Source organism: Rhodopseudomonas sp., from assembly GCF_013377015.1.
Classification (GTDB): Bacteria; Pseudomonadota; Alphaproteobacteria; order Rhizobiales; family Xanthobacteraceae; genus JARJEH01.
In genome coordinates, this window is the sequence record NZ_JACABA010000001.1 from 256411 (window position 1) to 486550 (window position 230140).

Annotated in this window: 213 protein-coding genes (2 of these 213 running past the window's edge); 77 read left to right on the top strand and 136 right to left on the bottom strand. The window is 64.6% G+C overall.

Annotated elements, in window-relative coordinates; genetic code table 11:
- Positions 1-3264: the 5' portion of a tetratricopeptide repeat protein gene (locus HXX15_RS01270; RefSeq protein WP_296511817.1), read on the bottom strand. Its footprint begins 657 nt before the window's first position; 3264 of the gene's 3921 nt are visible here — the first part of the coding sequence; it begins with the start codon at positions 3262-3264; its stop codon lies beyond the left edge, outside the window.
- Between the two features lie 465 nt (positions 3265-3729).
- Between HXX15_RS01270 and HXX15_RS01275 the strand changes: the two genes are divergently transcribed.
- The gene (locus HXX15_RS01275) at positions 3730-4056 is read left to right on the top strand and encodes a GrlR family regulatory protein (protein WP_296511819.1); all 327 of its coding nucleotides are present in this window, start codon (positions 3730-3732) and stop codon (positions 4054-4056) included.
- 54 nt (positions 4057-4110) lie between these two features.
- Here HXX15_RS01275 and HXX15_RS01280 read toward each other — a convergent pair whose 3' ends face one another.
- The 4 genes from HXX15_RS01280 to fliL are packed head-to-tail and all read right to left on the bottom strand — an operon-like array spanning position 4111 to position 7026.
- The gene (locus tag HXX15_RS01280; RefSeq protein ID WP_296511822.1) at positions 4111-4881 is read right to left on the bottom strand and encodes a flagellar protein FlbB; all 771 of its coding nucleotides are present in this window, start codon (positions 4879-4881) and stop codon (positions 4111-4113) included.
- Positions 4878-5315, bottom strand: coding sequence for a DUF6468 domain-containing protein (locus HXX15_RS01285; protein ID WP_296511824.1), 438 nt, complete (start codon positions 5313-5315; stop codon positions 4878-4880). The genes HXX15_RS01280 and HXX15_RS01285 overlap by 4 nt, the downstream gene beginning before the upstream one ends.
- A complete protein-coding gene (fliM, locus tag HXX15_RS01290) occupies positions 5312-6514 on the bottom strand; it encodes a flagellar motor switch protein FliM (protein WP_296511827.1) in 1203 nt (400 codons plus the stop codon). The genes HXX15_RS01285 and fliM overlap by 4 nt, the downstream gene beginning before the upstream one ends.
- A 17-nt stretch (positions 6515-6531) precedes the next feature.
- Positions 6532-7026, bottom strand: coding sequence for a flagellar basal body-associated protein FliL (gene fliL, locus HXX15_RS01295; protein ID WP_296511828.1), 495 nt, complete (start codon positions 7024-7026; stop codon positions 6532-6534).
- Positions 7027-7388: 362 nt separating this feature from the next.
- On the opposite strand from fliL, the gene flgF reads away from it, so the two are divergent.
- From flgF to flgH, 4 genes are read left to right on the top strand one after another with little or no spacing between them, the layout of a single operon-like run.
- Positions 7389-8150, top strand: a complete 762-nt coding sequence (gene flgF / locus HXX15_RS01300; protein ID WP_296511829.1) for a flagellar basal-body rod protein FlgF — start codon at positions 7389-7391, stop codon at positions 8148-8150.
- A gap of 13 nt (positions 8151-8163) precedes the next feature.
- Entirely contained in the window at positions 8164-8952 is a 789-nt protein-coding gene (flgG, locus tag HXX15_RS01305; RefSeq protein ID WP_296511832.1) for a flagellar basal-body rod protein FlgG, read from the top strand.
- 11 nt (positions 8953-8963) lie between these two features.
- Complete coding sequence (flgA, locus tag HXX15_RS01310) at positions 8964-10022, top strand: flagellar basal body P-ring formation chaperone FlgA (RefSeq protein ID WP_296511834.1); 1059 nt, start codon at positions 8964-8966, stop codon at positions 10020-10022.
- Positions 10023-10027: 5 nt separating this feature from the next.
- The gene (gene flgH / locus HXX15_RS01315) at positions 10028-10786 is read left to right on the top strand and encodes a flagellar basal body L-ring protein FlgH (protein WP_296511836.1); all 759 of its coding nucleotides are present in this window, start codon (positions 10028-10030) and stop codon (positions 10784-10786) included.
- Positions 10787-10938: 152 nt separating this feature from the next.
- Here flgH and HXX15_RS01320 read toward each other — a convergent pair whose 3' ends face one another.
- Both HXX15_RS01320 and HXX15_RS01325 read right to left on the bottom strand, forming a co-directional pair.
- Entirely contained in the window at positions 10939-11196 is a 258-nt protein-coding gene (locus HXX15_RS01320) for a CopG family antitoxin (RefSeq protein WP_296511839.1), read from the bottom strand.
- Positions 11197-11489: 293 nt separating this feature from the next.
- Complete coding sequence (locus HXX15_RS01325; RefSeq protein ID WP_296511842.1) at positions 11490-13538, bottom strand: DEAD/DEAH box helicase; 2049 nt, start codon at positions 13536-13538, stop codon at positions 11490-11492.
- A gap of 258 nt (positions 13539-13796) precedes the next feature.
- On the opposite strand from HXX15_RS01325, the gene HXX15_RS01330 reads away from it, so the two are divergent.
- Positions 13797-14048 (top strand): DUF3551 domain-containing protein, encoded by a 252-nt coding sequence (locus tag HXX15_RS01330; protein WP_296511844.1) that lies wholly within the window; start codon positions 13797-13799, stop codon positions 14046-14048.
- Between the two features lie 96 nt (positions 14049-14144).
- Here the strand turns inward: HXX15_RS01330 and dksA are convergent, their stop codons facing one another.
- Positions 14145-14510 carry an RNA polymerase-binding protein DksA gene (dksA, locus tag HXX15_RS01335; RefSeq protein WP_296511846.1) on the bottom strand — a complete coding sequence of 122 codons (366 nt, stop codon included), beginning with the start codon at positions 14508-14510 and terminating at the stop codon, positions 14145-14147.
- 193 nt (positions 14511-14703) lie between these two features.
- Positions 14704-15114, bottom strand: a complete 411-nt coding sequence (locus tag HXX15_RS01340) for a flagellar assembly protein FliX (protein ID WP_296511848.1) — start codon at positions 15112-15114, stop codon at positions 14704-14706.
- Positions 15115-15443: 329 nt separating this feature from the next.
- Here HXX15_RS01340 and HXX15_RS01345 point away from each other — a divergent pair, with 329 nt between their 5' ends.
- The 4 genes from HXX15_RS01345 (at position 15444) to HXX15_RS01360 (ending at position 17975) form a co-directional block, all read left to right on the top strand.
- The gene (locus HXX15_RS01345) at positions 15444-16565 is read left to right on the top strand and encodes a flagellar basal body P-ring protein FlgI (RefSeq protein ID WP_296514753.1); all 1122 of its coding nucleotides are present in this window, start codon (positions 15444-15446) and stop codon (positions 16563-16565) included.
- Positions 16565-16930, top strand: a complete 366-nt coding sequence (gene flgJ / locus HXX15_RS01350; RefSeq protein WP_296511850.1) for a flagellar assembly peptidoglycan hydrolase FlgJ — start codon at positions 16565-16567, stop codon at positions 16928-16930. Before HXX15_RS01345 ends, flgJ begins: the two co-directional genes overlap by 1 nt.
- Positions 16927-17415 (top strand): hypothetical protein, encoded by a 489-nt coding sequence (locus HXX15_RS01355; RefSeq protein WP_296511852.1) that lies wholly within the window; start codon positions 16927-16929, stop codon positions 17413-17415. The genes flgJ and HXX15_RS01355 overlap by 4 nt, the downstream gene beginning before the upstream one ends.
- A gap of 185 nt (positions 17416-17600) precedes the next feature.
- Positions 17601-17975, top strand: coding sequence for a hypothetical protein (locus HXX15_RS01360; RefSeq protein WP_296511854.1), 375 nt, complete (start codon positions 17601-17603; stop codon positions 17973-17975).
- A 125-nt stretch (positions 17976-18100) separates the two neighbouring features.
- On the opposite strand, the gene flaF is transcribed toward HXX15_RS01360, so the two are convergent.
- The 10 genes from flaF to HXX15_RS01410 form a co-directional block, all read right to left on the bottom strand.
- The gene (gene flaF, locus HXX15_RS01365) at positions 18101-18472 is read right to left on the bottom strand and encodes a flagellar biosynthesis regulator FlaF (RefSeq protein ID WP_296511856.1); all 372 of its coding nucleotides are present in this window, start codon (positions 18470-18472) and stop codon (positions 18101-18103) included.
- A gap of 3 nt (positions 18473-18475) precedes the next feature.
- Complete coding sequence (gene flbT, locus HXX15_RS01370) at positions 18476-18853, bottom strand: flagellar biosynthesis repressor FlbT (RefSeq protein ID WP_296511858.1); 378 nt, start codon at positions 18851-18853, stop codon at positions 18476-18478.
- Positions 18854-19077: 224 nt separating this feature from the next.
- Positions 19078-21348, bottom strand: coding sequence for a DUF1522 domain-containing protein (locus HXX15_RS01375; RefSeq protein WP_296511860.1), 2271 nt, complete (start codon positions 21346-21348; stop codon positions 19078-19080).
- A gap of 361 nt (positions 21349-21709) precedes the next feature.
- Positions 21710-23956 (bottom strand): DUF1522 domain-containing protein, encoded by a 2247-nt coding sequence (locus HXX15_RS01380; protein ID WP_296511861.1) that lies wholly within the window; start codon positions 23954-23956, stop codon positions 21710-21712.
- Positions 23957-24279: 323 nt separating this feature from the next.
- A complete protein-coding gene (locus HXX15_RS01385; RefSeq protein WP_296511862.1) occupies positions 24280-25866 on the bottom strand; it encodes a flagellar biosynthesis protein FlgL in 1587 nt (528 codons plus the stop codon).
- Between the two features lie 8 nt (positions 25867-25874).
- A complete protein-coding gene (gene flgK / locus HXX15_RS01390) occupies positions 25875-27758 on the bottom strand; it encodes a flagellar hook-associated protein FlgK (RefSeq protein ID WP_296511863.1) in 1884 nt (627 codons plus the stop codon).
- A 46-nt stretch (positions 27759-27804) separates the two neighbouring features.
- On the bottom strand, positions 27805-29652 hold the full coding sequence (locus HXX15_RS01395) for a flagellar hook-basal body complex protein (protein WP_296511865.1): 1848 nt from the start codon (positions 29650-29652) through the stop codon (positions 27805-27807).
- Positions 29653-29874: 222 nt separating this feature from the next.
- Positions 29875-30987, bottom strand: a complete 1113-nt coding sequence (locus HXX15_RS01400; protein WP_296511867.1) for an ABC transporter permease — start codon at positions 30985-30987, stop codon at positions 29875-29877.
- A gap of 2 nt (positions 30988-30989) precedes the next feature.
- Positions 30990-33782 (bottom strand): ribosome-associated ATPase/putative transporter RbbA, encoded by a 2793-nt coding sequence (gene rbbA, locus HXX15_RS01405; RefSeq protein ID WP_296511869.1) that lies wholly within the window; start codon positions 33780-33782, stop codon positions 30990-30992.
- Positions 33779-34849, bottom strand: a complete 1071-nt coding sequence (locus HXX15_RS01410) for an HlyD family efflux transporter periplasmic adaptor subunit (RefSeq protein WP_296511871.1) — start codon at positions 34847-34849, stop codon at positions 33779-33781. The genes rbbA and HXX15_RS01410 overlap by 4 nt, the downstream gene beginning before the upstream one ends.
- 190 nt (positions 34850-35039) lie before the next feature.
- Between HXX15_RS01410 and HXX15_RS01415 the strand changes: the two genes are divergently transcribed.
- Positions 35040-35627 (top strand): TetR/AcrR family transcriptional regulator, encoded by a 588-nt coding sequence (locus HXX15_RS01415; RefSeq protein WP_296511873.1) that lies wholly within the window; start codon positions 35040-35042, stop codon positions 35625-35627.
- 229 nt (positions 35628-35856) lie between these two features.
- Here the strand turns inward: HXX15_RS01415 and msrB are convergent, their stop codons facing one another.
- Positions 35857-36351, bottom strand: coding sequence for a peptide-methionine (R)-S-oxide reductase MsrB (gene msrB, locus HXX15_RS01420; protein WP_296511875.1), 495 nt, complete (start codon positions 36349-36351; stop codon positions 35857-35859).
- Positions 36352-36463: 112 nt separating this feature from the next.
- Complete coding sequence (locus HXX15_RS01425; RefSeq protein ID WP_296511877.1) at positions 36464-37936, bottom strand: FAD-binding oxidoreductase; 1473 nt, start codon at positions 37934-37936, stop codon at positions 36464-36466.
- Between the two features lie 95 nt (positions 37937-38031).
- Between HXX15_RS01425 and HXX15_RS01430 the strand changes: the two genes are divergently transcribed.
- On the top strand, positions 38032-38565 hold the full coding sequence (locus HXX15_RS01430; protein ID WP_296511878.1) for a histidine phosphatase family protein: 534 nt from the start codon (positions 38032-38034) through the stop codon (positions 38563-38565).
- A 73-nt stretch (positions 38566-38638) separates the two neighbouring features.
- Positions 38639-39064, top strand: a complete 426-nt coding sequence (locus tag HXX15_RS01435; RefSeq protein ID WP_296511880.1) for a universal stress protein — start codon at positions 38639-38641, stop codon at positions 39062-39064.
- 196 nt (positions 39065-39260) lie between these two features.
- Here the strand turns inward: HXX15_RS01435 and HXX15_RS01440 are convergent, their stop codons facing one another.
- Positions 39261-39860, bottom strand: coding sequence for a hypothetical protein (locus HXX15_RS01440; protein ID WP_296511882.1), 600 nt, complete (start codon positions 39858-39860; stop codon positions 39261-39263).
- Between the two features lie 129 nt (positions 39861-39989).
- Between HXX15_RS01440 and HXX15_RS01445 the strand changes: the two genes are divergently transcribed.
- The 3 genes from HXX15_RS01445 (at position 39990) to HXX15_RS01455 (ending at position 41137) form a co-directional block, all read left to right on the top strand.
- Positions 39990-40178, top strand: coding sequence for a type II toxin-antitoxin system HicA family toxin (locus HXX15_RS01445; protein WP_296511884.1), 189 nt, complete (start codon positions 39990-39992; stop codon positions 40176-40178).
- Positions 40179-40183: 5 nt separating this feature from the next.
- Positions 40184-40576, top strand: a complete 393-nt coding sequence (locus tag HXX15_RS01450) for a type II toxin-antitoxin system HicB family antitoxin (protein WP_296511886.1) — start codon at positions 40184-40186, stop codon at positions 40574-40576.
- A 123-nt stretch (positions 40577-40699) separates the two neighbouring features.
- A complete protein-coding gene (locus tag HXX15_RS01455) occupies positions 40700-41137 on the top strand; it encodes a hypothetical protein (RefSeq protein WP_296511888.1) in 438 nt (145 codons plus the stop codon).
- A gap of 73 nt (positions 41138-41210) precedes the next feature.
- Here HXX15_RS01455 and HXX15_RS01460 read toward each other — a convergent pair whose 3' ends face one another.
- Complete coding sequence (locus tag HXX15_RS01460; protein ID WP_296514756.1) at positions 41211-41717, bottom strand: ferritin-like domain-containing protein; 507 nt, start codon at positions 41715-41717, stop codon at positions 41211-41213.
- A 385-nt stretch (positions 41718-42102) separates the two neighbouring features.
- Here HXX15_RS01460 and HXX15_RS01465 point away from each other — a divergent pair, with 385 nt between their 5' ends.
- Together HXX15_RS01465 and HXX15_RS01470 are read left to right on the top strand one after the other, a co-directional pair.
- Complete coding sequence (locus tag HXX15_RS01465) at positions 42103-43170, top strand: UPF0104 family protein (protein ID WP_296511890.1); 1068 nt, start codon at positions 42103-42105, stop codon at positions 43168-43170.
- A gap of 68 nt (positions 43171-43238) precedes the next feature.
- Entirely contained in the window at positions 43239-45221 is a 1983-nt protein-coding gene (locus HXX15_RS01470) for a hypothetical protein (protein WP_296511892.1), read from the top strand.
- Between the two features lie 189 nt (positions 45222-45410).
- On the opposite strand, the gene HXX15_RS01475 is transcribed toward HXX15_RS01470, so the two are convergent.
- On the bottom strand, positions 45411-46049 hold the full coding sequence (locus HXX15_RS01475; RefSeq protein ID WP_296511894.1) for a DUF2147 domain-containing protein: 639 nt from the start codon (positions 46047-46049) through the stop codon (positions 45411-45413).
- A 301-nt stretch (positions 46050-46350) separates the two neighbouring features.
- On the opposite strand from HXX15_RS01475, the gene HXX15_RS01480 reads away from it, so the two are divergent.
- Positions 46351-47898 (top strand): L,D-transpeptidase, encoded by a 1548-nt coding sequence (locus tag HXX15_RS01480; protein WP_296511896.1) that lies wholly within the window; start codon positions 46351-46353, stop codon positions 47896-47898.
- Positions 47899-48070: 172 nt separating this feature from the next.
- Here HXX15_RS01480 and HXX15_RS01485 read toward each other — a convergent pair whose 3' ends face one another.
- Positions 48071-49099, bottom strand: coding sequence for an NAD(P)/FAD-dependent oxidoreductase (locus tag HXX15_RS01485; RefSeq protein WP_296511898.1), 1029 nt, complete (start codon positions 49097-49099; stop codon positions 48071-48073).
- 180 nt (positions 49100-49279) lie between these two features.
- Between HXX15_RS01485 and HXX15_RS01490 the strand changes: the two genes are divergently transcribed.
- Positions 49280-49735 carry a thioesterase family protein gene (locus HXX15_RS01490; RefSeq protein ID WP_296511900.1) on the top strand — a complete coding sequence of 152 codons (456 nt, stop codon included), beginning with the start codon at positions 49280-49282 and terminating at the stop codon, positions 49733-49735.
- A 4-nt stretch (positions 49736-49739) separates the two neighbouring features.
- On the opposite strand, the gene HXX15_RS01495 is transcribed toward HXX15_RS01490, so the two are convergent.
- Together HXX15_RS01495 and HXX15_RS01500 are read right to left on the bottom strand one after the other, a co-directional pair.
- Entirely contained in the window at positions 49740-50060 is a 321-nt protein-coding gene (locus HXX15_RS01495) for a 2Fe-2S iron-sulfur cluster-binding protein (protein ID WP_296511903.1), read from the bottom strand.
- 111 nt (positions 50061-50171) lie between these two features.
- Complete coding sequence (locus HXX15_RS01500) at positions 50172-50549, bottom strand: Hpt domain-containing protein (RefSeq protein WP_296511905.1); 378 nt, start codon at positions 50547-50549, stop codon at positions 50172-50174.
- A gap of 388 nt (positions 50550-50937) precedes the next feature.
- On the opposite strand from HXX15_RS01500, the gene HXX15_RS01505 reads away from it, so the two are divergent.
- Both HXX15_RS01505 and HXX15_RS01510 read left to right on the top strand, forming a co-directional pair.
- The gene (locus HXX15_RS01505) at positions 50938-56853 is read left to right on the top strand and encodes a negative regulator of septation ring formation (RefSeq protein ID WP_296511906.1); all 5916 of its coding nucleotides are present in this window, start codon (positions 50938-50940) and stop codon (positions 56851-56853) included.
- Positions 56854-57225: 372 nt separating this feature from the next.
- Complete coding sequence (locus HXX15_RS01510; RefSeq protein WP_296511908.1) at positions 57226-57900, top strand: substrate-binding domain-containing protein; 675 nt, start codon at positions 57226-57228, stop codon at positions 57898-57900.
- 952 nt (positions 57901-58852) lie between these two features.
- Here the strand turns inward: HXX15_RS01510 and HXX15_RS01515 are convergent.
- The 3 genes from HXX15_RS01515 to HXX15_RS01525 are packed head-to-tail and all read right to left on the bottom strand — an operon-like array spanning position 58853 to position 61702.
- Complete coding sequence (locus HXX15_RS01515; protein ID WP_296511910.1) at positions 58853-59755, bottom strand: MlaD family protein; 903 nt, start codon at positions 59753-59755, stop codon at positions 58853-58855.
- 25 nt (positions 59756-59780) lie between these two features.
- Positions 59781-60551 carry an ABC transporter ATP-binding protein gene (locus HXX15_RS01520; RefSeq protein WP_296511912.1) on the bottom strand — a complete coding sequence of 257 codons (771 nt, stop codon included), beginning with the start codon at positions 60549-60551 and terminating at the stop codon, positions 59781-59783.
- Positions 60552-60553: 2 nt separating this feature from the next.
- A complete protein-coding gene (locus HXX15_RS01525; RefSeq protein WP_296511914.1) occupies positions 60554-61702 on the bottom strand; it encodes an ABC transporter permease in 1149 nt (382 codons plus the stop codon).
- Positions 61703-61821: 119 nt separating this feature from the next.
- Between HXX15_RS01525 and dgcA the strand changes: the two genes are divergently transcribed.
- Positions 61822-62817, top strand: a complete 996-nt coding sequence (gene dgcA / locus HXX15_RS01530; protein ID WP_296511916.1) for an N-acetyl-D-Glu racemase DgcA — start codon at positions 61822-61824, stop codon at positions 62815-62817.
- On the opposite strand, the gene HXX15_RS01535 is transcribed toward dgcA, so the two are convergent.
- Positions 62787-64004 carry an MFS transporter gene (locus tag HXX15_RS01535; protein ID WP_296511918.1) on the bottom strand — a complete coding sequence of 406 codons (1218 nt, stop codon included), beginning with the start codon at positions 64002-64004 and terminating at the stop codon, positions 62787-62789. The genes dgcA and HXX15_RS01535 overlap by 31 nt on opposite strands.
- A 75-nt stretch (positions 64005-64079) precedes the next feature.
- On the opposite strand from HXX15_RS01535, the gene HXX15_RS01540 reads away from it, so the two are divergent.
- Complete coding sequence (locus HXX15_RS01540) at positions 64080-65363, top strand: hypothetical protein (protein ID WP_296511921.1); 1284 nt, start codon at positions 64080-64082, stop codon at positions 65361-65363.
- A 7-nt stretch (positions 65364-65370) separates the two neighbouring features.
- On the opposite strand, the gene HXX15_RS01545 is transcribed toward HXX15_RS01540, so the two are convergent.
- The 5 genes from HXX15_RS01545 to thiD form a co-directional block, all read right to left on the bottom strand.
- Positions 65371-66357, bottom strand: a complete 987-nt coding sequence (locus HXX15_RS01545; RefSeq protein WP_296511923.1) for a threonine/serine dehydratase — start codon at positions 66355-66357, stop codon at positions 65371-65373.
- A 44-nt stretch (positions 66358-66401) separates the two neighbouring features.
- The gene (locus HXX15_RS01550) at positions 66402-67460 is read right to left on the bottom strand and encodes a glycosyltransferase family 1 protein (RefSeq protein WP_296511925.1); all 1059 of its coding nucleotides are present in this window, start codon (positions 67458-67460) and stop codon (positions 66402-66404) included.
- Positions 67460-68272, bottom strand: a complete 813-nt coding sequence (locus tag HXX15_RS01555; protein ID WP_296511927.1) for a UDP-2,3-diacylglucosamine diphosphatase — start codon at positions 68270-68272, stop codon at positions 67460-67462. The genes HXX15_RS01550 and HXX15_RS01555 overlap by 1 nt, the downstream gene beginning before the upstream one ends.
- Before the next feature lie 41 nt (positions 68273-68313).
- Positions 68314-68970, bottom strand: coding sequence for a class I SAM-dependent methyltransferase (locus HXX15_RS01560; RefSeq protein WP_296514758.1), 657 nt, complete (start codon positions 68968-68970; stop codon positions 68314-68316).
- Positions 68971-69070: 100 nt separating this feature from the next.
- On the bottom strand, positions 69071-69871 hold the full coding sequence (gene thiD, locus HXX15_RS01565) for a bifunctional hydroxymethylpyrimidine kinase/phosphomethylpyrimidine kinase (RefSeq protein WP_296511929.1): 801 nt from the start codon (positions 69869-69871) through the stop codon (positions 69071-69073).
- 136 nt (positions 69872-70007) lie between these two features.
- On the opposite strand from thiD, the gene HXX15_RS01570 reads away from it, so the two are divergent.
- The gene (locus HXX15_RS01570) at positions 70008-70253 is read left to right on the top strand and encodes an Lrp/AsnC ligand binding domain-containing protein (RefSeq protein WP_296511932.1); all 246 of its coding nucleotides are present in this window, start codon (positions 70008-70010) and stop codon (positions 70251-70253) included.
- A gap of 15 nt (positions 70254-70268) precedes the next feature.
- Here the strand turns inward: HXX15_RS01570 and HXX15_RS01575 are convergent, their stop codons facing one another.
- On the bottom strand, positions 70269-71201 hold the full coding sequence (locus HXX15_RS01575; protein WP_296511934.1) for a cytochrome c: 933 nt from the start codon (positions 71199-71201) through the stop codon (positions 70269-70271).
- A gap of 138 nt (positions 71202-71339) precedes the next feature.
- Between HXX15_RS01575 and HXX15_RS01580 the strand changes: the two genes are divergently transcribed.
- Entirely contained in the window at positions 71340-71771 is a 432-nt protein-coding gene (locus HXX15_RS01580) for a CHRD domain-containing protein (RefSeq protein WP_296511936.1), read from the top strand.
- A 91-nt stretch (positions 71772-71862) separates the two neighbouring features.
- Here HXX15_RS01580 and HXX15_RS01585 read toward each other — a convergent pair whose 3' ends face one another.
- The 3 genes from HXX15_RS01585 to HXX15_RS01595 all read right to left on the bottom strand — a co-directional run bounded on the left by HXX15_RS01585 (position 71863) and on the right by HXX15_RS01595 (position 75068).
- Entirely contained in the window at positions 71863-72312 is a 450-nt protein-coding gene (locus tag HXX15_RS01585; protein WP_296511938.1) for a cytochrome c, read from the bottom strand.
- Between the two features lie 114 nt (positions 72313-72426).
- Positions 72427-74733 (bottom strand): xanthine dehydrogenase family protein molybdopterin-binding subunit, encoded by a 2307-nt coding sequence (locus HXX15_RS01590; RefSeq protein WP_296511939.1) that lies wholly within the window; start codon positions 74731-74733, stop codon positions 72427-72429.
- Between the two features lie 146 nt (positions 74734-74879).
- Positions 74880-75068, bottom strand: a complete 189-nt coding sequence (locus HXX15_RS01595) for a hypothetical protein (RefSeq protein ID WP_296511941.1) — start codon at positions 75066-75068, stop codon at positions 74880-74882.
- A 575-nt stretch (positions 75069-75643) separates the two neighbouring features.
- On the opposite strand from HXX15_RS01595, the gene HXX15_RS01600 reads away from it, so the two are divergent.
- Positions 75644-77452 carry a carbamoyltransferase C-terminal domain-containing protein gene (locus tag HXX15_RS01600; RefSeq protein ID WP_296511943.1) on the top strand — a complete coding sequence of 603 codons (1809 nt, stop codon included), beginning with the start codon at positions 75644-75646 and terminating at the stop codon, positions 77450-77452.
- 10 nt (positions 77453-77462) lie between these two features.
- Here the strand turns inward: HXX15_RS01600 and murJ are convergent, their stop codons facing one another.
- From murJ to HXX15_RS01620, 4 genes are all read right to left on the bottom strand, one after another.
- Entirely contained in the window at positions 77463-78992 is a 1530-nt protein-coding gene (gene murJ / locus HXX15_RS01605; RefSeq protein ID WP_296511946.1) for a murein biosynthesis integral membrane protein MurJ, read from the bottom strand.
- A 43-nt stretch (positions 78993-79035) separates the two neighbouring features.
- Entirely contained in the window at positions 79036-80187 is a 1152-nt protein-coding gene (locus HXX15_RS01610) for a DegT/DnrJ/EryC1/StrS family aminotransferase (protein WP_296511948.1), read from the bottom strand.
- Positions 80188-80232: 45 nt separating this feature from the next.
- Complete coding sequence (locus tag HXX15_RS01615) at positions 80233-81240, bottom strand: Gfo/Idh/MocA family oxidoreductase (RefSeq protein WP_296511950.1); 1008 nt, start codon at positions 81238-81240, stop codon at positions 80233-80235.
- Positions 81241-81440: 200 nt separating this feature from the next.
- The gene (locus HXX15_RS01620; RefSeq protein ID WP_296511952.1) at positions 81441-82424 is read right to left on the bottom strand and encodes an NAD-dependent epimerase; all 984 of its coding nucleotides are present in this window, start codon (positions 82422-82424) and stop codon (positions 81441-81443) included.
- Positions 82425-82665: 241 nt separating this feature from the next.
- On the opposite strand from HXX15_RS01620, the gene HXX15_RS01625 reads away from it, so the two are divergent.
- Positions 82666-83679 carry a glycosyltransferase family 4 protein gene (locus HXX15_RS01625; RefSeq protein WP_296511955.1) on the top strand — a complete coding sequence of 338 codons (1014 nt, stop codon included), beginning with the start codon at positions 82666-82668 and terminating at the stop codon, positions 83677-83679.
- Here HXX15_RS01625 and HXX15_RS01630 read toward each other — a convergent pair.
- Genes HXX15_RS01630 through rfaD form a run of 3 tightly spaced genes read right to left on the bottom strand, consistent with a single transcriptional unit; the run spans position 83676 to position 88120 of the window.
- Positions 83676-85610: a nucleoside-diphosphate sugar epimerase/dehydratase gene (locus HXX15_RS01630; protein ID WP_296511957.1), complete on the bottom strand. Its 1935-nt coding sequence runs from the start codon at positions 85608-85610 to the stop codon at positions 83676-83678. The genes HXX15_RS01625 and HXX15_RS01630 overlap by 4 nt on opposite strands.
- 31 nt (positions 85611-85641) lie before the next feature.
- Positions 85642-87114 carry a D-glycero-beta-D-manno-heptose-7-phosphate kinase gene (gene rfaE1, locus HXX15_RS01635; protein WP_296511959.1) on the bottom strand — a complete coding sequence of 491 codons (1473 nt, stop codon included), beginning with the start codon at positions 87112-87114 and terminating at the stop codon, positions 85642-85644.
- Between the two features lie 25 nt (positions 87115-87139).
- The gene (gene rfaD / locus HXX15_RS01640; RefSeq protein WP_296511961.1) at positions 87140-88120 is read right to left on the bottom strand and encodes an ADP-glyceromanno-heptose 6-epimerase; all 981 of its coding nucleotides are present in this window, start codon (positions 88118-88120) and stop codon (positions 87140-87142) included.
- Positions 88121-88313: 193 nt separating this feature from the next.
- On the opposite strand from rfaD, the gene waaF reads away from it, so the two are divergent.
- The 3 genes from waaF (at position 88314) to HXX15_RS01655 (ending at position 90584) form a co-directional block, all read left to right on the top strand.
- Positions 88314-89390, top strand: coding sequence for a lipopolysaccharide heptosyltransferase II (gene waaF / locus HXX15_RS01645; protein WP_296511963.1), 1077 nt, complete (start codon positions 88314-88316; stop codon positions 89388-89390).
- Positions 89391-89457: 67 nt separating this feature from the next.
- Positions 89458-90051: a D-sedoheptulose 7-phosphate isomerase gene (locus tag HXX15_RS01650; RefSeq protein ID WP_296511966.1), complete on the top strand. Its 594-nt coding sequence runs from the start codon at positions 89458-89460 to the stop codon at positions 90049-90051.
- Positions 90048-90584 carry an HAD family hydrolase gene (locus HXX15_RS01655; RefSeq protein WP_296511968.1) on the top strand — a complete coding sequence of 179 codons (537 nt, stop codon included), beginning with the start codon at positions 90048-90050 and terminating at the stop codon, positions 90582-90584. Before HXX15_RS01650 ends, HXX15_RS01655 begins: the two co-directional genes overlap by 4 nt.
- Here HXX15_RS01655 and waaC read toward each other — a convergent pair.
- On the bottom strand, positions 90581-91525 hold the full coding sequence (gene waaC / locus HXX15_RS01660) for a lipopolysaccharide heptosyltransferase I (protein ID WP_296511970.1): 945 nt from the start codon (positions 91523-91525) through the stop codon (positions 90581-90583). The two genes, HXX15_RS01655 and waaC, sit on opposite strands and share 4 nt — an antisense overlap.
- 198 nt (positions 91526-91723) lie before the next feature.
- Here waaC and galE point away from each other — a divergent pair, with 198 nt between their 5' ends.
- The 4 genes from galE (at position 91724) to HXX15_RS01680 (ending at position 95837) form a co-directional block, all read left to right on the top strand.
- Positions 91724-92737, top strand: a complete 1014-nt coding sequence (galE, locus tag HXX15_RS01665; RefSeq protein ID WP_296511973.1) for a UDP-glucose 4-epimerase GalE — start codon at positions 91724-91726, stop codon at positions 92735-92737.
- A 117-nt stretch (positions 92738-92854) separates the two neighbouring features.
- Entirely contained in the window at positions 92855-94657 is a 1803-nt protein-coding gene (locus HXX15_RS01670; protein ID WP_296511975.1) for an ABC transporter ATP-binding protein, read from the top strand.
- A gap of 67 nt (positions 94658-94724) precedes the next feature.
- On the top strand, positions 94725-95423 hold the full coding sequence (locus tag HXX15_RS01675) for a fumarylacetoacetate hydrolase family protein (RefSeq protein WP_296511977.1): 699 nt from the start codon (positions 94725-94727) through the stop codon (positions 95421-95423).
- A 195-nt stretch (positions 95424-95618) separates the two neighbouring features.
- Positions 95619-95837, top strand: a complete 219-nt coding sequence (locus HXX15_RS01680; RefSeq protein WP_296511978.1) for a hypothetical protein — start codon at positions 95619-95621, stop codon at positions 95835-95837.
- 67 nt (positions 95838-95904) lie between these two features.
- On the opposite strand, the gene HXX15_RS01685 is transcribed toward HXX15_RS01680, so the two are convergent.
- Positions 95905-96711 carry an SDR family oxidoreductase gene (locus tag HXX15_RS01685; protein ID WP_296511979.1) on the bottom strand — a complete coding sequence of 269 codons (807 nt, stop codon included), beginning with the start codon at positions 96709-96711 and terminating at the stop codon, positions 95905-95907.
- Positions 96712-96755: 44 nt separating this feature from the next.
- Positions 96756-97451, bottom strand: coding sequence for a hemolysin III family protein (locus HXX15_RS01690; protein WP_296511981.1), 696 nt, complete (start codon positions 97449-97451; stop codon positions 96756-96758).
- Positions 97452-97649: 198 nt separating this feature from the next.
- Here HXX15_RS01690 and HXX15_RS01695 point away from each other — a divergent pair, with 198 nt between their 5' ends.
- The 4 genes from HXX15_RS01695 to HXX15_RS01710 all read left to right on the top strand — a co-directional run bounded on the left by HXX15_RS01695 (position 97650) and on the right by HXX15_RS01710 (position 101212).
- Entirely contained in the window at positions 97650-99119 is a 1470-nt protein-coding gene (locus HXX15_RS01695; protein WP_296511984.1) for a YcjX family protein, read from the top strand.
- Positions 99116-100195: a YcjF family protein gene (locus HXX15_RS01700; RefSeq protein ID WP_296511985.1), complete on the top strand. Its 1080-nt coding sequence runs from the start codon at positions 99116-99118 to the stop codon at positions 100193-100195. The genes HXX15_RS01695 and HXX15_RS01700 overlap by 4 nt, the downstream gene beginning before the upstream one ends.
- A 214-nt stretch (positions 100196-100409) precedes the next feature.
- On the top strand, positions 100410-100661 hold the full coding sequence (locus HXX15_RS01705) for a hypothetical protein (RefSeq protein WP_296511988.1): 252 nt from the start codon (positions 100410-100412) through the stop codon (positions 100659-100661).
- A 350-nt stretch (positions 100662-101011) separates the two neighbouring features.
- On the top strand, positions 101012-101212 hold the full coding sequence (locus HXX15_RS01710; protein WP_029584170.1) for a cold-shock protein: 201 nt from the start codon (positions 101012-101014) through the stop codon (positions 101210-101212).
- A 124-nt stretch (positions 101213-101336) separates the two neighbouring features.
- Here HXX15_RS01710 and HXX15_RS01715 read toward each other — a convergent pair whose 3' ends face one another.
- Complete coding sequence (locus tag HXX15_RS01715) at positions 101337-101918, bottom strand: hypothetical protein (RefSeq protein WP_296514760.1); 582 nt, start codon at positions 101916-101918, stop codon at positions 101337-101339.
- A 228-nt stretch (positions 101919-102146) separates the two neighbouring features.
- Between HXX15_RS01715 and putA the strand changes: the two genes are divergently transcribed.
- Together putA and HXX15_RS01725 are read left to right on the top strand one after the other, a co-directional pair.
- A complete protein-coding gene (gene putA / locus HXX15_RS01720; protein ID WP_296511994.1) occupies positions 102147-105158 on the top strand; it encodes a bifunctional proline dehydrogenase/L-glutamate gamma-semialdehyde dehydrogenase PutA in 3012 nt (1003 codons plus the stop codon).
- A 118-nt stretch (positions 105159-105276) separates the two neighbouring features.
- A complete protein-coding gene (locus HXX15_RS01725; RefSeq protein WP_296511996.1) occupies positions 105277-106482 on the top strand; it encodes a CoA transferase in 1206 nt (401 codons plus the stop codon).
- Between the two features lie 9 nt (positions 106483-106491).
- Here HXX15_RS01725 and HXX15_RS01730 read toward each other — a convergent pair whose 3' ends face one another.
- From HXX15_RS01730 to HXX15_RS01740, 3 genes are all read right to left on the bottom strand, one after another.
- On the bottom strand, positions 106492-106653 hold the full coding sequence (locus HXX15_RS01730; protein ID WP_296511999.1) for a hypothetical protein: 162 nt from the start codon (positions 106651-106653) through the stop codon (positions 106492-106494).
- Between the two features lie 38 nt (positions 106654-106691).
- Complete coding sequence (locus tag HXX15_RS01735; RefSeq protein ID WP_296512001.1) at positions 106692-108248, bottom strand: hypothetical protein; 1557 nt, start codon at positions 108246-108248, stop codon at positions 106692-106694.
- 123 nt (positions 108249-108371) lie between these two features.
- Positions 108372-109355 carry a hypothetical protein gene (locus tag HXX15_RS01740; protein WP_296512003.1) on the bottom strand — a complete coding sequence of 328 codons (984 nt, stop codon included), beginning with the start codon at positions 109353-109355 and terminating at the stop codon, positions 108372-108374.
- Between the two features lie 383 nt (positions 109356-109738).
- Here HXX15_RS01740 and HXX15_RS01745 point away from each other — a divergent pair, with 383 nt between their 5' ends.
- On the top strand, positions 109739-110350 hold the full coding sequence (locus HXX15_RS01745) for a glutathione S-transferase family protein (RefSeq protein ID WP_296512005.1): 612 nt from the start codon (positions 109739-109741) through the stop codon (positions 110348-110350).
- A 116-nt stretch (positions 110351-110466) separates the two neighbouring features.
- Here HXX15_RS01745 and HXX15_RS01750 read toward each other — a convergent pair whose 3' ends face one another.
- The 5 genes from HXX15_RS01750 to HXX15_RS01770 all read right to left on the bottom strand — a co-directional run bounded on the left by HXX15_RS01750 (position 110467) and on the right by HXX15_RS01770 (position 115853).
- Positions 110467-110964: a TPM domain-containing protein gene (locus HXX15_RS01750; RefSeq protein ID WP_296512007.1), complete on the bottom strand. Its 498-nt coding sequence runs from the start codon at positions 110962-110964 to the stop codon at positions 110467-110469.
- Positions 110965-110966: 2 nt separating this feature from the next.
- On the bottom strand, positions 110967-111869 hold the full coding sequence (locus HXX15_RS01755) for a YgcG family protein (RefSeq protein ID WP_296512009.1): 903 nt from the start codon (positions 111867-111869) through the stop codon (positions 110967-110969).
- A gap of 21 nt (positions 111870-111890) precedes the next feature.
- The gene (locus tag HXX15_RS01760) at positions 111891-112499 is read right to left on the bottom strand and encodes a LemA family protein (RefSeq protein ID WP_296512011.1); all 609 of its coding nucleotides are present in this window, start codon (positions 112497-112499) and stop codon (positions 111891-111893) included.
- 57 nt (positions 112500-112556) lie between these two features.
- The gene (locus HXX15_RS01765) at positions 112557-114881 is read right to left on the bottom strand and encodes a xanthine dehydrogenase family protein molybdopterin-binding subunit (protein ID WP_296512013.1); all 2325 of its coding nucleotides are present in this window, start codon (positions 114879-114881) and stop codon (positions 112557-112559) included.
- Positions 114882-114977: 96 nt separating this feature from the next.
- Positions 114978-115853 carry a dihydrodipicolinate synthase family protein gene (locus HXX15_RS01770; RefSeq protein WP_296512014.1) on the bottom strand — a complete coding sequence of 292 codons (876 nt, stop codon included), beginning with the start codon at positions 115851-115853 and terminating at the stop codon, positions 114978-114980.
- A gap of 116 nt (positions 115854-115969) precedes the next feature.
- On the opposite strand from HXX15_RS01770, the gene HXX15_RS01775 reads away from it, so the two are divergent.
- From HXX15_RS01775 to HXX15_RS01785, 3 genes are read left to right on the top strand one after another with little or no spacing between them, the layout of a single operon-like run.
- Positions 115970-118096 (top strand): S9 family peptidase, encoded by a 2127-nt coding sequence (locus HXX15_RS01775; protein ID WP_296512017.1) that lies wholly within the window; start codon positions 115970-115972, stop codon positions 118094-118096.
- A gap of 40 nt (positions 118097-118136) precedes the next feature.
- The gene (locus HXX15_RS01780; RefSeq protein WP_296512019.1) at positions 118137-119432 is read left to right on the top strand and encodes an O-acetylhomoserine aminocarboxypropyltransferase; all 1296 of its coding nucleotides are present in this window, start codon (positions 118137-118139) and stop codon (positions 119430-119432) included.
- A gap of 3 nt (positions 119433-119435) precedes the next feature.
- Complete coding sequence (locus HXX15_RS01785) at positions 119436-120218, top strand: alpha/beta hydrolase (RefSeq protein WP_296512020.1); 783 nt, start codon at positions 119436-119438, stop codon at positions 120216-120218.
- A 65-nt stretch (positions 120219-120283) separates the two neighbouring features.
- Here HXX15_RS01785 and cbbX read toward each other — a convergent pair whose 3' ends face one another.
- The 3 genes from cbbX to HXX15_RS01800 all read right to left on the bottom strand — a co-directional run bounded on the left by cbbX (position 120284) and on the right by HXX15_RS01800 (position 123264).
- Positions 120284-121153 carry a CbbX protein gene (cbbX, locus tag HXX15_RS01790; protein ID WP_296514762.1) on the bottom strand — a complete coding sequence of 290 codons (870 nt, stop codon included), beginning with the start codon at positions 121151-121153 and terminating at the stop codon, positions 120284-120286.
- 59 nt (positions 121154-121212) lie between these two features.
- Entirely contained in the window at positions 121213-121638 is a 426-nt protein-coding gene (locus tag HXX15_RS01795; RefSeq protein WP_296512022.1) for a ribulose bisphosphate carboxylase small subunit, read from the bottom strand.
- A 168-nt stretch (positions 121639-121806) separates the two neighbouring features.
- Positions 121807-123264: a form I ribulose bisphosphate carboxylase large subunit gene (locus HXX15_RS01800; RefSeq protein WP_296514764.1), complete on the bottom strand. Its 1458-nt coding sequence runs from the start codon at positions 123262-123264 to the stop codon at positions 121807-121809.
- 341 nt (positions 123265-123605) lie between these two features.
- On the opposite strand from HXX15_RS01800, the gene HXX15_RS01805 reads away from it, so the two are divergent.
- Positions 123606-124574: a LysR family transcriptional regulator gene (locus tag HXX15_RS01805; protein WP_296512023.1), complete on the top strand. Its 969-nt coding sequence runs from the start codon at positions 123606-123608 to the stop codon at positions 124572-124574.
- 53 nt (positions 124575-124627) lie between these two features.
- Here HXX15_RS01805 and hemA read toward each other — a convergent pair whose 3' ends face one another.
- Genes hemA through bchF form a run of 14 tightly spaced genes read right to left on the bottom strand, consistent with a single transcriptional unit; the run spans position 124628 to position 140513 of the window.
- Complete coding sequence (hemA, locus tag HXX15_RS01810) at positions 124628-125839, bottom strand: 5-aminolevulinate synthase (RefSeq protein WP_296512025.1); 1212 nt, start codon at positions 125837-125839, stop codon at positions 124628-124630.
- A complete protein-coding gene (gene puhE / locus HXX15_RS01815) occupies positions 125836-126909 on the bottom strand; it encodes a putative photosynthetic complex assembly protein PuhE (protein WP_296512027.1) in 1074 nt (357 codons plus the stop codon). Before puhE ends, hemA begins: the two co-directional genes overlap by 4 nt.
- A 13-nt stretch (positions 126910-126922) precedes the next feature.
- Positions 126923-128023, bottom strand: a complete 1101-nt coding sequence (acsF, locus tag HXX15_RS01820; protein ID WP_296512029.1) for a magnesium-protoporphyrin IX monomethyl ester (oxidative) cyclase — start codon at positions 128021-128023, stop codon at positions 126923-126925.
- A complete protein-coding gene (locus HXX15_RS01825; RefSeq protein ID WP_296514767.1) occupies positions 128020-128319 on the bottom strand; it encodes a hypothetical protein in 300 nt (99 codons plus the stop codon). Before HXX15_RS01825 ends, acsF begins: the two co-directional genes overlap by 4 nt.
- Positions 128320-128321: 2 nt before the next feature.
- Complete coding sequence (puhC, locus tag HXX15_RS01830) at positions 128322-128780, bottom strand: photosynthetic complex assembly protein PuhC (RefSeq protein WP_296512030.1); 459 nt, start codon at positions 128778-128780, stop codon at positions 128322-128324.
- Positions 128781-128794: 14 nt separating this feature from the next.
- Positions 128795-129454, bottom strand: coding sequence for a photosynthetic complex putative assembly protein PuhB (puhB, locus tag HXX15_RS01835; protein ID WP_296512033.1), 660 nt, complete (start codon positions 129452-129454; stop codon positions 128795-128797).
- Positions 129451-130215: a photosynthetic reaction center subunit H gene (puhA, locus tag HXX15_RS01840; protein WP_296512035.1), complete on the bottom strand. Its 765-nt coding sequence runs from the start codon at positions 130213-130215 to the stop codon at positions 129451-129453. Before puhA ends, puhB begins: the two co-directional genes overlap by 4 nt.
- A 22-nt stretch (positions 130216-130237) precedes the next feature.
- The gene (locus HXX15_RS01845; protein ID WP_296512038.1) at positions 130238-131671 is read right to left on the bottom strand and encodes a BCD family MFS transporter; all 1434 of its coding nucleotides are present in this window, start codon (positions 131669-131671) and stop codon (positions 130238-130240) included.
- Positions 131668-132369, bottom strand: coding sequence for a magnesium protoporphyrin IX methyltransferase (gene bchM / locus HXX15_RS01850; protein ID WP_296512040.1), 702 nt, complete (start codon positions 132367-132369; stop codon positions 131668-131670). Before bchM ends, HXX15_RS01845 begins: the two co-directional genes overlap by 4 nt.
- Positions 132369-133307: a ferredoxin:protochlorophyllide reductase (ATP-dependent) iron-sulfur ATP-binding protein gene (bchL, locus tag HXX15_RS01855; protein ID WP_296512042.1), complete on the bottom strand. Its 939-nt coding sequence runs from the start codon at positions 133305-133307 to the stop codon at positions 132369-132371. The genes bchM and bchL overlap by 1 nt, the downstream gene beginning before the upstream one ends.
- On the bottom strand, positions 133304-137053 hold the full coding sequence (locus HXX15_RS01860) for a magnesium chelatase subunit H (protein ID WP_296512043.1): 3750 nt from the start codon (positions 137051-137053) through the stop codon (positions 133304-133306). Before HXX15_RS01860 ends, bchL begins: the two co-directional genes overlap by 4 nt.
- Positions 137028-138629, bottom strand: a complete 1602-nt coding sequence (gene bchB / locus HXX15_RS01865; RefSeq protein ID WP_296512045.1) for a ferredoxin:protochlorophyllide reductase (ATP-dependent) subunit B — start codon at positions 138627-138629, stop codon at positions 137028-137030. The genes HXX15_RS01860 and bchB overlap by 26 nt, the downstream gene beginning before the upstream one ends.
- 1 nt (position 138630) lies before the next feature.
- Positions 138631-139917 (bottom strand): ferredoxin:protochlorophyllide reductase (ATP-dependent) subunit N, encoded by a 1287-nt coding sequence (locus tag HXX15_RS01870; protein ID WP_296512048.1) that lies wholly within the window; start codon positions 139915-139917, stop codon positions 138631-138633.
- Entirely contained in the window at positions 139914-140513 is a 600-nt protein-coding gene (gene bchF, locus HXX15_RS01875; protein WP_296514769.1) for a 2-vinyl bacteriochlorophyllide hydratase, read from the bottom strand. Before bchF ends, HXX15_RS01870 begins: the two co-directional genes overlap by 4 nt.
- Before the next feature lie 234 nt (positions 140514-140747).
- Here bchF and HXX15_RS01880 point away from each other — a divergent pair, with 234 nt between their 5' ends.
- Both HXX15_RS01880 and HXX15_RS01885 read left to right on the top strand, forming a co-directional pair.
- Entirely contained in the window at positions 140748-141644 is an 897-nt protein-coding gene (locus HXX15_RS01880) for a cobalamin B12-binding domain-containing protein (RefSeq protein ID WP_296512050.1), read from the top strand.
- Positions 141645-141717: 73 nt separating this feature from the next.
- Positions 141718-142407: a heme oxygenase (biliverdin-producing) gene (locus HXX15_RS01885; protein ID WP_296512051.1), complete on the top strand. Its 690-nt coding sequence runs from the start codon at positions 141718-141720 to the stop codon at positions 142405-142407.
- A gap of 14 nt (positions 142408-142421) precedes the next feature.
- On the opposite strand, the gene HXX15_RS01890 is transcribed toward HXX15_RS01885, so the two are convergent.
- Together HXX15_RS01890 and ppsR (HXX15_RS01895) are read right to left on the bottom strand one after the other, a co-directional pair.
- Positions 142422-144602, bottom strand: coding sequence for a GAF domain-containing protein (locus HXX15_RS01890; RefSeq protein WP_296512054.1), 2181 nt, complete (start codon positions 144600-144602; stop codon positions 142422-142424).
- A 1-nt stretch (position 144603) separates the two neighbouring features.
- Positions 144604-145977, bottom strand: coding sequence for a transcriptional regulator PpsR (gene ppsR, locus HXX15_RS01895; RefSeq protein ID WP_296512056.1), 1374 nt, complete (start codon positions 145975-145977; stop codon positions 144604-144606).
- Positions 145978-146276: 299 nt separating this feature from the next.
- On the opposite strand from ppsR (HXX15_RS01895), the gene HXX15_RS01900 reads away from it, so the two are divergent.
- Positions 146277-146708: a c-type cytochrome gene (locus HXX15_RS01900; RefSeq protein WP_296514771.1), complete on the top strand. Its 432-nt coding sequence runs from the start codon at positions 146277-146279 to the stop codon at positions 146706-146708.
- Positions 146709-146742: 34 nt separating this feature from the next.
- Here HXX15_RS01900 and HXX15_RS01905 read toward each other — a convergent pair whose 3' ends face one another.
- The 17 genes from HXX15_RS01905 to HXX15_RS01985 all read right to left on the bottom strand — a co-directional run bounded on the left by HXX15_RS01905 (position 146743) and on the right by HXX15_RS01985 (position 162594).
- Positions 146743-147027: a hypothetical protein gene (locus HXX15_RS01905; protein ID WP_296512058.1), complete on the bottom strand. Its 285-nt coding sequence runs from the start codon at positions 147025-147027 to the stop codon at positions 146743-146745.
- A gap of 22 nt (positions 147028-147049) precedes the next feature.
- Positions 147050-147538: a TspO/MBR family protein gene (locus HXX15_RS01910; RefSeq protein ID WP_296512061.1), complete on the bottom strand. Its 489-nt coding sequence runs from the start codon at positions 147536-147538 to the stop codon at positions 147050-147052.
- Entirely contained in the window at positions 147538-148743 is a 1206-nt protein-coding gene (locus HXX15_RS01915; protein WP_296512063.1) for a geranylgeranyl diphosphate reductase, read from the bottom strand. Before HXX15_RS01915 ends, HXX15_RS01910 begins: the two co-directional genes overlap by 1 nt.
- Before the next feature lies 1 nt (position 148744).
- Complete coding sequence (locus tag HXX15_RS01920) at positions 148745-150118, bottom strand: BCD family MFS transporter (RefSeq protein WP_296512065.1); 1374 nt, start codon at positions 150116-150118, stop codon at positions 148745-148747.
- Positions 150115-151011, bottom strand: a complete 897-nt coding sequence (gene chlG / locus HXX15_RS01925) for a chlorophyll synthase ChlG (protein WP_296512067.1) — start codon at positions 151009-151011, stop codon at positions 150115-150117. Before chlG ends, HXX15_RS01920 begins: the two co-directional genes overlap by 4 nt.
- On the bottom strand, positions 151004-152437 hold the full coding sequence (gene ppsR, locus HXX15_RS01930; protein ID WP_296512069.1) for a transcriptional regulator PpsR: 1434 nt from the start codon (positions 152435-152437) through the stop codon (positions 151004-151006). Before ppsR (HXX15_RS01930) ends, chlG begins: the two co-directional genes overlap by 8 nt.
- A 260-nt stretch (positions 152438-152697) precedes the next feature.
- Positions 152698-153621 carry a photosynthetic reaction center subunit M gene (pufM, locus tag HXX15_RS01935; RefSeq protein ID WP_296512071.1) on the bottom strand — a complete coding sequence of 308 codons (924 nt, stop codon included), beginning with the start codon at positions 153619-153621 and terminating at the stop codon, positions 152698-152700.
- A 30-nt stretch (positions 153622-153651) separates the two neighbouring features.
- On the bottom strand, positions 153652-154485 hold the full coding sequence (gene pufL / locus HXX15_RS01940) for a photosynthetic reaction center subunit L (protein ID WP_296512073.1): 834 nt from the start codon (positions 154483-154485) through the stop codon (positions 153652-153654).
- A gap of 131 nt (positions 154486-154616) precedes the next feature.
- A complete protein-coding gene (gene pufA / locus HXX15_RS01945; RefSeq protein WP_296512075.1) occupies positions 154617-154787 on the bottom strand; it encodes a light-harvesting antenna LH1, alpha subunit in 171 nt (56 codons plus the stop codon).
- Between the two features lie 11 nt (positions 154788-154798).
- Positions 154799-154993: a light-harvesting antenna LH1, beta subunit gene (pufB, locus tag HXX15_RS01950; RefSeq protein ID WP_296512077.1), complete on the bottom strand. Its 195-nt coding sequence runs from the start codon at positions 154991-154993 to the stop codon at positions 154799-154801.
- Positions 154994-155144: 151 nt separating this feature from the next.
- Positions 155145-155369 (bottom strand): hypothetical protein, encoded by a 225-nt coding sequence (locus HXX15_RS01955; protein WP_296512080.1) that lies wholly within the window; start codon positions 155367-155369, stop codon positions 155145-155147.
- 77 nt (positions 155370-155446) lie between these two features.
- Positions 155447-156898, bottom strand: a complete 1452-nt coding sequence (gene bchZ, locus HXX15_RS01960; protein ID WP_296512082.1) for a chlorophyllide a reductase subunit Z — start codon at positions 156896-156898, stop codon at positions 155447-155449.
- Positions 156898-158499: a chlorophyllide a reductase subunit Y gene (bchY, locus tag HXX15_RS01965; protein WP_296512084.1), complete on the bottom strand. Its 1602-nt coding sequence runs from the start codon at positions 158497-158499 to the stop codon at positions 156898-156900. Before bchY ends, bchZ begins: the two co-directional genes overlap by 1 nt.
- A gap of 25 nt (positions 158500-158524) precedes the next feature.
- Positions 158525-159520 carry a chlorophyllide a reductase iron protein subunit X gene (locus tag HXX15_RS01970; RefSeq protein WP_296512086.1) on the bottom strand — a complete coding sequence of 332 codons (996 nt, stop codon included), beginning with the start codon at positions 159518-159520 and terminating at the stop codon, positions 158525-158527.
- Positions 159520-160461 carry a chlorophyll synthesis pathway protein BchC gene (bchC, locus tag HXX15_RS01975; protein ID WP_296512087.1) on the bottom strand — a complete coding sequence of 314 codons (942 nt, stop codon included), beginning with the start codon at positions 160459-160461 and terminating at the stop codon, positions 159520-159522. Before bchC ends, HXX15_RS01970 begins: the two co-directional genes overlap by 1 nt.
- Positions 160462-160552: 91 nt before the next feature.
- On the bottom strand, positions 160553-161677 hold the full coding sequence (locus HXX15_RS01980; RefSeq protein ID WP_296514773.1) for a methyltransferase: 1125 nt from the start codon (positions 161675-161677) through the stop codon (positions 160553-160555).
- 50 nt (positions 161678-161727) lie between these two features.
- Positions 161728-162594, bottom strand: a complete 867-nt coding sequence (locus tag HXX15_RS01985; RefSeq protein ID WP_296512089.1) for a polyprenyl synthetase family protein — start codon at positions 162592-162594, stop codon at positions 161728-161730.
- A 129-nt stretch (positions 162595-162723) separates the two neighbouring features.
- Here HXX15_RS01985 and crtD point away from each other — a divergent pair, with 129 nt between their 5' ends.
- On the top strand, positions 162724-164271 hold the full coding sequence (gene crtD, locus HXX15_RS01990) for a 1-hydroxycarotenoid 3,4-desaturase CrtD (protein ID WP_296512092.1): 1548 nt from the start codon (positions 162724-162726) through the stop codon (positions 164269-164271).
- Positions 164272-164287: 16 nt separating this feature from the next.
- A complete protein-coding gene (locus tag HXX15_RS01995; protein WP_296512094.1) occupies positions 164288-165241 on the top strand; it encodes a carotenoid 1,2-hydratase in 954 nt (317 codons plus the stop codon).
- A gap of 188 nt (positions 165242-165429) precedes the next feature.
- On the opposite strand, the gene HXX15_RS02000 is transcribed toward HXX15_RS01995, so the two are convergent.
- The 8 genes from HXX15_RS02000 to HXX15_RS02035 form a co-directional block, all read right to left on the bottom strand.
- Positions 165430-165762 carry a GIY-YIG nuclease family protein gene (locus HXX15_RS02000; RefSeq protein WP_296512096.1) on the bottom strand — a complete coding sequence of 111 codons (333 nt, stop codon included), beginning with the start codon at positions 165760-165762 and terminating at the stop codon, positions 165430-165432.
- A 76-nt stretch (positions 165763-165838) separates the two neighbouring features.
- Complete coding sequence (locus HXX15_RS02005; RefSeq protein ID WP_296512098.1) at positions 165839-165991, bottom strand: hypothetical protein; 153 nt, start codon at positions 165989-165991, stop codon at positions 165839-165841.
- Between the two features lie 39 nt (positions 165992-166030).
- Positions 166031-166168, bottom strand: coding sequence for a hypothetical protein (locus HXX15_RS02010; RefSeq protein ID WP_296512100.1), 138 nt, complete (start codon positions 166166-166168; stop codon positions 166031-166033).
- Between the two features lie 26 nt (positions 166169-166194).
- The gene (gene hemF / locus HXX15_RS02015; protein WP_296512102.1) at positions 166195-167097 is read right to left on the bottom strand and encodes an oxygen-dependent coproporphyrinogen oxidase; all 903 of its coding nucleotides are present in this window, start codon (positions 167095-167097) and stop codon (positions 166195-166197) included.
- Positions 167098-167339: 242 nt separating this feature from the next.
- Positions 167340-168392, bottom strand: a complete 1053-nt coding sequence (locus HXX15_RS02020) for a phytoene/squalene synthase family protein (RefSeq protein WP_296512104.1) — start codon at positions 168390-168392, stop codon at positions 167340-167342.
- A complete protein-coding gene (locus HXX15_RS02025; RefSeq protein ID WP_296512105.1) occupies positions 168389-169924 on the bottom strand; it encodes a phytoene desaturase in 1536 nt (511 codons plus the stop codon). Before HXX15_RS02025 ends, HXX15_RS02020 begins: the two co-directional genes overlap by 4 nt.
- A 56-nt stretch (positions 169925-169980) precedes the next feature.
- Positions 169981-170886 carry an alpha/beta fold hydrolase BchO gene (bchO, locus tag HXX15_RS02030; protein ID WP_296512106.1) on the bottom strand — a complete coding sequence of 302 codons (906 nt, stop codon included), beginning with the start codon at positions 170884-170886 and terminating at the stop codon, positions 169981-169983.
- Between the two features lie 165 nt (positions 170887-171051).
- Positions 171052-172005, bottom strand: coding sequence for an alpha/beta hydrolase (locus HXX15_RS02035; RefSeq protein ID WP_296512108.1), 954 nt, complete (start codon positions 172003-172005; stop codon positions 171052-171054).
- Between the two features lie 112 nt (positions 172006-172117).
- On the opposite strand from HXX15_RS02035, the gene hemE reads away from it, so the two are divergent.
- From hemE to HXX15_RS02050, 3 genes are all read left to right on the top strand, one after another.
- Complete coding sequence (gene hemE / locus HXX15_RS02040) at positions 172118-173164, top strand: uroporphyrinogen decarboxylase (protein ID WP_296512111.1); 1047 nt, start codon at positions 172118-172120, stop codon at positions 173162-173164.
- A 159-nt stretch (positions 173165-173323) separates the two neighbouring features.
- Positions 173324-173620 carry a type II toxin-antitoxin system RelE/ParE family toxin gene (locus tag HXX15_RS02045; protein WP_296512113.1) on the top strand — a complete coding sequence of 99 codons (297 nt, stop codon included), beginning with the start codon at positions 173324-173326 and terminating at the stop codon, positions 173618-173620.
- A gap of 8 nt (positions 173621-173628) precedes the next feature.
- Positions 173629-173940: a HigA family addiction module antitoxin gene (locus HXX15_RS02050; protein ID WP_296512114.1), complete on the top strand. Its 312-nt coding sequence runs from the start codon at positions 173629-173631 to the stop codon at positions 173938-173940.
- Positions 173941-174067: 127 nt separating this feature from the next.
- Here HXX15_RS02050 and HXX15_RS02055 read toward each other — a convergent pair whose 3' ends face one another.
- Both HXX15_RS02055 and HXX15_RS02060 read right to left on the bottom strand, forming a co-directional pair.
- Entirely contained in the window at positions 174068-174553 is a 486-nt protein-coding gene (locus HXX15_RS02055; protein WP_296512116.1) for a hypothetical protein, read from the bottom strand.
- Positions 174553-176259 (bottom strand): methyl-accepting chemotaxis protein, encoded by a 1707-nt coding sequence (locus HXX15_RS02060; protein ID WP_296512118.1) that lies wholly within the window; start codon positions 176257-176259, stop codon positions 174553-174555. Before HXX15_RS02060 ends, HXX15_RS02055 begins: the two co-directional genes overlap by 1 nt.
- 326 nt (positions 176260-176585) lie before the next feature.
- On the opposite strand from HXX15_RS02060, the gene HXX15_RS02065 reads away from it, so the two are divergent.
- Positions 176586-177728, top strand: a complete 1143-nt coding sequence (locus tag HXX15_RS02065) for a PAS domain-containing protein (protein WP_296512120.1) — start codon at positions 176586-176588, stop codon at positions 177726-177728.
- A gap of 38 nt (positions 177729-177766) precedes the next feature.
- On the opposite strand, the gene HXX15_RS02070 is transcribed toward HXX15_RS02065, so the two are convergent.
- The 3 genes from HXX15_RS02070 to hemC are packed head-to-tail and all read right to left on the bottom strand — an operon-like array spanning position 177767 to position 181541.
- Positions 177767-179533, bottom strand: coding sequence for a magnesium chelatase subunit D (locus HXX15_RS02070; RefSeq protein WP_296512122.1), 1767 nt, complete (start codon positions 179531-179533; stop codon positions 177767-177769).
- Positions 179530-180552 carry a magnesium chelatase ATPase subunit I gene (gene bchI / locus HXX15_RS02075; protein ID WP_296512124.1) on the bottom strand — a complete coding sequence of 341 codons (1023 nt, stop codon included), beginning with the start codon at positions 180550-180552 and terminating at the stop codon, positions 179530-179532. Before bchI ends, HXX15_RS02070 begins: the two co-directional genes overlap by 4 nt.
- Before the next feature lie 8 nt (positions 180553-180560).
- The gene (gene hemC / locus HXX15_RS02080) at positions 180561-181541 is read right to left on the bottom strand and encodes a hydroxymethylbilane synthase (RefSeq protein ID WP_296512127.1); all 981 of its coding nucleotides are present in this window, start codon (positions 181539-181541) and stop codon (positions 180561-180563) included.
- Between the two features lie 262 nt (positions 181542-181803).
- On the opposite strand from hemC, the gene HXX15_RS02085 reads away from it, so the two are divergent.
- The 6 genes from HXX15_RS02085 to HXX15_RS02110 all read left to right on the top strand — a co-directional run bounded on the left by HXX15_RS02085 (position 181804) and on the right by HXX15_RS02110 (position 187579).
- Complete coding sequence (locus HXX15_RS02085; protein ID WP_296512129.1) at positions 181804-183117, top strand: DUF3422 family protein; 1314 nt, start codon at positions 181804-181806, stop codon at positions 183115-183117.
- Positions 183114-184709 carry an alpha/beta fold hydrolase gene (locus tag HXX15_RS02090; RefSeq protein ID WP_296512132.1) on the top strand — a complete coding sequence of 532 codons (1596 nt, stop codon included), beginning with the start codon at positions 183114-183116 and terminating at the stop codon, positions 184707-184709. Before HXX15_RS02085 ends, HXX15_RS02090 begins: the two co-directional genes overlap by 4 nt.
- Positions 184709-185212: a CIA30 family protein gene (locus HXX15_RS02095; protein WP_296512134.1), complete on the top strand. Its 504-nt coding sequence runs from the start codon at positions 184709-184711 to the stop codon at positions 185210-185212. The genes HXX15_RS02090 and HXX15_RS02095 overlap by 1 nt, the downstream gene beginning before the upstream one ends.
- A gap of 48 nt (positions 185213-185260) precedes the next feature.
- A complete protein-coding gene (locus tag HXX15_RS02100; protein ID WP_296512136.1) occupies positions 185261-185758 on the top strand; it encodes a DUF427 domain-containing protein in 498 nt (165 codons plus the stop codon).
- On the top strand, positions 185752-186981 hold the full coding sequence (locus HXX15_RS02105) for a Coenzyme F420 hydrogenase/dehydrogenase, beta subunit C-terminal domain (RefSeq protein WP_296512137.1): 1230 nt from the start codon (positions 185752-185754) through the stop codon (positions 186979-186981). Before HXX15_RS02100 ends, HXX15_RS02105 begins: the two co-directional genes overlap by 7 nt.
- A 145-nt stretch (positions 186982-187126) precedes the next feature.
- Positions 187127-187579, top strand: coding sequence for a PA2169 family four-helix-bundle protein (locus tag HXX15_RS02110; RefSeq protein WP_296512139.1), 453 nt, complete (start codon positions 187127-187129; stop codon positions 187577-187579).
- Between the two features lie 82 nt (positions 187580-187661).
- Here the strand turns inward: HXX15_RS02110 and HXX15_RS02115 are convergent, their stop codons facing one another.
- From HXX15_RS02115 to HXX15_RS02165, 11 genes are all read right to left on the bottom strand, one after another.
- Positions 187662-188093 carry a hypothetical protein gene (locus HXX15_RS02115; RefSeq protein WP_296512141.1) on the bottom strand — a complete coding sequence of 144 codons (432 nt, stop codon included), beginning with the start codon at positions 188091-188093 and terminating at the stop codon, positions 187662-187664.
- A gap of 310 nt (positions 188094-188403) precedes the next feature.
- Positions 188404-189939 carry an NAD(P)/FAD-dependent oxidoreductase gene (locus tag HXX15_RS02120; protein ID WP_296512143.1) on the bottom strand — a complete coding sequence of 512 codons (1536 nt, stop codon included), beginning with the start codon at positions 189937-189939 and terminating at the stop codon, positions 188404-188406.
- Between the two features lie 134 nt (positions 189940-190073).
- On the bottom strand, positions 190074-190361 hold the full coding sequence (locus tag HXX15_RS02125; RefSeq protein ID WP_296512146.1) for a hypothetical protein: 288 nt from the start codon (positions 190359-190361) through the stop codon (positions 190074-190076).
- An 11-nt stretch (positions 190362-190372) separates the two neighbouring features.
- The gene (locus HXX15_RS02130; protein ID WP_296512148.1) at positions 190373-191035 is read right to left on the bottom strand and encodes a hypothetical protein; all 663 of its coding nucleotides are present in this window, start codon (positions 191033-191035) and stop codon (positions 190373-190375) included.
- Positions 191036-191053: 18 nt separating this feature from the next.
- Positions 191054-192478 carry a PucC family protein gene (locus HXX15_RS02135; protein ID WP_296512150.1) on the bottom strand — a complete coding sequence of 475 codons (1425 nt, stop codon included), beginning with the start codon at positions 192476-192478 and terminating at the stop codon, positions 191054-191056.
- A gap of 192 nt (positions 192479-192670) precedes the next feature.
- On the bottom strand, positions 192671-192859 hold the full coding sequence (locus HXX15_RS02140; protein WP_296512152.1) for a light-harvesting protein: 189 nt from the start codon (positions 192857-192859) through the stop codon (positions 192671-192673).
- 12 nt (positions 192860-192871) lie between these two features.
- A complete protein-coding gene (gene pufB, locus HXX15_RS02145; protein WP_296512154.1) occupies positions 192872-193027 on the bottom strand; it encodes a light-harvesting antenna LH1, beta subunit in 156 nt (51 codons plus the stop codon).
- A gap of 726 nt (positions 193028-193753) precedes the next feature.
- Positions 193754-194191 carry a hypothetical protein gene (locus HXX15_RS02150; protein WP_296512155.1) on the bottom strand — a complete coding sequence of 146 codons (438 nt, stop codon included), beginning with the start codon at positions 194189-194191 and terminating at the stop codon, positions 193754-193756.
- Positions 194192-194204: 13 nt separating this feature from the next.
- The gene (locus tag HXX15_RS02155; protein ID WP_296512158.1) at positions 194205-194498 is read right to left on the bottom strand and encodes a hypothetical protein; all 294 of its coding nucleotides are present in this window, start codon (positions 194496-194498) and stop codon (positions 194205-194207) included.
- 13 nt (positions 194499-194511) lie between these two features.
- A complete protein-coding gene (locus HXX15_RS02160; protein WP_296512160.1) occupies positions 194512-195180 on the bottom strand; it encodes a hypothetical protein in 669 nt (222 codons plus the stop codon).
- Between the two features lie 19 nt (positions 195181-195199).
- A complete protein-coding gene (locus tag HXX15_RS02165; protein WP_296512162.1) occupies positions 195200-196642 on the bottom strand; it encodes a PucC family protein in 1443 nt (480 codons plus the stop codon).
- Between HXX15_RS02165 and HXX15_RS02170 the strand changes: the two genes are divergently transcribed.
- The gene (locus tag HXX15_RS02170) at positions 196641-196838 is read left to right on the top strand and encodes a hypothetical protein (protein ID WP_296512164.1); all 198 of its coding nucleotides are present in this window, start codon (positions 196641-196643) and stop codon (positions 196836-196838) included. The two genes, HXX15_RS02165 and HXX15_RS02170, sit on opposite strands and share 2 nt — an antisense overlap.
- Here HXX15_RS02170 and HXX15_RS02175 read toward each other — a convergent pair.
- Both HXX15_RS02175 and pufB (HXX15_RS02180) read right to left on the bottom strand, forming a co-directional pair.
- The gene (locus tag HXX15_RS02175; RefSeq protein ID WP_296512166.1) at positions 196835-197020 is read right to left on the bottom strand and encodes a light-harvesting protein; all 186 of its coding nucleotides are present in this window, start codon (positions 197018-197020) and stop codon (positions 196835-196837) included. The genes HXX15_RS02170 and HXX15_RS02175 overlap by 4 nt on opposite strands.
- 12 nt (positions 197021-197032) lie before the next feature.
- On the bottom strand, positions 197033-197188 hold the full coding sequence (gene pufB, locus HXX15_RS02180; protein WP_296512154.1) for a light-harvesting antenna LH1, beta subunit: 156 nt from the start codon (positions 197186-197188) through the stop codon (positions 197033-197035).
- A gap of 393 nt (positions 197189-197581) precedes the next feature.
- Between pufB (HXX15_RS02180) and HXX15_RS02185 the strand changes: the two genes are divergently transcribed.
- The 3 genes from HXX15_RS02185 to HXX15_RS02195 all read left to right on the top strand — a co-directional run bounded on the left by HXX15_RS02185 (position 197582) and on the right by HXX15_RS02195 (position 200891).
- On the top strand, positions 197582-198817 hold the full coding sequence (locus tag HXX15_RS02185; protein WP_296512169.1) for an ATP-binding protein: 1236 nt from the start codon (positions 197582-197584) through the stop codon (positions 198815-198817).
- Complete coding sequence (locus HXX15_RS02190; RefSeq protein ID WP_296512170.1) at positions 198814-199533, top strand: response regulator transcription factor; 720 nt, start codon at positions 198814-198816, stop codon at positions 199531-199533. Before HXX15_RS02185 ends, HXX15_RS02190 begins: the two co-directional genes overlap by 4 nt.
- A 143-nt stretch (positions 199534-199676) precedes the next feature.
- The gene (locus tag HXX15_RS02195; protein WP_296512171.1) at positions 199677-200891 is read left to right on the top strand and encodes a CoA transferase; all 1215 of its coding nucleotides are present in this window, start codon (positions 199677-199679) and stop codon (positions 200889-200891) included.
- A 160-nt stretch (positions 200892-201051) separates the two neighbouring features.
- Here HXX15_RS02195 and HXX15_RS02200 read toward each other — a convergent pair whose 3' ends face one another.
- The 6 genes from HXX15_RS02200 to HXX15_RS02225 all read right to left on the bottom strand — a co-directional run bounded on the left by HXX15_RS02200 (position 201052) and on the right by HXX15_RS02225 (position 206445).
- Positions 201052-201576 (bottom strand): MaoC family dehydratase, encoded by a 525-nt coding sequence (locus tag HXX15_RS02200; protein WP_296512173.1) that lies wholly within the window; start codon positions 201574-201576, stop codon positions 201052-201054.
- 84 nt (positions 201577-201660) lie between these two features.
- Positions 201661-201912, bottom strand: a complete 252-nt coding sequence (locus HXX15_RS02205; protein WP_296512175.1) for a DUF2249 domain-containing protein — start codon at positions 201910-201912, stop codon at positions 201661-201663.
- A gap of 21 nt (positions 201913-201933) precedes the next feature.
- Positions 201934-203190, bottom strand: a complete 1257-nt coding sequence (locus tag HXX15_RS02210; RefSeq protein ID WP_296512176.1) for an NnrS family protein — start codon at positions 203188-203190, stop codon at positions 201934-201936.
- Between the two features lie 107 nt (positions 203191-203297).
- Entirely contained in the window at positions 203298-203990 is a 693-nt protein-coding gene (locus HXX15_RS02215; protein ID WP_296512178.1) for an NnrU family protein, read from the bottom strand.
- A 22-nt stretch (positions 203991-204012) separates the two neighbouring features.
- Positions 204013-205668, bottom strand: a complete 1656-nt coding sequence (gene pgm / locus HXX15_RS02220; RefSeq protein WP_296512181.1) for a phosphoglucomutase (alpha-D-glucose-1,6-bisphosphate-dependent) — start codon at positions 205666-205668, stop codon at positions 204013-204015.
- A gap of 156 nt (positions 205669-205824) precedes the next feature.
- Positions 205825-206445 carry a Crp/Fnr family transcriptional regulator gene (locus tag HXX15_RS02225; RefSeq protein WP_296512183.1) on the bottom strand — a complete coding sequence of 207 codons (621 nt, stop codon included), beginning with the start codon at positions 206443-206445 and terminating at the stop codon, positions 205825-205827.
- 623 nt (positions 206446-207068) lie between these two features.
- Here HXX15_RS02225 and HXX15_RS02230 point away from each other — a divergent pair.
- Positions 207069-208343, top strand: coding sequence for an FAD-binding oxidoreductase (locus HXX15_RS02230; protein WP_296512185.1), 1275 nt, complete (start codon positions 207069-207071; stop codon positions 208341-208343).
- 7 nt (positions 208344-208350) lie between these two features.
- On the opposite strand, the gene HXX15_RS02235 is transcribed toward HXX15_RS02230, so the two are convergent.
- The 7 genes from HXX15_RS02235 to HXX15_RS02265 form a co-directional block, all read right to left on the bottom strand.
- Positions 208351-209187, bottom strand: coding sequence for an alpha/beta fold hydrolase (locus HXX15_RS02235; protein WP_296512187.1), 837 nt, complete (start codon positions 209185-209187; stop codon positions 208351-208353).
- 174 nt (positions 209188-209361) lie between these two features.
- On the bottom strand, positions 209362-209736 hold the full coding sequence (locus HXX15_RS02240; RefSeq protein ID WP_296512190.1) for a response regulator: 375 nt from the start codon (positions 209734-209736) through the stop codon (positions 209362-209364).
- Between the two features lie 111 nt (positions 209737-209847).
- Positions 209848-210681, bottom strand: coding sequence for a phosphodiesterase (locus tag HXX15_RS02245; protein ID WP_296512192.1), 834 nt, complete (start codon positions 210679-210681; stop codon positions 209848-209850).
- Between the two features lie 19 nt (positions 210682-210700).
- A complete protein-coding gene (locus tag HXX15_RS02250) occupies positions 210701-211762 on the bottom strand; it encodes an ABC transporter ATP-binding protein (protein WP_296512193.1) in 1062 nt (353 codons plus the stop codon).
- Positions 211759-212544, bottom strand: coding sequence for an ABC transporter permease subunit (locus HXX15_RS02255; protein ID WP_296512195.1), 786 nt, complete (start codon positions 212542-212544; stop codon positions 211759-211761). Before HXX15_RS02255 ends, HXX15_RS02250 begins: the two co-directional genes overlap by 4 nt.
- A gap of 3 nt (positions 212545-212547) precedes the next feature.
- Complete coding sequence (locus HXX15_RS02260) at positions 212548-213363, bottom strand: ABC transporter permease (protein ID WP_296512197.1); 816 nt, start codon at positions 213361-213363, stop codon at positions 212548-212550.
- Positions 213364-213409: 46 nt separating this feature from the next.
- On the bottom strand, positions 213410-214417 hold the full coding sequence (locus HXX15_RS02265; RefSeq protein WP_296512200.1) for an ABC transporter substrate-binding protein: 1008 nt from the start codon (positions 214415-214417) through the stop codon (positions 213410-213412).
- Positions 214418-214800: 383 nt separating this feature from the next.
- Here HXX15_RS02265 and HXX15_RS02270 point away from each other — a divergent pair, with 383 nt between their 5' ends.
- The 10 genes from HXX15_RS02270 (at position 214801) to HXX15_RS02315 (ending at position 224774) form a co-directional block, all read left to right on the top strand.
- Positions 214801-215070, top strand: coding sequence for a hypothetical protein (locus HXX15_RS02270; RefSeq protein WP_296512202.1), 270 nt, complete (start codon positions 214801-214803; stop codon positions 215068-215070).
- A 187-nt stretch (positions 215071-215257) separates the two neighbouring features.
- On the top strand, positions 215258-215728 hold the full coding sequence (locus HXX15_RS02275) for a hypothetical protein (RefSeq protein ID WP_296512204.1): 471 nt from the start codon (positions 215258-215260) through the stop codon (positions 215726-215728).
- Positions 215729-216218: 490 nt separating this feature from the next.
- Positions 216219-217838: an ABC transporter substrate-binding protein gene (locus HXX15_RS02280; protein ID WP_296512206.1), complete on the top strand. Its 1620-nt coding sequence runs from the start codon at positions 216219-216221 to the stop codon at positions 217836-217838.
- Between the two features lie 256 nt (positions 217839-218094).
- Positions 218095-219108: an ABC transporter permease gene (locus tag HXX15_RS02285; protein WP_296512208.1), complete on the top strand. Its 1014-nt coding sequence runs from the start codon at positions 218095-218097 to the stop codon at positions 219106-219108.
- Positions 219109-219118: 10 nt separating this feature from the next.
- A complete protein-coding gene (locus tag HXX15_RS02290; protein ID WP_296512211.1) occupies positions 219119-220021 on the top strand; it encodes an ABC transporter permease in 903 nt (300 codons plus the stop codon).
- A 136-nt stretch (positions 220022-220157) separates the two neighbouring features.
- Positions 220158-222041, top strand: coding sequence for an ABC transporter ATP-binding protein (locus HXX15_RS02295; protein WP_296512212.1), 1884 nt, complete (start codon positions 220158-220160; stop codon positions 222039-222041).
- 23 nt (positions 222042-222064) lie between these two features.
- Complete coding sequence (locus tag HXX15_RS02300; protein ID WP_296512215.1) at positions 222065-222244, top strand: DUF4089 domain-containing protein; 180 nt, start codon at positions 222065-222067, stop codon at positions 222242-222244.
- The gene (locus HXX15_RS02305; RefSeq protein ID WP_296512217.1) at positions 222228-223643 is read left to right on the top strand and encodes an AtzE family amidohydrolase; all 1416 of its coding nucleotides are present in this window, start codon (positions 222228-222230) and stop codon (positions 223641-223643) included. The genes HXX15_RS02300 and HXX15_RS02305 overlap by 17 nt, the downstream gene beginning before the upstream one ends.
- Before the next feature lies 1 nt (position 223644).
- Positions 223645-224040, top strand: a complete 396-nt coding sequence (gene hpxZ, locus HXX15_RS02310) for an oxalurate catabolism protein HpxZ (RefSeq protein WP_296512219.1) — start codon at positions 223645-223647, stop codon at positions 224038-224040.
- Entirely contained in the window at positions 224037-224774 is a 738-nt protein-coding gene (locus HXX15_RS02315; protein ID WP_296512220.1) for a GntR family transcriptional regulator, read from the top strand. Before hpxZ ends, HXX15_RS02315 begins: the two co-directional genes overlap by 4 nt.
- A 12-nt stretch (positions 224775-224786) precedes the next feature.
- Here HXX15_RS02315 and atzF read toward each other — a convergent pair whose 3' ends face one another.
- A complete protein-coding gene (atzF, locus tag HXX15_RS02320; RefSeq protein WP_366558551.1) occupies positions 224787-226589 on the bottom strand; it encodes an allophanate hydrolase in 1803 nt (600 codons plus the stop codon).
- Between the two features lie 346 nt (positions 226590-226935).
- Between atzF and HXX15_RS02325 the strand changes: the two genes are divergently transcribed.
- Positions 226936-227709, top strand: coding sequence for a gamma-glutamyl-gamma-aminobutyrate hydrolase family protein (locus tag HXX15_RS02325; protein ID WP_296514775.1), 774 nt, complete (start codon positions 226936-226938; stop codon positions 227707-227709).
- Between the two features lie 50 nt (positions 227710-227759).
- Here HXX15_RS02325 and HXX15_RS02330 read toward each other — a convergent pair whose 3' ends face one another.
- Positions 227760-230140 carry the 3' portion of an ATP-binding protein gene (locus HXX15_RS02330; protein WP_296512224.1) on the bottom strand. 709 nt of this gene lie beyond the right edge of the window, so 2381 of the gene's 3090 nt are visible here — the last part of the coding sequence; the start codon falls outside the window, past its right edge — the gene reads right to left on this strand; it ends in the stop codon at positions 227760-227762.

Sequence of the window (230140 nt, forward strand, 5' to 3'; positions counted from 1 at the left end):
GGCACGCGCCGCGCCCTCGAGCCGCTTGTCGACCTGGTATTGCAACAATTCGCTGGCCTGATCGAGCAGGTCGACCGCCACCAGCCGGTCCGCCAGCCTGCGGATCATCTCGTCGCCGCGGCGCCCGACCGGCGTCAGCTCGCGGAATTCGTAGAACGTCGCCAGCGCCTCGATCGGCGGCAGGTCGTCGCCCTTGGTGCCGAGGAACAGTTTGGCGAACAGCGCGCGGGAGTCGTCCTGGGCGTCGCGCGCGGCATCCGAATTCGGCAGCAGCTCGGTCGCGGTCCGCGCCGCGGCCAGCGATTCGCGGTAGCGGCCGAGATCGGCATAGAACCGCGACAGCATTTGCTGGACTTTGACTTCCTGCTCGTCGCCGCGCCAGGTCACCGCCAACCGCTCCAGTTCCGGCAGCAAATCGGTGGCGCTGATCTCGTCGCGCTTCTGCTTCAGGATCAGTTCGCGCAGCGTGGCTTCGCTGGCCGCCTGACGGTCGGGCGATACGATCGCGTTGTGGTATTTGATCAACGCTTCCTGATCTCGTCCCAGCGCTTCATCCAGCCTGCCGCGCATCAGCGTCATCATCGGCGTCATCGCCGGCGGCACCCCGACAAGGTCGAGATCCCTGCTCCTGGCCGCAGCGCCGGAATAGTCCTTGACCTCCAGCGAGGCGCGCATCGCGGTGGCGATCAGCACGCGCTGCATGTCCAGCGGCAGCGCCGTGATGGCGAACTCAACGCTCTTGAATTTCTCCCGCGCCTCGGCCCATTTGCCCTGCTGCGCGATCGCGAACGCCTTCCACAGCTGCGCGTCGTAGCCCGATGCAATCGCCGGATTGGTGATGTCCTTCAGCGTCTGCGCCGGGCGCCCCATCAGCGCGCTGGCCGCGGCATGTCCGATCATCGCCGCCGGATCTTCCTGACCGACCTTGGTGTCGGACAGTGCCAGATCGAGCACGCCCTTGGCTTCCTGGTACATCCCCCGCGCCATGTAGAAGCGCGCCAGATCGAGCCGCGCCGGCAACCGCTCGCCGCCGCCGGCCTGCGACGCGGCGTCGACCAGCGCGCGGAGCCGATCGATGAACGAGCCTTCCTGATCCTTGCTCCACTGATTGACGTCGAAGAACGGCCGCGTCAGCCCCGCGCCGCGTTGCGCGCCGGCATCGCCCGATGACAGCGTCAGACCGCCGGGCCGACTCAGCATCACCACGTCGGCGCCGGCCTCGATCTTGACGTCGTCGGCATTGCGCTGGACCACCAGCCCATGGATCGATTCCAGCAGCGCGAATTCGACAAAATCCTGGCGCTTGATGAAGCCGCGTGGCGGCGGCAGCGCGGTGATCACCTGCAGCGCGTCGCCGGCTTCCGGATCGACCAGCGCATGAACCTTGCCGGCCCCGGCCAGCGCCACCGAGACGCTGGCACGCGCCGGGTCGGAAATGTTGCGGACCGCCGTCAATGGCGCCGACGGCGCCTGACCGGAATCCGCCAGGATCACCGACCAGCTGCGGCCGGAGCCGGAATCGTCATCGCGTAGTGCCGCCAGTTGGGGGCGATTGAGCCGGATCCGGATCGCCTGTCCGGTCGGCAGCGCGACCTTGCTGACATCGCCGATCGCAGTGCCGCCTTCGCGCCGGATCGCCTCCAGATCGAACGGCGCGTTGCTGTCCAGCACCAGCCAGATGTTCTCGGCGCGGCGAAACAGCGCCGCGGGAGTCGGGGCTGCGAAGCCAAAGGTCAGGCGCAAGCCGTCGGCGCTGCGCCGCGCCTCCACCGGCGTGGCCGGACCGCTGGGTTCGGGCGCCGCGACCGGCTTCGTCGGCGCGGCGGTGGTTTCGGGTTGCTTCACGGCGGCGATCGGCGCCATCGGCATCGCCTGTTCCGAAGGCCCGGCGCTGGCAGCCTCCGCGGATTTGTCGGCATTGGGGCCGGCCGGCGCCGGCGCCATCGGCTTCGGAGCGGGCGCCGCGGCAGGCATCGCGTCGGCTCCGGCGGTCGCGAGTTTGCTCGCACTCGGGCCGGCAGGCGCCGGCAGCACCGCCTTGGGACCGGCCATCGCCGGCTTCATCGGCGCAGGACCGACCGCCGCGGAGGTGATCGCCGAGGGCCCGGCCGGCGCCGGCTTCACCTCCGGCTTGACGTCGGGCGCGGCGCTCATCTTCGCTTCAGCCTTGGCGTCGCGGACGGCCTCGCCGTGTGCGGCCTTCGCCTGCGTCGGCTTGGCCGGCTGAGCCTTCCGTGCAACCGACTCCGGGGTCGGAGGCCGGATCGGATCGGCGCCATGTGCGGCGGCCGCGGTGGCCGGCTTATCGTGGCCGGCTGCGTCATGGCCCGCTGCGGGCTTGTCGTGCTCGGCGGCGGGTTTGTCGTGACCCGCGGCGGGTGGAAGCACCAGACCAGCCGGACCGATCTTCGCCAGCGACGACCCTTCCGGCTGCGGAAAACCGATATCGACGACGAAGTTCTTGTCCTCGCGAAACGAGTGAACGTCGACACTGCCGATCAGCGCCACCTCCACGGTCGAAGTGGGACCTTCGACTTTCTGGCTGATCGAGCCGATATTCGGCGGCATCGCCAGCTTGGCGTCGGCCAGGTCGAAGTTCAGCGCGGCGTTGAACAGGATCGCCAGTTTCTGTTCGCCCAACGTCGAGGACACCGCGACGTCGTCGGGCGTCTCGAACACGTAGCGCACGAAAGTCGGCTGCACCGAGGTTCGGACCCGGATCGGCGGCCGCTTCTTGAGATCAGCGCTCGCCCGCTGCAGGCGCAGCGCACGTTCCGCGACGCGCGCGCGCTCGGACAATTCGCGGACCACGTCCTGCGGCAGCCCGGGCGGCGCCCCGGTCCAGCTCTCGGGCAACAGATCGACGAACAGTCGTTCGCCGGCCGCCATCGCGTTAACGGTGACCTTGCGCGCCAGCGCCAACCGGATCGCCGAACCGTCGGGATCGCGCCGCGCCGAGCCGATGTAGTCGGGCGCGGAATCCGCAAGCTTCTCGACCGCGATATCGACCGGCCGCTTGAACCGGATCACCACGATCATGCCGGCGGTGGTCACGTCGGACTCGACATCTTCAGCAAGCCTGAGGGTCAGCCGGCCGTAGCCGCCGGAGGTCGCGAAACTGGCGTCACCCTTGACCGGTTGGGCGCGGCAGGACTCCGAAACCAGCACGACCGCGAGCAGGACGGCGAACGCCAGGCAGTATTGGGCGACGCGCGCGCAGGCGCGCGCTTGCGACCAAACTCCAGCGGCAGCCATCCGCGCCATCCGTCGTGTCTTTCGGTCAACGACCCTGCTGGTGACGATCCCGATCGGGCCACATGCCCCATCTGCTTCAAGTCTAGAATTCCGCCATTGAACGAGCTGTTAAATCGAATGCTCCGATGCGATCCGTTCAGCGTCACCCAAGCCCCGCGCGAGCGGCTGGGCGGCTCGATCACAGGGCGGCTCCAATAGGGCACAAAAGCCGTTAACGATCGTTTAACCATCAATCGAGAACCGGCGGCCGCGGTGCGCGCGATTGCCGGATGCCGTATCTGAAAACAGACGATCGGCGATAGCGCAGCAGGCATTATCGCTAAATTTGCAATCGCGGATCTAATAGAAAGCTGCGCCCCTGCGAATATAGCGCCGGTGTGACGTGTGACGTTGGCAGCCATTCAACCAAAGTCGAATGTCCCGACTGCAACAGTTGAGCAAAATTGCCACTTTCAATGCAGGATTGCGAAGCACATGCTTAAGGGATTGTACAAGGTCGAATTTGAGACGCCGCGGCGCAAGGCCGTCGGTGTGATCTTCGCCGATCACGGCCGCCTGCACGGCGGCAGTTCGGCGTTCGCCTATGTCGGCTCTTATCAGGTGCAGGGTGAAACCATCACCGGCGCAGTCACCAGCAAACGCCACACCAGCGATCCCAACCTGCCCTCGGTGTTCGGGTTCGATGAGGTTCGGGTCGAATTCCGGGGCTCGTCGATCGGCGATTTCGCTCAGTTCGAGGGCACCGCCGCGGAGATGCCGTCGCTGGGCTTCAAGGCGGTGCTGACGCGGATTTCGGGCTGACGCCAAGGCTCCAGGCCAAGGCTTGAGGGCAAAGGCGCAGCACCGAATCCGGCGCTAGCGATTGGGCTGCGCGGTCTTGCCTTCGATCTTCGGAAGGATTGCCGCGGCAACCGATTTGTCGCCACTGGCGCGGCGCGCCAATTCGACGGTCAGCCGTTCGGCGGCCTCCGGCGACATCAGCCCGAGAATGTCGGACATCTTGCGCGGCGCGATCTGCGAAGCGATCTCGAACAGCACCGGCATCTCCAGCCGGTCGAAGATCTTGGCCGCGTCTTTCGGCTTCATGCCCTCATACATGGTGATGATGCCCTTGAAGCGGGCGGCGTCGGCCTCGGACTTCTTTTCGGTCGCGGTGCCAATCCGGCCTTCGACCGCCTTGACCTCGTCGGCTTTCGATTCGATCCGCTTCTCCGCGGCCTTCAACAGGCTTTCCCGGATTTCGACCTCGCGCGCGCGCGCATCGAGTTCCTGTCGCCGCTCCTGCAGCCGCTCGAGGATGGCACGCTCGGACGCCGAGATCGGCGGCGGCGGCTCGGGCACGGGTTCGGCGGGCGGTGTCGCAGCCGGCGCGGCGACCGCGGGCTTTGGCTCCTCTTTCTTCGGCTCGCCATGCACCGATCCGGTAATGTCCGGATCCTGGTCCGGCTGCTTGCGTCCCGATGGAAAGTTGAAATTCTCGCCCGCCCACGACCGCTTGGTCGAGTTCGGCTGATAGTCGAACACGTAGCCGCCATCGATCACCAGGCCGGCGATCTTCAGCACCGCGAGGCCGGCGACCGCCACCACCACCACCGGGATCAGGCGGATATCGCGGAGCGCCTTCATGCCGCGATGCCGTTCTGTCGCCTGCGCTCGGCGAACGCCTGGGCGGCGGCGGCATTGGCCCTGGCGGCCGATACCGTCGGCTCGGCCGAAGGCTGTTCGGCGCTCGGCCGCGCCGCGACCGCGATCTTCGACAGCCGCCGCAGCACGTTGTCGCTTTCGGCGAGCTGCCGCTTCAGCTGGTCCGACAGCGCGGTGGCGGCGGCGATATCCTTGCCGAGGTTCTCGTTGACGTCGCGCACCGTGTGCTTCAGCCCGCCGATCGCGCGTTCGGCGATTTCGGTCACCGTGATCAGTTCGCCGATCGTCGCCTTCAGCGATTGCTCGTCGGCCTTCAGCCGCATCAGCCGCTTGTTGAGCAGCATGCAATAGCCGATCGTGAGCAGCAGCAGCACCGCGACCAGGCTCTCGATCACAATTCCAAAGGTGTGACTCATTGTGCCTCCATCAGCTTCGTTTGCTCGTCCGCCCGCTCGAACATCGCGAAGGTCGTCACCGGTTTGCGCAACGGTTTGGTGATCCGGATCGCGACCCGGTCGCCGACCCGGCCCATCCGGCCTTCGGTCAAGGTGACGTTGCCGCAGCGCACCGAGACCAGCGCGTCGGCGCGCATTTCCAGCGGCAAGGTATCGCCGACCTTGAGGCTCATCAGCTGCTTCAGCGGGATCTCGGCTTCGTACAGCACCGCATCGACCGACATCTGCGCCTGCCCGATCTCGGTGGCGAGATGGCCTTCCCAAACCGGGTCGCGGCCGAACTTCTCACCCATGAACATCTGCATCAGAACCGCGCGGATCGGTTCGATGGTGGCGTAGGGCAGCAGCAATTCGATATTGCCGCCGCGGTCTTCCATGTCGATGTGCAGCCGCACCAGGATCGCGGCGTTGGCCGGGCGGCTGATCGCGGCGAAGCGCGGATTGGTTTCCAGCCGGTCGATCGAGAACGCCACCGGCGACAGCGGCCGGAACGCTTGCTCGGCGTCAGCCAGCACCACCTGCAGCAGCCGCTTCACCAGATTGGTTTCGATCGTGGTGTAGGGACGACCCTCGATCCGCAGCGAGGCCTGGCCGCGGCGGCCGCCGAGCAGCACGTCGATCATCGAATAGATCAGCGCCGAATCCACCGTGGCGAGACCGAAATTCTGCCATTCCTCGGCCTTGAACACACACAGCACGGCCGGCAGCGGAATCGAATTCATGTAGTCGCCGAACCGCACCGAAGTGATGCGGTCGAGCGACACTTCGACGTTGTCCGAGGTGAAATTGCGCAGGCTCGTCGTCATCAACCGCACCAGGCGGTCGAACACGATTTCGAGCATCGGCAGACGCTCGTAGGACACCATCGCCGAGTCGATGATGGCGCGGATGCCGGAATTCTCGTCGAGATGGATTTCGCCGACGCTGAAACCGAGGAGGTTATCGATCTCCTCCTGCGACAGCACCCGCTCGCCGCCGTTCTTGCCACCGCCGGCATCGCGGCCGCCGTCCTCCACCATCGCGGCCCATTGCTCGGCCATCGTTCCGGTGAGTTCGTTTTCGGCAGCCGCCTTCGCGGCCTCCTCGGGGTCCTCCGACGCCATCGACGCTTCCCATTGGGCAGCGATGGCGTCCTGATCGAGTTGTTCCTGGCTGGCCATGGGCTAGATGCGTCCCGTCACTGAACCAGAACTTCCTTGAACAGCACCGCGGAGACCTGGTTCGGCGCGACCGCCAGATTGACCCGCTTGGTCAATTCCTCGCGCAGCCGGAACATCCCGACCGAGCCGTTGAGGTCGCCGGCGCGCAGTTCGCGCATATAAGTCTGGAACAGATCGGTGACGCGCGGCATCGACGGCTTGATCAGCTCGACCTGCTTCTCCTCCTTGACCTCGAGCACGATCTTGGCCTTGAGGTATTGCACCCGCTCGCCCGGCGTGCCGGCGAGGTTGACCATGATTTCCGGCACGTCGATGAAGTTCGGCGGCTTCACCGCTTCCTTGGCGGCCTCGGCGTGTTTGTCCTCGCCGTGCGAGCCCATCAGGAAGAACCAGCCGCCGCCGACCGCGAGCAGCAGCACCGCGCCACCGATGATCATAATGAGCTTCTTCTTGCTCTTCGGCGCTTCGGCGCCGTCGGCCGCGCCCTCTTCCTTCTTGTCGTCGTCCGCCATCGACCGCCCGCCCGGTTATTTTGGGAAGATCTCGATGCCGCAGGCAGGCCGTGACGCAATACAAAATGCCGCCAGCGCCCAAGGCCCTGATGTGCCGACGCTAGGTTGCAATGGTTAATGGAACCTTTCTTTCCGCCGCCAACTAGGAAAATTCTGCCGGTCGGTATGGTCAACAAGACCTTATTGCCGCCTGCCCGACCTCTCTCAAAACACCTAACCCATTGCTAAAACTGCGCATTTCATGTTGGCACGGGGTTCGCTTAGTTGAATGCGAGCCGCAGCTTGGGAGAGCGTCGCGGCTCACCACGATCCGCGGTCGGCCTGGGAGGGCCAAGCGCGGTTCATTAAGGGGAGAACCACCGATGGAGAATATGCTTCTCGTCGGATTGTCACGGCAGATGGTGCTCGAACGACAGATGGATGTCGTCGCGAACAACGTCGCCAACGTCAACACCAACGGCTACAAGGCCGACAAGTCGCTGTTCCAGGAATTCCTCACCAGCGGCGCCCATGAGGACAATTTCGCGCCCCTCGATCGCCGCGTCAGTTTCGTCCAGGACCGCGCTACCTATCACGATTTCTCCTCCGGCCCGACCGAGCAGACCAAGAACCCGCTCGATGTCGCGATCGACGGCTCCGCCTTCCTGGTGGTGCAGACCGCCGCAGGCGAGCGCTACACCCGCGACGGCGCACTTTCGATCAACGCCCAGGGCCAGTTGGTCAACGCCAGCGGCAACCCGGTGCTCGGCACCGGCGGGCCGATCGTGTTCCAGCCCGGCGACAAGAGCATCAACATCGCCGCCGACGGCGGCGTCAGCGTGTTGGAAGGCGCCAACAAGGTCGACTCGTTGCGCGGCAAACTGCGGCTGGTCTCCTTCGCCAATCCGCAGAGCCTGAAGAAGGAAGGCAACAATTTGTATTCCGCCGGCGCCGGCGCCGGGCAGCCCGATGCCACCGCGCGGGTGCATCAGGGCTTCATCGAAAAATCCAACGTCAATTCGGTGGCCGAGATGAGCCGGATGATCGAGGTCACCCGCACCTACACCCAGATCTCCGCGATGTTGCAGAACCAGAGCGATCTGCGGAAATCCGCGCTCGAAAAACTCGCCGACGTTCCGGCTTAAGGGAAACTAGTCCATGCGCGCTCTTTACACCGCGGCGACCGGGATGGCGGCCCAGGAACTCAACGTCCAGGTGATCTCCAACAACATCGCCAACATGCGCACCACCGGCTACAAGAAGCAGCGGGCGGCGTTCCAGGATCTGATCTACGATCATGTCCGCAGGGTCGGCGCGCAGGCCTCGGACCAGGGCACCATCGTGCCGGTCGGCGTCGATATCGGCGGCGGCGTCAAGACCGTCGGCACGCCGCGGCTGATGACCCAGGGCACGCTGTCGAACACCGGCAACGACCTCGACATCGCGATCCGCGGCGAGGGCTTCTTCAAGATCCAGATGCCGGACGGCACCTTCACCTATACCCGCGACGGTTCGTTCACCACCGACGCCACCGGGCGCATCGTCACCTCGGCCGGCAACCCGGTCCAGCCGACCATCACCATTCCGCAGGCGGCGTCCGGTCTCACCATCAACGCGCAGGGCCAGGTCACGGTGACGGTGCCGGGATCGACCACGCCGACGCTGCTCGGCCAGATCGGCCTGACCCGCTTCATCAACAAGACCGGGCTGCAGCCGATCGGCGACAACCTGTTCACCGAGACCCCGGCCTCCGGCGCGCCGCAGGACGGCGTCGCCAATGCCGACGGCTTCGGCGACATGCAGCAGCAGAATCTCGAACAGGCCAACGTCGAGGTGGTCTCCGAAATCTCCGACCTGATCGCGGCGCAGCGCGCCTACGAGATGAACGCCAAGGTGGTCAGCGCCGCCGACCAGATGCTGCAATCCACCTCCAACATGTTCCGCTGAGGGAGCTGATCATGGTTCGCTCGCTGCTGATCGCCACCGCCCTGCTCGCCGGCCTCTCCGCCGCCGCCGCGCAGACCGACCAACCCGACGCCGTGCTGATGGGACCGGTGCTGCGCGCCAATGTGACGGTCTCCGACGACCTGGTGCGGATCGGCGACGTGATCGACAATGCCGGGGCAGCGGCGCAGATCGCGATCTACCGGGCGCCCGATCTCGGCACCACCGGCTCGCTGCCGACCGCCAGCGTGCTGTCGGCATTGCGCGCCCACAAGGTGATCGGGGTCGATACCCGCGAGCTGCGCGAAATTTCGGTGACCCGGCTGGCGCGGACGCTGCCAAGCAAGGAGATCGAGCAACAGGTCGCGAACGCGCTGGCGCACCAGAACGGTCTGGGCGACGCCGAAAATCTGCTGCTGACCTTCGACCGCGACGTCCAGACCCTGCAACTCGATTCCGCCAACACCGGCGCGATGCAGCCGGCCGCGGTCAAGTTCCAGCTACGCAGCGGCCGGTTCGACGTGACCTTCGAGATCGCCGGCGAACCCGGCACGGTGCCTGCTCGGCTGCGCTACACCGGCACAGCGGTGGAAACCGTCGAAGCCGCGGTGCTGGCGCGCGGCGTCGAGCGCAATGAAGTCATCAAGGCCTCCGACGTGGTGGTCGAGCGGCGGCCGAAGGCCGAGGTCGGCAACGATGCCGCCAGCCGCGACAGCGCGGTCGGCATGCAGGCGCGGCGGCAGCTGCGCGCCGGCGCCGCGGTGCGGGTCGCCGATCTCGCCAAGCCCGATCTGGTGTCGCGCGACCAGAGCGTGACGCTGACCTATCAGGCGGTCGGGCTGTATCTCACCGTCCGCGGCAAGGCACTGGAAGCCGGCACCGAGGGCGATGTCGTCAACGTGCTCAACCTGCAATCCAAGCGCACCGTCAGCGGCATCGTGGTCGGCCGCGGCCAGGTCGCCGTCGCCGTCGCGGCGCCGCAGCTGGTCGCCGGCGTCGCCCCGCCCGCCGCCGTTCCCACCGCCCCCGCCGAGCCCGACACCACCGCGTCCGTGTCTCCGAAAGCCGAGTAATGTTCATGTCGAAGTCAGTTCAGATCAATCGCCTCGTCCTGCTCGCCGCGTTGCTGGCGACGGCGGGCCTCGCCGGCGGCTGCTCGTCGATCGACCGATTGTCGGCGATCGGCGAAAAGCCGGCGCTGGCGGCGATCGAGAACCCGACCACGCAGCCCGGCTACAAGCCGGTGCAGATGCCGATGCCGAAGCCGGAGACCGCATCCTACAACGCCAACTCGCTGTGGCGGAACGGCTCGCGGGCGTTCTTCAAGGATCAGCGCGCCGCGCGGGTCGGCGACATTCTCACCGTGACCGTCAACATCACCGACAAGGCCAACATCGCCAACGAGACCCAGCGCAGCCGCACCAACAAGGAAGATTCCGGCATCACCGATTTCGCCGGCTCCAAGCTGATGGGCACCCAGGCCGCCAAGGTGCTGCCGGGGCGGCTGCTGACTGCGGATTCAAGCTCGAGCAGCGACGGCAAGGGCTCGGTGCAGCGCCAGGAAGCGTTGCAGACCAACGTCGCCGCGGTGGTGACGCAGTTGCTGCCGAACGGCAATCTGGTGGTCGAGGGCAAGCAGGAGATCAGGGTCAATTTCGAAATCCGCGAACTGATCGTCGCCGGCATTGTCCGGCCGGAGGACATCCAGAGCGACAACACCATCGATAGCAGCAAGATCGCCCAGGCCCGCATCGCCTATGGCGGCCGCGGCCAGATCACCGACATCCAGCAGCCGCGCTACGGCCAGCAGGTGATGGACGTGCTGCTGCCGTTCTGATCCGACATTCCCTTCGCCGCGGCTCCCGACGCGGCGAAGACGAGCTCCCACATCGAACCGCGAACCTAGGCGCGGCAAGATGTTCCGACGCGGCCTCCGTCAGCTCCCCTGACGGAGGCCGTGGTCGTGTTTGGGGGCGCGGAACGACGCGCCTATCGGGGTTCCCGTTGCAGCGCGCGTTCCAGCGCCATGAGGATGAAGCGCTGATAGGGCACACCGAGCCGCTTAGCCTTCTGCTGCACCGCTTTCAGGAGTTGCTCAGGCAAACGCAGATTGACCGATTTGTCCTTCGGCTTCATCTCGATCCGCATCGGCAGCAGACCGGAGAGATCGTAGTCGGCGAGATCGGCAGCGGCGACGAACGCTTTCGCTTCGGCGTCACTCTTCAGTTTTGGCAATTTCTTTTTCATCGTGAGCAACCTCTGCGGTCGGCCAATCGATGCGCTGCGCGTACAACTTGCTGGTCATTCCGGGGCTCGAGCGCATTTGCGCGAGCGAACCCGGAATCTTGCGCCAGGTGATGTCGCCAGTCGTGTGGAGCGAGATTCCGGGCTCGCGCGCAGCTTCGCTGCTCGCGCCCCGGAATGACGGATTCAACCTAACGCGTCGACTGAGACGCAGGAGTAAGCGTCAGGGTCGCGCACATTCGCTTCGCTGCCTATGCATTCTATCGGCGTTGGCCGGCGCGTTCAATCGCCGCCGCTCAGCCGCGGTTCTTCTTCTTGGCCTTGTTCTTCTTCGAGGCGTTGGCGTAGTCGCGCGGCTTCTCGTCACGCGGCGGCTTGACGAAGTCGGGCCGGGTCTGGAACGGCTTGTCGTAATGCGGCTTGGCCTTGCGCGCCGCGTCGCCATCGGCGCGCGGCTTGAAGCCCGCCGGCTTGTCGCCGCCCTTGAAGTCGAACGGCTTGGGGCGCGGGCGCTCGGCGCGCGGCTCATAGCCCTCCGGCTTGCGATGCAATTTCGCCGCTTCCGGCGGTGCGTCGTCGAAACCGGCGCCGCTGGCGGAGACGGTGAGCGCGTCGCGGCGCGGCGCAGGCTTCTCGAACCGCGGCTCGGCCGCCGACGGCTCGCCCATCGGCTCGATCCGGATGTTGTCTTCCTTGTCGGGGCGGCGCACCAGCGCGGCGAAACTGTCGGCGGCACTGGCTGCGATCTCGAATTCGGTAGTGGTGTCGAGAATCCGGATTGAGCCGATCTCGTGCTTGTCGATACCACCGCGGCGACAGATCATCGGCAACAGCCAGCGCGCTTCGGCGTTCTTCTTGCGGCCGATCGCGGCGCGGAACCAGACGCTGCCGCCCTCCATGCCGTGCTTGCCCGGCTTGGCCTTGTGCGAACGCGGCGGCTCGTCGCGCGAGCGCGGCTCGTGCGCCCTCCCCTCGCCGCGCGGTGCGCGCGCGCCCTTGGCCGGGGCGCGGTCGTCGCGCGAGCGGCCGCGGTCGGCGGCGTCGAGAATGTCTTCCGGCGACGGCAGCCTGGCGCGATACAGCCGCGCCAGCGCCACCGCGATGTCTTCGGCCGAGCGTTCCGCGAGAAGCGTCCGCGCCAGCACCAGATCGTCCTCGGTCGCAGCTTCCGCGAACAGCGCGTCGCCGAGCATGCGCTGCTGATCGAGCGCCTTGATCTCGTCGGCGCCGGGCGCCACGCCCCAGACCGCCTCGATCCCGGCCAGTTGCAGCAGCAATTCGGCGCGGCGCTTGCGCGCCGGCGGCACCAGCAACACGCTGACGCCCTTGCGCCCGGCGCGGCCGGTGCGGCCGGAGCGATGCTGCATCACCTCGGCGTCGTTCGGCAGGTCGGCGTGGATGACGAGATCGAGATTCGGCAGGTCGATGCCGCGCGCCGCAACGTCGGTGGCGACGCAGACCCGGGCGCGACCGTCGCGCAGCGATTGCAGCGCCATGGTGCGCTCGTTCTGGGTCAGTTCGCCGGACAGCGCCACCACCGAGAAGCCGCGCTCCAGCAGCGAGGTCTGCAGATGCTTCACCGCATTGCGGGTGTTGCAGAACACAATAGTGCTGGGGGATTCGAAGAACCGCAGCACGTTGACCACGGCGTGTTCGCCGTCGCTCGGCGCGATCCTTATCGCGCGATATTCGATATCGGCGTGGCCGCCCTCGGTGCCGGCGACTTCGACGCGAAACGCCTGGCTCTGATACTGCTTGGCCAGCGCCACGATGCCGCGCGGCAGCGTCGCCGAGAACAACAGCGTTCGGCGGGTCGCCGGCGTGGTCTTGAGGATGAACTCCATGTCCTCGCGAAAGCCGAGATCGAGCATCTCGTCGGCTTCATCGAGCACGACCGCTTTCAACTCGGAGACATCGAGCCGGCCGCGACGGAGATGGTCACACAGCCGCCCCGGCGTGCCGACCACGATATGAGCGCCGGCCTGCAGCTCGCGCATTTCGGCGCGCGGATCCATGCCGCCGACGCAGGAGACCACGCGGGCACCCGCGTACTGATACAGCCACGCCAGCTCGCGGTGCACCTGCAGCGCCAGTTCGCGGGTCGGCGCCACGACCAGCGCCAGCGGCGCGGCGGCGCGCTCGAAGCGCTCGGCGCCGTCGAGCAGATTGTCGGCAATGGCGAGCCCATAGGCGACGGTCTTGCCGGAGCCGGTCTGCGCCGACACCAGCAGATCGCGGCCAGCGGCGGCTGGTGCCAGCACCGCTGTCTGCACCGGGGTCGGGTCATTGTAGTTGCGCTCCGCCAGGGCTCGGGCGAGCGGCGGGCTGGTGGTGAGGAATGTCACGAGTTTGGCCTTGGCTGGCGCGTTGCGCCTGAACGGGAAAGGGCCTCGGCCGATCGGCCGAAGTCGCGCGTCGGAACGGCGCGCAGCCGCCTGAAGCGGCGGAATGATGAGATTGTGCCTGCTTTAGGCCAGAACCGCGCCAAACGCCATCATTGATCGCGCCGGCCACGCCTGTGCACGCCGCGGCCCGCCACGCCGCCGCCGCAAATTGGAACAAAAGCTGTTCCTTGGGGTTTTTTGCTCCAAAGGAGAGCTGATATGATCAAGGCAAGCGCCGCATGGCTTGCGTTAGGGGCGATCTTCGCTGTCGCCGGCCCGGGTCCGGCTTCCGCGCGCGACTACCCCTATTGCCTGCAGGGCCATGAATGGGGGTATCCGGGAAACTGCCAGTTCACCAGCTATGAGCAGTGCATGGCCACAGCCTCGGGCACGCTCGCCGGATGCGGCATCAATCCCCGTATGGCCTACGACACGCCGCCGGAGCCGCGGCGGCGTCACCGTCGGCATTGATCGAGGACACGCGACCGGGCGGCGCCTCGACCGGGGTTCGACGTCTCGCGCAGCGATCCGCCGATTGCAGGGCGACATCCCGCCGCCCTGTATTTACTACTCGTCGCGATAGACCTTCTCGCGCTTCTCGTGGCGCTCCTGCGCCTCGACCGAGAGCGTCGCGATCGGACGCGCCTCGAGCCGCTTCAGCGCGATCGGTTCGCCGGTCTCTTCGCAATAGCCATAGGTGTTGTCGTCGATGCGTTGCAGCGCGGCGTCGATCTTGGAGATCAGCTTGCGCTGGCGGTCGCGGGCGCGCAGTTCGATGGCGCGGTCGGTTTCCGATGAGGCGCGGTCCGCCAGGTCGGGATGGTTGACGTTTTCTTCCTGGAGCGTCTGCAGCGTAACCCGAGACTCCCGCAGGATCTCGTCCTTCCAGGCCAGCAGCTTGGCACGAAAATAGTCGCGCTGCCGGTCGTTCATGAAAGGCTCTTTTTCCGAGGGGCGATAGCTTTTCAACTTTTCCAAGGGCAATCCATTTGTCATGCAAGGGCAGGAAAATATCCGCCTGCGCCGCAGCTTATATAGCGCGGGGTTGTGACAGACAATATCGTCCGCAACCGCGAAAACCGGCCGTACAGGGTTTCGGCAGGGAACTTCCCACAGCGATCCGCGATCAGAACTGGCCCGCTTTGGCCAGCTCGACCTCGACCCGCAATTCGATCTCCGACAGCACCGCGTCGAGACCGGGATCGCCCGAGGACGATTTCAGCTCGGCAGCGGCCGCGCGCAGCCGCGCCACGGTCGAGGCGTTGAACGAGCCCGACAGCAGCCCGATCTTGAGGTCATCGAGTACGTCGAGCGCGCCCTTGCCCCGCGCCACCGAACGCTTGCGGCGCTCGACCGGATCCTCGATTCCCTGCATCGCCAGCAGCGCGTCGATATTGGCCGGCGCGCGCGGCGCGCTGACGGCCCGTTGTTCCGGGGCGGCCGGCGTTTCCGGCAGCGAAAAGCCGGTTGAACTGCTGCGCCGGACGTTCGACGCCGGGGCGTTCAGAGATGTACCGTTCGGGCCGTAGATCTTCATCGTGCTGTCTCGCCGGGCCGTCGTGAAAACAAGCCGCCTGTGGATCGCTCCTGTGCATTGATCGCGCGCCGCGGCACCGATGGAGGAGACCCTTCATGCAACGTCGTGGTTTATGGTTAACGGCGGGTAAACAGCCCGGCAAAATCTGCCGGTGACGGCAGTTTCGCCGCCGCGCCGCAGCCCGCGAGCGCCCGGAACATCAAATTTTCATTATTAATTTCAATATCTTAAGCCGCAAGACGGGATGGCATGGCGCTGGCATAAGGAAGCCTGGGCCAGCTGTATGGGAGTGCGGCGTGGCCCGGAACGACCTCAGCGGGGAGCAGAGGATGCCGAGCGTGACGACGAGAATCCTGCAGCTGGCCTGCGCCGCGCTGTTTGCGCTGGCGCTGACCGGCCTGCCCGCGAGCGCGACCTCGCGGATCAAGGACCTCGCCAATATCGAAGGCGTGCGGCAGAACCAGCTGATCGGCTACGGCCTCGTGGTCGGCCTCAACGGCACCGGCGACACTCTCAACAACATCCCCTTCACCAAGCAGTCGCTGCAGGCGATGCTCGAACGCATGGGCGTCAACATCCGCGGCGCCACCATCCGCACCGGCAACGTCGCCGCCGTAATGGTCACCGGCAATCTGCCGCCGTTCGGCACCCAGGGCACGCGGATGGACGTCACCGTCTCCGCGCTCGGCGATTCCAAAAATTTGCAGGGCGGCACCCTGCTGGTCACGCCGCTGCTCGGCGCCGACGGCAATGTCTATGCGGTGGCGCAGGGCTCGGTGGCGATCGGCGGCTTCCAGGCCGAAGGCGCGGCGGCCAGCATCACCAAGGGCGTTCCAACGGTAGGGCGGATCGCCAACGGGGCGATCATCGAGCGCGAGATCGAATTCGCGCTGAACCGGCTGCCCAATGTGCGGCTCGCGCTGCGCAACGCCGATTTCACCACCGCCAAGCGGATCGCCGCGGCGGTCAACGATTTCCTCGGCGCCAAGGCCGCGGAGCCGATCGACCCCTCGACCGTGCAGCTCAGCATTCCGCCGGAATTCAAAGGCAATGTCGTCGCCTTCCTGACCGAGATCGAGCAGCTCCAGGTCGAGCCCGATCTTGCCGCCAAGATCGTGATCGACGAACGCAGCGGCATCATCGTGATGGGCCGCGACGTCCGCGTCGCCACCGTCGCGGTGTCGCAGGGCAATCTCACCGTGACGATTTCCGAAAGCCCGCAGGTCAGCCAGCCCAATCCGCTGTCGCGCGGACGCACCGTGACCACACCGAACACCAAGATCGGCGTCACCGAGGACGGCAAGAAATTCGCCGTGGTCAAGGACGGCATTTCGCTGCAGCAGCTGGTGGACGGGCTGAACGGGCTCGGCATCGGACCGCGCGACCTGATCGGAATCCTGCAGGCGATCAAGGCCGCCGGCGCGATCCAGGCCGACATCGAGGTGATGTGATGATCGCCACCAGCAACTACACCAGCTCCGGGACGATACCGACCCTCAACGGCCGGCCGGACACCGTACTCGCCGATGCGCTGAGCAAGGTGTCGCCGCAGGCGCAGAAGAAGACCCGTGAGAAGGCTCAGGATTTCGAGGCGGTGTTCCTGAACTCGATGTTTTCGCAGATGACCAGCAGCATCAAGGGCGAAGGCCCGTTCGGCGACACCGTCGGCACCGGCGCGTGGCGCTCGATGCTGACAGATCAATATTCCAAGTCGTTCGCCAAGGCCGGCGGCATCGGCATCTCCAACGACGTCTTCCGCACGCTGATCCTTCAGCAGGCCAACCGCGCCGCCTCATCGCAAGGAACCACGCCATGAATCAACCGCAACGCCAACAGGCCCCGGCTCCGATCGCTGCGGTCGCCACCATTGCCGACGCCCGCAAGCTTGCCGACGCCCTGATGGAGATCATGAACGCCCTGCTCGCGGTGATCGAGCGCGAGACCGAACTGGTTCGCGACGGCAAGATCGGCGAAGCGATCCGGCTGGAGACCAAGAAGACCGATCTGTCGCGGCGCTACATCGGCGCGATTTCGCTGGTCAAAGCCAGCCAGACTTATTTCGCCAGGACCACGCCGGATCTGCTGGCCGCGCTGCATCGGCATCACGAGGTGTTCCGCGCCATGCTGCAGGTCAATCTGACCGTGCTGGCGACCGCGCATGCGGTCTCCGAAGGCATCGTGCGCGGCGTCAACGCCGAGATCCAGCGCAAGAACATTCCGCAGACCTATACCGCCTACGGCAAACGCGCGGCGCCCGGACCGCGCAACATGACGCCGATCGCGGTCAGCCGCTCGCTCTGATCGGCCCCGGCCGACCGGCCGATTGATCGCAACCGCCGCGATGCCGCGGCGGCTTTGGCGCGCGCGACTGCCGCGGATTTTTGAATCAAATAATCGGAATTTGCGAAGCTGAGAATTCAGACATTTTCGCCAGTATGATTCTTGGACAGGGTTGGGATTGACTTGATGGAAGCCAGGAGGCTGACATGAGTAGTGATTTCAACATTAAACCGGCGGGGGCGCCGGTCGCGACACCGTTCATCAAACCCGCTCCAGAAGCGGTGCGAACGGCTGTGCCGACGGAACTGCCGGCGCCAAAAAGCGTCGCAGCTTCGGACGCGTCGAACCACCCCACGCCGGCCACGCTGCAAAGCCAGCAGCCTGCGGGCGACGAGGTTTCGCATCAGATCGTGATCGATCGTGCTGCGGCCGAAATCGTCTATCGGCTGGTGGACACCAAGACCAGCCAGGTCGTCAACCAGTACCCGGATGCGTCCCGGCTGCGGGCCAGGGCCTATCTGCGGGCGCAGGACAACGCCAAGCAGGACTACCAGCGGATCGCCACGGATCGCCAGATCTGAGCGACGACGGCTGGGAGAGAGTTAGCGACGCGTGAAGCCGGCCATCGGCTTGCGCGCGGTTTTTGTCGTGCCCGATCGCCGCAACCGCGACGATCCGAGCCGGCGCGACTGAATTGAAATTTGGATTAGGTGGCGCGGCCGCTGAGGCCCGCGGCGATGTTGCGGTTAATGTCGATCAGCGTCTGCAGCCGCTCCACCTCGGGCTTGAGCTGAAGCGCCGCCGACTGGGTCATCACGAAAATCCCGATATTGGCGATGTTCTGACGGATCGAGATCTGTTCGGGATTTTCATCGCGCAACGCATCCGTGACGAAGATCGACCAGAGCTTGCGGTTGAACATCAGCGCCTCGACAAAACCCGCGTCGGTCTGATCCCAGTTGGTCATCACGTCCTGGAGCTGCCGCGCGGCCTTCAGCAACGCCTGGGCTTCGATGTCTCGGGGGGATGCGATCCTTTGTGCGGTGCGGGCGTAAGCTTGAGAAGCAGCACTCGACATAGGTTACCTCAAAAGCTCTTCTTCACGCTTGATCAGCGTCCGCAACTCTCTCAGGGCTTTATAGAGATTGCCGCTTAAAATTAGATTACTCGCGACCTCGATCTGCTCGCGAAAGCTCGGCACCGCTTCGATCAATTCCTTGATGAAGCCGAGATAGAGATCCTGATAATTCGGAATATCGTCCTCGAGATACATCATCTGCACGCACAGATAGATGCGTTTCGCGGGCGTATTCGCGGTCTCCGAGGTGAGGATGTCCTTCTCACGCAGGATCGGCGCATTGCCGTCGATCAGGAAGGTCGTGCGGGTATCCGAATTGGTGATCACGCTTTGGCCGATGATGATTCGCTCAAACGGCTTCAATTCGACTCGCAAAGGCATCGTTTTTCCTCTTCGAACGCAGCCACCATGAACCGGGCCGGCCGGGACTCACCCGGCCATCGTCTCTGTCTGTTATGCGCAGGCCGGCGCGATCGATCCAGCGCAAAAAAAACGCCGTGTTGCGGGGGATAAGTGCAGCACGCCATTGCGGTCGGCCGAATCGGCCCGACGAAAAAAGGCGACGGGGTCGCCCCCGCCGCCTTTTTGCAATCGGATCGCCGCTATTATTGCAGCAGCTTCAGCACGCTCTGCTGTGACTGATTCGCCAGCGCCAGCGCCGACACCGCGATCGACTGCCGGGTCGACAGCGCCTGGCTGTTGGCGGCTTCCTCGTTGGTATCGGCCAACGTCAAGTTGGACGAGCCGGTCTGCAGCACGTTGATCAGGCTCTTGGCGAATTCCTGCCGGATCTGCACGATCGACAGGTTGGAGCCGAGCGACGAGGCCTGCGCCCGCAGCGTGGTCGAGGCGGTATTGAGCGCGGCCAGCGTCTTGTTGGCGGCGGCATTGTCGACGAGGTCGGTGCCGGCGACCAGCGTCGGCAGCCCGAGCCCGGCCGGCGTCAACGCCGCGCCGACGATGTTCAGCGTCGACTTGCCGGTTTCGTTGAACACCAGCTTCAGGGTGTCGCCGGCGAGCAGGTTGACGCCGTTGAACGAGGCGTCCTGCGAGGTGGTGGTGATCTGGGCGATGATGTTGTTGTATTGCGCGACCAGATTGGCGCGGGTCGATTGCGAGTTGAGGTCGGCCACCGGCGGCGACGCGGTGGTGAAGGACAGCGTGGTGGTGACGGTGCCGCCGAGCACGCCGCCGTCCAGCACCGAGCCAAGGGTCGACGAGGCATAATCGTTGCCGGCCGCGACCACCAGCTTGCCGGTAGCGTCGACCGTCGCATAGAGGTTGTTGGCCAGCAGCGCGGTGTTCAGCTGCGCCAGGGTCTTGACGGTGCCGTTGGTGCCGTCGCCGAAGGTGACATTGACCGGGGTGCCGCCCTTGAACGAGGTGAAGGTCAGGGTCTTGCCGCTGATACCGCCGAGACCGGCGTTGCGGGCGGCGGAGAACACGGTGGCGGTGCCGGTGTTGCCGGCGAGGCCGAGCGCGGCCAGCGCGTTGCCCGAGCCGGAGACATTGAGGTCGGTGGTGGTGCCGGTCGAGATCCGCAGCGCGCCGGAGGCGGCGACCGACGAAGCGGTCGACCCGGAAGTGACGGTCAGGGCGGTGCTGCCGGAGGTGTTGTAGGCAGTCTGCACTCCGGTGGCGAGGTCGATCGCGGTCAGCACGTCGCTGATGTTGCCAGCCTGGAGATAAACCGTCGAGTTGCCGTTGCCGTCGGTGACGAGATGGCTGCCGGCGGGGGTGCCGGAACCGTTCGGAATGTTGGCGGCGAGCGGTACTGCGGCATTGACGAAGGTGATGGTCTTGCCATCGACGGTCAGGGTCGAGCCGTCCTGGATCAGCGAACCGGTGGTCAGGCCACTGGTGGTGCGCTGCTGGGTGACGGTGACAGTGCCGGGGCCGGTCGAACTGGTCAGACCGAGCGCCTTCAGCAAGTCGGCCTTGCCGGTGATGCTGAGGTCGGAGCCGGTGCCGGTGGTCAGGGTGAGCACACCGGCCGCGACGTTGCCCGCGGTGCCGGAGGACAGCGACAGCACGGCGATACCATTGGTGTTCAGGGTCTTCTGAACGCCGCTGGCAAGGTCGATCGCCTTGGTGAGATCTTGCACGGTGGCGAGCGGCGCTGCCGGGGTGCCGAGATAGACCGTGGTGTTGCCGTTGCCGTCGGTGACGAGGTTGCCGATCACGCCGGAGCCCGACGCGACGGCCGTGGCGGCCGGCGGCGAACCAGCGCGGAAGGTGATGGTGTTGCCGTTGACGGTCACGGTATCGCCGTCGACCGGCTGGGCGTTACCGATCAGGCCGGTGGCAGCGGCACCGTTGTTGTCGATCAGTTTGATGCCGTTGGCCAGTGCGGCCACGCCGTCACCGGCGGTGGCTGCCGCGCCCACCAGATTCGCCGAGATGCCGCCCAGCAGCGAAGCGCCGGTGACGGCTGTGGAGCCGCCGGCGGCGCCGGAATACAGCACGTTAGAATTGGCCACCGTGTTGACGAAGCTGGTGGTGCCGCGCAGATCGTCGGCGGTGGCGCCGGAAATCGAAGTCGAGACGTTGGATTTGGTGGAGTAGCCGACCGGCGTCTGCAGCGCCTGGTTGGCGATCGACTTGGCGGTATCGATCAGCTTGTTCAGCGAGGTGATGCCGGTATTGGCCGCCTGCAGGATCTGCACGCCATTGCCGATGCCGTCGAGCAAGTTGTTGATGTCGGAGGCTCTGCTGTCGAGCCCTGCCGCGGTGAAGAAGTTGGTTGGATTGTCCAGCGCCGAATTGACTTTCTTTCCGCTGGAAAGCCGGTTCTGCGTGGTCGCCAGAAGGTCCGCTGTCGATTGCAACGATAGCAGGTTCTGACGAACCGATGCCGAGAGGACGACGTTAGCCATTTTCAATGCCTTCCTGATCCGCGCTGGACGCCGACCTTCAGGTCGGCGAGCATGGACGTCCGGGGCAACCGAGTTGCCGGTGGGACGTTGCCGGTGATGTTTTAGACGCCTGTTCTGGAGAGGGACCTCGGACGCACATACAGGGTGCGACCCGGATCAACGCGGCCGATTCTCGGCCTACCTCATTCCTACTTACCTCAAGTCTTATTCGGTACAATTTAAGATATGGTTAACAGCGAATTAAGACCGCGGCGCCGAACCGGCCGATCGCCGAAAAAATTGAAAATACGGGTTTTCCAACGCAAAAACGGCGGGGTTTCCCCCGCCGTTTCCGTTCGTACTTTCTGTACGTCTGGTGCGATTAGCGCAGCAGCTGCAGCACGCTCTGCTGCGAGGTGTTGGCCAGCGACAGCGCGGACACCGCGATCGACTGGCGGGTCGACAGCGCCTGGCTGTTGGCCGCTTCCTCGTTGGTGTCGGCCAGCGTCAGGTTCGACGAACCGGTCTGCAGCACGCCGATCAGGTCCTTCGAGAAGGCCTGGCGGGTCTGCACGATGGTCAGGTTCGAACCCAGCGCGGAGGCCTGGGTGCGCAGCGTGGTCGACGCGGCGTTCAACGTCGCCAGGGTCTTGTTCGTCGACGAGTTGTCGATGAAGTCGGATCCGGCGGTCAGGTTCGCCAGGCCGAGGCCGGACGAATTGTAGGTGACGCCGGTGATGTTCAGCGTCGACTTGCCGGTTTCGTTGAACACCAGCTTCAGGGTGTCGCCGCCGAGCAGGTTGACGCCGTTGAACGAGGCGTCCTGGGCAGTGGTGTTGATCTGCGTCAGAACGTCATTGTACTGCTTCACCAGGTTGGCGCGGGTGGTCTGCGCCGCGGTGTCGGCGACCGGAGCCGACGGCACCGAGAAGGTCAGCGCCGTGGTCAGGGTGCCACCGATGGTGCCACCGTCGACCGAGGAGCCGAGCGTCGAGGATGCGTAGTCGTTCGAGGCCGAGATCGTCAGCTTGCCGGTGGCATCGACGGTCGCGGTCTGGTTGTTGGCCTGCAGCGCGGTATTGAGCTGGGCCAGCGTCTTGACCGTACCATTGGTGCCGTCGCCGAAGGTGACGCTGACAGCCGTGCCGCCCTTGAAGGACGAGAACGACAGGGTCTTGCCGTTGACGCCGCCGCTGCTGGCGTTGCGCGCCGCAGTGAAGGCGTTGTCGGTTCCGGTGGTGCCGTTCAACCCGAGCACCGAGAGGGCGTTACCAGCGCCGCCCGCGATGTTGAGGTCGGCGGAGGTGCCGGTGCTGAGCTTCAGCGTACCATTGGTATTGACCGACGAGTTGGTGTCGCCCGAGGTGGTGGCCAGGGTCGCACCGCTCGCAGCCAGCGTCGCAACCTGGACGCCGGTGGCGAGATCGACCGCCGTCAGCGCGTCCGCGAGAGTGGCGGACTGCAGATAGACCGTCGAATTGCCGCTGCCGTCGGTCTCGATGTTGCCGGTGATGCCGGTGTGGGTCGAGGACGCCGCCGGCTTCGCCGCGTTGGTGAAGGTGATGGTCTTGCCGTTGACGTTCAGGGTCGATCCGTCCTGGATCAGCGAGCCAACGGTGGCGGCGCTGGTGGTGCGGGTCGCGCTGATGGTCGCGGTGCCGGAACCGAGCGCCGAGGTGAGACCGAACGCCTTCAGGAAGTCGGCCTTGCCGGAGACGCTGAGATCGCCACCGGTCGAGCTCTGCAGGGTGATCGCACCGCCGGTGATCGACGACAGGGTCTGGCCTGCATTGGCCGTCACCGTGCCGGCGTTGTTGTAGGCAGCGCCCGAAGCCAGATCGATCGCATGCAACACGTCGCCGACCGTGGCGGTCGAAGAGGTGGTGCTGGCGCCGATATAGATCGTGGAGTTGCCGCTGGTGTCGACCGTCAAGTTACCGGAGATGGTGCTGCCGGTCGGAGCGGTGGTGGGAACCGCGCCTGCCTTGAAGGTGATGGTCTTGCCGTTGACGGTGAAGCTGTCGCCGTCCGCGACGGTTGCGGTGCCAATGGCGGGGTTCGCGCCGCCGGTGTCGTTGAGCTTGGTCGCCGTGGTGATCGCAGCCGGGGTCGTCGCCGTGTCGTTGACAACGGAGCCGACCTTGGTGCCGGAAACGCCGCCCAGGGTCTTGGTTGCAACGACCGCGGTGGTGCCGCCGGCTGCGCCGGAAACCAGCACGTTGCCGATCGCCGAGGTGTTGACGTAGCTGGTGGTGCCGCGCAGATCGTCGGCGGTGGCGCCGGTGATCGTGGTCGAGACGTTCGACTTGGTCGAATAGCCCGACGTGGTCTGCAGCGCCTGGTTGGCGATCGACTTGGCGGAGTCAACCAGCTTGTTCAGCGAGCTGATGCCGGTATTGGCAGCCTGCAGGATCTGCACACCGTTGCCGATGCCGTCGAGCAGGTTGTTGATGTCGGAAGCGCGGCTGTCGAGGGCCGCGGCAGTGAAGAAGTTGGTGGGGTTATCGAGCGCCGTGTTGACCTTCTTGCCGGACGAGAGGCGGCTCTGGGTCGTGGCGAGGAGGTCCGCGGTGGCCTGCAACGACGACAGGTTCTGGCGGACGGCATTCGAGAGAACGATACCTGACATTTTTGAAACCTTCCTGGTTTAAGCAACTACGATCTTCTTGATCGATCCGGGGAAGATGAACTGCAGACTCTAAGAATGCGTAAAGAACATGCATCGAGTTTAGCCGGCGAGAATCCCAGTATTTACACGGGTTTCTGCGAATTCAGTACGCCCGTTGCACAGCGAATGCGCAACTTGAGCGACGCCGCCGGAGGGCTGCTGAAGCAGGAAAACATCTGATTTTGCGAGTTTTCAGGGTCGCGAAGCAGCGGCGCGGCCGCTGGGGACGCCGGTCGGGCGCCTCAAAAAAAGAAACCGCTGTTAGTCAGAAACAATTAACCTATCTAAAGAAACTTGACCAAGCTCATTTTATAGAGATCCGACGTGGTCTGATACGACGCCTGCAACGCGGTCTGCAGCGCCAGGATCTTGGTCGCGACCTCGTCGTTGTTGATGCCCTCGATCGAATCCAGCATCGTTTGGGAAATCGTCTTGGTCTGGACCTGGCGGTCGGCGGTGGCCTTGATCGAGGCCTGGGCGCCGGCGACGTCGGCCTGGATGTCCTGAATCGTCTGGGTGCCAGGGATGATCGCCAAATTCTGCGCGACGCGCTGACTCAGCGCCGCGATCTTGCCGCTGGCATTGAAGTCCGTGACCTTGGTCGAGACCGCCGCAAACACCGCTACGGCCTGCAACTGCACGCGCAGCGCCTGCTCGTCGGCGCGGGCACCATACTGCACGGTGATGGCCTCATCGACCCGCGCCACCGCTGTGCCGCGCGCCGGATCAGTCGCGGAATCCGCTTCGCCATTATACCAGAAAACGGTGTCAGCCTTGGTACCTGCCACCATCGTGGTCGCGGTATCGAGCGGCGCGGTTGCGATCCGCTGCGGCGGCTCCCCGAAGAACTCGTTGCCGGCCTGGATCGCGGAGGCCGCGGCCATCGGCCCGTTGGCGAGGTTCTGGATCGACTTCGTCAGCTCGGTGTTCAGGCTGGCGGCGGTTGCCGTATTATTGGCGCCGATCAGAAAGCTGTTGGCGGCCAGCGGCGTGGTCGCCGATGCCGTCATCACGATATCCTCGGAGGTGCCGTCCGGCATCTTGAAGGTGAACTTGATGGTATCGCCGTCCTGCGGCACGGAAGTGCCGAGATCGACGCTCATGGTCCGCTGCGCCGGCGCCGCCGGCAGCGCCGGGGGGATCGTGGTCGGCAGCACCACCGGCTGGGTCACTGTGGCGCCGGTATTGGTCAGCGAGGTCGCCACTGCCGTGAGCTTGATGCCGAACGGGTTCGCCGTCAGCGGCGGCGCCGGGGTGGTGTCCTGCTCGGTCAATGTCACCGCAGTCGGCGCCACGCCGACCGCGCTGGAAATTCGCCCGGTCGCCGGCTGCCCGGGAATTACGGTGCCGAGGTCGGCGGTGAGACGGTCGGCGATCACCTGCTTGAGGCCGGCAACGCCGGCGCCGTTGCCGTTCATGATGACGTCGGCCGGCGTCACCGGAGAGGTGTCGGTGGCGCGGCCCGAGAACAGGTAGCGATCGCCCGACTGCGCGTTGAGCATGTCGACCGAATCCAGGAAATCCAGCGAGGCGGTCTTCTGCCCCGCGGTCTGCCCAGTGTTGTCAAGCGTGTTGCCGGCGGCGACCGCGGCACCCTTCACTTCGGAGTTGATCTTGGTCAGCCGCGTCAACGACAGGTTCATCACGTCGAGCCGCGTGTTGACGTTGGTCGCGGTGTCCGCATAGCTCGCCAAGCCGGCGATCTGGGCGCGCAACCCGACTGCGAGGCTGCGGCCGTCGCCCTGCCCGGCATAGGTGGTGGAAATCTTGCCGCTGGCGAGCTGCTGCGTCAGCGTGTCGAGCTGGCTGCGCAGGTTGAGGATGCCGGTGCCGATGTAGGAGGTTCGTCCGCTGACGCCGCTGATGGTCATGATCTACCTCAAAATGCCTGCATCAGGGCTTTGTACATGTCGTTCACCGTCGACATCACCCGTGCATTGGCGGAGTACGCGTTCTGCAGCGACAACAAATGCGCCATCTCCTCGTCGATGTTGACGCCGGAGGCCGCAGATAGTTTTTGCTGCAGCGTGTTGAGCACCACGTTCTGGCCGTCGGCGAGCTGCGATGCCGCCGCTGCGGTAGCGCCCTGGGTGCTGGTGATCTGCTGCATGAAGGACAAGAGCGTGCCCTTGAACGGCGCGCCGGCGCTACCGATCCCGGTGTCCGCCGAATATTGAAGCTTCGTTGTGTTCAGTTGCTGACTGATGAAGTCCGAGCGCGTGGTGTCGCCGGCAAGCGTCTGCGGCGAGGTGCTGTAGATCACCAGCCGCGACGGATCGGCGACCAGACCGGTGTTGACAGTGATCCGTCCGGCGAAGCCGGTGACCTGCGAGCCCCGCGCGCTGATCGCGCCGGTGTAGGAGGCGCCACCGTCGGTGAACAGCGGCAGCTCGGCACTGCCGGCGGTCAGCGAGGTCTGAGTCTTGGTGGTGGAAGCCGCGTTCACCGTGGAGAAGCCGGCATTGTTGGTGACGGTCAGCACCTGTGGCGGCGAGGTGCCGGCGAATTGCAGATTGGAGGTGCCGAGCGCGGCGTTGAGCTGGTTCACCACCGAGGCGAAGCTGCCGGAAAAATCCACCCCGACCACGGTGTCGTTCGGATTGGGAGTGGTGGTCGCCGGCAGCGGCAGCACCGAGGGATCGTCGACCCGCACGATGGTCACCGATTTTTGGGTGCCGCTGGCGGTGTCGGTATACGTGACGTTAATGGTGTTGCCGGTCTGCAGCCCAGTAAGATCGAGCTGGAAGCCGGTCGGCGTCGCCGGCGATGCCGGAAACACCGTACCGCCGGTGGTCTTGTCGGACAAGGTGCTCGACATCGCCGCGGCGAGATGATCGATCTGGGTTTGCGCATCGACCAGCGTCTTGTCACGCAGTTCAACATAGGCGGCGATCTTGCCGGACTTGATTGTATTGGTGAGGTCGATCGCGCCGCCATTCGAATAGCTGACCTTGATCGAGCCGAGCGCACTGAGCGACGCCTGCGAATTCCACAGCGTGTTCGGTGTCACCGTACCCTGGGCGTCGAACGTCAGATTTGCCGCCTCGTTGCCGACCAGTTGCACGCCGGAATTGGTGAACACCGTGACCTGATTGGCGCCGTTGGTGGTGACGCGGATATCCATCAGCTGCGAGAGCTGGGTGATGTACTGGTCGCGCTGGTCGAGCAATGCCGCGGTCGCGGAGTCGGTGGAGGTGCCGCCGAGCGGGTTGGTCTGCAGATGGTTGTTGATGTTGGCGATCTGCTTCATCAGATCGTTGGCGCTGGCGACGCTGTCGCTGATCCCGGTCTCGGCGGTACCGCGCAGGGTCTGGATCGCCTGCGTCATCGAATTGAGCTGCTGCGCCATCACCTGCGCCGCGTTGACCACGCCGATCCGCGCCGACTGGCTGTCCGGGCTAGTGGACAGCGCCTGCACCGCGGCGGTGAGGCCGTTGAAGGAGCTCTCCAGCGTGCCGGTGGAATCCGGATTGCCGTAGATGCTCTGCAACTGCTTCAGGATGTCGGATTTCAGCGAGGCGTAGGCGGCGCCAGAGGTCTCGGTGCGCAACTGCGCCTGAATATAGGCGTCGAGCTCGCGGTTGACGCCGACCACGCTGATGCCCGACCCGATCGAGCCGGTGTTGGTGGTGACCTGATCGATCGCCTTGCGGACGTAGCCCGGGGTCTCCGCGTTGGCGACGTTCGACGACACCAGCGCCATCGTCGCCTGGTTGACGCGAAGGCCGGCCATTGCGATTGATAGTGCGTCACCCAAACTCATGACAAGCGCCGATCCAAACCGTTACCGCGGGCGAAGGCCGCGCGGACTATCGCATCACGTTCAACAGATCCTGTACCATGGTGTTCGCCGTGGTGATCACCTTGGTGTTGGCCGAATAGGCCTGCTGGGTGACGATCAGTTTGGTGAATTCGTCGGCGATGTCGGTATTGGAGGATTCCAGCGAGGCACCGGAAATACTGCCGCCCTTGCCGTACAATGCCGCGCCGGATTCATTGGTGGTCTCGAACGCGCCGCCGTCGATGCGCTTCAGGAAGTTCGCGCCGTTGAAGGTGGCGACGCTGACTTCGGCGAGATCGATGTTGCGGCCGTTGGAATAGGCGCCGACTACGCGGCCGTCATTGCTGACCGACACGCTCTTGAGCTGGCCGGCAGCGTAGCCGTCCTGGTTGAGCTGATTGACCTGGGCGTTGCCGTTGGTGTCGGCGAACTGCGTGAGGCCGCCGGTGCCGAACGCCATGGTGACGTTGCCGAGGCTGACACCGCTCACCGAGAGGCCGGTCAGGGTGATCTGCCCGATCACCGGCTGCATCTGGCCGTTGCTGCCGAATTTGAAATCAGTCCCGACGTTGACCCATCCCACCGTCGCACCCGTTGCTTGCGGGTTGGTCTGGTAGAATAGATTCCAGGTATCGGTGCCGCCCTGCGCCGCGGAGGCGATTTTCGCCCAGCGGAACTGCAGGTTCACCGGCGCGCCGTTGCCGTCATAGGCGGTGGTGGCACCACCGCTGATCGATTCGTCGAGGAAAGTCTGATTGTCGCTGCCAATCACACTTCCGGTGCCGGCGGTGCCGCCGCCGCTGCGCAGCGCCACCAAGGTGCCGGAGAAGCCGAGCGCACCGAAAGCCGTGGTCGAGGTCGACGAAATTTCGATGTCGTTGGCGGTGCCGCTATTCAGGGTGATGGCGCCGCCCGACACCGCCGAGGGTGGCGACGGCGAGACGTTGCCGGAGAGACCGTCGATGGTGGTGAGCAGGCTGCCTACGGTGGCGGTGGCGAGATCGACGAAAGTGGTGCCGACCACCGGTGCCGGCGCAGCGCCGGTGTAGAATTGGATGGTGTTGGTGGTGGTGACACCGCCGGTGGTGGTTTTGAGGACGATGGTATCGCCGGAGGAAAAGCCGGTCGGCAGCGAATCGCTGCCGGCCGCGCCGGTCTTCAGCGCGGTGGTGGCGCTGATCGGTACCGCCGGGGTAGCGAAATTGTTGCGTGCGTTGCCGACAATGCCGGTATTAGAATAGGGCGTCGCGGGGGTGCCCAGGCTGCGCGGATTGGAGGCGAAATCCGCCGGCCGCAGCAGTTCCGATCCCGGCGCTGAGGTGTTGTGCTTGGTGGTCAGCGGATAGCTCGCGAGGTTGGCGCGGTAGTCGATCTTGGTGGTGGCCTGCGAGGGCAAAAAGTCATTCTGGAATTTCAGGATGTTGGGCGTGCTGCCGACCGGATTGCCGGTGGTGGAGTCGATCGGCACGCCTTCCAGATAGTAGCCAGCGCCGTTCACCAGATAACCGTTCTTGTCGAGCGAGAAGTCGCCGCGGCGCGTGTAGTTGTTGACGCCGGTGAAGATCGGGTTGTTGTCGGAGAAGGAGCCCGGCTTCTGCACCGCGAAGAAGCCGTCACCGTTGATCGCCATGTAGGTCGACACTGACGCCGACTGTACCGAGCCCTGGAGCGTGTTGGTGCTGCGCGACTGCGAGGTCACTGAGCCCGCGAGCTGCTGGGTCACGCCGGTTTGCGGGATCAGGTCGAGGAAGCTGGTATCGATCCGCTTGAACGCGGTGGTTTGTGAGTTTGCGATGTTTCCGGAGATATTTTCCAGCGCGTAGGAATTCGCGCGCAGGCCCGCGACCGATGTGGTCAGAGCGCCGAAGATACCCATACTCACTTCTCCAAATTCGGGCCGCTGCTGCGACCGCTGTTTGCCAAGATCCCGAACGCAATCCGGACAACACAGGCGCAAGCACCGTGCCAAGGCAGAGAAGCTCGTATTTTCAGTGAGTTAGAAAATTCCCGAGGTCCCGGAGCCGGGGCGGAATTGCCGGGCGGGGCAACTATTGCCGGGGCGAAGCGGTGGGGCGGGAGCCGCGGCCGGCGCCGATCCTCATCTCAGAAACTGTCTGAAGCGCTGCAGCGAAAAAGCGAAAAGGATCGTCCCGATCCCAAGCAGCGCGACCAACTGCGGCCAGACCACGTCGAGGCCGGCGCCCCGGAACAGGATCGACTGCGCCAGGATGACGAAGTGGGTGTTCGGCGCGGCGAGCATCAGGTCCTGAATGATCTGCGGCATGCTCTCCCGCGGCGTCAGCCCTCCCGACAGGACTTGCAGCGGCAGCATGATCAGCATCAGCAGCAGTCCGAACTGCGGCATCGTGCCCGCCAGCGTCGCCAGGAAGATACCCATCGAGGTCGTTGCGAACAGATGCAGCGCCGCCCCGAACAGGAACAGCAGCACCGAGCCCTGGATCGGGACCGAGAGCAGCCCTTGGACAACCAGTATCAGCGATACGCTGGACGCCAGCAGAACGACCAGGCCCATCGACCAGATCTTGCTTGCCATGATCTCGAACGGGGTAACCGGCATCACCAGCAGATGTTCGATGGTGCCGTGCTCGCGCTCGCGGATCAGCGCCGCCCCGGTCAGAATGATCGAGAGCATGGTGATCGCGGTGATCACCTCGTGAACCGCACCGAACCAGCCCCTGTTGAGTTGCTGATTGAACCGCGTTCGCAACGCCAAGTCGACGGGCACTTTGGTGGCGGCCCGGTAGTGGCTCAGGAACTCGCTGATTTCGCTGGACACGATCGACTGCACATAGCCACCTCCGGTGAAGGCCTGGGTCATGCGGGTGGCGTCGATGTTGAGCTGGATGGTCGGCGATCTGCCCGCCAGCAGGTCACGTTGGAAGTCCGGCGGAATGTCGAGCGCGAAAGTGTCGAGGCCGGAGTCCATCCGGCTGTCCATCTCGCGCTGGGTGATCAGCCGCGGGATCAGGAAATACGGCGGATTGAACGCGGTGATGATGCGGGACGAAACCGGCGACTGATCCTCGTCGACCACGGCGATCGCCGCGCGGTTGAGGGTCTCGGGGATCGCCTTCGATCCGGTATAGATCGAGACGGTGAAGGCGTAGAAGATCAGGAACAGCAGCATCGGATCCCGGCCGAGGCCGCGCAATTCCTTGACGCCAAGCTGCAGGATATTGGCCAGGCGCATGCTTAGTCCGCCTGTTTCTTGAGAAGCGCGGCGCCAAGGCCCAGCAACAACGGTATCGCGATCAGCAGCGGCACGAACGAGCCCACCAGATCGCCGAAGCCGAGTGCTTTCGAGAACGTGCCGCGCGTGATGTTGACGAAATATGTGGTCGGATAGATCCGTCCGATCAGGGCGCCGAACCCCTGCAGCGACGACACCGGATCGGTCAATCCGGAAAATTGAACAGCCGGGATCAGGGTGAGCAGCGCAGTTCCGAAGATCGCCGCAATCTGGCTGCTCATGAAGGTCGACAGCACAAGTCCCATGCTCGTCGCGATAATGACGTAGAGCAACGCTGCTCCCGTGTAGGTCACGAGGCTCCCGGTAAACGGGACGCGAAAGACGAAGGCTGCGAAGGCGGTCAGCAGGAGCGCGTTCAGCATCGCAAGCACGACATAGGGAATCTGCTTGCCGATCAGGAATTCGAACCGCGTGACCGGCGTCGCGTAGAAATTGATGATCGATCCAAGCTCCTTCTCCCGGACCACACTGAGCACCGCCAGCATGGCGGGTATCATCAACAGCAGCAGCGGGATCACCGCGGGCGCCATCGCAACGAGACTTTTGACATCCGGATTGTATCGGTAACGGAGCTCGATCTGAAAGCTGCTCGCCGTCGCGGCGGCGCCGTAGATCTCCCGCGCCTTCTGGGTCAGCCAGCTCAGGTGCATGGCCTGGACGTAGCCGCGTGCGGTCTCTCCCCGCATCGGCATCGCACCGTCGATCCATGCGCCGATCTCGACGTCGCGTCCGTGTGCGACGTCACGTGCGAAACCCGGCGGAATCTCGATCGCGACGGTGAGCTGGCCGCTGCGCATGCGCCGATCGAGATCCGCATAGTCGATGATCGGATCTCCTTCCTTGAAATAGCGCGAACCGGCGATTTGCAGGATATAGTCGCGGCTGATCGTGGTGTCGTCGCGGTCTAGCGCCGCGAACGACAGCTTCTCGACATCGAGGTTGATGCCGTAGCCCAATACGAACAACAGGATGATGCTGCCGATGGTGGCAAGCGTGGCGCGGATCGGGTCGCGGCGCAGTTCGAGCGCCTCGCGCCCTGTGTAAGCCAGCATGCGCCGCAGATCGAACAGCCGCCTGGTCTGGCCATGAGCCGCGACCGCGCGCTCGGCCGGCGCGGCCTCGGGCGCGGGGGCGGCAGCGGCAGCGGCGTTCGATGGCGCGGCTTCCGTCTGTTCGATGGCATCCTCCAGATAGGCGATGAAGGCCTGTTCGAGGGTGGCGGCCGAACGCAGTTCGACGATCTTGGCGGGCGCATCGCTGACCAGCACCCGGCCGGCATGCATCAGCGAGACGCGGTCGCAGCGCTCGGCTTCGTTCATGAAATGCGTGGAGATGAAGATCGTGACGTTGTCCTTGCGGGACAGGTCGGAGAGGATTTGCCAGAAACTGTCGCGGGCCACCGGATCGACGCCGGAGGTCGGTTCGTCGAGAATCAGGATGTCGGGCGAATGGATCATCGCCACCGCCAGCGACAGACGCTGGCGGACGCCGAGCGGAAGCGGGGCCGGCAGCGAATCCATCACCTCGCCCAGATCGAACCGCTTTGCCATCTCGGCGATCCGCGCCGGAATGTCTGCGGGGGTCATGCGGAACAGGCGCGCGTGCAGTTCGAGGTTCTGTCTGACCGTCAGTTCTGAATACAGCGAGAAGCCCTGCGACATGTAGCCGACGCGGCGCCGGACATTCATGTCGTTCGGGTCGATTTCGTTTCCGAACAGCCTGGCTTTGCCCTCGCTAGCCGGCAACAGTCCGGTCAGCATCTTCATCGTCGTGGTCTTGCCGCAGCCGTTCGAGCCGAGGAAGCCGAAGATTTCGCCGCGCTCAATGCGGAAGCTCACATCGTCGACGGCGGTGAAATCGTCGAACCGCATGGTGAGGTGCTCGGCTTCGATCGCGACGTCGCCGTCAAGTGACGCGGCGCGCGGCGGAATCGTCACCCCCGCATAGCCTTGGCGATCCTGTTCCGGGAGCAGAGCGATGAAGGCGGCATCGAGCGTGGCCACGCCGGTCTGCCGCAGCAGGTCAGTCGGCGCGCCGGTGGCGAGTACGCGCCCGGCATTCATCGCCACCAGCCAGTCGAAACTTGCCGCCTCTTCCATATAGGCGGTCGCGACGATCACGCTCATCCCGTCGCGGCTGCCGCGAATTTCCTCGATCAATTGCCAGAACTGGCGGCGCGACAATGGATCGACGCCGGTGGTGGGTTCGTCGAGGATCAGCAAGTCTGGGTCGTGGATCAACGCGCAGCACAGGCCGAGTTTTTGCTTCATGCCACCCGACAGCTTGCCTGCCGGACGATCGGCGAATGGCGCCAGCCCGGTGCTTTGCAGAAGTTGCTGGATCCGGCGCTTGCGTTCGCGATTGTTGTGGCCGAACAGACGGCCGAAGAAGTCCACATTCTCGAACACGGAGAGCGTCGGATAGAGATTCTTGCCGAGCCCCTGCGGCATGTAGGCGATTCGCGGGCAGGTCAGCCTCCGCTGCGTGGCATCGGCGATGTCGGCGCCCAGCACCTCGACGCGACCGTTCTGAATGACGCGGGCGCCGGCGATCAGCGACAGCAGCGTGGACTTGCCGACACCGTCGGGCCCGATCAGTCCGACCATGCAGCCGGCGGGCAGGTCGAGGGTGATGGCCTCGAGTGCCACGGTCTTGCCGTAGGACTGTCCGACAGCGTTCAGGCGCACGACAGGCGGCGGAGCGACAGCCGCCGGCTCGGTCGCGCGGTCGCTCATTGTAGTAGCTTTCCCTTGAGACTGGTCGGCCATTCTGCCGCTGGTTCCAGCTGGATATAGGCCATGCCGGGTAGGCCGGTCTTGACCTGCCGGATATATTTCTTGAGCAGCTCCGGAGAAATCCGCGCCTTGACCCGGAACATCAGCTTCAGACGTTCCTCCTCGGTTTCGACGGTCTTCGGCGTGAACTGCGCGACGTCGGCGACGAAGCTGGCCTTGGCGGGGATCACATATTGCGGAACCGCGTCGAGCACCAGGCGGACATCGGTGCCGATCGCGACGCGCCCGGCCTGCGCGGTCGGCAGGAAGAACGTCATATACACATCGCTGAGATCGACGAGGTTGAGAACCCGACCTCCCGCGGAGAGAACTTCGCCGGGCTGCGCCACGCGGTATTGCACGCGCCCATCGCGCGGCGATCGCAACGTGCTGTCGTTGATCTCGACACTAATGCTCTCGATCGCGGCCTGGGCGGCGTCGACTGCCGCGCCGGCATCGACCACTTGCGCCTTGGTGGCGCTGATTGCGGCTTCCGACGCGGCGATCTGGGCCTGGGCCGCGGCCACCGCGGCCTTCATTCCTTCGGCATTGGCGCGATCGTCGTCGAGCACCTGTTGGGATACCGCGCTGGTCTTGATCAATTGCGCCGAGCGCGCGAGCTTTCTGTCCGCAGCATCCAGTTGCGCTTCGCGCTGGGCCAGCACAGCCACCGCTGCCGTTCGTTCCGCTTCGCGCTGCACGACCAGACTCTTGGCGGTGTCGACGCTGATCGACGCCCGGTGCAACTGCGCCGTCGCCTGGCGGCGCTGGGCTTCCATCTGGTCGGTGTCCATCCGGGCAAGCACCTGCCCCGCCGTGACAAAATCGCCCTCGGCGACGAGGATTTCGCGGATCCGCCCGGCGGCCTTGGTTGAAATGTCGATCTCGATCGCTTCAATGCGGCCGTTGCCGCTGGCAATCCCGGGGGGCAGATCGGCTTTGCCGAATGTCAGCCAAGCGTAGTAACCGCCGATGCCGACAGCAATGGCGACGACGGCAATGAGCCAGCGCTTCCGGTCCATTCTCATCAGGGGAATCTTCTCTTGCCTGTCCGAGGCGGCGGCGGCGCAGCCTCGCTCGCGCGGACGTAAGATACCATTGTGTTTTGAAAATTAATTCGCAACGCGGGATAAGACCTTGACTTGAATCAACAGCCGTTGACTCGGTGCGACGATATCGTGCGGAAAGTTCCATCGAGATTGATTTCGCGAGGCTCTGATGCGGCGGCGTCCGGACGTGCAGCCTGCGGTCGCCACGCGCGACCGCATCCTGAATGCTGCAGTTCTGCGGTTTTCAAGACACTCCTATGAAGCAACCGGGCTTCGGGACATCGCTGCCGATGTCGGCGTCGACGTCGCTTATGTGCATCGGTGTTTCGGCTCCAAGGAGCGCCTGTTCGCCGAGGCCGTCGGAGCGGCCATGGAACCAGCTCTGCTTCTCAACGGGCCTGCCGACGAACTCGCCGGGGCGCTGGCGAAGCAGATCTTTGCGCACGACGCCGCGCGTGGCCGCGACGAGGTCGGACCGCTCGACATCGTCATCCGCTCGCTTTCGAGTCCGGAGGCGTCACGCGTGTTGACGGAATTCATCGTCAAAGATTTCATCCAGCCGCTGGCCGGCAAGCTCGATCAGCCGGCGGCAGCGCGGGCCGCCGTGATCGCCGCGTTCCTGGCCGGGCTCGGCATTCTCCGCAACGTGCTTCGCATCTCGCCTTTGCAGGAGGCCGAGGGCGGCGACGTCGAGCATCTGATTGCAAGCGCGATCGGGCAGATGATCAATGCCGGCGTCGGCGTCCGGCCCGCATAGTCCCTTGCGCTGCCCCCTCGGCCTTCGATCAGGTCCGCCTGACCGAAAATGCATTCAAAAAGATCGACGATTCGATTCGTCATTGCGAGCCGAGGGTCGGCGCGGAGCGCCGCCCGATGGCGAAGCAATCCAGGGCACCAAGCGAAGACTGTATTGCTTCGTCGCAAGTGCTCCTCGCAATGACGAACTCAGACGCCTGATTTTGTTGAGCGCATCTTGAGTCAGACTCTCAGCTCGCCCCCGCCGTCGCCGGGTGGAACACCAAGGCAAAGCCGTCCATGCAGTAGCGCAGGCCGGTGGGCTTCGGGCCATCGTCGAAGACGTGGCCGAGATGGCCGCCGCAGCGGCGGCAATGCACCTCGGTCCGGGTCATGCCCAGCGTGCCGTCCTTGCGCTCGCCGACCGCGTTCGGCAGCGGCTGCCAGAAGCTCGGCCAGCCGGTGCCGCTCTCGAATTTGGTCTCGGAGGAGAACAGCGGCAGGTCACAGCCAGCGCAGGCGAAAGTGCCCTTGCGATGCTCGTTCAGCAGCGGGCTGGAGCCCGGCCGCTCGGTGCCCTCCTCGCGCAGGATGTTGTACTGCATCGGGGTGAGCTGCTTCTTCCACTCCTCCGGGGTCTTTTCGATCTCGAATTTCTCCGCGGCGGCGCGCGCCGGCTGCAGCCAGCGGAAGCCGAACAAAGCGGCCATGGCGACGGAAGCGAGCAGAATGCGGCGATCAATCATGGTGTCTCCGTGCGAAGCGAGGGCGGTGGCATTGCCTGAGTTACGGCCGGCGGCGGCCAAGGTTACATCCCTGCCCGCAAACCCCGCTCACAATGTCGCGAGGCAGTAATCCTCACTGCGCCGGGGTGGTCTCGTGCGGCTCGGCGGCCGCTGGCTGGTCCGCCAGCGCCGGCTTCGGCGGCCGCGGCGGGCGCGCCTGCCGGGCGTTCTGCTTGGCCGCCTCCAGCCGCGCTTCGTGGATCGCTTCGCGCGCCGCGGCGCGTTCGCGATAGCGCGCCAGCAGGCCCGCCGCGCTGGCGCCGGCGCGGACCGCGGTGCTGATCGCCTGGCCGGCGATCCGGCCGGTGCGGCCCCCGGCCCAGACCAGCTCGAACGGCGAAAACAGCCGCCAGCGCTCGTCGCCGTGCATGATCGCCTGCGCGATCAATTGCCCGGCCATCGCCGTGGTGTTGAGGCCCTGCCGCCCGAACCCGCTGGCGACCCACAGCCCGCGGCGCAATTGCCCGACCTGCGGCATGCCGTGGACGGTCTGGCCCACCACCCCGCTCCAGATCTGGTCGATCTCGACCGCGCCGAGCTGCGGAAACACCGTGCGGATCCGGCGCCGGATCGCGCCACCGAGCCGTTTCGGCTGCGCCGCCCAGGTGGTTTCCGGGCTCGACCATAGCAACCGGTCGCCGTCGACGATGCGGTAATGGTCGATGCCGTCGGTATCGGTCACCGAGCCGGCAAAGCTGATGGCCTCCGCCAGCCGCGCGCCGAGCGGCTGGGTCAGCGCCGCATAGCGCCAGACCGGCAGCAGCGTGTCAGACAGCCGTTGCAACGGCGCGCCGAGATGGACATTGCCCGCCAGCACGATGTCGGAGGCGCGCAGCCGCGCTTCCGGGGTGACGATCCGCTTTCGGATCCCGGACGGGTCGATGCTGACCGCCGGGGTGTCCTCGAAAATCCGCACCCCGGCCTGGCGCGCCAGCGCTTCGAGGCCGCGGAGGTATTTACGTCCGTCGAGCTGGAACGCGGTCGGGTAATGGATGGCGTGGAAATAGCGGTCGGTCTTCAGCACGTCGCGGACGTGGTCGATCTGCCAGCCCTCGACCTCGGTGCTGAAATCCTCGCCCAGCATCTGCAGCCGGCCGATCAGCCGGTCGCCGATATCGACGTTGGAAACCTCGAGCGCGCCCTGGGTCAGATTGATGCCGGGCATCGTTTCCTCGGTGGCGAGGTCGCGGACATAGTCCATCCCCAGTTTCGCCAGCGACCAGAGGTCGCGGGTATCGTGGAAGCCGATCCGGGCGATCAGATCGCCGATCGGCACGCCAAACCCCGGCATTACGGTGCCAATCTGATGGCCGGAGGCGTTCCAGCCGACCTGGCGAGCCTCCAGCACGGCGACGCTGGCGCCCATCCGGGCCGCCTCCAGCGCCACGGTCAGGCCGGCGAGCCCGGCCCCGATCACACAGATATCGACGTCGAGATTGAAGCTCAGCCGGTCGCGGTGCGGAATCGCAAAGCCCACCGCGCCGGCCGGCGTGGGCGCAGGCGCGTCGTCCGGTCCTTTGGTCGCACTTGTCGCGGGCTGGGTCATGCCGTTTTCTTACGGACACCTTGGATGCTTGTCACCTTGTCCTGACGCGGCTTCTCGATTAATCCGCAGACGGGTCTCCCTTCCGGATTGCACACATGCGCCGTTTGATTCTGCTGCGTCACGCCAAGACCGAGACGGACGCGCCGAGCGGCAAGGACCAGGACAGGCGTCTCGACGACCGCGGCCGGGTCGACGCCGCCGCGATCGCCGGCTGGCTGGTCCGCAACCGGCTGGTACCGGATGCGGCGCTGATTTCCACCGCGGTGCGGGCGCAGCAGACCTGGGAAATCATCAGCGGCGTGATCCCCGCCGAGCTGATGCCGATGCAGGTCGCGCATCTGCCGGAGCTTTACGGCGCCGGCGCCGCGCAATTGCTGCAGGAGATCCACGCCGTCGCCGACCAGCCGCGGCGGCTGTTGGTGGTCGGGCACAATCCCGGACTGCAGGAACTGGCGCTCGGGCTGACCTGCAACGGCACCGCCGCCGAGCGCAAGCCGCTGAACGGCAACATGCCGACCAGCGGGCTGGCGGTGATCGATTTCGCGATCCGCGACTGGGCCGACGCCGCGTTCGGCGGCGGCAAGCTTTCGCATTTCGTCAGCCCGAAGATTTTGCGCGAGGCATCCTAGGACGCCAGGTTCGTCATTGCGGCCGGTTTGATCTAGACTGCGCGCGAGGCCGACGCCCCGGAGCCAGACCCGCATGTTCAAATCCATTCTCGTCCCGATCGACCTGTCCGACACCGACCTGACCAAGCCGGCGATCGACACCGCCGCCACGCTGGCGCAAACCTATCGCGGCACGGTCCGGCTGATCACCGTGATGCCGATGACGCCGGTGATGCTGGCCGAATATGTCCCGGCGGATTTCGACGCGCAGCAGCGCGAATTGTCCGAGCAGGGGCTGGCGAAAGTGGCACGCGAATCCGGCATCGACGCGGCGCGGATCTCCACCGTGGTGCGACAGGGCGGGATCTATCACGAGATCCTCGAAGAGGCCGCTGCCTGCGGCGCCGACCTGATCGTGATGACCTCGCACAAGCCGGCGATGCGGACCTACTTCCTCGGCTCCAACGCCGGCCATGTGGTGCGCTACGCCACCTGCTCGGTGCTGGTGGTGCGGCAGTGAAGCCGGCAGCATCGTCGCGCTGAGATGATCCAGGCAATTCAATTGCGTTCGTCATTCCGGGGCGCGCGCAGCGCCAGCTGCGAGCGAACCCGGAATCTCGCACCACACTGACCAGGTCAACACCCGGCGCAGGATTCCGGGTTCGCTCGCCCAAGAGGCTCGCGCCCCGGAATGACGAGCATGAAGTGATCGGCCCCTACGGCAACAACTCCTTCGGCAATTCCTCGAAGGTGTAGCTGCGCGGTTTGTTGCGGCGGATGAAGCCACCGACTTGCCAGCCGAACAGCGCGGCGAAGCCGACGATGAACAGCACGCCGCCCCATTGCGCGGTGGCGACCGCGCGCGCCAGCAGGCCCGTCATCGCCACGCCGAGCAGCGCGATCAGCACCATCGCGCCGATATGGATGGCGGGCTTCAGCCCGCCGACCAGCGCGGCGTGGCTGCCGACCTGTTGCATCCGCCGGTGCAGCGCCACGATGAAGGCGCGGTAGTCCTCGTCCTGCGGCGCCATCAGCGCCACGGTCTGCCAGGTGGTGGAGATGATGCTGACGCGGGCGCCTCCGACGTCTTCGAGATCGGCGCGAAACCGCCGCGATTGCATCGACACCGGCCGGTAGCTCAGCCGCACGCTGGCGATGGTGGCGTAGGGCCACAGCCCGGCCTTGCCGCCGACCCGCCACGACAACCCGTCATCGGTGAGCTCGAACTGCTGCGCGGCGCCGACCAGCGAAGCCTTGTAGGCGTAGCTCGTGCCGGGCGCGGCTTTGTCGCGTCTTGCTTTTGAGATTGCGGCCAATGCGGTGGTCTCCCTGCGCATCCCTCATTGCAGGAGGGTCGGCCGGACGCAACTTGCGATCATGACTACCGCGCGTCAAAGTGTGTACTTATACACTTGCCGAGTCGTCATTGTGTGTATAGATACACCATGAACTCGCGTGACATCATTGCGGCGCTAAAGGCCGACGGGTGGGTTCAGGTCGCCCAGAAGGGCAGCCACCGTCAGTTCAAACACCCGACCAAACCGGGCCGCACCACGGTCCCGCATCCGAAGCGTGATGTCCCGCTGGGAACGCTGCGCAGCATCGAGCAGCAATCCGGTCTCAAACTGAGGTGACGCCCATGCGCCATTACATCGCACTGATCCACAAGGACGAAGGCAGCGACTACGGGGTTTCGTTTCCCGATCTGCCCGGCGTCATCAGCGCCGGCCGCACCCTGGACGAAGCGCGCGACATGGCGGCCGAGGCGCTGGCACTGCACCTGCAGGGCATGGCGGAAGACGGCGACGCCGTGCCCGAGCCGTCGACGCTGGAATCGATCATGCAGAATCCGCAGAACCGCAACGGCGTCGCCGTTCTGGTGCCGGTGATTCCGCCGGCGGTCAGATCGGTACGGATCAACATCACGCTTCCCGCCGACATCCTCGAACAGATCGACGCCTATGCCGAACGCGAGGGTTTCACCCGGTCCGGCTTTCTGGCGCAGGCGGCGAAGAAGTCGATGGCGGCCTAACTAACAGGTCGTAATCGCTGCGCTTGCACGGGCGGTGGGCTTTTCTTACAAGTCACGGATGCGAGCGCGTCACCCCGCTCTCGCCAACGACGTTGCCACAACCCTCTGGTCCAGCGAGCGCTCATGGCCCAACCCGCCGCCTATTTCCCGCGCCGCCTGATCCTCGCGGCCGCGATGATTTCCGGCATGCTGCTGGCGCTGGCGCTGCACATGCTGGGGCAGCGCTTCGGGCTCGATCTCGGCGGGCTGTGGCGCAGCGATCTCACCAGTTTCATGCCCGCGGGCGCGGCGTTGGCTTGGTGGTTGGTGGCGACCGCGGGGTTTGCCGGCGGCTATCTCACGGCGGCACTGATGCACAGCGCGGTGTCGGGCCAGATCCCGCCGCGGATGCGGCAATTCCTGATCGGGCTCGGCGTGCTGGTGTTGGCCGCCGCGGGCCAGGCGGCATCGGCGCCCTCGCCGCTGCCGACCATCGCTGGCGTGCTGGCGGGCCTGGCGACGTTGTGCCTCGGCGCGCTGATGGCGTTCTGCGGCGCGCATTTCGCGTTGCGCAAGGTCTGAGGTGGTTCGGTGAACGAAACGCCGCGCAGGAACCTGCGCGGCGTTTTGCCTCAGTTCAATATTGCACGCATCGTCAGCTCGCGGCGCGAAGATTGACGCGTGTTTCGGCCAGCGTAGTCAGCTTGCGGTCGGTGGCCTTTTCCTCGTCAAGGGTCTTTTGCAACACCGCGGCGCAATCGTTGCGGCCGAGCTGCTTGGCCCAGGCGATCAGACTGCCGTAGCGGGCGATCTCATAGTGCTCGACGGCCTGCGCGGCGTTGATCAGCGCGGCGTCGAGCACCGCCTTGTCGTCAATCTCGCCGGTCACGTCATCGGCTTCTGCGATGATACCGTCGATCGCCGGGCATGCCACCGCCTTGATCGCGGCGCCGTGCATCTCGAATACCTGTTCCAGCCGCTGCACGTGGCCTCGGGTTTCATCGAGGTGGGTCAGAAATCCCTGCTGCAGCTGCCGATCGGTGGCCTTGTCGGCCATTTTCGGCAGCGCCTTCAATAGCTGCCTTTCGGCGTAATAGATGTCCTGCAATTGATGCACGAACAAGTCATCCATGGTCTTGATGTCTTTGGTGAAAAGTCCCATCGCCAGATCCTCGCAATGTGGAACATGACAGCTTTGCGACACCCGCTGCGATGCTCCGATGTGATGAGCGACGTTAACCAGCGAAACGAAACTCTGTTCCTTGCGCGCGGCGGACATGCGCATCATATCGACAGCAGCACGGCCCGATCGGCCCAGAGTGAGCCATTGCGGCCATGACACGACGGCGCACCAAGTTTGCGTTACATCAAAGGCCGATCGGGCCCGCCGCCGCAATGATGCGCGATCTTGTCGCCGCAGCCGATTGGATTGCACTGTGGGCTGGTTTTGCCCTAAAGAATGTCGCGTAAATGAGTAGGTTGGCTGCCGCTTGCCGAAGATCGCTGCGATCGGCGCTCGCCATGTTGCCGCCCCGCCGGGAGGACGAATGCATCGAGTGCTGACCGCGCTGGGGCGTGGCTTCAAGAGACATGTCGGCTGGAAACGAGTCGGGATTGTCGCAAGCGTCCTCATCGTCGCCTTCGCCATCACGTCGCTGGTCCGCACCCTCAAGGGCGTCGACAGCGGCACCATTCTTGTCGCGCTGACCGAAAAGACCCATGGCCAGATCGGGCTCGCGGCGCTGTGCGTGCTTGGCGCGTTCTGCACGCTGACATTCTATGATTTCTTCGCGCTGCGCACGATCGGCAAGCTGCACGTGCCGTACCGGATCGCGGCGCTGTCGGCTTTCACCAGCTACGTGATCGGCCACAACATCGGCGCCACGGTGTTCACCGGCGGCGCGATCCGATTCCGGATTTATTCCGACTACAGCCTGAGCGCGATCGACGTCGCCAAGATCTGCTTCGTCTCCGGACTGACCTTCTGGCTCGGCAATCTGTTCGTGCTCGGCACCGGCATGATCTGGCATCCGCCGGCCGCCAGCGCGATGGACCTGTTGCCCGACGAGATCAACCGGCTGATCGGGGTGGGCTGCCTGTCGGGTATCGCGGCCTATTTCATCTGGCTGGCGCTGGGCAAGAAACGGCGCGAACTCGGCCAGAACGGCTGGAAAGTCGTGCTGCCGTCGGCGCGACTGACGCTGGTGCAGGTGCTGATCGGCGTCGTCGACCTCGGCTTCTGCGCGCTGGCGATGTATCTGCTGATGCCGTCCACGCCGCAGATCGACTTCGTCTCGCTGGCGGTAGTGTTCATTCTCGCCACTTTGCTCGGCTTCGCCAGCCACGCGCCCGGCAGCCTCGGCGTATTCGACGCCGCGATGCTGGTGGCGCTGCCGCAATTCGCCCGCGAGGATTTGATCGCCACATTACTGATCTACCGCGTGCTGTATTTCATCCTGCCGTTCGGGCTCGCGATTTCGATCCTCGGGACGCGCGAACTCTGGCTCAGCGTGATGGTGCCCTGGCAGAAGCGCCGCAGCGCCATCGCCGCCGCCGCGACCGCGACCGCGACGCCAGTCCGCCAGATCGCGCATCGCCCGGCGCCGAAGCGATGATCCGATGCGCGGCCCGGTCGGGCAGCGCGGTCTCTTATTTTTGCCCCATCCGGGGCGTCAAACGTCGCATGATCACGATATCCTCGATCCGTTCGTTCTTCCCGCTCGCTATCCTGCTGGCCGGCCTTCTCGCCGGCATCGGCCTGCTGCCAGCCGAACGCGCCGTGGCGCAGCCGGCCGGCGCCGTCACCCAGCCCGACGCCGACGCCGCGATGCAGATTTCCTGGGAGGTCCGGAACAGGTTCCGGCTGTTCCGCGAGGAGCGCGACTTCCTGCTGCACGCCGAGACGCTGCGCGGCCGCGGCGTGCTGGCCTCCGAGCAGGCGCTGGAACAGCAGAGCGACGGTCGCGGCTGGGCCCGCAATACCGTCAACCGGCTCTGCATCGATCTGACCGGCCGGGTCAACGAACCCTGCTTCCGCGACGGCGTCAGGGAGAGCTACCTGACCCCGACCGATCACCCGGTCACGGTGCGGCTGACCGGCACGATTCCGGTCGGAGCGACCTGCGCCTGGAGTTTCGACGACGGCGACGGCCCGCGGGCCTCGACGCTGGATTGCAACGAGCCGGTGAATTTCCGCGCCCGCTACGGCCGCCCGACGGTGGCCACGGTGGACGTCTCCAGCGGCGCCGAGCCGGCGCAGCATATCGTCGGCAACATCTTGGTGCGCGACATCCTGATCGCGGGGCTCGGCGACTCGATCGCCTCGGGCGAAGGCAATCCGGACCGCGAGATCGCGCTGGCCGACGACGGCTTCTGCTTTCGCTCCTATCTCGGCCTGTCCGGCCAGTTCTATCGGCCGAGCCGTGCCGGCTACAAGGGCGGCCGCGCCTGCGAGGCGCCGGACACGCTGCAGGCCTGGCAGCGCTACGGCGCATTGTGGTTCAACTCGCCCTGCCACCGCTCGCTGTACAGCTACCAGACCCGCACCGCGCTGGCGCTGGCGGCGCGCTATCCGCATATCGCGGTGACGCTGCTGCCGCTCGGCTGCACCGGGGCGACGATTGCCGACGGCCTGTTCGGCGCGCAACGCGCCCGCGAATGCCTGCTGTCCAAGGGGTCGTTCAACTGCCGCGGTAGCGTCAACGCTCAGCTCGCCGAATTGCGCGAGGCGATGGCCGCGGTGAAGAAGCGCCAGCCGAACCGCGCGCTCGATCTGGTGCTGCTGTCGGTTGGCGCCAACGACATCAACTTCTCCGGGCTGGTCGCCGACGTGATCGTCGACAATCCGACCGAGCGCGCGCTGTTCCGTCGCTCCGGGGTGATCGGATCGATCGACGAATCCCGCACCGCGCTGGCGCGCGAGCTGCCGCGCGCGTTCGGCAAATTGCGCGAGGCGTTGAAGCCGTTGGTGGGCGACCTCGAGCGCGTGCTCTATGTGTCCTACGCCAATCCGACGCTGGTGAATGGCGGCGCGCCCTGCGCCGGCGGCCGCGCCGGCTTCGACATCCATCCGTCGTTCAACGCCGATCCACAACGGCTCGCCGCGGTGTCGGCCTTCGTGAAGGACGAGTTCCTGCCGCAGCTGCGGAATCTGGCGCTGTGCGAGGGCGGCGTGCTGTGTGGCGATCCCGCCGCCGACCGCATGACGCTGGTCGATTCGCATCAGCGTGCCTTCGCCGATCACGGCTTCTGCGCCCGCGCCGAAACCGATCCGGAATTCGACCGCGCCTGTTTCTCGGCGAGCGGCGATAGTTTTACCACCGACCTGGTCGCCGCGGCGAGTTCGCCGCTGACCTGCGGCGCCGGCGCCAGCAGCTTTCGCGCCTATCTGCCGCGGGCGCGCTGGATCCGCGACGCCAATGACAGCTATTTCGCGGCGATGACCTATCCGCAGGGCCTGCCGGGCGCGATCCAGCCCGCCGACATCCATGACGCCACCTGGGGCGTGGTCTCGGCGGTCTATGGCGGCGCGGTGCATCCCTCGGCCGAGGGCCACGCCGCGATGGCCGACGCGGCGACGCCGGTGGCGGCCGCGGTGCTGCGGCTGCCCGCGCTGTCGCAGGTGATCGAACAACCGCTGCCGCCGCTCGAGCGGCCGCGGGAATAGCGCAGGATCGTCCCGCGCAGGTTCGTCTCGCGCAGGGTTGTCATTCCGGGGCGCGCGCAGCGGTAGCTGCGAGCGAACCCGGAATCTTGCAACACGAGGAAGCGTCAACACACCGCGGACGGAGTCCGTGGGCGAGATTCCGGGTTCGCTCAAGCTGCGCTTTCGCGCCCCGGAATGACAGGTGGCGTGCTATTTCGCCGGGGCGGGCGCCGGGTTCGCCATTTTCGGCGCCGGTGCCATCGGTGCGGGCGCCTTCGGCTTCGGCGGTGCGGCGCCCGCCGTCCCCGGCTTCATCGCCGCGGCTTGGGACGGCAGGAATTTCTGCACGATCGCCGGATCGAGCTGGGCGATCGCGGTGTCGGGCAGCCGCTGCCAGGTCTCGTCCTGGCCGAGCGCCGGGGTCAGCACATAGCCGCGCAGCGTCAGCGCCTGGCCGTCCGGGCTGACGGTCAGCATCGCCTTCCAGATATCGCCGTTGCGCGGATCGAGGATGTTGCCGCCCTCGTATTTCAGGCCGTTGCGCTTCATGTCGCGGATCAGCGAAATGCCCAGCACCGGCTGGTTCTTGCGATCGTCCTCGCATTCGCTGCAGATCGCATTGCCCGGCGCGCCGGGCTTCGGGAAGGTCTTGGCGACCACCCCCTCATACATGCCGCCGCCGCGGTCGAGCATCAGCAGCCAGAGCACGGGCTTGCCGTCCTCGCTACGCTGCCACATCCCGGCGGCGCTGGGCTGCTCGGCCGCCTTGAGCGGCGCGGAGGTGAACAGGGCCAAGCCGGCCAAGGCGGCGATAGCGGCGAATGTCGAGAGCGAGCGGTGTATCTTCATGGCCTCACCTGAAACATCGCGATGGGTCGAGATTATGGCGAAACGCGCCGCAGAGCCAGAGGGGCGATGTAAACGGCGCCGCGCGGACCGCAGCGCGGCCGCCCGGCACTATGCGCCAGCCGCGAGCCACCCTTCCTCCTGCGCGGGCTGTCGTATATGAGAGAATTGCCTCCGGAGCGTGCCGATCGTTCCCAGGAGCGGATTGGCGACGTCGATGGTGGCGGCGGTTATTCAATTCAAAAATCGCGAGCTGACACGTGATCGACGCAAACGCGGACAGGCATTTCAACCAGGACTTGGCATGGTCAATCGATTGACGACGACGCAATCCACCGTGGCGATGCGGCGTTGGGGGCCTGCCGCCCTCGTGACGGTTGCGGCGATGGCCGCACTGATGGCGCTGCCCGCCGACGCGGCGACAAAACGGGCTCGTCCCGCGCCGTCCATCGAGGCGACAGCGCCGCGCGAGGCCGGCGAGCCGATCATGGCGATCGTGTCGATCAAGAGCCAGAAGGTCACTTTCTACGACGCCGACGGCTGGATCCTGCGGGCGCCGGTGTCGACCGGCACCACGGGACGCGAGACGCCGGCCGGCGTGTTCGCCCTGCTCGAGAAGGACAAGGACCACCACTCGAGCATGTATGACGACGCCTGGATGCCGAACATGCAGCGCATCACCTGGAACGGCGTCGCCCTGCATGGCGGGCCGCTGCCCGGCTATGCGGCCTCGCACGGCTGCGTACGGATGCCTTTTGGCTTTGCCGAGAAGCTGTTCGACAAGACCCGGATCGGGATGCGGGTGATCATCTCGCCGAACGACGCCGAGCCGGTCGAGTTCTCCCATCCGGCGCTGTTCGTTCCGGACCGGGAGGCGATCGCGGCCGCACCGGCCAAGGCCGAGACGTTCCCGCGCGAGGCGGCCGAGGCTGCCAAGACCGCCGACGAGGCGAAGAAAGCCGCCGCGACAGCGACGCGCGAGACGGCTTTGCTGACGGCGTCGCTGCGCAAGCTGGAAAAGCTCAAGACCCGTGCCGACACCGAGCTCGCCACCGCCGACAAGGCGCTCGCCGCCGCCAAGACCGACGAGGCCAAGGCGCGGGCCGAGGACCTCAAGCAAAAGGCCGCCGCCAAGGCCGCGGACCTGGCGACCCAATTCGAGACCGCCAAAGCCGACGCCAAATCGAAGCTCGACGCAGCCGCCGCCGCAAAGGAAGCCGCCAAGGCGGCGCAGACCAGGAAGGCCGATACGGCCAAAGCAGCGAGCGAGGCGAAGCTCGCGCTTGAACCGGCGTCGATCTTCATCAGCCGCGCGACGCAGAAGCTTTACGTGCGGCGCAACACCCATAAGCCGGCGCCGGACGGAGGCGGCGAGGTGTTCGATGCGACCATCGAGGTTCCGGTCACGATCCGCGATCCCGGCAAACCGATCGGCACGCATGTGTTCACGGCGGTGACGCGCAACGATGCGGGCCTGCGCTGGACCGCGGTCACGATCGACAACGCCGACGACGCCAAGGCCGCGCTCGACCGCATCACCATTCCGCAGGAGGTGCTCGATCGCATCGCGCCGACCGCTTCGCCGCGAACCTCGATCGTCATCTCGGACGAGCCGCTGAGCGCCGAGACCAACTATCGCACCGAATTCGTCGCGGTGCTGAACAACCAGCCCCAGGGCGGCTTCGTGACGCGCCGGCCGACGGCCGATGTCCGCGTATCGGACAATGACGATCAGGACGGCGGCGGCTTCGGCTCGTTTTTCCAGCGCAGCTGGAACCCGCAACCCGTCAACCCGAACCCGCGCCGGCGCGGCGGCCCGGTCTATTATCAGCAGCCGCGCGGCTGGTGGTGAGGCGCTGACCGCAACCTGCCGTGGTGCGAGATTCCGGGTTCGCTCGCGGCTGTCGCCGCGCGCGCCCCGGAATGATTGACGCGAGCGATGAACTGCCGTCGTGGCGCATGCCGACTCGAGGCAGCGTCATTGGACGAGGCGACGCATCGCCTCGCCGCAACTCACAATCCGCTTAGTTGACGCCGAGCTTCTTCTGCAGGCTCGACGATGACGTCGTGTACTGAAACACCAGGCGCTTGTCGGGATAGACGTATTTGTGCGCCTTCTGCGCCATCAGCGCGCCCTCGTGGAAGCCGGACAGGATCAGCTTCAGCTTGCCCGGATAGGTGTTGATGTCGCCGATCGCGAAGATGCCGGGGACGTTGGTCTCGAACGTGCCGGTGTCGACCGGCACCAGATTGTTCTCCAGATGCAGGCCCCAATTCGCCACCGGGCCGAGCTTCATGGTCAGACCGAAGAACGGCAGCATGGCGTTGCAGGTCACCTGCGAGATCGAATTGTCGTTGCCCTTCACGGTGGCGCCGCTGAGCTGGCCGTTCTCGCCCTGCAGCTCGGTGATCTGGCCGATCTTGAGGTCCAGCTTGCCGGAGGCGACCAGCGCGCGCATCTGCTCGACCGAGTGCGGCGCGCCGCGGAAATCGTCGCGGCGATGCACCAGCGTCATGCTCTTGGCCAGCGGGTTGAGGTTCAGCGTCCAGTCCAAGGCGGAGTCGCCGCCGCCGACGATCAGGATGTCCTTGCCGCGGAACTCTTCCATCTTGCGCACGGCGTAGTGCACCGACTTGCCCTCATAGGCCTCGACGCCGGGCACCGGCGGACGCTTCGGCTGGAACGAGCCGCCGCCGGCGGCCACCACCAGCACCTTGCATTCGAACACGGTGCCGGCGTCGGTGGTGACGCGGAAACCAGGATCGCCGATCTTCTCGACCTCGGCCACCATCTCGTTGAGATGGAATTGCGGATTGAATGGCTTGATCTGCTCCAGCAGCGCCTCGGTGAGGCCGTGGCCGGTGATCAGCGGAATTCCGGGAATGTCGTAGATCGGCTTTTCCGGATACAGCTCGGCGCATTGGCCGCCGATCTTGTCGAGAATGTCGACGAGGTGGACCTTGATATCCAGCAGGCCCAGCTCGAACACGGCGAACAGTCCGCAGGGGCCCGCGCCAACAATCAGCACATCGGTTTTGATCACGTCGGTCATCGTTGATTCTTTTCGGTTGGAAAATAGGCGGCGAGACAGCCGTTCCGGCCGCGGCTTGTCTAGCCAAGCCAGCCGGGCGAGGAAAGTCATAATTAGGCCGGAGGCCCATCCGCCACCTTGTCCTAGCTCAAGAAACCGGCTCAATGGGCGAAAAGCTCAAGAAAACTCGGAGAAATGGCCTTGACCGCACGATCCCGCGACGCCGCGCTGCCGGTTCTGGAGGATTTTCCCTATCGACTTTCGGACAATGTCCGGTTCGCTGACCTCGACCCCAACAACCACGTCAACAACGCGGTGTATTCCAGCTACTTCGAATCCGGCCGGGTCAGCCTGGTCAAGGACAAGGCCAACGGGCTGATGCCGCCGGGGCTGAGCTGGGTGCTGGTGCGGCTCGATATCCACTTCCGCAGCGAGCTGCACTGGCCGGGCAAGATCGAGCTCGGGCTCGGCGTGGTACGGCTCGGCCGCACCTCGACGCATTTCGATCAGGTGGTGTTTTCCGAAGGCATCTGCGTCGCCTCGGCGCGCTCGATCACCGTGCTGGTCAACGAGCAGAGCCGCAAGCCGACGCCGCTGACCGAACAGATCATCGGCAATCTCAAGCGCTGGGCGCTGCGCGGCGTCGAGCTGGCGTAGCCGATCAGGCCTGCCGCTCGGGCGTCGAGACCACCAGGCCGTCGAGTTCGTCGGTGACCTTGATCTGGCACGACAGCCGCGACGACGGGCGGACGTCGAAACCGAAATCGAGCATGTCCTCTTCCATCGGCGACGGCCCGCCGACCTTCTCGCGCCAGGCTTCGTCGACATAGACGTGGCAGGTCGCGCAGGCGCAGGCCCCGCCGCACTCCGCCTCGATGCCCGGGACGGCGTTGCGGATCGCCGCCTCCATCACCGTCGCGCCGTTCTCGACCTCGATGGTGCGGGTTTCGCCGGTGTGGTCAACAAAGTGAATCTTGGCCATGATTGCTCGTCGGTAGGGATGGGATACGGGCTGTCCTATAACCGGTCGATTTGCATTCCGCCAGCGCTCGCGGCGAAATCCGCGCGGTCCGGGCTGCGGAATTGATCCGGATCAGGAGCGACGCAGCCGGGCGCTGATCGCTTCGCGCGCCGCGGCCACGGCGAAGCCGACCGCAGGCAGCGCGTGCGAGGTGTCGTCGCCGCAGCGCAGCGCAGCTTCCAAGCTGTCGACGGCTTCCGCCACGCCGAACGCGCCGATCGCCCGCGCCGATCCCTTCAACGTATGCGCCAGCGCCGCGGCGTCGTCCGGCAGCGACGCCAGCGCCGCCATCAGACTGGCGGCCTGCGCCGAGAACAACGCCAACACCTCGCGCTCAAGCCCGGCATCGCCAAGCGTCATCCGCGACAGATGCTGAATGTCGAGCGGTTCGGAATCCGGCACCAGCGGCGGCGATGGCATCCATTCGATCCGTTCAAGGCGCAGTGGCATTGCTATCCCCAGAAATGCCGGCACCACACGATCCGGCAACGGAAATCACCCCAACCAACCACAAAATTGGTTAACGGATCATTTCGGTACATTGCCGCAAGTTTGCCTCGTTTTTGACGACATATCGCCACGGTTCGACCGGGCATCCTGGATTTTTGCGGTAGCAGAAAGGTTTAGCCGTCACTCCCGTTAACGATGATTAAGATGTTCTTAACGGCGACCATTTCATTCGCTCCGCCGAGCCAATAGGATGTTTGTGGAAGTAGCGGACAAGCTGGGCGCATAGGGGTTCGATTTCGCCCGGCTTCAAGCACCAGAGCCGGAGACATGCAGCGGTCACCGACCGCGCGGGCGTCCCCCGGATGCGTAGAACAAGGGCGTAGACCAAATGGCGAACAATCCCAAGAAGATCAAAGATCCGACCGAAGTCGCGATGTCCGCAATTCAGGAAGCCCTGAATATCAGCGACGCGCCGGCGACCGGCAGCGATCAGATCACCATCAGGACTGAGAGTTCGTCGACCTCATCCGCGGCGCCTCCTTACGACGGTGGCAGCTTCGACAGCCGGATCGGCAACGACCGCAAGAGCTTCGAGCCGGTCGACGAACAGCGCTTTGCGCAGCGTCCCGCCAATGACGATCGCGAGACCATCGGCCAGTTGTTGCAGGCAATTCAGAAGGGCCGCCCCGCCCGCAACGTCTACATGCTGGCTTCGGTGTTCGCCGGCATCTGGATCGTCGGCGCCGGCCTGCTCACCATCGCCTTCCTGCCGTCGCTGCAAGCCTTCATCGGCCAGGGCAGCGGCGGAACGCTGGCGCTGGCTGGCCTCGCCGCGCTGTTCTTCGCGCCGGTGATGCTGTTCTATTTCCTGGCGAGCCTCGCATGGCGCGGCCAGGAGCTGCGGATGATCGCGCAATCGATGGCGCAGGTCGCGATCCGCTTCTCCGAACCCGAGGGCGCGGCGAGCGATTCCATGGTCACGGTCGGCCAGGCGATCCGCCGCGAAGTCGCCGCGATGGGCGATGGCGTCGAGCGCGCGATCGCACGCGCCGGCGAACTCGAAACCCTGGTCGCCAACGAAGTCTCCGCGCTGGAACGCGCCTATTCGGACAACGAAGTCCGCATCCGCGCGCTGCTGCAGGACATCGCGCATCAGCGCGACAATCTGGTCGGCCAGGCCGAACAGGTCCGCAGCGCCATCTCCGGCGTGCAGATCGATCTGCGTCATGACATCGCGCTGATTTCGGATGCGATCGCCTCGCGCGTCGATGAAGTGGCCAAGAGCATCACCGGCGCGCTGGAAGAGCGCGGCGCCCACATCACCAGCGCGCTCAGCAACGCCGGCGACAACATGATTCTGGCGCTCGGCGAGCGCGGCGGCGATCTGCTCGACCGCCTCGAGGAGGCCAGTGCCGAGACCACCCGCGCGGTGCTCGACGCCAGCGAACGGCTCACCACCAGCCTCAATTTCAAGACCGGCCACGTCCACGACGAATTCGTCGAACTGGCCGACCGCGTCCACGACATGCTGAACGAACGCATCGACCGCATCACCAGCGAGTTCGAGCAGCGCTCCTCCACCATCGTCGACGGCATCTCCGATCGTACCGAGCAGGTCCACGACTCGCTGAAGAATTCCAGCGACTCCCTGCTGCTGGAACTCGAACTGCGCAGCGGCGATCTGGTCAGTAAGATCGACGAAGCCGGCAACCGCCTCGCCACCCAGATCCTGACCAGCGGCGACAAGGCCTCCGAGGCGCTCGACGTCACCGTCAACACGCTGGTCGCGAAGGTGGTCAGCCAGACTGAGAATGCCCACGACACGCTCAGCCTGCAGATGAGCGCCTTCGACGAATTGGTGAAGGACCAGGGCGCGGAGCTGGCCGAGAAATTTTCCCGCGACAGCGGCACCCTCGGCGCGCTGATCACCAAGCATATTTCGGAATTCGACCGCACCGTGAAGACCTACGGCGGCGACATCGTCGACCGCATGGGACAGCGAACCCAGGATATTTCCGAGACCCTGAAGAACTACGTCGACACCTTCGACACAAGGCTGACCGCCAACGGCGGCACGATCAGCGCCGCGTTGGATCAGCGCCTGACCCAGTTCGAGACCACTTTCGAATCCCGCGTCACCAGCCTCGACGGTTCGCTGCACAGCAAGATCCAGACGTTCGACGATTCGGTCGGCGGGCATCTCAAGTCGCTGGAGCAGACCTTCGACGATCGCGCGAAGTCGGTGACCGAGACCATCGACACGAGGATCGAGAAGCTGTCCACGACGCTGACCACCGGCACCGAGCAGGCGATCGAGTCGATCGACTCGCGCTTGACCCATCTGACGACGTCGCTGTCCACCGGCGCGATCCAGGCCATCGAGTCGATCGACTCGCGCCTGACCCATCTGACGTCGGCTCTGACCGATGGCGCGACCCAGGCAGTGCAATCGATCGACACCCGCCTCGCCCATCTCACGACGACGCTGACGGACGGAACCACCCAGGCGATCAGCGCGATCGACCAGCGCATCAGCGACGTGACCGAAACCATCGATTCCCGCAGCAACCACCTCGCCAGCACCGTTAGCGCCCGGTTCCAGGAAATTCACGAAGGCCTGGAAAGCCGCGTCGGCGCCGTCGCGAACGACATCGATATTCGCGTCACCCAATTCGAGGATCTGCTGGGGTCGCGCGTCGAAGCCGTCGCCGGCCGTTTCGAGAGCAGCGGACGCCAGGCCAGCGACACGCTGATGGCCCGCGCCGAAGAGTTGTCGATCGGCATCAAGTCGCACGTCGCGGACGCCGAACGCTCGTTGACCAACCTCGTCGTCAACACCAGCGAGACGATCCAGAGCGGCGCCCGCGCCGCGCAGCAATCGCTGCTGACAGTTTCCTCGGATGTCGGCGAGCAGCTCAAGCTGACCTCGTCGGAGGTCGAACGCGCGCTGACCGAGGTCGGCACCACCGCGGCCAATTGGATCGTGGTCAGTGCCAACGAGGCGCGAACCACGCTGGTGTCGGCATCCACCGACGCGGCCAACCAGATCAAGTCGCTGTCCGCCGACGTCGAACGCACCCTGTCGGCCGCCGGCACCTCCACGGCGGCGTCGGTTCTCGCCGGCGCGCGCGAGGCCCAGAGCACGCTGGTCAGCACATCGACCGACGTCGCCAGCCAGATCAAATCGCTGTCCACCGACATCGAGCGCACGCTGTCGGATGCCGGCAGCGCCACCACGGCGTCGGTCGTGGCCGGTGCGCGCGAAGCGCAGAACACCCTGATGGCGACGTCCTCCGAGGTCGCCAAACAGATCCGGTCGCTGTCCTCGGACATCGAACGCACGCTTTCCGAAGCCGGAAGCTCGACTACGTCGTCGGTCGTCGCCGGTGCGCGCGAAGCGCAGAACACACTGGTGTCGACGTCGTCCGACGTCGCCAACCAGATCCGGTCGCTGTCCGCCGATATCGAGCGGACGCTGTTCGCCGCCGGCACCGCCACCGCTGAATCCGTGCTGACCGGCGCCCGCGCCGCGCAGACCACACTGGTGAACGCTTCGGCGGATGCATCGACCCACGTCATGACGCTGACGGCCGACGTCGAACGCACCCTCTCCGCAGCAGGAGCCGCGACCGCCGAATCGATCGCCGCCAGCGCCCGCGAAGCCCATGACGCGATGGTTGCGGCCTCCAGGGAAGCATCGGCCGAGGTCAAATCGCTGACCGCCGACGTCGAGCGCACCCTGTCCGCAGCAGGAACCGCGACCGCCGAATCGATCGTTGCCGGCGCGCGCGAAGCTCAGAGCACGCTTGTTGCAGCATCCACCGATGCATCGACCCAGGTCAAATCCTTGGCCGGCGATGTCGAGCGGACGTTGTCCGCCGCAGGCGCCGCCACCGCCGGCTCCATTATCGCCAGCGCACGTGAGGTCCAGAGCACGCTCGTGACCGCTTCCACCGACGCCTCGACCCAGGTCAAATCGCTGACCGCCGAAGTCGAGCGCACGCTGATCGCGGCCGGTATCGCGACCTCCGACTCGATCGTCGCCGGGGCGCGCGAGGCGCAAAATACCCTGGTGACCGCATCCAACGATGCGGCCAACCACGTCAAATCGCTTGCGACCGACGTCGAGCGCACGCTGACCGCGGTCGGCGCCGACACTGCCGCGTCAATTCTCGGCAGCGCTCGCGAGGTGCAGACCACGCTGGTGACGGTCACTACGGAAGCGGCCAACCAGATGAAGTCGATCTCCGGCGACATCGAACGGACGCTGACGACCGTCACCGCCAACACCACGGACAATATCCAGACCAGCGCGGCGAATGCGCATTCGTCGCTGGTGATGGCGTCCAACGAGGTCAGCGCCAAGATCAAGACCACTTCGGCCGAGATCGAACGTTCGGTGTTCGCCGCCAGCGGCAGCTTCGGATCGACGATGACCGGAAAGACCGACGAGATCGTCACCTACGTCCAGCAGCAGACCGACCGTCTGTCGCAGATGATCGATGGCAAGCGCGGCGCGCTGGTCGATGCGATCTCCAACAAGACCAACCAGCTCTCGGTCGATATCGACCGCGTCACCACCGACGCGCTGAAGGCGATCGAAACCCGCGGCAAGGTGTTCTCGAATTCGATCACCACCAACGGCACCGAAGTCGCGCGCACCATCACCGGCGCGGGCGAACTCGCCACCGGCGCCATCAACAAGTCGTTGAAGGATCTCGAGCAGGCCTCGCGTTCGGCGATCGAGCAGTCGCGCCAAGTGTCGATCGCGGCGGTCACCGAGATGCAGGAAACCAGCACGATCCTGCGCACCGACACCGTCGCGCTGTTCGAACGGCTGCGTGAAGGCAACATCCTGCTTCAGGAAGTGCTCACCGGCGCCCACGAAAACCTCAACTCGCTGGAACGGGCCCTGGTCACCCGTGTCGCCGAGTTCGTCTCGACCATGAACGACGTCAATTCCCGCAACGGCGTCGCCACCCAGGCACTGGAAGACCAGCTGTCCACGTTCAACGTCAAGACCTCGCGGGCGCTGGAAGATCTCGGCGCGCTGTCGAGCCAGTTCGAAGCTCATGGCAACGCCCTGGTCGAGGCCGCAGCGCTGGTCGAGCAGAGCAACCGCAGCACCAGTTCGTCGGTCGCCGAACGCAAAGAGGCGCTGGAATCGCTGGTCACCACCATCGATCTTCGGACCGCCGATCTCGATCAGCGCCTGACCCGGTTCACCGGTCTGCTCGATGAATCGCTCGCCGCCGCCGAAGAACGCGCGCGCGATATCGCGCGGGTTGTCGCGGAAACCGCCGGAGCCGGTTCTGCCTCCATCAGTCAGCAATTCGAGGCGGTGCGCAGCGCCGCCGAGGAAGAACGCCGGCTGACCACCGAGGCCATGCATCAGATCTATCAGCAGGGCACCCAGGAAGCCGACGCGATGTTCAGGCAGTCGGCGGACAAGTTTGCTTCGATGGTTCAGGGCATCAAGCAGATGGCCTCCGACATGCACAACGAACTCGAAACCACCCGCGACGAACTGCGTCGCGGTGTCCTGGAGATGCCGCAGGAAGCCGCTGAAAGCACCGCGCAGATGCGCAAGGTCATCGTCGACCAGATCGAGGCGCTCGCCGAGTTGAACCGGATCGTCGCCCGCCACGGCCGTGGCCTCGACGTGGTCAGCGCCGGCCGCGGTTCGCAGCGCGAGGAAGAGCCGATGCTGGCGACCGCCGGCGGACGCAACGAGCCGGCGCCGCGCCCAGCAGCACGGATGCGCGATAGCAGCGCGTCGAACCTGCCACCGCCGGATCTCGGCATGCCGGCACCGCGCCGCACCGAGGCCCCCTCGGTCAGCCCCGCTGCCGCCGCCGACCAGGGTCGCGATGGCTGGCTGTCGGACCTGCTGAGCCGCGCCGACACCACCGCGGATCGCGATGCAACAGCGCCGCGCGGCCGCGCGCCGCAGCAGGCGATCACCGGCAATCCGCTGGAATCGCTGTCGCTCGACATCGGCAGGCTGATGGACCGCAATCTCGCCGCCGAAATGTGGGATCGCTATCAGCGCGGCGAGACCAAGGCCTTCACCAAGCGGCTCTACACCCCGGCCGGCCAGAAGGCGTTCGACGAAGTCGGCCGCAAGTATCGCGGCGACCGCAACTTCAAACAGACGGTGGATCGCTACATCACCGAGTTCGAGCGGCTGCTCGACGAGGTCGCTCGCGACGAACGCGGACCGGCGATCCTGCGCAGCCACCTCACCTCGGAGACCGGGCTGGTCTACACCCTGCTCGCGCATGCGGCGGGACGGCTGGGCTAACGCCGCCCTGCCCGATCGGGCAGCGGGCTGACAAACGAAAGCGGGGGCCCATGGCCTCCGCTTTTTTCTTCAATCAGCTATTCGATCTTGGCTGGAACGCCATCGAGCTGACGGGTGCCGTAACTCGAGCAGAGGTCCGCTTGGTGCCACAAGCGGTCATTGTCGAGCGGTCGCTCGCGGCAACCCTTCAGGTCGCGACAATTTGCTGGCGTTTGATGCCTTGGTAGTGGAGTGCTGTGCTATTGATCCCTTAATCTATTTCTGAGGACGTCCATGAAACCAGTTCCGTTTGCCACAGCTGCCAAAATCGCAATCTGCGCTTTGTTCATGCTGGCGCACGCCCAGTTAGCACGGTGCGCAGAGGTCACGGTCATGAGCGTTCTGCCACTCAAGCCATTTCTGAATGAACTAGGCCCCCAATTCGAGCGTGCAACGGGCAACAAACTAACGATCAAGTACGATGTATCTGCCTCATTGAAACGGCAAATTGATGCCGGCGACACGTTCGATGTGGCCGTGCTACTGCCGGCCCTCATCGACGATCTGCTCAAACAAGGCAAAGTCGCCGTAGGTACAAGGGTGGACGTCTCTCGTGCGGCCGTCGCCGTGGCGGTTAAGAAGGGCGCACCGAAGCCCGATATCGGTTCGACCGAAACTCTCAAGAAAACGCTGCTCAACGCCAAATCGATCGCCTATTCGAGCGAAGGCGGAAGCGGAACCTATTTCAAAGGTCTGATCGAACGCCTTGGCATCGCCGCAGAAGTTAGCGAAAAGCTCAAGCCGCTGGCATCCAGTGCGGTGGTGCCATCTGTTGCAAAGGGCGAAGTGGAGCTCGCGGTGATCTCGCCGCCCGCCATTCTTGCGGATCCCGGCGTTGAATTGGTCGGCCTCATGCCGAAAGAGTTGCAGCAATACGTCGTCTACACCGCAGGCGTCAGCGCTGCTGCCAGGGAAGCAGAAGCAGCCAAAGCACTGCTCAAGTATCTCACCACTCCGGCCGCCCTGATAGTAATGAAGGCCAAAGGCTTAGAACCCGTCGAACCGTAATGACGTTTGGTTCTTTAAACACGAAAACGGTTGGCGGACTTTCGAAGTCCGCCATGGGATAAGCGGCGAAATTCATTCACAGCAGGCGTGTCGCTTCAGCGTGAGCGCCCGCGCACAATTTTCCCGATTGACAACCTCGCCAACATAGGACTATATTCCGCTCATCCCGCCTCACACGAGGGGCGGCTCGCGATCGTCACGGACGCGGGGCGGGATGCGGTGGCCGGCATGCGGCGTTCGAACTGCCGGGGTGTGAAAAGCGCCCCGGATGACGACCTCGCCAAGGCCGGACGGTGGAAGGCGTGGACAGTCCCGGTGCGGTTGCCCCGCACCAGATGAGGTCGGGTCGGCCCCCGCGATCGCTCCCTCGGGAGAAGGTCGTGGCGGCGGTAAGCGTGAACCCGGCAAACGGCGGTAACCCGGAGCGACCGCCGGGGGCGCCACGCAATACACCGTTCCTCCACCGCGCGCGGAACGCCGGATGATTCCGGCGCAACCGTGGTGACTACGCTCGTGTGCTTTTCACTTTGCACACGGGGCCGCGGGTGCATCGGGCACCCGGCGTTCCGCGCGCCCTCTTCTCCGAAGGGGGCACGGGACTCAAGCAAACCCCGGGCGCTTTGCGCCGCGGGATCGCGAAGCCGTGGCTGTTTGATAGTCGAATCGGAATGCGAGTTGAGGAGCGGATGCTGCTCTGCACCCGGCAGCGAGGCACCAGCGCCCCTCCACACACACCGTCATCGCCCGGTTTGACCCGGCGACCCAGTATTCCAAAGTGACAGCGATCAAATCACAAGCGCTCTGCAATACTGGTTCCCCGCTTTCGCGGGGATGACAGTGGTGAGAGATCGAGCCCGGCAATGACGACGGACGACATCAATGCCACCGTATCCGTCGCCGCTTGCTCGCCGAGCGAAAACGGCCAGCGCGACGCTCCCGGCGACGCGCGCGCTTACTGCGCCGGCCGTCGCCGCGGCGCCGGCTGTTCGGCGCGCGGTCCCGGAGCGGCGGCTCTGGCAGGCGCCTGGGCCGGCTCCTGCGCCGTCGCATTGCTCGGCCCGAACAGGATGCGGGTCGGGTTCTTGTCGAGATTGTTGACCGCGCGGCTGATGTCGCCAAGGGTCTTGCGGCCGTCCATGATCAACGTCGCGGCGCGCTTGTCGAGATTGTCGGCCAGTTCGCGGAACGACTTCACCGCCTGGAACAGCTCGCCGCCGTCCTTGCCGCCGGCCAGCGCGTCGATGCCCTGCATGACGCTGTCGGTCTTCGCCATCACGCCGTCGACCCTGGCCATGATGCTGTCGATCTTGTCCGAGCTGCGCGCCAGACTTCCGGTGAAGGTCTGTAGGTTCTGCAGCGACGACTTCACCGTATCCTCGTTTTCGGCGACCATCCGGTTGACGTTCTTCAGCGTCGCCTTGATCGACTCGGAAATGTCCTGCAGCGAATTCGGATCGGCGGTCAGCACCGGCACGCCGTCCTCGTCCAGCGGAACCGGCGGGGCGGTCTCGAGCCCGCCCTTCAGCGAGATCGCCGCCACGCCGGTCAGGCCCTGGAACTCCAGGCCGACCAGGGTATCCTTGCGGATCGGGGCGGTGTTTTCCACCATCGCCAGCGCCACCACCCGGCGCGGATTGTCGAGCTTCACCGAGGTGACTTCGCCGACCCGGACGCCGTTGAAATTGACGCTGCCGCCGTTGCGCAGGCCGGACGCCGCGCCTTCGAACACGATGCGCAGCGGGCTGCGCAGCTTGGTGGTGTGCAGGCTCTGGAACCAGAGCACAAATCCGAACGCCGCCGCGATCACCGCGAGCGTGAACGTGCCGATCAGAAAGTAGTTCGCCCGCGTTTCCATTCAATCAACTCCAGTACTGGCGAATCTAGCCGACGACGGCGCGGGCCCGCTTGCCGTGAAAATAGGATCGCAGCCATGGATGTTCCGAGGCCTGCATGTCGGCCATCGTTCCCGCCGCGATGACCTTGCCGCTGCCCAGAACGGCGATGCGGTCGCACGCTGTATGAAGGCTGTCGAGGTCATGAGTTACCATAAAAACCGTCAGACCCAAAGTACGCTGCAGGGTCCGCACCAATTCGTCGAAATCGCCGGCGCCGATCGGGTCCAGCCCCGAGGTCGGTTCGTCGAGGAATACAAGTTCCGGATCGAGCGCCAGCGCCCGCGCCAGCGCCACACGCTTGATCATGCCGCCGGATAGTTCCGACGGAAAGCGGTCGACCACCTCGGGCTTCAACCCCACCATGCCGAGCTTGGCGATGGTAATCTCATCGAGCAGGCGCTGCGACAAATTGAGATATTCGCGCACCGGGAACTGGATGTTCTGTCGCACCGTAAGCGAGGAAAACAGCGCGCCCTGCTGGAACAGGATGCCCCAGCGCCGCTCGACACCGCGCCGCTCGGCTGCGTCGGCGGCGTCGAGATCGATCCCGAACACCTCGATCCGCCCGCTGACCTTCGGCACCAGGCCGATGATCGTACGGGTCAGAACCGATTTGCCGGCGCCGGACGGGCCGACGAAGCCGAGGATTTCGCCGCGCCTGACGTCGAGGCTGAGCTCGTCGAGAACCTTGGTGGAACCGAACTGCACGGAGACGTCGCGAACCCGGATGATCGCGTCGGATGGGTCGACAGCCATCGTCACATCCCGATCGATGCGAAGAAGATGGCAAATACGCCGTCCATCACGATGACGAAGAAGATCCCCTTCACCACCGACGCGGTAGTGTGCTGGCCGAGCGACTCGGCGCTGCCCTGCACCGCGAGGCCCTCGACGCAGGCGACGATGCCGATCACAATCGCCATCACCGGCGCCTTGATCATGCCGACGGTGAAGTGATTGATCGAAATTGCGTCGCGCAGCCGCAGCAGGAAGGCGTCCGGATCGACGCCGCCATACAGCCAGGCCACCAGGCCGCCGCCATACAGCGCGGCCATCGCCCCGAGAAAGGTCAGGATCGGCATCGCCAGCACCAGCGCGATCATCCGCGGCACGATCAGCACGTCGATCGGGTCGAACCCCATGGTCCGCAGCGCGTCGATCTCCTCGCGCATCTTCATCGAGCCGAGCTCGGCCGTATAGGCGCTGCCGGAGCGGCCGGCGACCATGATCGCGACCAGCAGCACGCCGATTTCGCGAAGCACCAGCACGCCGAGCATGTCGACGACGAACACATCGGCGCCGAATTTGCGGAAATGGAAGATGCCCTGCTGCGAGATGATACAGCCGATCAGGAAGGTGATCAGCACCACGATCGGCACCGCGCGCCAGCAGACCTGTTCGAGATGATGAACCGTCGAGGTCAGGCGGAAGGTCGATGGATGCAGGATCGCCCGCAGCATCGCCGCCAGCACCGCGCCCATCATGCTGATCAGCGCCACCAAGTCGTCGCCGAACGCGTAAACGGTCCGGCCCAACCGCTCGATCGGCGCCCGGAACGAACCCGAGACCGGTTCCGCCGGTCCGGTGGGCTCGACCCGGCGCACCTCGTCGACCAGGCTGGAATAATTCGCCGAGAGCCCGGCGATCTTCGCCTCGACGCCGCCCTCGGTCAGGCTGCGACGCAGACGCTCGATCAGCCAGGCGCCGAAGGTGTCGAGCTTGGCGACATCGGAGACGTCGATGAAGATGTTGGGACGCGTTCCGGTCAGTTGCTCGGCGTCCGCGACGATACGCTCGAGCGCGGGCGCGAACATTGCGGTCCACGACCCGGCAGCGCACAGCGCCAGGCCCTCGCCCCTCGCAATTCGTTCAAGTGTCGGGCCGTCCAATTTCAACTCCTGTGCCATTCTGCACCGAATACAGTTATCAAATGCTTATTCAGCTGACGTCTTGTGAGCGAGGCTCATTACCAGCCATACTTGTTAGCGCCGAGCAACCCTCGATTCCGAGTTTAATAGATTCAGCAATGAGTTCCACGAAGCCGCCACAATTGGCCGCCGGGATCGAGCGTTGGCCGATCGCGGGCGCCTTCACCATCAGCCGCGGCGCCAAGACCGAAGCCGTGGTGGTGGTCGCCGAGATCAGCCATCGCGGCCACATCGGCCGCGGCGAATGTGTTCCCTATGCCCGCTATGGCGAAACGCCGGAAGCCACCCTCGCGGCGATCCAGGCGATGCAGCAGCGGCTGCGCGACGGGATCGGCCGCCAAGCGCTGCAGACGGCGATGCCGGCTGGTGCCGCCCGCAACGCTCTGGATTGCGCCTTTCTGGACCTTGAGGCCAAGGCCAGCGGCCAACGGGTCTGGAACCTACTCGGCAGCGCCGCGCCGCGTCCCGCCACCACCGCCTACACCATCTCGCTGGGAACGCCGGACGCGATGGCTGCCGCCACCGCCAAGGCGGCGGGACGGCCGCTACTCAAGATCAAGCTCGGCGGCGACGGCGATGGCGACCGGATCGCGGCGGTGCGCAGGGAGGCGCCGGAATCCGAACTGATCGTCGACGCCAACGAGGCCTGGACGCCCAACAACCTCGAACAAAATCTCGCCGAATGCGCCGAGGTCGGCGTCACCCTGGTGGAACAGCCACTGCCGGCCGGACGAGACGGAGCGCTGGCCCGGATTCGCAGGCCGATGGCGGTTTGCGCCGATGAAAGCGTCCACGACCGGGCCTCGCTCGAGGGCCTGCGCGAGCGCTACGATGCGATCAATATCAAACTCGATAAGACCGGCGGTCTGACCGAGGCGATGGCGATGGCCGAGGCAGCGCAAGCCCTCGGCTTCGAAATCATGATCGGCTGCATGGTGGCGACCTCGCTGTCGATGGCGCCGGCGATGCTGCTGGCGCAACGCGCACGCTTTGTCGATCTCGACGGCCCGCTGCTGCTGGCGCGGGACCGCGACAATGGCCTACGCTATGACGGCAGCACGATCTATCCGCCTGAGCCGGCGTTGTGGGGCTGATCCACGACCGAAGGATGGGCGTCGAGCCAGCGCCGCCCCAGTAACATTACCAGTGCGCCGACGATCGCCATCGCCGCCATCAGATAGTAGACGCGCTGGCCCTGCTGCGCGTAGATCGCGCCGCACAGCATCGCGGCGCCGCTCATGGCGATCCCGGTGCAGGCGGTGAGATAACCCTGCGCGCGCGCGACCACATGACCGGGGACGTAGCGGATCAGCAGCCCCATCGTGCCGACCTGGGTCAGGCCATAGGTCAGCCCATGCAGCAATTGCACCACGGCGAGCGCCGCCAACGGCGGATCCTGCGCGGTGATCAGCCAGCGCGCCACCGCACTCAGCGCTCCGATCACCACCAGCAGCGCCGGCGATAAGGCGAACCGCGGCGACAGCGCGAACACCACGATCTCGGCGATCACCCCCAGCACCCAGAGCGCGGCGATGGTCATCCCGCCGAAGCCGGCGCCCTGCCAGGCAATCGACGCGAAAGTGTAATAGGCGGCGTGGCTGCCCTGGATCAGCGCCGCGGCCACGATGATCGCCAGAAAGCCCGGGCTGCGTAGCAGCGCCGTGGTGCGCTGCGGCGCTACCGAACTCCTTGCCGGCGCATCGAGCGGCCGCAACCCGAAGCTGGTGATGGCGCCAAGCGCCGCCGCGCCGGCGATGACGAAGATCAGCTTCTCGGCCGCGATCACATCGACCAACAGCCCGCAAACCAGCGCGCCGACCACGAACGCGGCCGAACCCCACAGCCGCAGCGGTCCGTAATTCAGACCGTAGCGTGCCACGCCCTTCAGCGCATAACCGTCAGTCAGCGGCACCATCGGCGTCCAGGCGCAAGCAGTCACCACGAAGACGACGAACACCGCGAAAGGCTGACGCAAGGTGCCCAGCGCGGCAAAGCCGGCGACGGTGACGATCGCGGTCACGATCAGCGCCCCGCGCAACGCCTGACGCCGTTCCGCGAGCGCGGTGACGAAAGGCAGGATGGTGAAACGGGTGACCGAGGGCGCCGCGACGATCACGCCGATCCACCACGCATCGATCCCGATCGCCTTCAGCCACACCGTGAAAAACGGCAAGTAAGTGCCGACCACCCCGAAGATCGCGCCATAAAATAGCGCCAGGCGAATCGCGAATCGCCGGGCCTCCAATTGCGATCGGATGGGGATTTGTGATTCGGACGGCATCAATTCAATTGCGATTCGCTGCGGATCATGGTGATCGTTATCTCAACGCGCAATGATTTGCGCCACGAGTCCATGATGGCCGAAGAAGCATTTGCCCTATCGCCGATCGCCGCCCGCGCATCGCTGCCCAGCGAAGCGGACTACGAGGCGATTCGCGAAGCGTTCATGGAAACCGCGCGCGGCCGCTGGTTTCTCAGCGAGTACGGCAAGCGCAACCGCAACGCCGACACCAGCATGGTGCTCGACGCCGTGGCGCGGATTGAAACGACTCTGGCCGCGCAGAAGCAGGCTCCCGCCAACGCGCTGATCGATTCGCTCGGAGCGATTCGGGTGATCGTCGGCGAAGCGCGCGCCGGCGTCGCGCTGGCGCTTGCGGCTTTGGAGGTCAGCGGGACCCTCGCGGCGGCGCATGAGGGCGTGCGAATCATCCGCGAAGTCGCCTGGACGTTGCGCGAATGCGGCGCCGATGCCCGGATCTGCGATCTGCTCGACGCCCAGGTCAACGCGATCGATTCCGGCCACCGCCAGATCGCGGCGATCGATCGCGACGAGGTGCTGGCGGCGTTCGATCTGGTGATTCGTCGGATCGCCGATCTGGCCGGCGACGAAGCCGCGGCTTCGCCTCCGCACGAAGCGGCAGCTGTCGAGCCCGAACAGGCGGCTTCGTCGGCGCCGGTTGTGAGCAATGAATTGCAGCAGGCTGCTTCGAATCTTCCAGAAGCGTCAGCCTCGGAGATTGCCGAGGTCGACACGGACGCCGCTGCGGAAATGGCCATGGAGCTGCCGCCGGATCCAGCCGACACCGCGGCGCAGATCGATATGCCCGAGGCGGTCGTGCTGAAAGCCGCCGCCGAGGATCAAACTGGAATCGCCGCTCAGGCGGCGACGATCGTCGAACCGAACACCGCCGCGGAGTTGGCGCCGGCGGTCGAGCACGCGATGGCCGAGAACGATGCCGATGTGCTCGACCTGGAGACCGCGCTGGATGTCGCCGTTCTGGATCTGGTGGCGATGGAGATGGCCGCGCTGGATTTCGCGGATGAAGAGACTACCCCGGCGCGCGAGACGGAGCCCGGCGAATTGGCTTCCGCCGAACCAATTGCTGCCGAGCCGTCTTACGATGAGCCGATGGCCGTCGAGCCGGTTGCAGCAGAATCGGTCTATCGCGAAGCCAGCGCGGCCATGGCAGAGACGATGGTCATGGAGTCCGCGATCGTGACCGAGAACCCGCCGCCACCGTCGCTTGGCGCGGCGCTGCTGGCGCGCGGGATGGTGGCGCCGCCGGCCGTATCCAACGTCGATCCGCTGGCGCCAATCCGCCGCATGAGCCAGGCCGAGAAGATCGCGTTCTTTTCGTAAGGCGGCTTCAGACGATCAATCGCGCATACAGGTCGGCATCGACATTGCCGCCCGACAGCACGATGACAACGGTCTTGCCGCGCGCATCGAGCCGGCCCGACAGCAAAGCGGCGAGCGCCACCGCGCCGCCGGGCTCCGCCACTAGCTTCAATTCCCGGAACAAGAAGGCAACCGCCTGCGCGATTTCGGCGTCGGATGCGGTGACGCCGCGGGCCAACAGCCGCCGGTTGATGGCAAAGGTCAGTTCGCCCGGGATCGATGCCATCAGCGCATCGCAGATAGTACGGCCCTCGGCGCTATGCGGTTCGCGATGACCCGCCGCCAGCGAGCGGGCGTGATCGTCGAAGGCATCAGGCTCGGCCGAGATGATCGAGGCCTGTGGAAAACGCGCTTTGACCGCCACCGCGATCCCGGCGATCAGCCCGCCGCCGGAAACCGGCGCAACGACGATATCGGGGGCGAGACCAAGCCCGGCGAGATCCTCGGCGATCTCGCGACCGACCGTGCCCTGCCCTGCAATGACCCAGGGATCGTCATAGGGCGGCACCAGCGTGGCCCCGCGCGCCGCAGCGATCTCGCGGGCGATCGCCTCGCGATCCTCGCGGTCGCGGTCGTACAGCACCACCTCGGCGCCGTAGCCCCTGGTCCGTTCGCGTTTCGACAGCGGCGCATCCGCCGGCATCACGATGGTCGCGCGCATGTCGAGGATCTGCGCCGCCGCGGCCACACCTTGCGCGTGATTGCCAGACGAGAACGCCACCACACCGCCGCCGCGCGCAGCTTTCGGAATCGACGACATCTTGTTGAAAGCACCGCGAAACTTGAACGAACCGGTCCGCTGCAGCATTTCCGGCTTCAGCAGCACCCGGGCGCCGGTCACCGCGTCGAGCGCCGGGCAACTCAGCAGCGGGGTCCGCACCGCATAAGGCACCAGCACACCGGCCGCGATGTCGATATCCGCGGCGGTGACTGGCAAATCATCCGAATCTGTCATGCACGCTTGTATCGTGCGCCCCGCCGTACCGGCAAGCTGCGGAGTCAGGCGACGAACCGAGCCTGTTTCGGCGCCGCGCGGGCCGAATCGCGGTCCGGATCCATCATCCAGACCCGCGTGACATTTTCGATGAAGGCGCGGGCCGACGCCGCCCAGGTTTGCGATGCCGCGAATTCGAGGCAGGCTTGCGGCGAAATCTTCAGCGCCGACAGGCACGCCTGCTGCAGGTCGTCGCTAAGCACACCAACCGGCGCATCGCCGATCACGTCGCGGGGGCCGGTTACCGGGAACGCCGCGACCGGCACGCCGCTGCCCAGCGCCTCTAGCAGCACCAATCCGAAGGTGTCGGTCTTGCTCGGAAACACGAACACGTCGGCCGCGGCATAGGCCTGCCCCAGCGCTTCGCCCTGGCGGGCGCCGAGAAATACCGCATCCGGATAGGCCAGCTGCAGCCCGGCGCGGGCCGGGCCATCGCCGACCACGACCTTGGTCCCCGGCAGATCGAGCGCCAGAAAGGCTTCGAGATTCTTTTCGACAGCGACCCGCCCGACCGACAGAAACACCGGACGCGGCAAGCCAAAATCGGCGCCCTCACGCGGATGGAACAGGCCGGCATCGACACCGCGCGGCCACAGCACCACATTGCGAAAGCCCCGGCTGCGCAATTCCTCGGCCAGTGCCGGCGTCGCCGCCATCACCGCCTGGCTTCGGCCGTGGAAGCGGCGCAGCCAGGCCCAGACCCAGGATTCCGGGATCGGCAGCCGCGCCGAGATATATTCCGGAAACCGGGTGTGAAAACTGGTGGTGAAGCGCAGTCCCCGCTTGCGGCAGTAACTGCGCACGGCGATTCCGATCGGCCCCTCGGTGGCAATGTGGATGCAGTCGGCCTGCGCTTCGGCGATCAGCCGAGCGATCTTCGCCGGGCGCGGGATCGCAACGCGCAGGTCCGGATAGCTCGGCAGCCCGACGGTCGGAAACGATTGCGGGGTAATGAAGCTGACATCGGCGCCAAGCGTCTTGGCGGCGTCGGCCATCATGGTCAGCGTCCGTACGACGCCGTTGACCTGCGGATGCCAGGCATCTGTGGCGACTAGAATACGCATCAGGCGGCGCGCGCCGCGACCGAGGCCACCGGCAGGTTATGCTTGACCGGGTCGGTCCAGGTGATGATCTCGAACCGGCCGTCCTCGTGCTCGGCCAGCGCCGTGCAGCTCTCGACCCAGTCGCCGCAATTCATGTAGCGGATGCCGTGATCGTCGCGGATCGCGGCGGTGTGGATGTGGCCGCAGATCACGCCGTCGGTACCGTGGCGGCGCGCCTCCTGCGCCAGCGTCTGCTCGAACGCGCCAATGTAGTTCACCGCGTTCTTGACCTTCAGCTTCGCCCATTGCGACAGCGACCAGTACGGCACGCCGAACCAACGCCGGAACGCGTTGACCAGACGATTCATCCGGATCGCGAAATCGTAGGCCTTGTCGCCGACATGGGCGAGCCAGCGCGCGTTCTGCACCACGAGGTCGAACATGTCGCCGTGGATCACCAGGTAGCGGCGACCGTCGACGCCGACATGGATCGCATTCTCGACGACGTCGATGCCGCCGAAATGGGTGCCATAATAGGAGCGCAAGAATTCGTCGTGGTTGCCCGGGATGTAGAGAATGCGGGCGCCCTTACGGCCCTTGCGCAGCAGCTTCTGCACGAAGTCATTGTGCGACTGCGGCCAGTACCAACTCGATTTCAGCGCCCAGCCGTCAATGATGTCGCCGACAAGATAGATGGTGTCGGCGTCGTGAACGCGGAGGAAGTCCAGCAGCCGTGTGGTCTGCGAACCGCGCGCGCCGAGGTGTACGTCGGAGATGAACAGGGTGCGAAAGCGTCGTTCCGGATTCTCGTCACTCATGACGTGACTTCCCATGCGCGCGCTGCTGGCAGCGCTGGATGACAGCTTGATGGCGTTCAGGCCGCGAGCGGCTCGAACGTCCTCTCGAAACAAACCAGGGTGTAGATGCCGAACGGCGCGATCTTGCGCCGCTCGACCAGAATTGCGTTCTTGTTGGCGTGAGCCCAGGCCTGCAGCCGGGCGAAGGGAAATTCCGGACGCAGACCCATGCCCCTGGTGCGCTGCGCGGCCCATCGCTCGACCGCCGCAGCAACGCCAACCTCGGAATACAGATGGTTGACCAGAATGATGCGACCGCCCGGCTTGACCACGCGATGGCACTCGGACAGCACCAGCTCGGGATTGGCGACCAGAGTGATGACAAATTGCGCGACCACGCAGTCGAAGGTCGCGTCGTCGAATTCCATCTGGTGGGCGTCCATCACCCGGACGTCCTTGACCCAAGGATAGCGTCCGCTCGCCATCTTGGCGCGGGCCTTGTCCAGCATCGGGCCGCTGAGGTCGATCCCGGTAATTTCGGTCGTGGCATCGTAATCGTCGAACGATAGTCCAGTACCGACGCCGACCTCGAGGATCTTACCGCCGAGCGAACGCGCCTCGGCGGCCGCGGCGCGACGCCCCTTGACCATCACAGGACCACAAACAGCGTCGTAGATCGGCGCCCATCGGGCATAGGCCGTTTGCACTGCAGATTTATCGAGGTCAGGAGTCATCATCGGAGCCGTCACCAGAGAATCACAAAATCATCGTGAATCCCGGATAGCAGTCGAGTGCGACGGCACCACGACAGCGGACCCGACCGGCCGTGGAGCTTTAGTCGAAAGCAAAAAAGTGGTGGATAGGGCCGTGGCCGTGGCCGACATCGAGCCGGTCGGCGGCGGCGATCGCTGCGCTGACCCAGTCCTTGGCGCGGCCTACCGCGGTTTCCAGATCCTGCCCCTTGGCGAGCCCCGCGGCGATCGCCGCGGACAGCGAGCATCCGGTGCCGTGGGTGTTCCTGGTGGCAATTCGCGGAGCCTGCAGTGCCAGAATATCGGTCCCGCTGAACAGGTAGTCGGTGCTCATCGGCCCATGTCCGTGGCCGCCCTTGATCAGCACCGCGCCGCAACCCAGCGCCAGTAGCCGCCGGCCCTGGTTCTCGATGGCGGCCGCGTCGCCGGCCACCGCTTCATCCAGCAAGGCAGCCGCCTCCGGCAAGTTCGGCGTGATGATCCCGGCGCGGGGAATGAGGCCACGGCGCAGCGCCTCGACGCAGTCAGCCGCCAGCAGCCGATCGCCTGAGGTGGCCACCATAACCGGATCGAGCACGACATTTTCGGGCGACCAGCGGTCGAGCCCGGCAACGATCGCCTCGATGACGGGGCGCTGCGACACCATTCCGATCTTGACCGCCTTGACGGCGAGATCGCTGAACACCGCGTCGATCTGGGCGGTCACGAATTCCGCCGGCACCTGATGGATTGCGCTGACGCCTTGGGTATTCTGCGCGGTCAGCGCGGTGATCACCGACGCGCCATAGACGCCGTTGGCGGCGAAGCTCTTGAGGTCGGCCTGAATGCCGGCGCCGCCGCTCGAGTCAGAGCCGGCGATAGTGAGGGCGATCGGAATCGTCATGATATTGCTCGTGCGCGGACCCGGCTGGCCGAGGCCGGCCGCTGGTGGTAGCGCGCCGCTCGACCGGCAGCAAGCTTGCCACAGCGGGCGGTTTTGGGCTTGATGCGTTCAACGCAAGACCCCCGGAGATACAGCGATGGTTCCCTTCTTCGTGCAGTTCAAATGCAAGCTCGGCCAGTCCTATGCGGTCGCGAACGCGATCGCCGAGGCCGAGATCGCGTCTGAGATCTATTCGACGGCGGGCGACTACGATCTGCTGGTGAAATTCTACGTCGATCGCGACACCGACATCGGCCATTTCATCAACGAGAAGATCCAGGTCATCCCTGGGATCCAGGACACCCACACCATCATCACCTTCAAGGCGTTCGGGTCGCGGTAAGCGCCGCTGACGCATTTAGCCGTTCTTGCGCGGCGGTCGCGGCGGGCGCGGCGGTCCATCGACCGCAGGCAGCGATTTGAGATAGGCCGCCATCGCCGCGCGATCCGCAGCGCTCAATTGCGAGGTGTTGCGGATCACCCGCGCCATCGAGCCGCCAGCGCTGTCATTATTCGGCGTGGTTCCGGTCTCAAGGAAGTAGGCGAGATCCTCCTCGCTCCAGTCCTTCAGGCCCTTCTGGGTGATGTTCGGCACCCAGCCCTCGCCTTCCGGATTGGGACCGCCGGCAAAGCGTTGTGCTTCGACAATGCCGCCGAGGCCATTGCGCGGGCTGTGGCATTCGGCGCAATGGCCGAGACTGTTGACCAGATAGGCTCCGCGATTCCATTGCGAGGAGCGTCCGGGATCCGGCGTGAACGGCTTGCCGTCGAGAAACAGCAGCTTCCATATCCCGACGGCGCGGCGGATGTTGAACGGGAACGGCAACTCATGGCCAGGCGCCCGGCCGGACACCGCCGGCAAAGTCTTCAGGTAGGCGAACAGGTCGCGGATGTCGTCCAGCCGGGCGTGCTGGTAGGAACCATAGGGGAACGCGGGGTAGTAATGGGCGCCGGCGGGAGAAGTGCCCTCGATCACCGCGGTGACGAAATCGGCCTCGCTCCAGCGACCGATGCCATCCACCGGGTCGGGCGAAATATTCGGCACGTGAAAGGTGCCGAAGGGCGACGGAATCGCCAGACCGCCGCCCAGCTTGGTGCGGTCGGGTTGCCCCAGGGTGGCGTGGCAGGACGAACAGCCTGCGGCGTTGAAGACCGTCAGTCCCTTCGCCGGAACCGAGAGGCGCGGTGGGAGTTGCATTTGGGCTATCGTCAGCGGGGCGGTCAACCACCAGAACGCGGCGACGCCGACGATAGCGACAACACTGACCGCCAGAACAAGGTTTCTCGCCACATTCAATCCGTCGTTATTGCGCTGGGTCGCCGATGCAAATCAGGCGACAATTTGCGCGTTTCGAGTGCCCCGCGGGAATATTCCCCGCGCGACATTGTTAGCAGTCGTCACGAGCAGAACACCAACAGGGAGAAGACCATGTCAAAGACCAGGAAGATTGCCGGCGCGATCGCGCTCGGTGCCATCATGATCGCGGCCGGTCCGGCCTTGGCCGACAAGATGGCGATGAAGGCGACCCTTAACGGCGCATCCGAAGTGCCCCCCAATACCACCGCCGGCAAGGGCACTGCCGACGTCAATTACGACACCGCGTCCAAGATGCTGAGCTGGAAAGTGACATATTCCGGCCTGACCGGCCCCGCAACCGCCGCGCATTTCCATGGCCCGGCTGAAGCCGGCAAGAATGCCGGCGTCGCCGTGCCGATCCCGGATATTGCCAAGAGCCCGGCTGAAGGCTCCGCCACCCTGACGGATGCGCAGGCCGCCGACCTGATGGCAGGCAAATACTACGTCAACATCCATACCGAAGCCAATAAGGGCGGCGAAATCCGCGGCCAAGTCACCAAGTAAGTCGGCCTGGTGTAAGCAGAATTCTCGGGGGCGAACGTTCCGCGTTCGTCCCCTTTTCGTCCTACCTAAATGTGGCTTGTCCGGTCTGCCGCTACCTCAATTTGAGGCGGTAAGTCTCGTGGCAATCGTTGCAGCGATCGTTGATCTCGGTGTAGGCGGCTTTGAGGCTGGCGACGTCCTTGATCTTGCCCTTGGCGTCGTTGATCGCCTTGGTGACCGGCGGAATCTTGGAATCAAAATCAGCTTTGTTCTGCCAGATCTTTGGCGACGAGCCGTAGTCCCCGCCGAACACGTCTTCCTTGGGATTGACCGCGAACACGGTCGCGATCTTGCCGACACTCTCTTCGAGTTGAACGAGCGCGGCGTCGATCGCCGCCTGATCGTAGGGAGACTGGCCCCTGACGGTGCGGGAGATCACCCCGTAGAGGTATTTCGCTTGAGTCCGCATCAGATTGTCTTGCTGAACGGCAAGATCCTGCTGCGCCATCACCGCGCCGGCACTGAGCAACAATGCTCCGGCGAGAACACCTCTGAATAGCATCCATCCACTCCGTGCTGACGATGGCGGCGGGCACCATGCCCTCGCACGCCATTTTCCAGCTTAGCAATTAACCCCGATGCCACAGAGGTATTCCCGTGGCGCGGCGTCACCTTGTCACAGCCGATGCTGACGCTCGTGCTCGCGGATCGCCATCCACACCCGTTCGGGTGTCGCCGGCATGTCGATGTGGTCGATCCTGTATTCGCGATACAGACCGTCGATGATGGCATTGACCACCGCCGGACACGAGCCGATCGCGCCGGCCTCGCCCGCGCCCTTGACGCCGAGCGGGTTGGTTTTACACGGCACATTGTGGGTCTCGAAAGTGATCGGCGTACCGTCTGCGGCGCGCGGCACCGCGTAGTCCATGAACGTCCCAGTGACCAGCTGGCCGTCCTCCGGGTCGTAATACGCCCGCTCCATCAGGGCCTGGCCGATGCCCTGCATCGTGCCGCCATGGACCTGGCCGGCGAGCAGCAGCGGATTCAGCGTCACACCGAAATCGTCGACGATGACGTAGTTGACGATCGCGATCTTGCCGGTGGCGGGGTCGATCTCGACTTCCACCAGATGGGTGCCGTTCGGGAAGGTGCCATCGGCGCTGGAGAATTTTTCGCTGGCGTTCAGCTTCGCCGGATCGACGCCGGGACGCTTGGCGAGATCGGCGAAGGAGATCGCGCGGTCGGTGCCCGCGATCCGCACCGTGCCGTCGCTGATCTCCAGATCGGCCGCGCTGGTTTCCAGCGCATCGGCGGCGATCTCCTTGAGGCTGGCGCCGAGCTTGCGGGTCGCGCGCTGGACGCTGACGCCGCCGGACGGAATCGATGCCGACCCGCCGGTGCCGAGCCCGGTGGCGATCTTGTCGGTGTCACCCTGCAGGATGTGGACACGCTCCGGCGCCAGTCCGAACTGTTCGGCGATCAGCTGCGCATAGGCGGTCTGGTGGCCCTGCCCGCTCGACTGGGTGCCGATCAGGATAGTGACATCGCCATTGGGGTCGAGCGCGACATTGGCGGTCTCCTCGCCCATCGTGCCGCAGACTTCGACATAGGAGGCCAACCCGATGCCACGCACCACGCCGAGCTTCTTCGCCGCCTTGGCACGCTTGGGAAACTCCTTCCAGTTTCCAATCTCCATCGCCCGCTTCAGGTGCGCGGCGAAATCGCCGGAATCGTAGACCTTGCCGGTGGCGGTCTTGTACGGCATCGCCCGCGGCGCGATGAAATTCTTGCGCCGGATCGCGTCCGGCATCATCCCGAGCTTGCGCGCCGCCGCATCGACCAGGCGCTCGACCACATAGGCGGCTTCGGGGCGGCCGGCGCCGCGATAGGCGTCGACCGGCACGGTGTTGGTGAACACTGTGCGCACCCGGCAATGGAATGTCTGGATGTCGTACAGTCCCGGCAACATGCCGGCGCCGCCGTGCGGAATGTAGGGGCCGAAGGTCGACAGATACGCGCCCATGTCGCCGATCAGGTCGACGTCCATGGCAAGAAATTTGCCGTCCTCGGCCAGCGCCATCCGCGCGGTGGTGACGTTGTCGCGGCCCTGGGCGTCACCAACGAAATGATCGGCGCGGTCCGCGGTCCAGCGGATCGTCCTGCGCAGCTTCTTGGCGGCCACCGCAATCAGCGCGTATTCGCGGTACGGAAACAGCTTGGTGCCGAAACCGCCGCCGACGTCGGGGCAGATCACCCGCATATTCTCGACCGGAATCTTCAGCACGTTCTGGCACAGGATATCGCGCAGCCGGTGGCTGCCCTGGCTGCCGATCGTCAGCGTCAGATGATCGCGCTTGGCGTCGTATTCGCAGACCGCCGCGCGGGTTTCCATGTAGTTGGTGATGATGCGCGGATTGACGATCCTGATTTCGGCCACCGCGTGGGCCTTGGCGAACACCGCATCGACGGCCTTCTTGTCGCCGATCGGCACGTCGAACAGCACGTTGCCGGCATGATCCGGCCAGACCTGCGGCGCGCCCGGCTTCACCGCATTGGCGGCACCGACCGCCGCGGGCAGCGGCGTCCATTCCACCGCGATTGCCTCCAGCGCGTCCCGCGCCTGCGGCAGCGTCTGCGCCACCACAAACGCCACCGCGTCGCCGACGTGGCGAACCTCGTCGCTGGCCAGGATCGGATATTCCGGACCGGTGAACGGGTTGTCCGGCAGGTTGAACAGACATGGCAGGCCGCCAAGATGCTTGACGTCGACGGCGGTCAGGATCGCGAGCACGCCAGGCAGGCTGCGCGCGGCCGTGGCGTCCAGGCTGAATTTCGCGTGCGCGTGCGGCGAGCGCAGCATCAGCGCGTGCGCTGCTGCCTGCGGCGCGTGATCATCGGTGTAACGGCCTTTGCCGCGAATCAGCGCATCGTCTTCCTTGCGCAGGACGCTTTGGCCAACGCCGAACTTGATGGGAGCCATCGGATCTCCGGTTACCTTGCTGGTTTCGGCTATCTTGCAGCGGATCGGGAGCCGGCGCAAACCGTTCGCATTGGTCGCAGACCGATGCCAATCGCCGCCCGCAATGAAAAAGGTGCACCGGATCCCCGATGCACCTTGTTCTTGTTTCAGATTGTCACGATCTTACCGTCGACGGTCGGCGAGCGAAGATCAATAGCAAACCACCCGGCCAAACACCGGATTGAAGACGCAGCCACCGCCCCAACCGCGACCACGACCACGACCACGACCACGACCACGATCCCAGCCACCGCCCCGACCGCGACCACCGCCGCGACCACGACCACGTTGGGCATCAGCCTTCGTGGTGGTCGCTGCCAAAAACAGTGCCGACGTGCCGACGAGGCTGAAGCAATAAATGCAAGTCAACGCCAAGGCGGCGAGACATCGCGTCACGACGCTGCGTCGGGCCTTGGGAACATTCTGAGCCATCTAGGATTCTCCCGGTCTTGTTGAGCATCGACGCCGACAAATATTCTCACCGATCAAGCCGTGAAAATGTCAGGGCGCCTCATATGGGTCGAAATTAATAGCGACTTGGTTCGTGGCCGTCGAAAAGATTATGATCAAGCAACGGTTTCGGTCAAGCAGTGAATGATTGTGAGCTAGCGCACACTCCCCTGAACGCGAAAATCCTACCGTGTTTGCACCGCACTATATGCTGGCGCAGCGATGGTCTTCCGCGCCGCACGCCCCGTCGTTCAGCATCGGAACCAAAGATATGTTCAAGCACCGGCCAATCGCTATATTGGGGAACAATTGAATATCGACACAATCGCACCGACATCTTGCATCTTGCGTGGATCCTCCGCGGCCCGGCGACAGCTTCTCCACCCAGCGTGGCCGGGAACTCTCCTTCAGAAAACGGCCAATGTCCAAACAGCACACTTATGTCCTCGGTTTGAACACTTATGATCACGACGTCAGCGCCTGCCTGCTGCGCGACGGCGAGATTGCATTCGGCATCATGAAAGAACGCATCACGCGGGAAAAACACGCCAGTGGCTTTTACAAGCGGGCGATCGACTATTGCCTCGAGGCCGAGGGCATCACTCTGGACGACATCGATCTGGTGGTCCGCAATTGCTACATCCTGCCGGTGCCGGAGATGGAAGATCGGCTGGTTTATCAGGACATGCCGGGGTTTCTGCCGGAGTATGAACGCGGCGACGCCTTCAAGCATCCCTGGTTTCGGGCCAACTCCAACAAGATCGTGACGATCTCGCACCATCTGGCGCACGCCTACAGCGCGTTCGCGGTCTCGCCATTCGACGAAGGTGTGGTGATGATCGTCGACGGCGTCGGGAGCTACCGCTCCGACGTCGACGAGACCTTTCCGGCCACCGACACCGCGTCGCCGCTCGCGCGCGAATCCGAGAGCTATTACAAGTTCAGCGGCACCAAGCTCGAATGCCTGAAAAAGGTCTGGATGGAGCCCGACCGCGGCTTCCTCAGCGACGAGTTCTACAACATGCCGGGCCTCGGCGCGCTGTACAGCCGCGCCTCCAGCTACGTCTTCGGCGACTGGAACAAGTGCGGCGAGCTGATGGGGCTTGCGCCCTACGGCCGGCGCGAGCAGATCAAGCCGCTGATGGAGATTGTCGACAACATCTTGACCGTGCCGCGCTGGACGCCGGAATTCAACCAGCCCTACATCATGGACAGCCCGGGCAAGTGGGAAGACAGCGCCTCGATGCGGCACTGGGAGGACATGGCCTGGCGCGTGCAGGACGATACCGAAAAGGTGCTGCTGGCGCGGGCGCGCTGGCTGCGCGAAACCACCGGCGCGAAGAACCTCTGCATTGCCGGCGGCGTGGCGCTGAACTGCGTCGCCAACGGCCGACTCGCACGCGAGGCCGGATTCGAGAACGTCTGGATTCAGCCCGCCGCGGGCGACGACGGCATTGCGATCGGCTGCGCCTATTACGGTCACCTCGTGGTCCAGGGCAAGCCGCGCGCCTTCGAGATGAAGCACGCTTATCTGGGCAAGAGCTATCCCGAAGCCGACATCAAGGCGGCCACCGAGAAGATGCTGGTCAAGGTCCAGATCGACGTGGTGCGCAGCGACAATATCTGCGCCGACACTGCCAAACTGCTGGCGGACCAGAAGGTCATCGGCTGGTTCCAGGCCGGTTCGGAATTCGGGCCGCGCGCGCTCGGCAATCGCAGCCTGCTCGCCGACCCGCGCCAGCCGGAAATGAAGGATATTCTCAACAGCCGGGTTAAGCATCGCCAGCCGTTCCGGCCGTTCGCTCCGATCGTGCTGGCCGAGCGGGCCGATGAGATATTCGAAGGCAGGGGGAACTCGCCGTTCATGCTGATGGCCAAGACTGTCCGCCCGGAATGGCGCGACAAGATCCCGGCGGTCGTCCATGTCGACGGCACAGCGCGGATCCAGACGGTGAGCGAAGACACCGCACCGATGCTGTATCGGCTGTTGAAGGAGTTCGAGGCCCTGACCGGCGTGCCGGTGCTGGTCAACACCTCGTTCAACGTCAAGGGCGAGCCGATCGTCGAGACCCCGCGCGACGCGATGGCCTGCTTCCTCACCACCGGGATCGACCATCTGGTCATGCACGACACCCTGGTGTCGAAGAACAAGCTGCACCGATTCGTGGCGCCGGTGCTGGATGTCTATATGGACGTCGCAAGCTTGGTGATGTCGACCGCGCGGGCGTGAGCGGCGATGGTCAGCCGCGCACCAGCGACCTGAGCCAGCCGCGGCCGAACAGCAGCAGAATCGTCAAGCCATAAACCAGCGCGCCGACCACGATCAGCAGCGCCAGCATCGACTCATCGCGCAGCCTGCTCAACGCCGCGAGATACGACGCTGCCAACAACGCCGTGCCCCACAGCGTCGCGCCCAGAATGACGCCGGACAGCACGAACTTGCCGACCGAGCGCAGCAGCAGGCGATCGAGTTCGAGATACCCGGCCCGCACCGCGAAGCCAATCACCAGCAACAGGTTGATCCAAGCCCCGACCGCGGTGGCGAGCGCCAATCCGACCTGGGCCAGCGATCCCACCAGCGCCACCTTCAGCGCGACGTTGACGGCGACGCCGGTCAGCGCCGCCTTCACCGGCGTCGCGGTGTTTTTACGGGCATAGAACGGCGCCACTGCGCTGCGGATCAGCACGAACGGCACCAGCGCGATCGCATAAGCGGCGAGCGTCGCGCCCGCCGAGACGGCGTCGGCTTTGGTGAACGCCCCGCGCGCGAACATCGCCCGCATGATTACGTCCGGCACGGTGAGGAACGCCGCCACGAACGGCACCGAGAACAGCAGCGTGAATTCGAACGCCCGTCGCTGCGACGCTTTGGCGCCGATATCGTCGCCGGCGGTGAGTTGCCGCGACATTTCCGGCAGCAGCACGGTGCCGATGGCGATGCCGATCACCCCGATCGGCAGTTGGTTGAGCCGGTCGGCGTAGTACAGCGCCGACAGCGCCCCGGCCGGCAGGAAGGTCGCGATGATGGTGTCGGCGAACAACGCCACCTGGGTGCCCATCGAGCCCAGCGTCGCCGGCCCCAGCGCGCGAAAGAACGCGCGGACGTCCTGATCGAGCTTGAGCGGCGCAAACCGCGGCAACCCGCCGTGGCGTGACAGATCGCCCGCGAGCAGGACGTATTGCAGGAAGCCGGAGATCAGCACGCCCCAGGCGGCGGCGTGCCCGGCGCTGGGGAAGAACGCCGCCAGCGCCAGCGTCGCCATCATCGAGATGTTGAGGAAGATCGACGCCGCGGCGGCGCTGGCGAAACGCTGCATCACATTGAGCATGCCGCCATACAGCGTCACCAGCGTGATCAGCAGCAGATAGGGAAAGGTGATCCGGGTCAGTTCGATCGCCAGCGTACGCTGCGCCGGATCGTCGGAAAATCCCGGCGCCAGGATGCTCATCATTTGCGGCATGAACAGCAGCGCCGCGACCAGCAGCACCAGTTGCGACGCGAACAGCACGGTGAAGATGCGGTCGGCGAACAGCCGCGCCGCAGCTCCGCCGCGCTCGCCGCTGACATGGGCGTAGGCCGGCACGAAGGCGGCGTTGAAGGCGCCCTCGGCGAAGATCGCGCGGAAATGGTTGGGCAGCCGCAACGCCACGAAGAACGCGTCCGCCACCGGCCCGGCGCCGAGAATCGCCGCCAGCATGATGTCGCGAGCGAATCCGGTCAGCCTGGACAGCAGGGTAAAGCCGCCGACGGTGAAAATGCGTTTCAGCATCAGCGGCTTCTACAGCATGCGGCGATTGCGCAAAACCTCCAAATCAGGCCGCCAACGCGCCGCGCACCGCCTCGATGATCCGCTGCTGCGTCGGCTCGTCGAGATAGGCGTGCACCGGCAGGCTGATCACGTCCTGCGAAAGCATTTCACAAACCGGCAGGCCGCCGTCGACGACCGGGAACGCTCGATACGCGGTCTGCTGGTGCATCGATTTCGCATAATAGATCGCGGTCGGAACGCCCTGCGCCTTCAGCGCGGCAGCGAACGCGTCGCGGTCGGTGCCCGCGGGCAGCCGGATGGTGTAGCAGGCCCAGATCGACGAATTACCCTGGGCGACGCGCGGCACGGTGACGATATTGCCAAGGCCGCCCGCATAGCGATCCGCCACCTTGTTGCGCGCAGCGATCTCGTCGTCGAAGATCTTCAGTTTCTCGAGTAGCACCGCGGCCTGGATGGTATCGAGGCGGCCGGTGAAACCGAGCCGGACGTTGTCGTATTTGTCGGAGCCCTGGCCATGGACGCGGATGCTGCGCAGATCGGCCGCAAGTTGGTCGTCGTCGGTCAAGATCGCGCCGCCATCGCCAAAGCAGCCGAGCGGCTTGGCCGGAAAGAAACTCGTCGTGGTTGCAAGCGCCAGGGTACCGAGACGCTTGCCCTTGTAGGTAGCGCCGAACGCCTGCGCGGCGTCGGCGAGCACAAACAGGCCCTCGGCTGCGGCGATCACGCCGATCGTCTCATGATCGGCGGGCTGGCCGAACAGATCGACCGGGATGACGGCCTTCGGCCTCAGGCCGAGCTGCCTAGCGGTGACGATGCCGCGCTTCAGCGAATCCGCGTCCATGTTGAAGGTCACGGCATCGACGTCGACGAACACCGGCGTGGCCCCAGCCAGCGCCACAGCGCCGCCGGTCGCGCAGAAGGTGAACGACGGGCAGAACACCGCATCGCCGGGGCCAACGCCCTTGGCCATCAGCACCATCTGCAAGGCATCGGTGCCGCTGGCGCAGCTGACCACATGCTTGGCGCCGGAGTATGCCGCAAGCGCGGCCTCGAGCTGCGTCACTTCGGGACCATTGATGAACTGGCAGTGCGCGAGCACGCGGCCGACTGCGTCGTCGATGGATTGGCCGAGCCGGCGGCGCTGGGCGGCAAGATCGATGAAGGGAACCGGGTCAGAACGCAGATGCTGATTCATGGAGCCTTGCTGGATTTAACGTGTGAAAAGTACGGCGTGATCGTCCTAGCCCACCACGCGGCGCGGCGCCTTGCGTGAGGAGGCCTCGGCCGCGGGCGTCGCCGGTGCCTCAAGACACTGGATCGCGATCTCAAGACTGGCGACACCCTCCTCGCCGGTCACCGCCGGAATGCCGCCGGACCGGACCGCATTAATGAAGGAAATCAGCTCGGCACGCAGCGGCTCGTCGTGCCCGACCGGCAGATGCCGCATCGAGTAGCTGCCGTCCGGCTTGAACCCGAAGCACTCGGTCACCTGACGGGTCAACAGATCGCCCTGCACATATTTGCCGCGGGTCGCCACCGTGACGTTGCGGGCCTTGAATGGCGTCAGCCAGTTGGTGTTGATATGCGCCAGCACGCCGGAAGCGGTACGGAATTGCAGCAACGCGATGTCCTCGCGCTCAGCGACGGCGCTGGAGAGCTGCGGCTGCACGTCGACGATTTCGGATTCGGTGAACCAGCGGATCAGGTCGATGTCGTGCACCGCCAGATCGATCACCACGCCGACATTGGACATCCGCGGCGGAAACGGTCCGACCCGGGTGATGGCAATCGAGAGGATGTCCTCGTCCCGGATTGCGTGCTTGATCGCGGCGACCGCCGGATTGAAGCGCTCGACATGACCGACCATCAGCGTCACGCCGGCGCGACGGGCGGCGGTGACGATGTCGAGTCCCTCCTGCACCGTGGACGCGATCGGCTTTTCGACCAGTACATGAATGCCGCGTGCGATACAGGCGAGAGCGATTTCGTGATGAAGATGGGTCGGCGCCGCGATTGTCACCGCGTCGATGCCGGCCAACAGCAGTTCGTCGAGCGTCGCGAAGGTCTGGCAGTGGATCAATTCGACAGCGCGATCGCGGTGCTCGGCCAACGGATCAACGATTCCGACCAGCGTCACGCCGGGCAATCCGGCCAACACCCGCCCATGGTTGGTGCCCATGACGCCGGCCCCGATTACGCCGACCCGAAGCGCGGATGTCTTGCCCAAGTCTGTCTTGCTGGAACTCATGAGATCAAAACCTCGAAATTTCGTTGAGGCTTACTAGCACGCCGCCACAAATGAGGCGAATGCCCCGCCAATCCACCCAAACACGTTTTGATTCAAAGAATTACACTGATCCGCACGCCCCGCGATGCCAATCGGACGCAACAACCGCCGTCGCACCGAAACAACTGCCGATGGCGGCCGAACCAGCGCAACCTGCGGCTTCAAACCTGGTAATGGCCACGGTACCATGCGACAAAATTGCGAATACCGTCCTCGATCGCGGTCTCCGGCTTGAAGCCTACATCGCGGACCAGATCGTCGATGTCGGCGAAGGTTTCCGGAACATCTCCGGGCTGCATCGGCAACATCTCCTTCACCGCCTCGCGGCCGAGCTCGCGCTCCAGCAGCCCGACCACGTGCATCAACTCTTCCGGCCGGTGGTTACCGACGTTGTAGATCCGCGCCGGCGCCGCCCCGGCGACGACGTCAGGAACACGATCGATCAGGCGCAGCACCACGCGGGTCACGTCGGCGATGTAGGTGAAATCGCGGCGCATCCGACCATGGTTGAACAGCTTGATCGGCGCGCCATCGACGATCGCCTTGGCGAATAGGAAGATCGCCATGTCGGGCCGATACCACGGCCCGTAGATGGTGAAGAACCGCAGCCCCGTGGTCGGCAGACCGAACAGATGGCTGTAGGAATGCGCCATCACTTCGTTCGCCTTCTTGGTCGCGGCGTACAGGCTGATCGGATGATCAGTTCGGTCGTCAACCGAAAACGGCAGCTTGGAATTGGCGCCGTAGACCGACGACGACGACGCATACAACAAATGGCAGCAGCCGTTGTGGCGGCAGCCCTCCAGCACGTTGACGAAACCCTCGAGATTAGCGTCGGCATAGGCGTGAGGATTGCTGATCGAATACCGCACGCCGGCCTGCGCCGCGAGGTGAATCACCACCGCAAACCGGTTGTTCGCGAACAGCGCGGCGACCGCCGCGCGGTCCGCGAGATCGGCGTGGACGAAACTGAACCGCGGATTCGCGCGCAGAATCGCCAGTCGGGCGTGCTTGAGCGCGGGATCGTAATAGTCGTTGATATTGTCGAACCCGACGACGTCGCGTCCCGCGTCCAGCAATTCGCGCGCGACGTGGAATCCGATAAACCCAGCCGCCCCCGTGACCAGTATCGCGTGATTCGACATCTCGCCCTCAGCGAAGCCCGGAGGCGCGCTGCGCTCCTGACGGATTAAGACCGCGCCTGTTTAGCCGTCGGTTCGCGGGCGCCGCAAGACCCGATTGCGGCGCTATTGCAGGATTGGCTCCGAAACCATACCAAGGCGGCACGTGGCACCTAACCGGATTCCAGAGCACCATCGTTGTCAAACGCACCGATATTCGCGAACCTAGCCACGGGCGTGCGCAAAATCCCCTATAGGGAGTGACATGACCGCCCCCGATTTCCTCGCGTCGCTGGCCACCATCGCGCTCGCAGCGATCATCTGTGCCGTGGTGACGTGGGTGATCATGCCGCTGCTGGCGCGCTATGCGCTGGCGCGGCCAAATGCGCGATCGTCGCACCGGCTGCCCACCCCGCAGGGCGCCGGAATTGCCGTCATGATCGCGACGCTCTCGGTGGCAGGCGGAATCATTGCGTTCATATCGCCGGTCGAAGCCAGCTTTCCTGCAACGTTGTTCGGCGCGACGGTGATGATCGCGCTGGTCGGAGCCGCCGATGACGTCCGATCGATTCCAATTGTACCACGGCTTGCACTGCAGGCGCTGGCGGTCGGCGCGGTGATGATCGCGATTCCCGGCGACCTTCGGCTGCTTCCGATTGGTCCGCAGTGGATCGAACGCGCGATTCTGTTCACCGCCGGTCTGTGGTTCATCAACCTCGTGAACTTCATGGACGGGCTGGACTGGATGACCGTGGTCGAGATCGCGCCGATCACCGGCGCGCTGACCGCACTTGGCCTGTTCGGCGAACTGCCGCCATCCGCGACCATCGTGGCTGCGGCGCTGTGCGGCGCCATACTCGGCTTCGCACCCTTCAATCGACCGATCGCAAAAGTATTCCTCGGCGACGTCGGCAGCCTGCCGATCGGCTTGCTGGTGGGTTGGTGTCTGTTGGAACTGGCGCTGCGCCATCATCTCGCGGCCGCCTTGTTGCTGCCGCTTTACTATCTGGCCGATGCATCATTGACGCTGGTCCGCCGGCTGCTGAACCGCGAACCGGTCTGGCTCGCCCACCGGACGCATTTCTATCAGCGGGCGACCGACAACGGATTCTCCGTGCTTGAAGTCGTCAGTCGGGTGCTCGCCACCAACCTGGCTCTGGTGATCCTGGCGGGGACCTCGATCATGCTGCGTTCAACGGCGGCAGACCTCGTTGCGCTGGCGTGTGGCGCCGCAACCGTGGCGTTGTTGCTGGTGCAATTTTCGCGGCCGCGCCGTTAGGGCGCCCGGAGCGTCAGCGCCGCCTCGTCCGCCTGATATTCCGGAATCGCATCCTTCAGAATTGCGACGACGTCCTCGTGATGCCGGTCCGCTATGGCGGTCTCCAAGGCGGTGAGCCACTTTCGCAACTTGTCGAGCGGCAATTCGTTGGGCCGCGCGGCCACGATTCCGGCAATTCCGATTTCGGTGAACGGCTCCTGCTTGGCGAACAGGATCTCGTTGAGGCGTTCGCCGGGCCGGATTCCCGTGAATACGATGTCGATATCGTAGCCGGGCTGCAGGCCCGAAAGGCGAATCATGCGCTCGGCGAGATCCACGATCTTGACCGGCTGGCCCATGCTCAACACGAACACCGAAGCTTGCGAATGCTGGGGATTGAGCGCGTGGGTGGCGGCGGTGATCACCAGATCGCAGGCTTCGCGGATGGTCATGAAGTAACGCACCATATCCGGATGGGTCACCGTCACCGGGCCGCCGGCTTCGATCTGCGCCTTGAATTTCGGCACCACCGATCCGTTCGAGGCCAGCACGTTGCCAAAACGGACCGAGATCAGCCGCATCGGCGGCTTGCCGTCGGCACCCGCCATCATTTCGCGGTCCATGCCCTGGCAATACATTTCGGCGAACCGCTTGGTCAGACCGAGCATCGAGACCGGCTCGATCGCCTTGTCGGTCGAGATCATCACCATGGCCTCGGCGCTGGCGGCGCTGGCGGCGTCGGCGACATTGACGGAGCCGAAGATGTTGGTCTTGACACCCTCGCCCCAGTCGCGCTCGAGGATCGGCACGTGCTTCAGCGCGGCGGCATGGAACACGATGTCGGGCTTGAATTCCGCCATCAGCTGAAAAATCCGCTCGCGATCGCGGATGTCGGCAATATGGCCGTCAACGGCGGTGTCGGTCACCTTGGCTGATAGTTTCTCCATCGCGGCATGCAGCGCCGGCTCGGAGTTCTCAATCACCAGCAAGCGCGCGGCGCCGAAGGTTGTGACACGGTCGCATATCTCGTAGCCGATCGAGCCACCACCGCCGGTAACGACGATCGACTTACCCCTGAGCAGCCCCTCGAGCCGGGCATAATCGATCTTGACGCTGGGCCGCAACAGCAGGTCTTCCACCGCGACCGGAGCCAGCCGCGGCGTATCCCGACTCTCTTCCAGCGACGGCAGCCGGCTGACGGAGAGGCCGAGTTTGCGCGCGCGCATCAGCACCGATTCCGGCTGCGCATCGGCCTCGAACGCCGACGGCGTCATCACCACCCGTTCGATCGGCTTGTCGCGCCCCGCGAAGTCGGCGACGACATTCGGCAGGTCGTCGATCCCACCGAGCACCGGGATGCCGCGAATGGTTTGGCCACGATCGGACGCCGCCGGCGACAGGATCCCCGCCGGCCAGAGCCGCTTCACCGCGCCACTCTCGATGCCACGCAGGAACACTTCGACATCGGCGGCGCGGCCGATCAGCAAGGTCGGCGCGGCATCCATCGCGCGGGCCTGGTTGCGCGTTCGGGTGTAGCGAAAATACCGATACGCGAGCCGCGATCCGGAGAGGGAAAACACCTCGAGGAACCAATAGATCACGATCGTGGTCTTGCCGAGGAAGAACGTGCCGTAGACATTCGGCGCGAGAAAAATGTAGTCGAGCACCAACAACGCGACGGTCAGAACGCTCGCGGCCCGCAAGATGTTCAGAAGATCCGGAATCGATATGAACCGCCATTTCGTGGTAGTCAGCTGGAACGCGTAGCAGACGAAGAAGCTGAACACGACGAAGTAGGGCAAGATCTTCAACAGTAGCGGCAGCCGGTCGAGCAGGTTTTCGCCATCGAAGCGCAGGAAGAAGCTGAGCACGACGGCGATGGCGGTCACGCCCGCGTCGTGGATCGCGATCAGCCAGTTTCGATAGGTGAACGAGGAGATCCGGGTCATCATGGCGCCGGCCACCGTAAGGACGTGTGTGCGTTCATGTCTGCCCCTCGCGTGCGCGTGCGACCAGCAAGGTCGTGCTGAACCCGGGCAGTACATCGACCAGCAGTACCTCGCCGCCATTCGCCGCGACGATCTCGTGGCCGACGACCTGTTCGCGAGTGTAATCGCCGCCCTTGACCAGGACGCTCGGTTCGATCCGGGTGATCAGCTCGAGCGGCGTATCCTCATCGAAGATCACGACGAGGTCGACGGCCTCCAGCGCGGCCAACACTTCGGCGCGCGCGCGCTCATTCTGCACCGGCCGCCCCTCACCCTTGAGACGCTGCACCGAGGCGTCGCTGTTGAGCCCGACGATCAGCCGGTCGCAGGCGCCACGCGCCGCGGTCAGCACCTTGACATGGCCGGGGTGCAGAATGTCGAAGCAGCCGTTGGTGAAACCGACCCGAAGCCCCTGCTTGCGCCAATTTGCAAGCTGGTCCTCGAGTTGTTCCGGGGTCGAGACGATCTTTTCCTCGGCGGCCAGGAAGGCGTGCGGCAGAATCTTTCGCCGCAACTCGGCCGGGGTCACCACCGCGGTGCCATTCTTGCTGACCGCGACCGCCGCCGCCGCGCTCGCCATGCGCATCGCGGCTTCCCAATCCGCGCCCGCCGCAAGCACCACCGCCAGCACCGCGGCGACCGTATCGCCGGCGCCGGAGACGTCGCGCACCTTGACCGGCAGCGCCGGCACGTGAATCGAATCGCCGTCGCGGGTGACCAGCGTCATGCCGTGTTCGCTCTGTGTCACCAGCATCGCGTCGCAATCCGCGATCCTGATTGCGTCGTGTGCCGCGCCCGCGATTTCGGCTTCGCTATTGGCCTCGCTGCGGGTCGCCTCGGAGAATTCCTTGCGGTTCGGCGTCAGCAGCGTGGCGCCGCGATAGATCGCGAAATTGGCGTTCTTCGGGTCGACGATCACGCGTTTGCCGAGTTGGCGCGCCGCCGCGATGACGCCGCCGATCACTCCGGTCGTCAAAACGCCCTTGGCGTAGTCGGACAGCAGCACGATATCGGCGCGCGCAAGCTGCGGCAGGATCGCGTCGAGCAGCTGCCGTTCGATCTCGCCGGACGCGGCGGTTGCGGTCTCCCAGTCGGCGCGCAGCATATGCGTGGAAAAATGTTCGGAAACGAACCGCACCTTGCGGGTGGTCGGCCGCGACGAATCGCGCACCAGCACCGGTTCGATCAGGCGCTCTTTCGCCAGCTCCGCGGCCAGTGCCTTGCCGGCGGCGTCGTCGCCGATCAGGCCGACGAAGATACAGCGCGCACCGAGCGCTGCGACGTTACGCGCCACATTGCCGGCGCCGCCGATATTGATTTCGCTGCGCTGAACCGCGATCACCGGCGCCGGCGCTTCCGGAGATATCCGCGATACTTCGCCGTAGACGAATTCGTCGAGCATCAGATCGCCGACGCAAAGCACGGTCTGGCGGGCGATCGCTTGCGACAGGGCATCAAAATCGAACATCAAAACCCATAATGTTGTGGCACGCTCATCGGAACCGGTCGGCCGAGTCGAGGAAGCCCTTGACGTAGGCGTCGACCGCGTCGTCGAGCGGCGTGAAGCCGCCGTTATATCCAGCGCTCCGCAACCGATCGCCTTCGCTTTGCGTGAAGTACTGGTAGCTGCCGCGAATCTGCTGGGGCATGTCGATGTATTCGATATTCGGTCGGCTGCCGAGCGCGGAATACGCCGCCAGGATCAGGTCGCGAAAGCTGCGGGCATGGCCGGTTCCGACGTTGAAGATGCCACTGACCGACGGCGTCGCCAGCAGCCAGATCATCACCCGCACCACGTCATCGACATAGATGAAGTCGCGGCGCTGATCGCCGTCAGCAATGCCCTCGCGATGCGACTTGAACAGTTGCACGACCTGACCGGACTTGATGTCGTCGAAGCGCTTGGCCAGCACGCTCATCATCGAGCCCTTGTGGTACTCGTTGGGGCCGAACACGTTGAAGAATTTCAGCCCGGCCCATTGCGGCGGCAGCTTCTCGCCGCGCGCGGCACGTTCGGCCACCGCCAGATCGAACAGATGCTTGCTCCAGCCGTACAGGTTCATCGGCCGCAGCGCTTTCATCGCCTGCAGCGAGGGATCGTCCTGAAAGCCCTGCGCGCCGTCACCATAGGTCGACGCCGACGAGGCATAGATCAACGGCGTCGCATTGGTGGTGCACCAATCCAGCAGCCGCATCGACAGCCGGAAATTAGTTTCGATCACCAGATCGCCGTCGGTCGCGGTTGTTTCCGAAATCGCGCCGAGATGGACGACGGCGTCGAGCCGGCGTCCCTTCAGCCAGTCCATCAACTCAGTCGGCGGCACAAGATCAGCAAGCTGACGCTTGGCGAGGTTGCGCCATTTGCCGTCATGGCCCAGCACGTCGCAGACGACGACGTCCGCGCGGCCGGCGTCGTTCAACGCGGCCACGACGTTCGATCCGATAAAACCGGCTCCCCCGGTCACCAGCAGCATAAGATCCCCGCCTCGATTGTGCGGTGCCACCTTTGCCCCAGTCCGGTTCGGCAGGCAACTTGAAGTCTGCCGGCAGATGCAACCGGACCGGGCGCTCGCGCCGAAATCCCGGCTGGACGAAGGACGGCGCAGGCGCTAACCGGCTTGTCTCACAGCCGGCCTGGCGCTGCGACAGGCCCAACCAGACTAAATAATGAATTACACTTCATTACAATCCCGCCTGGCGACCGCCGCCGACCGCTCCCTGACCAGCCCGGTTCTGCTGATCCCCTATATGTGGATCGGGGATTTCGTCCGCTGCCATACGGTGGTTCGGGTGCTGAAAGATCGTTGGCCGCAGCGCCCGGTCGATGTCCTGACCACGACGCTGTGCGCGCCGCTGCTCGATTACATGCCAGGGGTCCGCCAAGGCATCGTCTGGGACCTGCCGCGCAGCCAGATCGCCGTTGCCCAGCAACGGGCGCTCGCGGCCAAGCTGCGCGAACAGCATTATGGCGACGCGTTGGTGATGCCCCGCACTTTCAAGGCCACCATTGCCCCGTTTCTTGCCGGAATTCCGAACCGGACCGGCTTTTTCGGCGAGTTCCGGATCGGGATGCTGAACGACTGGCGCCGCGGCGAGAAGGCCCTGCCCCGGATGGTGGACCGCTGCGCCGCATTGGCGCTACCGGCCGGGATCGAGCTGCCGATGGACTGGCCGGCGCCGCAACTCGTTGTGCCGGCCACCGAGATCGCCGCCTGGCGGCAGGCGAACGGCCTCGGCGACTCTACCGCGGTGGCGCTGGCGCCGGGCGCGGTCGGGCCATCGAAACGCTGGACTTCTTACACCGAGGCAGCGCGCGTGCTGGCCGAGCGCGGGTTTGACGTCTGGATCATCGGCGGCCCGGGCGAGACGGCACAGGCGACCGAGATCGCAGCCGCGGCCGGCCAGCGGGTCCGCGACCTGACCGGAACCGACCTGCGCAATGGCATTCTGGCGCTGGCGGCAGCCAATCTGGTGATTTCCAACGATTCCGGTCTGCTCCACGTCGCCGCGGCGATCGGCACGCCGACCATCGGCATCTTCGGACCGACCAGCCCCTGGCATTACGCGCCACTGAATCCGATCGCAGCCGTGATCGAAACCAAGACCGACGTTCCCTGCCGCCCCTGCCACAAGCCGACCTGCCGGATGCTGCATCACCGCTGCATGCGGGACATTCCGGTGGCAGACGTCACCGATGCGGCGTTTCGCGCGCTACAGGCCGCAGGGCTGAACCCGGCGCATTAGTCTCCGGCTTGCACGCGCTTGCCCTGCGCTTTACCAGTGCCAGCCAGATTCATGTTTCAGGTGCGACGTGAGCAACGATCCGATTGCCGCCCATTTCCGCAACTCGCTTGCCGCGCTGACCTTGGCCGCGGAAGACCGCGCCTTGCTGGCCACCACGCATGCCATTGCCGCGGCCGCCGTCGATGCGCTGCGCCAGGGCCGCAAGCTGCTGATCGCGGGCAATGGTGGCAGCGCCGCGGATGCCCAGCACATCGCCGCCGAAATCGTCGGCCGCTACAAGATGGAGCGGCGGGCCTGGCCGGCGATCGCGCTGACTACGGACACCTCGGCGCTGACCGCGATCACCAACGACTACGGCTTCGAGCATGTCTTCGCCCGCCAGGTCCAAGGATTGGGCCAGCGCGGCGATGTGTTCTGGGGTCTCTCGACCTCGGGCAAATCGCCCAACATCCTGGCCGCGCTGCGCATCGCCCGCGAGCAAGGCCTAATCACGATCGGATTCACCGGCACCAAAGGCGCGGCGATGACTGCGCATTGCGATCATCTGCTAATCGTGCCGAGCGACGACACCCCCGTGATCCAGCAGATCCACCTGATGGCCGCGCACGCGATCTGCGACCAGGTCGAGCATGCGCTGACCGGCGCGCATTCCAAAGCATGAGCCAGAACGACCTGACGCCGCGCAAGCCTGCCGCGTTTCTCGATCGCGACGGCGTGATCAATTACGACGATCACTACATCGGCACGCGCGAGCGGATTCGCTGGATGCCGGGCGTCGCGGGCGCGATCCGTCGGCTCAACGAGGCCGGCTATCTGGTCTTCATCATCTCCAACCAGTCCGGCGTGGCGCGTGGAATGTTCAGCGAGGCCGACGTCGAGGGCCTGCACCGATGGATGCTCGCCGAACTGGCCAGCCAGAACGCGCGGATCGATGACGTGCGGTTCTGTCCCGATCATCCGAACGCGACGGTCGCCGCCTATCGCCGCGACAGCGAGCATCGCAAGCCGAAGCCGGGCATGATCCTCGACCTGATCAAATCGTGGCCGGTCGCGCTGGAGAGCAGCTTTCTGATCGGCGACAAGCAGACCGATCTCGACGCCGCCAATGCCGCAGGCATTCCCGGCTATCTGTTCGAAGGCGGCGACCTTGATACCTTTGTCGCGCAGGTACTCGCCGAGCACGCGCAAGTCTAGTTCAGCAACCGTTCCGCCGCGGCGATCGCCTGCGGCGCCGACGGCCCACCGCCCTTGCCGCCCAGCACCACCATCGTGCCGCTGCCGACCGGGCCGGTCAGGCCCGGATCGGTGCTGACAAAGATCGCCAGCAACGGCACCCGATAGGCGGCGGCCAGATGCAGCAGTCCGGTATCGACGCCGATCACCAGCGCGGCATTGGCGATCACCTGCGCGGTGGCGTCGAGGCGCTGCCGCGCCAGAACCCGGCTGCCCTCAATGGCCTGCGAGAGCCGCTCGCTGAGCAGTCTCTCCGGCTCCGTGCCCCAGGGGAGCACCACCTGAAGTCCCTGCCGCTGTATCCAGCGGCCAACTTCGACCCAATCCTGTTCGCGCCACTGCTTCGTCGGCCGCGATGTGCCGTGCAGCAGCACCGCGTAAGGCGGAGCTTCCGAATGCTGCGGGCGTAGCAAGCCGTAGTCGACTTCGGCTGGCGGCTGATAGCCCAGCGCCAATCCTGTCAGTAGGCGATTGCGCGTCACCGCGTGCAGATCGCGCCGCACCGCATGATTGACGTCGTAGAGCCGCGCGGCGAGCGGCTCGCGGATGCTGGCCGCATCATAGCCGTGACGCTCGCCTCGCGCGGCCCGGGCGATCACCGCGGAGCGGATCAGCCCCTGCGTATCGATCACCTTGTCGAATGGTGCCCGACGCAGCCGCGATTTGAAGTCCAGCATTTCCCGCCAGGTCGATCGTTGCGCCAATTGCGAACGCCAGCGCCGCGTCGCCACGGGAATCACCTCCGCAATCGACGGGTGCAGTTGCGCCAGCGGCGCGAACGCCTCTTCCACCACCCACGCCATCCGCAGGTCGGGGCGATGACGCGCGGCATCGGTGATCGCAGGCATCTGATGCACCACGTCGCCCAGCGAAGAGGTCTTAACAATAAGAATGCTTGTCATCGACGCCGTGGCCGCCAGAGAAGTGCAACTCGTTACAGTTTGGCAACCATAATGTCGATTCCCTCATAGGAAGGCCCGAAATCCAACCGATGATCGACGGCGCTATACCGCAACTCCATTGTTCGCCGGCAAACTCGACGAAATTGCGGGCGCCGCGGTGGCTCAGGCCTGCGGGCTTTTCACGGGGGATTCATCAGCATGACCGTGCTCATCACCGGCGGCGCCGGCTATATCGGAAGTCATACGGTTTTGGCGCTGGCGGAGACCGGCGAAAACGTCGTGGTGATCGATAATCTGTCCACCGGCTTTTCCTCGTCACTGCCCGAAGGCGTTCCGCTGTTCATCGGCGATGCGGGCGACGAGAATTTGGTCGAGGGGGTGATCGCATCGCATGGCGTTGACGCCATCATCCATTTTGCGGGCTCCGTCATCGTGTCGGAGTCGATGCGCGATCCGCTGGCCTATTATCGCAACAACACCATGACCACGCGAAACCTGCTGAATGCGGCGACCAAAAGCGGCGTCAAGCGCTTCATCTTCTCGTCGACCGCCGCGGTGTACGGCAATCCCGACCACACACCGGTGCCGGAAGAGGCGCCGACCCGGCCGCTGTCGCCTTATGGCTGCTCGAAGCTGATGAGCGAAATCATGCTGCACGACACAGCCGCGGCGCACGGCATGAACTACGTGGCGCTGCGCTACTTCAACGTCGCCGGCGCCGATCCGCAGGCGCGGATCGGGCTGTCGACCGCGGGCGCCACCCATTTGCTGAAGATTGCGGTCGAGGCCGCTACTGGCCAGCGCAACAAGATCGACGTATTCGGCACCGACTATCCGACGCCGGACGGCAGCTGCATCCGAGACTTCATCCATGTCAGCGATCTTGCCCAGGCCCATGGCGCTGCGTTGTCCTACCTGCGCGACGGTGGTGGTCCGGTGACGCTGAATTGCGGCTACGGCCGCGGCTATTCGGTAATCGAGACCATCGAGGCGGTGCGCCGCGTTTCCGGCCGGAATTTTGCAGTCCAGTGCGCCGACCGCCGGCCCGGCGATATCATGACCATGGTGGCGGACACTCGCCGGATTCGCGCAACGCTGGACTGGACCCCGCAATTCGACGACCTGGACACCATCGCCGCTCACGCGCTGGCCTGGGAAGACAAGCTGCTGCGCCAGCGCGGTGGCGGCGCACCGCAGGCGATGTCGGCCTGAGGCTGTGTTTCGACTTGTTTTGGCTTGAAAAACCCGCCCATAGGGGGCAAGGAGTCGGTCAAAGGCCAACCCTGACGCGCTGGCGGATCCTCGCCCGGCGCCGTCAATGGAACGCGGATGACCGACGCCCCACGGAAGATTACCGACGATCCATATGGCGCGGCCGAGCTTATTCGCCGGCTGCTGACCGAGCAGGCCTCCGTGTATTGGCGGCGCTATCTGCTTGCATTCGGATTGATGGCGGTGTCCGCCGCCGCCACCGCGGCATCGGCCTATCTGCTCGGCGAGGTCATCAATCAGGCCTATGTCGACCGCAACCTGCGCGGCATCATGATCATGTCGGTTGTCAGCCTCACCGTGTTCTCGATGAAGGGCGCGGCGACCTACGGCCATTCAGTGATCCTGTCGCAAATCAAGAACGCGATTCTCGCCAATAACCAACGCCGGTTGTTCCAGAAACTGATGAATGAGAGTGTCGGTTTCTATTCGCAGCGACACTCATCGGAATTTCTCGCCCGGCTTACCTCCGGCGCGAATTCCGTCACCGAGGTCCTCACCCTGCTGATCAATGCGGTCGGCCGCGATCTGCTGTCGCTGATCGGCCTGGTGGTCGTGATGGTCGTGCAAGATCCGTTCATGGCGATGTTTGGGCTGCTGATCGCCCCGCCAGCGGTGCTGGTGGTGCGCAAGCTGGTGCGGCGGGTCAAGGGCCTCGCCCACAATCAATTCACCGGCAACGCCGAGATACTCGAGACCATGCAGGAATCGCTGCAGGGCATCCGCACGGTGAAGGCGTTCACGCTGGAACAGACCATGCGCGATCGCATCAACGTCAGCATCGCGGCGGTCGAGAGCAACGCCAACAAGATGGCGCGGGTCTCCAACCGGGCCAGCCCGCTGATGGAAACGCTCGGCGGCTTCGCGGTGGCGGCGTCGCTGATGTATGGCGGCTATCGCGTGGTCGCCACCGGGGCTACGCCTGGACAATTCTTCTCGTTCCTGACCGCGTTCCTGCTGGCCTATGAGCCGGCCAAGCGGCTGGCCCGGCTCAATATCGAACTGAACAGCGGCTTGGTCGGCGCGCGGATGCTGCTGGAGATCGTCGACAGTCCGGCGAGCGAGCCCGACGACAGCAGCAAGCCGCCGCTGCAGCTATCCGAAGCGCGAGTCGAACTGCACGACGTCAGCTTTGCGTACCGGCCGAACGAGGTGGTGATTGATCACATGAGCTTCGTCGCCGAGCCGGGCAAGGTCACCGCCCTGGTCGGCCCATCCGGCGGCGGCAAGTCGACGGTGCTGTCGCTGCTGCTGCGGCTCTACGAGGCCAACTCCGGCGACATCACGATCGACGGACAATCCATTGCGGCGGTGTCGCGGCACTCGCTTCGGCAACAGATCGCCTATGTCGGGCAGGACGTTTATCTGTTCCGCGATACTATCCGCAACAACATCGCCTTCGGCATGGTGGGCGCCTCCGAGGAGGAGATCATCGCTGCGGCCAAGGCTGCCTGCGCGCATGATTTCATCATGGCCTTTCCGCTTGGCTACGACACCCCGGTCGGCGAACACGGCGCGCAATTGTCGGGCGGCCAGCGCCAGCGCGTCGCCGTGGCCCGCGCGCTGGTCCGCAACGCGCCGATCATTCTGCTCGACGAAGCCACCGCGGCGCTGGATTCCGAATCGGAAAAGCTGGTGCAGGAAGCGATCGAGCATCTATGCCGCAATCGAACCACCATCGTGATCGCGCACCGCCTGCACACCATCATGCATGCCGACGCGATCCTGGTGGTAGAGGCCGGCACAATCGTCGAGCGCGGCCGCCACGACGATTTGCTGCGGCGCAATGGACGCTACGCCTCGTTCTTCCGGCTGCAGCATCGCCACACAACCCCGCTGGCCCCGATCGACGCGCCGGCGTAAGAACGGGTCGCGATACCCGCGCCGGTCTCATCGTCTGCCGTCGTCACCCTCCTTGCGAAAGCCTTACATGAGCAGCACCTACGTCATCGCGCCGCCGCCACAACCCGCGCTCGCCGTCCAGGGCGACAGCAAGACCTTCCCGGTGCGCCGGATCTGGTGCGTCGGCCGCAACTATCTCGAGCACATCCGCGAACTCGGCAATGACGAGCGGCAGCCGCCGTTCTTTTTCGCCAAGCATCCCGACATGATCGCGCCCGACGGCGTCACCATCCCGTACCCGACCCTGACCAAGGACATGCAACACGAGGTCGAACTGGTGGTCGCGCTCAAGAGCGGCGGGTTGAACATCCCGGCCGCGAAGGCGCTGGACCACGTCTGGGGTTACGGCGTTGGCGTCGATCTCACCCGCCGCGACCTGCAGATGGCGTCGCGCAAGAAGGAACAGCCCTGGGAGATCGGCAAGTCCTTCGACCAGTCCGCCCCCTGCGGCGCGCTGGCGCCGGCCGCGACGATCGGCCATCCCGCCAAGGGCCGGATCTGGCTGTCGGTCAACGGCACCGAACGGCAGACCGGCGATCTGGCGCAAATGATCTGGAGCGTCCCGGAAATCATCGCGAAACTATCGCAACAAGTGGCGCTCGACGCCGGCGACGTCATCATGACCGGAACCCCCGCCGGGGTCGCGGCGCTGACCCCGGGCGACAAGATCGAATGCGGCGTCGATGGCGTCGGCACCCTCAAGCTGACGATCGGCAAGCCGGCCTAACTCCGCAGACCGCTCGAGATCTGGTCCCGGAACAAACCGGGGCCGCGTTCTTTCCCTGCTGCCAGAGCCGCCATGAACGCCCTCGGCAACGCCGGGGCAATTCCCAATCGATTAGGAAATCGTTAACCATAATTCGACAAGATCGACCCGGCGGCCGACCAAGCCGGGGGCGCCGGTTCCGCGGAATGCGGAGCCATGACGCTCGAAACCGCTGGTGGCTGCGGCATTCGCTTCGCGCCGACGCGCGCGAATTTTGGCACTGATGGCAAGGGAAGGCCAATGTTCAAATCGTTCGTCGTTATCTTGATCGCCACCTGGCTGGTCGGTTGCTCCGAAACCACCACAAATATCGCGGCCAATCGGGGCGCCCTCAAGCCAGGGACGCGCGCGATGATGATCGGGGTTGGTTATTAACCAGCCCCCCGCCGTCGCCTTTTGCACGGTTTGAGCCAACGCCCATGGCTCGTTTAGTGCGCAGAATTCAAGCCGGCTTCTTCGCCCCATAGGCTTCGCGCATTTTCGCCTGGATCTTGGCCATGCCGCCGATCCAGCGATCGTAATTCTCCGTCTTCTTGCGCATGTAGTCGATCACCTGCGGGTGCGGCAGGATCAGGAAGGTTTCCTGCTCGATCCCGGCCAGCGCGTCCTTAGCCACCTGCTCCGGGGTGAGATCGCCGTCGCCGGACTGCGGGCCCTTGGGAATCGAGCGCAACATATTCGTATCGACCCCCTGTGGGCACAAGATCGAAACTCGGATGTTGTGCGCCTTGTGCGAGATCGCCAGGTTTTCCGCAAAGCCGACCGCGGCGTGCTTAGTGGTCGAATAGGCCGGGCTGCCGACCTGCGACAGCAAGCCCGCGGCGGAAATCGTGTTGAGGAAATAGCCGCCGCCGCGCGCCTTGTAGAGCGGGATCAGATGCCGTGCGGCGTAGACATGGGCCATCACATGGATCGCCCAGCTCCGCGCCCACGGCTCGTCGGAAGCGCCGCCGGCATTTTCCGACAGCGGATCGAACCCGCCGCCGATCCCGGCATTGGAGCAAAACAATGCGATCGGTCCGAACTGTTTTTCCGTCTCCTCGATGACGTGCTTGATATCGGCTTCCTTGCCGACGTCGCACTGGATAGCGGCGCCATCGATCGAGGCGGCCACGGTTTCAGCGCGGGCGCCGTCGAGATCGGCGACCACGACCTTGGCGGCGCCAGCCTTGTGAAACGCTTCACACAGCGCCTGCCCGATGCCGTTGCCGCCTCCCGTCACGACGACGACCTTGCCCGCAACCTGCATCGTGGCTCCCCGCTTTTCTTGATTTTATGGATCGTATGGAGTTGTCAGGCCATAATGACATCGAGCACGGCGGTGTAATGGCAGGCCGCGCCCAGCAGCACGAAAGAGTGCCAGATCGCGTTCTGAAACCGCAGCCGCCGCCAAGCGTGGAAGATCACACCGAAAGTGTAGAGCGCGCCGCCAGCCGCGATGAACCACAGCGCCAGATTCGGCACCGATTCCTTCACGGACTCGTAGGCAATCAGGCCGCTCCAGCCCATCGCCAGATACAGACCGACCGACAGCTTGTCCCACCGGCCCGGCATGAACAGCTTGAGCAGAATGCCGATGATCGCCACCCCCCACACGCCGCACAGCAACGTCGCCGCGAAGGCGTGATCCTTGATCTGGGTGATGATCGGCGTGTAGGTCGCGGCAATCAACATGTAGATCGCCGAATGGTCGAACCGGCGGAGCATCCATTTGCGCGGCGACACCGGCCACAGATTGTAGGCGGCGGACACGCTCAGCATCGCCATCAGGCCCGCGACGTAAACCGATACCGAGACGATTTCCGGCGCCGAGGCAAACACCCCGGTCAGCACCACCAAGGTGGTAGCGGCGATCAGGCCGCTGATCACGCCCAAGCCGTGCACGACGCCGTCGGCGATCAGTTCGGCGCGATCGTAATTCCAGTGCACCTCACCCTTGGTGTCGATCCTGGCGTGCGAACCGATTTGCTTCAGCCGGAAGATCTTCATTGGGGGTGGCACCCTGTTCAAAATTGATCTGGCGCATTCATGGCGGTTTCCAGGAATGCAATCATATACTATCGACGACGAAGATTCTGCAACTTTTGGACCGCAAGCGTGGCAAAGCTAAGGTCCGATTGCCGGACGAATCGCTGATCACCCATTAGTTTCGGCCAGACGCCCTCAATTTGATCGAACATCCCACGCATGGCCTTCAGTTTTTCCAGTCTGGTCGAAGAAGCGCTGATGTCGGCACGGGCGCTGCGGGATTACAGCGAGAACATGCTCAATCCGACGGTGCGGCTCGGCGTCACCGGGCTGTCACGCGCCGGCAAGACCGTCTTCATTACGGCTCTGGTTCATGGCCTGTCGCGCGGCGGCCGGTTTCCGATCTTCGAATCGATGTCCACCGGACGCATCGCCAAGGCGCGGTTGGCGCCGCAACCCGACGATGCGGTACCGCGCTTCAGCTATGAGAGCTATTTGGGGACGCTGATCGAGCAGCGCAACTGGCCGAGCTCGACCGTCGATATCAGCGAGTTGCGGCTGGTGATCGACTATCAGCGCCAAAACGGCGCCGACCGCACGCTGACCCTGGACATCGTCGACTACCCCGGGGAATGGCTGCTCGACCTGCCCTTGCTCAACAAGAGTTACGAACGCTGGGCGGCCGAAAGCTTGGCGCTGTCGATGCAGGACCCGCGGCGGCGGGTCGCCGGCGCCTTCCACACGCATCTGGCGACGCTCGACCCGAATGGACGCGAAAACGAGCAGGAGACGTTGACCGCGGCGCGGCTGTTCACCACCTATTTGCGTGACTGCCGTAACGAGCAATTCGCCATGAGCCTGCTGCCGCCGGGGCGCTTCCTGATGCCGGGCAACCTCGCCGGGTCGCCGGCGCTGACCTTTGCGCCGCTCGACCTGCCGATCGATGGCAATCCGCCAGAAGGCTCGCTGTGGGCGATGATGCGGCGGCGCTACGAAGCCTACAAGGAAGTCGTGGTGCGGCCATTCTTCCGCGACCATTTCTCCCGGCTCGACCGGCAGATCGTGCTGGCCGACGCGCTCTCGGCGTTCAACGCCGGTCCGGAAGCGCTGCACGATCTCGAAGCCGCGTTGGCTGGAATCCTGGATTGTTTCCGGGTCGGGCAACGTACCTTGCTGAGCTCGCTGTTTCGTCCCCGGATCGACAAGATCCTGTTCGCGGCCACCAAGGCCGATCACCTGCATCACTCCAGCCATGACCGGCTCGAGGCGATCCTGCGCCGACTGGTGGATCGCGCCGCGATGCGGGCCGAATTCGCTGGCGCCACCGTCGACGTGGTCGCGCTGTCGGCGGTGCGCGCCACCCGCGAGGCCCAGGTGCAGCGCGGCCGCGACCGATTGCCGTCGATCGTCGGCACCCCGATCAAGGGCGAGGTCGCCGACGGCGAGGTGTTCGATGGCGAAACCGAAGTCGCGACCTTTCCGGGCGACCTGCCGACCAATCTGCAGGAACTGTTCAAGGGCGAAGACAGCTTTCGCGGGCTGTCCGCCGGTTCTGCCGAGCATGCCGATTTCCGCTTCTTGCGGTTTCGCCCGCCCCGGCTCGACAACCGCGACCCCGACGGGCCGGCGCTGCCTCACATCCGCCTCGACCGCACGCTCCAGTTTCTGATCGGAGACAAATTGCAATGAACGAGCGGGGCCCACATCGCCGGCCGGCGACCTTTAAACTCACCGATCCAAGCGTGGTGATGATCGATCCGGTCGACGGCGACACTGCCGTCCCGCGCGAGAATCCCGCCATGCGCGACAACCCCAGCCTGCGCGGCAAGGTGCAAGTCTCCGCCGAAGTCGAACCGCCGCCGCCTCCGGTATCGGCACCGGTCGATCCGCTGGGCGTCAATCCGAAAAAGGGCTTCCGCTGGGGCACGGTGTTCTGGATTGCATTCACCGGACTGCTGTCGCTCGCCTTCTGGCTGGCGGTGAGCAGGCTGGTCAGCGACCTGTTCGCGCAAAACACGGCGCTCGGCACCATCGGATTCATCCTGGCGGTGCTGGCCGGCGGCTCGCTCGCGATTATCATCGGCCGCGAAGCCTACGGCATGATCAGGCTCGCCAAGATCGAGCAGCTGCACGCTCGCGCCGCCACCGTGCTGCAGACCGACAACCGCGCCGAGGGCCGGGCCATCGTCCGCGAACTGCTCAAGCTGGAGCACCAGAATCCGCAACTGGCGCGCGCGCGCGCCACGCTGACGAAGCATCTCGACGACATCATCGACGGCGCCGATCTGATCCGGCTGGCGGAGCGAGAACTGCTGGCGCCGTGCGACCAGGAAGCGCGCAATCTGATCTCGAAGGCGGCGCAGCGGGTCTCGCTGGTCACCGCGATCAGCCCGAAGGCGCTGATCGACGTGCTGTTCGTGGCGATCGCCGCGGTGCGGCTGGTCGGCCAGTTGGCAAGGCTCTATGGCGGGCGGCCCGGCGCGATCGGCATGATGAAGCTGATGCGGCAGACCGTGTCGCATCTCGCCATCACCGGCGGGATCGCGATCGGCGACAGCGTGGTGCAGCAATTGCTCGGCCACGGCCTCGCCGCGAAACTGTCGTCGAAGCTCGGCGAAGGCATGCTGAACGGCATGCTGACGGCGAGGCTGGGGTTGGCGGCGATCGACATGACGAGGCCGCTGCCGTTCAGTGCCCTGCCCCGCCCCGTGCTCGGCGACCTGGTCAAAGACCTGGTGCGCACCAAGCGCGACAAGGATGAATAGCAATTGCTCGTTGTCGGCGCTCATCTTAACTACACGCCGCAGCGCGCGTGTGATCCAGCGCACATTCTGAGTTTCCATTCATCGTGACGGCGAGAATTTCCGCGAGAACAATTCGAACCGGGTGAACCCCGCTCGAAGACGATGCGACGAATTCGCGATGGGTTAGACCGAACTACCAACTCGCGCATCGCGCATTGCATCGAGGAGAACAACGATGTTTCGCAAACTTGTTCTTGGACTGGTCGCAGCAGCTTCGCTCAGCGCCGTGGCGCTGGCTCCCACCGCGGCTTCGGCCAAGCCGTGGGGCTGGGGTCCCGGCTGGGGCGGCGGCTGGGGTCATCACCACTATTGGGGTCCGGGATTCGGCGTCGGCTATGTCGGCTTCAATGACGACGGCTGCTATGTGACTCGCCGGGTCCATACCCGGCACGGCTGGCGGCTGCGCACGCTCAACATCTGTTACTGATCCGAGCATTCGAATCGGCCAGATCCGAATCCCGGTCGCCGTCGCGGCCGGGATTTTCGCGTCGGCGCGCGGGCCATCACGTGGAATTGACAGCATGGTTCCACGGGAACCCGGCGGCAACGCGCGGTCCGTGCGAGGAAATAACCGAAGATTCTGTCGATCACCGCACCGAAATCGATCAAAAACGGTCAAAATGGGACATTCGGCGCCATTCGGGCCGCTTTCACGGCATCGCGACTGTTGTTTGCGCTATCAAGCTTGGTGGATACCGCGTAACGTACATTGGTCGGACAAGCCGGTTTCCGGGGACCGACCTTTCGATTCGATCATAATCCTGCGGAGACGACGTGATGGCTAAAGGTACTGTGAAGTGGTTCAACGCGACCAAGGGCTTCGGATTCATCCAGCCCAGCAGCGGTGGAAAAGACGTGTTCGTTCATATTTCGGCGGTCGAGAAAGCAGGCCTTTCGTCGCTCAACGAAGGACAGACGGTTGAATACGAGGAAGTCGCCAACCGCGGCAAGACCTCGGCTGAAAACCTCAAGGTTTAACCGACAGCGCGATCCAAGAAGCCTGCCCTCGGACTTGATCCGAGGGTGAGTTTTCAAAAATTCTGATGGGCGATGACCAGCACTGAAAAGCGGTCATCGTTTTTTTGTGCCTAAATGCGCGCGTTCAGTCTTCCTTGACCCATCGCGCGACCGGCATCACGTCCGGCAGTTGCGCGAAACTGCGCGGCCACATATCGACCACCCACTCCTCGCCGGTGCCACGTTCGACCAGCACCGCGGTGTTGTGCGGCGTCTGCAGCACGATGACGTTGCCGCGATAGTGCGGATCGCCGACCGTGTGATATTTCAGCAGGCCCCAGCTCTGCAGCAGCAGCAACAGGCTGGTGGTGTTGCGGGTGGTGTCCCAGCAATCGAAATTGTGCTTGTCGTCGAAATAGCGGAAGTCGGCGCGCGCGATCCGCTTTTCGGTGCCCAGGATCGGGCCGAGCCGGCGATCGAACCACACCACCGCCTTCTGCACCGCCGCGCGCTCCGCCGCGGCCGAGGCGCGGCCCGCCGCCAGCAGCTTCGTCAGCGTGGCGCGGTCGCCGGGCGAGAACTGAAGCGCAAGCCGGCGCCGGCAAACAAAGCCGTAGCACACCGTCATCGAATTGCCCGAAGGCGGATAGATCGACACCGAACTGTACAGCGCGGCAACCGGCGCGCTGAGTTCGCCGGCCGGCGCCGGCGTGACGCCTTGCAGCATGACGGATAGGGCGATAGTGGCGGCCAAGGCGAGCGCCGGCCACCGGATCAGCCCCTTATCCTGCCGCATTCGATCGAACCCTCTCATCGCGCCCGCCAGTTCCATATCAATTTGTCGCGGAAGCTAGCGCACCGGTTTGATGGTGCCAATATTGCATTTATGGCCACCACGGCTTGCCGTGAACGCGGCGCTTACGGCGTCTACTTTGGAGTTTCGCAGGGGATTCGCATGCCGCCCGATGCACCGCTCCCGGTGTTCCGCGCGCCCTATGGGCCCGACGATTCGGCTCTCGCCGCCGATCTTCTGGCGACGGCCCGACTTGACGCGGCGCGGGAACGCCGGATCGACCAGACCGCGGCCGACCTGATCGTCGCGATCCGCGCCAGCGACGACCGGTTCGGCGGCGTCGAACAGATGCTGCGCGAATTCGCGCTGTCGACCAAAGAGGGGCTGGCGCTGATGGTGCTGGCCGAGGCGCTGCTGCGGGTGCCCGACGCGCTCACCGCCGATCAATTCATCGAGGACAAGCTCGGCCAGGGCGATTTCGCGCATCACCAGACCAGGTCGGGCGCGTTGCTGGTCAATGCCTCGGCCTGGGCACTGGGGATCTCGGCACGGGTGGTGCAAGCGGGTGAGACCCCGCACGGCACCATCGCGGCGCTGGCGAAGCGGCTCGGGGTGCCGGCGGTACGCGCCGCAACCCGTCAGGCAATGCGACTGATGGGCAATCACTTCGTGCTCGGCGAGACCATCGAGGCCGCGCTCGACCGTGCGCGATCCCACGCGGCCGATGGCAGGCGCTATTCCTACGACATGCTCGGCGAAGGTGCCCGCACCGCCGCCGATGCCGAGCGCTATTTCCAATCCTATGCCGGCGCTATCGAGGCGATCGGTAGCGCGGCGGGCACGGGCACGCTGCCGGCGCGGCCCGGGATTTCGGTCAAACTGTCGGCGCTGCATCCGCGCTTCGAGGCGGTCAGCCGCGCGCGGGTGATCGCCGAACTGGTGCCGCGGCTGCTCGATCTGGCGCGCAGGGCCAAGCGCTTCGACCTCAACTTCACCGTCGACGCCGAGGAAGCCGACCGGCTGGAACTGTCGCTCGAGCTGTTCGCGGCCTGCCTCAGCGATGAGTCGCTGGCGGGCTGGGACGGTTTCGGGCTCGCAGTGCAGGCCTATCAGAAGCGCGCCAGCGACGTGATCGACCATGTCGACGATCTGGCGCGACGGCTCGACCGCCGGCTCATGCTGCGATTGGTCAAGGGAGCCTATTGGGACACCGAGATCAAGCGCGCCCAGGAGCGCGGCCTCGACGACTACCCGGTGTTCACGCGCAAGGCGATGACCGACCTGAACTACATCGCCTGCGCACGCAAGCTCCTGAGTCTGCGGCCGCGGATCTTTCCGCAATTCGCCAGCCATAATGCGCTGACCGTGGCCAGCATCCTCGAATCCGCTGGCGACGTGGAAGGCTACGAGTTCCAGCGCCTGCACGGCATGGGCGAAGCGCTGTATACAAGACTGCACGCCGATCACCCCGACCTCGTCTGCCGGGTCTACGCCCCGGTCGGCGGCCACCGCGATCTGTTGGCTTATCTGGTGCGGCGGCTGCTGGAGAACGGCGCCAATTCCTCGTTCGTGGCGCAGGCCGGCGACGACAAGGTGCCGGTCTCGACGCTGCTGCGGCGGCCCGCCGACATCGTCGGCACGTCAGACAACGTTCGGCATCCTAACATCCCGCTGCCGCGCGATCTGTATCGGCCCGATCGCGAAAATTCCCGCGGCCTCGATTTCGGCGACAGCGCGGCATTGGCCCGGCTGCAGGCCGAAATCGCCGCCGCACGTCAACCGATTGCGCCGATCGCCGATGCCACGCCGAAGCAAGCGCAGGCTACGATCGCCGCGGCGCGCGCAGGCTTCGTCTCCTGGAGCGTGACGCCAGCCGCCGCGCGCGCGGCTATTCTGGAACAGGCCGCAGAACTACTCGAGCAACGCCGCGCGCATTTCATCGCGCTGCTGCAAGACGAGGGTGGCAAGACGCTGGACGACGCGCTGTCGGAACTCCGCGAGGCGATCGACTATTGCCGCTACTACGCATCGGAGGGGCGCAAACTGTTCGGCGACGGCCGGGTGATGCCGGGCCCGACCGGCGAGAGCAATGTGCTGCGGCTGCACGGCCGCGGCGTGTTCGTTGCGATCTCGCCGTGGAATTTTCCGCTGGCGATTTTCCTTGGCCAGATTACCGCGGCATTGATGGCCGGCAACGCCGTGGTCGCCAAGCCCGCCGAACAGACCCCCGCAATCAGCGCCGCGGCGGTGCGGCTGCTACACGAAGCCGGCGTGCCGGACTCGGCGCTGCATATCGTGCATGGCGACGGCGCGATCGGCGCCGCATTGGTGGCGGAGCGCGACATCGCCGGCGTGGTGTTCACCGGATCGACCGAGGTGGCGCGATCGATCAATCGGGCGCTGGCCGCCAAGGACGGCCCGATCGTGCCGCTGATCGCAGAGACCGGCGGCATCAATGCGATGATCGTCGACGCCACCGCGCTGCCCGAACAGGTCGCCGATGACGTGGTGAGTTCGGCGTTCCGCTCCGCCGGCCAGCGCTGCTCGGCGTTGCGGCTGCTGTTCGTGCAGGAAGATGTCGCCGACCGCATGATCGAGATCATCGCCGGCGCCGTGCGGGAGTTGAAAGTCGGCGATCCTGTCGATCCCGCCACCCATATCGGGCCGGTGATCGATTCAGAAGCCAAGCAGAAGCTCGACGCCCATATTGCGCGGATGATCGCCGAAGCGCGGCCGCGTTTCGCCGGCGTCGCCCCCGCCGCAGGGAACTTCGTCGCGCCACATATCTTCGAGCTGGCGGAAGCCGCGGAGCTGACCGAGGAAGTGTTCGGCCCGATCTTGCACGTGGTACGCTATCCTGCCGCCAATCTCGACGCCGTGCTGGAGGCGATTGCACGCAGCGGCTACGGCCTCACCCTCGGCATCCATTCGCGGATCGATGAGATGGTCGAACGCAGCATCGAGCGGCTCGCGGTCGGCAATATCTATGTCAACCGCAACATGATCGGCGCGGTGGTCGGCGTGCAGCCGTTCGGCGGCTTCGGGCTCTCCGGCACCGGACCGAAAGCCGGTGGGCCGCATTATCTGCCGCGCTTCGCCACCGAACAGACCGTGACGATCAACACCGCGGCGGCGGGCGGCAACGCCGCGCTGCTGTCGGAGCAGGATGAATAGTTCAAGAGCCGTTGCATCATGCGCCGAACCCGGATCAAATGCGGATCGCGGCCGGTGATCGCTCGAAGCGAAACATTCCGGAATACGAAAAATAACAAAAGCCAGGGAGCAGACTCGCATGGACGACGGCATCTTCGCAGGCCTCAAGGTGCTGGACTGCGCCAGCTTCATTGCGGCGCCCGCCGCCGCGACGGTGCTGTCCGACTTCGGCGCCAACGTGATCAAGATCGAGCCGCCGGGCCTTGGCGATCCCTATCGCAACCTGCCGAACCTGCCCGGCTATCCGAGAAGCCCGTATAACTACTCCTGGATGATCGATGCGCGGAACAAGAAGAGTCTCGCGCTCGACCTCGCCAGGCCGGACGGAAAAGCCGTGCTGCGCCGCCTCGTCGCCGAAGCCGACGTTTTCATCACCAATTTCCCGCCCGCGGTGCGCGAAAGGCTCGGCGTCACCTATGCCGAACTGGCGCCGCTGAACGACCGGCTGATCTATGCCTGCTTCACCGGCTATGGCGACCGCGGCGAGGAAGCCAACAAACCCGGCTTCGACAGCAACGCCTATTGGGCGCGTTCCGGCCTGATGGATCTGGTCCGCGCCGATATCGACAGCACGCCGGCGCGATCGGTCGCCGGCATGGGCGACCACCCCTGCGCGATGGCGTTGTATGGCGCGATCGTCACCGCACTGTACAAGCGCGAGCGCACCGGCAAGGGCAGCCAGGTGAAATCCAACCTGATGGCAAACGGCATGTGGGCCAACGCTATTCTGGCCCAGGCCAAATTATGCGGCGCCGAGTTCCAGGAGCGCCGGCCGCGCGAACGCGCGCTGAACGCGGTGACCAATCATTATCGCTGCCGCGACGGCCGCTGGATCATTCTGTCGCTGCTCAACGAGGACAAGCAGTGGCCGGCGCTCACGCGGTGCCTCGGGCGCGACGACCTCGCCACCGACCCGCGGTTCGCCACCAAGCCGGACCGCCACGCCCGCTCAATCGAACTGATCGAAATCTTCGACGAGATCTTTGCCACGCGAGACCTCGCCGAATGGCGCAAGGCGCTCGACGGCAGCGGCCTGATCTTCGGGGTGGTCGGAATTCTCGATGACATCACGACAGACCAGCAGATGCTCGACAACGACGTGCTGGTGCCGTTCGAAAACGACACTATCCTGACCATCAACAGCCCGATCTGGATCGACGGCAGCCAGAAGACCCGGCCGCGGCATCCGCCCGGGATCGGCCAGCACAGCGACGAGATCCTGCGCGATGCCGGCTTCGACGAGGACGCGATCCGGCAGCTGCGAGCGTCGGGCACGGTGGCGTGAGGACGGTCGTTATCGGCTCAGCAACATCGAGCCGAATGCGGCGAGGCCGATCAGGACAGCAACCGCGATCGCCCAACTGCTGACGTGGATAGCGTTGGCCTTCTGGCGGATGCTTTCGTTTTCGGCGATCTGGCGATTGCGCTGCTTGATCTCGCTGTTCGGATCACTCACGGATGGACCTCCCGATCGGCCGAGGAACCCGATTCATATCAGCGAATTTTGACAAAACACATGCCGATCCGCGCGGTCGAGCCGGAGATCGCCGCCTGACAGCTCAGCCCTTCGGCGCAGCTCCATGACTCGAAGCTGGGATCGGGTTGCGTGCCGTCGGTACCTCCCCGGTCACAATGCGCACCCCAGCCGTCGGCATATTCGGTCCCGAGCAATGCGGTGGTGCCGCGCAATTGCGGGCGATCGGAAAACCCGCGCGAATAGTTCGGCGGTTTACCGTCGCGTAGCGCCGTAACGATATCGCGGCGGCGGACCTGATCGCCGACAAAATGCGGTGATCCCGGCACCGCGCCCGCCACGACGCCCGGATGCGTCGAATCGACGCCGGGAAAATGAAAGCCGCCGATGCCGCGGGTCTGATGGCAGCCCGCGCAGGTGATATCGTTGAGCCGGCGCTCGAACCCCGCCAATGACCTAATATTCTGCAGCGCGATGCCGTTGTCGGCGGCCCGTCGCAGCGCGGCGACGACGTCTGTCTCGCTGAACAGCGGATTGGGATCGGCGGGCGCCACCAGCCCAAACGCCGGCTGAAGCTTGGAGCTTTTGAATCCCACCGGGGTTGCGGCGATGGCAAAATTCGCAAGATACTTCTGCGGGATCAGAAGCGTGCCGCGATCGAATTCGCCAAGGTGGTTCGGCTCCAGCAACCAGCGTTTGAATTCCAGCCCGAGCTCATAGTTCGCGTTGACGCGGTCGCGGTCGATCTGGTTTTCCAGCGGCGACGGCGCGAACGCGCCGGCCACTGGATCACGGCGAAACACTTTCAACAGATAGTCGGTGCGAAATTCCGCGGTAGGCGATTTCGGCCGATGGGCGATCTGCAGATTGGTTTCGATGCGGTCGACGTCGTCCGGCTTGACCAGCGCCAGCGGTCCATCGCCCGATATCAATCTGATCGCCAGCTCGGCGCCGGTCTGTTGCAACACCCCGGCATCGAGCCAGCGCCGCGCAACCTCGGCGCAGGACAGTTGCTCGCCCCTCGCCCTGAGCACGAGGTTCAGGGTCATCGGCAGCCGCTGGGGGGACCCTGGCTCGTCACTCAATTGCGGGTCGGCAACCAGCCGATAGATCAGCCGGATCTCGCCACAGCCGTCCGGCACCGCGTAACCGCGGTCCATCCGGTTGACGATTCCCGCCAGCACGAAGCGCGACGCGCTTGAATACAGCCGCTCGCGGTCGAACAACTGCACCTCATATGCGGCTCCTATGCCGATGCTCTGCCGCGCGGCTGTTGCGCGGTGTCGATCGAGATAGCGATCGAACTCATCGTCGATCGATTGGCGGACCGCCGCCATCGACGGCAATGCAAACAGCCGGTCATTGCGCAACGGACCCGAGGGCCCCGCGGAATCGAGCATCTGACGCAGCCCGAAGCCCGGCTGGGCCAGCCCTTCGGCCTGACGCTCCCTGAGATCGAGTTCGCGGAGCGCCAGCGGATCGACGATCGCCAGGCCGCGCTCGAGTTCGCCGCCCACGCCAAGGCGTGGCGACAGCACGCCGCAGATCAGCACGATGAGCAGAGTCCAGCGCCGCACCAGCTGCCTTTTCCTTGACCGCGTCGCCGTGCAAGGAACCCTCGCGCGGCGGATCGCGTCGATCGGAAAATAGAGCAAAGCAGGCGGCCTGTCTCCACAAGCCGCGCCGGACGTGGGTGGCGCTTAGCGCGCCACGATCAGCCCGCGGCTGGTCACCACCACCCAGCGACCGTCCTGTTTCCGAACCGCATCGATGCGGCCGAGGCCCGGCACCGGGTCGCCGGCGTAGACTTCGAACACGCCCTCGCGGCCCTCGATCAAAGCGCCGCCATCGACGACATCGCGCAACACCCAGCCATCGACGGTAGGCATACGCTTGACTTCAGGCTTGGGCGCCGGCGTCGGAATCGAACCCGTAATTTCCTTCGCAGGAGCAGGCGCCGCGGCGGGTGCCTGGGTCGGGGCTGCCGCGGCCGGCGCTGCGGCCACCACCGTCGCTGGTGCGGCCCGCAGCTTGTCCACCGCCTCGCTGAGCTTGGCGAGTTTCGCCGCAGGCTCGGCCTGGGCCTTCTCGATCTTGTCGAGACGATCGCTGGTCTTGCTGATCTGTGCGACGCTCAGCTTCGCGCTATGCTCGAAACTGGTCTTCAGTGCGGCCAATTCGGATTCGATCCGCAGCATCTGCTCGTCGAGCACCTTGGCCTGAATAGACGACTTGTCGGCGTCGCCGCCGACACGTGATAGTCCCGCCGTCGCCAGCGCACCGCCGATCGCTCCGGCGACAGCCGCCAGGGCAATCACCGCGGCCAGCGCCGCCACACGGCGTTTGCCGAACAGGCCAGCTTTGCGGGCGACTTGCTCCGCCTCCGGTTCAGCGGCGAATTTGTCGTCTTTCCAGGCTTCGCGTTGCCAGGACTCCCGCCGGGTCGGCGACATGATCGCGATGTCGCGCGAGCCCAGCGCTGCGGCCTTCTCGCTGGGCGCCTCGGCAGCCGCCTTGGTCGCATCCGGGGCGCTGTCGTGCTCCGGCACGAGGCCAGACGCGTCCTCCTCCATCGATACGGCTCCGGTCGCCTGTACGGTCTCGGCTGCGCCATGATCGGGAAGGGTCGGCCCGACGTTGGCGCCGGACTCATCGCTGGTCTGCTCGTTCCGAACTTCGCTCACGTTCAAATCTCCCGAATGCTTGACCTTTTGGTAACTTTCATTACTTGCGAAAACGTTACTTCGTCCGGGATTACCAAAATTTTAGGATTTGGCCCGACTACCGCGTTCGCCATTCCGCATCCTGCTGCTACGCGTCGCGATCTCGCGCCCACCACGTCCGGCCCGACTGCACCGCAGCATTTCCCGACTAACGTGGCCAGAATGGGACCGGCGAGCGGCACTTCGCGGACCGCCGCAAGGTCGTTCGGCTCCGTTGTCGCCCCGGCGATCTCCGGCGCATGGCGCCCGCGCGACCGCAATGACTGGACGACACCCGGCGTCCCGCGCTACGTGGTAAGCCTCATCAACAGGCACCGCCAAGGTGCCGAGTCCGGGAAACGACCATGAAGCTCTACGATTCGATCGGGCCCAACCCGCGCCTGGTGCGCATGTTCGTCGCCGAGAAGGGCTTGACCATTCCGACCCAGCCGGTTGACATTCGCGGCGGCGAAAACCGCCAGCCCGAACATCTGGCGCGCAATCCGCACGGCCAGACCCCGACACTGGAACTCGACAACGGCCACTTCCTGTCCGAGATCACCGCGATCTGCGAATACCTCGAGGAGAAACATCCGCTGCCGGCGCTGATCGGCACCACCGCGGAAGAGCGCGCCGAATGCCGAATGTGGACGCGCCGGATCGACCTCTACATCTGCGAGCCGCTGGCCAACGGCTTTCGCTTCAGCGAAGGCCTGAAGATGTTCGAGAACCGGGTGATCTGCGTGCCGGAAGCAGCCCCCGGGCTGAAGAAGATCGCCGCTGACCGGATCCAGTGGATGGACGGTCAGATCGCCGGCAAGGAATTCGTCTGCGGCTCGCGCCTCACCCTGGCCGATCTGCTGCTGTACGGCTGGCTCGATTTCGGCGCCAAGGTCGGACAGCCACTGAACGAGGCCAACAAGAACATCATGGCGTGGTTCGCCCGGATCGACGCACGGCCCTCGGCCAAGGCGTAACGCCGCTTCTTCCCCTCGCCACGCTTACGGGGCGAGGAGCTCGCTGCCGTTGGCGCGATGCCCATATTCAATCAAGTCAGATTGAAGTTTCGTGCCCTCGCAAAGGCTGCCGAGTTCTACACCACCACCGGCGCGTCGGGCAGTTCATTGGGGTTGGAGCGGTCCCCGGGGAAGTGCTTGGCCAAATGCGCGCCGATCGCCGCGATCCCGTGGACCACGCCGGCCAGGAAACGGCCCTGACGGAACTCGGCTTCCATCGCCCTGCAGATCCGCTCCCATTCCGCAGCGCCGACATGCGCGTCGATGCCGCGGTCGGCGATGATTTCGACGTCGCGATCCGCCAGCAACAGATAGATCAGTACGCCATTGTTGTGCGCGGTGTCCCAGATCCGCAATTGGGAAAAGATATCGAGCGCGCGCTCGCGCGCCGGTTGATCGCGAAACAGTGGCGCGCCGTCGAGCGCGCCTTCGACCACGAAGCGGATCTGCCCGGCATGCGTGGCCTCGCTGGCCTTGATCGCCTGCTCGATGGCGTCGAACGCGGGCGGCGGGAACGCCTTCTGGACCCGCCAGCGCGTTGAAAGCAGATGCTTGCCGATCCGTCTGATACCCATGATCACCAACTCCCCGAGGCGCCGCCGCCACCGAAGCTGCCGCCACCGCCGCTGAACCCGCCGCTGCTACTCGAGCCGCTGGACCATGAGCCGCCGCTACCGCCGGACCATCCGCTGCCACGTCCGCCGCCGGTACCGATGCTGTCGCTGAAAAGCGCGAACAGAAAGGCCGCCAACCCAGTGATGCTGGACATGATCACGGACGACACCATGAACCAGGCGATCACGGCGATGATGCCGCCGGTCGCCAGCGCTCCCGGCAGCCGGCCCAGTACCATGCGCAGGATATGGCCCAGCACCAGAGCGCAGATGATGAAGAACGGGTTGAAGATGATCGAGGGGTCAAAGCCCGGCGCCTGCCACTCGTGCTGCGGTTCGGGTTTCGGCAGCGGCTCGCCGTCGATCACGCCGATCATGCGGTCGACGCCGTCCTCGATACCGCCGGAGAAATCGCTGTTCTTGAATTTCGGAGTGATGATTTCGTCGATGATGCGCTTAGCGGTGACGTCGTTGAGCGCGCCCTCGAGGCCGTAGCCGACCTCGATCCGCAGCTTGCGGTCGTTCTTGGCGACCAGCAGGATCGCGCCATCGTCGATTTTCTTGCGGCCGATCTTCCATTGCTCGGCGACGCGCAACGAATATTGCTCGATGGTCTCGGGCGCGGTGGTCGGCACTAGCAGCACCGCGATCTGGCTGCCCTTGCGCGCCTCGAACTCCTTCAGCTTCTGTTCGAGTCTAGCACTGGTTTCAGCGGTCAGCGTGCCGGTCTGGTCGACCACCCGACCGGTGAGCGATGGCACCGCGACGTCGGCCGCCGCCAAGCCGGCGAACGCCGCGACGGCGAGGCACAGCAGTAGCAGCAGGATCGACGCCCGCGACGCCGGCCATGCCCGCGCGGCAATCATCGCCGGCGCCCCGTTACCCGGCTACTTCGCCGGCGCCGGCGCTGGATTGAAGTCGACCTTCGGCGCGGTGGAGATCGCCTTCTCGTTCTCGACGGTAAAATTCGGCTTTTCCTTATAGCCAAACACCAACGCGGTGAAGTTGACCGGGAACGACCGCACCGTGACGTTATAGTCCTGCACCGCCTTGATGTAGCGATTGCGCGCCACGGTGATGCGGTTTTCGGTGCCTTCGAGCTGCGACATCAGGTCCTTGAACAGCGCGTCGGATTTCAGCTGCGGATAGTTTTCCGTGACCACCAGCAAGCGCGACAGCGCGCTGGACAATTCGCCCTGCGCCGCGGTGAACTTCTGGAACGCGGCGGGATCGTTCAGCACCTCGGGCGTCGCCTGGATGCTGCCGACCTTGGCGCGAGCGTTGGTGACGCCGAGCAGCACATCCTTTTCCTGCTGCGCGAATCCCTTCACCGAATTCACCAGATTGGGCACCAGATCGGCGCGGCGCTGGTACTGATTCACCACCTCCGACCAACTCGCTTTGACCTGCTGGTCTTCGGACTGGATCGTGTTGTAGCCGCAATTGGTCAGGCTCAGGGTCGCGAGCGCCGCCAGAACCGTCAGAAGTCTACGCATCGATCTCTCCTCATGCGAAACGCGATCAGCATAGCAGAACCGGGCCGTTGTCCGATGCTACTTTTGTGCGGCATTGGCGTCGCGAATGGCGCGCCAGACTTTCTCTGGCGTCAGCGGCGTGTTCAGCGCGGTGATCCCGAGCGGGGCCAGCGCGTCGAGCACGCCGTGGACGATGCAGGGCGGCCCGCCGATCGCACCGGATTCGCCGCAGCCCTTGGCGCCGAGCGGATTGGTCTTGCACGGCGCCGAACCATCCAGTGTGACCTCGATCGCCGGCATGTTGTCGGCGCGCGGGATGCAGTAGTCCTGATAGCTCGCGGTCAGCAGCTGGCCGTCGGCGTCATAGGTAGCGCCTTCATACAGCGCCTGGCCGATGCCTTGCGCGACGCCACCGTGGATCTGGCCTGAGACCAGCATCGGATTGACCGCGACGCCGACGTCGTCGACCGTGGTGTAGCGCACCACCTTGGTGATGCCGGTGTCGGGATCGATCTCGACTTCGCAGATGTGGGTGCCATTCGGCCAGCTCGGGCCATCGACCTCGCCGGTGGAATCGACGCTGAGCCGCGCGCCCTTTTCCTTGGCGGCGATTTCAAACAGGCTGATCCGTCGGTCGGTGCCGGCGATGGTCAGAACGCCGTCGGCGTATTCGATGTCATCGACCGAGGCCTCGAGAATGCTCGCGGCCTTTTCGCGCGCCTTCGCCACCAGGTCGACGGTGGAGACCGCGACCGCGGTTCCGCCAACGAACAACGAGCGCGAGCCGACGCTGCCGAACCCTTGAGCCAGATCGGTGTTGCCTTGCACCACGTCGATCTTGTCCATGCCGATGCCGAGCGAGGCCGCCAGCATCTGCGAATATGTGGTCTCCAACCCCTGCCCCATCGCCTGGGTGCCGGAGTGCAGGACGATCCGCCCTTCGGCGGTGGCCTGCAGGCTGACCTTCTCGGTGTGGGCGCGGCCGCCGGTCCATTCGATGTAGCTGGTCAGGCCACGGCCATAGAGCAGGCCCTTCTTCTTCGCGGCTTTCTTGCGCGCAGCGAAGCCATCCCAGTCCGCCAGCTTGGAGGCGCGCTCCATCATGTGGGCGAACGCGCCGCTGTCGTAGACTTGGCCGACGGCGTTGGTGTAGGGCAGTTGCGCCGGCTTGATGTAGTTCGCCTTGCGGATCGCGCGCGGATCGATCCCGAGCTGGCGCGCCGCGGCGTCCATCAGCCGCTCGACAATATAGACCGCCTCCGGGCGGCCGGCGCCACGATAGGCGCCGACCGGCGCAGTGTGGGTCATCACCGCTTTGATCTCGAAATGCACCAGCGGCAGGTCATAAACGCCGGTCTGCACGAACGGTCCCAGTACCAGCGGAATGATCACCCCGGCGCCGGCCAGATAGGCCCCGGTGCCGCCGAGCGAACTCACCCGATAAGCCAGCACCCGGCCCTTGGCGTCGAGCGCAAACGCCGCGGTCGAGGTCAGGTCGCGGCCGTGGGTGCCGCCGACGAATTCGTCGGTGCGGTCGCCGCGCCAGCGTACCTTGCGGTTCAGCTTCACCGCCGCATAGGCGACCAGGCCGTCCTCCGGATACAGCCCGGTCTTCTGGCCGAAGCCGCCGCCGATATCGCCGACCCGCACCACGATGCTGTCCTTCGGCCGCTTCAGAATCGCGTCGGCGAGAATGTCGCGGGTCGAGGCCGGGGTCTGTGACTGCACGTGCAGCGTCAGCCGGCCGGACTTGTCGAGCTCGGCGATGGTGCTGCGCGGCTCCATCGCCGAGGGAATCAGCCGCTGGCTGGCGATGTCGAGCGACACCACGTGCGCGGCGCTGGCGAAGGCGGCATCGACCACGGCGGCATCGCCATAGCTCATCGCGGCGACGATATTGTCCGGCGCGTCGGAGCAGACCACCGGCGCACCGGGCTGGATCGCCGCGGACGGATCGGTCACCGCCGGCAGCACCTCATAGTCGACCGCGATCGCCTCGGCCGCCGCCCGCGCAGCGTCGAGCGACGTCGCCACCACGGCGGCCACCGCTTCGCCGACAAAACGCACCACCTCGTGCGCCAACAGCCGCCGCGCCGGCAGCGCCATCGGCGAACCATCGGGCCGCTTGAAGATCGGCAGCGTCGGCAGCGTGCCGACATCATCGGCGACGAGATCGGCGCCGGTGAACACCGCGGTGACACCCGGCATCTCGCGCGCCGCCTGGGTGTCGATTGCCACGATCCGCGCATGCGCATGCGGCGATCGCAGCACCACCAGCCACAGCGCGCCGTCGGCCGGCTTGTCGTCGAGATAGTGTCCGAGCCCGGTCAGCAGGCGCTGGTCTTCGAGACGCTTGACGGGCTGACCCGTTCCAAAGCGCATGTTGCCGGGTAGAATATTCATTGAAGCTCCCTTGGCGGAAATGTCTTGTTGGGTGCCGTTGTACCGGACAAAGCGGCCGGTGAGCAAATCGCGGATCCGCCGTCGGAAGCGGACGGTTCAGCCGATCTCCCGCAGTACGGCTTCGACCGCCTGACGCTCCTCGGCAGTCAACGCCGCTTGCGGCGGAACCGGATCGCCGACCTCGTAACCCTGGATAGCAAGCCCGGCCTTGATGCAGGCGGCGAGGTTGAACCGCGCGAACGCTTCGTTGACGCGCCACAATTTCCGCTGCAGTTTGAGCGCATCGTCCCAGCATCCGGCCTGGCAGAGATTATAGAGCTCGACGCTCTGGCGAGGCACAATGCAGGCCGGCCCGGCCATCCAGCCGACGCCGCCGATCAGCATCACCGCGGCAGGGATATGCGCCGACGCTGAGAACACCTGGATATCGTCGCCGCAGCGATTCATGATCGACAGCAGCCGACCGGTGTTGGTGGAGGCGTCCTTGATGTAGCGAATCCGCGGATGTTTCGCCAGCCGCGCGATCACATCGAGCGTGAGGTCGGCGCGCTGAAACTGCGGATTGGTGTAGATCACCACCGGAATATCAACGGCATCGGCGATGGCGGAAAAATACGATTCGATCTGCGCGTCCTTGAGCGGAAAATACGCCTCCAGGATCGCCAGAATGCCATCGGCGCCGGCCTTCTGGCAGGCCTTGGCCTGCGCCACCGCGTCCGCCGTCGCAGTCGAAGCAACGCCGGCCACCACCGGCACCCTGCCCTGCGTGGCCTCGATCGTAACCTTCACCACGGTCTCGCGCTGCGCGGCGTTGAGATAGGCGAATTCGCCGGTCGAGCCCAGCGGGGTCAGCCCGTGCACGCCTGATTTGATCAGATCGTCGCACAGCCGGCCAAGCACGTCGGTGCGGATCACGCCGCCGGAATCGATCGGCGACACCAGATAGGGAAACACGCCGTGAAAGTCCGTCATACCGGAACCGGAGGTCATTGCAGCCGGCAGCGATATCCACATGAAACCTGCGCGCGCCGCAAGCCGGAAACTCTGGTAATGCAGCGGCAAATCAATCCGCAGCGAGGCCCTTGGCGATGACCCAGCACCCGACCCGCACCGATGCGCCGCAGCCGCCAATGGCGCCGAAGCGCCCGCACAGTTTCACCACCCATGGCGTCACGCTGACCGACGACTTTGCCTGGCTGAAGGACGCCAAATGGCAGGAGGTGCTGCGCGATCCGTCGCTGCTCGAAGCCGACATCCGGACCTATCTGGAAGCCGAGAACGCCTATACCGAGAGCCTGCTCGGCGGCACAGCCGATTTGCAGAAGAAGCTGGTCGCCGAAATGCGCGGCCGGATCAAGGAGGACGATTCCAGCGTGCCGGCGCCGGATGGCCCGTTCGCCTATATGCGGAAATTCCGCGAGGGCGGCCAGCACGAACTGTTCGCGCGGCAGCCGCGCGACGGCGGCGAACCGCAGATCATCCTCGACGGCGACGCGCTCGCGAAGGACCACAGCTATTTCCGCTTCGGCGGTGCACGGCATTCGCCGGATCACAAGCTCGAGGCCTGGAGCGCCGACGTCAAGGGATCGGAATATTTCACCATCCGGGTGCGCGACTGGGCCAGCGGTGCCGACCTTTCCGATCTGGTCGAGGAAACCGACGGCGGCGTGGTGTGGGCGCTGGATTCGAAAGCCTTTTTCTACGTCAAGCTCGACGACAACCATCGCCCGATGCAGGTCTGGCGCCATAACCTCGGTGCCCTGCAGGAAGAGGATGAGCTGATCTACGAGGAGCCGGATTCCGGCTGGTTCACCCATATCCATGAGAGCGCCAGCGGCCGGTTCTGCGTCATCGCCGGCGGCGATCACGAGACCTCCGAGCAGCGACTGATCGACCTGTCCAACCACGAGACGCCGCTGCAGCTGGTGGCGGAACGCCAGGAGGGCGTGCAATATTCGCTGGCCGATCGCGGCGACGAATTGTTCATCCTCACCAATGCGGACGGCGCGATCGACTTCAAGATCGTCACCGCCCCGCTCGCCGCACCGGAACGCGCCAACTGGCGCGACCTGATCCCCTATCGCGAAGGCATCTACGTCATCGACATCGAACTCTATGCCGGCCATCTGGTGCGACTGGAACGCGCCAACGCATTGCCGTCCGCGATCATCCGCGATCTTTCCGATGGCAGCGAGCACAGCATCGCGTTCGACGAGACCGCCTACTCGCTCGATACCATGGGCGGCTATGAATTCGAGACCACCAACCTGCGGTTCTCCTACTCATCCATGACGACGCCCTCGGAAGTCTACGACTACGACATGGTGACGCGGGCGCGGGTGCTGCGCAAGCGCCAGCAGATTCCCTCCGGCCACAATCCGGCCGACTACGTCACGACGCGGATCATGGCGCCGTCTCATGATGGCGCCATGGTGCCGGTGTCGCTGCTGCATCGCAAGGATCTGGTGCGCGACGGCCGCGCGCCGCTGCTACTCTATGGCTACGGCTCCTACGGAATGGCAATGCCGGCGTCGTTCTCGGCCAACCGGCTGTCGCTGGTCGATCGCGGCTTCGTCTACGCCATCGCCCATATCCGCGGCGGCGCCGACAAGGGCTGGGGCTGGTATCTCGACGGCAAGCGCGAGAAGAAGACCAACAGTTTTGAGGATTTCGCCGCGAGCGCCCGCGCGCTGATCGCGGCGAATTACACCTCGGAAAAGCGCATCGTCGGGCATGGCGGCAGTGCCGGCGGCATGCTGATGGGCGCGGTCGCCAACCGATCCGGTGAGTTGTTCGCCGGCATCCTCGCCGAGGTGCCGTTCGTCGACGTGCTCAACACCATGCTGGACGACACGCTGCCGCTCACGCCGCCGGAATGGCCCGAATGGGGCAACCCGATCGAAAGCGAAGCCGATTTCAAAACCATCCTGTCCTATTCGCCCTACGACAATATCGCGGCGAAAGCCTATCCGGCGATCCTGGCGATGGGCGGGCTGACCGATCCGCGCGTCACCTATTGGGAGCCGGCGAAATGGATCGCCCGGCTACGCGCCACCATGACCGGCGGCGGCCCGGTGCTGCTACGCACCAATATGGGCGCCGGCCATGGCGGCTCGTCGGGCCGGTTCAGCCGGCTCGACGAGGTCGCGATCGGCTACGCCTTCGCGCTGTGGGCGGTCGGGCTGGCTGACGGCGGCGACAAAAACGTGTCATAACGCATACCCCTTCCGCCACTTCTTCCGCATCGAGACACCCATGGCCGCACCCAAACCGCCCGGTTTCGAGACCCTGAGCCTGCATGCCGGGCAGCACCCCGATCCGCTGACCGGATCGCGCGCGGTGCCGATCTATCAGACCACGTCCTACGTGTTCCAGGACACCGACCACGCCGCCGCCTTGTTCAACATGGAGCGCGCCGGGCATCTCTATACGCGGATCTCGAATCCGACCACCGCGGTGCTGGAAGAACGGCTGGCCGCGCTGGAAGGCGGCGTCGGCGCGGTCTGCACCGCCAGCGGCATGGCGGCGCTGCATCTGGCGATCGCCACGCTGCTCAACGCCGGCAATCATATCGTTGCCTCCGCCTCGCTCTATGGCGGCACCATCAATCTGCTCACGCACACGTTGCCGCGGTTCGGCATCACCACCACATTCGTGAAGCCGCGCGACCACGACGCATTCCGCGCCGCGATCAAACCGAACACGCGGCTGGTGATCGGCGAGACCATCGGCAATCCGGGCCTCGAAGTGCTGGATATTCCCAAGGTTGCCGAGATCGCCCACGCCGCAAACATTCCGCTGCTGATCGACAACACCTTTGCGACGCCCTATCTCAGCCGGCCGATCGAGCTCGGCGCCGACATCGTGATGAACTCCGCCACCAAATGGATCGGCGGCCATGGCATCGCGATCGGCGGCGTGATCGTCGACGGCGGCCGGTTCGACTGGCGCGCGTCGGGTAAGTTTCCGACCCTGACCGAGCCCTATGCGGGCTATCACGATATCGTCTTCGACGAACAGTTCGGGCCGCCGGCCTTCATCATCCGTGCCCGGATGGAGGGCTTGCGCGATTTCGGCGCGTGCCTGTCGCCGACCAATGCGTTCCAGCTGCTGCAGGGCGTCGAGACGCTCGGCGTGCGGATGGACCGCCACATCGCCAACACCGCCGCTGTCCTGCAATTCCTCACCGCCAACAAGGCGGTCGATTGGGTGCTGCATCCGTCGCTGGAGAGCCACCCGGACCACGAGCTGGCAAAGCGGCTGTTGCCGCGTGGCGCCGGCTCGATCGTTTCGTTCGGCATCAAGGGCGGCCGCGCCGCGGGCAAGAAATTCATCGTGGCGCTGCGGCTGACCAGCCATCTGGCCAATGTCGGCGACGCCAAGACGCTGGTGATCCATCCGGCCTCGACCACACATCAGCAGATGGACGCGGCGCAACTGGCCGCCTCCGGAATCGGCGAGGAACTGGTGCGGCTATCGGTCGGGATCGAGTCCGCGCAGGATATTCTCGACGATCTCGGCCAGGCGCTGCGCGCCTCGCAGAAGGTGTAGGCCATGCAGCTCTCGGTCAATGGCGTTGAGATTTTCGTAGCCACCGGCGGCAAGCCGTTCGACGCGGCGCTGCCGACCGTCGTCTTCATTCACGGCGCCGGTTTCGATCATTCGGTGTGGGCGCTGCACAGCCGCTGGTTCGCGCATCATGGCTATGGGGTGCTGGCGCCGGACCTGCCCGGCCATGGCCGCTCCGCCGGCGCGCCGCTGACGACCATCGCCGACATGGCGGACTGGATCGCGGCGCTGCTCGACGCCGCCGGCGCGGCGAAGGCCAAGCTGATCGGCCATTCGATGGGCTCGCTGATCGCGCTGGAAACCGCGGCGCGACATCCCTCAAGAGTTTCGTCGCTCGGGCTGATCGGCACCACCAGCACGATGACGGTCGGCCCCGATCTGCTGAAAGCCGCAGAGGCCAACGATCCCGCCGCGGTGGCGATGATGACGATCTGGGGGCTCGGCCCCGACGCCGAAATCGGCGGCAATCTCGCGCCGGGCCTGTGGATGCATGGCGGCTCGGTGCGGGTGCTGGAACACAACAAGCCCGGCGTGATCTACGCGGACCTGGCTGCCTGCAACGCCTATCAGAACGCGCTGGTCGCAGCCGCAGAGGTCGCTGTCCCGGCGACCTTCATTCTCGGCGAGCGCGACATGATGACCCCGATCCGCAACGGCAAGGCGCTTGCAGCGGCGGTGAAAGATTCACGCACCGTAGTGCTGCGCGGCGCCGGCCACACCATGATGATCGAGCGGCCCGACGAGGTGCTGAAGGCATTGCAGGGGTGATTGCCTATCTTAGGCATTGGCACGGCCGCACCGGCAGCGCGCTCGTGGTGCATACTTGGGAAGAGCTACGCACTCTTCCCGTTGCTGAACACCCGACTGGCGAGTACGTCGGAAGCCTCCAGCGTCATAATGTCGTCCGCGGTCAGCACCCGATCGAGATCCGCGACCAGCCGGTTGGCCTGACGTAGCCGGATGCGGTCGAGCGCATTGCGGATCGACCGCGCGTTGGCGAATAGCGGCTGGGTCTTGCGCATCGCGATATAGCGCTCGAACGCCGCTCGTGCCTCGGCATCGAACTTGTAGTTCTGCTCGGTCAGCATCAATTCGGCGATCTGCAACAATTCGCTGTCCGAATAGTCCGGAAAATCGATGTGGTGCGCGATCCGCGAGCGAAAGCCCGGATTGCTGGCGAAGAATTTCTCCATCCGGTCGCCATAGCCGGCCAGAATCACCACCAGATCATCGCGTTGGTTCTCCATCACCTGCAATAGGATCTCGATCGCCTCCTGGCCGTAGTCGCGTTCATTGTCGGGGCGATAGAGGTAGTAAGCCTCGTCGATGAACAGCACGCCGCCCATCGCCTTCTTCAGCACTTCCTTGGTCTTCGGCGCGGTGTGGCCGATATATTGCCCGACCAACTCGTCGCGGGTCACCGACACCACATGGCCGCGGCGGACGAAACCGAGCCGATACAGAATGTCGGCCATCCGCAGCGCCACCGTGGTCTTGCCGGTGCCGGGATTGCCGGTGAACGACATGTGCAGCGTCGGCACCTCATGCGCCAGATTCATCCGCTTGCGCAGCCGCTCGATCAGCAGCAGCGAGGCGATCTCGCGAATCCTCGTTTTCACCGGACGCAGACCGATCAGCTCGCGGTCGAGCTGATCCAGCACCTCGCCGATGCCGACCGCCTCGAACTCCTGGCGCAGATCGATCCGCTCGGCGGAGGCCGCCTCCGCGCTCCCCGCCGCGACCGCGCTGGTCGGCTCGCCGCTCACGCGCCACCGTAACGGCTACCCTCGGGGCGATCGACCGCGTAGGACTTGGTGGTGTAGCGGAGGTTGCGGCCGTCGGTCTCCTGGCGTTCGAGCCGGAAGCCGGGCTCGACCTTCGGCCGGTTGACGATGAACGACAGCCGCACCGACTCCCAGCCATGGCTGGAGTCGAACGCCGACAGCCGGATGTAGCGATCGCCATAGACCTTGCGGCATTCGTTCAGTTCCATCAGCACGCCGGCGGCGTCGCGCAGGTCGAACATCGGCAGACCCCACATTTCCCAGAAGGTGTTGCGGGGATGCGGATCGTCGGTGAATTCCAGATTCACCGCCCAGCCCTTGCCGAGCGCATACTGCACCTGTTTGGAGATCTGCTCGTCGGTGAGATCGGGCAGGAACGAAAAGCAACCTTGGGTGACTCGCATTGAATGGCTCCTTGGTGTCTGGAAATCAACGGTTTGAGTTCGTCATTGCGAGCGTGGCGACGCAATCCAGAGCGCAGAACACGGAGTGACTGGATTGCTTCGTGGCTTCGCTCCTCGCAATGACCACTCGAGTGCCTGATGACGTTGCTGGCTTCTCGACGCTGGCTGTTACATCGAGACGCTGGGGGTGGGCGCATAGTCGGGCATGTCGGTGGATTCGTAGTTGAAGGTGACGTTCTTCCAGGTCTCCAGCGCAGCCTTCAAGGGGGTGCAGGTCATCGCTGCCTTGGCGAGGATTTCCGGCCCCTCGTGCAGATAGTCGCGGCCCTCGTTGCGGGCCAAAATCATCGCTTCCAGCGCCACCCGGTTGGCGGTGGCGCCGGCTTCGATGCCCATCGGATGGCCGATGGTGCCGCCGCCGAACTGCAGCACCACGTCCTCGCCGAGGTGATCGAGCAATTGGTGCATCTGGCCGGCGTGGATGCCGCCGGAGGCCACCGGCATCAGCTTGTTGAGGCTGGCCCAGTTCTGCTCGAAGAAGATGCCGTGCTCGAGCTGCATCGGATTGAAATCTTCGCGGCAGATGTCGTAGTAGCCCTTGGTGGTGGCCGGGTCGCCCTCGAGCTTGCCGACCACGGTGCCGGCATGGATGTGATCAACGCCGGCGAGCCGCATCCATTTGGCGATCACGCGGAACGAGACGCCGTGGTTGCGCTGCCGCGTATAGGTCGAGTGACCCGCGCGGTGCAGATGCAGGATCATGTCGTTGCGGCGCGCCCATTTCGCCATCGACTGGATCGCGGTGTAGCCGATCACAAGATCGATCATGACGATCACCGAGCCGAGCTGCTTGGCGAAGTCGGCGCGCTCGTACATCTCCTCCATGGTGCCGGCGGTGACATTGAGATAGGTGCCCTTGACCTCGCCGGACGCCGCCTGCGCCTTGTTGACGGCTTCCATGCAGTACAGAAAGCGCTCGCGCCAATGCATGAACGGCTGCGAGTTGATGTTCTCGTCGTCCTTGGTGAAATCGAGACCGCCCTTCAGCGCCTCGTAGACGACGCGGCCGTAGTTGCGGCCGGACAGGCCGAGCTTCGGCTTCACGGTGGCGCCGAGCAACGGACGGCCGAACTTGTCCATCCGCTCGCGCTCGACCACGATGCCGGTCGCCGGACCCTGGAACGTCTTCACATAGGCGACCGGCAGCCGCATGTCTTCCAACCGCAGCGCCTTCAGCGGCTTGAAGCCGAACACGTTGCCGATGATCGAGGCCGACAAATTGGCGATCGAGCCGTTCTCGAACAGATCGAGATCATAAGCGATATATGCGAAGTATTGCCCAGGCGAATTCGGCACCGGATCGACGCGATAACATTTGGCGCGATACTTCTCCGCCGCGGTCAGGCGGTCGGTCCACACCACGGTCCAGGTCGCGGTCGAGGATTCGCCGGCGACGGCCGCCGAGGCTTCGATCGGATCGACGCCGTCCTGCGGCGTGACCCGGAACAGCGCGATGATGTCGGTGTCCTTCGGAACGTAGTCGGGCTCCCAATAGCCCATCTTCTTGTATTCCATCACGCCGGACTTGTAGCGATCCTTGCCGCGTATCGTGACCGACTCGTTCATGGCGCTCTCCTCGCTGTTGCCGCGGCTGGCTGCTCGGCCGGCCGGCTGATCGTGATCTTTCCGCGCCAGCGACAGCCGGGCGGTGGTTCGCGCGGACATTGACAGCGCCTCGCAAATAAGAGAAATTTCTTTATCTTCGATACAGCAATAGTTTAATTTATAATGCTCCGAACGGTCGCGGATGGCCCGACCTGGCTATGCTGCGTTCGGGATCTGGGCGGGACCGCAGCTGCCACGCGGATTGCAGGGCGAACCGCCGGGAGACGATCGTTCGGATATGTTGACCGCACGCATCGGATAACAGAAGCTTGGTTCAATTCGGTTTTCTCAAAGTTTCGTCTATGGCCAAGCAATTCCGTACGGTTTCGATCCGGCAGTTGCGGGCGTTGGCGGCGCTGGCCTCTAACGGCAGCATCACCGCCGCCGCCAACAAGCTGCACCTCACCCAGCCGGCGGTGACGCTGCAATTGCGCAATCTGCAGGCGCTCGCCGGGCTGCCGCTGATCCAGCGCACGAGCGACGGAATGTTGCTGACCGAGGCCGGCACTGAAGTACTTGCGCTGTGCGAACGGATCGAGGCGGCGATCGCCGCTTGCGAGACATCGCTGGACATGATCGCGGGCAAGACCGCGGGACGAGTGTCGATCGGCGCGGTGAGCACCGCAAAATACTTCGTACCGTTCGCGATCTCCGGATTCCTGAAGCTGCATCCGAAGATCGACGTCAAGCTCTCGATCGGCAACCGTCAGGAGATCGGCAGCGCGTTGCGCGGCTACGAGCTCGACATCGCGATTATGGGTCGCCCGCCGGTCGACATCGACGTGGACGTTCACCTAATCGGCGACCATCCGCACGTCATCATCGCGCCGACCGTGCACCGGCTGGCGCACAAGCAGAACATCGCCCTAGCCGACCTCGCCGACGAAACCTTCCTGACCCGCGAGCCGGGCTCGGGCACACGCAGCCTGATGGAGCAGTTGTTCGGCTCGGCCGGAATCCGGCCCACCATCGGCATGGAAATGGCCAGCAATGAAACCATCAAGCAGGCGGTGATCGCGGGACTCGGCATCGCCTTCATCTCCGCGCATACGGTGGCGACCGATCTCGACGAGAGAAGAATGGTGGTCCTTGACGTCGTCGGCCTGCCGATCGTGCGGCAATGGTTCGTGGTCAGCCGCAAGGACAAGGTGCTGCTGCCGCCGGCGCGCGCGATGCTGGATTTTCTCAGCGCCCAGGGATCGCAGTTTCTGCCCAGGACCCATGGGCGGATCCGCCTGACCCGGCCGTCGATCCGCGCCAAGCGCACCTGACGGCCAATTGGCCGTCAGGGAAGGCGCGAAAGCTATCCCGCCTGAGTGCTTGCTTACGCCGCCTTGGCGAGGCCGAGCTTGGCCCAGATCTCGCTGAGCGCCTGCACCAGATGCTCGATGTCGGCATCGCTGTGATGCGGCGACGGCGTGATCCGCAGCCGCTCGGTGCCGCGCGGAACCGTCGGATAATTGATCGGTTGCACGTAGATGCCGAAGCGGTCGATCAACTCGTCGCTGATCTGCTTGCACAGCACGGCGTCGCCGACCATCACCGGAACGATGTGGCTGGGATTGGGAAGATGCGCCACCCCGGCCTGGTCGAGCCGCGCGCGTAGCCGCGCCACGCGATCCTGGTGGCGCTCGCGCTCGACCGAACTCGACCGCAGATGCTGGATGCTGGCCAGCGCGCCAGCGGCGACCGCCGGCGGAATCGACGTGCTGAAGATGAAGCCGGAGGCGAAGCTGCGGACAAAGTCGCACACCGCAGCCGAGCCGGCGATATAGCCGCCGACCACGCCAAACGCCTTGGCCAGCGTGCCTTCGATGATGGTGAGGCGATGGCTGAGGCCTTCGCGATCGGCGACGCCGCCGCCGTTCGGACCGTATAGGCCGACGCCGTGCACTTCGTCGAGATAGGTCATCGCGTGGGCGGCATCGGCGACGTCGCAAATTTCTGCGATCGGCGCGATATCGCCATCCATCGAATACACCGACTCGAACGCCACCAGCTTCGGCACACTCGGGTCGAGATCGGCGAGCTTGCGCTCGAGATCGCGGACGTCGTTGTGGGCAAAGATCCGGGTTTCGCTTCGGCTGTGCCGGATTCCCTCGATCATCGAGGCGTGATTGAGCTCATCGGACAGGATCACGCAGCCGGGCATCCGCGAGGCGAGCGTGCTGAGCGATGCCATGTTGGACATGTAGCCCGAGTTGAACAGCAGCGCCGCCTCCTTGCCGTGCAGCGCCGCCAATTCCTGTTCAAGCAGCACGTGATAGTGATTGGTGCCTGCGATGTTGCGGGTGCCGCCAGCGCCGGCGCCGCAGGAGTCGAGCGCCTCGTGCATCGCCTTCAGCACCGCCGGGTGCTGGCCCATGCCGAGATAATCGTTCGAACACCACACCGTGACTTCGGCCTTGCCATCCCGGCCGTGATGCGTGGCTTTCGGGAACGATCCGGCGTGACGCTCAAGATCGGCAAACACCCGATAACGTCCCTCGCGATGGAGGCCCTCAATCTGACGACGGAAATACGCTTCGTAGTTCATGATGTCCTCCCGTTGACGGTTGCTGCCGGCTCTCCGCCGATTCCGATCCGCGCCGGAGCCAATTCGCCCCTCGGATGCTGCTCCAGAAAGGTCTGCCTGAACTGGTCTTCGAGCCGCTGCCGGGCACAGACGCTGCGCGCCTTCGGCGGTGCCTCTTCCTTGCGGACGCTCGGCACTACGACGAGCTGCGGTGCCGCGGCCCGCGCCTCGGGACTCGTGGAGGGCGACTCGAAAACTTGCTTGGCCGCGCCAAGTTCAGTCGTGGCTGCGACGGTGGATGGATTCGTTTCCATGGTGATGTTCTCCGGCGGAAAACCTGCGCGAATACCCCAGCTCCACAGCGTCATCGCCGGTAGCGGGAGCAGCATGAACCAATGCTCGACAACGCCGAGCGCAAACAGCGTCGAGACCAGCGTGAGACCGACGACCTCGAATGGGGTCGCGGCAACTTCGACGATCCGCTGTACCATCACAACGAGCACAGCGGTCGCCAGCGTGACCGAGAGCGGAAAGAACGCGCTCACCGGTTTGCGTGCGAAATACGTCTTCAGAAACTGCACGGCGTCCGGCATCAATTCATCGTTGGTCACCGGCACGCCGAGAAACAGATTGATCTTCGCGCTCTGCCGCAGCACCCAGAGCGCCACATAGGTCCACAGGCCGACCTGGTTGTCCGCGTTGAGGGTCAGCGCGGCGACCACAGCGCCGCAGGTCAACAGGCACACTTCGTGATAGATGATCGCCTGCAACGCGAAGCTCAGGCGCTGAATGCCTTTGGCTTCCGGCGGGCACGGCTCGGCGCGCGGACCGGTCAGCCAGCCGGACAGGAACGCGATCTCCTGCGCGCCCCACAGGAAGATGATGCAGCTGAAGGCCATATAGGCCGCACCCACACTGGTGTCGTTCGCCGTCACGGACAGGCCGCACAGCGCCACCGTAAGCATCCCGCCGGCGCATACCAGCCGCAGCATTCCGGAGCGGCCGACACTGCCGACCAGCAACAGCACGGCCCCGGTGCTGAACCACCAGACGAACGCCGCGTAGAATGGTGGGCCTAGGTATGAGGCCATGAAGTTACTCCCCTCACCACGCCGGCCGCAGGCCGATGACGCGGGGCAGTTCGTTGCGCTTCGCAGGCAGCAGGAACAGGCGTGCGAACGCCAGCGCGGCCTGCGCCGCCAGCAGCGGCCGCCTGATCTTGCCGAGCAGCCCCTGCGAACGGCTGTCAGCGATCTTGTCCGAAACCACCCGGAGCCGCTCAAGCCCGGCGACGAACCGCGGATCGTCGAGATTGATGGTGACCGGGAACACCTGCTTGGAGATTTCGGTGGTGATCCGGAACACCTGCATGTCGTAGTCGGTCGGATCCATCCCGAGCGCCTCGTGGAACGCCGGGCGCATGTGATCGCGCACATACATCGTGGCAAACACCGCCAGCAGGAAGAACCGGATCCATAGCTTGTTGACGCCGCGCAGCAGCGACGGATCGGCGCGCATCAGCAGCGCGAAGGCCTCGCCGTGGCGGAACTCGTCGTTGCACCAGCTCTCGAACCATTTGAAAATCGGATGGAACTGGCGTTCCGGATGACGCTCCATCTGCCGGAAGATGGTGATGTAGCGGGCGTAACCGATCTTTTCCGACAGATAGGTCGCATAGAAGATGAATTTCGGCCGGAAATAAGTGTACTTCTTCACCTTGGTGAGGAATCCGAGGTCGACACCGATGCCGTGATCCTTCAGAATCTCGTTGATGAAGCCGGCATGCCTAGCCTCGTCGCGGCTGAGATAGCCGAACAGTTCCTGAATTTCCTTGTTCTTGATCCGCTTCTTGATTTCCGAATACAGCACGCAACCGGAGAACTCCGCGGTCAGCGAGCTCACCAGAAAGTCTTTGAACTCCTTGCGCAGTTCCGGCGGCAGCTGCTCGAGATCGTAGTTGAATTCGTCCTGCTTCTTGAAATGCGCCTTGTTGTAATCGGCGCGCAATTCCTTGATCATTGCGTTCCACTCGGAACGCACCAGGCTGACGTCAAGGCGATCCATGGCCGCGTAGTCGGTGGTGTAGAACCGCGGCGTGAGAATGGTGTCCTCGCGTGCGATATCGAGGCTCTCGCGACTACCCTTGATTTCGGGCCGTGAACTCTTCTGCAGGCTGCCTTGGGCACCACCCTCCATCGGAATCATCTTACCCTCCCATTTGAAAAGCTGACTTCGTATAGTTCGGTCAGTTCGAGATATCCTTCCAGCCGCGCGCGGATCCGGTCGAACAGACCGGCGCGCACCACGGTCGCCGTACGCCTCACGACGAGACGTTCGCCGAATTCGACGTGGGTCGGCGCGTCGTGCACAGTGACCTCGTCGCCGGGGCCAATCTCGACGTCGCCGTCGAGAATCACGTGCGCGTGCAGGGTTTCCGACGTCTGCTCGATTTCCACCGTGCAGGGCACATCGAAGCTGGTGCGTTTCCCTAATCGGATCATGCTCATTGCGAGCTGTCCTGATTTTTCATGAGCCGAGCAAAGGCCGCCAGGTTGCTGGACCCGAAGGCATTCAGATCGATCTGCTTGTTGTTGGACGTGTCGGTCAGCGTCAGCTGCCCGTTTTCGAAGCGGGCGAGACGAAACGGCGGCTCGCTGCCGATGGCGGCCAGCTTGCGTTCGCGCGCAAGGCCGCGCAGCACCACCCGGACGAAGCCCGATTCACCCGGCGCCAGCGAGTGGAGCAACTTACGATCGCTCGCATCGTAGACCAGCACCGATCCGTCGGCGCTGTCTTCGAACTGAAGACTGCGGCTTTCAACCATCGCCGGGAGGGTCATATGAACGGAGCCCACACCGGTTAGCCGCGACGTCGCCGTTGCCGTCAGTGCGAACAGCACCAACGCGCCGGCGGCCAACAGCGCGCCCTTCGGAACTTTGATATCGTGTTCAGCGTGCTCCATTTCGATCTCCGTTTTCAGGCTGCAACCGTTGTTGACGATGACAGCGGGCCAGAGGCCGGTCCGCTGTTAGCCAGTCTGACCAGAGATATTTCTGATAAGTCGTGCTGCCCCTTCAGGGCTTCAGCGAGTTTGGCGGCAACGTTGGCAACGTCGGGCACCGAAGTCAGCATCGGCTCTGGTGCCCGCATCCGCCACGGGCGGATGTGGGGCCAGAGCAACACGTAGGAGACGCGCGGGGTATCGGCGAGCTGCAGAGGAATGTCGCCTGAACCATCGCGATTGGTCCGCAAGGCCGCGTTGGCGATCTTGCCGAGCGGGATGTTCATCGTCAGCGGCAGCGCAACGCCAGTCTGCAGGAGAATGCGCTTGCTGGTGATGGTGTAGCAGGTGGCACGCCGGAACAGCCAGGCGAGGACGGCAAGCAATGAAATGCCGCCCAGCGTCAGGATGGCAAGCGGCAGCGCCGACGCCACCGCTTCGCCGATCAGCTGGCCCGAAGACCAGCCTGACCAGCTTTTCCACGACACCAGGAGGACCAGATAGATCAGGACCTCCCTGATGTGAAAGGATCGGAGCGCCAATCCTTTGTAGGTCGGCTTCCCCTGCCAGATCACGCGTTCTCCTTCCGGCAACGGCGAGGGAAGCTCACGAAACTGGCTGGGGGCCTGCGTCATACGATCGGCTCCTGACGGTCCGGCGTGGCGTAAAGCGTACCGGCGCCGTAGTAGGCGACGATCTTGTCTTCCTCGAGCTTGGTGACCTGATCGGCCTTGGCCACGCCCGGTGCATCGGCGAACTGGCTACCGAGAATGGCGTCGACGCGGATAATGCCCCGTCCGATCAACGCGAACGGCACCGGAAGCAGGACCTTCCGCTTGCCCTTCGCCGAGGTGACCTCGACCTCCAAGTAACGAAGCAGTACCTCGGCGCGATCGACCCAGGCATCAGTCACGACACCGCCGACGACACCGTCGCAACCGACCACTTTGAGGCCGATCGGATTCGGATCGCGCGGATCGAGCGTGAAGCTCTTGGCGGCACGCAGCGGCACGATCGCCGGAACGTTCTCCAGCGTGAGTTCGGGAACATCTTCACGGGCGGCGTAGGACCCCGGTCCGACGCCATCAGCGAACGGATTGCCGGTCGGCACGAATGGCGCACCAGGCCACGGAGCGGTCGGGGCCAACGCGACGTCGCGACGATCGTTGTCCTTGCTGGGAACGGTGGCCGTGTGACCGCCGCGCAGCAGATAGGTCTTCGGATCCGGCGGATTCGGAATGCCCAGCTGGGTGAGGCGGCCACCGCCGGTATCCGAAATCAGCGGATATCCCTCGCGCTTGTCTTCGCGGCGGAGATAGAAAATCAAGGCCGCAAAGAAAATCCAAAATGCGTACAGTGTGACCTGTGCGACGTCCATATAGGCTCCGGCTTGCATGGGACCGACCCCTTCCTCGTTGTTAACCTGGAAATTCGGCTAGGCCGAATTTGGATGAAGATTGCGAAAAGCTCGTCTGTGCTGTGCGCACGAGTGGGCCGACCGCAACCAGCGTTGCGAACAGCAACGCGATTTCGATGTTGTAGACGACGCTGTATCCGGTGGACGGATCTGCAAGGACACGTCCGAGCATTCCACTGGAAGCCAATGACGACACCGCGTCCCGAATGCCGCCACCGAGTAGTATTCCGCCGCCCGCCGCGGTCGCCTGTACGGCGCCCCACGTTCCGAGCGCGAGTCCGCTTTCGCCCTTGCTGGCGATCGCCATCGCCGCGGTCAACGTCCCGGCGGCGAACAGCCCGCCACCGAAACCGATCAGTGCCGTGCCGATTCTGAACAGCAGCACAGACTGCGCAGGCGCGGCGATAATCACTGCGGCAAAGGCGAAGATACCGGCCAGCACGCCGAACCCGGCAACGCGATACGGATCGCCGTTGCGTCCGAGCGACCTTGCCGCGAGGCCGAATCCGGCCAGCGTTCCCAGCGCGAAGAATGCCGTCAGCGCCGTGGTCTGCCCCACCGTCAATTTCAAGATTTCGGCGCCATACGGCTCGAGCAGAATGTCCTGCATCGAGAAGCCGGCGGTACCCAGCGCGACCGCGACCAGAACCCGAACCGAGCCGCCGGCGGCGCGGAATTTCGCCCATGACTGATTGAATTGCGCCTGCACGCGCTTGGCCGAAGTCAGCGCCGGATTACGGGCTTCCTGCTTCCAGAGCGCGGCAATGTTGAGAAGCATCTGCGTGACCGCGACGCCCTGGATCACCTGAATGAGCCGCATCTCGCTGAACTCGCGCAGCAACTCGCTGAAGATCAGCGCGCTTCCGGTCATCCCCACCAGCAGCATGACGTAGAGGAATGCGACCACACGGGGCCGCGACTCTTCCGGCGCGATATCAGTCGCCAGCGCAAGACCCGCGGTCTGCGTCGTATGCAGCCCAGCCCCGACCAGAAGGAACGCCAGTGCGGCGCCGAACTTGCCGTACAGCGCCGGCGATTCGCCAGTGCCTGACAACAGCAACAGCGCGAACGGCATGATTGCGAAGCCGCCGAATTGCAGCAGGGTGCCGAGCCAGATGTAGGGCACCCGGCGCCAGCCCAGCACGGAGCGATGATTGTCGGACTTGAATCCGATCAGCACGCGGAACGGCGCGAACACCAGCGGCAACGACACCATCAGCGAAACCAGCAGCGTCGAGACGCCGAGCTCGACGATCATCACCCGGTTCAGCGTGCCGTTCAGCAGAACGATGGAAATGCCGACCGAAACCTGGAACAGCGACAGCCGCAGCAGACGCCCGAGCGGAAGCTCTTTCGTCGCCGCGTCGGCAAACGGCAGGAAGCGGCTCCCCAACCGCATCCAGCCTCTTGCGAATGTCGCTGCCCACTGGCTCATCGCGGAATCATCTCCAGCGCCTGTGAGGTATAGAAGCCACTCGACACTCGGTGGGTACGCCCGACCTGCCATTGCTGCAGCGCCGGATCCGATGTCAGCAGCTGCCGCAACTTCTGTTCGCCGACCGGTTCGATCGCCGGCGCGCGATCACCGCGCGGAAAGAAGCCGCCGACGAAATGCATCAGCGCTAGCGCCGGGGTCTTTGGCGCGAAGGTTACCGCCAGCGATCGTCGGGTGCGCGCCGCGAGACCCGCCATAATCCGGCAGATGTCCTGCGGCAGATAGTGAATCAGCGAATCCATCGCCACGACGAAATCGAACTCACCCAGCGCCGGATCCAGCATGTCGCCGGAGGTGAAATGGATCTTCGACGGATCGATGTCGGCCGGCAGTCGCTCGCGCGCCACCGCGACCAGCGTCGGCGACAGATCGATGGCGACGACATCGGCGCCGCGCCGCGCTGCCTCGATCGATAGCGCGCCGGTGCCGCAACCGGCATCGAGCAACCGCATGCCGGTCATATCCGTCGGCAGCCACGACAGCAGCGTATTGCGCATCTCGTCGCGGCCGGCACGCACCGTGGCGCGGATTCCGCTGACCGGCGCGTCGGATGTCAGCTTCGCCCAATTGTCGGCCGCGGTACGGTCGAAATAGGTCTCAAGCTCCCCACGCCGCTCGATATAACTACCCACTGCCATCAATCGAACCCCAACAGGTCGAAGATATCGCGATCCTTCAGCGGCTTGCCCAGAGCCGGGGGTTCCTTGCCCTCCAGCAACTCGGCGGCGAGCCGAAGGTACTCTTGTTGCACAGCCAGGATTTCATCGGTGTGATCCATCTCAAAAAGCGTCATCTTTTTCAGGCGGCTCTTGCGGATGACGTCGAGGTCGGGGAGATGGGCGACCCGCTGGATCCCGGTTTGCGAGCAGAATTTGTCGATCTGGTCGGTATCCTTGGAGCGGTTGGCGATAATGCCGCCGAGCCGCACGCCGTAATTCTTGGATTTGGCGGCGATCGCCGCGGCGATGCGGTTGGCCGCGAAGATCGAGTCGAAATCATTGGCGGCGACGATCATCGCCTGCTCCGAATGCTGCAGCGGTGCTGCGAAACCGCCGCACACCACGTCGCCCAGCACGTCGAAGATCACCACATCGGCGTCTTCGAGCAAATGGTGCTCCTTGAGCAGCTTGACGGTCTGGCCGACGACATAGCCGCCGCAGCCGGTTCCCGCCGGCGGGCCGCCCGCCTCCAGGCACATCACGCCATTGTAGCCCTCGAACACGAAGTCTTCGGGGCGTAGTTCCTCGGAGTGGAAGTTCACCGATTCCAAGACATCGATCACGGTCGGCACCAGCCGCTTGGTCAGCGTGAAGGTGGAGTCGTGCTTGGGATCGCACCCGATTTGCAGGACGCGCTTGCCGAGCTTGGAAAACGCCACCGACAGGTTCGACGACGTCGTGCTCTTGCCGATGCCGCCCTTGCCGTAGATCGAGATCACCTTGGCGGTGCCGATTTTGACGTTGGGATCAAGCTGGACCTGGACGCTGCCCTCACCGTCGCCCTCGGCGCATTTCGACGCATTGGTGTCGGCGCAGCCGGTGGTCTTCAGCTTGGAGGGATCGGTCAGAATGTTCATGCGGCAACTCCTACGCCTTCAAGGCGATCCTCGAGCTCTTCGCCTGCCTTGCGCAGGACCTCGAGCATTTCAGGGTCGGGTGACCAGTAGTTTCGTTCGTGCGCCTCGATCAGGCGGTTGGCGACCTTCGCCGACGCCACCGGATTGAGCGCCGCCAGGCGGGCGCGCATTTCGGGGTCGAGCACGAAGGTTTCGGTGAGCTGGCGATACACCCACGGCGCCACTTCTCCGGTAGTGGCCGACCAGCCCATGGTGTTGGTGACGTGTTCCTCGATCTGGCGCACGCCTTCGTAGCCATGCTTGAGCATGCCTTCGTACCACTTCGGATTCAGCATCCGGGTCCGGGTTTCGAGCGCGACCTGTTCCGACAGCGTGCGGACGGTGCCGGCGCCGCGGGTCTGGTCGCCGATATAGACCGGCGCGGTGGTGCCGCCCTTGGCGCGACGCACCGCACGGCTGATGCCGCCCAGCGTATCGAAGTAATGATCGACGGTGGTGACGCCGAGTTCGACCGAATCGAGATTCTGATAGGCCAGATCGACGTCGGCGAGCGCGCTCTTCAGCAACTCGGTCTGCTGCACCGGCTGGCCCTTGAGGCCGTACGCAAAACTCTTGCGGCGGGTATAGGTCTCGGCCAGTTCGTCCTCGTCTTCCCAGCGGCTGTTCTCGACCAGATGGTTGACGTTGGAGCCGTAGGCGCCGTCGGCATTACCGAACACCCGCAGCGACGCGGTCTCCATGTCGCAGTTGTGCGCAACCTGATAGGCGAGCGCGTGCTTGCGGACGAAATTCATCTCCACCGGCTCGTCGGCCGAGGCGGCGAGGAAGCAGGCTTCGGCCAGCAGCTTGATCTGCAACGGCAGCAGGTCGCGGAAGATGCCGGACATGGTGATGATGACGTCGATCCGGGGACGCTTGAGCTGCTCCAGCGGGATCAGCTCAGCGCCGGTCAGCCGGCCGTAGCTGTCGAACCGCGGCCTGGCGCCGAGCAGGGCCAATGCCTGCGCGATCGGCGCGCCTTCGTTCTTCAGATTGTCGGTGCCCCACAGCACGATCGCGATCGACTCCGGCAGCGTGTTGCCGTCGGCGACGTGCTTGTCGATCAGTCGCTGCGCCTGCTGCGCGCCGTCCTGCACCGCGAAGGCGCTCGGAATCCGGAATGGATCGAAGCCGTGCAGATTGCGGCCGGTCGGCAGGATGGCCGGGGTGCGCAGCAGATCGCCGCCTGGCGCCGGACGGATGAACTTGCCGTCGAGTGCGTTGATCAGCGCCGGGATCTCGTGATCGACCGCCAGCAATTTGTCCGTGGCTGCGAGCTCATCAAAGATCGCAACATTGGCCTCATGGTCCGCCGCGCCGAGCGCCGCGATCAGTCTGTCGGACTTCTCGCCGCGCACGATGCTTTCCAGCACAGACTGCTCTGGGCGAATGCCGTGCGAGGCATCAGCGACCGATTGCAGCATTTCCACCCGCTGCTCGACCGTGGGGTTTTCGCCGACGACATGCAGGCCGTGCGGAATCAGCGCGTATTCCATTTCCAGCACGGAATCCGCCAGCTTGAGAATGGTTGCGCCGGTTTCGTCCTCGGTCCAGGCCGGTTCGGCCTTCGCCAGATCGAGTGCGCTGGCCTGGGCCTGAATCAAGACCGCCAGATCCGCGCGCTCGGAGGTGTCCTCGGGCGGCAGGCCGCGCCAGCGCTCGATCGATGCCTTCAGCTCGACCAGGCCGCGATACAGCCCGGCATGCGCCACCGGCGGGGTCAGGTAGCTGATCAGCGTCGCGGCCGAGCGCCGCTTGGCGATCGCGCCTTCCGACGGGTTGTTCGACGCGTAGAGATACAGGTTGGGCAGGTCGCCGATCATCCGATCGGGCCAGCACTGCTGCGATAATCCGGTCTGCTTGCCGGGCATGAATTCCAGCGCGCCATGGGTGCCGAAATGCAGCACGGCGTTGGCGTCAAAATCTTCCTTGAGCCAGCGGTAGAACGCCGAGAACGCGTGGGTCGGTGCGAACCCCTTTTCGAACAATAGCCGCATCGGGTCGCCTTCGTAGCCGAACGCGGGTTGCACGCCGACGAAGACGTTGCCGAAGCGTTCGCCGAGCACGAAGATCGAGCTGCCGTCGCTCTGATGCTTGCCGGGCGCCGGTCCCCACTGCGCTTCGATTTCCTTGAGATAGCGCTCGTTCTTGACGTGGTCGCCAGCGGACACTCGCGCATGGACGTTGGCGGCGGCGCCGAACCGGGCCGCGTTGCCGGTGATGATGCGCTCGCGCAATTCATCTGCGGTGGCCGGCACCTCGACCTCGTAGCCTTCGCGCTGCATCGCGCCGAGGGTGCGGTGAAGCGACTCGAACACCGAGAGAAATGCCGCGGTGCCGGTGTTTCCGGCATTCGGCGGGAAGTTGAACAGCACGATCGCGACCTTGCGATCCTTGCGCGCGCTGCGCCGCATCGCCACCAGGCGCGCAGTCCGCGCCGCGAGCATTTCGGCGCGCTCGCTGCACACATACATGTCGCCGCCGGTCTCGGAACGGGTGAACTGGCAGGAGCGATCGCAGCCGGGACAGGACACGCTACCGCCGTCGGACCGGCCGCCGTAGACCATCGGCCCGGAGCAGCCGTCGAGCTCGGGGATCGCCACCATGATGGTGCTCTCCACCGGCATCAATCCGCGATCGGACGCGCCCCATTGTTCGAGGGTCTGGAATTCGACCGGATGCGCGGAGAGATACGGCACGTCGAGCTTGGCCAGGATATCCTCGGCCGCCTTCGAATCGTTGTAGGCTGGTCCGCCGACTAGCGAGAAACCGGTCAGCGAGACCACCGTATCGACGATCGAGCGGCCGTCCTTCATGAAGAATTTTTCGATCGCCGGGCGCTGATCGAGACCGCTGGCGAAAGCCGGAATGACGCGCAATCCCTTCTTCTCGAACTCCGCGATCATGCCGTCATAGTGGCCGGCATTGCCGGCCAGCAGATACGACCGCAGCAGCAACACGCCGACGGTACCGCGCTGATCCGCGACGTTCGGCAGCTTGTCGACGGAATCGCCGATCATGCCTTTCATACGCGGGTGATAGACGCCGATGTCGGCGTATTCGACCGGCGGCTCGGCCTTGGCGATGCCGCGCAGGCCCTTGCGCGGGCCATCGGCATAGCGATCCACCAGCAGGCGAACCATGTTGGCGATGTTCTGCTCGGAGCCGCCGAGCCAGTATTGCAGGGTCAGGAAATAGGCGCGCATGTCCTGCGCGGTGCCGGGAATGAAGCGCAGCAGCTTCGGCAATTGCCGCAGCATCTTCATCTCGCCCTTGCCGGCCGGGCCGGATGTCTTCTTGCCACGCAGCTTTTTCAGCCAGTTGATTGCGCCGAGCGTCTCGGCGCTCATGTCGAACTTGCCGACATGGGTCAGCTTCACCACCTCGGCCGCGGACATGCAGCAGACCATCGCATCGCACTGCTTGCGGCGGGCTTCCAGCTGCGGCATCACCGCGCGGACGTGATCGTCGAGGAACAGCATGGTGGCGATGACGATGTCGCCGCTCGCGATATCGGCGTGACAACGCTCCAGCGCACCACCGTCGGTACCCCACTCGTCGGCGGAATGCACCGTCAGTTCGATTCCCGGATAGTCCCGGCGCAGCAGATTCCGCGCGCGCGCGGCGGCCCCGGACAGGTGGCTGTCCATGGTGACAATGACGACACGAACGGGTGTCTGGTCAGCGGGCGAAATGCGCTTTGGCATCGTACAAAGTCTCGACTGTTATGGTGGCGACGCCATTTTCGTTGGCGAATCGCTCGGTATTCCGACGGGCCTTTCCGCGAACAAAGAACGGGATCTTGTGTAGCTCCTTCTCGGCATCGGCGGCCCAAACCGCTGCCGTCGTCGTGGTCTCTGTGGTGGCCGAAACCAAAACTGCCTCCGCCGCCGGGGCGTCGATCTCGGCTGGTCGCTCCGCAACCGGCGCGGCATGGCCGGTACCGAGATGCGACGGCATGGCGCCGTCCTTGAACTCGAAATCGTCCTTGAACATCGCCAGCAGATGTTCCTCGAGCCCCATCATCAAGGGATGGACCCAGGTATCGAAGATCACATTGGCGCCTTCGAAGCCCATCTGCGGCGCATAGCGCGCCGGGAAATCCTGCACATGCACCGGCGCGGAAATCACCGCGCAAGGCACGCCCAGCCGCTTGGCGATGTGGCGCTCCATCTGGGTGCCTAGCACCAGCTCCGGATGCAGCTCCGCGACCTTGGCCTCGACCTCGAGATAATCGTCGGTGATCAACGGCTCGACGTCGTACAGCTTGGCGGCCTCGCGAATATCGCGCGCGAATTCGCGGCTGTAGGTGCCGAGTCCGACGACCTTGAAGCCGAGCTCTTCCGACGCGATCCGCGCCGCGGCTACCGCATGAGTGGCGTCGCCGAAGATGAACACCCGCTTGTTGGTGAGGTAGGTCGAGTCGACCGAATGCGAGTACCACGGCAGCCGGGTCGCCGCCGCCTTCAGCACCGGTGCCGGATCGACGCCGGCGAGCGCCGCCACTTCGACAATGAATTCCTTGGTCGCGGAGACGCCGATCGGAATTGTCTTGGTGAACGGCTGGTGGAAGATCCGGTGCAGCCATGACGCCGCCTGCCCGGCGATTTCCGGATACAGCACGACGTTGAAATCCGCGTCGCCTAGCCGCGCGAGGTCCGCCGGAGTGGCACCCATCGGCGCGGTGACGTTGACATCAATGCCGAGCTTGCCGAGCAGCCCGGTGATTTCGATGATGTCGTCGCGGTGGCGGAAGCCGAGCGCGGTGGGACCGAGCAGATTGCAGCGCGGCCGCACGCCGGGCGCGCGTTCCGGGCGCGCGGTGCCGGGCGCAGGCGCGGATGGGCTCGCGAGTGCGCGCACCAGCTGATAGAAGGTCTCTGCGGCGCCCCAGTTCTCTTTGCGCTGATAGGCCGGCAGATCGATCGTCACCACCGGGATCGGCAGCTTGAGCGCGCGCGCCAGCCCACCCGGATCGTCCTGGATCAGCGAACCGGTGCAGGACGCGCCAACGATCATCGCCTGTGGCTTGAACCGCTCATAAGCATTCTTCGCCGCCGACTTGAACAGTTCGGCGGTGTCGCCACCGAGATCGCGCGCGGCAAAAGTCGTGTAGGTCACCGGCGGCCGCTTGTCGCGGCGCTCAATCATCGTGAACAGCAGATCGGCATAGGTGTCGCCCTGCGGCGCGTGCAGCACATAGTGCAGACCTTCCATGCCGGTGGCGATGCGCATCGCGCCGACATGGGGTGGTCCTTCATATGTCCAGACGGTGAGCTGCATGTCAGGCCACCAGTTTGGCGCGGCGAACCAGAGGACGCGCGAACAGTTCGGCGAGATCAGCCGCCTGTTCGTAGCCCTGGATCGGGGTGAAGACGAGTTCGATCGACCACTTCGTGGTGATGCCTTCGGCCTCCAGCGGATTGGCCAGGCCAAGACCGCACACCACGATGTCGGGACGCGCAAGGCGGCAACGATCGAGTTGCAGATCGACGTCCTGCCCCTCGGTGATCGCGGCGTCGGCCGGCAGCAGTTTCAGCTCCTCGGCGAGATGCTCGCGATGCAGATAGGGGGTGCCGACCTCGACCAGCTGCATCGACAATTCGCGCGACAGGAATCGCGCCAGTGGAATCTCGAGCTGGGAGTCCGGGAAGAAGAAGATCCGTTTGCCGGCGAGTTCCGTGCGATAAACTTCCAGCGCGCGCGCGGCGCGGGCGCGGTTCGGCTCGGTGACCTTGTCGAACACCGCGGGAGCGATGCCGAACGCATCGGCGGCAGCGCGCAGGAATCCGGTTGTGCCCTCGACGCCGAGCGGGAACGGCGCGGCTAGTCGCTTGGCGCCGCGGTTTTCCAGTTCGCGCGCGGTCTCGAGCAGGAACGGCTGCGCTAGCAGGAATTTGGTGTTCGGGCCGACCGTCGGCAGCGCGGTCGACTTGCGCGGTGGGAAGAACTGCACCGGGCCGATGCCGAGCGCATCGAACATCCGGATGAACTGATCCTCGACGACATCGGCCATCGAGCCAACTATGAGAAGCGAGTCCTCGCTCGTCCGCGCGAGGGAAAGTTCGGGGACGAGCGAGGCGAGACAGGCATCCTCGCCTTGCGTGAATGTTGTCTCAAGGCCACTGCCGGAATAATTCAGGATACGGACGCCCGGCGAGAACCGCTGCGACAGCCGCAATGCGGCGCGCGACAGATCCAGCTTGATCACCTCGGAGGGACAGGAGCCGACCAGAAACAGCAACTTGATGTCGGGCCGCCGCGTCAGCAACTGCGTGACGATGCGATCGAGTTCGATATTCGCATCGGTGAGGCCGGCGAGATCCTTTTCTTCCATGATCGCGGTGGCAAAGCGCGGCTCGGCGAAAATCATCACGCCGGCGGCGGACTGGATCAGATGCGCGCAGGTACGCGACCCGACCACCAGGAAGAATGCGTCCTGAATCTTGCGATGCAGCCAGACGATCCCTGTCAGCCCGCAAAACACCTCGCGCTGTCCGCTTTCGTTGCGGACAACACGGGGCGCGGACTGCTCCGCAGCCACCGCGCAGCCTGTGGCGGACACGGTCATGCGCGGCTCCCCGAGACATTCGCAGCGGTCAGCGCGGCCATCCGCTCATCGCGGCGAGCGGCGCGCAGCTTGAGCACGAACTGCGTGGCATTGATGACGTAGGAGGCATAGGCCGCGAGCGCGACCAGCATCTGCTGCCGGGGATCGCCAAGACCGGCAAACAGCATCACCAGATAGGCGGTGTGCAGGGTCAGAACCAGGAAGCTGAAGACGTCCTCCCAGAAGAACGCGGGCGCGAACAGGTAGCACCCGAACACCTCCTTCTCCCAGATCGCTCCTGTGATCATGATGGTGTAGAGGACCAGGGTCTTGATCACGATCGAGGCCGTGGCGACCTCAAACCCATCTCCGGTGTAAAGATACCTAACCACCAATCCGAGACTGATTAGGAACACCAGAAATTGGACAGGCGCCAAAATACCCTGAACTAGGGTCCATTTTGTTGCATCGCGGCGAAGCCGCTCTTCGGGCGTGTAGAGCGATTTAACCCTTTGCCCGTGCGTCGGAATTTGCAAAGCCGGAGCTCCCGGCCCGGGGGGCCGTTTCGCTGGCGCGAAATCAGATTCGGCATTCTTACTGTAAAGAATGTTTGACAGTAGATTGTCGTGGTGATGCGATACCGACCCAGGGCAACAGGGGACAAGCGGCAAATTGCCGTATCCCGCATTTTCTTGATCTGAGGCTGTTCGACGATGCACCGCGCCACTCCCTATGTGCGGGCTTGATCCACAAAGGCTAAACTCCGTTCATCCGACTGTCAACCAAACCATACGTAAATTAAACTTGACGGTCGACGGTCCTGGGGGCTTAATTAGTTGAGGAATTACCCAATGGGCGACCTGAACGAGCACCCACATCGGGCGGACACTAGTGGAGACGGGGGCGCGGCGCGGGTCAGCGCTCCCGGAAGAAACTCAATTCCTGAACCGATCTGGCGATTTCGCCCACCGTTGAATCCCACCGGGATGGTCCGGGCGATCAAAACCCGGATCATCCCGAAGATCGTGCTCGCGCTTCGCACCCTCCCCGCAGCCGGGGTTGCAGAGCTGGCGGAGCAAGCCGCGGCGTTTGATTTGGAAAAATTCACAACCTTGGTCGTTGGAAACGACGAGGACGCCGCCGTCGCTCACATCGAAAATCTGAGAGCGGAAGGCGCGTCGATCGAGTCGATCCTCCTCGACCTGCTTGCTCCGGTTGCGCGGCATCTCGGCGAAATGTGGGAAGCCGACACCATCGACTTCGCCAATGTGACGCTCGGCGTCAGCCGCATGCAACGGATCATGCGCCATTTGGGCGAGACATTTTCGGCGCCAGATCCGGCGACCGGCGGCGGGTCCGTGCTTCTGACCACTATTCCTGGAGAGCAGCACAGTTTCGGGATGTCGATGGTCGCGGAGTTCTTTCGGTGCGAAGGCTGGAATATCTGTACCGGCCCGTTCACCTCGCACCTCGATCTGATATCGTTGGTGCAAGAGCGCTGGTTCGACGTCGTCGGCTTTTCCGTCACAAGCGACCGGCGGCTAGACGAATTGAAGCGGGATATTCACGATATCCGTCGCGACTCGCGCAACCGCGGCGTCGGCATAATGCTAGGCGGCCCGATGATGATTAGCCGCCCAGAGCTCGCGGCTGCGCTCGGCGCCGACATGACGTCGGTGGACGCGTCAACGGCACCGCGGCAGGCCCGGGAATTGATGGCGTCGATGAAGGACCGGACCAGAAGGTGAAGGCGAAATTGCTCGGCCCTGGTCCGGATATTCTGATACGCTATGCTGTTGATTGAATTCGGAGACAGTCGGAATGGCAGTTGAATCGGCGAACGGCGTTTTGCCGATCAGCGTTGTCACTGAACTTTACGTCCGGACCAGGACTCTCCACCTCGAAGCGGAAAAGTCGGGAGTCATTTCAGACATCCTGCATGGCACAGCGAGCCGCGAGGGTTACGTGCTGCTGCTGCGCAACTTGCATTCCGCCTACCGCGAGATCGAACTCGGGATCGAGCAGCATCGCGACGCTCCGGGACTTGGCCTGTTGGCGGAATACAAGCTCAACCGGGCGCCGGCGATTGCCTCTGACCTCACCAACCTGTGCGGCGCCGACTGGGCCCGCAGAATTCCTCTGCTACCGGCTGGCGAGGCCTATGCCCGCAGCGTCGCGCAGGCCGCCCAGGGCGACGGCACCAGACTGATCGCGCACGCCTATACCCGATATCTCGGCGACCTCAACGGCGGCTCGGTGCTGGCGCGGCTTCTGGCCAAGACCCTCGGGTTGCAGCCCGGCGAATTGTCGCTCTACAACTTCTCCGGCGTTGCCAATCCCGCCACCCTGAAGAACGATTATCGTATCGCGCTCGATCGGGCTGGCGCGGCGGCGCCCGCCCCCAGCGCGATCATCGAGGAAGGCGCGCTGGCATTTTCGCTCAACATCGCGCTATCGGTCGCCGTGCAGCAGCATTCGTCGACCAGCACCGCAGCCCTGCCCGCGCAATAAGCCGCCTGAAAATCCTATTTCTTGTTCTTGTCGTCACCGGAGGTGCGCGACGAGTGCCAGATCAGTTGCTCGAGCACCTCGGCGGTCCGCAACGTCGAGTTGCGAACGCTTTCCAGCATTTCCGCGATCCGGCCAGTCTCGACGCCATAGGTGATTTCCAGCGCCGCCAGTTGTGCGTTCTCGACCACTGATGACAGCAGGCCCTGGTAAACAAGGTCGGTCTTCGAATCGAGACGCACGCTATTGATGCGGTTGCTCTTGACGATGCCTTCCTGGAACCGATTGCGCGCAGCCTCGGCCTCCTTGCGGTCGGTAATATCCGTAAAGATCAGCACGAAACCCAGCACGCGATCGTGCCCGGTCAGCACCGGGTCGGCCCTCACCATCAGCGGCTTTGCCTCGTTATGTTCGCCGCGCAGCAGTATCTCGCCGCGCCAGGCTCGGCGGTGGTTGAGCAGTTCACCTATATTGCGAAGAAAGTCGTACGGCTCGTGGAACAGGCCAGCCAAGTCGTCGAGCCGAACCGCGGGCGAATGTCCCTTCGGCAGCAACGCGGCGAAGGCCTCGTTGATCAGCAATATCTTGCCTTCCATATCGGTGATGATGATCGGCTGCCCTGCGATTCGCACGTGCCGGCTAAACTGCTCAAGCTGATCCTGCGCGATCAGGGTGCGCACCGCGCGAAACTGCAGCACGATATCGGCAACCGATTGGCCGATCACCCGCACCGCAGCGAGGTCCGCCGGACTCCAAGCGTCGGCGGTGCCCTCGACCAGTTGATGCCACTGCGCGAAGGAGCGGCGCGGCGACAGATCGGACGGATTATCGCCGATCACAAACGGTTTCTGCGGGTCGCCGCCCCAGGTCACGGTGTGAACGCGCTCCGGTCGAAACCAGATCAGATATTCACCGGGATTATTGGAAATCGGCGTCGCGGCGATTCCGCTGGCGACCCTGATCAGTTTCGAAAATTCCGGAACATCGATGCCGAGCGAAGCGGTGCTGATCACCGAAGCCCGGTTTCCGCGGTCGAGCCAGGCGCCAACGTCGCGTATCTCCTGCGTGCCCGGGACCTCTCCCGCCGTCCTGACCTGGCCCTCATAGATCAGCGCGCATCCGCTGGCGTTGAGCGGCTGCAGGATCGACTGCGAACTGTCGAAGATCGCCGCGCGCCAGTCGCCTTCGCGCGAGATCGCCTCGATCATGCGCTGCTCAAGCCGCTGGACGAACAGATCGGACTGGCTTTGCGCAAAGCTCTCGAGCGCTGCGATCCGGGTGGCGATCGACTCGGCGAGCAACTCGCAGACCGCCCTCGTCTCGAAATGAATGAAGCGCGGCTGATAATGGTGACAGGCGATCAGTCCCCACAGCTTGCCGCCGACCACGAGCGACACCACCAGTGTCGCGCAGACTCCCATGTTCTTGAGGTATTGGAGGTGAATCGGCGACATGCTGCGCAGAAAACAGCTCGACATGTCGAGATCGCGCCCGGTCAACGGCGACAGCCGCGGCTCGAGCGGCACCGGCTCATAGCCGACATTGACCAGCACCCGGACCCGAGTACGTTCGTAAAGCCGGCGCGCCATTTGCGGGATATCCGACGCCGGATAGCGCTGCCCCAGATAGGGCTCCAGTTCGGACCTGCGGCGTTCGGCGAAAACCTCGCCGTGCCCCTCGTCGTCAAACCGGTACACCATCACGCGATCGTATCCGGCGCGATCCTGGAACAGGATGGCAGTCTCGTCGCACAGCGCGCGCAGCGAGCTCGCGGTGCGAATCGTCTCCAGCGCATCCTCGATCTGGCCGGACAGATCGATCGACGGTCCGGCGCGCTCGAGTTCGATGATCAGCCCGCCTTCGGCAGGCCGATGCAGCAATCCGTCGAACTCCGCGCTCGGCTTGCCGATTCGGCAGCGCACCGCAATCGGCATGCCCTCGGAGGTCGGATCGAGATGCGGCAGGATACGGATCAGCAGGTCGCCCTCAAGTTCGGCGAGCGGCATCCCGATCACCTTCTTGAGGTTCAAGAATTCGGCTGCGTTGGCGCTGGCCTGGATGACGCGATGTTCGGGTTCACTGACAACAAGCAACGCACCATGCGGCTGAATCGAGCCGGCAAAATGAATCTCTTCCCGTTCGCAATTCGAAAGGTCCGCCTTTCCGAACGCCGGGGTCGCGTGAGCGGAAATTGCCAACTCAATCCTCAGAGCTGTCCTGAGACTCCGGCTCTCGATCTTCAAGGCCGTACCGGTTGAGCTTGGCATAAAGGCTCTGACGGCTCAATCCCAACAGTTCCGCAGTCGCGGTCCGGTTACCGCCGGACAGCTCAAGCGCTTCCTTCACATAGTGCTGTTCGACAATACTGACAGTATTCTTGACCAACTTGCGCAGCGACGATCGTCCGAGCTGCTCGCTGATCGGTCCGAGCGCGGTCCGCAGCGAATCGCCCTCTCCGGCCGAGGACAGCCGGCGCGAAATATTTCGCATCAGCACACCGATATAATTTTGGTCCCCGCCGTCGCCGGCGACAGCGGAAATTTCAACCTCGGTTTCGCTGCCGAGTTCGCCGTGGATCGTGGTCGAAAACAGCCGCACGGTCTTGTAGCGCTGCAGGTTCGATAGCAGCGCAGTCAGGTCCGCGCCGGGCTGCGACAGCCAGCGCGACAATGATTCGCCGATCACGGAGCCCTTGGAGCCGATCTGCACGATATCGAGAAATGCCTGGTTGGCGTGACGGATGATACCCGCCGGATCCAGCGCCACGAAACCGTCGGGAACGCGATCGATCAAGCCCTTGAGCGTGTCACGCTCTTCGTGATCGGAGCCGCGTGACGTCACCACCGCGGCGGTGAACTGCAGCAAGAACACCTGACCCGCCTCGGACGACATCAACGAGCCACGGAGCATCCACGGCTTGGCGTCCTGTCCGAGGTGGACGAGAATGCTCAGCGCCTTGCCGCGATCGCGGATCCGGGCCAGCATCTCGCGGACAGCCTCGCGATCCTGCGGGGCCACGTCCATAAGGATTTCGCGTCCGGCGAGATCCTCGTTGCGGCGCTCGGACGCGCTCAGCGCCTGCACTGCGGCGCGATTGGCCTCGACGATCCGCAGGTCGGAAGCGGAAACGATCACCACCGCCTCGTTGGAGGCGTCGAACACCAGCCGGTACCGGGTCTCGATTTCACGAAGCCGCCAATAGTCGCGCTCCATGGTCTGCTGCGCTGCGATCAGACGGGCATGCAGTTCCGTCACCGCTTGCAGATTCTTGCCGACCGCGAGCATGCCGGCGCGGTCACCCAGCAGCATGGTGGTGAATTCCATCGGAATTTCCACGCCGCTCGGGAACCGCTGATTGATCTGGCGAAAGGCTGAAATGCCGCTCGTGCGGGCATCCTCGACCATGCGTTTGACCTTATCGCCGCCGCTCGTACCGGCAATTTCAGTCCAAGCTTGGCCGAGCCAGCCGTCTACGCTTTCGCCTGCCATCGCCGAAGAGAGGGTCGCGTCGCGGATCACGCCGTCCATATCTAGAAGGAGCGTGATGTCGGGCTGAATCGGTTTCGCAGCCATTTTTCTGCTCTGCTTGCGCGTCAGGCCTCATCCACGATGAGGCGCCATGACGTAACTGTCAGGCAAATATGCAGTCAGCGTGCCAACTTCAAGTGACACAACCGACTGAATAGTCCCTCTGAGAGGCATAATTGCGCCAGGTCAATGCGCCAAGTCAAGAAAACTCTCTCTTTTCAACCGGTCGCCGTGTCAGTATGGCTTTACAGGCTGCGGCGGAAAGGGTTTTGATGCTCCCCGTTGTCTATGGCCTTTCCGGCCCTGGTCGATTGGGGCGCGAGAGCGATATCAAGGAGACGCACGTGGTTAGTAAACTTCTCACAATAGTTGCAATAACGGCAGCCGCAGGCTCGCTGTCGATTGGCACGGCTTCGGCGCAGGATGCCGCCAAGGGCGAGACCGTGTTCAAGCAGTGCATGACCTGCCACAGGATCGGTCCGGACGCCAAGAATTTGGTCGGCCCGGTGCTGACCGGGGTGATCGGCCGGCAAACCGGCACAGCGCCGGGATTTGCCTATTCACCGCTCAACAAGGCTGCTGGCGAAGCCGGTCTGGTCTGGAGCAAGGATTTGATCATCGCCTATCTGCCCGATCCGAACGCGTTCCTGAAGAAGTTCCTGACCGACAAGGGCAAGGCCGACCTGGCCACCGGCACCACCAAAATGACCTTCAAGCTCGCCGACGAGCAGCAGCGTAAGGACGTGGCCGCCTATATCGCCACCTTCAGCAAGTAATCGCCGATACCACTAAATGAGACCCCAGCCGACGCTAGCTCTGCCAGCGTCGGCTGACGTCTATCAGGTGCGCCAACCCCGCGGCGCCGAGGCAGATCGTGGGCACGATCCATCCGCCGCCCGCCAGCGTCACCCGCAGCGCCAGCAGCATTAAGGCCCCGGAGCAAAGCCCCGGCAGGAAGTGCGCGGGACGAATGCCGCGTTGCGTCCTGCGCCAATAGCCCACCACGACGATCGCCTCGACGACGAGGAAGACCAGAACCAGATCGACAAAGTGTCCGCTCACGAAGAAATCGGTCATGATCGACATGGCGGACATCTGCGATCTTTTTCCTTCTTGTTCAGTCGAACGGCGCGTTCAGCTGCACCACGGTCCAGTTGAGATATGCCGCGAACGAGACCCAGAGCAAATATGGCAGAAGATAGAAGCTCGCGGTCCGCGAAATGCGCCAGAACGCCAGGATCGCGATCAGGATCGACAACCAGAGCATCGGGACTTCGTCCAAGGCCCAGTCCGGCCGTCTTGCCGCGAAGAACAATGTGCTCCAGACGATGTTGAGAAAGCCGTTGAGCGCGAACAGGCCCACCACCCACTCGCGCTGGCTGGTGGTCTGCGCGCCGCGCCAGGCGTAGACCGCCGACATCGCCGCCAGGGCGAAAATCACCGTCCAGGCCGGGCCGAACAGCCAGTCTGGCGGCTGCCACCACGGCTTCAGCAAGGCTCGATACCAAGCCCCGGTGTCAGTCAGGGTTGCGCCGAGCGCTCCGACAAAGATCGCGGCCGCAGCCGCAATCAGAACCGGCTTCCAGAAACTCCGAGCCACAGCCATCATACCGAGGCAAGACCCGTCATGTGCGCGATGTTCTTGAAGAAGATCCGGACATGGGCGATCGGCTTGGCCCGCACCAGCTTCTTGTTCATGTAGGCGTCCCAAGTCAGTTTTTGCACGTCGTGGTCACGGCAGATGTTGACGAATTGTTCGCGGCGCTTGTCGTTGGAATACCAGTACCATTGCATCAGCCCAAGAATGCGGAACACTGAGCCGTTCATCCGCATGAAGCGCTTGCGGGCCAGTTTCAGCACCTTGGCGTCTGCTGTTTCGAGAAACTCGTCGACGGTTTCCGCCGCCAGCCGCCCACCCAGCATCGCATAGTAGATGCCCTCGCCCGACGCCGGCGCCACCACACCGGCGGCATCTCCGGCCAGCAGAACGCTGTGGCCGTCGTCCCACCGCGGCAGCGGATGCAGCGGAATCGGCGCGCCCTCCTTGCGGATGGTCTCGACCTCGTCGAGGCCGGTGGCCTTGCGCAACTCGCCAACCGAATCGCGCAGCGAGAATCCCTTCATCATCGATCCGGTCCCGACGCTGACGGTGTCGCCATGCGGAAACACCCAGCCGTAAAAATCCGGCGACACCGCACCCTGATAGTAAACATCGCAGCGCCGGCTGTCGTATTTGATGGCGGGCGATTTTTGCGGAGCCCGGATGATCTCGTGATAGGCGAACACGTAAGGTACCCGGTCGTCCCCGGGCAGGAACTGCCTTGCCACCGCGGAGATCGCGCCGTCGGCGCCGATCAGGGAGCGGGTGCGCACGCTGTTCTCCCGGATCGTACCATCTGGCGCGTGCTCGTCGTAGTAGACGGTGTTGACGCCACTCTCGTCGCGCTCGTAGCGCTTGAACAGCCCGGTGCGCCGCTCCGCGCCGCTTTCGGCCGCGCGTGAGCGGAGCCATTCATCGAAGAACTCGCGGTCGACCATGCCGACAAAGCCGCCGTCGATCGGCATATCGACCTCAACGTCGGACGGCGACACCATCCGCGCCGAGTTGATCTTGGCCACAAGCATATGATCCGGAATCGCGAAATCGCGAATCGCCCGCGGCGGAATGGCGCCGCCGCAAGGCTTGATGCGCCCGGCGCGGTCCAGCAGAACGACGCGTCGTCCGAGCTTCGCCAGATCGCATGCCGCGGTCGAACCGGAAGGTCCGCCGCCGATAACAACAGTGTCGTAAATGACGGGGTTCTCGGTCATCTCAGCCTCCGGCAACAGCCGCTGTGGATAGATTGACAACATCGTCGTGGTTTCGTCGGTCCCTGACTTGGGCGCGGTGAACCCAAACCGCCATGACCGCCGAGACCACGAACAGGCCCGCCTCGCTGGCGAACACCACGGCATAGGACAGCGTTGGCGACGACAGGATCTGGCGTGCGACATCGCTGGCCATGGTTCCGACAAAGCCGCCGATGCCGAAAGCAATCGCCTGCGCCGCGCCCCACAATCCCATCCGCACGCCTTCGCGCTTTTCGCCGCCAGCGCTGACCAGCGCCATCATCGAACCGATCGCCGCGACCGCGTAGGCGCCGTTGGTGACTCCGAGCATGAAAACGGTCTGGCGCAGCGGCCAGGACGGACCGACCATCGCGGCGGCCGCCAGACACAGCAGCGCAATCGCCGAGGCCAGGCAGCCACCGACAGTCCAGACCGGAAGATTGCCGCGGGATTTCGGAAAGATCGCTCCGATCAGCGGCACCAGCGCCATACCGAGCAACGTGCCGCCGTGCTGGATGCCAGAAAGTTTTGTGGTTTCCCCAGGCGTAAAGCCGAACACCGCGCCGGCGAACGGCTCGAGGATCAGATCCTGCGCGCTGTAGGCCAGCATCGACACGAACACGAAAATCGCGAACCGCCGTGCCTGCGGTTCGGCCCAGACCTCCGCGATCGCTTGCCGGAACGAGGATTTCTGCTCGGGCTGTTCCTGCGCCACGGCCGCTGTGGCATTGACCGCTATGCCACGGCCCTCGATGCCCCAGACCCCGACGACAGTCAAAACCATCGCCGCCAGCGAGACGCATCCGGAAACAACCACCAGCCGCAGCGGCGAGAACGGGTCGAGGTAATGGCCGGCGACGCCGGTGGTGACAATGAAGCCGGCGATCATCATCACCCAGACAATCGTAGCCGCCGCGGCGCGTCGATTGTCATCGGTCCGCTTGGCCAGCAGGACCAGCAGCGAGGTGCCGGCGGCGCCGACACCGCCGCCGATCAGACAAAACGCCGCGATCGCCAGCGCGACGCCGAACAGCGGTTGCGTGGCCATCCACGCGGTCGCCACCGCCGCCAGGAATCCGCCGAGCGCCAGCACCGCCATGCCGCCGACGATCCACGGCGTCCGCCGGGCGCCGAGATCGGAGCCATGGCCCCATGCCGGCCGAAACACTTGAAGCGCGTAGTGAATGGCGACCAGCGCGCCAGGCAGCATCGCCGGCAGCGCCAATTCCACCACCATGACCCGGTTCAGCGTCGAGGTGGTCAGCACGACGATCGCGCCGAGGCCGGTCTGCACCAGCCCCATCCGCACAATGCCGAGCCAAGAGAGGGGCTTTGGTCCAAGGGAGGTCGGGCTCATGCGGGGACTCCGAACGACGACACCGCGACGGCGCTTGCCATCATGCCGATCACATAAAGGGCGACACCCAGGCCGCTGAACCAGGTGGCGCGCTCGACCGGCGCGCGCAGGAACCGCACCATCAGGACGAGCTGGAGCACCAGCACGACGCCGACGATGGCCGCCTGGATCGGGCGATCCCATGAGACCAGGAGCGCAATCACGATCAGCTGGGGGATCGCCATCACGGCGCAGGCGACGCGCGCGGCGTTGTCGACCCCCAGCTTGACCGGCAGCGAGCCGACCCCGGTCTTGATGTCGCCCTCGATCGACTTGAAGTCGTTGAGAGTCATGATGCCGTGCGCGCCGGCGCTGTAGAGGAAGGCTAGCGTCACGATCCACCACGCCGGCAGACCGCCGATCATCACGGCGGCGCCGGTGAACCAGGCGAAGCCCTCATAGCTGATGGCGCAGGCGGCGTTGCCGAGCCAACCGTTCTGTTTCAGCCGCAACGGCGGCATCGAGTAAATCCAGGCCAGCACCAGCCCGAGCGCGGCAGCGCCGAACACCCAAGCGCCGAGCTGGCTGGCGAGCAGCAGCGATGCCGCGGTCCACAGGAAGGAGAGATAGAGTCCCCAGCGGCCGGGAATCCGACCCGACGGAATCGGCCGGTTCGGCTCGTTGATGGCATCGACGTGGCGGTCGAACCAATCATTGACCACCTGGCTTGTGGCGACCAGCAGCGGCCCGCACAGCACGATGCCGGCGATCACCTCCAGCCAGCGCTCGGAGATCGGGACGCCCGACGACACCACGCCGCAGGCAAACGCCCACATCGGCGGAAACCAGGTAATCGGGTGCAGAACTTCGAGGACCGCCGAGGGCGCCGGACGCACAGCCATACTGCTACTCATCCGTGGCCTCTCCTTCTGGTGCGTGTTCCGCAAGACCATAGCGCCGCAACTTGACGTAGAGACTCTGCCGGCTGAGGCCGAGCATGTCGGCGGCCGAGGCACGGTTGTCGCCGGTCAGTTCCAGCGCCGCCTCGATCGAGAGCTTCTCGATCACGTCCGTGGTCTCGCGCACCAGATCGCGCAGCGGCACCCGGCCGATCAGTTCCGTCAACTGTGCCACAGAACGCGGAAGTTCGCGTTTCGATGTCGTGGCGGTCGACAGCCGCTTCTCGACATTCCTGATCGCAAAGCCGAAGCAGGGCTTGTCGTCGCTGTCGGTCACTGCCACCGCGGAGACTTCGACCTCGGCCACTGCGCCGTACTCACCGCGCAGCACGGTGGAGAACAGCTTGATCGATCCGTTTTGCCGCAGATTCGCCAGCGCGACGCTGAGATCGACGCCGGTCCGGCCGAGCCAGCGGTCGAGCGGCTCGCCGCGCGATTGCTCGACGCTGCCCAGTTGCGCCATCTCCAGAAAGGCGAGGTTCGCGCGCACCACGCGGCCGTCGAACTGGGTGATCACCAGCCCGTCGGCGGCGGCCTCGAAATATTTCAGCAGCAGCGATGTCGCCTTGGCCGCGCCCGATTCCGGGATCGCGGCATGGGACGCCAGCCGGACCAGAAATAGCGAGGCGTTCTCCTGCCTGAACAGCGAGGCCGACAGATCGCAGCCGCGCGACTCGTTGGCGATATGGACCCGGGCCCGGCCGTCGCGGCCGCTGGATCGGACATCGGCGAGAAGGTTCAGCACGGCTTGCTGGTCGCCGGCATTGAAATGACTCGCCACCGGAGAATTCAACATCTGCGGCGCGCTGGCGTCGAACAGAGCCAGCGTCGCCGGATTGGCGTCGACGATCAATTCGCTGGTCGCATCAACAATCATGACCGCTTCCGAAGACACCTGGAACAACAGCCGATAACGAGTTTCGGCGTGACGCAACCTGATATAGTCCCGCTCCATCGACTGCTGCGCGTTGATCAGCCGCTGCTGCATCGCCGCGAGCTGGCGCAGATCGCGGCCGACCACCACAAGACGATCCGCGTCGCCGAGATTGATCGCCGAATACAGGATCGGAATGTCCTCGCCGCCCGGCGAGGGATGATTGACCTGACGCCAGCTCGAGGACTCCCGTGACGTCGCGTCCTGCAACATCTCGCGGATTTTCGACTGGGTGTCCGACGTCACGATCTCGACGAATTTGGAGCCGAGCCAACGACCCTGCCCGTCCAGTTCGAGAGACAGTTCGTCCTTGTTGAACGCCACGTCCCGGATCACGCCCTGTCCGTCGACCACCAGCGCGACGTCGGTCGCGGCAGCAATCAGCTTGGCAACGGACGGGGCACCGAGATCCCCCAGCGACTCCCTCGGAGATTTGAACACTTGCACCAGGGCAAATATCCTCCAGCAAGAAGTTTCCTCCACTCCGGCGTCTTCGTCCTCAAAAGATCCGTCTTCTTATCGTTGGCGCCCTCGGAGAGCGTCGTAAGCAACTTCAGAAGCAACTTGGCCGTGCCGCTCGCCACCCCCCGTCACCGCCAACAATGTCTCCATGAGGCCGCAATGCCGGCGTGGAAAGTGGTTGCGCGCGCCTGACCAGCGGATGCAGATCGGGCGCGCGCGTTCGGTTTGGATCGTCGTATGCTCTCTTACCGCGGGGGCGCCAGTCCGTGCTTCACTCCCCAGTCGAACCAGTTGTCGACAGCAGGTCCGGTGAGGATGATGCCGATGGCGCCGGTCAGCGGGCAAAGGACCGCAAACCACCAAGCCCAGCGGTGAATCGATTCCGCCGTGGCGTTGAAGCCCATCGTCCAGCGCCAGAACAACGCTGCACGCTCAAGCGCGGTGCCACGATCCAGCATCTGCTCGATTTCGCGCTCGCCACCGTAGCGGCTCACGGCCAGAATGGTCGCGCCGTGCATGGCGAACAGCAGAGCCGAGCCGTACAGGAACGCGATCGAGAGACAGTGGAAGGGGTTGTAGTAGAGATTGCCGTACTTGATCGAGAAGTTGTTGGTCCAGTCCAGATGCGGGAAAATACCGAACGGCGGTGCCTCGCTCCAGGACCCCATCAGCACCGGCTGAATGAAACCGAGCGCGAGATAAAGGAAGATTGCCGAGGCGAACGCCCAGGAGACGTGGGTTCCCATCCCCAGCGCCCGAGCACGGCGATAGGTGCGGGTCCACCACAGCAGGATCGACGTAGTCAGGAAGAATCCAGCCATCAGCCACCAGCCGCCTTCGGCCAGCGGTGGGATCGACAGTCCGTATCCGGGTTTCGGCGGCTCAAGCGCGAGCCAGCAGAAATTCTTGAGGAATGCGATCGGGCTCCAGTCCACCTGCGCCAACATGTTGAGGCCGATGATCTCGAGCGCGACAAAGAAGCAAAGCGCCGAGGCTACGCCGGTGAATCCGAGATAGATCGGACCCACCTGCGCGTCGCCAATTTTTCCCATCCAATAGCTGAAAGTGGTCTGGGTCTCGCGGGGCGAGCTGCCGGGGCGTAGCGCCACCCCGGCGTAGGCAGGTCCTTCGACCTGCACCTGGGAGAAGATATTTTGATACTGGGCCATGAGAAGATTCTTTCTTGTGACCGGGTTAAATTACGAATTCCAGATCGGAAGCCGACGCCACCATTCCCACCACTCGGGCCAGGAACCGCCTTCCGACAGCACGGGACCGCTGAGAATCATGCAGAGTGCGCTGAAGGCCACAGCCGTCAGAGCAAGGAACAATCCGAGACGGTGAATGCCGAGGGTACCGACCGAGTAACCGACGAGGTCGCGGAACACGGTGTTCTCATGCTCAGGCGACTTCACCGGCTCGCCCCGATCAGGATTCAATGCCGAGAGCACCAGGCCGCCATGGAGAGCCAACGCTAGACAGGTCGTAAAGAAGAACGAGATGCCGAGCATATGGGCTGGATTGTAGTGGAATTGGCCGTACTGATAGCCGGTGTTCGACACCCAATCGAGATGGGTGAAAATGCCGTAGGGGAATCCGTAGCTCCAGGAGCCCATCAGCACCGGACGGATCACCACCAAGGTAACATAGGCGAAAATCGCGAAGCTGAATGCGAACGGGATATGAAAGCCGATGCCGAGCTTGCGGCAGATTTCGACTTCGCGCAGTGCCCACGACACGAACGCGCCAATCGCGCAAATCGTCACCCACTGCCACAGACCGCCTTCAGCCAGCGGGGCAAATCCTAGTCCATATTTCACGTCCGGCGGGTTGACGCTGATCTGCCACAAAACCCAAGTGGGGCCGAGCGCGGCGCTCCAAATGATCAACGCGGTCCCGAGGAGAGCGAAGAACACCGCCGTGACTCCGAAAAACCCGACGTAGAACGGGCCGACCCAAAAATCGAGCAGGTCGCCCCCGATTAGCGTTCCGCCGCGAACGCGGTATTTTTTCTCAAAGCTAAGCATTGCCATCGATCGTTCCTCCGCGTGCGAGCCAGGGAATATCCATCGTGAGATCCAGTCGTTGTCGAAGCTCCCGGAACGGACGAGCCCGGCAGGAGGGTCCGTTTCTCGTCCGTTCCGGCGAGCAGTACGTCATGCCATTAAGTGAGCATGCTGAGGGTCAGCTCAGCGGTCTTCTTGGCGCCATCCAGCCAGTTGAAGCGGCTAGTGCTCAACAGGATGAAATGGATGATGATGGCGAGACCGAACAGGAATGCGAACAGCAAAACCAGAGCCCGGCGGGGATCAAACAGAAGCCAAATTCTCCACATAGTTGCCTCCCTTAGCAAAGAAACTGTTGGATGCTATCCAGCGCGGTCTTGTAACCGCCAACCGGGCCGAGCCACGGACGCCACATCCAAGCAAGGATATGGGCGACCACAGCGACGACTATGAAGAGAAAGAAGCTCGTCACGAAGATCGAGTGGAATTCCTTGGCTTCCGCTTCGGAAAGTCCCGAGATGGAACCGTCACTCATTTGGTACACCTCCTAGTGATGGCCTTTCGGCCGCTCGCCGCCCGAGGTGGGCAGCAACGATTGCCGTATCGTTTCCGAAACGACAGCGATTTACCGTTTCGTTTCCGAGACGGCAGTGTTCCGTCCAGCACCGCCGGACGAAATTCTCGAATTACAAGCCCATGAACGATGAAGTCACCGAGACGCTTGCCGCATTGTGCGCCTCGCTGAACACCGACTCATGATTTCCCGACTTCCTGCGCCACGGCATCGCCCGCGTCACAATCGCGCGTACCAGGAACAGCGCGTAGCAAGCTCCGAACATCACACGCGATTCCACCGCCGCGCTTTCCGGAAGCACCTTCGAACGACGGCCGGTGTGGACATAGTCGGACATCGATCATCTCCTCACTGTTGCATTGCGCATAAGACGTCGCGAAATTGTGAAGCGCATTGTTCTGCCTCAAATCGTATTCATACTAACTGCCCATCCATCAGCGCGGCCCGCGCCTTGGTGACAGATTCAGTCGTCACTCGCTCCTCCCCGGCGCGTCGCGCGCTGCTTTCGGCCGCGTCGCGCAACCGCTTCGCGGCGGAGATGCGAACCAGCACCGGATGCGCCTCGAGCACCTCGTCGAGCAGCGCCTTGGCTTCGTCGCTCCAGAGAATTTCCTCGTGCCGGCGGGCCGGAGTGGGGTCGACCCGGTCGAGGTCCGCGGCCAGCGGCAGAATGTTGAACAGCGCGTCGAACAGCGCGTTGCAGACTTCCTGCACCAGGTAGGTGGCGCCGGAATAGCCCATGAACGGCGTACCAATATGCCGGCGGATCACCGCGCCCGGAAACGAGGCCGGAATGTAGATGGCGCGGCCGCCGGCCTCGGCCAGGTACATCCGCTCGTTGTAGCTGCCGAACATGATCAGCGGCGGCTTCTCGCGCACCGCGGCGCGGACCGCGTCGTTGTCCGTCTTCTTTCCGGACAACCGGGAGAACGAGAAGGTGCAGGGCAACCCCATTTCCGTCTCGAGGAAGTTGCGGACGCCCCGCGCGTAAGTCTCATTGGCGACGATTGCGAAGCTCGCTGTGCCGAAGAAGTCCTGGGTTACCGAGCGCCACAAATCCCACAATGGCTTGATCGTGGTGTTCTTCTCACGCTCGATGAACGGCTCCGGATCAAGCCCCAGCAATTCGCCAAGCTTGCGCAGGAACTTGGTGGTCGAGTGCAGCCCGATCGGGGCCTGCAGATAGGGCCGCTCCAGCGCCTCGCACAGCAGTCGCCCGAATTCGCGGTACATGCAGACATTGACGTCGGCATTCACCAGCTTCGGAATATCGGCGAGATGGCTGCCGAGCGGGAACACCATGTTCACTTCAGCGCCGATGCCTTCGATCAGGCGGCGAATCTCGTGCAGGTCCGACGGCATATTGAAGGTGCCGTAGATCGGGCCAATGATGTTGACCCGCGGCTTGACCTCCGGCGACAGCGGCTTGCGCTCCGGGATTTTCTTCGGGCCGTATTCCTTCCACAGCCAGACGATGGCGCGGTCGGCGCACTGCCACTGGTCCTCGTCGATGGTGCGCGGCAGGAAGCGCTTGATATTGGTGCCTTCGGGGGTGACGCCGCCGCCGATCATCTCGGCGATCGAACCGGTCACCACCACCGCCGGAAGATACGGGTCGAGCACGCGATGCGCGCGCTTCATCGCGCCTTCGGTGCCGGTCTTGCCGAGTTCGTCCTCGCCGAGCCCGGTGACGACGATCGGCAATTCATGCGGCGGCAGCGCGTCGGTGTAGTGCAGCACCGAGGTCACCGGCAGGTTTTCGCAGCCGACCGGGCCATCAATGATGACCTGCATGCCTTTCACCGCGGTGAAGGCATACACCGCGCCCCAATAGCCGCCAGCACGATCATGATCGAGCACGAGCATCAGATCATCTCCTCTGACTTGCGCTTCTTCGCCAGGGCTTCGATCTGCTTCTTGTATTTCTCGCGATAGGGGACGTTGTCCTTCGGGGTGTCTTCCCAAACGCCTGCGGCATAGCCCTGGCCGACGTCGCCGAAAAATGCCTTCATCTCGTCGAAGCGCGACTGATTGGCGAGCGCGGCATTGACGACCTGCGCCAGTGAACCGGCCCCGGCCACGCCGAACAGCGGCCGCGCCGAAATCAGATTGGTGAAATACAGCGCCGGAATCGCCATCTGCTTGGCCTTCTGCACCACCGGGGTGGTGCCGATCGCCAACTGCGGGTTGAATTCATCGATCGCGGCGAGATCCATTTCCAGCGAAGCGCGGTACTGCACCCGCACGCCCTTGGCCTCGAGCCATTCGCGATCCGGATTGGACCATTGCGTTCGCGGCGCCGCGGTGCCGACATAGGGCACATCCGCGCCGCTTTCGATCAGCAGCCGCGCTACCAGCAATTCCGAGCCTTCGTAGCCCGATACGGTGATGCGGGCATTAACCGGCTTGGCGGCGAGCGCGGCCTTGATTGCCGGCAGGAAACGATTTTTCGCGGCGTCGATCTTGTCGCGCGGCACGTTGCAGGCGGTGCCGATCGCCTCGAGCCAGGCTTCGGTGCCATCATGGCCGACCGGCGCCGAACCGACGATCTTGCGGCCGGCGATATCGAATTGCCGGACGCAGGCGGTGTAGAATGGATGGATCGCGGCGACCACTTGGCAGTCCAGCGCGGCGTAGAGCTCACGCCATTCGCGGGTCGGCACCACTGGACCGGCGGCGAGGCCCAGCGGCTCCAGCATCATGTTGATGCCGACTGGATCGGCCGGGAACATCTCGCCGAGCAACGTCACCGTGGGCCGTTCGCTGCGACCGCCGCGCGGCGCCTGAACCGGCCCCTGCTCGGCTTCCTTGCGCGCGTATTCCAGCATCGCCGCCGACAGCACGTCCTTGGCCTCGGCATGGGTCGGCACGCCGAAGCCCGGCACGTCGATGCCGATGATACGGACACCGTTGATTTCGTTCGGCAGCAGGTCGAGCGGCACGCCCGAAGCGGTCGGCACGCAGAGATTGGTAATGATGATGGTGTCATACAGCGCCGGATCGGCCAGCTTGAACACCGCCTCGCGGATGTCCTCAAACAGCTTTCCGGTCACCAGCGTTTCGGAATTGAACGGCACGTAGCCGACGGTGCGGCGCGCGCCGTAGAAATGCGACGTGAACGTCAGGCCGTAGACGCAGCAGGCCGAGCCGGACAGAATCGTCGCGGTGCGGCGCATCCGCAGCCCGACACGCAACGAACCGAACGCCGGACACATGCTCTGCGGCTGGTCGTGCGGACCCTTCGGATAGTCGGCGGCATAGCGATCGAGGATGTCGCTCTTGCCGGCGGCATTGGCGGCCGCCTTCAACTCGGCGGCGCCGGCATGACAACCGAGACCGTCAGTCCTGGTGGCCGCGGCATTGATCGCCGGGACGGTCGCGTCATCCGCCACGACATCGACGTCGACCGGGTCATTGACGACCGATTCGGTGATCGCGCCGGCGTATCGTGGCAGGTTGACGCTCATGTTGAACTCCGCATCATGCTGGTTCTCAAACCGCGTCGTAGACGACTTCAAGCGACGGCTTGTTCAGCACCGAAGCGCCGCACATGTCTTCCATGGTCGCGGGCTCGAGTACGACGTCGCGTCCGGTGACATCGCTGGCGAACAGCCCAAGCAGGCCGTCCTGGCTGAGCGGGGTCGGCCGTACCGGCGGCGCGAGGCCGACGTTCTTGGCGAGTTCTTCGAACAGCGGACCCCACTCCCCGCCCGGCAGACCGATGATTTCGTAGTTCGCGCTCTTCTTGCGGATGCCGTCGTCAGCGGGGATCGCGGCGAGAACCGGAATGCCGACCGCCTTGGCGAAGGCCTGCGCCTCGCCGGTTGAGTCGTCCTTGTTGATCACCATGCCGGCGACGCCGACATTGCCGCCGAGCTTGCGGAAATATTCCACTGCGGAGCAGACGTTGTTGGCGACGTAGAGCGACTGCAGATCGTTGGAGCCGACCACGATCACCTTCTGGCACATGTCGCGGGCGATCGGCAGGCCGAAGCCGCCGCATACCACGTCGCCGAGGAAGTCGAGCAGCACGTAGTCGAAGCCCCATTCGTGGAAACCGAGCTTCTCGAGCAGCTCAAAGCCGTGAATGATACCGCGGCCGCCGCAACCGCGACCGACTTCGGGGCCGCCGAGCTCCATCGCGTAAACGCCGTCGCGCTTGAAGCAGACGTCGCCTATTTTCACTTCCTCGCCGGCCAGCTTCTTCTTCGACGAGGTCTCGATAATCGTCGGGCAGGCGCGACCGCCGAACAGCAGCGAAGTGGTGTCGCTCTTCGGATCGCAGCCAATCAGCAGCACCTTCTTGCCTTGCTGCGCCATCATGTAGGACAGGTTGGCGAGCGTAAAACTTTTGCCGATCCCGCCCTTGCCGTAGATCGCGATGATCTGGGTTTCCTTGGTCACCGGCGTGGTGATCGGCGCATCCGGCTCGATCGACGCCTCTGCCCGCAGTACGTCAGCCATGGCGATTGGAGTCGCGACGTTCATCAGCTCAATCTCCAGTTAAGGACCATTTTCAGGCAGGCGGGATCTTCAAAGGCTATGCGATAGGCATCGGCCGGCGACGACTTGGCATCGTGGTGGTGGGTGATCAGGCCATCGAGCGACAACTTGCCGGACTCGATCAGCGCCTTGGTGGCGGCGATATCCGGCGGCTGCCACTCGGCGGCGATCCGGATGCGCGCCTCGCGCATGAAGGCCGGCGGGAAATTGAACGACAGCGGCTCGTGATAGAAGCCGGCCAGCACGATCTCGCCGCGCGGCGCGATCCGGCCGATCAGCGCATCGAGCAGTTTGGCGTCGCCGCTGACGTCGTAGATGCTGGCATAGTCGCGGCGTGGATCGGCGTCGGGGTGGAGCACCTGATAACCGTTGGCGCCGTCGACGCGGACCGGATTGGTCTCCCACACTACCGGCGCCGGATGGCCGAGCGCGATGGCGATGCGCGCCAGCAGGCGGCCAAGCACGCCATGGCCGACGATGCAGTCCGGCGTCACCGCGCCGGGCGCCGCGATGGCGTGATAGGCGGTCGCCGCCAGCGCCAGCAGAATGCCGCGCTCGCCGAGTTGCTGATCGAGCGGCACCACGCGCTTGCCAGGCACGACCAGCCGCGACGCCGATGCGCCGAACAGGCCGCGGACTTCGCCGAAGCATTTGGCGCCAGGCACAAACACTATTTGTCCCGGCCGCAGGTCGGAGCCAGGTCCCGCCTCGACCACCTCGCCGACCGACTCGTAACCGGGGACCAAGGGGTACCCCATTCCGGGAAATGGCGGCATCCGGCCGGACCAAAGCAGCCGCTCGGTACCGGTGCTAACGCCGCTCCACGCGACATCCACCACGACGTCGTCAACAGTCGGCGGCGTCAGGGCCAGCAGACTGAGCTCAACGTGTTGTGGTTGCGTGAGTACGACCGCGATGGTTTCCATCGCTTACTCCAAATTCCGAGGGGCAGAGACACTGCCGCTGCAACTGTCATGCTAAACTGACGGATTACAGTGTCAAGCCAGATTAACACATTTACTGACGTTTGACGGCGGTAATTATGCTCGCCACCAGGGGCATCGGGCCGGGCCGGAGCTGAATCTCGCCAAAACCTGCCTGCTCCAGCAGGTCGCGCAGTCGCTCGAAGCTCCTAGCTTTACCGCTGCCCATCGCTCTCAAATAAAATGCAAAATAGGCCCCGGCCATGGATTCGGCGCCGCTGGTGCCGGCGATCGGCTCGGCCACCAGCAATTTTCCGTTGTCCGGCAACGCCTGATGGACTGCCCGCAGCAGCGTCATGACTTCGGCATCGTCGTGGTCATGGAGAACCCGGACCAGTGATACCAGATCGGCGCCCTGCGGTAGCGGGTCGGTAAGGAAACTGCCGCCCACCGCGGTGGCGCGGGCGGACAGTCCGCTGCTGCGAAATCGCTCGGCGGCTTTCGCCGCCACCGCCGGGAGGTCGAACAGGATGCAGTGCAGCTCGGGCAGCTGAGCGGCGACCGCCGCCAGGAAGGCGCCATCGCCGCCGCCGACATCGAGCAGGCAGCGGCAATCGCGGAAGGAGTAGACGTGCAGGACCTCGACCGCGATCATCGGCTGCGAGGCCGCCATCAGCGCGGTGTAGGGGGCGACCGCGGCGCCGGACAGATCGGCCGCCTGGCCATCCCGCGCATAGGCCCAGTAGGCAGCGAGTTCACCGCCGCCGCCCGGACCGCGCAGCAGCGCAATCGGATCCTGCAAATCGCGGTACAGTAGGGCGTGATGTTCGACCAAAGCCGTGACGCTCTGATTGCCGCGCAGCTCGGCGCCGAGCTGGCCGAGGCCGTAGCGCCCCTGACTGCGGCGCTGAACCAATTGCAGCGACTCCGCCGCGTCGAGCAGCAGGCGGGTCGAGTCGAGCGGCAACGACAGACGCAAGGCGAGATCTTCGGCGCTCAGCGGTCCCGCGGCCAGATGGTCGAACAGCTTGAGCTGCACGCAAGCGAACAGAACCTGCGAATAGACGAAGCCGGCGACGAGATCGAACATCACGCCGGCACGGCGGCGCGCGACCCCGCGGGTCAGCGGAAAAATCGCCGCAAACCGCTGGAAGCGTGGATTCGACAGGATCGAATCGCGCAGACCCAGCAGCCGGTCGCTGAAACTCAGTGGGATCATGTTGATCGTAGCATCGGCCCGGCTGGACGGCCAGACCGTGGTCATCGCCGCTACGCCGCGGACTGTGCGAGCTTGGCCGGCACCAGACGTTTGGCTTCGGACATGATCAGCGAGCGCAGTTCATGGCCGTTGGCGCAAGGCGGCATTGCCTCGATCGCGCCGCGCACCAGCGATTGCAGATGCAGCACCGCGCCGTCGATCCCCATTGCGGTCACGGCACTCGGGCGGTTATGCGCCACGTCCTGACCGACCGGCTTGCCGATCTCGTCTTCGTCGGCGGCGGCGTCGCGCAGGTCGTCGGCGACCTGATAGGCCTCGCCGATCTTCTCGCCGACCATCCGCCACGGCCCGGGATCGGCGCCAGCCGACGCCGCGCCGGCCGCCGTCGCCGCGACGAACAGCGCGCCGGTCTTGGAGCGGTGATAATGTGCCAGATTGATTTCCGACTCGCATTCCCAGGCCTGACCGGCGACGATGCCGAACGGCACGCCGACCGCCTGGCCGATGGTCATGGTCAGGGCCGCGAGTCGTTCCGGCGCGCAGGTGACGCGGGCGATGGTCTGGAACGCCAGCACGATCAGCGCGTCTCCCGTCAGCACCGCGAGCGGCTCGCCGAACGCGACGTGGACCGAGGGGCGGCCGCGCCGTGTCGCGGCGCCGTCGAAACAGGGCAGATCGTCATGCACCAGCGACGCGCAATGCATCAATTCCAGAGCCGCACCAGCAGCTTCGGTGGCGGCCGGGTTGTCCTCGCCGCAGGCCGCGGCAACGCTGTGACAAAGTCGGGGCCGAACCCGGGCGCCGCGCGGGAACACGGCGTACCGCATCGCCGCCGCCAGCCGCGGCGGGCAGCCTGTCACATCGGCCTGGTTCAGGGCGTCGGTTAGAGCCCGCTCGATCCGATTGGTGACATCCATGGCAGGCTCCCGTGCTTTTGGCAGCAAGTGTCAATTTGACTTGTCATGATCGAATGTAAATGTTTATGGACACCTGTCAATGATGACGCTCAATGACACCCAAAATGATACCCACGGAGTCGGTGCCTGATGCTGCAAGAGCGTATCGTTAAGGATCGCGTCGTCGTAGTCGGCGCCGGGGTGGCTGGACTGGCCTCGGCTCTGGCGCTGTCGGCGCGCGGCCTTGACGTGACGGTCCTGGAGCGCAGCCCGGCGCCGGGCGGCAAGCTCCGGCAAGTCGGGATTGGACCGGCGCGGATCGACAGCGGCCCGACCGTTTTCACCATGCGCTGGGTGTTCGAGGAATTATTCGCGGCTGCCGGCCGGAATTTTTCCGACCACGTCCGGCTCCGTTCGCTCGACGTGCTGGCGAGGCATGCGTGGGATGCGGAGACCAGGCTCGATCTGTTCGCCGACGAGGCGCAATCGGCCGATGCGATCGGCGATTTTGCCGGCCGGGCGGAAGCCCAACGTTATCGAAAATTCTGCGCCGACAGCCGGCGGATCTATCAGATTCTGGAAGCGCCGTTTCTGCGCGCCACCGCGCCGAGCCTGCCCGGGCTGGTCGCGGCCAACGGATTGCGCGGTCTGCTGGAACTGCCGCGGATCCGGCCGTTCACGACGATGTGGAAAGCGCTCGGCGATTACTTCCACGATCCGCGGCTGCATCAATTGTTCGGGCGCTACGCCACCTATTGCGGCTCCTCGCCCTATGCGGCGCCGGCGACCCTGATGCTGGTCGCCCATGTCGAGCAGCAGGGCGTCTGGATCATCGACGGCGGCATGCATGCGCTCGCAAGCGCGATCGCCGATTGCGCCACCGCGCAGGGCGCCAGCATCCTGTACAATCAAGAGGTCAGCGAGGTCATCACCAACTCCGGCCGCGCCTGCGGAGTGCGGCTCGCCAGCGGCGAGCAACTCGCGGCCGACGCGGTGATCGTCAACGCCGATGTCGGCGCGGTGTCGGGCGGATTGTTCGGCGCGTCGGTGCGGCGCGCCGCGGCCCCGATCGCGCCGGAATCGCGGTCGCTGTCGGCGATCACCTGGAGCATGGTCGCGAAAGCCGACGGTTTTCCGCTGAGCCGGCATTCGGTGTTCTTCTCGCGCGACTATGCCAGAGAGTTCGCCGACATCTTCGGCCGTAACGCGGTGCCGGACGAGCCGACGGTGTATGTCTGCGGCCAGGACCGCATCGACAACGACGCCAGCACCAGCGCCTCCGGCGAGGAGGAACTGTTCGTGCTGATCAACGCGCCGCCGGTCGGTGACACGAAGGTATTCGACGCCACCGAGATCGAACGCTACGCCGAGCGCACGTTTGGCGCGCTGGCGCGCTGCGGGCTGAGGATCGAACGGCGGCCCGAGACCACCGAGGTGACCACGCCGTCGGATTTCAATCGGATGTTTCCCGCCACCGGCGGCGCGCTGTACGGTCGCGCCTCACATGGCTGGACCTCGTCGTTCGCCCGGCCGGGGGCGCGGACCAGCGTCCCGGGCCTGTATCTCGCTGGCGGCAGCACCCATCCCGGGCCGGGCGTGCCGATGGCGGCGCTGTCTGGACGCGCCGCGGCGGCGAGCCTGCTCGCCGACATCGAGCGCGACCTGCAACGGGTCGGGCCGGCGCCGGTGGCGCCGTGACCAACCGGATAGGCCCATGATTCCCTGGCCCAACGAGATCGACGAGCGGCTGGCCGGATTCAATCTGGCGGTGCCACCGAACGGCTATGCCTGGTGGTACATCGACGCGCTCAGCGACGACGGCCGCGAAGGTCTCACTATCATCGCCTTCATCGGTAGCGTGTTCTCGCCCTACTATGCCTTCGCGCGGCGCGGCGGCCTGACCGATCCGCTCAATCATTGCGCATTAAACGTCGCGCTGTACCGCGACAACGGCAATCGCTGGACCATGACCGAACGCGCGCGCGGCCGGGTCGCGCGCACCGTCAACGCACTGCTGATCGGCCCCAGTGATCTGTCGTGGGACGGCACCGCGCTGACCATCAATATCAACGAGGTCAGCGCGCCGATCCCGGGGCGGATCAAGGGCCGGGTGCGAGTGTTCCCCGCCGCGATCACCAAACAGGCGTTCGTCCTCAACGCCGAGGGCAATCATCGCTGGTGGCCGATCGCACCCTGCGCGCGGGTCGAGGTCGAGATGGAGCAGCCGTCGCTGCGTTGGCAGGGCGAAGGCTATCTCGACAGCAATGCCGGGGACGCGCCGATCGAGACCGGGTTTCGCGACTGGGAATGGTCGCGCGGCGCGCTGCGCGATGGCGCGGCGATCCTGTACGAGGCCGAGCGCCGCGACGGCAGCCGGTTCGATCTCGCCGCGACCTTCGACGCCCAGGGCAACATGCAGCCGTTCGAACGGCCGGCGCTGGCGAAGCTCGCGCGCTCTGGCTGGCGCGTCGATCGCAACGCCCGCAGCGAGAACGGCGCGCATGTGGTGAAGACGCTGGAGGACGCGCCGTTCTACGCCCGCTCGGTGGTGGCGACCACGCTGCTCGGCGAGAAGGTGACGCTGATGCACGAATCGCTCTCGCTCGACCGCTTCAAGCTGCCGGTGGTCCAGGCGATGCTGCCGTTTAGAATGCCGCGAAGAAGGTAGGGACACGCGTCAGCATGCTCGATGCTTGCTCGCATCGCTCCTAACGCAGCCTGATGATGACAAGACGCTTGCGCCGTCTCAAACCATGAGGCGTAAGGCCTACACTCCTCACCCTTCGAGACGCGCGCAAGGGCATGCTCCTCAGGGTGAGGGGCATTGCGCGTGGCGCGGCAGCAATTTTCAGTGCCTCATCCTGAGGAGCTCGCCGAAGGCGAGCGTCTCGAAGGATGAGGTGTCTTCCGCTTCGACAATTGTCGTAACGCGTCCACGTCGCCGCGAATGAAGGCCTCCTTCTTCGCCCGGCTCCACTTCTTGAGCTTTCGTTCGTTCTCGATCGCATCGGTGACGCGATCGAACCACTCCGAGAACACCAGAACCACCGGACGGCGGGACGCCGTGTAGCCTTCGAAGGCTCCGGAATTGTGTTGGGCGATGCGGAGCTCGAGCGAGCTACGCGCCGTCCCAATGTAGAGACTGCCGTCAGAACACCTGACGAAATAGAGATAAGCGCCCTCGGTCATGGGCTTCGGCCTCATCCTTCGAGACGCCCGTCGCCGCCCTGGGGCTGCGACGGGCTCCTCAGGATGAGGGGCTGGCTCAGCATTTGTCGACTATTTTTTGCTGCCTCGCCCTCTCCGCCTCGCGCTTCCTGTCGAGCCGTTTGCCTTGCAGTTCGAGGATGCCCCAGGCGGCGACGATCAAGGCGAGGATGATTAGTTCGAAGTAATTGAACGGGCTGTCGCTGTTCATGGCGTCTCTCCGCGACGAGATGGCGGGCGGGCCGCGATCCTATGGGTGATTGTCCTGCCGTTCGCGGGCTTCGCGCTGGCGGTCGAGGCGCCGGCCCTGCCATTCCATCACCGCCCAACCGGCGATCAGGCAAAGGAACACAAGCGCGAGTTCGATCAGTCCGAGGTAGTCATCCATGATGCGCTCCTCAGGGAAACCGCGGTTCAGCTCCAGCTCACCAGCGGCGGCATCGAGCTCAGGATGGTTTCGATATTGCCGCCGGTTTGCAGCCCGAACATGGTGCCCTTGTCGTACAGCAGGTTGAACTCGACATAGAGCCCGCGGCAGGCGAGCTGCTGTGCGCGCTCCGCCTCGCCCCACGGCTCCATCATCCGCTTGCGCACGATCCGCGGATAGACGTCGAGCAGAGCCAAGCCGACGTCGCGGGTGAAGGCGAAGTCCTTGTCGAAATCGCCGGTGTTGAGGTGGTCGTAGAAGATGCCGCCGACGCCGCGCGCGGTGCCGCGATGCGGCAGGAAGAAGTATTTGTCGGCCCAGGGTTTGAATTTGGCGTAGTAGCCGGGATCATGGGCGTCGCAGGCGGCCTTCATTGCCGCGTGAAAGGTGATGGTATCCTCGGCGTCGTCGCGGCGCTGCTCCGACAGCATCGGCGTCAGGTCGGCGCCGCCGCCGAACCAGCCCTGCGCGGTCGACAGAAACCGCGTGTTCATGTGCACGGTGGGGACGCGCGGACTGCGCGGATGCATGATCAGGCTGATGCTGGTGGAGACGTAGTCGAGCGAGACGCCGTCGCCGGGCAGCGTTCTGGCCATCTCGGGCGTCAGCCGGCCGTTGGCCGACGAGGTGTGAATGCCGATCTTTTCGAACAGCCGGCCGTTCGAGAGAAAGCCGCCGACGCCGCCGCCCTGCCCGGTCTGCCGCGTCCACGGCTTGTAGGTGAAGGTCGCGGGTGCGCCGGGAAACAGCTTGGCCGGTGCCTCGCGTTCGAGCTTTTCCACCTCGGCGCAGATTTTGTCGCGCAGGCTTTCGAACCAGACTTTGGCCTTGGCGCGCTGCTGCTCGACGCGGGCGTGGGGGGCGTCGATGGTGTCGGTGTCGATGGTCATTGCTTCGATCCGTTGCGTATCACGCATCGGTATCACGCCATTCGACGGGCTTCGAGTGTTTTTGCGAATGGGTGGCGGTGGCGGTGATCTTCCTCATGGTGAGGAGCCCGCCCGCGGCGGGCGTCTCGAACCATGAGGAAGGCACGGGATCGCATTCAACACCTCATCCTTCGAGACGCGCGCAAGAGCGCGCTCCTCAGGATGAGGGGCAGCACGCGTATCGAGCGGATTGAACCGAAACCCTAAATCCGGCTGCGTTGCAGCATCTGGTCGCGGCGCTCCAGGCGGGAGAACAGCTCGACCAGCCATGCCACCTTCTCCTCGACCGGCTTGGCGCGCGGTTTCGGCGGCGCTACGTCGCGCAACGGGGTGGCGATGATGGCGTCGATCAGGAATTTGGTTTCGGCCATGTCGCCGAACTTAGCCGGCAGATATTTCGCCGGCGCCCATTCGGTTTCCTGGAACGCCAGCATCCGCGCCAGCACCGCAAGCTTGCGGCCGGTCGATACCACGGCGCGGCTCGACACCGAATCGAGACCAGAGCGTTCAACCTCGCGGCCGATCTCGGCATACAGCGCGCGGGCGGCGAAGATGCCGGGGCGGCAGGATTTCGGCAGATTGGCGATGCCAAGCGTGGCGCGGTCGTATAGCGCGTCGGCGGTGTCGATCAGCCGCTTGACGATACTTGCGATGCCCGGGCTGAAAACCGGATTGGCGAGCCAACGAACGGGATCGATCCCGGCTTCGCGCATCCACGCCATCGGCATATAGAGCCGGCCGGCGCGGGCGTCTTCGCCGATATCGCGGGCGATGTTGGTGAGCTGCATGGCGCAGCCGAGATCACAGGCGCGCGCCACGATGTCCGGCTTCCGCTGCCCCATCACCAGCGTCATCATCACGCCGACGGTGCCGGCGACGCGAGCGGCGTAGGCATACAGATCCGACAGCGTCTCGTAGCGCCGGCCTTCGGCGTCCCACTCCAGGCCCTCGATCAGCGCTTCGGGAATAGCGGCCGGAATCGAAAACCGCGCCACCACATCGGCGAAGGCGCGGTCGGACGGGTACGGCATCGGCAGCCCGCGGCAGGCGCGATCGAGCCGGTCCTTCAGCACTTCGACCGCGGCGGCGCGGTCGAGCCCGAGATCGACGGCGTCGTCGGCGACGCGGCAGAACGCATAGAGCGCGATCGCCGGATCGCTGATCCGTCGCGGCAGCACCATCGAGGCGGCGTGGAAAGTGCGCGAGCCTTCCTTGATCATTTCGCGGCAGGCAACCATGTCGGAATTTGCGGTCATGTACTCACCAGATCGTGGGCATCGGGAACCAGAGCATCGAGCACCCGCGCCGAGGACAGCACACCGGGTAATCCGGCGCCGGGATGCGTACCAGCGCCGACGAGATAGAGGCGATCGACGTCTTCGCTGAGATTATGCGGCCTGAACCAGGCACTTTGCGTCAGCACCGGCTCGAGCCCGAACGCGGCGCCGCGGAACGACGACAGTCGGTCCTGGAAATCCTGCGGCGTCAGCATCCGCGAACTCACCACCTGGTTCTCCAGGTCGGGCAGGATGGTGGCGCCGAGCGATTGCGCGATCAGCTTGCGATAGGATTCCGCCTTGGCCTGCCAGTCGATGCCGCTCTGCATATGCGGCACCGGCGACAGCACGTAGAACGTATCGCAGCCGTCCGGCGCCAGCGACGGATCGGTCGCGGTCGGGCGGTGCAGATACAGGCTGAAATCGTCGGCGCAGACTTTACGCTTGAAGATGTCGGTGATGAGTTCCTTGTAGCGCGGCCCCATCAGGATGGTGTGGTGCTTGACCTCGGGATACTTGGTCTTGGTGCCGAAGTACCACAGGAACAGGCTCATCGAGTAGCGCGCCTTCTCGATCTTGCGATCGGTCCAGCGCGAGCGCACCGACGCCGGCAGCAGATAGCGATAGGTCGAGGCCGAATCCGCGTTCGATACCACGATGTCGGATTTGATGATCTCGCCCGAGGCCAGCCGGACGCCGCGAGCGGCGCCGTTCTCGACCACGATCTCGCGGACATCCTGGCCGCACAGTACCTTGTTGCCCTGGCCCTCGATCAGCTTGACCAGGCCGGCGATCAGCCGCCCGGTGCCGCCCATGGCAAAATGCACGCCCCAGTGCTTTTCCAGGAAGGTGATCAGGCAATACACCGAGGTGGCGCTGAACGGATTGCCGCCGACCAGCAGCGGGTGGAACGAGAACACCATCCGCAGCCGCGGATCGCGGAAATATTTCGAGACCAGATTGTAGACGCTGCGATAGCTCTCCAGCTTGATCATGTCCGGCGCGATCTTCACCATGTCGGTGAAGTTGTTGAACGGCATGTCGCCGAGCTGTTCGAAGCCGACCTTGAAGATCGCCTCGGAGGCCTTCATGAAGCGGTCGTAGCCGTCGACGTCCTCGGGGCAGAACTGCGCGATCTGCTTCAGCACCGCTTCCTTGTCGTCGGAATAATCGAAGAACGAGCCGTCGTGAAACCGGATCCGGTAGAACGGCGTCATCGGCACCAGCGTGACGTCGTCGCTGAGCCGCTTGCCGCACAGCTTCCACAGCTCTTCGAACAGATACGGCGCGGTGACGATGGTCGGACCGGCGTCGAAGGTGAAGCCGTCCTGACGGTAGACATAGGCGCGGCCGCCTGGCGCATCGAGCTTTTCCAGCACGGTGACGCGATAGCCCTTGGCGCCGAGCCGCACTGCGGCAGCCAGACCGCCGAATCCGGAGCCGATTACCACCGCATGAGGTTGGTGGCCGCGCGGAAGATGGGGGACGGGTTTGGAGCCGGGATCGAGCATTCGCGCACTGTAACTATTTCTTGACAGTTGCATAGTCCAAAAGTGTCAAATTCACCTTACATTCTGAAAGGTTTTTCGCCAGCCTGAACCGCGTCCCGCGCATACCTTTCGATCAAATCGGCGATCAATTGCGGCTGTTCCTCGTGGGCGAGGTGCCCGAGCCCGGGTACCCGCACGATCTCGGCACGGGGCTGGATTTCCTTGACCCGCCGCGCCACCGCCGGCGAGATCGCTCGATCGTTCTCGGCCGCCACAAGCACCAGCTGCGGCCGCAACTCAGGCAGCAGCTTCAGCAGCGGTTCGAGATCCCAGTTAGCCATCATCCGCAGCGCCGCGGCGACGTGAGCCGGACTACGCACCAGCTTGCCGTATAGCGCGACACCAGTTGGATCGATCACCGAGCCGGTATTGCCGAGCAACCGCTCCACCGCCCCTTTGGCTCCGGCCTGCCAGGCGAACAACTGCGGCACCAACGGGTTCAGCACCAGCATCTTGGCCAGTGGCGAGAAGAAATTGGCGGCCGCCCCACCGTAAGGCAGAAACGCGCCATTGAGGCTGACCAACAGCTTCGGGTCAATGCTGCCGTCGAGGCACATCCGCGCCAGGATCGCCGCGCCGGCGGAATGCCCGACCGCGATCTGCGGCGCGACCTTCAGCACCCGCAACAGCGCACCGAGATCCGCCGCCATGCCCGGCAGCGACAGCCGCTGCGACTTCGGCGACTGGGTGAAGCCATGACCCGGCAGATCCGGCGCGATCACCAGATAATGCCGCGCCAGCAGCGGCGCCAACCCGCGCCAGGAATGCGACGCCGCCCCGGTGCCGTGCACCAGCAGGATCGCCGGCGCCGCCGGATCGCCCATGCGCTGCACGTGCCAGCGGAAGCCGCCGGCCTCGACGAAGGCGCTGGCCTCGCGATGCGGCCAGTCCAAGCCGTCCTTGCTCCACAGCAGATCGGACATGGCTCAACCCGGCTGCCTGCGCCTCATGGTGAGGAGCCGGCCGTTCGGCGGGCGTCTCGAACCATGAGGATGCTCGGCTCCATCCTTCGAGACGCAGCCCTTCGGGATGCTCCTCAGGATGAGGCAGATTGCGTTGTGAGGCTGTAGCATTCGTCCCCCGCGCCGCTACGTCGCCGGGACGGTCGCCGCGCGGGCGAGGAATTCGTCGTAGCTCCGGATGAATTCGTCGGGCACTTCGAAATGCGGCATCGCGCCGGTCTGGAAGATCGTGACCGTCCAGTTCGGCTTGCCCTCGACCGTATCCTTGCGCTTGTAGTCGACGAAGTCGCCGCGGACGCCGTGCGACAGCCACGCCGGCATCGCCAGATCCTGATAGATCCGCAGGACGTCCTGGCTGAACAGATAGCCGGAGACGAAGTAGTACGGCGCATGCTGCGCGCCGGGCTGATGCGTCGTCAAATAGTCGTAGTCGAGCAGCCCCTGGTCGAAATTCGGCGTGCCGAAAGTCTTCTTCAGGAACCAGCCGATCACCGCGCGCGTGGTCAGCAGGTGAAAGAATTTCTCACTCCACAACGGCACTTCGAACACCGCATGCAGCCACGGGATCGCCCGCGAGCCGCGGACCCAGCGCACCGAGCGGCCGTCGAAGCCGGTGGGACTGATCAAAGCCAGGCTGCGGAACGCCTTCGGGGTCTCGTCGGCGGCGCGGGCGAGAAATTCGCAGCCCAGCGACAGCGCCAGCGCGTCGATCGGCGCGTCGCCGTGAACCTTCTGGATTTCGCCGACCGCGGCATGCACGGCGTCCGTCATCATCCGAATTGTGTATTGACGCTTCGACCGCGACGAATGACCAAAGCCCGGCAACTCGATCGCATAGACCGGGCGGCTTTTGCTGTAGTGCTCGTAGATCGGCTTGATCTCGTAGGCCGATCCGGCGGCGTTGATGCTGTGGATCAGCAGCAGCGGCGTCTGGGTGGCGCCGACCTCGGGCGTCGCCGCCCAATAAGTGAGCCGGCCGGCGAAACTGTCGATGTCATGGCGCTCCCCGGAGACCGGCGCTGGCAAGCCGGCGGCGCCGGGCGTCGCGCTCGATCCAAGGGTGGGTGTGGGTGCATTCATCTGAAAATTCCTGTTCGCGGCCGGTCCGGCCGCATCTCGGCGTGGTCAAGACGATGTCGACAGTGTATCAGACCCGTCAAGACCGCCTGTCGTATAGCAATGGATACATGTCTTGACACAGAAACTCGTGACCAAACCGTTCATTGAAGTGCTTTCCGGTCACCGGCAGGCCTCACCGCCGATGTGGATGATGCGGCAGGCCGGGCGTTACCTTCCGGAATACCGCGAAGTGCGCGCCAAAGCCGGCGGTTTCCTGGATTTGTGCTTCAATCCCGAATTCGCCGCCGAAGTGACGCTGCAGCCGATCCGGCGGTTCGGTTTCGACGCCGCGATCATCTTTTCCGACATCCTGGTGGTGCCCTATGCGCTGGGCCGCTCGGTCCGCTTCGAGGTCGGCGAGGGTCCGCGGCTCGATCCGCTGGATTCCCCCGACAAGGTCAGCACGCTGGCAGGCGCGATCGACCTGTCCAAGCTCGAGCCGGTGTTCGAGGCACTGCGAATTGTGCGCCGCGAACTCGCACCTGAAACCACGCTGATCGGTTTCTGCGGCGCGCCGTTCACGGTGGCGACCTACATGGTCGCCGGCCAGGGCACCCCGGACCAGGGTCCCGCGCGGATGATGGCGTACAAGCATCCCGGCGCCTTCGCCAAGATCATCGACGTCCTGGTCGAGAGCTCCGTTCAGTATCTGCTGGCGCAGCTCAAGGCCGGCGCCGATGTGCTGCAGATCTTCGACACCTGGGCCGGCGTGTTGCCGCCGCGCGAGTTCGAGCGCTGGTCGGTGGAGCCGACCCGCCGGATCGTCGAGGGCGTGCGCAAGGTGGTGCCAGGCGCCAAGATCATCGGCTTCCCGCGCGGCGCCGCCGGCATGTTGCCGACCTTCGTCGAGCGTACCGGCGTCGACGGCGTCTCGATCGACTGGACCGCAGAGCCGTCGCTGATCCGCGAAAAGGTGCAGACCAAGGTCGCGGTACAGGGCAATCTCGACCCGCTGGTGCTGATCGCCGGCGGTTCGGCGCTCGACCAGGCGGTCGACGACGTCCTGGCGAACTACTCCGGCGGCCGCCATATCTTCAACCTCGGCCACGGCATCCAGCCCGAAACCCCGATCGCCCACGTCGAACAGATGGTGAAGCGGGTGCGGGCGTTTAAGGGCTGAGAGCCCAGGTTGAAGTAGACTTCGCAATGGCCGGGCATGTCCCGGCCATTTTCGTTTCGCGGCGATGCGGCAAATCTCGTTCTCTGCCGAACCGACAGCGCAACTTGCCGATCGTCCCATGGAGTGGTACATTACCTCAAATTCCTCTTGGGGGGCGAGATGATCGTCTGCTTCCGCGACGACTGGCTGCGCGCCTTCTTCGTGAATGATGTCAGATCCCGGAACATTCCGTCCGATCTTGAACAACGGTTGTTCCGCAAGCTCCAGATGATCGACGACGCCATGACCGACCGAGACTTGCGCGTTCCGCCCCGCAACCATTTCGAAAAGCTGCGTGGCAGGCCGGCAAATCGCTGTTCGATCCGCGTCAATCAGCAATGGCGGCTGATCTTTCTTTGGGATGGCGGACGTGGCGAAGCGACGGACATCTATCTCGACGACCATGATTACAGGTGAGGTGAGCGATGCTGATGTCGAAACGCAAGCCGGTGAGCGTCGGCGAAATCCTGGTTGAGGAATTCATGGAGCCGATGGGGTTGACGCAAGCCGCGTTGGCAGAGGCCATGGGGGTGCAACGCAAGCACGTCAATGAGCTCTGCAATGACCGCCGGACGGTGACCGCACCGACGGCGCTGATTCTCGCCCGGGTGTTCGGTAACAGCGCGGAGTTCTGGCTGAACGTGCAACGCCGCAGCGATCTGTGGGAGGCGATGCACTCGCCGAGAGAGCGCGAGCGCATCCAACGTGCTCGACCGCTCAAGGCCGCCGCGGCGTAGCCCGAAAACCCTCCGGCAAGGTCGCGGCGCAGGGCAATCTCGGTCCGCTGGTGCTGATCGCCAACCGGCGGTGTCAGGACCTTGCGACCTGACGCCACCGCCTCAAAGACGACGCAGCAGAGCTTGCCTAGAACGGCCAGATGCGCGTTTCGAACCACGATGTGATCGCGCTGCGGATCGATCGGAGCCCTGTTGTTGGCTCGCCGACCTTGATCGAGTTACGCGCCGCGTTCGCCGGCAGATCGGACAGGATCTCGAACTGCAACCTCAGCCCCTCACTGGTCAGGATCAGCGCCCTGCGGATCGCCGCATGCGACTCCCGCAGCGCGCGCTTGGCATCCGACTCGTGCAGCGAATCGATGAAGCTGCCCAGCGCGTCCAGCCGGCGCAGCAATTCGTCGATGCGGACTTGCCACAAGTCCTTCGAGGCCAGCAGCTCCGCGACGGCGCCATCGAAGCGCGGCAACAACGCGGCTTGACCGCTGCCGGAGCCATCGAGCGCCGGTCGATCGATCGGCCGTGGAAAAGCTATGACCTGCGCCATTTTCGGCGACCCGCGGTTCGAGGACATCGACAGCAGGGCTTCGCGCCCGTCGAGGGTGATGTCGGTCATCATGCCGCCCGCACGGTTTGCAGGAACTTGCTGACTTCCGATTTCAACCGGTCACTGTCGCGCGACAGCGATTGCGCCGCGGAAAGAACCTGTGCGGAGGCCGATCCGGTCTCGCTGGCGCCATGCTGCACCTCGGTGATGTTGGCGGAGACCTGCTGGGTGCCCTGCGCGGCCTGTTGAACGTTGCGCGAGATTTCCTGCGTCGCCGCGCCCTGCTCTTCCACCGCCGAAGCGATGGTGGAGGCAATCTCCGACATTCGGCCTATGGTGCCGCCGATCTCCTTGATCGCCACCACCGACTGATCGGTCGCGGCCTGGATGCCGCCGATCTGCTGGCTGATTTCACCGGTGGCCTTCGCGGTCTGCTCGGCCAGCGCTTTCACCTCGGAGGCGACCACCGCGAAGCCGCGACCGGCCTCGCCGGCGCGCGCCGCCTCGATGGTGGCGTTCAACGCCAGCAGATTGGTCTGGCCCGCGATGGTATTGATCAGTTCGACGACGTCGCCGATCCGCGCCGCCGCGTGGGACAATTCACCGACGCGGTCGTTGGTCCTTTGCGCCTGCTGTACTGCCTCGCTGGCGATCCTGGCGGATTCCTGCACCTGTCGGCTGATCTCGTTGACCGATGAAGCCATCTCCTCGGTGGCGGACGCGACCGACTGCACGTTCGTCGAGGCTTCTTCGGACGCCGCGGCCACCATGGTGGTCATTTCCTGGCCGCGTTCCGCGGTCGCTGTCAGCGTGCCGGCGGATGCTTCCAGTTCGGTCGACGCCGACGACACGGTCTGGATGATTTCGCCCACCGCGCCTTCGAATTGATCGGCGAGCTTGAGCATGTCCTGTTTGCGCTGGATCGCCAGCTTACGCTCCTGCTCCGCCTTTTCCTCGGCTTCCTTCACGGCTCTTTCCGCCAGCATCGCCTTGATGCCGTCGACCGCGCGGGCGGTCTCGCCGATCTCGTCGTTGCGGTCGGTGCCGGTCATCTCGACCGTTTCGCCCCGCGCCATCCGCTGCAGCAGGCCGACCAGGGCCCGCATCGGCTTGGCGATCCCGAACTGACCGATCAGAAAGCCCGCGAGCAGACCGATCGAAACGCCGGCCGCGGACATAATCATCATGAGTCGCGATGCCGAGTCGTATTCGTCGCCGGCCGCCTTGGCGAACTCTTCGACCCGTTCGGTCAAGCGGTCGGAGATGGCCCGTATGCTGGTCTGCAATTTCTCCGCCTCGGCGCGGCTCTTCATCGCCGCGTCGCGCAGCTTCTCGGTCTGATCGCTCAACTGAACGTCCTTGACGGCCTCAACCAGACCGAAGGTGTTGTCGAGTTGCTTCTGGTAGGAGGCAAAGGCCTCCCTGACGCCCGGCAACATGTTTCTGGCCTTCTCGTCGCGGGTCTTGCCGAGGTCCTCGAGCCGGGCCTGGAAGGTCTTCATTTGCTCGTCGACGACCTTGCGGGCTTCCGCCCGGTTCTCGGGGCGCGGGTCCAGCGCGGCGCGGAATTCGGCCCGGTTGAGCGCCAGCACGTTCTGGTTGGCGCGCGCCCCGGTCAGCGCGCGCTTCGCGGCCCTGCTCATGTCGTCGGCGCCGGCATCGAGCGACGCCAGCGAGCGCATGCCGACCCAGGTGATGCCGATCGCCACGCCAGATAGCAGCAGGATGACGGCGAGGATCTTGGTGAGAACCCGAAAACGAGCAAGGAATGACATGAAGGCCTCTTTGACGTGTTGGTCAGGTGGCAGCATTGCCTGAACGGTGTCGCTCACGATTTCTCGGGGGCGTTTCTGCCCGTTCAAGTTTGCATCAATTTGTAAATGACAGACCGCGCAACGAAGCGAACGCGGCGCTCAAAACCTGCCCTTCTGCCCTTCGCAGCAAGAATACGAAAATACCAACACCGCCCAACGCAGGGCGCGTAATCTGGCGAAAAATGCACCCGTACCGGAACTACCGAAATTCAGATCGTAATATTGCAAATCGAAAGCAACGCGTGTTGAATTCAGATTCGATCAGCTATTCGGAGAGAGCCGCTCGAATGCAGAACGGAAAGACTTCCGCAGATCAGGCCAAGTCTGAGGCTTCCGGCGCATCGGCTCCCTACTCTTTGGCAAAGACGGCGGAGCAAAGCCAACCTGGTTTCTTGAAGGTCGATCCAGGGACCCTGCAGATCACTTTTGCAAACCAGCGCTTCTGTCAGATGATCGGCTACACGCGCGACGAACTGATCGACGGGACCGTGACATTCAGGGAATTGACCCATCCTGACGATCTCAAGCAATGCGAAATGTTGTTGCAGCTTCTCGTCCGCGGCGACATCGATTCTTACTCGCTCGAAAGACGGTATCTCCGCAGAGACAAATCAATCTTGCCGACTCGCACGACAATCACAACGCTGGATAGAGGCGGCGGCCGGACGGCGGTGATCGGGGTCATCAGCACCTCCGCCGAGCACGGCTTCGGCGACGAACTCGCGCTACCGTCGGCGCCCCCCGACGGCGCATCGTTCTGGACCAGGGACCTGCGCAGCAACACCGGGACCTGTTCGGACGGACTGAAAATCGTGCTCGGTCTTGATCCGGATGGTCCCGCGCCTACGTTCGGCGAATTCCTCGCTTTGGTGCATCCGCACGACCGGCCGCGGGTCGTCGAGGAAATGCGCCGGGTCGCCAAGGGCATGTTTTGCACCGCCGAACACCGTATCGTTCGCCCGACCGGCCAAATCCGCTGGGTCAGCCAATCGGCAAAGCCGCTATTCGACGTCGATGGCGAGGTGATGGGCGTGGTGGGCGTCTGCCTGGACATCACCGACGAGCGGTCCAAGCCGCGCCATACGCAGTCGGACCACACCGTCGAAACCGTGAAACGATACGTCGACCTGCATTGGGATCAGCCGCTCAACGTCGCCGCCCTTGCGGAGGAAGCTGGCGTGACGGCACGCACCCTGTTCAAACACTGTCAACTCGCCTGGGGTTTCACGCCGAACGAATACATCAAACGCGTGCGGCTCAACCGCGCCCGCGCTATTCTCGAGATGGCCGATAGGTCGACGACGGTTCTCGGAACGGCGCTGAAATGCTGTTTCCAGAATGCCGGGCATTTTGCCCGCGACTACCGTCTGGCGTTCGGCGAGCGGCCGTCGGACACGCTGGAGCGGGCCCGCAAGCAATGCCGGCTCTAACGTCGCTGGGTCGCCTGGCGTCGTCCGAAATGGCCGCGTCAGTTCGCCCCGGTCGCGGCGATCACCGCCTGCGACAGCACGGTGGCGTCGGCGTAGGGCAGCGGCAGGTAGCGCGCGCCCATCTCCTTGGCGACTTGCTCGGCCAGCGGCCCCGGCCGCGGCGACATGTCGACCAGCACCGCATTGATGCCGGCAGCGCGCATCTGCCGCGCCGAACTCATCGCGTCTTCTTCCGCCTTGGGCCGGCCCGGCGCGCCATCGCGGGCGATGTTGGCGCGGCCGTCGGTCAAGACGATCACCGTCGGGGTCTGCCCCTTGCGCTTGACCGAGTCCGCCAGCATGAAGGCGGCATCGAGCCCGGCGGCGAGCGGCGTGCCGCCGCCGCCTGGCAATCCGGCGAGGCTGCGCTTGGCGCGCGCCAACGAGCGGGTTGGTGGTAGTAGGATTTCGGCGATCGTGCCGCGAAACGCGATCATCGCCACCTGATCGCGCCGCACATAGCAATCTGCCAGCAGCAACTCGACCGCGCCCTTGGCTTCGGCCAGCCGATGCAGCGCAGCGGAGCCGGAGGCATCGACCACGAAGATGGTGATGGTCTCGGTGCGCTGCTTGAACCGAGCGATGCGGAAATCGTCCTTCTCGATCAGGATCCGCGGCTGCGCGCCTTGGCGGCCCACAGCCTGACGCCGGCGCAGCGGCTGCCACGGCGCCGCGGCACGCAAGGTCTCGATCACGTTGAGCTTGGAGCCGTCGCGCAATTCGCCGCGCACCGAACCGGTCGGCCGGCCGCGCTTTTTCGACTTCTGCAATTCGCCGGCCTTGCCGGAGGAACGCGACCGCGAGCGGCCCGACGATGCGCGCAGCGCCGCCAGCACGCCCGGCGGAATCGCCGCCTGCACCGCGGCAAGGATCACCTCGTCGAGCGCCTTGTCGATATCGGGGGTCTGCTGTTCCTGGTCGTTGTTGTCGTCGGCATTGTCTTCCGGCGGCGGCTCGGGCGGCGGCGGCTCGGCCTGATCCGGCTGGTCGGCCTGCGGAAAGATCAGCGCGCGGGGCGCCAGCACCAGCCGCGCGGCGATCGCGATGTCGTCCTGCTCGATCTTGTCGTGGCCGCTCAGCGCCGCGGCGGCGCGGGCGGCGCGCAACGCCAGCAGCGGCGCACGCAGCGAGACGATTCCGAGCGCCGCGGCGGCGGCGCAGATCGCCTCGATCTGCTCGCTGTCGACCTGGATCGCCGCCAGCCGCGCCCGCGCGGCGACGATTTCGTCGAGGGCGATCGGAAACTCGTCGGTATCGCGGAACGAGAATTGGTCGAGGTCAACGTGAAACGCCAACCGGTCGCGCAATGACGCCGGCGCGAATTCATCCTCCAGCCCTTCGTCCAGCGCCACCACGCCGAACCGCGCCGGCATCCGCAGCGACAGCCCGTCGCGCTCGACCAGGGTTTCGTGGGCATCCATCGCCGCGGTGACGTGCACCGTGGTCGACGAAGACATCCGCTCCGCCATCGCCAGCACCAGCACTCCGCCGTCAGCCTCGGCCAGCAACCCGCGCTCGGCGACCGGTCGGCCGGCGAGCAACGTCGCGGAGAGATCGAGCCCGCCGAGCAGGCGGCCGTCGCCGATATGCAGCGGCAGATGCTTGTGGGCGTCGTCCGGCGGCAGCGCCGCGCGCAGCAGCGAAAGCCAGCGGTCGCGCACCGGCCCGGCGCGCGAGCGCAGCAGCACCCCGCCGGTGCCGACCGGATCGACCGCGAACAATTGCGCCGCGGTCGCCGCATCGGACCATGCGAGCGCGATGCTCATCCGAAGACTTCGGCAATGGCGCGATCGACCCGGACACTGGACCCGGCGTCGTCGAGCGGATTTCGCCGCAGCCGGTGCCGCAGCGCCGATGGCGCGATGCGCCTGAGATGATCGTCGGTGACGGTCTTGTCGTGTTCCAGCGCCGCCAGCGCCCGCGCCGCGCGCATCAAGGTGAGTTCGCCGCGCAAGCCATCGGTGCCGAGCGTCATGCACAGCGTCGCCGCGCGCTCCAATGCGGCGTCCGACACCGTGACCTCGGGCAGCCGTTCGCGCGCCTGGGTGATCTTCTTCCGCAGCTTGGCTTCTTCCTTGGCCCAGTGGGTCAGGAACGCCGCCGAGTCGCTCTCGAAGGAATCGCGGCGGCGCACCACCTCGATCCGTTCCGGCAGCGTGTCCGGGGTTTTGACCTCGACCGACATGCCGAACCGATCCAGCAATTGCGGACGCAATTCGCCTTCTTCCGGATTGCCGGTGCCGACCAGCACGAAGCGCGCCGGATGGCGAATGGAGAGGCCTTCGCGCTCGACCACGTTCTCGCCGGAGGCGGCGACGTCGAGCAACAGATCGACCAGATGATCCTCGAGAAGATTCGCTTCGTCGATGTAGAGGAAGCCGCGATGGGCGCGGGCCAACAGGCCGGGCTCGAACGCCTTTTCGCCCTTGGCCAGCGCGCGCTCCAGATCGAGCGCGCCGACGACGCGGTCTTCGGTGGCGCCGAGCGGCAGATCGACCACCGGCACCGGCACCTGCGCGGTCTTCAGCTTGCCGTGCTTTTCCTTTTCCCTGCACTCTTCGCAGAACGCCTTCGGCAGGTCGGGATCGCAATTGTAGCGGCAGCCGACCACGACTTTCATTTTCGGCAGCAAGGCCGCCAGCGCGCGTACCGCGGTGGACTTGCCGGCGCCGCGATCGCCGAACGCCAGCACGCCGCCGACCTTGGGATCGATCGCCGCGATCAGCAGCGCGAGCTTCATCTCTTCCTGGCCGACGATGGCGGAAAATGGAAAAACGGTCGCCATGTGATGTGTTACTCCGGCCGCGTGCGTTCGATGATCGCGGCGGCGCCCTTGTCCAGCAGATCCAGCGCGATCGCCCGGCCCAGTTCGCGCGGACGATTCGCCGGCCCCGTGCGCGAGGCCTCGATGAACATCCCGCCCTCTTCGTCGAGCACCGAGGCGTGCATCGTCATCTCCGACCCGCTGATGGTGGAAAACGCCGCCATCGGCGAATTGCAGTGTCCGTTCAGCACCCACAACACTTCGCGTTCGGCGTCGCAGGACAGCCGCGCCACCGGATCGTCGATCATCGCCAAATATTTGCGGGTCTGCCAGTCGTTGACCGCGCATTCCACCGCGACGATGCCCTGGCCGGCCGACGGCAGCATTTCCTGCGGCGTGAAATCATGCACGATGCGGTCGACGAAGCCGACCCGCTCGAGGCCGGAGCGCGCCATGATCAGCGCGTCGGCCGGGCCGATCGAGCCGCCATCCGGCAGCTTCTGCTTCTCGCCATTGTCGAGCTTGCGGATTCTCGTATCGGCGGCGCCGCGAAAGTGAATCACCTCGACCTCGGGAAACAGACGCTTGGCATAGGCGGCGCGCCGGACCGCATTGGTGCCGATCGTGAAGCCCTTGCCGCGCGAGGCCTTCAGCTGCTCGAGCGTGAGCCCCTTGCGCAGCACCAGCGCATCGTTGGCGGGATCGCGCGACAACGTGGCGCCGATCACCAGGCCCGGCGTGTCTTCGTTGCCCGGCATGTCCTTGAGCGAATGCATCGCCGCCTGCAACTTGCCGGCCACCACCGCGGCGCGAATTTCCGCCACGAAGGCGCCGCCCTTGCCGCCATGCGGCAGCAGCTTGCTGATCTGGTCGGAATCACCGACGGTTTCGAACTTGACGATTTCGACATCGAGCTCGCTGGCTGCGGCGGACAGCCGCCGCGCGATGTCCTCGGTCTGGGCAAGCGCCATGACGCTCTTGCGAGTGCCGATTCGAACTGAAACTGTCACCACACGCTCCATTCGACAACCGCGAAGGGCCCGCGGCGAAGTTCGGCCGAACCTTATGACCAGCTCGTACCAGATTGCAAACGAATGGCCCGGATTACGAAAAAGAATTACCGCGCGTCAAGTTACTGTTCTCACGGCGATTCCGGACCCCTGCGGCAGCTTTGCACAGGCCCCCGCGGGCACGACCTTTCGGCTTCTGTCTGTCGCAACGCAATGCTACTCAAGTCAATGGGCGCAGTATTGAGCGAGGTCAAAAGCTGACATGACGACAGGTGTCCTGATTGGTGATGGCGATGTACGACTTTCGCCGCATCCGCTGCGCGCGGCCGTACTCGGCGAGGTCCATGCCCGCCCCTTCACCGCGCTGCAAGTGCCGTCGCGGATCGTGCACTTCGCATTCGACACCGCGGGGGCGCGCGGCCCGGCCGACCGCGCCAACCTGATCGCATTCTGCGAATCGCGCGGTTTGCAGCCGCCGGCCCCCGGCGAGAAACACCACCGCGCGCCGTTCGGAACCACGGTGCTGCGCTGGGAACAACATTCGGAATTCACCACCTACACCTGGGAAATTCCAGCCGATCCCGCCGGGGCGCCGTTCTATCCCGACGCCTCGTCGATCTCGTCGCCGATGCGGCTGTTGCCGCAGCCCGGCCCGCTGTTCGTCGCGGTCGACCTGCATGTGGTGAAGGACGATCCGCCGCGCACCTCGCCGGAGCGGCTGTTCGATCGCGCCAGCCTGGCGGTGGCGGAAAATTCCGACGGCCAGGCGCTCTATGCCACCGACTTCCAGCCCGGCCCGTCCGGCTTCGTCCGGGTGCTGGTGATCGACCGCGGCATGCCGCCGGAGCGCGCCGGCGCGCTGGTGCAGCGCGTGCTGGAAATCGAAACCTATCGCACGCTGGCGCTGCTCGGCTTGCCCGAAGCGCAGCGGCTGACGCCGTCGATCGCCACCTCCGAACGCCGGCTCGCTGAAGTCACCCAGGAAATGCGCGGCGCCGGCGACCTCGCCAGTAATCACAAGCTGCTCGAGGAGCTGACCGCGCTGGCCGCCGAGGTCGAAGCCGGCGCCGCCGCCAGCCAGTATCGGTTCGGCGCCAGCCGCGCCTATGAGGAGATCATGACCGGACGGCTGGCGACGCTGGGCGAACGCAAGGTCGGCGGCCTGCCGACCTGGTCGTCGTTCCTGGCGCGGCGGATGAAGCCGGCGATGCGCACCTGCGTCACCACCGAGGCGCGGCAGTCGGATCTCTCGCTGAAGCTGGCGCGCGCGGCGAATTTGCTGCGCACCAGGGTCGACGTCGAACTCGAACAGCAGAACCAGGACCTGCTGAAATCGATGAACGCGCGGACAAGGCTGCAATTGCGGCTGCAGACCACGGTCGAAGGCCTCTCCACCGCGGCAATCACCTATTATGTGGTCGGCCTGTTCGGCTATCTGGTGAAGGGGCTGCACGACAGCGGCCGGCTGCCGGTCGATCCGAGCATCGCCACCGCCGCCTTCGTGCCGGTCGCGGCGTTCTCGATCTGGTGGACCGTGCGCAGCATCCGCAAGAAACATATCGCGGACGAGGAATGATGCGCCGCTTCGCCTTGCCGCTGCGAATCGTCGTCGCCATCGTGGCGCTCGCCGCTCTCGCGGTGGCGCTGTGGCAGCTGCATGGCATGACCGACGGGCTGCGGGTGACCGCCGGCAAGGTCGGCGACACCCCGGTGACGATCTATCAACCGCCGTCCGACGCGCCCGCGCCGGTGGTGGTGATCGCCCATGGCTTCGCCGGCTCGCAGCAATTGATGCAGCCGTTCGCGGCGACGCTGGCGCGCAACGGCTATATCGCGGTGACCTTCGATTTCACCGGCCACGGCCGCAACCCGGTGCCGATCCGCGGCGACATCGACGAGCCGACCAATGTCACCGGCGTGCTGGTGGCGGAAACCGGCCGCGTCGTCGACTTCGCCCGCACCCTGCCCGGCAGCGACGGCCGCGTCGCGGTGCTCGGCCATTCGATGGCTTCCGACATCGTGGTGCAATATGGCGTCTCCCATCCCGAGGTAAGCGCCACCGTGGCGGTGTCGGTGTTCACCCGGAAAGAGACCGAGAGCCTGCCGCATAATCTGCTGGTGATCGTGGGCGCCCTGGAACCGCAAATGCTGATCGACGAAGGGCTGCGGATCGTCAACAAGTCGACCGGCGGCGGCGCCGTCGCCGGACGAAGCTATGGCGACTTCAAGAATGGCAGCGCGCGGCGGCTGGCGCTGTCGTCCGGCGTCGAACATATCGGCGTGCTGTACAGCCAGGACAGCATGCGCGAAGCGCTGCAATGGATGAACGAGAGCTTCGGCCGCACCGGCTCCGGCTGGATCGACCGCCGGCCGGGCGCGCTGGGGCTGCTGTTCTTCGGGCTGATCGCGCTGGCCTGGCCGCTGTCGAAACTGCTGCCGCGGGCGGCACCGGTGCCGATGGGCGCGAGCCTCAGCTGGAAGCAGCTGCTAGTCGCCGCGATCGCGCCCGCGGTGCTGACGCCGCTCATCCTGTGGAAGGCCCCGACCGATTTCCTGATCATCCTGCTCGGCGATTATCTGACGCTGCATTTTCTGCTCTACGGCGCGCTGACCGGCGCACTGCTGCTGCTGTTGCGACCGCGAACGGCCGGCGCGCAACCGGCCGTGCATCACGAAGCGGGCCTGGAGAAGCTGGAATCGCTGCCCGACCCGGATCATCCGCGCGTCTCGTGGCCAGCGCTGGCGGTCGCCGCCGCGGCGGTGATCGCCTACAATATTCTCGCCTTTGGTCTGCCGCTCGACACTTACGTGTTTTCGTTCCTGCCGATCGCGCCGCGGCTCCACCTGATCGCCGCGATCGCCTGCGGTACCGTCCCCTATTTCCTCACCGCGGAATGGATGGCGCATGGTGCCAACGCCCCGCGCGGCGGCTATGCCTTCGCGAAATTCTGCTTCCTGGTGTCGCTGGCGGCGGCGGTGGCGCTCAATCTGCACAAGCTGTTCTTCCTGATCATCATCGTGCCGGCGATCCTGCTGCTGTTTCTCGCCTTCGGGCTGATCAGCAATTGGAGCTACAAGGCCACCAACCACCCACTGCCCGGTGCGCTGGCCAATGCGGCGATCTTCGCCTGGGCGATCGCGGTGACCTTCCCGATGGTGATCCGATGATGCCTGGCGAGTTATGGCCCGCGGCCGGCGCGCTGCGCTGGCGAATGGTCACCGACGGCGTGATGGGCGGGGTGTCGCGCGGCAGCATCACCGAGCAAACCGTTGCAGGCTGCAGCGCGGTGCGGATGCGCGGCCAGGTCAGCACCGACAACAATGGCGGCTTCATCCAGATCGCGCTCGACCTCGCTCCGGATGGCGGCGCGATCGACGCCAGCGGCTTCAGCGGCGTCATCATCGACGTGTTTGGCAATGACGAGAGCTACGGCGCGCATCTGCGCAGCACCGATCTGTTCCGGCCGCAGCAATCGTATCGACAAGAATTCGACGCCCCGCCGCGCTGGACCACGATCCAGCTGCCATTCTCACAATTCACGCCACACCGGACCGACGCGCCGCTGAATCTTGCCCGGCTGCGCCGGATCGGCCTGGTGGCGATCGGCCGTGAATTTGATGTGGATCTATCGGTTGCGCGGCTGGCGCTCTATTGTTCTGCTCAAGCGTAACTTTTGACGAATGGCGACAGCGTTCGCCGCTTCCTACAAAGAGCAACCATGTTCGGACCCAAACGCGACATGCCCGCTGACGGCCAGGAATCGGTGTGGGACTATCCGCGCCCGCCGAAGCTGGAGCCGGTTCCGCAGCGATTGCGCGTTGAGTTCAACGGCGAGACCATCGCCGACACCGTGTCAGGATTTCGCGTGCTCGAAACCAGCCACCCGCCGGTCTATTACATTCCGCCGGCCGATATCCGGATGGAATTCGCGCGGCCGGCGGCGGGCCAGTCGTGGTGCGAATTCAAGGGACAGGCGGCGTATTGGTCGCTCGAGGTCGGTGACAGGCGATCGGAAAACGCGGCGTGGAGCTACCCAAGGCCTACGCCCGGCTTCGCCGCGATCGCCGGCTATCTCGCCTTCTATGCGTCGCGGGTGGATCAATGTTCAGTTGGCGAGGACCAGGTGCAGCCGCAGCCGGGCGACTTCTACGGCGGCTGGATCACACCGAAAGTGGTCGGCCCGTTCAAGGGCGGCGCGGGGACGCGCGGATGGTGAGGCGCGACGATCCAGCCGCGGCGGTGTGGGCGCCGGCCGTCGCCGAACCGGCGCCGCGCGAACTCTGCACCGATTGCGGCGTATCGCGGATGAGCGACCCGAAGCAATGCGGCCAGGCCTGCCAGTTCATCAAGCCGGACTATCCGGCGATGGAACTGCGGGTCCACGGCCGTACCCGCGATCCGGCGCGCAGCGACGAGGAATTCTTCGGCCCGTTCCGCCGCATGGTGCGAGCCGCAATGAAAACGCCGCGTGAAAACGCGCAATGGACCGGCATCACCACGCGGATCGGCGAGCGGCTGCTGGAGACCGGCGCGGTCGACGCGGTGCTGACCATGGCGCCGGACCCGCTCGACAAATGGAAGCCGATGCCGGTGCTGGTGACCAAAGCCGAAGGCATGGCGGAATGCCGCGGCATGCGGATGGGCTACGCGCCGTCGCTGGCGCTTTTGGAGCCGGCCCGCGCGATGGGCTACCGGCGGATCGCGGTGATCGGGATTCCCTGCCAGATCTACGCGCTGCGCCGGCTCGAACAGACGCTCGGCTTCGACAAGATCTATGTGATCGGCACGCCCTGCTCCGACAACACCACCACCGCAAGCTTCCACGGCTTTCTCGATCTGCTGTCGGATCAGCCCGACACCATTACCTATCTGGAATTCCGCGCCGACTATCATGTCGAGCTACGCTTCACTGACGGAACAGTGAAAGAAATCCCGTTCCTGCTGCTGCCGATTTCAAAACTGCCGCCGGATTTCTTCCCGATGACCTGCCGCACCTGCGTCGACTACACCAATACGCTGGCCGATATCACCGTCGGCTATATGGGCGGCCAGGGCGAGCAATGGCTCTTGGTGCGCAACCAACGCGGCGAGGAACTGCTCGAACTTCTTGGCGACGAGGTCAAGCTTAGCGAACCCGGCAGCGCCGGAAAGCGCGCGGCGCCGGTGAAGGGCTTTTTGAAAAACGTCGAACTTGCCGCCGGCGGGCTGCCGGTGCGCGGCATGCCGAACTGGCTGCGCCCGTTCATGGGCTGGCTGATGCCGAAGGTCGGGCCGCGCGGGCTGGAATTCGCCCGCGCCCGGGTCGAGATGAAAGCGGTCGAGACCGTGCTGCATCTGCGCCGGCAATTTCCGCAGCGGATGAAGAACATGATCCCCGCCCATGTCTGGGCGTTGGTAAAGCCCTACGGGCTGGAACCGCAAGACGGCGAGCGGAAGTAGTTCGCTTCGGCGACAATGAGTCGCTGCCCTGCTGCGATTCGTCCGACTCCGCGCACAGGAACCGGTCTTCCTTCCGATGGTTATGGTGGCGGCCGGCGTCGCTGATTGCAGCCGCGCGCGGCTTCCCCGATCACTGGAGGCTAATTTGGACAAGGACATTCTGGATCATCTGAAGACGCTGCACACCAGCGCGATCGACGCCCGCAACGGCTACGAGGAAGCGCTCGAGGACGCCGAGGGCAAGGGCCTGACGCCGCTGTTCCGCGACATGATCGCGCTGCACGACGGCAATGCCGAGGAACTCGGCGGCGCGCTGATCAACGCCGGCGAAGAGGCCAATGACGAGGGCTCATTCATGAGCCTCGTTCATCAGACCATCATGAATGTGCGGTCGCTGTTCAACGGCCTCGACGGCAGCGTGTTGCCGGGACTGATCGACGGCGAGAAGCGCAATGTCGGCAAGTATGACGACGCGCTGAAGGTGACGAGCGCCACTCCCACGATCGCCGACATGCTCGCCGCGCAGCGCGACAAGATCGCGGCGAAAATCGCACTGATGGAAGCCCGCAAGGCCGCCTATGAGGCGACGGCGTCGTGACGCCGGTTCGTTGCCGCTGCGCATCGCAGACACGCCAAAAAATCGGGGGCCTTGAGCCCCCGATTTCGCGTTCGACGATTGATTACTTGGTGAGCGTGCCGGTCGATCCCGGCGAGGCGCCGACGCCGGCATCGGACGCGGTCGGCGCGACCCGAGTGTCGGTGCCGGGATTGTTCGGCTGATAGCGCTTCGGCTGGTTCAGTGCACCGGGCTGCGCCATGCCGGTGGTGGTGCCTTCGGGAACCGCAATCTGCGCGGTCTCGATGCCGCGTTGCGACACGCCGGTGGCGAGCAGGCCCATCGCGATCAAAGCGAACACCGTAATGCCGAGCAGTTCCGGCAGCGCACCGTCGGGCGCGGCACCGCGTCCCGAACCGTCGCCTTCCAGCGCATCGGCGGCGGCCGCGCGATTGGATCGCGAGCGGATGAAATTGATAAACACGAAGCCGACGATGACGACGCCGGCGGCCAGCGTGAAAAACATCAGCCAGCTGATAGGTTGGTCTCCGTTCATGGTGCCTCCAGTTGGTTTGAACTCGGTCGAAGCCGAACGATCAAACCGCCAACGGAGGATTTGGTGATTAGTTCCCCGGGCCACGGGTTCCGGTGGGCGCGGCAGCAACCGTGCATGGACCATCTTTCCGGTGCGTTGACGCCTCACCACGCTCCCGGTCATTCCGGGGCGCGAGCCCATCGGGCGAGCGAACCCGGAATCTTGCGGCAAGGGAGAGTGCTTCAGCGAGATTCCGGGTTCGCTCGCAGCAAGCTGCTCGCGCCCCGGAATGACGACATTCTTGCTTCTGGCGATTCGGTTCGCCTGGAAACTAGCCGTAAGCGAAAGCCGGATCGTCGAGATCGATCGCCGGTAGTTGATCCTTCTCGCTCCAGTAATCCTGGCTGTGCTGCCATTCCGGCTTGTCGCCGCGTTTCGGCAGCAGGTGCATGCCGCGCATCAGATAGCCGGGATTGAAATTCTCCGGATCGATCCAGGAGAACAGCTGCATGTCCTTGTCCTCCGGCCGCAGCACCGGCATGACCTTGACCGCGCCCTTCTGCTTCATGTGACCGAGCAGCCGGCAGACGAAATCGGCGACGAGATCGGCGCGCAGCGTCCAGCTGGCGCGGAAATAGCCGAAAACCCACACCATATTCGGCACGCCGGTGAACATCATGCCGCGATAGGTGACGGTGTCGGCGAAATCCAGCGGCCTGCCGTCGATCGAAAAATCGATGTCGCCGAGCACGTTGAGATTGAAGCCGGTGGCGGTGACGATGATGTCGGCGTCGAGCGTTTCGCCGGATTTCAGCAAGATGCCGGATTCGGTGAAGCGTTCGATCTCGTCGGTGACCACCGACGCCTTGCCGGAGGCGATGCCCTTGAACAAATCGCCATCCGGCACGAAGGCAATGCGCTGCCGCCACGGCCGGTAGCTCGGCGTGAAATGCGGCTCAAGATCGTAGTCCGGGCCGAGAAAGGCGCGAACGCCCCCCAGCAGTTCCTGCTTCACCACCTCCGGCTCGGTCATCGAGCGCTTGGTGAAGGCGGCCTGATCGAACAGGATCTTGCGACGTACGATCTCGTGGATCCAGTCCTCATTGACGCCGAGCTCGCGCAGCGTGTCGGCCAGTTCGATCTTGTTGCGGCCCGGAATGAAGTAGGTCGGCGAGCGCTGCAGCACCGTGACATGCTCGCAATCCGGTGCGATCGCCGGCACCAACGTCGCGGCGGTGGCGCCGGAGCCGATCACGATCACCTTCTTGCCGGCATAATCGAGGTCATTCGGCCAGGTCTGCGGATGCACGATCCGGCCCTTGAAGCTCTCCATCCCGGGCCATTCCGGGGTATAGCCCTCGGCGTGGCGATAATAGCCCTGGCACATCCAGAGAAAATTCGCGGTGAAGCGGACGGTTTCGCCAGTGTCGGTGCGGACCGCCTCGATGGTCCAGCGATTGTCCGCGCTCGACCAGCGCGCCGACACGATTCGGTGGCGATAGCGGATGTGGCGGGCCAGATCGTTGTCGTCGATCACCTCGCCCATATAGGCGCGGATCTCGGCCGCGGTCGCGATCGGCTTGCCGGTCCACGGCTTGAAGCGATAACCGAAGGTGTAGAGGTCACTGTCGGACCGGATTCCCGGATAGCGATGGGTCAGCCAGGTGCCGCCGAAGCTGTCCTGGGCCTCGAGCACCAGAAAACTGGTGCCGGGGCGCTGCGTGGTCAGGTGATAGGCGCCCCCTACCCCGGAGATCCCGGCGCCGGCGATCAGCACATCGAAATGCTCGATATTCTGCGAGGCGGCATGAGCGGTATTCTGGGAAGCGGCGGCTGCGGATTCGGTGGCAGTGGCGACCTCGGACATCGTTCCTCGTGTTTTTTTGGTTGGTTGCCCGCACTCTGGCCCGAGCCCGCGGCTTTGCCCAGCGATTTTTCGGCGCCGCAAAACAAAACGCCGCGGGCATCGCTGCCCGCGGCGTTTCGTTGGAGGTGCGCTTCTTATTTCGCCAGAAGCAGCGGTGTTCCGGAGAACGACTTGTATTCGCCTTCCTGCTTGAGCAGCAGCGGCATGCCGGAGAACGACTGGTACTCGCCCTCCTGCTTCAGGATCAGCGGCACGCCGGAGAACGACTGGTATTCGCCCTTCTGCTCCAAGATCAGCGGCGTGCCGGACATCGACTTGTACTCGCCCTTCTGCTCGAGGATCAGCGGGGTACCGGAATATGACTGGTACTCACCCTTTTGCTCCAAGATCAGCGGAGTGCCGGAATATGATTGGTACGTCATGTTTGAGATCCTTATCTGGACAAAACTGGCAGACCCAGCCAGGAGGACAGTGGTGTGGGATTGTTCAACAGCAGCGGCTCGCCCGAATACGACTTGTACGGGCTACCGCTGTCGAGCAGCAGCGGCGTGCCGGAGAACGACTTGTAGGGACCGCTGCTGTCGAGCAGCAACGGCGTCCCCGAGAACGACTGATACGGGCCGGAGGTGTTGGCCAGCAGCGGCGTGCCGGAATAGAACTTGTCGCTGTCGGCCAGCAGCAGGTCGCCGGAGTAGGACTTGTAGGGACCCGACGTATCCAGCAGCACCGGGGCGTGCAGGATGTTGGAGAACGGGGTCGCCTCGCTGAGCTCGACCTCGCGCGGTCCGCTCGCCGGCAGGCTGATCTTGTTCGGGCTGTACCGATCCAGGATCTCCGCCGCCTTGGCGCCGAAGCCGAATTCCGCCAGCACGGCGACGACGACGCCGCCCTTCTTGACGGTTTCGGCATAGGTCCTGGCTTCGGAGCGCGGAACATAGGCCCTGGTCAGCGCGGCCACGATGTCGTCAACCGAGGCGGTCTTGCCCGACTGAACGCCGGTGACGACGTTGTACTTGAAGCTGCTCTTCTTCAGATCGGCTTCGATCGCGGCGATCTGTTTATTGGTGTCGTACAATCGGGTGATTGTTTGGGTCATGTTTACTCCGTTTCAGTCTCAGGGCCCTGTCAATTGGCCCTGCATCAGCAAGCTGTCCCGCCGTCGAATGAGGGGGACCATCGTTACGAGCGTAGCGAAGAGCAAAACGAGTTCGAGGCAATAGACAAAGTCATACCCCGCTGCTGCCCCCAACGAATTTTCCGGTGCGACCGCCGTCACCACATCGCGAAGAATGCCGCCGAGCGCGATCGCCACGCCGGCGGCGGAGGCCTGCACCGCGCCCCATGCGCCGAGCGCCAGGCCGGCCTGATCCTTCGGCGCCGCGTTCATGGTCGCTGTCAGGGTGCCGTGCCCGAACAGCCCCGCGCCGAAACCGATCAGCAGCGTGCCGGTCCCGAACAGCAAGGCCGGGTGCAGCGTCGCCGACAGGCTGGCGGCGAAAATCACGCACAGGAACGCCGGAATCCCGACCAGCGCGCCGTAGCTCGCCATCCGGAACGGATCGGCGCCGCGGCTCAGCACCCGCGAGGCGAGGCCGAAGCCGAACAGCCCGCCGACCGCGAGCGCCGCGGTCAGCTTGGTGGTGTCGCCGACGCTGAGATGCAGGATCTGGCCGCCATAGGGCTCGAGCAGCACGTCTTCCATGCTGAACGCCATGGTGCCGAGGCCGACCGCGACCAGGCGCCGCGTCGCGTTCTTGCCATGAATGAAGGCGTTCCAGGAATCGCGGAAACTGGCGCTGCGCTCGTTCGTAACAGCACGTCGAGCCTGGTTGCGCGATTCCTGTTTCCACACTGCGACGCCGTTAAGCACGATCGTCACCACGGCCGAGCCCTGGATCACCTGGATCAACCGGCCCGGCGAAAACTCCGCAAGCAACAGTCCGAAGATCAGCGCACTGGCGATCATTCCGAACAGCAGCATCACATACATCAGGCCGACCACCTTCGGTCGTGACTCCGGCGACGCAAGGTCGGTCGCCAGCGCAAGCCCGACGGTCTGGGTGGTGTGGACGCCGGCACCGATCAGCAGAAAGGCGAGCGCGGCTCCAGCCTGACCGATCCATGCCGGCGCGTGGCCGGCATCGCCGCCGCCGGACAGCACCAGCAGTGCGAACGGCAGGATCGCCAGCCCGCCGAACTGCACCATGGTACCCTTGTAGAGAAACGGCACCCGACGCCAGCCCAGCACGGATTTGTGGACGTCGGACTTGAAGCCGATCAGCGCCCGGAACGGCGCGAAGATCAGCGGCAGCGACACCATGATTCCGACAATCGAGGCCGGAACGTTGAGCTCGACGATCATCACCCGGTTCAGCGTGCCGACCAGCAGCACCAGGGACATCCCGACCGAGACTTGAAACAGCGAAAGACGCAGCAGCCTGGACAGCGGCAGATCCGGAGTCGCCGCATCCGCGAAAGGCAGGAAGCGCGGGCCCAATGCAGCCCACACCTTCATCACTTTTTGGCTGACTGGGTTCATCGTCGAGCAATTCCGCCTGATGAGAGCCTGGCAACTTCCATCACCGGCCCCGATCGAAAACTGGAAACAGCACCACTTCGTGGCCGAGAGTGGACGGCGGTTCACACCCTAACGCGTCCGCCTCGGCTACAAAGCAAGCGACCGGGACCCTTGGATCCCGGTCCAGCCACCAACAGCTCTTGACGAGCCGTATTAGCCGATGGAGGGCGTGATGACCGAGCTCTCGATCGAGGCGGTCTTGCCGTTCCAGTACTTCGGGAACCAGGTGGTGTGCGAGATCAGCGCGTAGTGAACGAGGATCGCGATGATGGTGACGCTGCCCAGCAGGAGCGGGAGACCAACGGTCGGCTTGACCACAGTCCAAATTCTACCTTGATTCATTGTCGATACTCCTTAATGCAGCCAGGGCGAATAAACATACGCCAGGAAGTGAGCAACGATCGCGATCGCGCCGAAGACGCGGGTGCCGTCGATCACATGCTTGTGGAGCTCTTCCGATTCCGCGATTGTCAGGCCAGTCGGCCAGACCTTATTCGCATCATCTGCCATAGTAATACCTCCTAAGAGACTTACGATCAGTTTCGTGCTGAACCCGCACGTAGGTTATCAGTCGCTGCTACGCCGAACAGATGTTCGATTGGTCTCAGCATTGTCCTGTTAGTCGCCTCGCCACCAAGACCGCGCCCCTACCACAAACCACTTGATGTCGGGACGAGGGGCCGATGCGAAGCCTCTTCACCCGTTTGGGCAGTCCCCGGTCTTCAACGGGGAACCCCCAGGCTTGAGCAGGGAGGTTCCACGTTTTGGACAGGAGAAACCTGACCCATTCGAGCGGCTGTAAGCATAGCCTTACACAGAGACTTGTCAACTAAACGTGACAATTGGAGCGAGAAATGTGATTTGATTAACCAGATACCGTTCAATGCAATCTGCGGCACCCAGACACCTATTTCGGGTGCAGCCATGCTGTCGACGAAATGTTTGTAAGCTGTTGAGTGGGGTTCGGTTTCTGACGACTTCCCGAATCTAGTCAGGAGTTGTCGTCCGGCATTTCCCTAAGGACGCTGTCGGCGCAAAAGCGCAAAAAAAAGCGCGCAGGAATCGACTCTTTAGTCGCAACGCCCGCGGACGTCGCGATCAAGCAGCGCAAGTGGCGGCGCATATGCGACCAGCGCAACAACAATCGCCAAACGCAGCGCAGGCAGTCACCTGGTGGCGACCGCCTGCGCTGTCATCGTTGTGGGAGGTGGCTTCTCTTCGCGCCGGTTGGCGGGTCTACTTCAAGAGCGTTGGCAGTTTGAAAAACGAGGAGAACGGCGTCGGATTGTCGATCAAGAGCGGCTTGCCCGAGAACGATCGGTAAGCGCCATTCTGTGCCAGGATCAACGGCGTTCCTGACATCGACTTGTATGGCCCGGACGTATTGAGCAGCAGAAGCGCTCCAGAATACGACTTGTAGGGGCCGGACGTGTCGAGCAACAGCGGCGTGCCGGAGAACGACTTATACGGCCCCTTGGTATTGATCAGCACCGGCGTGCCCGAGAACGAATAGTGCGGACCCCTGGTGGGCAGCAAGATCAGCGAGCCCGAGTACGATTTGTACTCTCCCGTGTACTTCGTCAGCAGCGGCGTTCCGGAATACGACTTGTAAGGACCGGTCGTATTCAGCAGCAGCGGCGTTCCCGAGAAGGACCTGTATGAGTCGTTTGACATTAGGCGATCCTTTTCACTTCAGAATCAGCGGCGAGCCGGAAAATCCCTTGAACTCGCCTTTCTGCTCGATCAGCAGCGGGGTGCCGGACATCGATTTGTACTCACCCTTCTGCTCGATCAACAGCGGGGTACCGGACATCGACTTGTATTCGCCCTTCTGCTCAATCAGCAACGGCGTGCCGGACATCGATTTGTATTCGCCCTTCTGCTCGACCAGCAACGGCGTGCCGGACATCGACTTGTATTCGCCGTTTTGCTCGAGAATCAGCGGCGTACCGGAATAGGACTGATATGCTTCTTTTGACATCTTAAGACTCCTGTTATTTGGAGAGTGCTGGAAAGCCGAGCCATGAGGACAACGGCGTTGGATTGTTGAGAAGTAGCGGCGTGCCGGAATACGACTTGTACTCGCCCTTCTGCTCGATCAGCAAAGGCGTGCCCGACATCGACTTGTATTCACCTTTCTGCTCGATCAGCAGCGGCGTTCCGGACATCGACTGGTACGCGCCCTTCTGCTCTAGGATCAGCGGCGTGCCGGACATCGACTTGTACTCGCCGTCCTGATCGATCAGCAACGGCGTGCCGGAATAAGAATGGTATGACCCGGACGAATCCAGCAGTACCGGGATGTGCAACAGCGACGAGAACGGCGCCGCATCATCCCAAACCAGCGGATCCGAACTTGCGACGGTCGCCTTGATCGGATTGTATTTGCCAAGGATCTCGGACGCCTTGGCGCCGGTGCCGAAATGCGCCTGCACGATCACCACCGCGCCGCCGCGCTTGACGATTTCGGCGAAGCTGGCCGCCTGATATTTTACGATGCCGGTCTTGGCGATGGCGTTGGTCAGCTCTTCGACGGTGCCACGGTTCGGTACGGTTGCGTTCGGAAACACCTGAACGCTGGTGAAATTGTTCTTGGTCAGATCGGCTTCGACCCCCGTGATCTGCTTGAGCGTTTCGAAAGTCCGTATGATGCTTTGGGTCATGACTAACTCCGTTTCAGTCTCAAGGCCGATTGCTCGACCCTGCTTCAGTAAGTGGCCCCGCTCCGGCAAATCCTCCGACACGACGGATGAGCGGAATCATCGTCACCAGGGTCGCGCACAACAGAATGACTTCGAGGCAGTAGACGAAATCGTAGCCAACCGCCGCCCCAAGCGCATTCTCCGGTGCAAAGGCCGTCACCAGATCGCGCAAGATTCCGCCGAGTGCGATCGCCACGCCGGCGGCCGAGGCCTGCACCGCGCCCCAAGCGCCGAGCGCGAGACCAGCCTGATCCTTCGGCGCGGCATTCATCGTCGCCGTCAAGGTGCCATGGCCGAACAGGCCGGCGCCGAAACCGATCAGCAAGGTGCCGAGCCCGAACAGAAGTGCCGATTGCAGCTGCATCGGCATCGATGCGGCGAAGATAACCGCGAGGAACGCCGGAATTCCAACCAGTGCGCCATAGGTCGCCATCCGGAAAGGGTCGGCGCCTCGGCTAAGCACCCGCGAAGCGAGGCCGAATCCGAACAGTCCGCCGACCGCGAGCGCCGCGGTCAGTTTGGTGGTGTCGCCGACGCTGAGATGCAGGATCTGGCCGCCATAGGGCTCGAGCAGAATGTCCTCCATGCTGAAGGCCATGGTACCGAGGCCGACTGCCACCAGGCGGCGGGTCGCGTTCTTGCCGTGGATGAAGGCATCCCACGACTCGCGGAAGCCGGCCTGGCGCGCGCCCTGCTGTGTCGTCGCGGATCGTCCGCGCGATTCCTGTTTCCAGACCGCGACGCCGTTGAGCACGATGGTGACCACGGCCGAGCCCTGGATCACCTGAATCAGCCGACCGGGCGAGAAATTCGCAAGCAGCATGCCGAAAATGATCGCGCTGGCGATCATCCCGAACATCAGCATCGTGTACATCAAGCCGACCACCTTCGGCCGCGACTCCGGCGAAGCGAGGTCGGTCGCCAATGCAAGACCGACAGTCTGGGTGGTATGAACTCCGGCGCCGATCAGCAGAAATGCCAGCGCTGCGCCGAACTGCCCGATCCACGCTGGGGCATGGCTCGCCTCGCCGCCGCCGGACAGCACCAGCAGCGCGAACGGCAGGATCGCCAGCCCGCCGAACTGCACCATCGTGCCCTTGTAGAGAAACGGGACGCGCCGCCAGCCCAGAGCGGATTTGTGGACGTCGGACTTGAAGCCGATTAGCGCCCGGAACGGCGCAAAGATCAGCGGCAGCGACACCATGATTCCGACGATCGAGGCCGGAACGTTGAGCTCGACGATCATCACCCGGTTCAGCGTGCCAACCAGCAGCACCAGGGACATCCCGACCGAGACTTGAAACAGCGAAAGACGCAGCAGCCGCGACAGCGGCAGATCCGGCGTCGCCGCATCTGCGAAAGGCAGAAATCGGCTCCCGAGGGAGAGCCATGCCTTTCCTAATCGTTGACTGACTGGGTTCATGGTTGAACGCTTCCACCTGATGCGAGGAGGTGATCCGATCACCGTCCCGATCGAGAAGATGAAGAACACCGCCTTGCGACCGAAGAGAACAGATACGGCAACGTCGATTCCGTTTGCTCTCTCCGGCTACAAAGCAAGCGACCGGGACCCGTGGATCCCGGTCCAGCTACCACAACTTACGAAGAAGCTGTATTAACCGATGGAGGGCGTCACGATCGAGGTGATCGCAGCGGTCTTGCCGTTCATGTACTTGGCGACCCAAGTGGTGTGGGTCAGAACCGCGAAGTGAACGAGAAGAACGATCACGGCAACGCTGCCCAACAGGAGCGGCAGGCCAACGGTCGGCTTCACCACGGTCCAGATTCTACCTTGATTCATTGTCGATACTCCTTAATGCAGCCAGGGCGAATAAACATACGCCAGGAAGTGAGCGACGATCGCGATCGCGCCGAAGACGCGGGTGCCGTCGATCACATGCTTGTGGAGCTCTTCCGATTCCGCGATTGTCAGGCCAGTCGGCCAGACCTTATTCGCATCATCTGCCATAGTAATACCTCCTAAGAGACTTACGATCAGTTTCGTGCTGAACCTGCACGTAGGTATTTCGCTGCTACGCCGAACTGATGTTCGATTGGTCTCAGCATTTGCACTGTTGCTGCCTTGCCTCGACTACCGCGCCACCAACCAATCGGATGACAGTGGCGCGGCGCCGAGGACGAGACGGTTCCAGGCTTCGATTTGGATACTCCCTGAGAAACTTCTGCATTTCCCAGCGGCTGTAAAATCAGCCTGACACATACGGTTGTCAATTTAACATGACACTCAGGGCGGTCCGTGTCATACCTGACCATCGCGAAATCGTCCGACGAATCCCGGACACGCAAAGTTGATCAGAAGTGACGCAAAGTTGATTGAGAACAAAGATTCGGGTCTTGACAAATGCAGCCGATGGAGATCGAAGCATTCAATAATGCCGAACTAATCCGCTGCGATCGCGAGCCGATTCATATCCCCGGCTCCATTCAGCCGCATGGCGCGTTGCTCGCGCTCGATCCCGATGATCTGCGGATCCTCCACACCGGTGGCGACATCGAAGGCCTGCTTGGCATTGCCGTGGAGACATTGCCGGGCACCAGCGTTGCTCGCATTCTCTATGACGATCAGTTGTCGCGGCTGCGGTCGTTACTCGATCCGAAGCGAGCCATCACTCGTCCCGTGCATGCGCTCGTCCCGCCCAACTGCACCGAACCCCAGACCATCGACGTGATCGGCTGCCGATCGGCGAAGCCGGTGGTCCGCGAGTTCGATCCGCAGCTGGACGAGGCGCCGGAGAATTCGTTGACGCTGGTGTTGTCGCTGCTCGAGGTGGCGCTACTGCGAGTCGATCAACTCGCGCGCGCGAGACGATCGGCGCGTCTGACCCAGGACCAGTCGTCGCGCGATCTGGAAGCGGGACTGAAGCGCTTGCAGCAGGCAGCCCAGACCCTGAAGCGGGAAACCGAACGCCGCGCCGCCGCCGAGGCCGACCTCTCTCACGTCTTGCGATGCACGGTCGAACACCAGGAAGCCGGGCGTTTGCGCATTGACCGTGAATTGCACGACACGCTAGGGCAATCCCTGACACTCTTGAAGCTGGGCCTTGACGGCCTTGGGCGCGCGTCGCCCGACGGCAACGAGCTGCAGCAGCGCATCGCGAGCATGAAGAGCCTCGCGGACGACGTCGGACGCGAGGTCAACCGGCTGGCGTGGGAGATTCGGCCGACGGCGCTCGACGATCTCGGCATCCAGAACGCCGTGCAGAGCCTGGTGGATAGCTGGAGCCAGAAGTCGAGCATCAAATGCGAACTTCACATGACGCTGGACGGCGAGCGCCTGCCCGCGGCGGTCGAAACGACGCTCTATCGCGTCCTGCAGGAAGCCCTGACCAACGTCGTAGGTCATGCCGCGACGACACATGTTAGCGTGATTCTCGGACTGAAGGATCAGCAGGTGACGCTGATCGTCGAAGACGACGGGCGCGGGTTCGCCGACAACAAGAAAACATCCGCGTCTGAAGGCCGGCTCGGGCTGCTCGGGATCCGCGAGCGGCTGTCGCTGATCGGCGGCTCACTCAAAATCGAAACGGCGCCGGGCAAAGGCGCGACCTTGTTTGTTCGTATTCCGGTGGAAACATGAAACATCAGCTCATCGAACCGCTGCCGCCCGAGCCGTCGCAAGAATCGCAAGAGCCGCAGAACGGCCGCCTGCGGGTATTTCTCGCCGACGATCATCCGGTGGTGCTCAGCGGCATGAAAGTTCTGGTCGCCAGCGATGCGAGCCTCGAGCTCGTCGGCGAAGCGGTGGACGGACCGAACGCGTTGCGGCGCGCCATCGAGTTGCGACCCAACGTCGTCGTGCTCGACCTCTCGATGCCCGGCTTGAACGGCATCGAAGTGGCCCGCAAATTTCTCGCCGCCTGTCCGGAATGTCGGGTGCTGGTGCTGACCGTGCACGAGGATGGCGCCTATCTGCGGCAATTGCTCGATCTCGGCGTTTCCGGCTACGTGCTGAAGCGTTCGGCGACCGAAGAACTGATCCGCGGAATTCATGCCGTCGCAGCCGGCGGCCTGTATCTCGATCCGGCGATCGCCGGGCGGGCAGTGGGCCGCGCCCCGCCCCATGTTCACAGCAATGAGGAGGCCAGCGCGGTCGCCGAACTCAGCACACGGGAAATCGAAGTGCTGCGACTCGCCGCGGTCGGACACAGCAACAAATCGATCGCCGCCAAGCTGCAGATCGGCGCCAAGAGCGTCGAGACCTACAAGGCGCGGGGGATGGCGAAACTCGGCTTCCACAACCGGGTCGAAGTGGTCCGCTTCGCGCTCAGCATGGGCTGGCTCGCCGACCCATAATCGTTTGATCCATTTATGGTTTGATCCCCGCCGAGCGAACCGCTAGCCTCGCTCCACAAGAAGAAATGCTCCCTCCGGAAGCTGAAGCCGCGCGACGCGCGCTGCCTGGTCCCCGGATTGGCAGCGCAGGGGGGAGATCCAGAATGAGCGCTGAGCAGCGAACGCCGCGACCGTCCGCCAAGGAATCGTCGACCAAGGCTTTCGAGGGCCTGCGCGTTCTCGACTTCTCCACCACCATCGCCGGCCCGCATTGCGCGCGCATGCTGGCCGACATGGGCGCCGAAGTGATCAAGGTCGAAGCCACCGAGGGCGAGACCATGCGCACCCGTCCGCCAGTCCGCAACGGCTTCAGCACCGTGTTCGGCCAGCTCAATGTCGGCAAGAAGAGCCTCGTCCTCGACCTCAAATCGCCGCACGGCCGCGATGCGGTGTGCCGGCTGATTACGGACGTCGACGTCGTGGTGGAGAATTTCCGTCCCGGCGTGATGCAGCGCTTGCAGTTGGACTATGCGACGCTGCGCCAGCTAAATCCGAAGCTGATCTACTGTTCGATCTCCGGCTACGGCCAGACCGGGCCGTCGTCGGAACTGCCGGCCTACGCGCCGGTGATCCACGCCGCCTCCGGCTACGACGTGGCGCATCTGTCGTATCAGCCCGGGCGCCACCGGCCGGATTATTGCGGCATCTATCTCGCCGACGTGGTCACCGGCGCCTATGCGTACGGTGCGGTCGCATCGGCGCTATATCAGCGCCGCAGCACCGGCGAAGGCCAGCACATCGACGTCTCGATGCTGGAATCGATGCTCGGCCTGACGCTGAACGAAATGCAGTGGTCGCAATTTCCGGTGACGGCGCCGAGCCGTCCGCTGTTCGGGCCGATGGAGACTGCGGATGGCTATGTGATGGTCGCGGTGGCGAGCGAGAAAACGTTTCGCAATTTCGTGCTGGCGGCCGGGCATCCGGAATGGATCACCGACCCGCGGTTCGAGAAATATGCCGACCGCCGCGATAATTGGGAAGATTTCATGACCGGGATCGAGACCTGGTCGCGAACGCTGAGCACGCCGCAATGCCTCGCCGAGTTGAACAAATTCGGCGTGCCCTGCTCGGCCTATCGCAGCGTCGCCGAGGCGATGGCGGACCCGCAAACCGCGCACCGCCAGGCGTTGGCCGAGGTCAGCGACGATGGCGGCAGCTTCAAGGTGCTGAACCTGCCGTTCCGGATGTCGGGCGCCGATACCACGACGGGACCGCGGGTAGCGACGCTCGGCGAGCATACCGCGGAGCTGCTCAAGCAGGCCGGCTATTCCGACGACGAGATCAAGACATTTTCCGGCGTGACGTCGAGCGATGCTTGAGGCAAGGCGCCTCGTCGGTTCGCTGTCATTCCGGGGCGCGAGGCCGCAGGCCGAGCGAGCCCGGAATCTCGCGGCAAGGCACCGCGCTTGAGCGAGATTCCGGGTTCGCACGCAGCTTACGCTGCGCGCGCCCCGGAATGACGGCAGGAACGTCATGCGATCACAGCGCCAGCCGCACCAAATATTTCTGTTCGCCGCTCAGCACCAGTTCGGAGCGCTGGTTGTGCACCGACGACGCCACCGTGACGATGCCGGTGGTTCGCTGCGGCGTCAGGGACGCGATCACCAGTTCGGGATAAAGTGTGTCGCCGGCATAGACCGGCTTGTGAAACTTCGACGATTGCTCGATGAAGCCGAGCAGCGCGTCGCCGATCACATGCGGAAACAGGCCAGCCCCCGCTGCCGTGAAGCACAGCACCTGCAGGCCATGCGCCAGCAGCCCCGGATGGCCCTGCGCGCGGCAATATTCGATGTCGTAATGAATCGGATGATTGTCGCCGGAGACGCCCTGGAACGCCGCGAAATTGGCGTCGGTCACGGTCCGGCTCGGAAGACAGAACCGCTCGCCGATTTTCAATGCCGCGAACGGGCGAGGTTCGACCAGCCTGTGCGCCGATCTGTCGAAACCACCGCGCGGCAGGCTGCCCTCATTGATTTGCGGCTTCAGATTCGATTCGGCAGTCATACGCGCGGGCTCCCTGTTGTTTTTTTGCCAGGTTAGCCTGATGCGGCGCACCGCGCCATTGCGATCGTCAAGCGGCAGCGCGGCCTATGATGCCAACCGCCGCAGCCGCACACGCCAGACATCCGGACCCTGCTCCAGATAGGTCCACTGGCAGCCGTCGCCATGCACAGCTTCGAGATAGCCGTGCAGCGGTCGCGGGTCGTGGTCGACGATCAATTGCAGAGCGTCGTCGGGGCCGAGATTGTAGAACAGCTTCGGGATGATCTCGTGGCGCTGGCGCGGCTCGATCGCCCTGACGTCCAGAACTCGCTCCTTGGAGTTTGCGGCTTCAGGCATCGGTTCGTCCTCCGAAGTTGATCAGGTCGCCGACCGGCCCGGTTCAGGCTTGGGCCGCGATTTGCCGCGGCCGATCAGCAGACGACCGAACAGGATCGCGAAGCCTAAAAACGCGGCGGCCCAGGCGAACGCCGCCAGATGCAGCAATGCGTCGCTCCATGCCGGCTGCAGCACCGCGCAAATCCGCGCAGCGACCGCGAGCAGCGCGGCGGCGTAGATCGCCTGCGTTCCGCGCGACGCGGTCAATTGCTGGCCGCTATGGCCCAAAGTGGCGCGCGACATCACGGCGAGCGTCATGATGCCGGCGGCGCCCGCCATCCAGGCATGGCTGCCGGCGCTGGCAGGAACGAGCTGGAATGCCGCGGCCGCGGTCAGCAAGAATCCGAGCGGCACGAAGGCGTAGCCGACATGCAGCACCAGGACGAGGCGCTCCTTCGTGGTCCGGTCGCCGGCCCAGCGGGCGAGGCGAACGAGATGCAGACAACCTGCGAGCGCCAGCATCGCGCCGGTCGCCACGCCCTGCGGCCGCAGCACCCACAGCAGCAGCGTCACCGCGCTGACGGCGACGATCGCCATGTCGAACCGATTGAACGGCGACGGCAGCCGGCCCGGATTTTCGCGGACCAGCCAGTTGCGGGTGAAACTCGGAATGATGCGGCCACCGATCATCCCGATCAGCAGGATCACCACCGCGATGCCGGCGCGAATACCATAGTCGGCGGCGCCGTTGAAATGCGCTTCGAGATGGAAGGCGACGTTGCCCGTAAGCAGCAACGACAGCAGGACCACGACGTTGAGGTTACGCCAGTTGCGGCCCGCCAGAATCTCGCGGGTCGCCGCCAACGCGACGAGCAGCAGGAAACTGCAATCGATCAGCATCGCCGCCAGCCAGCCGGTGTCGGCGGAAAACGCCACGGCAATCCGCCCGGCGAGCCAGACCACGACCAGCGTCAACAACGGCGTCCCCTGGATCGGAAGACGCCCGGTCCAGTTCGGAATCGCGGTGAACAAAAATCCGGTGATCACCGCCGGCAGGTAGCCGTACAGCATTTCGTGGACATGCCAGTCGCGCGGCGCCAGCGCCGTCGCCAGCGTCAGCTCGCCGTAGAAGAACGGCAGCCAGATCAGTATGGCGAGGCCGGCGAAGATCGCGCCGAGCAGAAAGAACGGCCGGAAGCCGGCCGAAAGAACGGTCCAGCCGCGATGTGACCGATAACGCGGAACCGGAATTCGCTTGGCTTCAGTCGATGCGGATGGGGCGACGGTGGTGGCCTGCATCTGTGATCCCGCTGCATTCTCGTCGGATCTTTCTAGTGCAGCATTGCTGCGCCTGGTTGTGCCAGCGCAAGTTCCGGCGCGATTGCGCCGGTTCCATCAACACAGCTTCAGGGCAGCGGCGAAACGCCGATCACCGACGGATGCACCAGCAGCAGCACCAGCCAGGCCATCAGCCCGATCGCGATCCGCATCGGGTCGATCCGGAGAACGCGCGGATGCCAGCGTCGGCCGATCAACGCCGCGAACGGCCACAACGAGGTGCGCGCCGCCAAATGGCTCCAGGCTTGCGCGCCGAGCTGCCGCCGCTTGCGGCGGTCGATCACCACCATGCCGGCGAGCGCCAGCAGCGCGAAGCAGCCGAACAGCAGCACATGCGCCAGGTCGCCGTTCGGCACCAGATGCGACGCCGACCACAGCGCGATCGCCCACAATAGCGGGTGCCGCGCCACACCGACGATCCCCGGATGGGCGGAGTCGAACCGGACATTCGGATTGCCACCGAACGACAGCGGATTGGCGGCACCAACGCCGAACGCGGCCAGCATGCAGGCCAACGGCATCGCCAAATTCGGCGCCAACATCTGCCAATGCCGGAACGGCCACAATGAAATGAATGGCGCGCGGCCAGCCGCGACGATCAGCCAGGCCAGAACGACCAGAGAGGCGGCGCTGTAGGCGATCAGGAAGCCGCGCTCGCCGAGCGCCTTCACCAGCGCAGCCCGCACGCCGGGGCGCGCCGGGATGGCATGGCTGAGCAGGAACACGGCGAACGCCGCGACGAATTCGGCCCAGCCGTTCAATTTGCGACCCCGCCGCGCGGGTTCACTGTCCCGCCGCGAACACGGCGCTCAGCGCGTCCTGCGCTTCCTGCTGAATTTGCCGCAGATGAGCCTGGCTGAGAAAACTCTCGGCGTAGATCTTGTAGACCTCCTCGGTGCCCGAGGGCCGTGCCGCGAACCAGCCGTTTTCGGTCACAACCTTGATGCCGCCGAACGGCTGGCCGTTGCCCGGTGCCGCGGTCAGCGTGGCGTGGATCGGTTCGCCGGCCAATTGCTTCAGACCGAGCCGATCCGCCGACAGCGACTTCAGCAGATTCTTCTGCGCGACCGACGCCGCGGCGTCGATCCGCTCGTAGAACGGCACGCCGAGGTCGGCGGTGAGATGGTCGTAGAGCTGGCCGGGGTCCATCTCGGTTTTCGCGGTGATCTCGGCCGCGAGCAGGCCGAGAATCAGGCCGTCCTTGTCGGTGGTCCAGACGGTGCCGTCGCGGCGCAGGAACGAGGCGCCGGCGCTCTCCTCACCGGCGAAGCCGAACGAGCCGTCGCCGAGACCGTCGACGAACCATTTGAAGCCGACCGGGGTCTCGACCAGCTTGCGGCCGATCCTTGTCGCGACGCGATCGATCATCGCGCTTGAGACGATGGTCTTGCCGATCGCGGCGTCCGGGCTCCATTGCGGCCGGTTCTCGAACAGATACGAGATCGCCACCGCCAGATAATGGTTCGGATTCATCAGCCCGTTCCAGCGGGTGACGATGCCGTGGCGGTCGGCGTCGGTATCGTTGGCGAAGGCGACGTCGAAATCGTCGCGCATCGCGATCAGCCGCGCCATCGCATAGGGCGAGGAGCAATCCATCCGGACCTTGCCGTCCCAGTCCGCGGTCATGAAGCGGAAGGTTGGGTCGACCACGTCGCTGACCAATGTGGCGTCGATGCCGTAGCGCTCGATGATCGGCCGCCAATAATGCACCGCGGCGCCGCCGAGCGGATCGATCCCGATCTTGACCCCGGAGGCCCGGATCGCCTCCATGTCGACCACATTGGTCAGATCGGCGACGTAAGGCCCGATGTAATCGTGGCGATGCACGTTGGCCGATTTGCGGGCGCGCTCCAGCGAGATTCGCTTGACGCCCTGCAATGCGTCTTCGAGCAGGGCATTGGCGGCGCGTTCGATCCCGGAAGTGATGTCCGTGTCGGCCGGCCCGCCGTTCGGCGGATTGTATTTGAAGCCGCCATCTTCCGGCGGATTGTGCGACGGCGTGATCACCACGCCATCGGCGAGGCCGCTGGTCCGGCCCCTATTGTAGGTTAGGATCGCATGCGAGACCACCGGCGTCGGCGTATAGCCGTCGTGTTCGTCGATCATCACCTCGACTTCGTTGGCGGCGAACACTTCCAGCGCGCTGGCCAGCGCCGGCTCCGCCAGAGCATGGGTGTCGATACCGACGAACAGCGGCCCGGTGACGCCAGAGCGGCGGCGGTGCTCGCACAGTGCCTGGCTCACCGCCAGGATATGCGCCTCGTTGAAGGCGTTGTTGAAGGCCGAACCGCGATGCCCGGAGGTGCCGAACGCCACCCGCTGCGCCGGCACCGCCGGATCCGGCTTGCCCTCGAAATAGGCCGTGACCAGACGCGACACGTTGACCAGACTCGACGGCTCGATGGTCTTGCCCGCAAACGGGCTCACTTCCGCAGCCATTCTCACTCCATGCGTGAAATCACAGCCCGATCCCTCGCCCGTTGGGCGGCAATCGTCAAGCCGCGGTTTCGGCCGATCAGACCAATGGCGTGGGTTGGGGACGCGCTGGCACGGACCGGGTCGGCACAAGTCGTGCCGCAGATGCCCGGGATGGCCTCACAGCAGCGCTTCGGACTGATCCAGCAGGGTCTGGTAGCATTCGCAAGACGCCTTCTCCAGCGCCGGCCGGTTCAGGATCTTGATGACGCCGCGGGAATAGGTGATGACGCCGGCGTTCTGCATCTTGGTCGCCACCTCGGTGACCGAGGTCCGCCTCACCCCGAGCATCTCGGCCAGGAATTCCTGGGTCAGGTTGACGGTGTCGCTGCCGGCGCGGTCGGCCGATTGCAGCAGCCAGCGGCAGAACCGTGCCTCGATCACGTGCAGGGCGTTACAGGCCGCGGTGACGCGGGCCTGCGACAGCAGCACCTCATTGTATTGAATGCAGAGATTGCGGATCGGATCGCTGCTGGTGGCAAACTTTCTGAACTGCGACGCCGGTATTTTCGTCAACGACATCGACATCTGCACGACTACGCGGACGAGCGATTTGTAAAGCCCGAGCCCGGCCATCGCGCCGACCACGCCTTCGCGCCCAACCGTGGCGGTCTCGATCGCCTTGCCGTCCTTGAGCACGGCCAGCAGCGACAGCATGCCATTGTGAGGAAAGAACACGTGGTCGAATTCGTCGCCCGGCTCAAGCAGGACCAGGCCCTGCTCCAGCGACGTTGTGGTCATGTGCGGGGCGAGCAGGTCGTATTGAGGGCGCGGCAATGCAGCCAGTAATTTGTTGTCCAAAGGTCGTCCAGAATTTGAAATTTGCACTACGGTTTCCTGCCCGGTCGGATCGGGCCGCATACCGCAGGGGGTGATGAGTGGGCGCTCCGAAAGGGCGTTCCGCGGAACATGTATATAAGAACGCAGCATCTGATTTGTCTGTCCGGTTGCCGGCTTAGTTCCGCTCCAAACCAGGTTTGCGAAATTTGCAAAGGCGATTGGAGTGCAATGCCCGTTGCTTACGGGTTGTGCGGGCCGCCAAACTTTATTTGTCCGGTAACCGACAAAGCTCACCCCGACCGTCTCGATTGGCTTCGATCGCCGGTTGTTTTCGAACAAATGTTCGGCAACTCGGCCGAAGCCCGACCAAAGGGTGGCTCGCCCAGTCTGCCACGGCGGACGGAACCGTTCATTGAAATGGCGGTTGCGTGTCCAGCACGACGTTCACATCAGATCCGGAAGGTGCCTGCCTTGGCCAATTGGAATTCGTCTCCCCATCATTCGGCTATTGGCAGCCTTGATGCAGCGTTGATCGCGCCCGGGTCTCGGGCGGGGACTTCTGCGACTTTGCGAGGTCCTTTCTGATGAGCCTTCTGTCGCAAGACACCGCCGGCCTGCTGTTCGACGACGCGGGCGCGATCCGGCAAAGCGACCTGCGCGGCGGCGTTTCGCCGTGGGCGGCCGGGTTCAACCGGCCGATCCGGCAACCGCTGACGCAGAACATCGCCGTCGACGTGCTGATCGTGGGCGCCGGCATCACCGGATCGATGATGGCCGAACGCCTCACCCGGCTTGGACGCCAGGTCTGCGTCATCGATCGGGAACGGCCCGGCTTCGGCAGCACCGCTGCGTCGACCGCGATGCTGGAATGGGAAATCGACCTGCCGCTGGTCGAGCTGGCGGCGATCTATGGTTTCGAGCGCGCCGCAGAGATTTACCGGCTCAGCCTGGACGCGGTTGCCGGCCTCTACACGCTGGTGAGCGCGATGCCGCATGTCAGTTCGCTGCGCCGGCGCAGCAAGGTGTATCTGGCCGGCGGCGACAATGGCGCCCGCGAACTGCTGGCCGAGCATGAATTGCGCAAGCGCGCCGGCCTGCCGGGCGCGTTTGTCGATCATCGCGCGCTGCGCGCCGAATTCGAATTCGACCGCGAGGCAGCGATCGTCTCGCCCGGCTCAGCGGAAGTCGATCCGCTGCGGCTATCGCACGCGCTGCTGACGGCTGCTGCCGGGCGCGGCGCGGCGCTGTTCGACGCCGAAGCGGTCGGCTACGACTGCGGCGGCAGGACGGTCAACGTGGCCACCGACCATGGCTACACCATTGAGGCCAACCACGTCGTGTTGGCGACCGGCTATGTGATGCCCGACATCGTCAAATCCGATCTGCACAAGATCGCCTCGAGCTGGGTGATCGCGACGCCGCCGCAGTTGCCCGACAGGCTGTGGCGCGACGATGCGCTGATCTGGGAAGCCTCGAAAAACTATCTCTATGCCCGGACAACGATCGACAATCGGATCGTGATCGGTGGCGAGGATGACGACCAGATCGTCGAACCGAAGGCCCGCGATGCGTTGATGCCGCGCAAGGCCGAAATCCTGCTCGACAAACTCAAGCTGCTATGGCCGCGAGCCGACGCGCTCGCCGAATTCGTCTGGTCCGGCGCGTTCAGTACCACCGTCGATGGCCTGCCGCTGATCGGAACCGTACCCGGCCATCGCAACGTGTTCGCCGCCTATGGCTATGGCGGCAATGGCATCACCTTCAGCTATATGGCAAGCCAGATAATTAGCCTGCTGATTGCGGGGCAGCGCCGATCCTGGTTCGACCACTTCGCGATCGACCGGGCGCCCGCGGCATAGACCAACGCTATGGCCCCATCGCCCGCGGATCGCCGATGGCCGGCTTCTTGGTATCGACCGGGCCGAGGCTGCTGGCGCTTGCCTCGGTGAGGAAATTGTCCAGCGTGGCCTGAATTCGCTCCTTGACGCTTTCCGGGCCGCGATCGCTCATCTCGGTGTGCTGCGCGTTGGTGTTGACGATGTCGATCCCGGCCTCCTTGGCCACCTTGGGATCTGGCAACACCCCGGGATCGGTCTTGAATTGGGGGTCCTTCGACCGGAACGACAGGATCTTGGCGGCTCCCGACGTCACGAAAGGGACCCGCAGATTGTCCAGCGTCACCACCCGCCGCACCAGCTCGGGATGCTGCTGGGCAAAGAACATCGAGATGTCGCCGCCATTGGAGTGGCCGACCAGGGTCAGATGTTCAAAGTCCGCATCCGGCTTGAGCTTCTTCAATTCGCCGATCGCAAACAGGATGTTTTTCTCGCCGCGCTCATAGACTTGCAGCCGGCCGACATAGAGCGAGCCCTCCTTGGTCATCAGCGGCGCATCGGTCGGCAGATCGTGCTGGATGCTGGCGACCAGGTAGCCGCGCGCCGCCAGCACGTTCGCAAGGAACGAGTATTCGGTGTTCTTGACGGTGTTGCCATGGCTGACGATCGCGACCGGAAGCTCGGTCATCCCGGCGTCGGCCTTCATCTCGACATCCCACCGCACCGCAATATCGACCGCGATCGGGCGGTTGCGCGAACTGTCGTACAACGCCAGCGTTTCGTGCCTGATCGCCCATTTGCTGAACGAGAAATACGCGCCGGTCGCCAGCACGCCAAGGCCCAGGATGATGATCAGAGGTCGCTTCATCAATCGTCCACCGCGGCTCCAGGCCCCTGACTGCGACGTGGGCTCACCCGATCATGCACAATGATCGCGATTAGCACACCGCCGTTTAATATTCGCAAACAAGTCTTTTGCAAGTGAGGCCAGTAACAATGATTTTGCCAGTAGTCCTCCGAGGCGACGCCGGATCCAGCCGCCTCAGGCCGTCAGCTCATGCAGCGTGTCGGCAATTTGCGACGAACTGTAGGGCTTGCGCAAGAACCGGCCGCCATCGGGCAGATCGAGGTCGGTGAGGTTCACCTGCCCGGAGGTCGCGATGATCTTGATCGGCGGCCAGCGGCCCCGGACCGCCTGCGCGAGCCTCAGACCGTCCATCGAGCCGGGCATCTGGACGTCGGTGAAAACCACTTTGACGTCGGTTCTGGTTTCGAGAATTCCGATCGCCTCGTCCGCGGTCGCGGCTTCCACCACCTCGGAGCCGGCGTCTTCGATCATGTCGACGGCGTTCATCCGCAGAAAGATCTCGTCTTCGACCACCAGCACGACCGGCCGCTTGGTCACCATACCGGACATCACTGAACCTCGCTCAATGCAGACTAAGCGTTTGAGCGCACAATCGTTCCGGCCACAAGCAAATAGCGTCGGAAACCGTACATTTCAATAGGACCAATCTGCGGAAAGGGCTCAGAGCAGCTTGCCGTCCGGCCCGAAGAACGGGTGCGCCCCGTCGAATCGTCCGATCGGGACGTCGTGAGTCACCAACTCGCCAAAGCCCGCACCGGGAAACCAGGCGTGCAGATGAAACCCCGGCGGCTCGACCCGGAACGACGGCTCGATCAGTTCGGCCAAATCCAGCGCGACCGCATGATTGGGCGCCGGGCAGATCGTCGCTGCTGCACCTGCGAACATCGTCAACGTCGCGCGATGCACGTGGCCGGCGGCGACCAGCCGAACCCGCCGGTGCCGGGCGACGATCTCCCCGAGCGCGCCGGCGTTGAGCAGGTTCTGCCGATCCATGTGCCAGATCCCGGTGCGGAACGGTGGATGATGCAGGAACAGCAGCGCCGGGCGATGCGATGCCGCCAGCGTGGCGTCGAGCCATTGCAGCGTCGCCGCGTCGAGTTCGCCGTGCGGCTGGCCGTGCACGCTGGAATCCAGCAGCACGATGTCGAGATCGCCGACCGGATGGATTTGATTGAGCGCGCCGGTTTCGGGAAACGGCGCCTGCGGAAACGCAGCGCGCATCAGCACGCGGGAATCGTGGTTGCCGGGAATCCCGAGCCAAGGGATCTGCAACGGCGCCAGCAACAGCTTGAGGTGGTCGTATTCCTCGGCGGTCGGGGTGTCGGCGAGATCGCCGGAGATCACCACCAGGTCGGGGCGGGGCGCGAAATCGTTCAATGCCGCAACGCAGCGCGTCAGCGCCGCGGCGGTATCGACCCGGCCGTAGGCGCGCTGTCCCGGCGGCTTGATGTGCAGGTCGGAGATCTGCGCGATCAGAATCGGTTTCGGCGTCATTGTCGGTTCCTGCTGCGCTTCAGTCGTGCTCGGGTAACAGCCTGATCGCATCCGGCGCGACCGAAAGGCCGACCCGATCGCCGATCGTGACCGCGACGGTGTTCGGCGCGTCGATCGTCAACGGCTTGTCGGACGCGCCGCCGACAATGACGCGCTGGCGATCGCCGATGAAGCTGATGCTGTCGATGGTTCCGGTCAACGCCGCGCCCTCGGCCGCGACGATCGCGATCGTCTCCGGCCGGATCATGGCGACTGCCGCCGGATGCGTGTCGCCTTCCGCGAGCGGCAGCACGCCGCCGGGCAGCATCAGCCGGCCATCGGCGACCGGCGCCTCGACGATGTTAGCGGCGCCGACGAATTCCGCGACAAAGCGGCTCTGCGGCTTGAAGTAGATTTCGCGCGGCGTGCCGATCTGGACGATCGCGCCCTTGCGCATCACCACGATGCGGTCGCCCAGCTCCATCGCCTCGGCCTGATCGTGGGTGACGTAGATCGTCGTGATCCCCAGCGAGCGCAGCAGCCGGTTGAGCTCGCCGCGCAATCGGTCGCGCAAGGCGGCGTCGAGCGCGGTCAATGGCTCGTCGAGCAGCAGGATGCCGGGACGGATCGCCACCGCGCGGGCCAGTGCCACGCGTTGGCGCTGGCCACCCGACAGTTGATCGATCCGGCGATCCTCGAGGCCGGTGATGTTGGTGAGCGCGACCAGTTCGGCGACCCGCGCCGCGCGTTCGGCCCTGGCGACGCCGCGAATTTTCAGCCCGTAGCCGATATTCTCGGCAACGCTCATATTGGGGAACAGCGCGTAGGACTGAAACACCATGCCAACATTGCGCTGCTCGATTGGCACCGCGGTGATGTCGACGCCGTCGAACAACACCCGGCCGCCGGCGTCGGGCTGTTCCAGCCCGGCGATGATCCTCAGCATCGTGGTCTTGCCGCAACCGCTTGGCCCGAGCAGCACCAGGGTTTCGCCGCGCGCGATGTCGAGCGTGGCGGGCGCCAGCGCCAGCGTGCCATCGGCGAAGGTCTTGGCGCAGGCCTCGATATGCACCGACGCGCCGTGCCCCACAATCGCGTTCATGCCTTCTGCCCCCGGTCCGCGAAAAACTGCATCGCCACCAGCAAGGGCACGATCATGATGAAAAAGATCAGCGTATAGGCCGACGCCACTTCCAGCCGCATCGAGGCATAGCTGTCGGCGAGACCGACCGGCAGCGTCTTGGTCAGCGGCGTATGCAGCATCCAGGTCAGGTTGAATTCGCCGAGCGACAGCGTCACCACCATCAGCGCGCCGGCCAGAATCCCCGGCATCGCGTTCGGCACGATGATATCGAGAAACCGTCGCCATGGCGGCGCGCCGAGCGAGGCCGCGCCCTCGTCGAGGGTCTTGATGTCGATGGTCGAAAACACCGCCATCACCGAGCGCACCATGAACGGCATCGTGAACACCACGTGCCCGACCAGAATGAACAGCCAGGAGCGGCGGAAGCCGCCGAAGCCGCCATAGCTGATCAGCAGCGCCAGCGCGATGGCGAGGCCGGGAATCGCGAGCGGAAGGGTAATGATCTCCTCGACGATCCGCGACAGTAAGCCGCCGCGGACATGTAGCGCATAGGCGGCGGGAACGCCGACCAGCAAGGTCACCGCCAGCGTCGCGAACGCGATCAGGAACGACAGCAGGATCGTGTCGGCGTAGAGGTCGAACACCTGAAATACCCATTGCAGCGTCACGCCGGAGGAAATGCCGCGAAAGTAATTGACGGTGACGCCGGCCGAGATCGACAGCACCACCGGCACCACCAGAAAGGCGGCGACCAGCAGTGTGAACAGCAATTGCGCGGTGAAGATCAGTCGGTCGCGCATGGCTTAACCGGTCGCCGCGACGGTGCCGCCGCTGAGCGAGCGCGCCAGCGCCAGCATCGCCCAGGAGATCAGGCCGAGGCCGACCGACAGCGCTGCGGCGGTGGAGAAATTCGCCGCCAGCGTGAACTCGGTATAGATCAGCATCGGCAGCACGTCGATATTGGTGGCGAGCGTGAAGGCGGTGCCGAACGCGCCCATCGCGGTGGCAAAGGCGATCGCGCCGGAGGCCACGAAAGCTGGCCCCAGCGCTGGCAGCACGACGTCGCGCTGCACCGCCCAGGGGCCGGCGCCGAGCGAGCGCGCGGCTTCCTCGAGCCCCGGATCGAGCTTCTGCGCCGCCGCCATGATGGTGAGAATGACGCGCGGAATCGAGAAATACAGATAGCCGAGAAACAGCCCCTGGATCGAATAGGCGAACACCAGTTTTTCGCCGATCAAATGGCTGGAGATCCCGCCGATCAAACCCTGACGCCCGGCCAGCAGGATGATCAGGAAGCCGATCACCACGCCGGGAAACGCCAGCGGAAAGGTCAGCATCGCGACCAGCACGGCGCGGCCGGGAAAGCGGTGCCGCTGCAGGAAAATGCCGGAAACGGTGGCGATCGCCAGCGTCGCCGCCGTGGTCACCGAGGCCAGCACCATGGTGTTGATCAGCGTGGCGCGATAGCGCGGCTCGAACAAAATTGCCAGATAGCCGGCGAGCCCGTGCGGCCCCTGCGCGCCGAGCAGCACCAGCCGCGCCATCGGCAGCAGAAAGAACGCCGCCGTCACCGCCACCAGCGGCAACAGGCAGATCCAGATGAACGAACGATGCGACATCAGGAATGAACGCCCCTGCCCTGAATTGGCCGGGGCGCAATATGCATCAGCGGACTTCGGCGAGATAGCGGTCGACGAACCCCTTCTGCGCGGTTTCCATCAGGCCCCAGTCGACGCTCTTGGCGCGGGCATAGTCGGCGTCCGGCAGGAACTTGGCCTTGACGGCTTCGGGCAATTCGATCTGGCGCGCCGGTCGCAGATAGGCGTTGGTCCAGATCGCCTGACCCTTGTCCGACAACAGATAGTCGATCACCTTCTTGGCCTTTTCCTTGTCGGGGGCGTTCTTCACCAGACCGACGACATAGGGGAAACTCACCGAACCCTCGCACGGGATGACGAATTCGAAATTGCCCTTCTCGGCATATTTCGCGCGATAGGCATTGAAATCATAATCGAACAGGATCGGGATTTCGCCCGACACCACCCGCGCGTAGGAGGTCTGCTTCGGCACGATCGGATCGTTCTTGTGCAGTTCCTTGAAGAACGCCACCGCCGGCGAGAAGTCCTGCGCCGAACCGCCGAGCGACAGGTTGACCGCGACCGCGCCGACATAGCCCACCGCCGCCGAGGACGGATCGAGATAACCGACCATGCCTTTGTAGTCCGGCTTCAACAGATCCTTCCAGCACTTCGGCACTTCCTTGCCGCCGAGCGCGTCCTTGTTGACGAACAGGCCGAGCGTGCCGGAATGGATCGTGGTCCAATAGCCGTCCGGATCCTTGAGGCCGGCATCGACCTGATCCCAATGCGCCGGCTTGTACGGCTCCAGCACGTCCTCGGCCTTGGCCTTGATGCCGAAGGTGACGCCGAAATAGCCGATGTCGCCGACCGGATTGGCCTTCTCGGCCATGATCTGCGCCAGCGCCTGGCCGGAATTCTTGTTGTCGTGCGGAATGTCGTAGTTCAGATCGGTCTTGATCGCCTTCAACATCGACGCCCAGTCGGCCCATTGCGGCGGACAATTGTAGCAGATCACATCGGCGGCGCGTGCCGGCTGTGACGCGGCGACAAACGACAGCGCCAACAGCGCCGCAACTGCGCGAGTGATCTTCATTAGGCGTTTCCCCGGGTGATCGAACCATGTAGCGGCGGCAACAGCGCCGCATCCTAACCGCACCCCTAACGCGCGCACATGACCGGTTTGCGACAGCCGCCAACATATCGGCCGCAACAACCTGCGGTGATCGAGCGCGCGGCGCGCAACCCTGTTACCGCGGCACACGACCCGAACCGCGGGTCTAGCGTCGGCGCACCGCGCCCGATTTTGTCCGCCACCGGACAAAAGCCACTGTGGGAGTGCGGGAACTTTCATAATGGTTGGAAATTGAATCGCAACATTTTCGAGTTCCGAGGAGCAGCGCCCACCGAACTAGAGCGGCGCTGGATCGAATTCGGACGATCACTGCAAGACGAATTTTGGATTCGGGAAACTGACAGATGATGAATCAATTCAAATCAAATTCCTGCAAACCCTGGGACGACGAACAGGTCGCGCAGCTGAAGGCCTTGGTTGCAACCGGCGCGTCTCCGATCCGGGCGGCGGCCGCGCTGAAGCGGGCGCAATCGTCGGTGCTGGTCAAGGCGCGGAAGCTAGGCACGCCGTTCATGGGAAGCCGTGAGGCGAAGCGATTGCGCAACGCCAAGATCGCCGCCGCTGAGCAGCGACTGGCTGGTACCGGCACCGATGCCGTGACCGATATCGGTTAAGGCCGGTCGATTTGCAGGCTATCAACGGGCAAAATCCCGCACCGGTTACCGTTCGAAGTAGATACTACGACTAGCTAGCCAAATTTTTGCGGCGCATCCAACGAAAACAGTCCATAATTAACTTGGCTACTAATAGCCTCGAATCAAATTTGAAAGGCACCCTTCCGGGGGTGAAATGGGTAAGCAGATGCAATACTGGATCATTGCATTCACAGCCGCGCTCGTCGTGGTTATTGGCTACGCAGCAGGCCCGGTAGGCGCCGTGGCATCCTTGCTGGTGTTTTCGATCGCCCTGTATCTGCTCTGGGCTCGCAGGCTCGGATTCAATGGAGCCTGGACCAGATTTGGTCTCGATCGGCTGACGGCGCCGCTCTGGAAAGGCGAAAACTGGGACCGCTTCGGCGGCATCTTCAATGACCGAGACAGCGTCGTGAAAGCGGCCACCTTTGCGGTGGTCCTGATCGCGCTGTCGCTGATCCTGCCGGCAAGCCAGGTTGGCCTGGTCGCGGTCGCGATTGCCGCCTGGTACGCGTTCGAGATCTACCGCAGCCAGAAGCCGGCTGTCCGGCCGGCGGCGTTGGAGTCCAAGGTCGCAAACGACAAGGTCGTCTATACGGCGTCCGCGGCACCGCGACCGGAGGCCGCCAAGGTCAACTGATCGCAAATCGCTCACACGCATCGCAGGCGGCGAGGAGAGCCTCGCCGCCTGTTTTCGTTTTATCATTTCCGATGATCGATCCGGCTTGATCTCGTTCGCGATCCGGCGTCGTTCGAGATGACCGCGCCATGAATTGCACGCGGCGTAACTTGCCGCTCGAACGGCACCTCGCGCATCGTCGAGTTTGGAGCCGGGTGCGGCCAGCGCCGCGAAGATTCTCAGCCCGCATTCCATTCCGATCTGACCACGCAGACTCGGCTTGCGCGCCGCAAGCGAATTGGCACCGAGGCAGTTTCGCATATATTTTCATCAATTCTGGCTCTTTGTATGCAATTTAACTGACGCGGCCGGTCCGCGGCTCGGCCTCGGCATCTGCCGATTCTATCGATAAATCAATCAGCTAGCCGACAGTTTCCGGTCCGTTAGGATTTGGCACGATGCTTGCGAGTGTTGTTCCCGAGCCGATCCACCCGTGCCCTGGAGCGCCCCGATGAAGCGTCGCGATTTTCTCAAATCAGTTTCCGGCATCGCTGCCGGCGCCATGGTTCCGGCGCCCGCGATCTGGTCCGCCGCCAAGGCGGACGCCCGCTCGGAGACGCTGCTGATCGTCTCGGAGAGCGGCCCCAACAATCTCGACATTCACGGCATCGGCACCAACGTGCCCGGCTACGAAGTGTCGTGGAATTGCTACGACCGGCTGATCAGCCACGAGATGAAGGCCGGCCCCGGCGGCGTGCCGTATTACGACCGCGACAAGTTCAAGCCGGAACTCGCCGAGGACATGAATGTCGGCGACATGTCGGCGACCTTCAAGCTGAAGAAGAAGGCCACCTTCCACGACGGCACGCCTATCACCGCCAAGGACGTCAAATGGTCGCTCGACCGCGCGGTCAGCGTCGGCGGCTTTCCGACCTTCCAGATGGCCGCCGGATCGCTGACCAAGCCGGAACAATTCGTCGTCGTCGACGATCACACCGTGCGGGTCGATTTCATCAAGAAGGACCGGCTGACGATCCCCGATCTCGCCGTGATCGTGCCCTGCGTGGTCAATTCCGAACTGGTGAAGAAGAACGCCACCGAGAAGGACCCCTGGGGGCTGGACTACACCAAGCAGCAGACCGCGGGCTCCGGCGCCTACAAGGTGACGAAATGGACCGCCGGCACCGAAGTGGTGATGGAGCGCAACGACGACTGGGTCGGCGGCCCGCTGCCGAAGATCAAGCGGGTAATCTGGCGGATGGTGCCGCAGGCCGGCAACCGCCGCGCCCTGCTGGAGCGCGGCGACGCCGACGTCTCCTACGACCTGCCGAACAAGGATTTCGTCGAGCTGAAGGAATCCGGCAAGCTCAACATCGTGTCGACGCCCTATTCGAACGGCATCCAGTACATCGGCATGAACGTCACGATCCCGCCGTTCGACAACCCGAAGGTCAGACAGGCCGTCGCCTACGCGCTGCCCTACCAGAAGATCATGGACGCCGTGCTGTTTGGCCTGTCGAAGCCGATGTTCGGCGCCGCCGCCGACAAGCCCACCGAGGTGGCCTGGCCGCAACCGCACAAGTTCAACACCGACATCGCCAAGGCCAAGGCGCTGCTGGCCGAGGCCGGATTCCCGAACGGCTTCGAGACCACGATTTCGTTCGACCTCGGCTTCGCCGGCGTCAACGAACCGCTCTGCATCCTGGTGCAGGAAAGCCTCGCCCAGGTCGGCATCAAGGTCACCATCAACAAGATTCCGGGCGCCAACTGGCGCACCGAACTGAACAAGAAGGTGCTGCCGCTCTACACCAACGTGTTCTCCGGCTGGCTCGATTATCCGGAGTACTTTTTCATCTGGTGCTATCACGGCAAGAATTCGATCTTCAACACCATGAACTACCAGTCGAAGCAGATGGACGCCTTCATCGACGGCGCCGTCACCGCCGCCGCGAACGGCGACACCGCGGCCTACGACAAGGACGTCAAGGGCTTCGTCGATCTGGCGTTCGCCGATATCCCGCGGATCCCGCTGTATCAGCCCTATGTCAACGTCGCGATGCAGAAGAACGTCTCCGGCTATCAATACTGGTTCCACCGCCGGCTCGATTATCGCGCGATGGTCAAGGCGTAACGACGATGGGCGGCGGGGCACGGCCGCTTCACCCTCCCCCTTGTGGGGAGGGTGGCCCGTCGAAGCGCAGCGAAGCCGGGCCGGGTGGGGGTCTCCACCAGCGCAGTGCCCGCGGCACCCCCACCCCGACCTCCGCGCGCCAACTGCGCTACGCGCAGCCCGCTTGCTCGGCCGACCCTCCCCACAGGGGGGAGGGAAGCCGATCGCGCATCGGTCACGACTCGACGACATCCTCTCTGCGAGCTGGAGCACGCCCATGCTGACCATGATCGGCAAGCGCCTGATGTTCGCGATCCCGAGCCTGATCGGGGTCGTGATCGTGACCTTCCTGCTGACCCGCGCGCTGCCCGGCGATCCGGCGGCGTATTTCGCCGGCCCCGCCGCCGACAAGGTCGCGGTCGAGCAGATCCGCAAGAAGCTCGGGCTCGACCGCCCGCTGATCGAACAATTCTTTCGCTACACCATCGATCTCGCCCATGGCGATTTCGGCAATTCGCTGACCACCGGCCAACCGGTGGCGACCGAAATCCGCAACCGCCTGCCCGCCTCCGCCGAATTGACGCTGCTCGGTCTCGTCATCTCGATCGTGATCGCGATCCCGCTCGGCGTGCTCGCCGCCACCAGGCCGGGGTCGTGGATCGACCATCTGTGTCGGATCACGACGACGGCCGGGGTGTCGCTGCCGGTGTTCTTCACCGGCCTTGTGCTGGTCTACATCTTCTATTTCAAGCTCGGCTGGTCGCCGGCCCCGCTCGGCCGGCTCGACGTGTTCTACTCGGCGCCGCCGGCGGTCACCGGCTTCTACCTGATCGACGCGCTGATCGCGCGCGATCTGGAGACCTTCCGCTCCGCCTTCAGCCAGTTGATCCTGCCGGCGCTGACGCTGGCGATCTTCTCGCTGGCGCCGATCGCCCGGATGACGCGCGCGTCGATGCTGGCGGTGTTGTCGTCGGATTTCGTCCGCACCGCGCGCGCCAGCGGATTGTCGCCCACCAAGGTGATCGTCACCTACGCGTTTCGCAACGCCATGCTGCCGGTGATCACCACGCTCAGCATGGTGTTCTCGTTCCTGCTCGGCGCCAATGTGCTGGTGGAGAAGGTGTTCGCCTGGCCCGGGATCGGCTCCTACGCGGTCGAGGCGCTGATCTCCTCCGACTTCGCGCCGGTGCAGGGCTTCGTGCTGACCATGGCGGTGATGTATGTGCTGCTCAATCTGACGATCGACATTCTCTACGGGGTGATCGATCCGCGCGTCCGGCTGGAAGGGTGAGGTTGTCACGATGAGCACTGTCGCGCCCCCGCTGATCGATCCGGTGCCGCCGGCGCGGACCTCCGGCCTCGCCGCCATTTTCGAACACACCCGCTATGTGCTGGGCGAGAACCGGGTCACCGCCTTCGCCTTCGCCCTGCTGGTGGTGATCGCCTTCGCGGCGCTGTTCGGTCCCACTGTGGTGCCCTACGATCCGCTGGCCAGCGACACCGCGCAGGCGCTGAAGCCGCCGTCGGCGGCGCACTGGTTCGGCACCGATCAGCTCGGCCGCGACATCTTCAGCCGCGTCATCGTCGCGACCCGGCTCGACACCTTCATCGCGGTGGCGTCGGTGGTGCTGGTGTTCGTGATGGGCGGCTTCGCCGGCATCGCGGCGGGCTATTTCGGCGGCTGGACCGACCGCATCGTCGGCCGGATCGCCGACACCATCATGGCGTTTCCGCTGTTCGTGCTGGCGATGGGCATCGTCGCGGCGCTCGGCAACACCGTGCAGAACATCGTCATCGCCACCGCGATCGTGAACTTCCCGCTCTACGCAAGAGTCGCCCGCGCCGAGGCCAATGTGCGCCGCGACGCCGGCTTCGTGCAGGCGGCGCGATTGTCAGGCAACGGCGAATTCCGCATCCTGCTCGTGCATATTTTGCCCAACATCATGCCGATCATGATCGTGCAGATGTCGCTGACCATGGGCTACGCGATTCTCAACGCCGCGGGCCTGTCATTCATCGGCCTCGGCGTCCGGCCGCCGACCCCCGAATGGGGCATCATGGTCGCCGAAGGCGCCGCCTTCATGGTGTCGGGCGAATGGTGGATCGCGCTGTTTCCGGGCCTGGCGCTGATGATCGCGGTGTTCTGCTTCAACCTGCTCGGCGACGGATTGCGCGACATCTTCGATCCGCAGCGGAGGACGTGAGGATGGGGCACAACGCAGCCACATCCACCTTCGTCATGGCCGGGCTTGACCCGACCATCCATCCCCTTTCGCGAGAAATTCTTCCAAGAGCGATGGACCCCCCCGGGGGTGACAACTGTTGTGTGGAGGCGAACCCATGACCGCGCAGCCCTTGCTCGACGTCCGCGATCTCACCGTCGAATTCGCCACGCGGCGCGGCATCGTCAAGGCGGTGCAGCATGTCGACATCAGCGTCGCCAAGGGCGAGACGCTGGGCATCGTCGGCGAATCCGGCTCCGGCAAGTCGGTGACCTCCTACGCGGTGATGCGGATTCTCGATCGCGCCGGCCGGATCGCCGAGGGCTCGGTGATGTTCGGCGGCATGGACGTCAAGACCGCGACCGAAGACCAGATGCGCGATCTGCGCGGTCGCGAAATCTCGATGATCTTCCAGAACCCGCGCGCGGCCCTGAATCCGATCCGCAAGGTCGGCGACCAGATCGAGGACGTGCTGCGCCAGCACGTGCAATCCACTTCGACCGACCGCGGCGAGAAGGCGATCGAGGCGCTGCAGGCAGTGAAGATCGCCCGTCCGCGCGAGCGCTACCACGCCTATCCGTTCGAATTGTCCGGTGGGATGTGCCAGCGCGTGGTGATCGCGCTGGCGCTGGCCTGCAATCCGCAACTCTTGATCGCCGATGAACCGACCACCGGGCTCGATGTCACGACGCAAAAGGCGGTGATGGACCTGATCGTCGAGCTGACCAAGAGCCGCGGCATGTCGACGATCCTGATCACCCACGATCTCGGGTTGGCCGCGGCCTATTGCGATCGCGTGGTGGTGATGGAAAAGGGCCGCGTGGTCGAGACCGCGCTGTCGGCCGACATCTTCGCCAATCCGCAGCATCCCTACACCAAGAAGCTGATGCGCGCGACGCCGCGGCTCGGCGTGACCCTGCGCGATCTGTTGCCGGAGGACGAAGCCGCCGCGCTGGACCGCGCCGCGCTCTTAACCTCTCCCCGCGCGCGGGGAGAGGTCGACGCGCGCAGCGCGTCGGGTAAGGGGGCATCTCCGCAGAACGCCGCGTCTGAACCAGCCGAGCCGCCCCCTCACCCCACCCCTCTCCCCGCAAGCGGGGCGAGGGAGCAGGCCTCGGCTGACGCCACCGTCATGCCCGACCGTAGCGCCGCCAACAGCGAACAGGCTCCACTCCTCCTCGTCGAAAAGCTGGTGAAGGAATATCCGCGCCAGGGCGCGACCGCGCTGCTGAGCAAATTGTTCTCGCGCTCGCCCGCGGTCGAGCCGGAGACATTCCGCGCGGTCGACGGCATCAGCTTCTCGGTCGGCCATGGCGAGAGCGTCGGCCTGGTCGGCGAGTCCGGCTGCGGCAAGTCGACCACCTCGATGATGGTGATGCGGCTGCTGGACCAGACCTCCGGCCGGATCGTGTTCGACGGCGACGAGATCGGCGCCATCATGCCCAACGCCTTCGCGCGGCTGCCCTTACGCAAATCGATCCAGATGGTGTTCCAGGATCCGACCGACAGCCTCAATCCGCGCTTCACCGCGGCGCGCGCGATCGCCGATCCGATCATGCAGCTCGACGATATCAAGGGCCGCGACGCGCTGCGCGACAAATGCGAGGACCTCGCCCGCCAGGTCGGCCTGCCGCTGAACCTGCTCGACCGCTTTCCGCATCAATTGTCCGGCGGCCAGAAGGCCCGCGTCGGCATCGCCCGCGCCATCGCGCTGCGGCCCAAACTGGTGATCCTCGACGAGCCGACCGCGGCGCTGGACGTCTCGGTGCAGGCGGTGGTGCTGAACTTGCTGCAGGACCTCAAGCAATCGATTGGGATGAGCTATCTGTTCGTGTCACACGATTTGAATGTGGTGCGCCTGCTGTGCGATCGTGTCATCGTAATGCGCAGCGGCCGAATCGTCGAGGAGGGACCGTCGGAGCGCGTCCTCGGGGCGCCGCAGGACGCCTACACCAAGGAACTGCTGACGGCGATCCCGCATCCGCCGCTGCCGGTGCACTGAAGGACGATGAGAAAGAAATGAGCGTGGCCGAACCTCTGGACAACTACATCGACGCCGTCGCGGCCGCGTTGGCGCTGCCGATCGAGCCGCAATGGAAGCCAGCGGTGCGCGCCAATCTGGAAGTGTCGCTGCGGCTGGCGCGGCTGGTCGACGAGTTCCCCCTTCCCGACGAGATCGAGCCCGCCAGTGTCTTTGCAGCCTGATCGCGACGCCAGCAGCGACTGGCTTTCGGCATCACAGATCGCGCAAGCGGTCGCGGGCCGCAAACTGTCGGCGCTCGCCGCCACCGAAGCGGCGCTGGCACGGATCGCCGCGCATGATGGCGTGCTAAATTCCTTTACCGACATCGTCGCCGAACGCGCCCGGCAGCGCGCGCGCGCGATCGACGCGACGCTGGCGGGCGGCGAGAACGTGGGGCCGCTCGCCGGAGTGCCGTTCGCCGTCAAGAACCTGTTCGACATCGCCGGCCTTTCGACCCGCGCCGGATCGAAGATCAACCGCGACCGGCCGGCCTCGCTACGCGACGCCACGCTGATCGAGCGGATGGAAGCCGCCGGCGCCGTGCTGGTCGGCGCGCTCAACATGGGCGAATACGCCTACGACTTCACCGGCGAGAACGTGCATGATGGACCGTCGCGCAATCCGCACGATCCGACCCGGATGTCCGGCGGTTCCTCCGGCGGCTCCGGCAGCGCGGTCGGCGGCGGGCTGGTGCCGTTGGCGCTGGGTTCCGACACCAACGGCTCGATCCGGGTGCCGTCGTCGTTCTGCGGCATTTTCGGCTTGAAGCCGACCTATGGACGATTGTCGCGGGCGCGTTCGTTTCCGTTCGTCGCCAGCTTCGATCATCTCGGACCGTTCGCCCGCAGCGTCGAGGATCTCGCGCTCAGCTATGACGCGATGCAGGGCCCCGACGCCGAGGACGCCGCCTGCTCGGCCCGCGCGATCGAGCCGGTGACGCCGTTGCTCGCGCTGGACATCGGCGGCTTGCGGATCGCGCTGGCCGGCGGTTACTTCGAGAAGAATCTGTTCGCCGAGGCGCGCGAGGCCGTCGCCCGCGTCGGCACCACACTCGGCGTCACCCGAACGGTTGAATTGCCGGAAGTCGCCCGCGCCCGCGCGGCAGCCTATGTGATCACCACCACCGAAGGCGCCTCACTGCATCTCGACCGGCTGCGCACGCGGCCGAACGATTTCGATCCGGCGGTACGCGACCGCTTGCTGGCCGGCGCGATGATCCCGGCACCACTGATCGACCGCGCGCAGAAATTCCGCCGCTGGTATCGCGCCCGCGTGTTGGAACTATTCAATGACATCGACGTCATCATCGCGCCGGCGACGCCCTGCGTCGCACCGCAACTCGGACAACAGACCTTCATGCTCGACGGCGTCGAACTCCCGGTCCGCGCCAATATCGGTATCCACACCCAGCCGATTTCCTTCATCGGCCTACCGGTGGTGGCGGCGCCGATTCCGCTGCAGCCGATGCCGATCGGCGTGCAGATCATCGCCGCACCGTGGCGCGAGGATCTGGCGCTGCGGGTGGCCTTTGCGCTGGAGCGTGCCGGCGTCGCCTTGGCCCCGCGGCCGAAGGGGTTTTGAGATGGAGATCGACCTGCCCGACGTGCTCGCCGAAGTCGGCGCCGAATTCGCCCGCTACGAGGCGGCGCTGGTCGGCAACGACACCGCCACGCTCGGCCAATTGTTTCGCGACGATCCGCGCACGCTGCGCTACGGCGTCGGCGAAAATCTCTACGGCTATGAGGCGATCCAGGCGTTCCGCGCCGCGCGCTCGCCGGCCGGACTGATGCGCCGCACCGCCAAGACGGTGATCACCAGCTATGGCCGCGACACTGCGGTGGCCTCGACGTTGTTCTACCGTGACTCGGCGCCGGGCCGGGTCGGACGGCAGATGCAGACCTGGATACGCTTTTCGGAGGGCTGGCGCATCGTCGCGGCGCATGTGAGCATCATCGACGAACCGCGAGACCCGACATGAGCTTCGACGACATGCTGCTGCAACGCCGCGCCGAACGGCCGCGCCCGAAGGGCGAACCGATCCGCCGGGTCGATCGGCCGCCGGTCGCATCCGGCAAGATCACCCGCGCCGAGGAGTTGCGGCTGCAGATCGCCGATGACATCGTGCGCGGCGCGCTGGCGCCCGGCGCTGCACTCGACGAGACCGAACTGGCGCAGCGCTTCAACGTCTCGCGCACACCGGTCCGCGAAGCGCTGCGGCAGCTCGCGGCTTCGGGCCTAGTGGAATCGCGCGCCCATCACGGCGCGGTGGTGGCGCGGCCGTCGCTGGAACGGCTGACCGCGATGTTCGAAGCGATGGCCGAGCTCGAGGCGCTGTGCGCCGGACTCGCCGCCGAACGGATGCCGCCGGTGGAGCGGCGCGGGCTCGAAGCGATCCATGAGGAATTGCGGGTGCTGAGCTACGACGGCAACCCGGAGCGCTTCCACGAAGTCAACGAGCGGTTCCACAACGCGATCTATGCCGGTTCGCAGAACAGCTACATTGCCGAGATCACGCTGGCGACGCGGGTCCGGGTGCAGCCGTTCCGGCGCGCGCAATTCCGCAATCTCGGGCGGCTGGCGAAATCGCAGATCGAACACGACCGCGTCGTGGTGGCGATCATGCGCGGTGACCGCGTCGGCGCCGCCGCGGCGATGCGTGCGCATATCGAACTTGTGCGCGGCGAATACGAGATCTACGCGGTGTCGGTATAGCTCGTCACGCAATCACTCGGCAGCCGCCGCCTGCACTATGAATGCGCGCCAGCCGCCGAACGCCGTGATATCGCGAGCCCCATCGATCGCCGCGACCTCGACCAGAAATCCCTTGACGCTGGAGCCGTCGGCGAGCGCGATGGTGCCGATCGACAGCGGCGAGGGAATGGCGGCGACGAATTTGCCGAATGCCGCCGCCGACAGCGACCACACCTCGAGCGCGATCGCCGCCCCCGTGCCCGGCACGACCCGCAGCATCCCCGGCTTCGGCGGCGTAGTGCCTTTCAACGCGTAAAGCTTGTAGTCCGGCGCGGTTGTCGCAGGCCGCAGAAGTCTCCCGCCCAGCGCCTTCAATTCGCCATTGAGCGCCATGCCTGACAGATGCGCGCCGACCACGGCGATCGGAATCTCGTCGGAATGCGCCGCCGTCGAAACCGGCGCAAGCGGCGGCTGCGACAGGCCCTTGCTGCCCATCGTCAGCTCGGTATCGGCGTGAAACACCCGGCCGATGCTGGCGAGCTGCGCGTCCTGCCCGGCCGGCGCCAGCAGCGTGATGCCGAACGGGATGCCGTCGGCACGCATCGCCGCCGGCAGCGCCAGGCCGCAGAGGTCGAGCAGGTTGACGAAGTTGGTGTAGGTACCTAACCGGCTGTTGAGTTCGATCGGATTGGCCAGCACCTGCGCCACGGTGTAGGCGGTCGGCGCGGTCGGCAGCACCAGCGCATCGATCGCCGCAAATGCGCGCTCGGCGCTCTTGCGCAGCGCCTGCAGCCGATACAACGCCGCGAAAGTATCCGCCGCCGACAACCGTGCGCCCGCAATGGTGATCTCGCGGGTCACCGGATGGATCGCGTCGGGCGACGATGCCAGCAGATCGCGGATCACCAGATAGCGCTCGGCGACCCATGGCCCCTCATAGAGCAGCCGCGCCGTCTCGTAGAGCGGTTCGAGATCGAACTCGACCAGCGTGGCGCCGAGCCCGGTCCAGCGTTGCAGCGCCGCGCCGTAAGCTTGCTCCGAGGCCGTGTCGCCGAAGAACAACAACTGGCCGTTACGCGGCACACCGAGCCGGAGTTGGCCGGGAAACGCGCCGAGCGCCGCGAGCGGCCGGTCGCGCGAAAAGGGATCGGCGGCATCCGGTCCGGCCATCGCCACCAGCGCGGTCATGGCATCGTCGACTGTCAGTGAAAAGATCGAGACGCAATCCAGCGTCCGGCAGGCCGGCACCACACCGGCGGTGGAGATCAGCCCGAGGCTCGGCTTCAGCCCGACGATGTTGTTGAGCATCGCCGGAACCCGGCCGGACCCCGCGGTGTCGGTGCCGAGCGCCAGCGGCACCAGGCCGGCGGACACCGCGACCGCTGACCCCGAACTCGATCCGCCCGGGATCAGGTCGGCGCGAACTGCATTGCGCGGAATCCCATAGGGTGAGCGGACCCCGACCAGACCGGTAGCGAACTGATCAAGATTGGTCTTGCCGATCACGATGGCGCCGGCGGCGCGCAGCCGGGCCACCGCGCCGGCGTCGCACGACGGCAGGTAGGAAAAGGCGGGACAGGCCGCGGTGGTCGGCAGCCCCAGCACGTCGATATTGTCCTTCACCGCGACCGGAACGCCGTGGAGCGGCAGGTGCGCTGGATCCCTACCCGCAAGCGCCGCGGCCTCCGCCAGCGCCGCGGCCTCGTCGCGCAGCGCGATGAAGATCGCCGGATCGTCGTGGGCGCGAATCCGCTGATAGCTGCGCGCGACGGTTTGCGTCGGCGTCAGGGTTCCGGCGCGATGCGCCGCAACGATCGCTTCGATGGTTTCAGGCACGCATTCGCTCCGGGGCCGAGGACGCAACCTGGATGATCCAAGTCGACCGGGTCTGATATCTCAGGCGCTGCAAAGTGTATCTCCGGGCGAGGAATCGACGGCCACTTTGCCCAATCGGGCCGGCACGAACAAGCCGTGTGGCGCTCGCAGCATAAGACGCCCCGCCCCCGCGGTCATGCCCAATTCTCGCTCATGGCGAGCAATTCAAAGCGCCAGCACCGGCCGCGTCGCGTCTGGGCTGCGTTCCGGAGACGGCAGCCATGCGAGCCGACATCGCGGCTCATTGTTGCGCTCGATTTTTCCGACCGTGGCTGTATGGTCCAATAGTTCATCAGGGAGGATTCGGATGGCCCGCAGAGCGGTGGTCGGCGTGATCGGGAATTCGTATCTCGTCGAAAATCGATATGCGGTCCAGCAAGTCGGGGAGCGCAATCTCCGCGCGGTGGACGAAGTCGCAAATGCGTTTCCGGTGATGTTCGCCGGCATGGACGACGTCACCGATATCGATGAACTGCTCGATCTGGTGGATGGCATCCTGCTGACGGGTGGACGCGCCAATGTCCATCCGACCCATTTCAATACCGAACCGAATCCGCGCCACGAACCCTACGACAACGCCCGCGACCTGCTGGCGTTGAGCCTGGTGCGGACCTGCGTCGATCGCGGCGTGCCGTTGTTCGGGATTTGCCGCGGATTTCAGGAAATGAACGTCGCCTTTGGCGGCTCGCTGCATCCGGAGATCCGCGAATTGCCGGGGCGGATGAATCACCGGATGCCGCGATTGGAAAACGGCGAGATACATCCCGATGCCGAAGTCGTGTTCGCCGACCGCCATGAAGTCCGGCTGGTGGCGGGCGGCGTGTTCGCAGAGCTCTTCGGTCGCGAGCTGATCAGGGTCAACTCGCTACACGGCCAGGGCATCCTCGACCCCGGCGCAAGGATCGTGGTCGAGGGCATCGCCGAAGACGGCACGATCGAAGCGATCCGGATCGCCGGCGCCGCGGGGTTCGCGCTCGGCGTGCAATGGCATGCGGAATACGATCCGCAAACCAACCCGATCAATCGCGCCCTGTTTGAAAAATTCGGCGAAGCGCTGGCGGCGTACAAGAGCCGCAGATAGTTCGATCCGCCGCCGTCAATGCCGCAGCACTACCGCCGACGGATCTCATATCAGCAGCTCGGTTCGGGCTCGTGCTCGACGACGCGATGCTGCGCCGGTCGGCCGCAACGGCCGATCGCGGCAAACAGCGCCGTCGGCTGAATCGGCTTGGTGACGTAGTCGTTCATCCCCGCCGCCAAATACGTTTCGCGCTGGCCGACGAAGGCGTTGGCGGTCAGCGCGATGATCGGAATATCCCGCTCGGGTCCCGGCAAGGCGCGGATCGCCTTGGTCGCGGAAATGCCGTCCATTTCCGGCATCTGCACGTCCATCAGGACCAGGTCGTAGGGTTTCTGTTGAACGGCGGAAACCGCCAGGCGGCCGTTGCGGACGACGTCCGCGCTGCAGCTTCGCTTCGTCAACAACGTGGAAACCAGTGTGGCGATGATCGGGCTGTCCTCGGCGACCAGGATGCGGAGAAACAGGTCGCCATCGGCAGCTTGCTCGACGACCTTGTCGACGACCAGCGGGGCTTCGCCAATCCGGCACTGTACGACAAACCAGAACGTGCTGCCCTGATCGTAGCCGCTGCGCACACCGATCGAGCCGCCCATCATTCCGCACAGTTGCCTGCAGATCGCCAGGCCCAGCCCGGTGCCGCCGTATTTGCGCGACACCGAGGTATCGGCCTGCACGAACGGGTTGAACAGCTTGGCCTGCACTTCGGGCGTAATTCCGATGCCGCTGTCGGCGACCTCGATCCGCAGTTCAATGTTTCCGTCACCGAGATCGCGACGCGAGCCGGAGACCGTCACAAACCCATGTTCGGTGAATTTGATCGCGTTGTTGACGAGATTGAGAATGATCTGGCGGATCCGGGTTGGATCGCCAACCAGCCATTTCGGCAGGTCGGGCGCCAGGATCGAGTTGATCTCCAGACCCCGCTCCTGGGCCTTCGCCTTCATCAGCGACGCGGAGCCGCCGATCAGGTGCTCGATATCGAAATTGATGGTTTCCGCTTTCAGTTCGCCGGCTTCCAGCTTCGAGAAGTCCAGAATGTCGTTGGTCACGCTGAGCAGACCGTCGGCGGATTCCTTCGCCAGCGCGGTGTAGCGTTGCTGCTCCCCGGTCAGCGGTGTGTCGCGCAGCAGATCGATCATGCCGACCATGCCGCTCATCGGCGTGCGGATTTCGTGGCTCATGATCGCCAGGAAGTCGGACTTGGCACGGCTGGCGGCTTCGGCCGCCTCCTTGGCGACCGTCAGATCGGCCGACGCCTGCACCAGCTCCCGCTTCTGGGCTTCGAGGCGATTCCTGACGAGTTCGAGATCGTTGACCTTCTGTTCTAGCGCGGCTTCGATGTTCTTGAATTCGGTGATGTCGGTCCGCAGCCCGGCGGTGCCGCCATCCGAGGTTCGGTAGTCGACCATCCTGATCCACCGCCCGTCTTGGTAGCGCCGCTCCAGCGGCCTGTTGGTCGCCTTGTGCCAGGCCGCCGCTTGTGCGAGCCAGGGCTCCAACTCCACACCGTCCGCATCGGAACCGACCAGCACGCCGCCTTCGTAGGCGGCGCGAAGGATCTCCTCGTAGCCCATGCCCGGGACCATCAGGGCCGCCAGCATTGGAAACATCTCTCGAAAGTGCGTGTTCGTGAGTACGAACCTGTCGTCCTTGTCGTACAGTACGAAGCCCTGCGATATCGACTCGACGGCATCGGACAGCAAATGCTGGGAGGCGCGCGCCGCTTCCTCGGCCTGCTTGCGTTCGGTGATGTCCTGTATAATACCGAACGTCCCGGTGAGGCTGCCATCGGCGCCGATCTGGGGATCCGCTTCCAGCCGGACCCAGCGGACCGATTGATCCGGCCGGACCCAGCGATGCTCATGGATCATCTTGACGCCACGCGCCCGCGCTTGCTGACGCTCGAACAGGAACTGCTTGCGATCGTCGGGATGGACGAGCGAAGCCATCGTTTCGAAGGGGACGTTGGCAACCGACGGCAGCCCGGCGATCTCGAACAATTGCGGAGACCACACCGCATTGTCGCCGGTCGCATCCGCAACCCAGTGCCCCAGCTTGCCGATCCGCTGCGCGTCGAGCAGCAGCTGACGGCTGCGCGCGAATTTGAGATTCTGCCGGCTCAGCAGCAGTTCGGATTGGCGGCCTCGGCGAATTTTCCGAGCCAGAGCGTATAGCAGCATGAGAACGCCGGCCACGGCGCCGACCGCACCGAACATCAGGACCGTTGCATCCTCGCGCCACGGCGCGAGTACCACCCCCCTGGTCAGCGCCGTCGACACGGTCAACGGGAAATTGCTGACCCGATGCAGCGCGATGTAGCGAACCACGCCGTCGAGTCCGGCCTTGACCAGGCTGGTGCCGTTTGCCATGTCCCGTTCGACCCGGCCGGGCTCGCTGTGGCTGCCGAACCGGCGGCCGATCATGTCTGCCG

Coding starts and splice junctions, on each gene's coding strand:
- HXX15_RS01275 (WP_296511819.1), top strand. CDS start 3,730: ATGCTTAAGGGATTGTACAAGGTCGAATTTGAGACGCCGCGGCGCAAG.
- HXX15_RS01280 (WP_296511822.1), bottom strand. CDS start 4,881: ATGAAGGCGCTCCGCGATATCCGCCTGATCCCGGTGGTGGTGGTGGCG.
- HXX15_RS01285 (WP_296511824.1), bottom strand. CDS start 5,315: ATGAGTCACACCTTTGGAATTGTGATCGAGAGCCTGGTCGCGGTGCTG.
- fliM (WP_296511827.1), bottom strand. CDS start 6,514: ATGGCCAGCCAGGAACAACTCGATCAGGACGCCATCGCTGCCCAATGG.
- fliL (WP_296511828.1), bottom strand. CDS start 7,026: ATGGCGGACGACGACAAGAAGGAAGAGGGCGCGGCCGACGGCGCCGAA.
- flgF (WP_296511829.1), top strand. CDS start 7,389: ATGGAGAATATGCTTCTCGTCGGATTGTCACGGCAGATGGTGCTCGAA.
- flgG (WP_296511832.1), top strand. CDS start 8,164: ATGCGCGCTCTTTACACCGCGGCGACCGGGATGGCGGCCCAGGAACTC.
- flgA (WP_296511834.1), top strand. CDS start 8,964: ATGGTTCGCTCGCTGCTGATCGCCACCGCCCTGCTCGCCGGCCTCTCC.
- flgH (WP_296511836.1), top strand. CDS start 10,028: ATGTCGAAGTCAGTTCAGATCAATCGCCTCGTCCTGCTCGCCGCGTTG.
- HXX15_RS01320 (WP_296511839.1), bottom strand. CDS start 11,196: ATGAAAAAGAAATTGCCAAAACTGAAGAGTGACGCCGAAGCGAAAGCG.
- HXX15_RS01330 (WP_296511844.1), top strand. CDS start 13,797: ATGATCAAGGCAAGCGCCGCATGGCTTGCGTTAGGGGCGATCTTCGCT.
- dksA (WP_296511846.1), bottom strand. CDS start 14,510: ATGAACGACCGGCAGCGCGACTATTTTCGTGCCAAGCTGCTGGCCTGG.
- HXX15_RS01340 (WP_296511848.1), bottom strand. CDS start 15,114: ATGAAGATCTACGGCCCGAACGGTACATCTCTGAACGCCCCGGCGTCG.
- HXX15_RS01345 (WP_296514753.1), top strand. CDS start 15,444: ATGCCGAGCGTGACGACGAGAATCCTGCAGCTGGCCTGCGCCGCGCTG.
- flgJ (WP_296511850.1), top strand. CDS start 16,565: ATGATCGCCACCAGCAACTACACCAGCTCCGGGACGATACCGACCCTC.
- HXX15_RS01355 (WP_296511852.1), top strand. CDS start 16,927: ATGAATCAACCGCAACGCCAACAGGCCCCGGCTCCGATCGCTGCGGTC.
- HXX15_RS01360 (WP_296511854.1), top strand. CDS start 17,601: ATGAGTAGTGATTTCAACATTAAACCGGCGGGGGCGCCGGTCGCGACA.
- flaF (WP_296511856.1), bottom strand. CDS start 18,472: ATGTCGAGTGCTGCTTCTCAAGCTTACGCCCGCACCGCACAAAGGATC.
- flbT (WP_296511858.1), bottom strand. CDS start 18,853: ATGCCTTTGCGAGTCGAATTGAAGCCGTTTGAGCGAATCATCATCGGC.
- HXX15_RS01375 (WP_296511860.1), bottom strand. CDS start 21,348: ATGGCTAACGTCGTCCTCTCGGCATCGGTTCGTCAGAACCTGCTATCG.
- HXX15_RS01380 (WP_296511861.1), bottom strand. CDS start 23,956: ATGTCAGGTATCGTTCTCTCGAATGCCGTCCGCCAGAACCTGTCGTCG.
- HXX15_RS01385 (WP_296511862.1), bottom strand. CDS start 25,866: ATGACCATCAGCGGCGTCAGCGGACGAACCTCCTACATCGGCACCGGC.
- flgK (WP_296511863.1), bottom strand. CDS start 27,758: ATGAGTTTGGGTGACGCACTATCAATCGCAATGGCCGGCCTTCGCGTC.
- HXX15_RS01395 (WP_296511865.1), bottom strand. CDS start 29,652: ATGGGTATCTTCGGCGCTCTGACCACATCGGTCGCGGGCCTGCGCGCG.
- HXX15_RS01400 (WP_296511867.1), bottom strand. CDS start 30,987: ATGCGCCTGGCCAATATCCTGCAGCTTGGCGTCAAGGAATTGCGCGGC.
- rbbA (WP_296511869.1), bottom strand. CDS start 33,782: ATGAGCGACCGCGCGACCGAGCCGGCGGCTGTCGCTCCGCCGCCTGTC.
- HXX15_RS01410 (WP_296511871.1), bottom strand. CDS start 34,849: ATGAGAATGGACCGGAAGCGCTGGCTCATTGCCGTCGTCGCCATTGCT.
- HXX15_RS01415 (WP_296511873.1), top strand. CDS start 35,040: ATGCGGCGGCGTCCGGACGTGCAGCCTGCGGTCGCCACGCGCGACCGC.
- msrB (WP_296511875.1), bottom strand. CDS start 36,351: ATGATTGATCGCCGCATTCTGCTCGCTTCCGTCGCCATGGCCGCTTTG.
- HXX15_RS01425 (WP_296511877.1), bottom strand. CDS start 37,936: ATGACCCAGCCCGCGACAAGTGCGACCAAAGGACCGGACGACGCGCCT.
- HXX15_RS01430 (WP_296511878.1), top strand. CDS start 38,032: ATGCGCCGTTTGATTCTGCTGCGTCACGCCAAGACCGAGACGGACGCG.
- HXX15_RS01435 (WP_296511880.1), top strand. CDS start 38,639: ATGTTCAAATCCATTCTCGTCCCGATCGACCTGTCCGACACCGACCTG.
- HXX15_RS01445 (WP_296511884.1), top strand. CDS start 39,990: ATGAACTCGCGTGACATCATTGCGGCGCTAAAGGCCGACGGGTGGGTT.
- HXX15_RS01450 (WP_296511886.1), top strand. CDS start 40,184: ATGCGCCATTACATCGCACTGATCCACAAGGACGAAGGCAGCGACTAC.
- HXX15_RS01455 (WP_296511888.1), top strand. CDS start 40,700: ATGGCCCAACCCGCCGCCTATTTCCCGCGCCGCCTGATCCTCGCGGCC.
- HXX15_RS01460 (WP_296514756.1), bottom strand. CDS start 41,717: ATGGGACTTTTCACCAAAGACATCAAGACCATGGATGACTTGTTCGTG.
- HXX15_RS01465 (WP_296511890.1), top strand. CDS start 42,103: ATGCATCGAGTGCTGACCGCGCTGGGGCGTGGCTTCAAGAGACATGTC.
- HXX15_RS01470 (WP_296511892.1), top strand. CDS start 43,239: ATGATCACGATATCCTCGATCCGTTCGTTCTTCCCGCTCGCTATCCTG.
- HXX15_RS01475 (WP_296511894.1), bottom strand. CDS start 46,049: ATGAAGATACACCGCTCGCTCTCGACATTCGCCGCTATCGCCGCCTTG.
- HXX15_RS01480 (WP_296511896.1), top strand. CDS start 46,351: ATGGTCAATCGATTGACGACGACGCAATCCACCGTGGCGATGCGGCGT.
- HXX15_RS01485 (WP_296511898.1), bottom strand. CDS start 49,099: ATGACCGACGTGATCAAAACCGATGTGCTGATTGTTGGCGCGGGCCCC.
- HXX15_RS01495 (WP_296511903.1), bottom strand. CDS start 50,060: ATGGCCAAGATTCACTTTGTTGACCACACCGGCGAAACCCGCACCATC.
- HXX15_RS01500 (WP_296511905.1), bottom strand. CDS start 50,549: ATGCCACTGCGCCTTGAACGGATCGAATGGATGCCATCGCCGCCGCTG.
- HXX15_RS01505 (WP_296511906.1), top strand. CDS start 50,938: ATGGCGAACAATCCCAAGAAGATCAAAGATCCGACCGAAGTCGCGATG.
- HXX15_RS01510 (WP_296511908.1), top strand. CDS start 57,226: ATGAGCGTTCTGCCACTCAAGCCATTTCTGAATGAACTAGGCCCCCAA.
- HXX15_RS01515 (WP_296511910.1), bottom strand. CDS start 59,755: ATGGAAACGCGGGCGAACTACTTTCTGATCGGCACGTTCACGCTCGCG.
- HXX15_RS01520 (WP_296511912.1), bottom strand. CDS start 60,551: ATGGCTGTCGACCCATCCGACGCGATCATCCGGGTTCGCGACGTCTCC.
- HXX15_RS01525 (WP_296511914.1), bottom strand. CDS start 61,702: ATGGCACAGGAGTTGAAATTGGACGGCCCGACACTTGAACGAATTGCG.
- dgcA (WP_296511916.1), top strand. CDS start 61,822: ATGAGTTCCACGAAGCCGCCACAATTGGCCGCCGGGATCGAGCGTTGG.
- HXX15_RS01535 (WP_296511918.1), bottom strand. CDS start 64,004: ATGCCGTCCGAATCACAAATCCCCATCCGATCGCAATTGGAGGCCCGG.
- HXX15_RS01540 (WP_296511921.1), top strand. CDS start 64,080: ATGGCCGAAGAAGCATTTGCCCTATCGCCGATCGCCGCCCGCGCATCG.
- HXX15_RS01545 (WP_296511923.1), bottom strand. CDS start 66,357: ATGACAGATTCGGATGATTTGCCAGTCACCGCCGCGGATATCGACATC.
- HXX15_RS01550 (WP_296511925.1), bottom strand. CDS start 67,460: ATGCGTATTCTAGTCGCCACAGATGCCTGGCATCCGCAGGTCAACGGC.
- HXX15_RS01555 (WP_296511927.1), bottom strand. CDS start 68,272: ATGGGAAGTCACGTCATGAGTGACGAGAATCCGGAACGACGCTTTCGC.
- HXX15_RS01560 (WP_296514758.1), bottom strand. CDS start 68,970: ATGACTCCTGACCTCGATAAATCTGCAGTGCAAACGGCCTATGCCCGA.
- thiD (WP_296511929.1), bottom strand. CDS start 69,871: ATGACGATTCCGATCGCCCTCACTATCGCCGGCTCTGACTCGAGCGGC.
- HXX15_RS01570 (WP_296511932.1), top strand. CDS start 70,008: ATGGTTCCCTTCTTCGTGCAGTTCAAATGCAAGCTCGGCCAGTCCTAT.
- HXX15_RS01580 (WP_296511936.1), top strand. CDS start 71,340: ATGTCAAAGACCAGGAAGATTGCCGGCGCGATCGCGCTCGGTGCCATC.
- HXX15_RS01585 (WP_296511938.1), bottom strand. CDS start 72,312: ATGCTATTCAGAGGTGTTCTCGCCGGAGCATTGTTGCTCAGTGCCGGC.
- HXX15_RS01590 (WP_296511939.1), bottom strand. CDS start 74,733: ATGGCTCCCATCAAGTTCGGCGTTGGCCAAAGCGTCCTGCGCAAGGAA.
- HXX15_RS01595 (WP_296511941.1), bottom strand. CDS start 75,068: ATGCCCAACGTGGTCGTGGTCGCGGCGGTGGTCGCGGTCGGGGCGGTG.
- HXX15_RS01600 (WP_296511943.1), top strand. CDS start 75,644: ATGTCCAAACAGCACACTTATGTCCTCGGTTTGAACACTTATGATCAC.
- murJ (WP_296511946.1), bottom strand. CDS start 78,992: ATGCTGAAACGCATTTTCACCGTCGGCGGCTTTACCCTGCTGTCCAGG.
- HXX15_RS01610 (WP_296511948.1), bottom strand. CDS start 80,187: ATGAATCAGCATCTGCGTTCTGACCCGGTTCCCTTCATCGATCTTGCC.
- HXX15_RS01615 (WP_296511950.1), bottom strand. CDS start 81,240: ATGAGTTCCAGCAAGACAGACTTGGGCAAGACATCCGCGCTTCGGGTC.
- HXX15_RS01620 (WP_296511952.1), bottom strand. CDS start 82,424: ATGTCGAATCACGCGATACTGGTCACGGGGGCGGCTGGGTTTATCGGA.
- HXX15_RS01625 (WP_296511955.1), top strand. CDS start 82,666: ATGACCGCCCCCGATTTCCTCGCGTCGCTGGCCACCATCGCGCTCGCA.
- HXX15_RS01630 (WP_296511957.1), bottom strand. CDS start 85,610: ATGATGACCCGGATCTCCTCGTTCACCTATCGAAACTGGCTGATCGCG.
- rfaE1 (WP_296511959.1), bottom strand. CDS start 87,114: ATGTTCGATTTTGATGCCCTGTCGCAAGCGATCGCCCGCCAGACCGTG.
- rfaD (WP_296511961.1), bottom strand. CDS start 88,120: ATGCTGCTGGTGACCGGGGGAGCCGGTTTTATCGGATCGAACGTCGTG.
- waaF (WP_296511963.1), top strand. CDS start 88,314: ATGAATTACACTTCATTACAATCCCGCCTGGCGACCGCCGCCGACCGC.
- HXX15_RS01655 (WP_296511968.1), top strand. CDS start 90,048: ATGAGCCAGAACGACCTGACGCCGCGCAAGCCTGCCGCGTTTCTCGAT.
- waaC (WP_296511970.1), bottom strand. CDS start 91,525: ATGACAAGCATTCTTATTGTTAAGACCTCTTCGCTGGGCGACGTGGTG.
- galE (WP_296511973.1), top strand. CDS start 91,724: ATGACCGTGCTCATCACCGGCGGCGCCGGCTATATCGGAAGTCATACG.
- HXX15_RS01670 (WP_296511975.1), top strand. CDS start 92,855: ATGACCGACGCCCCACGGAAGATTACCGACGATCCATATGGCGCGGCC.
- HXX15_RS01675 (WP_296511977.1), top strand. CDS start 94,725: ATGAGCAGCACCTACGTCATCGCGCCGCCGCCACAACCCGCGCTCGCC.
- HXX15_RS01680 (WP_296511978.1), top strand. CDS start 95,619: ATGACGCTCGAAACCGCTGGTGGCTGCGGCATTCGCTTCGCGCCGACG.
- HXX15_RS01685 (WP_296511979.1), bottom strand. CDS start 96,711: ATGCAGGTTGCGGGCAAGGTCGTCGTCGTGACGGGAGGCGGCAACGGC.
- HXX15_RS01690 (WP_296511981.1), bottom strand. CDS start 97,451: ATGAAGATCTTCCGGCTGAAGCAAATCGGTTCGCACGCCAGGATCGAC.
- HXX15_RS01695 (WP_296511984.1), top strand. CDS start 97,650: ATGGCCTTCAGTTTTTCCAGTCTGGTCGAAGAAGCGCTGATGTCGGCA.
- HXX15_RS01700 (WP_296511985.1), top strand. CDS start 99,116: ATGAACGAGCGGGGCCCACATCGCCGGCCGGCGACCTTTAAACTCACC.
- HXX15_RS01705 (WP_296511988.1), top strand. CDS start 100,410: ATGTTTCGCAAACTTGTTCTTGGACTGGTCGCAGCAGCTTCGCTCAGC.
- HXX15_RS01710 (WP_029584170.1), top strand. CDS start 101,012: ATGGCTAAAGGTACTGTGAAGTGGTTCAACGCGACCAAGGGCTTCGGA.
- HXX15_RS01715 (WP_296514760.1), bottom strand. CDS start 101,918: ATGCTGCAAGGCGTCACGCCGGCGCCGGCCGGCGAACTCAGCGCGCCG.
- putA (WP_296511994.1), top strand. CDS start 102,147: ATGCCGCCCGATGCACCGCTCCCGGTGTTCCGCGCGCCCTATGGGCCC.
- HXX15_RS01725 (WP_296511996.1), top strand. CDS start 105,277: ATGGACGACGGCATCTTCGCAGGCCTCAAGGTGCTGGACTGCGCCAGC.
- HXX15_RS01745 (WP_296512005.1), top strand. CDS start 109,739: ATGAAGCTCTACGATTCGATCGGGCCCAACCCGCGCCTGGTGCGCATG.
- HXX15_RS01750 (WP_296512007.1), bottom strand. CDS start 110,964: ATGGGTATCAGACGGATCGGCAAGCATCTGCTTTCAACGCGCTGGCGG.
- HXX15_RS01755 (WP_296512009.1), bottom strand. CDS start 111,869: ATGATTGCCGCGCGGGCATGGCCGGCGTCGCGGGCGTCGATCCTGCTG.
- HXX15_RS01760 (WP_296512011.1), bottom strand. CDS start 112,499: ATGCGTAGACTTCTGACGGTTCTGGCGGCGCTCGCGACCCTGAGCCTG.
- HXX15_RS01765 (WP_296512013.1), bottom strand. CDS start 114,881: ATGAATATTCTACCCGGCAACATGCGCTTTGGAACGGGTCAGCCCGTC.
- HXX15_RS01770 (WP_296512014.1), bottom strand. CDS start 115,853: ATGACGGACTTTCACGGCGTGTTTCCCTATCTGGTGTCGCCGATCGAT.
- HXX15_RS01775 (WP_296512017.1), top strand. CDS start 115,970: ATGACCCAGCACCCGACCCGCACCGATGCGCCGCAGCCGCCAATGGCG.
- HXX15_RS01780 (WP_296512019.1), top strand. CDS start 118,137: ATGGCCGCACCCAAACCGCCCGGTTTCGAGACCCTGAGCCTGCATGCC.
- HXX15_RS01785 (WP_296512020.1), top strand. CDS start 119,436: ATGCAGCTCTCGGTCAATGGCGTTGAGATTTTCGTAGCCACCGGCGGC.
- HXX15_RS01795 (WP_296512022.1), bottom strand. CDS start 121,638: ATGCGAGTCACCCAAGGTTGCTTTTCGTTCCTGCCCGATCTCACCGAC.
- HXX15_RS01800 (WP_296514764.1), bottom strand. CDS start 123,264: ATGAACGAGTCGGTCACGATACGCGGCAAGGATCGCTACAAGTCCGGC.
- HXX15_RS01805 (WP_296512023.1), top strand. CDS start 123,606: ATGGCCAAGCAATTCCGTACGGTTTCGATCCGGCAGTTGCGGGCGTTG.
- hemA (WP_296512025.1), bottom strand. CDS start 125,839: ATGAACTACGAAGCGTATTTCCGTCGTCAGATTGAGGGCCTCCATCGC.
- puhE (WP_296512027.1), bottom strand. CDS start 126,909: ATGGCCTCATACCTAGGCCCACCATTCTACGCGGCGTTCGTCTGGTGG.
- acsF (WP_296512029.1), bottom strand. CDS start 128,023: ATGATTCCGATGGAGGGTGGTGCCCAAGGCAGCCTGCAGAAGAGTTCA.
- HXX15_RS01825 (WP_296514767.1), bottom strand. CDS start 128,319: ATGATCCGATTAGGGAAACGCACCAGCTTCGATGTGCCCTGCACGGTG.
- puhC (WP_296512030.1), bottom strand. CDS start 128,780: ATGGAGCACGCTGAACACGATATCAAAGTTCCGAAGGGCGCGCTGTTG.
- puhB (WP_296512033.1), bottom strand. CDS start 129,454: ATGACGCAGGCCCCCAGCCAGTTTCGTGAGCTTCCCTCGCCGTTGCCG.
- puhA (WP_296512035.1), bottom strand. CDS start 130,215: ATGCAAGCCGGAGCCTATATGGACGTCGCACAGGTCACACTGTACGCA.
- HXX15_RS01845 (WP_296512038.1), bottom strand. CDS start 131,671: ATGAGCCAGTGGGCAGCGACATTCGCAAGAGGCTGGATGCGGTTGGGG.
- bchM (WP_296512040.1), bottom strand. CDS start 132,369: ATGGCAGTGGGTAGTTATATCGAGCGGCGTGGGGAGCTTGAGACCTAT.
- bchL (WP_296512042.1), bottom strand. CDS start 133,307: ATGAACATTCTGACCGATCCCTCCAAGCTGAAGACCACCGGCTGCGCC.
- HXX15_RS01860 (WP_296512043.1), bottom strand. CDS start 137,053: ATGCCAAAGCGCATTTCGCCCGCTGACCAGACACCCGTTCGTGTCGTC.
- bchB (WP_296512045.1), bottom strand. CDS start 138,629: ATGCAGCTCACCGTCTGGACATATGAAGGACCACCCCATGTCGGCGCG.
- HXX15_RS01870 (WP_296512048.1), bottom strand. CDS start 139,917: ATGACCGTGTCCGCCACAGGCTGCGCGGTGGCTGCGGAGCAGTCCGCG.
- HXX15_RS01880 (WP_296512050.1), top strand. CDS start 140,748: ATGGGCGACCTGAACGAGCACCCACATCGGGCGGACACTAGTGGAGAC.
- HXX15_RS01885 (WP_296512051.1), top strand. CDS start 141,718: ATGGCAGTTGAATCGGCGAACGGCGTTTTGCCGATCAGCGTTGTCACT.
- ppsR (WP_296512056.1), bottom strand. CDS start 145,977: ATGGCTGCGAAACCGATTCAGCCCGACATCACGCTCCTTCTAGATATG.
- HXX15_RS01905 (WP_296512058.1), bottom strand. CDS start 147,027: ATGTCCGCCATGTCGATCATGACCGATTTCTTCGTGAGCGGACACTTT.
- HXX15_RS01910 (WP_296512061.1), bottom strand. CDS start 147,538: ATGGCTGTGGCTCGGAGTTTCTGGAAGCCGGTTCTGATTGCGGCTGCG.
- HXX15_RS01915 (WP_296512063.1), bottom strand. CDS start 148,743: ATGACCGAGAACCCCGTCATTTACGACACTGTTGTTATCGGCGGCGGA.
- HXX15_RS01920 (WP_296512065.1), bottom strand. CDS start 150,118: ATGAGCCCGACCTCCCTTGGACCAAAGCCCCTCTCTTGGCTCGGCATT.
- chlG (WP_296512067.1), bottom strand. CDS start 151,011: ATGAGTAGCAGTATGGCTGTGCGTCCGGCGCCCTCGGCGGTCCTCGAA.
- pufM (WP_296512071.1), bottom strand. CDS start 153,621: ATGGCCCAGTATCAAAATATCTTCTCCCAGGTGCAGGTCGAAGGACCT.
- pufL (WP_296512073.1), bottom strand. CDS start 154,485: ATGGCAATGCTTAGCTTTGAGAAAAAATACCGCGTTCGCGGCGGAACG.
- pufA (WP_296512075.1), bottom strand. CDS start 154,787: ATGTGGAGAATTTGGCTTCTGTTTGATCCCCGCCGGGCTCTGGTTTTG.
- pufB (WP_296512077.1), bottom strand. CDS start 154,993: ATGAGTGACGGTTCCATCTCGGGACTTTCCGAAGCGGAAGCCAAGGAA.
- HXX15_RS01955 (WP_296512080.1), bottom strand. CDS start 155,369: ATGTCCGACTATGTCCACACCGGCCGTCGTTCGAAGGTGCTTCCGGAA.
- bchZ (WP_296512082.1), bottom strand. CDS start 156,898: ATGCTCGTGCTCGATCATGATCGTGCTGGCGGCTATTGGGGCGCGGTG.
- bchY (WP_296512084.1), bottom strand. CDS start 158,499: ATGAGCGTCAACCTGCCACGATACGCCGGCGCGATCACCGAATCGGTC.
- HXX15_RS01970 (WP_296512086.1), bottom strand. CDS start 159,520: ATGAACGTCGCGACTCCAATCGCCATGGCTGACGTACTGCGGGCAGAG.
- bchC (WP_296512087.1), bottom strand. CDS start 160,461: ATGGAAACCATCGCGGTCGTACTCACGCAACCACAACACGTTGAGCTC.
- HXX15_RS01980 (WP_296514773.1), bottom strand. CDS start 161,677: ATGATCCCACTGAGTTTCAGCGACCGGCTGCTGGGTCTGCGCGATTCG.
- HXX15_RS01985 (WP_296512089.1), bottom strand. CDS start 162,594: ATGGATGTCACCAATCGGATCGAGCGGGCTCTAACCGACGCCCTGAAC.
- crtD (WP_296512092.1), top strand. CDS start 162,724: ATGCTGCAAGAGCGTATCGTTAAGGATCGCGTCGTCGTAGTCGGCGCC.
- HXX15_RS01995 (WP_296512094.1), top strand. CDS start 164,288: ATGATTCCCTGGCCCAACGAGATCGACGAGCGGCTGGCCGGATTCAAT.
- HXX15_RS02000 (WP_296512096.1), bottom strand. CDS start 165,762: ATGACCGAGGGCGCTTATCTCTATTTCGTCAGGTGTTCTGACGGCAGT.
- HXX15_RS02005 (WP_296512098.1), bottom strand. CDS start 165,991: ATGAACAGCGACAGCCCGTTCAATTACTTCGAACTAATCATCCTCGCC.
- HXX15_RS02010 (WP_296512100.1), bottom strand. CDS start 166,168: ATGGATGACTACCTCGGACTGATCGAACTCGCGCTTGTGTTCCTTTGC.
- hemF (WP_296512102.1), bottom strand. CDS start 167,097: ATGACCATCGACACCGACACCATCGACGCCCCCCACGCCCGCGTCGAG.
- HXX15_RS02020 (WP_296512104.1), bottom strand. CDS start 168,392: ATGACCGCAAATTCCGACATGGTTGCCTGCCGCGAAATGATCAAGGAA.
- HXX15_RS02025 (WP_296512105.1), bottom strand. CDS start 169,924: ATGCTCGATCCCGGCTCCAAACCCGTCCCCCATCTTCCGCGCGGCCAC.
- bchO (WP_296512106.1), bottom strand. CDS start 170,886: ATGTCCGATCTGCTGTGGAGCAAGGACGGCTTGGACTGGCCGCATCGC.
- HXX15_RS02035 (WP_296512108.1), bottom strand. CDS start 172,005: ATGAATGCACCCACACCCACCCTTGGATCGAGCGCGACGCCCGGCGCC.
- HXX15_RS02045 (WP_296512113.1), top strand. CDS start 173,324: ATGATCGTCTGCTTCCGCGACGACTGGCTGCGCGCCTTCTTCGTGAAT.
- HXX15_RS02050 (WP_296512114.1), top strand. CDS start 173,629: ATGCTGATGTCGAAACGCAAGCCGGTGAGCGTCGGCGAAATCCTGGTT.
- HXX15_RS02055 (WP_296512116.1), bottom strand. CDS start 174,553: ATGACCGACATCACCCTCGACGGGCGCGAAGCCCTGCTGTCGATGTCC.
- HXX15_RS02060 (WP_296512118.1), bottom strand. CDS start 176,259: ATGTCATTCCTTGCTCGTTTTCGGGTTCTCACCAAGATCCTCGCCGTC.
- HXX15_RS02065 (WP_296512120.1), top strand. CDS start 176,586: ATGCAGAACGGAAAGACTTCCGCAGATCAGGCCAAGTCTGAGGCTTCC.
- HXX15_RS02070 (WP_296512122.1), bottom strand. CDS start 179,533: ATGAGCATCGCGCTCGCATGGTCCGATGCGGCGACCGCGGCGCAATTG.
- bchI (WP_296512124.1), bottom strand. CDS start 180,552: ATGGCGACCGTTTTTCCATTTTCCGCCATCGTCGGCCAGGAAGAGATG.
- HXX15_RS02085 (WP_296512129.1), top strand. CDS start 181,804: ATGACGACAGGTGTCCTGATTGGTGATGGCGATGTACGACTTTCGCCG.
- HXX15_RS02090 (WP_296512132.1), top strand. CDS start 183,114: ATGATGCGCCGCTTCGCCTTGCCGCTGCGAATCGTCGTCGCCATCGTG.
- HXX15_RS02095 (WP_296512134.1), top strand. CDS start 184,709: ATGCCTGGCGAGTTATGGCCCGCGGCCGGCGCGCTGCGCTGGCGAATG.
- HXX15_RS02100 (WP_296512136.1), top strand. CDS start 185,261: ATGTTCGGACCCAAACGCGACATGCCCGCTGACGGCCAGGAATCGGTG.
- HXX15_RS02105 (WP_296512137.1), top strand. CDS start 185,752: ATGGTGAGGCGCGACGATCCAGCCGCGGCGGTGTGGGCGCCGGCCGTC.
- HXX15_RS02115 (WP_296512141.1), bottom strand. CDS start 188,093: ATGAACGGAGACCAACCTATCAGCTGGCTGATGTTTTTCACGCTGGCC.
- HXX15_RS02120 (WP_296512143.1), bottom strand. CDS start 189,939: ATGTCCGAGGTCGCCACTGCCACCGAATCCGCAGCCGCCGCTTCCCAG.
- HXX15_RS02125 (WP_296512146.1), bottom strand. CDS start 190,361: ATGACGTACCAATCATATTCCGGCACTCCGCTGATCTTGGAGCAAAAG.
- HXX15_RS02130 (WP_296512148.1), bottom strand. CDS start 191,035: ATGACCCAAACAATCACCCGATTGTACGACACCAATAAACAGATCGCC.
- HXX15_RS02135 (WP_296512150.1), bottom strand. CDS start 192,478: ATGAACCCAGTCAGCCAAAAAGTGATGAAGGTGTGGGCTGCATTGGGC.
- HXX15_RS02140 (WP_296512152.1), bottom strand. CDS start 192,859: ATGAATCAAGGTAGAATTTGGACTGTGGTCAAGCCGACCGTTGGTCTC.
- pufB (WP_296512154.1), bottom strand. CDS start 193,027: ATGGCAGATGATGCGAATAAGGTCTGGCCGACTGGCCTGACAATCGCG.
- HXX15_RS02150 (WP_296512155.1), bottom strand. CDS start 194,191: ATGTCAAACGACTCATACAGGTCCTTCTCGGGAACGCCGCTGCTGCTG.
- HXX15_RS02155 (WP_296512158.1), bottom strand. CDS start 194,498: ATGTCAAAAGAAGCATATCAGTCCTATTCCGGTACGCCGCTGATTCTC.
- HXX15_RS02160 (WP_296512160.1), bottom strand. CDS start 195,180: ATGACCCAAAGCATCATACGGACTTTCGAAACGCTCAAGCAGATCACG.
- HXX15_RS02170 (WP_296512164.1), top strand. CDS start 196,641: ATGGTTGAACGCTTCCACCTGATGCGAGGAGGTGATCCGATCACCGTC.
- HXX15_RS02165 (WP_296512162.1), bottom strand. CDS start 196,642: ATGAACCCAGTCAGTCAACGATTAGGAAAGGCATGGCTCTCCCTCGGG.
- HXX15_RS02175 (WP_296512166.1), bottom strand. CDS start 197,020: ATGAATCAAGGTAGAATCTGGACCGTGGTGAAGCCGACCGTTGGCCTG.
- pufB (WP_296512154.1), bottom strand. CDS start 197,188: ATGGCAGATGATGCGAATAAGGTCTGGCCGACTGGCCTGACAATCGCG.
- HXX15_RS02185 (WP_296512169.1), top strand. CDS start 197,582: ATGCAGCCGATGGAGATCGAAGCATTCAATAATGCCGAACTAATCCGC.
- HXX15_RS02190 (WP_296512170.1), top strand. CDS start 198,814: ATGAAACATCAGCTCATCGAACCGCTGCCGCCCGAGCCGTCGCAAGAA.
- HXX15_RS02195 (WP_296512171.1), top strand. CDS start 199,677: ATGAGCGCTGAGCAGCGAACGCCGCGACCGTCCGCCAAGGAATCGTCG.
- HXX15_RS02200 (WP_296512173.1), bottom strand. CDS start 201,576: ATGACTGCCGAATCGAATCTGAAGCCGCAAATCAATGAGGGCAGCCTG.
- HXX15_RS02205 (WP_296512175.1), bottom strand. CDS start 201,912: ATGCCTGAAGCCGCAAACTCCAAGGAGCGAGTTCTGGACGTCAGGGCG.
- HXX15_RS02210 (WP_296512176.1), bottom strand. CDS start 203,190: ATGCAGGCCACCACCGTCGCCCCATCCGCATCGACTGAAGCCAAGCGA.
- pgm (WP_296512181.1), bottom strand. CDS start 205,668: ATGGCTGCGGAAGTGAGCCCGTTTGCGGGCAAGACCATCGAGCCGTCG.
- HXX15_RS02225 (WP_296512183.1), bottom strand. CDS start 206,445: ATGACCACAACGTCGCTGGAGCAGGGCCTGGTCCTGCTTGAGCCGGGC.
- HXX15_RS02230 (WP_296512185.1), top strand. CDS start 207,069: ATGAGCCTTCTGTCGCAAGACACCGCCGGCCTGCTGTTCGACGACGCG.
- HXX15_RS02235 (WP_296512187.1), bottom strand. CDS start 209,187: ATGAAGCGACCTCTGATCATCATCCTGGGCCTTGGCGTGCTGGCGACC.
- HXX15_RS02240 (WP_296512190.1), bottom strand. CDS start 209,736: ATGTCCGGTATGGTGACCAAGCGGCCGGTCGTGCTGGTGGTCGAAGAC.
- HXX15_RS02245 (WP_296512192.1), bottom strand. CDS start 210,681: ATGACGCCGAAACCGATTCTGATCGCGCAGATCTCCGACCTGCACATC.
- HXX15_RS02250 (WP_296512193.1), bottom strand. CDS start 211,762: ATGAACGCGATTGTGGGGCACGGCGCGTCGGTGCATATCGAGGCCTGC.
- HXX15_RS02255 (WP_296512195.1), bottom strand. CDS start 212,544: ATGCGCGACCGACTGATCTTCACCGCGCAATTGCTGTTCACACTGCTG.
- HXX15_RS02260 (WP_296512197.1), bottom strand. CDS start 213,363: ATGTCGCATCGTTCGTTCATCTGGATCTGCCTGTTGCCGCTGGTGGCG.
- HXX15_RS02265 (WP_296512200.1), bottom strand. CDS start 214,417: ATGAAGATCACTCGCGCAGTTGCGGCGCTGTTGGCGCTGTCGTTTGTC.
- HXX15_RS02270 (WP_296512202.1), top strand. CDS start 214,801: ATGATGAATCAATTCAAATCAAATTCCTGCAAACCCTGGGACGACGAA.
- HXX15_RS02275 (WP_296512204.1), top strand. CDS start 215,258: ATGCAATACTGGATCATTGCATTCACAGCCGCGCTCGTCGTGGTTATT.
- HXX15_RS02280 (WP_296512206.1), top strand. CDS start 216,219: ATGAAGCGTCGCGATTTTCTCAAATCAGTTTCCGGCATCGCTGCCGGC.
- HXX15_RS02285 (WP_296512208.1), top strand. CDS start 218,095: ATGCTGACCATGATCGGCAAGCGCCTGATGTTCGCGATCCCGAGCCTG.
- HXX15_RS02290 (WP_296512211.1), top strand. CDS start 219,119: ATGAGCACTGTCGCGCCCCCGCTGATCGATCCGGTGCCGCCGGCGCGG.
- HXX15_RS02295 (WP_296512212.1), top strand. CDS start 220,158: ATGACCGCGCAGCCCTTGCTCGACGTCCGCGATCTCACCGTCGAATTC.
- hpxZ (WP_296512219.1), top strand. CDS start 223,645: ATGGAGATCGACCTGCCCGACGTGCTCGCCGAAGTCGGCGCCGAATTC.
- HXX15_RS02315 (WP_296512220.1), top strand. CDS start 224,037: ATGAGCTTCGACGACATGCTGCTGCAACGCCGCGCCGAACGGCCGCGC.
- HXX15_RS02325 (WP_296514775.1), top strand. CDS start 226,936: ATGGCCCGCAGAGCGGTGGTCGGCGTGATCGGGAATTCGTATCTCGTC.